The 212,929-nt window shown below is 39.8% G+C and carries 193 protein-coding genes, 1 tRNA gene and 14 pseudogenes; 87 read left to right on the forward strand and 121 right to left on the reverse strand.

Features of this window, described 5'->3' with window-relative positions:
* From AC0L6R_RS21005 to AC0L6R_RS21020, 4 genes and pseudogenes are all read left to right on the forward strand, one after another.
* A pseudogene (locus tag AC0L6R_RS21005) lies at positions 1-892 on the forward strand (M28 family peptidase); the annotation flags it as partial.
* 98 nt (positions 893-990) lie between these two features.
* Entirely contained in the window at positions 991-1,533 is a 543-nt protein-coding gene (locus tag AC0L6R_RS21010) for a ferritin (RefSeq protein WP_473273002.1), read from the forward strand.
* 200 nt (positions 1,534-1,733) lie between these two features.
* Positions 1,734-2,744, forward strand: coding sequence for a hypothetical protein (locus AC0L6R_RS21015; RefSeq protein ID WP_283411105.1), 1,011 nt, complete (start codon positions 1,734-1,736; stop codon positions 2,742-2,744).
* A 72-nt stretch (positions 2,745-2,816) separates the two neighbouring features.
* Complete coding sequence (locus AC0L6R_RS21020; RefSeq protein ID WP_473273003.1) at positions 2,817-3,914, forward strand: formylglycine-generating enzyme family protein; 1,098 nt, start codon at positions 2,817-2,819, stop codon at positions 3,912-3,914.
* 71 nt (positions 3,915-3,985) lie between these two features.
* Here the strand turns inward: AC0L6R_RS21020 and AC0L6R_RS21025 are convergent, their stop codons facing one another.
* Positions 3,986-4,576, reverse strand: coding sequence for a riboflavin synthase (locus AC0L6R_RS21025; RefSeq protein WP_473273004.1), 591 nt, complete (start codon positions 4,574-4,576; stop codon positions 3,986-3,988).
* 111 nt (positions 4,577-4,687) lie between these two features.
* On the opposite strand from AC0L6R_RS21025, the pseudogene AC0L6R_RS21030 reads away from it, so the two are divergent.
* From AC0L6R_RS21030 to AC0L6R_RS21050, 5 genes and pseudogenes are all read left to right on the forward strand, one after another.
* A pseudogene (locus AC0L6R_RS21030) lies at positions 4,688-5,351 on the forward strand (protein-L-isoaspartate(D-aspartate) O-methyltransferase).
* Positions 5,352-5,484: 133 nt separating this feature from the next.
* Positions 5,485-6,003 (forward strand): acyl-CoA thioesterase, encoded by a 519-nt coding sequence (locus AC0L6R_RS21035; protein WP_091696788.1) that lies wholly within the window; start codon positions 5,485-5,487, stop codon positions 6,001-6,003.
* A gap of 99 nt (positions 6,004-6,102) precedes the next feature.
* On the forward strand, positions 6,103-6,669 hold the full coding sequence (locus AC0L6R_RS21040; protein WP_283411109.1) for a hypothetical protein: 567 nt from the start codon (positions 6,103-6,105) through the stop codon (positions 6,667-6,669).
* Positions 6,669-6,986 (forward strand): DUF3817 domain-containing protein, encoded by a 318-nt coding sequence (locus AC0L6R_RS21045; protein ID WP_283411110.1) that lies wholly within the window; start codon positions 6,669-6,671, stop codon positions 6,984-6,986. Before AC0L6R_RS21040 ends, AC0L6R_RS21045 begins: the two co-directional genes overlap by 1 nt.
* A gap of 3 nt (positions 6,987-6,989) precedes the next feature.
* A pseudogene (locus tag AC0L6R_RS21050) lies at positions 6,990-8,013 on the forward strand (hypothetical protein).
* A gap of 6 nt (positions 8,014-8,019) precedes the next feature.
* On the opposite strand, the pseudogene rfbA reads toward AC0L6R_RS21050, so the two are convergent.
* A pseudogene (gene rfbA / locus AC0L6R_RS21055) lies at positions 8,020-8,882 on the reverse strand (glucose-1-phosphate thymidylyltransferase RfbA).
* 205 nt (positions 8,883-9,087) lie between these two features.
* Here rfbA and AC0L6R_RS21060 point away from each other — a divergent pair.
* The 9 genes from AC0L6R_RS21060 (at position 9,088) to AC0L6R_RS21100 (ending at position 16,599) form a co-directional block, all read left to right on the forward strand.
* Positions 9,088-10,368 (forward strand): glycosyltransferase, encoded by a 1,281-nt coding sequence (locus AC0L6R_RS21060; protein WP_473273005.1) that lies wholly within the window; start codon positions 9,088-9,090, stop codon positions 10,366-10,368.
* Positions 10,369-11,856 carry a glycoside hydrolase family 32 protein gene (locus AC0L6R_RS21065; protein WP_473273006.1) on the forward strand — a complete coding sequence of 496 codons (1,488 nt, stop codon included), beginning with the start codon at positions 10,369-10,371 and terminating at the stop codon, positions 11,854-11,856.
* A 214-nt stretch (positions 11,857-12,070) separates the two neighbouring features.
* Complete coding sequence (locus AC0L6R_RS21070) at positions 12,071-12,415, forward strand: hypothetical protein (RefSeq protein ID WP_473273007.1); 345 nt, start codon at positions 12,071-12,073, stop codon at positions 12,413-12,415.
* Positions 12,416-12,482: 67 nt separating this feature from the next.
* Positions 12,483-12,977 (forward strand): hypothetical protein, encoded by a 495-nt coding sequence (locus AC0L6R_RS21075; RefSeq protein ID WP_473273008.1) that lies wholly within the window; start codon positions 12,483-12,485, stop codon positions 12,975-12,977.
* 175 nt (positions 12,978-13,152) lie between these two features.
* Complete coding sequence (locus AC0L6R_RS21080) at positions 13,153-13,587, forward strand: (4Fe-4S)-binding protein (RefSeq protein ID WP_283411118.1); 435 nt, start codon at positions 13,153-13,155, stop codon at positions 13,585-13,587.
* Between the two features lie 11 nt (positions 13,588-13,598).
* Positions 13,599-13,964 carry an NAD(P)H-dependent oxidoreductase gene (locus AC0L6R_RS21085; RefSeq protein ID WP_473273009.1) on the forward strand — a complete coding sequence of 122 codons (366 nt, stop codon included), beginning with the start codon at positions 13,599-13,601 and terminating at the stop codon, positions 13,962-13,964.
* Positions 13,867-14,160 (forward strand): NAD(P)H-dependent oxidoreductase, encoded by a 294-nt coding sequence (locus AC0L6R_RS21090; protein WP_473273010.1) that lies wholly within the window; start codon positions 13,867-13,869, stop codon positions 14,158-14,160. Before AC0L6R_RS21085 ends, AC0L6R_RS21090 begins: the two co-directional genes overlap by 98 nt.
* An 11-nt stretch (positions 14,161-14,171) precedes the next feature.
* Positions 14,172-16,070, forward strand: coding sequence for a monovalent cation:proton antiporter-2 (CPA2) family protein (locus AC0L6R_RS21095; protein WP_473273011.1), 1,899 nt, complete (start codon positions 14,172-14,174; stop codon positions 16,068-16,070).
* A gap of 280 nt (positions 16,071-16,350) precedes the next feature.
* Positions 16,351-16,599, forward strand: coding sequence for an acyl carrier protein (locus AC0L6R_RS21100; protein WP_283411121.1), 249 nt, complete (start codon positions 16,351-16,353; stop codon positions 16,597-16,599).
* Positions 16,600-16,691: 92 nt separating this feature from the next.
* Here AC0L6R_RS21100 and AC0L6R_RS21105 read toward each other — a convergent pair whose 3' ends face one another.
* Positions 16,692-17,162 carry a hypothetical protein gene (locus tag AC0L6R_RS21105; protein WP_473273012.1) on the reverse strand — a complete coding sequence of 157 codons (471 nt, stop codon included), beginning with the start codon at positions 17,160-17,162 and terminating at the stop codon, positions 16,692-16,694.
* A gap of 176 nt (positions 17,163-17,338) precedes the next feature.
* Between AC0L6R_RS21105 and AC0L6R_RS21110 the strand changes: the two genes are divergently transcribed.
* Positions 17,339-17,554: a YwbE family protein gene (locus AC0L6R_RS21110; protein WP_283411123.1), complete on the forward strand. Its 216-nt coding sequence runs from the start codon at positions 17,339-17,341 to the stop codon at positions 17,552-17,554.
* On the opposite strand, the gene AC0L6R_RS21115 is transcribed toward AC0L6R_RS21110, so the two are convergent.
* The 8 genes from AC0L6R_RS21115 to AC0L6R_RS21150 all read right to left on the reverse strand — a co-directional run bounded on the left by AC0L6R_RS21115 (position 17,555) and on the right by AC0L6R_RS21150 (position 24,417).
* A complete protein-coding gene (locus AC0L6R_RS21115) occupies positions 17,555-18,046 on the reverse strand; it encodes a YehS family protein (protein ID WP_473273013.1) in 492 nt (163 codons plus the stop codon).
* A gap of 317 nt (positions 18,047-18,363) precedes the next feature.
* Positions 18,364-18,801: a VOC family protein gene (locus tag AC0L6R_RS21120; protein WP_283411125.1), complete on the reverse strand. Its 438-nt coding sequence runs from the start codon at positions 18,799-18,801 to the stop codon at positions 18,364-18,366.
* Positions 18,802-18,853: 52 nt separating this feature from the next.
* Positions 18,854-19,141, reverse strand: a complete 288-nt coding sequence (locus AC0L6R_RS21125; RefSeq protein WP_473273014.1) for a hypothetical protein — start codon at positions 19,139-19,141, stop codon at positions 18,854-18,856.
* A 62-nt stretch (positions 19,142-19,203) separates the two neighbouring features.
* A complete protein-coding gene (locus AC0L6R_RS21130; RefSeq protein WP_473273015.1) occupies positions 19,204-19,830 on the reverse strand; it encodes an MATE family efflux transporter in 627 nt (208 codons plus the stop codon).
* 11 nt (positions 19,831-19,841) lie between these two features.
* Positions 19,842-20,582, reverse strand: coding sequence for an MATE family efflux transporter (locus tag AC0L6R_RS21135; RefSeq protein ID WP_473273016.1), 741 nt, complete (start codon positions 20,580-20,582; stop codon positions 19,842-19,844).
* A gap of 334 nt (positions 20,583-20,916) precedes the next feature.
* Positions 20,917-21,597 (reverse strand): 6-phosphogluconolactonase, encoded by a 681-nt coding sequence (locus AC0L6R_RS21140; protein ID WP_473273017.1) that lies wholly within the window; start codon positions 21,595-21,597, stop codon positions 20,917-20,919.
* A 120-nt stretch (positions 21,598-21,717) separates the two neighbouring features.
* Positions 21,718-23,106, reverse strand: a complete 1,389-nt coding sequence (locus tag AC0L6R_RS21145; RefSeq protein WP_283411129.1) for an MATE family efflux transporter — start codon at positions 23,104-23,106, stop codon at positions 21,718-21,720.
* 351 nt (positions 23,107-23,457) lie between these two features.
* A complete protein-coding gene (locus AC0L6R_RS21150; RefSeq protein ID WP_473273018.1) occupies positions 23,458-24,417 on the reverse strand; it encodes a tryptophan 2,3-dioxygenase family protein in 960 nt (319 codons plus the stop codon).
* Between the two features lie 119 nt (positions 24,418-24,536).
* Between AC0L6R_RS21150 and AC0L6R_RS21155 the strand changes: the two are divergent.
* The 4 genes and pseudogenes from AC0L6R_RS21155 (at position 24,537) to AC0L6R_RS21170 (ending at position 28,041) form a co-directional block, all read left to right on the forward strand.
* Positions 24,537-25,741 (forward strand): annotated as a pseudogene (locus AC0L6R_RS21155) (acyl-CoA dehydrogenase family protein).
* A 587-nt stretch (positions 25,742-26,328) separates the two neighbouring features.
* Positions 26,329-27,369, forward strand: a complete 1,041-nt coding sequence (locus AC0L6R_RS21160; protein ID WP_473273019.1) for a serine hydrolase domain-containing protein — start codon at positions 26,329-26,331, stop codon at positions 27,367-27,369.
* 53 nt (positions 27,370-27,422) lie between these two features.
* A complete protein-coding gene (locus AC0L6R_RS21165) occupies positions 27,423-27,650 on the forward strand; it encodes a hypothetical protein (protein WP_473273020.1) in 228 nt (75 codons plus the stop codon).
* Positions 27,631-28,041: a putative toxin-antitoxin system toxin component, PIN family gene (locus tag AC0L6R_RS21170; protein WP_473273021.1), complete on the forward strand. Its 411-nt coding sequence runs from the start codon at positions 27,631-27,633 to the stop codon at positions 28,039-28,041. The genes AC0L6R_RS21165 and AC0L6R_RS21170 overlap by 20 nt, the downstream gene beginning before the upstream one ends.
* Before the next feature lie 69 nt (positions 28,042-28,110).
* Here AC0L6R_RS21170 and AC0L6R_RS21175 read toward each other — a convergent pair whose 3' ends face one another.
* Positions 28,111-32,040: a T9SS type A sorting domain-containing protein gene (locus AC0L6R_RS21175; protein WP_473273022.1), complete on the reverse strand. Its 3,930-nt coding sequence runs from the start codon at positions 32,038-32,040 to the stop codon at positions 28,111-28,113.
* Between the two features lie 121 nt (positions 32,041-32,161).
* Entirely contained in the window at positions 32,162-33,100 is a 939-nt protein-coding gene (locus AC0L6R_RS21180) for a DUF1573 domain-containing protein (RefSeq protein ID WP_473273158.1), read from the reverse strand.
* 228 nt (positions 33,101-33,328) lie between these two features.
* On the opposite strand from AC0L6R_RS21180, the gene trpS reads away from it, so the two are divergent.
* Positions 33,329-34,303 carry a tryptophan--tRNA ligase gene (gene trpS / locus AC0L6R_RS21185; RefSeq protein ID WP_473273023.1) on the forward strand — a complete coding sequence of 325 codons (975 nt, stop codon included), beginning with the start codon at positions 33,329-33,331 and terminating at the stop codon, positions 34,301-34,303.
* A 417-nt stretch (positions 34,304-34,720) separates the two neighbouring features.
* Here trpS and AC0L6R_RS21190 read toward each other — a convergent pair whose 3' ends face one another.
* From AC0L6R_RS21190 to AC0L6R_RS21210, 5 genes are all read right to left on the reverse strand, one after another.
* The gene (locus AC0L6R_RS21190; protein WP_473273024.1) at positions 34,721-35,152 is read right to left on the reverse strand and encodes a hypothetical protein; all 432 of its coding nucleotides are present in this window, start codon (positions 35,150-35,152) and stop codon (positions 34,721-34,723) included.
* Positions 35,153-35,283: 131 nt separating this feature from the next.
* Positions 35,284-35,463, reverse strand: coding sequence for a hypothetical protein (locus tag AC0L6R_RS21195; protein WP_473273025.1), 180 nt, complete (start codon positions 35,461-35,463; stop codon positions 35,284-35,286).
* 158 nt (positions 35,464-35,621) lie between these two features.
* Positions 35,622-36,875 carry a beta-ketoacyl-ACP synthase II gene (gene fabF / locus AC0L6R_RS21200; protein ID WP_473273026.1) on the reverse strand — a complete coding sequence of 418 codons (1,254 nt, stop codon included), beginning with the start codon at positions 36,873-36,875 and terminating at the stop codon, positions 35,622-35,624.
* 138 nt (positions 36,876-37,013) lie between these two features.
* On the reverse strand, positions 37,014-37,436 hold the full coding sequence (locus tag AC0L6R_RS21205) for a hypothetical protein (protein WP_283411140.1): 423 nt from the start codon (positions 37,434-37,436) through the stop codon (positions 37,014-37,016).
* A gap of 73 nt (positions 37,437-37,509) precedes the next feature.
* Positions 37,510-38,490 (reverse strand): zinc-dependent alcohol dehydrogenase family protein, encoded by a 981-nt coding sequence (locus tag AC0L6R_RS21210; protein ID WP_473273027.1) that lies wholly within the window; start codon positions 38,488-38,490, stop codon positions 37,510-37,512.
* 112 nt (positions 38,491-38,602) lie between these two features.
* Between AC0L6R_RS21210 and AC0L6R_RS21215 the strand changes: the two genes are divergently transcribed.
* The 4 genes from AC0L6R_RS21215 to AC0L6R_RS21230 all read left to right on the forward strand — a co-directional run bounded on the left by AC0L6R_RS21215 (position 38,603) and on the right by AC0L6R_RS21230 (position 42,723).
* The gene (locus AC0L6R_RS21215) at positions 38,603-39,370 is read left to right on the forward strand and encodes an SDR family NAD(P)-dependent oxidoreductase (protein WP_473273028.1); all 768 of its coding nucleotides are present in this window, start codon (positions 38,603-38,605) and stop codon (positions 39,368-39,370) included.
* 8 nt (positions 39,371-39,378) lie between these two features.
* Complete coding sequence (locus AC0L6R_RS21220) at positions 39,379-40,257, forward strand: 3-hydroxyacyl-CoA dehydrogenase (protein WP_473273029.1); 879 nt, start codon at positions 39,379-39,381, stop codon at positions 40,255-40,257.
* Between the two features lie 74 nt (positions 40,258-40,331).
* A complete protein-coding gene (locus tag AC0L6R_RS21225) occupies positions 40,332-41,741 on the forward strand; it encodes a 7TMR-DISM family protein (RefSeq protein ID WP_473273030.1) in 1,410 nt (469 codons plus the stop codon).
* Positions 41,716-42,723, forward strand: coding sequence for an ATP-binding protein (locus AC0L6R_RS21230; RefSeq protein ID WP_473273031.1), 1,008 nt, complete (start codon positions 41,716-41,718; stop codon positions 42,721-42,723). Before AC0L6R_RS21225 ends, AC0L6R_RS21230 begins: the two co-directional genes overlap by 26 nt.
* 43 nt (positions 42,724-42,766) lie before the next feature.
* Here AC0L6R_RS21230 and AC0L6R_RS21235 read toward each other — a convergent pair whose 3' ends face one another.
* From AC0L6R_RS21235 to AC0L6R_RS21250, 4 genes and pseudogenes are all read right to left on the reverse strand, one after another.
* On the reverse strand, positions 42,767-43,045 hold the full coding sequence (locus AC0L6R_RS21235) for a hypothetical protein (RefSeq protein WP_473273032.1): 279 nt from the start codon (positions 43,043-43,045) through the stop codon (positions 42,767-42,769).
* On the reverse strand, positions 43,045-43,890 hold the full coding sequence (locus AC0L6R_RS21240) for a carboxypeptidase-like regulatory domain-containing protein (RefSeq protein ID WP_473273033.1): 846 nt from the start codon (positions 43,888-43,890) through the stop codon (positions 43,045-43,047). The genes AC0L6R_RS21235 and AC0L6R_RS21240 overlap by 1 nt, the downstream gene beginning before the upstream one ends.
* A gap of 28 nt (positions 43,891-43,918) precedes the next feature.
* Positions 43,919-44,266, reverse strand: coding sequence for a topoisomerase C-terminal repeat-containing protein (locus AC0L6R_RS21245; protein WP_473273160.1), 348 nt, complete (start codon positions 44,264-44,266; stop codon positions 43,919-43,921).
* A gap of 10 nt (positions 44,267-44,276) precedes the next feature.
* Positions 44,277-46,247: pseudogene (locus AC0L6R_RS21250) on the reverse strand (type IA DNA topoisomerase).
* A 155-nt stretch (positions 46,248-46,402) separates the two neighbouring features.
* Between AC0L6R_RS21250 and AC0L6R_RS21255 the strand changes: the two are divergent.
* On the forward strand, positions 46,403-46,870 hold the full coding sequence (locus tag AC0L6R_RS21255; protein ID WP_473273034.1) for a SixA phosphatase family protein: 468 nt from the start codon (positions 46,403-46,405) through the stop codon (positions 46,868-46,870).
* 512 nt (positions 46,871-47,382) lie between these two features.
* On the opposite strand, the gene AC0L6R_RS21260 is transcribed toward AC0L6R_RS21255, so the two are convergent.
* Entirely contained in the window at positions 47,383-48,156 is a 774-nt protein-coding gene (locus AC0L6R_RS21260) for a 3-keto-disaccharide hydrolase (RefSeq protein ID WP_283411148.1), read from the reverse strand.
* Between the two features lie 206 nt (positions 48,157-48,362).
* On the opposite strand from AC0L6R_RS21260, the pseudogene ypfJ reads away from it, so the two are divergent.
* A pseudogene (gene ypfJ, locus AC0L6R_RS21265) lies at positions 48,363-49,264 on the forward strand (KPN_02809 family neutral zinc metallopeptidase).
* Positions 49,265-49,267: 3 nt separating this feature from the next.
* Here the strand turns inward: ypfJ and AC0L6R_RS21270 are convergent.
* Positions 49,268-50,635: an exonuclease domain-containing protein gene (locus tag AC0L6R_RS21270; protein ID WP_473273035.1), complete on the reverse strand. Its 1,368-nt coding sequence runs from the start codon at positions 50,633-50,635 to the stop codon at positions 49,268-49,270.
* A gap of 238 nt (positions 50,636-50,873) precedes the next feature.
* Between AC0L6R_RS21270 and AC0L6R_RS21275 the strand changes: the two genes are divergently transcribed.
* Both AC0L6R_RS21275 and AC0L6R_RS21280 read left to right on the forward strand, forming a co-directional pair.
* Positions 50,874-53,156 carry a TonB-dependent receptor gene (locus tag AC0L6R_RS21275; RefSeq protein WP_473273036.1) on the forward strand — a complete coding sequence of 761 codons (2,283 nt, stop codon included), beginning with the start codon at positions 50,874-50,876 and terminating at the stop codon, positions 53,154-53,156.
* Between the two features lie 11 nt (positions 53,157-53,167).
* Positions 53,168-53,767 carry a hypothetical protein gene (locus tag AC0L6R_RS21280; protein ID WP_473273037.1) on the forward strand — a complete coding sequence of 200 codons (600 nt, stop codon included), beginning with the start codon at positions 53,168-53,170 and terminating at the stop codon, positions 53,765-53,767.
* 71 nt (positions 53,768-53,838) lie between these two features.
* Here AC0L6R_RS21280 and AC0L6R_RS21285 read toward each other — a convergent pair whose 3' ends face one another.
* On the reverse strand, positions 53,839-54,351 hold the full coding sequence (locus tag AC0L6R_RS21285) for a hypothetical protein (protein ID WP_473273038.1): 513 nt from the start codon (positions 54,349-54,351) through the stop codon (positions 53,839-53,841).
* A 145-nt stretch (positions 54,352-54,496) separates the two neighbouring features.
* On the opposite strand from AC0L6R_RS21285, the gene AC0L6R_RS21290 reads away from it, so the two are divergent.
* Entirely contained in the window at positions 54,497-56,956 is a 2,460-nt protein-coding gene (locus AC0L6R_RS21290) for a ligase-associated DNA damage response DEXH box helicase (RefSeq protein ID WP_473273039.1), read from the forward strand.
* Here AC0L6R_RS21290 and AC0L6R_RS21295 read toward each other — a convergent pair.
* The 6 genes from AC0L6R_RS21295 to AC0L6R_RS21320 all read right to left on the reverse strand — a co-directional run bounded on the left by AC0L6R_RS21295 (position 56,953) and on the right by AC0L6R_RS21320 (position 62,009).
* Positions 56,953-58,401 carry a TrkH family potassium uptake protein gene (locus tag AC0L6R_RS21295; RefSeq protein ID WP_283411155.1) on the reverse strand — a complete coding sequence of 483 codons (1,449 nt, stop codon included), beginning with the start codon at positions 58,399-58,401 and terminating at the stop codon, positions 56,953-56,955. The two genes, AC0L6R_RS21290 and AC0L6R_RS21295, sit on opposite strands and share 4 nt — an antisense overlap.
* 3 nt (positions 58,402-58,404) lie before the next feature.
* A complete protein-coding gene (gene trkA / locus AC0L6R_RS21300) occupies positions 58,405-59,751 on the reverse strand; it encodes a Trk system potassium transporter TrkA (RefSeq protein ID WP_283411156.1) in 1,347 nt (448 codons plus the stop codon).
* Between the two features lie 164 nt (positions 59,752-59,915).
* Entirely contained in the window at positions 59,916-61,160 is a 1,245-nt protein-coding gene (locus tag AC0L6R_RS21305; protein ID WP_473273040.1) for a DNA recombination protein RmuC, read from the reverse strand.
* Positions 61,150-61,380, reverse strand: a complete 231-nt coding sequence (locus tag AC0L6R_RS21310; protein WP_473273041.1) for an alpha/beta fold hydrolase — start codon at positions 61,378-61,380, stop codon at positions 61,150-61,152. The genes AC0L6R_RS21305 and AC0L6R_RS21310 overlap by 11 nt, the downstream gene beginning before the upstream one ends.
* Before the next feature lie 10 nt (positions 61,381-61,390).
* The gene (locus tag AC0L6R_RS21315) at positions 61,391-61,636 is read right to left on the reverse strand and encodes a hypothetical protein (RefSeq protein ID WP_473273042.1); all 246 of its coding nucleotides are present in this window, start codon (positions 61,634-61,636) and stop codon (positions 61,391-61,393) included.
* Positions 61,617-62,009, reverse strand: coding sequence for an alpha/beta fold hydrolase (locus AC0L6R_RS21320; protein ID WP_473273043.1), 393 nt, complete (start codon positions 62,007-62,009; stop codon positions 61,617-61,619). Before AC0L6R_RS21320 ends, AC0L6R_RS21315 begins: the two co-directional genes overlap by 20 nt.
* A gap of 514 nt (positions 62,010-62,523) precedes the next feature.
* Here AC0L6R_RS21320 and AC0L6R_RS21325 point away from each other — a divergent pair.
* The 5 genes from AC0L6R_RS21325 (at position 62,524) to AC0L6R_RS21345 (ending at position 66,679) form a co-directional block, all read left to right on the forward strand.
* Positions 62,524-63,483, forward strand: a complete 960-nt coding sequence (locus tag AC0L6R_RS21325; RefSeq protein WP_473273044.1) for an NRAMP family divalent metal transporter — start codon at positions 62,524-62,526, stop codon at positions 63,481-63,483.
* Between the two features lie 247 nt (positions 63,484-63,730).
* Positions 63,731-64,015, forward strand: coding sequence for a hypothetical protein (locus AC0L6R_RS21330; protein WP_473273045.1), 285 nt, complete (start codon positions 63,731-63,733; stop codon positions 64,013-64,015).
* A gap of 35 nt (positions 64,016-64,050) precedes the next feature.
* On the forward strand, positions 64,051-65,772 hold the full coding sequence (locus AC0L6R_RS21335; RefSeq protein WP_473273046.1) for a phage tail family protein: 1,722 nt from the start codon (positions 64,051-64,053) through the stop codon (positions 65,770-65,772).
* Positions 65,773-65,780: 8 nt separating this feature from the next.
* Positions 65,781-66,269, forward strand: a complete 489-nt coding sequence (locus AC0L6R_RS21340) for a hypothetical protein (protein WP_473273047.1) — start codon at positions 65,781-65,783, stop codon at positions 66,267-66,269.
* The gene (locus AC0L6R_RS21345; protein WP_473273048.1) at positions 66,266-66,679 is read left to right on the forward strand and encodes a hypothetical protein; all 414 of its coding nucleotides are present in this window, start codon (positions 66,266-66,268) and stop codon (positions 66,677-66,679) included. The genes AC0L6R_RS21340 and AC0L6R_RS21345 overlap by 4 nt, the downstream gene beginning before the upstream one ends.
* A 17-nt stretch (positions 66,680-66,696) precedes the next feature.
* On the opposite strand, the gene AC0L6R_RS21350 is transcribed toward AC0L6R_RS21345, so the two are convergent.
* Entirely contained in the window at positions 66,697-67,236 is a 540-nt protein-coding gene (locus tag AC0L6R_RS21350) for a GNAT family N-acetyltransferase (protein ID WP_473273049.1), read from the reverse strand.
* Positions 67,236-68,360 carry a pyridoxal phosphate-dependent aminotransferase gene (locus AC0L6R_RS21355; RefSeq protein WP_473273050.1) on the reverse strand — a complete coding sequence of 375 codons (1,125 nt, stop codon included), beginning with the start codon at positions 68,358-68,360 and terminating at the stop codon, positions 67,236-67,238. The genes AC0L6R_RS21350 and AC0L6R_RS21355 overlap by 1 nt, the downstream gene beginning before the upstream one ends.
* Before the next feature lie 198 nt (positions 68,361-68,558).
* On the opposite strand from AC0L6R_RS21355, the gene AC0L6R_RS21360 reads away from it, so the two are divergent.
* A complete protein-coding gene (locus AC0L6R_RS21360; protein WP_283411164.1) occupies positions 68,559-69,350 on the forward strand; it encodes a hypothetical protein in 792 nt (263 codons plus the stop codon).
* A 110-nt stretch (positions 69,351-69,460) separates the two neighbouring features.
* Here the strand turns inward: AC0L6R_RS21360 and AC0L6R_RS21365 are convergent, their stop codons facing one another.
* The 17 genes and pseudogenes from AC0L6R_RS21365 to holA all read right to left on the reverse strand — a co-directional run bounded on the left by AC0L6R_RS21365 (position 69,461) and on the right by holA (position 86,806).
* Entirely contained in the window at positions 69,461-70,615 is a 1,155-nt protein-coding gene (locus AC0L6R_RS21365; protein ID WP_473273051.1) for an MFS transporter, read from the reverse strand.
* A gap of 26 nt (positions 70,616-70,641) precedes the next feature.
* Entirely contained in the window at positions 70,642-71,661 is a 1,020-nt protein-coding gene (gene mgrA, locus AC0L6R_RS21370; protein ID WP_473273052.1) for an L-glyceraldehyde 3-phosphate reductase, read from the reverse strand.
* Between the two features lie 22 nt (positions 71,662-71,683).
* On the reverse strand, positions 71,684-72,259 hold the full coding sequence (locus AC0L6R_RS21375; RefSeq protein WP_473273053.1) for a hypothetical protein: 576 nt from the start codon (positions 72,257-72,259) through the stop codon (positions 71,684-71,686).
* Positions 72,231-73,019 (reverse strand): hypothetical protein, encoded by a 789-nt coding sequence (locus AC0L6R_RS21380; protein ID WP_473273054.1) that lies wholly within the window; start codon positions 73,017-73,019, stop codon positions 72,231-72,233. The genes AC0L6R_RS21375 and AC0L6R_RS21380 overlap by 29 nt, the downstream gene beginning before the upstream one ends.
* Entirely contained in the window at positions 73,016-74,137 is a 1,122-nt protein-coding gene (locus AC0L6R_RS21385; protein WP_473273055.1) for a serine hydrolase domain-containing protein, read from the reverse strand. The genes AC0L6R_RS21380 and AC0L6R_RS21385 overlap by 4 nt, the downstream gene beginning before the upstream one ends.
* Before the next feature lie 85 nt (positions 74,138-74,222).
* On the reverse strand, positions 74,223-75,158 hold the full coding sequence (locus AC0L6R_RS21390; RefSeq protein ID WP_473273056.1) for a DUF5996 family protein: 936 nt from the start codon (positions 75,156-75,158) through the stop codon (positions 74,223-74,225).
* Between the two features lie 49 nt (positions 75,159-75,207).
* Positions 75,208-75,906, reverse strand: coding sequence for an SIR2 family NAD-dependent protein deacylase (locus AC0L6R_RS21395; protein ID WP_473273057.1), 699 nt, complete (start codon positions 75,904-75,906; stop codon positions 75,208-75,210).
* Between the two features lie 137 nt (positions 75,907-76,043).
* Entirely contained in the window at positions 76,044-76,703 is a 660-nt protein-coding gene (trmB, locus tag AC0L6R_RS21400) for a tRNA (guanosine(46)-N7)-methyltransferase TrmB (RefSeq protein ID WP_473273058.1), read from the reverse strand.
* Positions 76,704-77,999 carry a bifunctional folylpolyglutamate synthase/dihydrofolate synthase gene (locus AC0L6R_RS21405; RefSeq protein ID WP_473273059.1) on the reverse strand — a complete coding sequence of 432 codons (1,296 nt, stop codon included), beginning with the start codon at positions 77,997-77,999 and terminating at the stop codon, positions 76,704-76,706. It lies immediately after the preceding gene.
* Positions 78,000-78,048: 49 nt separating this feature from the next.
* A complete protein-coding gene (locus AC0L6R_RS21410; RefSeq protein WP_473273060.1) occupies positions 78,049-79,005 on the reverse strand; it encodes an energy transducer TonB in 957 nt (318 codons plus the stop codon).
* A gap of 4 nt (positions 79,006-79,009) precedes the next feature.
* Positions 79,010-79,400 (reverse strand): annotated as a pseudogene (locus tag AC0L6R_RS21415) (ExbD/TolR family protein).
* 5 nt (positions 79,401-79,405) lie between these two features.
* Positions 79,406-80,092, reverse strand: a complete 687-nt coding sequence (locus AC0L6R_RS21420; RefSeq protein WP_283411175.1) for a MotA/TolQ/ExbB proton channel family protein — start codon at positions 80,090-80,092, stop codon at positions 79,406-79,408.
* Between the two features lies 1 nt (position 80,093).
* Positions 80,094-80,609, reverse strand: a complete 516-nt coding sequence (locus tag AC0L6R_RS21425; RefSeq protein ID WP_473273061.1) for a hypothetical protein — start codon at positions 80,607-80,609, stop codon at positions 80,094-80,096.
* Positions 80,610-80,757: 148 nt separating this feature from the next.
* Positions 80,758-80,889: a hypothetical protein gene (locus tag AC0L6R_RS21430; RefSeq protein WP_473273062.1), complete on the reverse strand. Its 132-nt coding sequence runs from the start codon at positions 80,887-80,889 to the stop codon at positions 80,758-80,760.
* 69 nt (positions 80,890-80,958) lie between these two features.
* Entirely contained in the window at positions 80,959-82,677 is a 1,719-nt protein-coding gene (locus AC0L6R_RS21435; RefSeq protein WP_473273063.1) for a TonB-dependent receptor, read from the reverse strand.
* Positions 82,678-82,680: 3 nt separating this feature from the next.
* Positions 82,681-85,671 (reverse strand): tetratricopeptide repeat protein, encoded by a 2,991-nt coding sequence (locus AC0L6R_RS21440; protein WP_473273064.1) that lies wholly within the window; start codon positions 85,669-85,671, stop codon positions 82,681-82,683.
* A 106-nt stretch (positions 85,672-85,777) separates the two neighbouring features.
* The gene (gene holA / locus AC0L6R_RS21445) at positions 85,778-86,806 is read right to left on the reverse strand and encodes a DNA polymerase III subunit delta (RefSeq protein ID WP_283411179.1); all 1,029 of its coding nucleotides are present in this window, start codon (positions 86,804-86,806) and stop codon (positions 85,778-85,780) included.
* Positions 86,807-87,079: 273 nt separating this feature from the next.
* On the opposite strand from holA, the gene AC0L6R_RS21450 reads away from it, so the two are divergent.
* Positions 87,080-87,805: a tetratricopeptide repeat protein gene (locus AC0L6R_RS21450; protein ID WP_473273065.1), complete on the forward strand. Its 726-nt coding sequence runs from the start codon at positions 87,080-87,082 to the stop codon at positions 87,803-87,805.
* A 209-nt stretch (positions 87,806-88,014) separates the two neighbouring features.
* Here the strand turns inward: AC0L6R_RS21450 and AC0L6R_RS21455 are convergent, their stop codons facing one another.
* Positions 88,015-88,857 (reverse strand): universal stress protein, encoded by an 843-nt coding sequence (locus AC0L6R_RS21455; protein ID WP_473273066.1) that lies wholly within the window; start codon positions 88,855-88,857, stop codon positions 88,015-88,017.
* Positions 88,858-89,029: 172 nt separating this feature from the next.
* The gene (locus AC0L6R_RS21460; RefSeq protein ID WP_473273067.1) at positions 89,030-89,950 is read right to left on the reverse strand and encodes a 2-hydroxyacid dehydrogenase; all 921 of its coding nucleotides are present in this window, start codon (positions 89,948-89,950) and stop codon (positions 89,030-89,032) included.
* Positions 89,951-90,136: 186 nt separating this feature from the next.
* On the opposite strand from AC0L6R_RS21460, the gene AC0L6R_RS21465 reads away from it, so the two are divergent.
* Complete coding sequence (locus AC0L6R_RS21465; RefSeq protein WP_473273068.1) at positions 90,137-90,982, forward strand: DUF2911 domain-containing protein; 846 nt, start codon at positions 90,137-90,139, stop codon at positions 90,980-90,982.
* A 68-nt stretch (positions 90,983-91,050) separates the two neighbouring features.
* Here AC0L6R_RS21465 and AC0L6R_RS21470 read toward each other — a convergent pair.
* From AC0L6R_RS21470 to AC0L6R_RS21535, 14 genes and pseudogenes are all read right to left on the reverse strand, one after another.
* A pseudogene (locus tag AC0L6R_RS21470) lies at positions 91,051-92,773 on the reverse strand (sodium:solute symporter family protein).
* Positions 92,774-92,876: 103 nt separating this feature from the next.
* Positions 92,877-93,140, reverse strand: a complete 264-nt coding sequence (locus AC0L6R_RS21475) for a hypothetical protein (protein ID WP_473273069.1) — start codon at positions 93,138-93,140, stop codon at positions 92,877-92,879.
* Positions 93,127-94,980, reverse strand: coding sequence for a PIG-L deacetylase family protein (locus AC0L6R_RS21480; protein WP_473273070.1), 1,854 nt, complete (start codon positions 94,978-94,980; stop codon positions 93,127-93,129). Before AC0L6R_RS21480 ends, AC0L6R_RS21475 begins: the two co-directional genes overlap by 14 nt.
* The gene (locus AC0L6R_RS21485) at positions 94,949-95,335 is read right to left on the reverse strand and encodes a PIG-L family deacetylase (RefSeq protein WP_473273071.1); all 387 of its coding nucleotides are present in this window, start codon (positions 95,333-95,335) and stop codon (positions 94,949-94,951) included. Before AC0L6R_RS21485 ends, AC0L6R_RS21480 begins: the two co-directional genes overlap by 32 nt.
* An 82-nt stretch (positions 95,336-95,417) precedes the next feature.
* Positions 95,418-96,548 carry an acyloxyacyl hydrolase gene (locus AC0L6R_RS21490; RefSeq protein ID WP_473273072.1) on the reverse strand — a complete coding sequence of 377 codons (1,131 nt, stop codon included), beginning with the start codon at positions 96,546-96,548 and terminating at the stop codon, positions 95,418-95,420.
* A gap of 183 nt (positions 96,549-96,731) precedes the next feature.
* Positions 96,732-97,943 (reverse strand): tetratricopeptide repeat protein, encoded by a 1,212-nt coding sequence (locus tag AC0L6R_RS21495; protein WP_283411187.1) that lies wholly within the window; start codon positions 97,941-97,943, stop codon positions 96,732-96,734.
* A gap of 27 nt (positions 97,944-97,970) precedes the next feature.
* Positions 97,971-100,546, reverse strand: a pseudogene (gene gyrA, locus AC0L6R_RS21500) (DNA gyrase subunit A).
* A gap of 154 nt (positions 100,547-100,700) precedes the next feature.
* Positions 100,701-101,351, reverse strand: a complete 651-nt coding sequence (locus AC0L6R_RS21505) for a hypothetical protein (RefSeq protein ID WP_473273073.1) — start codon at positions 101,349-101,351, stop codon at positions 100,701-100,703.
* A gap of 40 nt (positions 101,352-101,391) precedes the next feature.
* Positions 101,392-101,664: a hypothetical protein gene (locus AC0L6R_RS21510; RefSeq protein WP_473273074.1), complete on the reverse strand. Its 273-nt coding sequence runs from the start codon at positions 101,662-101,664 to the stop codon at positions 101,392-101,394.
* Positions 101,665-101,758: 94 nt separating this feature from the next.
* The gene (locus tag AC0L6R_RS21515; RefSeq protein WP_473273075.1) at positions 101,759-101,920 is read right to left on the reverse strand and encodes a hypothetical protein; all 162 of its coding nucleotides are present in this window, start codon (positions 101,918-101,920) and stop codon (positions 101,759-101,761) included.
* Positions 101,913-102,269, reverse strand: a complete 357-nt coding sequence (locus AC0L6R_RS21520; RefSeq protein WP_473273076.1) for a hypothetical protein — start codon at positions 102,267-102,269, stop codon at positions 101,913-101,915. The genes AC0L6R_RS21515 and AC0L6R_RS21520 overlap by 8 nt, the downstream gene beginning before the upstream one ends.
* A 113-nt stretch (positions 102,270-102,382) precedes the next feature.
* Positions 102,383-103,042: a ribulose-phosphate 3-epimerase gene (gene rpe / locus AC0L6R_RS21525; RefSeq protein WP_473273077.1), complete on the reverse strand. Its 660-nt coding sequence runs from the start codon at positions 103,040-103,042 to the stop codon at positions 102,383-102,385.
* A gap of 54 nt (positions 103,043-103,096) precedes the next feature.
* Positions 103,097-104,761: a S8 family serine peptidase gene (locus tag AC0L6R_RS21530; RefSeq protein WP_473273078.1), complete on the reverse strand. Its 1,665-nt coding sequence runs from the start codon at positions 104,759-104,761 to the stop codon at positions 103,097-103,099.
* Positions 104,748-105,407, reverse strand: coding sequence for a hypothetical protein (locus tag AC0L6R_RS21535; protein ID WP_473273079.1), 660 nt, complete (start codon positions 105,405-105,407; stop codon positions 104,748-104,750). The genes AC0L6R_RS21530 and AC0L6R_RS21535 overlap by 14 nt, the downstream gene beginning before the upstream one ends.
* Before the next feature lie 128 nt (positions 105,408-105,535).
* Between AC0L6R_RS21535 and trpF the strand changes: the two genes are divergently transcribed.
* Entirely contained in the window at positions 105,536-106,156 is a 621-nt protein-coding gene (trpF, locus tag AC0L6R_RS21540; RefSeq protein ID WP_473273080.1) for a phosphoribosylanthranilate isomerase, read from the forward strand.
* Positions 106,157-106,227: 71 nt separating this feature from the next.
* Here trpF and AC0L6R_RS21545 read toward each other — a convergent pair whose 3' ends face one another.
* Genes AC0L6R_RS21545 through AC0L6R_RS21565 form a run of 5 tightly spaced genes read right to left on the reverse strand, consistent with a single transcriptional unit; the run spans position 106,228 to position 112,453 of the window.
* Positions 106,228-107,181 carry an aldo/keto reductase gene (locus tag AC0L6R_RS21545; RefSeq protein ID WP_473273081.1) on the reverse strand — a complete coding sequence of 318 codons (954 nt, stop codon included), beginning with the start codon at positions 107,179-107,181 and terminating at the stop codon, positions 106,228-106,230.
* A gap of 59 nt (positions 107,182-107,240) precedes the next feature.
* Positions 107,241-108,647 carry an NAD-dependent epimerase/dehydratase family protein gene (locus AC0L6R_RS21550; RefSeq protein WP_473273082.1) on the reverse strand — a complete coding sequence of 469 codons (1,407 nt, stop codon included), beginning with the start codon at positions 108,645-108,647 and terminating at the stop codon, positions 107,241-107,243.
* Between the two features lie 54 nt (positions 108,648-108,701).
* A complete protein-coding gene (locus AC0L6R_RS21555; protein ID WP_473273083.1) occupies positions 108,702-110,072 on the reverse strand; it encodes a putative oxidoreductase C-terminal domain-containing protein in 1,371 nt (456 codons plus the stop codon).
* 12 nt (positions 110,073-110,084) lie between these two features.
* Complete coding sequence (locus AC0L6R_RS21560) at positions 110,085-111,455, reverse strand: Gfo/Idh/MocA family protein (protein WP_473273084.1); 1,371 nt, start codon at positions 111,453-111,455, stop codon at positions 110,085-110,087.
* Positions 111,456-111,484: 29 nt separating this feature from the next.
* A complete protein-coding gene (locus tag AC0L6R_RS21565) occupies positions 111,485-112,453 on the reverse strand; it encodes a DUF6807 domain-containing protein (RefSeq protein WP_283411199.1) in 969 nt (322 codons plus the stop codon).
* A gap of 80 nt (positions 112,454-112,533) precedes the next feature.
* Here AC0L6R_RS21565 and AC0L6R_RS21570 point away from each other — a divergent pair, with 80 nt between their 5' ends.
* From AC0L6R_RS21570 to AC0L6R_RS21580, 3 genes are all read left to right on the forward strand, one after another.
* A complete protein-coding gene (locus AC0L6R_RS21570) occupies positions 112,534-113,460 on the forward strand; it encodes a ThuA domain-containing protein (RefSeq protein ID WP_473273085.1) in 927 nt (308 codons plus the stop codon).
* Positions 113,461-113,549: 89 nt separating this feature from the next.
* The gene (locus tag AC0L6R_RS21575; protein WP_473273086.1) at positions 113,550-114,737 is read left to right on the forward strand and encodes a retropepsin-like aspartic protease; all 1,188 of its coding nucleotides are present in this window, start codon (positions 113,550-113,552) and stop codon (positions 114,735-114,737) included.
* A gap of 68 nt (positions 114,738-114,805) precedes the next feature.
* Complete coding sequence (locus AC0L6R_RS21580; RefSeq protein ID WP_473273088.1) at positions 114,806-115,990, forward strand: retropepsin-like aspartic protease; 1,185 nt, start codon at positions 114,806-114,808, stop codon at positions 115,988-115,990.
* A 57-nt stretch (positions 115,991-116,047) separates the two neighbouring features.
* Here the strand turns inward: AC0L6R_RS21580 and AC0L6R_RS21585 are convergent, their stop codons facing one another.
* From AC0L6R_RS21585 to AC0L6R_RS21595, 3 genes are all read right to left on the reverse strand, one after another.
* Positions 116,048-116,389: a zinc ribbon domain-containing protein YjdM gene (locus tag AC0L6R_RS21585; protein WP_283411202.1), complete on the reverse strand. Its 342-nt coding sequence runs from the start codon at positions 116,387-116,389 to the stop codon at positions 116,048-116,050.
* A 91-nt stretch (positions 116,390-116,480) separates the two neighbouring features.
* Positions 116,481-116,678 carry a hypothetical protein gene (locus AC0L6R_RS21590; RefSeq protein ID WP_473273089.1) on the reverse strand — a complete coding sequence of 66 codons (198 nt, stop codon included), beginning with the start codon at positions 116,676-116,678 and terminating at the stop codon, positions 116,481-116,483.
* Positions 116,679-116,703: 25 nt separating this feature from the next.
* A complete protein-coding gene (locus tag AC0L6R_RS21595; protein ID WP_473273091.1) occupies positions 116,704-117,732 on the reverse strand; it encodes an NAD(P)/FAD-dependent oxidoreductase in 1,029 nt (342 codons plus the stop codon).
* A 535-nt stretch (positions 117,733-118,267) separates the two neighbouring features.
* Here AC0L6R_RS21595 and AC0L6R_RS21600 point away from each other — a divergent pair.
* From AC0L6R_RS21600 to AC0L6R_RS21610, 3 genes are all read left to right on the forward strand, one after another.
* Positions 118,268-118,498, forward strand: coding sequence for a ribose-5-phosphate isomerase A (locus AC0L6R_RS21600; RefSeq protein WP_473273161.1), 231 nt, complete (start codon positions 118,268-118,270; stop codon positions 118,496-118,498).
* Positions 118,499-118,615: 117 nt separating this feature from the next.
* Positions 118,616-119,437 carry a PAS domain S-box protein gene (locus tag AC0L6R_RS21605; protein ID WP_473273092.1) on the forward strand — a complete coding sequence of 274 codons (822 nt, stop codon included), beginning with the start codon at positions 118,616-118,618 and terminating at the stop codon, positions 119,435-119,437.
* Positions 119,438-119,534: 97 nt separating this feature from the next.
* Entirely contained in the window at positions 119,535-119,912 is a 378-nt protein-coding gene (locus tag AC0L6R_RS21610) for a hypothetical protein (protein ID WP_473273093.1), read from the forward strand.
* A 78-nt stretch (positions 119,913-119,990) separates the two neighbouring features.
* Here the strand turns inward: AC0L6R_RS21610 and arfB are convergent, their stop codons facing one another.
* Positions 119,991-120,422, reverse strand: a complete 432-nt coding sequence (arfB, locus tag AC0L6R_RS21615) for an alternative ribosome rescue aminoacyl-tRNA hydrolase ArfB (RefSeq protein WP_473273094.1) — start codon at positions 120,420-120,422, stop codon at positions 119,991-119,993.
* 144 nt (positions 120,423-120,566) lie between these two features.
* Between arfB and AC0L6R_RS21620 the strand changes: the two genes are divergently transcribed.
* A complete protein-coding gene (locus AC0L6R_RS21620; RefSeq protein ID WP_473273095.1) occupies positions 120,567-121,595 on the forward strand; it encodes a sugar phosphate isomerase/epimerase family protein in 1,029 nt (342 codons plus the stop codon).
* A 254-nt stretch (positions 121,596-121,849) separates the two neighbouring features.
* Positions 121,850-122,467, forward strand: a complete 618-nt coding sequence (locus tag AC0L6R_RS21625) for a 2OG-Fe(II) oxygenase (RefSeq protein ID WP_473273096.1) — start codon at positions 121,850-121,852, stop codon at positions 122,465-122,467.
* Positions 122,468-122,574: 107 nt separating this feature from the next.
* On the opposite strand, the gene AC0L6R_RS21630 is transcribed toward AC0L6R_RS21625, so the two are convergent.
* From AC0L6R_RS21630 to AC0L6R_RS21650, 5 genes are all read right to left on the reverse strand, one after another.
* On the reverse strand, positions 122,575-123,063 hold the full coding sequence (locus AC0L6R_RS21630; protein WP_283411209.1) for a Dps family protein: 489 nt from the start codon (positions 123,061-123,063) through the stop codon (positions 122,575-122,577).
* A gap of 381 nt (positions 123,064-123,444) precedes the next feature.
* Positions 123,445-124,797 (reverse strand): sigma-54-dependent transcriptional regulator, encoded by a 1,353-nt coding sequence (locus AC0L6R_RS21635; RefSeq protein ID WP_473273163.1) that lies wholly within the window; start codon positions 124,795-124,797, stop codon positions 123,445-123,447.
* Between the two features lie 67 nt (positions 124,798-124,864).
* Positions 124,865-125,239 (reverse strand): response regulator, encoded by a 375-nt coding sequence (locus AC0L6R_RS21640; protein WP_473273097.1) that lies wholly within the window; start codon positions 125,237-125,239, stop codon positions 124,865-124,867.
* Between the two features lie 132 nt (positions 125,240-125,371).
* Complete coding sequence (locus AC0L6R_RS21645; protein WP_283411212.1) at positions 125,372-125,614, reverse strand: hypothetical protein; 243 nt, start codon at positions 125,612-125,614, stop codon at positions 125,372-125,374.
* 180 nt (positions 125,615-125,794) lie between these two features.
* Positions 125,795-125,947, reverse strand: a complete 153-nt coding sequence (locus AC0L6R_RS21650) for a lmo0937 family membrane protein (protein WP_283411213.1) — start codon at positions 125,945-125,947, stop codon at positions 125,795-125,797.
* Positions 125,948-126,134: 187 nt separating this feature from the next.
* On the opposite strand from AC0L6R_RS21650, the gene AC0L6R_RS21655 reads away from it, so the two are divergent.
* The 10 genes and pseudogenes from AC0L6R_RS21655 (at position 126,135) to AC0L6R_RS21700 (ending at position 134,077) form a co-directional block, all read left to right on the forward strand.
* On the forward strand, positions 126,135-127,052 hold the full coding sequence (locus tag AC0L6R_RS21655) for a CHASE3 domain-containing protein (RefSeq protein ID WP_473273098.1): 918 nt from the start codon (positions 126,135-126,137) through the stop codon (positions 127,050-127,052).
* Positions 127,053-127,113: 61 nt separating this feature from the next.
* Positions 127,114-127,575 (forward strand): sensor histidine kinase, encoded by a 462-nt coding sequence (locus AC0L6R_RS21660; RefSeq protein ID WP_473273099.1) that lies wholly within the window; start codon positions 127,114-127,116, stop codon positions 127,573-127,575.
* A gap of 91 nt (positions 127,576-127,666) precedes the next feature.
* Complete coding sequence (locus tag AC0L6R_RS21665) at positions 127,667-128,110, forward strand: response regulator (protein ID WP_283411215.1); 444 nt, start codon at positions 127,667-127,669, stop codon at positions 128,108-128,110.
* 10 nt (positions 128,111-128,120) lie between these two features.
* A complete protein-coding gene (locus AC0L6R_RS21670) occupies positions 128,121-129,566 on the forward strand; it encodes a two-component system sensor histidine kinase NtrB (protein ID WP_473273100.1) in 1,446 nt (481 codons plus the stop codon).
* Positions 129,567-129,630: 64 nt separating this feature from the next.
* A complete protein-coding gene (locus AC0L6R_RS21675) occupies positions 129,631-130,140 on the forward strand; it encodes a YdeI/OmpD-associated family protein (RefSeq protein WP_473273101.1) in 510 nt (169 codons plus the stop codon).
* 62 nt (positions 130,141-130,202) lie between these two features.
* Positions 130,203-130,922 (forward strand): LamB/YcsF family protein, encoded by a 720-nt coding sequence (locus AC0L6R_RS21680; RefSeq protein WP_283411218.1) that lies wholly within the window; start codon positions 130,203-130,205, stop codon positions 130,920-130,922.
* Positions 130,919-131,236 carry a carboxyltransferase domain-containing protein gene (locus AC0L6R_RS21685; RefSeq protein ID WP_473273102.1) on the forward strand — a complete coding sequence of 106 codons (318 nt, stop codon included), beginning with the start codon at positions 130,919-130,921 and terminating at the stop codon, positions 131,234-131,236. Before AC0L6R_RS21680 ends, AC0L6R_RS21685 begins: the two co-directional genes overlap by 4 nt.
* The gene (locus tag AC0L6R_RS21690) at positions 131,224-131,616 is read left to right on the forward strand and encodes a 5-oxoprolinase subunit B family protein (protein ID WP_473273164.1); all 393 of its coding nucleotides are present in this window, start codon (positions 131,224-131,226) and stop codon (positions 131,614-131,616) included. Before AC0L6R_RS21685 ends, AC0L6R_RS21690 begins: the two co-directional genes overlap by 13 nt.
* Entirely contained in the window at positions 131,613-132,491 is an 879-nt protein-coding gene (locus AC0L6R_RS21695; RefSeq protein ID WP_473273103.1) for a 5-oxoprolinase subunit C family protein, read from the forward strand. The genes AC0L6R_RS21690 and AC0L6R_RS21695 overlap by 4 nt, the downstream gene beginning before the upstream one ends.
* Positions 132,492-132,564: 73 nt before the next feature.
* A pseudogene (locus tag AC0L6R_RS21700) lies at positions 132,565-134,077 on the forward strand (DUF4301 family protein).
* Positions 134,078-134,146: 69 nt separating this feature from the next.
* Here AC0L6R_RS21700 and AC0L6R_RS21705 read toward each other — a convergent pair.
* Positions 134,147-135,310: a THUMP domain-containing class I SAM-dependent RNA methyltransferase gene (locus tag AC0L6R_RS21705; RefSeq protein WP_473273104.1), complete on the reverse strand. Its 1,164-nt coding sequence runs from the start codon at positions 135,308-135,310 to the stop codon at positions 134,147-134,149.
* A gap of 344 nt (positions 135,311-135,654) precedes the next feature.
* Here AC0L6R_RS21705 and AC0L6R_RS21710 point away from each other — a divergent pair, with 344 nt between their 5' ends.
* The 10 genes and pseudogenes from AC0L6R_RS21710 to AC0L6R_RS21755 all read left to right on the forward strand — a co-directional run bounded on the left by AC0L6R_RS21710 (position 135,655) and on the right by AC0L6R_RS21755 (position 149,018).
* Entirely contained in the window at positions 135,655-137,037 is a 1,383-nt protein-coding gene (locus AC0L6R_RS21710) for a 3-keto-disaccharide hydrolase (RefSeq protein WP_473273105.1), read from the forward strand.
* Positions 137,038-137,051: 14 nt separating this feature from the next.
* Positions 137,052-138,399, forward strand: a pseudogene (locus tag AC0L6R_RS21715) (Gfo/Idh/MocA family protein).
* A gap of 486 nt (positions 138,400-138,885) precedes the next feature.
* The gene (locus AC0L6R_RS21720) at positions 138,886-141,642 is read left to right on the forward strand and encodes a SusC/RagA family TonB-linked outer membrane protein (RefSeq protein ID WP_473273106.1); all 2,757 of its coding nucleotides are present in this window, start codon (positions 138,886-138,888) and stop codon (positions 141,640-141,642) included.
* Positions 141,629-141,904 (forward strand): hypothetical protein, encoded by a 276-nt coding sequence (locus AC0L6R_RS21725; RefSeq protein ID WP_473273107.1) that lies wholly within the window; start codon positions 141,629-141,631, stop codon positions 141,902-141,904. Before AC0L6R_RS21720 ends, AC0L6R_RS21725 begins: the two co-directional genes overlap by 14 nt.
* Before the next feature lie 6 nt (positions 141,905-141,910).
* Positions 141,911-143,581, forward strand: a complete 1,671-nt coding sequence (locus AC0L6R_RS21730; RefSeq protein ID WP_283411226.1) for a RagB/SusD family nutrient uptake outer membrane protein — start codon at positions 141,911-141,913, stop codon at positions 143,579-143,581.
* 508 nt (positions 143,582-144,089) lie between these two features.
* On the forward strand, positions 144,090-145,628 hold the full coding sequence (locus AC0L6R_RS21735) for a SusC/RagA family TonB-linked outer membrane protein (protein ID WP_473273108.1): 1,539 nt from the start codon (positions 144,090-144,092) through the stop codon (positions 145,626-145,628).
* Complete coding sequence (locus AC0L6R_RS21740) at positions 145,561-146,649, forward strand: TonB-dependent receptor domain-containing protein (protein WP_473273110.1); 1,089 nt, start codon at positions 145,561-145,563, stop codon at positions 146,647-146,649. Before AC0L6R_RS21735 ends, AC0L6R_RS21740 begins: the two co-directional genes overlap by 68 nt.
* The gene (locus tag AC0L6R_RS21745) at positions 146,609-147,163 is read left to right on the forward strand and encodes a hypothetical protein (protein ID WP_473273111.1); all 555 of its coding nucleotides are present in this window, start codon (positions 146,609-146,611) and stop codon (positions 147,161-147,163) included. Before AC0L6R_RS21740 ends, AC0L6R_RS21745 begins: the two co-directional genes overlap by 41 nt.
* 18 nt (positions 147,164-147,181) lie before the next feature.
* Positions 147,182-148,726, forward strand: coding sequence for a RagB/SusD family nutrient uptake outer membrane protein (locus AC0L6R_RS21750; RefSeq protein WP_473273112.1), 1,545 nt, complete (start codon positions 147,182-147,184; stop codon positions 148,724-148,726).
* Positions 148,727-148,736: 10 nt separating this feature from the next.
* Positions 148,737-149,018 carry a RagB/SusD family nutrient uptake outer membrane protein gene (locus AC0L6R_RS21755; protein ID WP_473273113.1) on the forward strand — a complete coding sequence of 94 codons (282 nt, stop codon included), beginning with the start codon at positions 148,737-148,739 and terminating at the stop codon, positions 149,016-149,018.
* A 134-nt stretch (positions 149,019-149,152) separates the two neighbouring features.
* On the opposite strand, the gene AC0L6R_RS21760 is transcribed toward AC0L6R_RS21755, so the two are convergent.
* On the reverse strand, positions 149,153-150,175 hold the full coding sequence (locus AC0L6R_RS21760) for a LacI family DNA-binding transcriptional regulator (protein ID WP_473273114.1): 1,023 nt from the start codon (positions 150,173-150,175) through the stop codon (positions 149,153-149,155).
* Positions 150,176-150,351: 176 nt separating this feature from the next.
* On the opposite strand from AC0L6R_RS21760, the gene uxaC reads away from it, so the two are divergent.
* The 5 genes from uxaC (at position 150,352) to AC0L6R_RS21785 (ending at position 155,508) form a co-directional block, all read left to right on the forward strand.
* A complete protein-coding gene (uxaC, locus tag AC0L6R_RS21765; protein ID WP_473273115.1) occupies positions 150,352-151,794 on the forward strand; it encodes a glucuronate isomerase in 1,443 nt (480 codons plus the stop codon).
* Between the two features lie 2 nt (positions 151,795-151,796).
* Positions 151,797-152,615, forward strand: coding sequence for an SDR family oxidoreductase (locus AC0L6R_RS21770; RefSeq protein ID WP_283411231.1), 819 nt, complete (start codon positions 151,797-151,799; stop codon positions 152,613-152,615).
* 42 nt (positions 152,616-152,657) lie between these two features.
* The gene (gene uxuA, locus AC0L6R_RS21775) at positions 152,658-153,833 is read left to right on the forward strand and encodes a mannonate dehydratase (RefSeq protein WP_473273116.1); all 1,176 of its coding nucleotides are present in this window, start codon (positions 152,658-152,660) and stop codon (positions 153,831-153,833) included.
* Positions 153,830-154,384 carry a sugar O-acetyltransferase gene (locus AC0L6R_RS21780; RefSeq protein WP_473273117.1) on the forward strand — a complete coding sequence of 185 codons (555 nt, stop codon included), beginning with the start codon at positions 153,830-153,832 and terminating at the stop codon, positions 154,382-154,384. The genes uxuA and AC0L6R_RS21780 overlap by 4 nt, the downstream gene beginning before the upstream one ends.
* Before the next feature lie 191 nt (positions 154,385-154,575).
* The gene (locus tag AC0L6R_RS21785) at positions 154,576-155,508 is read left to right on the forward strand and encodes a UDP-glucuronic acid decarboxylase family protein (RefSeq protein ID WP_283411234.1); all 933 of its coding nucleotides are present in this window, start codon (positions 154,576-154,578) and stop codon (positions 155,506-155,508) included.
* A 47-nt stretch (positions 155,509-155,555) separates the two neighbouring features.
* Here AC0L6R_RS21785 and AC0L6R_RS21790 read toward each other — a convergent pair whose 3' ends face one another.
* From AC0L6R_RS21790 to AC0L6R_RS21810, 5 genes are all read right to left on the reverse strand, one after another.
* Positions 155,556-156,509 (reverse strand): sulfatase-like hydrolase/transferase, encoded by a 954-nt coding sequence (locus AC0L6R_RS21790; RefSeq protein WP_473273118.1) that lies wholly within the window; start codon positions 156,507-156,509, stop codon positions 155,556-155,558.
* Positions 156,466-156,981 (reverse strand): sulfatase-like hydrolase/transferase, encoded by a 516-nt coding sequence (locus tag AC0L6R_RS21795; protein ID WP_473273119.1) that lies wholly within the window; start codon positions 156,979-156,981, stop codon positions 156,466-156,468. The genes AC0L6R_RS21790 and AC0L6R_RS21795 overlap by 44 nt, the downstream gene beginning before the upstream one ends.
* Positions 156,982-157,091: 110 nt before the next feature.
* On the reverse strand, positions 157,092-158,660 hold the full coding sequence (locus tag AC0L6R_RS21800; RefSeq protein WP_473273120.1) for a sulfatase: 1,569 nt from the start codon (positions 158,658-158,660) through the stop codon (positions 157,092-157,094).
* A gap of 172 nt (positions 158,661-158,832) precedes the next feature.
* The gene (locus AC0L6R_RS21805) at positions 158,833-160,521 is read right to left on the reverse strand and encodes an AMP-binding protein (RefSeq protein WP_473273121.1); all 1,689 of its coding nucleotides are present in this window, start codon (positions 160,519-160,521) and stop codon (positions 158,833-158,835) included.
* A 73-nt stretch (positions 160,522-160,594) separates the two neighbouring features.
* A complete protein-coding gene (locus AC0L6R_RS21810; RefSeq protein WP_473273122.1) occupies positions 160,595-161,752 on the reverse strand; it encodes an acyl-CoA dehydrogenase family protein in 1,158 nt (385 codons plus the stop codon).
* Between the two features lie 172 nt (positions 161,753-161,924).
* Here AC0L6R_RS21810 and AC0L6R_RS21815 point away from each other — a divergent pair, with 172 nt between their 5' ends.
* On the forward strand, positions 161,925-162,893 hold the full coding sequence (locus AC0L6R_RS21815) for a phosphotransferase (protein ID WP_473273123.1): 969 nt from the start codon (positions 161,925-161,927) through the stop codon (positions 162,891-162,893).
* Positions 162,890-164,140 (forward strand): ADP-ribosylglycohydrolase family protein, encoded by a 1,251-nt coding sequence (locus AC0L6R_RS21820; RefSeq protein WP_473273124.1) that lies wholly within the window; start codon positions 162,890-162,892, stop codon positions 164,138-164,140. The genes AC0L6R_RS21815 and AC0L6R_RS21820 overlap by 4 nt, the downstream gene beginning before the upstream one ends.
* 416 nt (positions 164,141-164,556) lie before the next feature.
* Here the strand turns inward: AC0L6R_RS21820 and AC0L6R_RS21825 are convergent, their stop codons facing one another.
* The 5 genes from AC0L6R_RS21825 to AC0L6R_RS21845 form a co-directional block, all read right to left on the reverse strand.
* Positions 164,557-165,138: a hypothetical protein gene (locus AC0L6R_RS21825; RefSeq protein ID WP_283411241.1), complete on the reverse strand. Its 582-nt coding sequence runs from the start codon at positions 165,136-165,138 to the stop codon at positions 164,557-164,559.
* A 380-nt stretch (positions 165,139-165,518) separates the two neighbouring features.
* Positions 165,519-166,028 (reverse strand): acyl-CoA thioesterase, encoded by a 510-nt coding sequence (locus tag AC0L6R_RS21830; protein WP_283411242.1) that lies wholly within the window; start codon positions 166,026-166,028, stop codon positions 165,519-165,521.
* A 2-nt stretch (positions 166,029-166,030) separates the two neighbouring features.
* Positions 166,031-166,666 carry a bifunctional nicotinamidase/pyrazinamidase gene (gene pncA / locus AC0L6R_RS21835; RefSeq protein ID WP_283411243.1) on the reverse strand — a complete coding sequence of 212 codons (636 nt, stop codon included), beginning with the start codon at positions 166,664-166,666 and terminating at the stop codon, positions 166,031-166,033.
* Positions 166,667-166,722: 56 nt separating this feature from the next.
* A complete protein-coding gene (locus AC0L6R_RS21840; protein WP_283411244.1) occupies positions 166,723-168,219 on the reverse strand; it encodes a nicotinate phosphoribosyltransferase in 1,497 nt (498 codons plus the stop codon).
* Between the two features lie 56 nt (positions 168,220-168,275).
* A complete protein-coding gene (locus AC0L6R_RS21845; RefSeq protein ID WP_473273165.1) occupies positions 168,276-169,088 on the reverse strand; it encodes a DMT family transporter in 813 nt (270 codons plus the stop codon).
* A 244-nt stretch (positions 169,089-169,332) separates the two neighbouring features.
* Between AC0L6R_RS21845 and AC0L6R_RS21850 the strand changes: the two genes are divergently transcribed.
* On the forward strand, positions 169,333-169,683 hold the full coding sequence (locus AC0L6R_RS21850) for a peroxiredoxin (protein ID WP_473273125.1): 351 nt from the start codon (positions 169,333-169,335) through the stop codon (positions 169,681-169,683).
* A 177-nt stretch (positions 169,684-169,860) separates the two neighbouring features.
* Here the strand turns inward: AC0L6R_RS21850 and AC0L6R_RS21855 are convergent, their stop codons facing one another.
* A complete protein-coding gene (locus AC0L6R_RS21855; protein ID WP_473273126.1) occupies positions 169,861-170,511 on the reverse strand; it encodes an ABC transporter ATP-binding protein in 651 nt (216 codons plus the stop codon).
* Between the two features lie 247 nt (positions 170,512-170,758).
* Between AC0L6R_RS21855 and sucC the strand changes: the two genes are divergently transcribed.
* The 6 genes from sucC (at position 170,759) to AC0L6R_RS21885 (ending at position 178,670) form a co-directional block, all read left to right on the forward strand.
* Complete coding sequence (gene sucC / locus AC0L6R_RS21860; RefSeq protein ID WP_283411247.1) at positions 170,759-171,973, forward strand: ADP-forming succinate--CoA ligase subunit beta; 1,215 nt, start codon at positions 170,759-170,761, stop codon at positions 171,971-171,973.
* 41 nt (positions 171,974-172,014) lie between these two features.
* Positions 172,015-172,088 (forward strand) — tRNA-Arg (locus AC0L6R_RS21865).
* Between the two features lie 403 nt (positions 172,089-172,491).
* Positions 172,492-176,007, forward strand: a complete 3,516-nt coding sequence (locus AC0L6R_RS21870; RefSeq protein WP_473273127.1) for a PVC-type heme-binding CxxCH protein — start codon at positions 172,492-172,494, stop codon at positions 176,005-176,007.
* Between the two features lie 3 nt (positions 176,008-176,010).
* Entirely contained in the window at positions 176,011-176,985 is a 975-nt protein-coding gene (locus AC0L6R_RS21875) for a sugar phosphate isomerase/epimerase family protein (protein WP_473273128.1), read from the forward strand.
* Between the two features lie 43 nt (positions 176,986-177,028).
* Positions 177,029-178,147, forward strand: a complete 1,119-nt coding sequence (locus AC0L6R_RS21880) for a Gfo/Idh/MocA family protein (RefSeq protein ID WP_473273129.1) — start codon at positions 177,029-177,031, stop codon at positions 178,145-178,147.
* A gap of 58 nt (positions 178,148-178,205) precedes the next feature.
* A complete protein-coding gene (locus AC0L6R_RS21885) occupies positions 178,206-178,670 on the forward strand; it encodes a c-type cytochrome (protein WP_473273130.1) in 465 nt (154 codons plus the stop codon).
* Positions 178,671-178,839: 169 nt separating this feature from the next.
* Here AC0L6R_RS21885 and AC0L6R_RS21890 read toward each other — a convergent pair whose 3' ends face one another.
* The 21 genes and pseudogenes from AC0L6R_RS21890 to AC0L6R_RS21990 form a co-directional block, all read right to left on the reverse strand.
* Positions 178,840-179,952 (reverse strand): endo-1,4-beta-xylanase, encoded by a 1,113-nt coding sequence (locus tag AC0L6R_RS21890; protein WP_473273131.1) that lies wholly within the window; start codon positions 179,950-179,952, stop codon positions 178,840-178,842.
* Between the two features lie 79 nt (positions 179,953-180,031).
* The gene (locus tag AC0L6R_RS21895) at positions 180,032-181,117 is read right to left on the reverse strand and encodes an alpha/beta hydrolase-fold protein (protein WP_473273166.1); all 1,086 of its coding nucleotides are present in this window, start codon (positions 181,115-181,117) and stop codon (positions 180,032-180,034) included.
* Between the two features lie 301 nt (positions 181,118-181,418).
* Positions 181,419-183,071 (reverse strand): sulfatase-like hydrolase/transferase, encoded by a 1,653-nt coding sequence (locus tag AC0L6R_RS21900; protein WP_473273132.1) that lies wholly within the window; start codon positions 183,069-183,071, stop codon positions 181,419-181,421.
* Between the two features lie 271 nt (positions 183,072-183,342).
* Positions 183,343-185,478 (reverse strand): endo-1,4-beta-xylanase, encoded by a 2,136-nt coding sequence (locus AC0L6R_RS21905; RefSeq protein WP_473273133.1) that lies wholly within the window; start codon positions 185,476-185,478, stop codon positions 183,343-183,345.
* A gap of 16 nt (positions 185,479-185,494) precedes the next feature.
* The gene (locus AC0L6R_RS21910; RefSeq protein ID WP_473273134.1) at positions 185,495-186,532 is read right to left on the reverse strand and encodes a DUF5627 domain-containing protein; all 1,038 of its coding nucleotides are present in this window, start codon (positions 186,530-186,532) and stop codon (positions 185,495-185,497) included.
* A 55-nt stretch (positions 186,533-186,587) separates the two neighbouring features.
* Positions 186,588-187,562 carry a RagB/SusD family nutrient uptake outer membrane protein gene (locus AC0L6R_RS21915; protein ID WP_473273136.1) on the reverse strand — a complete coding sequence of 325 codons (975 nt, stop codon included), beginning with the start codon at positions 187,560-187,562 and terminating at the stop codon, positions 186,588-186,590.
* On the reverse strand, positions 187,456-188,160 hold the full coding sequence (locus AC0L6R_RS21920) for a RagB/SusD family nutrient uptake outer membrane protein (RefSeq protein ID WP_473273137.1): 705 nt from the start codon (positions 188,158-188,160) through the stop codon (positions 187,456-187,458). Before AC0L6R_RS21920 ends, AC0L6R_RS21915 begins: the two co-directional genes overlap by 107 nt.
* Complete coding sequence (locus tag AC0L6R_RS21925; protein WP_473273139.1) at positions 188,147-188,344, reverse strand: hypothetical protein; 198 nt, start codon at positions 188,342-188,344, stop codon at positions 188,147-188,149. The genes AC0L6R_RS21920 and AC0L6R_RS21925 overlap by 14 nt, the downstream gene beginning before the upstream one ends.
* Before the next feature lie 21 nt (positions 188,345-188,365).
* Positions 188,366-191,383 (reverse strand): SusC/RagA family TonB-linked outer membrane protein, encoded by a 3,018-nt coding sequence (locus AC0L6R_RS21930; RefSeq protein WP_473273140.1) that lies wholly within the window; start codon positions 191,381-191,383, stop codon positions 188,366-188,368.
* Positions 191,384-191,420: 37 nt separating this feature from the next.
* Positions 191,421-191,777 carry a RagB/SusD family nutrient uptake outer membrane protein gene (locus tag AC0L6R_RS21935; RefSeq protein ID WP_473273141.1) on the reverse strand — a complete coding sequence of 119 codons (357 nt, stop codon included), beginning with the start codon at positions 191,775-191,777 and terminating at the stop codon, positions 191,421-191,423.
* Complete coding sequence (locus tag AC0L6R_RS21940) at positions 191,770-193,317, reverse strand: RagB/SusD family nutrient uptake outer membrane protein (RefSeq protein WP_473273142.1); 1,548 nt, start codon at positions 193,315-193,317, stop codon at positions 191,770-191,772. The genes AC0L6R_RS21935 and AC0L6R_RS21940 overlap by 8 nt, the downstream gene beginning before the upstream one ends.
* 13 nt (positions 193,318-193,330) lie before the next feature.
* Positions 193,331-196,765, reverse strand: a complete 3,435-nt coding sequence (locus tag AC0L6R_RS21945; protein WP_473273143.1) for a SusC/RagA family TonB-linked outer membrane protein — start codon at positions 196,763-196,765, stop codon at positions 193,331-193,333.
* 155 nt (positions 196,766-196,920) lie between these two features.
* A complete protein-coding gene (locus tag AC0L6R_RS21950; RefSeq protein ID WP_473273144.1) occupies positions 196,921-197,775 on the reverse strand; it encodes a FecR family protein in 855 nt (284 codons plus the stop codon).
* Positions 197,776-197,973: 198 nt separating this feature from the next.
* Complete coding sequence (locus AC0L6R_RS21955) at positions 197,974-198,336, reverse strand: RNA polymerase sigma factor (protein WP_473273167.1); 363 nt, start codon at positions 198,334-198,336, stop codon at positions 197,974-197,976.
* Between the two features lie 10 nt (positions 198,337-198,346).
* Positions 198,347-198,628 carry an RNA polymerase sigma factor gene (locus AC0L6R_RS21960; RefSeq protein WP_473273145.1) on the reverse strand — a complete coding sequence of 94 codons (282 nt, stop codon included), beginning with the start codon at positions 198,626-198,628 and terminating at the stop codon, positions 198,347-198,349.
* A gap of 245 nt (positions 198,629-198,873) precedes the next feature.
* Complete coding sequence (locus tag AC0L6R_RS21965; protein ID WP_473273146.1) at positions 198,874-199,797, reverse strand: alpha/beta hydrolase; 924 nt, start codon at positions 199,795-199,797, stop codon at positions 198,874-198,876.
* 266 nt (positions 199,798-200,063) lie between these two features.
* Positions 200,064-200,946, reverse strand: a pseudogene (locus AC0L6R_RS21970) (alpha/beta hydrolase); the annotation flags it as partial.
* 55 nt (positions 200,947-201,001) lie between these two features.
* Positions 201,002-201,841: a sialate O-acetylesterase gene (locus AC0L6R_RS21975; RefSeq protein WP_473273147.1), complete on the reverse strand. Its 840-nt coding sequence runs from the start codon at positions 201,839-201,841 to the stop codon at positions 201,002-201,004.
* A 44-nt stretch (positions 201,842-201,885) separates the two neighbouring features.
* Entirely contained in the window at positions 201,886-204,375 is a 2,490-nt protein-coding gene (locus AC0L6R_RS21980; protein ID WP_473273168.1) for a glycoside hydrolase family 95 protein, read from the reverse strand.
* Between the two features lie 325 nt (positions 204,376-204,700).
* A complete protein-coding gene (locus tag AC0L6R_RS21985; RefSeq protein ID WP_473273148.1) occupies positions 204,701-205,711 on the reverse strand; it encodes a zinc-binding alcohol dehydrogenase family protein in 1,011 nt (336 codons plus the stop codon).
* Positions 205,708-206,802, reverse strand: a complete 1,095-nt coding sequence (locus tag AC0L6R_RS21990) for an aldo/keto reductase (protein ID WP_473273149.1) — start codon at positions 206,800-206,802, stop codon at positions 205,708-205,710. Before AC0L6R_RS21990 ends, AC0L6R_RS21985 begins: the two co-directional genes overlap by 4 nt.
* Before the next feature lie 150 nt (positions 206,803-206,952).
* On the opposite strand from AC0L6R_RS21990, the gene AC0L6R_RS21995 reads away from it, so the two are divergent.
* The gene (locus AC0L6R_RS21995) at positions 206,953-207,261 is read left to right on the forward strand and encodes a LacI family DNA-binding transcriptional regulator (protein ID WP_473273150.1); all 309 of its coding nucleotides are present in this window, start codon (positions 206,953-206,955) and stop codon (positions 207,259-207,261) included.
* A complete protein-coding gene (locus AC0L6R_RS22000; protein ID WP_473273151.1) occupies positions 207,194-207,967 on the forward strand; it encodes a substrate-binding domain-containing protein in 774 nt (257 codons plus the stop codon). Before AC0L6R_RS21995 ends, AC0L6R_RS22000 begins: the two co-directional genes overlap by 68 nt.
* A 46-nt stretch (positions 207,968-208,013) precedes the next feature.
* Here AC0L6R_RS22000 and AC0L6R_RS22005 read toward each other — a convergent pair whose 3' ends face one another.
* From AC0L6R_RS22005 to AC0L6R_RS22015, 3 genes are all read right to left on the reverse strand, one after another.
* On the reverse strand, positions 208,014-209,165 hold the full coding sequence (locus AC0L6R_RS22005; protein WP_473273152.1) for a DUF3800 domain-containing protein: 1,152 nt from the start codon (positions 209,163-209,165) through the stop codon (positions 208,014-208,016).
* Between the two features lie 204 nt (positions 209,166-209,369).
* Positions 209,370-210,107, reverse strand: coding sequence for a Cthe_2314 family HEPN domain-containing protein (locus AC0L6R_RS22010; RefSeq protein WP_473273153.1), 738 nt, complete (start codon positions 210,105-210,107; stop codon positions 209,370-209,372).
* 477 nt (positions 210,108-210,584) lie between these two features.
* Entirely contained in the window at positions 210,585-210,719 is a 135-nt protein-coding gene (locus tag AC0L6R_RS22015; protein WP_473273154.1) for a hypothetical protein, read from the reverse strand.
* Between the two features lie 71 nt (positions 210,720-210,790).
* Here AC0L6R_RS22015 and AC0L6R_RS22020 point away from each other — a divergent pair.
* A pseudogene (locus tag AC0L6R_RS22020) lies at positions 210,791-210,946 on the forward strand (IS200/IS605 family transposase); the annotation flags it as partial.
* A gap of 72 nt (positions 210,947-211,018) precedes the next feature.
* Here AC0L6R_RS22020 and AC0L6R_RS22025 read toward each other — a convergent pair.
* From AC0L6R_RS22025 to AC0L6R_RS22040, 4 genes are all read right to left on the reverse strand, one after another.
* Positions 211,019-211,447, reverse strand: coding sequence for a hypothetical protein (locus AC0L6R_RS22025; protein WP_283411275.1), 429 nt, complete (start codon positions 211,445-211,447; stop codon positions 211,019-211,021).
* Between the two features lie 117 nt (positions 211,448-211,564).
* Complete coding sequence (locus AC0L6R_RS22030) at positions 211,565-212,116, reverse strand: hypothetical protein (protein WP_473273155.1); 552 nt, start codon at positions 212,114-212,116, stop codon at positions 211,565-211,567.
* Between the two features lie 155 nt (positions 212,117-212,271).
* A complete protein-coding gene (locus AC0L6R_RS22035; RefSeq protein WP_473273156.1) occupies positions 212,272-212,505 on the reverse strand; it encodes a hypothetical protein in 234 nt (77 codons plus the stop codon).
* Positions 212,506-212,582: 77 nt separating this feature from the next.
* Positions 212,583-212,929, reverse strand: a 347-nt coding sequence (locus AC0L6R_RS22040) for a DUF4279 domain-containing protein (protein WP_473273157.1), incomplete at its 5' end; no start/stop codon positions are given.

A 212,929-nucleotide genomic window follows, 5' to 3' on the forward strand; every position in this document is an offset into this window, starting at 1 on the left:
GGAAGTGGAACTGCAGCGGTAATTGAATTAGCTAGAATTATGGCTTCTCACGAGTTTTCTGCAACTATCATATTTGTGGCTTTTACCGGTGAAGAACAAGGCTTGAAAGGTGCTACCTATTTGGCAGATAAAGCAAAGTCCGAAGAGTGGAATCTGGCGGCTGTGCTAAACAACGATATAGTAGGTAATAGCAGCTCATCTGAAACGCTTATCAAAGACAACCTAAAAATGAGAGTTTTTTCAGAAACTATTCCTGCCGTAGAAACAGAACAAGAAGGAAATATCCGTCGCTATACGAATGCCGATAACGATAGTAAATCCCGTCAGCTAGCTCGCTACATCAAGGAGCAAGGAGAACGCTACGTTGACCAATTCGAGGTAAAATTGATTTACCGTGCTGATAGAATTCTTACGTGGCGGAGACCAAACTCCTTTTGCAAGGAATGCTTTCACAGCCGTGCGAATGTCTGAAATGAATGAAAACTTTATCCATCAGCATGAAAATGTTCGAGTGGAAGATGGAATTCATTATGGCGATTTGCCTGAATACATGGATTTTGAATATCTAAGAAAAGTGTCCGCAGTTAACCTAGCCTCTTTGGCTTCCTTAAGCCAATTCTCCCTGGACCAACCCCAAGAAGTGAAAATAGATGTTCGTGGCCTAAGTAATAAATCCACATTACTGTGGGAAGCACCAGAAATAGGCAAAGCAAAAGGTTATTATGTGTTAATGAGAGAAACTTCATCTCCGATGTGGGAGCAAAAATTCTGGACTACAGATACTTCTTTGACCTTGCCATATTCCAAGGACAACTACTTCTTTGCTGTACAATCTGTCTCTGAATCAGGTGCTGAAAGCCTACCTGTCTTCCCTACTCCACTTTCCAGATAAGGTAAATTCTTAATTGAATTAATTCCAAATTCAGCTAAAAACGTAGCAATGGGAACCTCATTGGTTATATTTAGTTTACTATATGAAACACTATAACTATGAAAGCTAAAGAAATCGTAACGCTACAGCGTTCATTGCTTGTCGATACAGAGAAACTGCTCAACAAACAGGTAGAAATGGAAGGTACTTCCTCTGCCTACTACTTATCCATGGCATCTTGGTGTCATATGATGGGTTATGAAAATTCGGCGAAATACCTCTATACTCATGCAGACGAAGAGAGGATGCATATGATGAAGATATTTCAGTACATCAATGAAGCTGGTGGACACGCCATTCAGCCTGAGATTACAGGGATTAGGCATAATTTCAATTCATTAAGAGAAATGTTTGAATTGATCCTTGAGCATGAAATCAACGTGACCAGATCTATCAACAATATTGTGGATCATGCATTTTCTAAAAAGGATTTTGCAACGTTTAGCTTTATGCAATGGTATGTGACCGAGCAAAGAGAAGAAGAGACAATGTCAAGAAGAGCTCTAGAACTTTTCGATATAATTGGTGAAGAAGGAGTTGGATTGTGGACTATTGATCAAGAACTTGGTAAGCTGCATGCAGCAGCCCATCCTACAGCTTAAATTTTAAAGCGACTTTCGAGTCGCTTTTTTTTTGACTATATTCTCCCATATGTCCAATAAAACTCAATATATTCATATCATCCTCTGACTATCAGCAGGTTGCCCTTGCTACTTTTGTATAGGTAGATTTTTTCTTATTCTACTTTCCTATATCTTAATGAAGATTTAACATCTTCGATCCCTTAACACCCCTAGTTGCTATGAGTTTTAACAAGAGTCAAGCGGCATTTTTCCAAGCTATCAAGCTTTCTTTACCTAGTTACAATTCTCTGGTTGACGAGATAGCTGAGATTTTAGAGATCAGTATAGATAGTGCTTATAGAAGGATTCGAGGTGAGAAATTACTTGATTTTACCGAGCTGGAAACACTTTGTGGTAGATTCAATATCTCTCTTGATACCTTCTTTAACCTGCAATCCAATAGTATTCTATTTCAGGGTAATCAAAATGATTATCAAGAGAATAGCTTTATGAGATGGATGGAAGATGTTTATGCACAGTTGAATCTGGTCAATAGCTTTTCTAAAAAACACATCTATTGGCTGGTTAAAGACATGCCTCCTTTTCATCATTACTATCATAAGGAATTAGCTGCATTCAAATTCTTTTTCTGGAGAAAATCGATCTTGTTCAATGAGAGCCTGAAAGACACTAAGTTTTCTATTGACGACAATTCCTATGATCAGTTTGCAGAAATCACCCAGAAAATCCTTAAAGCGTATCATAAAATCCCTACAACTGAAATCTGGAATATAGAAGGAATAAATATTACCCTCCGCCAAATTGAATTATATCATGAAATGGGAATTATGACTTCTACGAAAGACACAATTTTTCTGTATAACTGCATGATGGAGGTGATTGACAACTTGGAGAAAATGGCAGAAAAGGGTAAAAAGATTATCCCAGCCCATCCTGAAATGGAAGGGGCAGATTACAATTTTTTTGTAAATGAATTTATTATTGGCGACAACACTTTTTTTGCAACGATGGACGAGCAAAAGGTCACCTATTTAAATCACAGTGTCATTTACTTCCATGGAACATCCGACCCTGCTTTTAATAATGCTATGTTCAAAAATCTGGATAATCTGATCAAAAAATCAACCCAGATCAGTGTTGTTTGTGAAAAAGAGAGGAAACAATTCTTTAATAAATTGCGAAAAAAAGTGATAGAACGTATCAACGCAGTACCTCTCGAAGAAGAGTAAATCCTATTACTCAGCCAAATCTTTCGAATAAAGGAAAGAAACCACTACTTTTAAAGCTGAAGTAAGCCAATTATGAACAATTCAATAAAATACAGTTTAGCCAGCCTTGTCTTGGTTAGCACTTCATTTTTCTCCTGTCAGGAAAAAACTTCTGAACAAGTCATAGATGAAAACAAGATGGTTATTGCAAGCAATCCTGAACCTACTAAAAAAATAGAAGGCATGGCTTGGATTCCGGGTGGTGAATTCGTCATGGGAACCAATGAAGTTGATGCCTATTCTGCTGAGAAACCTGCCGTAAACTTAAAGGTAAAAGGATTTTGGATGGACACGCATGAGGTCACCAATGCTGAATTCAAGGAATTCGTAGACGCAACGGGATATATAACCCTAGCTGAGAAAAAACCAGAATGGGAAGATCTCAAAAAGCAATTACCTCCAGGTACACCTAAACCTGACGATGCACTTTTGGTAGCTGGATCTATGGTTTTCAGCCCACCACCCTACGCTGTCCCTACTCAGGATATTTCCTTGTGGTGGGTGTGGGTTGAAGGTGCCAGCTGGAAAAACCCTGAAGGTCCTGAATCAACTTTGGAAGGACGAGAAAATCACCCTGTAGTCCATATTGCTTTTGAAGATGCTAAAGCTTATGCAGATTGGGTAGGCAAAAGACTTCCTACAGAAAATGAATGGGAATTTGCTGCACGTGGTGGAGCTGAAGGAAAACGCTTTGCTTGGGGAGATGAATTGACTCCAAACGGCCAATACCTAGCGAACACTTTTCAGGGTAATTTCCCAAATGACAACCAAAATCTAGACGGATTTGAGGGAACTTCTCCGGTTAAATCATTTGCACCAAACACATTTGGACTATACGATATGATTGGAAATGTTTGGGAATTGACCGATGATTGGTATGATGCATTGAAATACGCCAGACTTGCTGAACAAGCCCCTAAACTAGATGCCAACATGAATCCTTGCTACAACCCTGATAACCCTTATGCAATGGAGCGTGTAATTAAAGGAGGCTCATATTTGTGCGCTGATAACTATTGCGTGAACTATCGTCCTTCTGCCCGTCAAGGACAGGCTTTTGATAGCGGAACTTCCAATGTAGGATTTAGATTGGTAAAGGACGCAGACGAGAAAGCGCTAAGCATGAAGTAATATAAAATAGACATCAAAAAAGGAGGTTTCTGAATCAGAAACCTCCTTTTTTGATTTTATAGCGGGATAACTCAAAGATACCCTTTTGTAATTCTTTGAATGTACTTTCCTAAGATATCAAATTCCAGATTGACTAGATCACCAGGTTGTAACTGATGAAAATTGGTGTGGTCAAAAGTGTAAGGAATAATAGCTACAGAAAATCTACCAGGCCCCGAATTGAAGCAGGTCAAACTTGTACCATTGATTGTGATTGATCCTTTTTCCACAGTGACATTTCCCAGGCTATGGTCAAACTCCAGATCAAATACCCACGAGCCATTCTGATCAGTAATATTTTTAACAGTTCCCACTTGATCCACATGACCTTGCACAATATGTCCATCAAAACGACCATTTGCAGGCATGCACCGCTCCAAATTAACCTTCTTCCCTACTTTCCATTGCGATAGATTTGTCTTCTGAATTGTCTCATCGATCGCTGTTACGCGATAGGATTCCGGAGTAGTTTGCACTACAGTTAGGCAAACACCATCATGGGCCAATGACTGATCTATTTTCAATTCAGAGGCCAGAGAGGATTCCAAATCAAAGTGAACATTGGTGCCATCCTGAGTTATATTATGTATTGTGCCAAAAGCTTCAATAATTCCTGTAAACATAGCGGTAAATTTAACTTTCAAAGTTTCAATGACTAAGCAACAAATGCCCTATTCAAGTTCAAATTAAGCCAAATATTCTTTTATCTTCGACCGCAGAACCATAAAACAACCATGCCCCTACTCAAACTCGAAGACACGTATTTACATAAAGGAAAACGTAGAGCTCTAGTGACTTTGCTACGGGAAAAAGGAATCAAAAACGAGCGTGTCCTCCAGGCTATCAACACATTACCCAGACATTTTTTCTTTGATTCTGCGCTGATTTCACATGCTTACGAAGACAAAGCCTTTCCAATAGGAGAAGGACAAACTATTTCACAGCCCTATACTGTAGCCTTCCAGACCGAACTGTTGGAGATCAAAGAAGGAGACCGAATTTTAGAAATCGGAACCGGTTCTGGATACCAAGGAAGCATCTTACATTTACTTGGGGCAGAAGTATTTACGATAGAATACCAGAAGAAATTATTCGAAGGCACCAAGCGATTCCTCACTAGACATGGGAATAGAAATGCATCTATTCTATGGAGACGGAACGGGTGGTTTGCCTGCTTATGCACCTTATGATAAAATAATTGTAACCGCTGGTGCTCCTGTGGTCCCTGAAGCGTTGATTCAACAATTGAAAATTGGTGGAATCTTGGTCATCCCAGTTGGCGATAAGCGTAAGCAAGCAATGCTGAAAATTACCAAGAAGTCCAGTACCCAAGTTGAGCAAGAAGAATTCGAAGGTTTTGCTTTTGTGCCACTTTTGGGAAAAGACGGTTGGGGATGAGGAAATTTCAAATTTGAAATTTTCAATTTGAAATTTCCGGCACACAACACTTCCTCGAAATAATATTCCGATAAAATCAATTCAATGGTTTTTCAGCCAAATTTTATTTCTATTTTTGTTAAAATTTAGATTTATGAGCACAAAGAAATTTGCAAGAGAATCCGCAGTGATAATGACCGAAATGGTCCTTCCAAATGACACCAATACATTGAACAACCTCATGGGTGGTAAACTTATGCATTGGATGGATGTCGTAGCTGCCATTGCTGCTCAAAAACATTCGAATAGCATCGTAGTGACTGCCTCAGCAGATAATATTTCATTCCAGCAACCAATAGCTCTGGGTAATGTAGTGACGCTAAAAGCTCAGGTAACACGTGCCTTCAACTCTTCCATGGAAGTTTTCATAGAAGTGACCGCAGAAGATATTCCTGCCAATAAAAAGGTGATGACACACCGCGCATTTTTCACATTTGTCGCTGTAAATGAGAATAATAAGCCTTCAAGAATTCCTGAGTTAGTTCCAGAAACTCCTGAAGAAATCGAAAACTTTGAAGGTGCTTTGAGAAGAAGACAATTGAGACTAGTATTGGCAAAAAGAATGAAGCCAGAAGATGCCGTGGAATTGAAATCCATTTTCAATTTGGATTGATTAGAATTCAACGGGATAAAAATAACTAGGGGTGATAGAGATATTACCCCTCTTTTTTTGTGTTAAGGCGAATTTTGAGCAATTTCCGACATGGAAAATATGAGTATTCAGGAGCTCCAGCATATCATTACCGAAGATCTTTTTTTCTTCGAAAAAGATCCTAAAGCCGATTTAGCAAAACAGGATTCAATTCACTCTGCAGAAGTAGAAAAACCAAAGACTCTTCCGAAAACAGTACATCTACCGGGTGCAACACCACCCAAAGAAGAACTTAAACCTGAACCCTTGCTGGTTCGTGGCAAATTCGAAAAAGGTATTCTTGTCCTGCATGAAGAGGCGCGGTTAAAACCGGAAGTGATGGAAATGTTGGTAAACATGATCAACGCTGTGGGACATTCCATGAATGAAGTTGGGATGCTTTCTTCCGCAGAACTAGAAGGTAGAACCCTAGCTGAGCTTTATGACCTAAATGCACACATCGTTCTTAAGTTCGGGCGTTTAAAACACCCCATCAATGCCTTACCCGCTTCGGATTATCAAGTTCATACAGAAAAGGAAACGGAATACCTTTTCGCAGATGCGCTCACAACAATTTCCGAAGACAAAGCACTCAAAGGAAAGCTTTGGAACACTCTTAAAGTACTATTTAACATTTCTAAAAAATAATGAGCCTCACACCGCAACAACATACCTGGGCAAAGCGCTTTCGTTGGATTTCACTTATTGAAGGTACATCAACGCTAGTTTTATTTTTCATTGCTATGCCTCTCAAATACATGTGGGACTATCCGCTAGCTGTCACTTATGTAGGATCTATTCATGGAGCTCTTTTCATTATTTACATCTGCACGGTTTTTCCGACGGCTCATAAGTTAAAATGGAATTTCAGTAGAACATTCTTTGCTATTATCGCTTCAATTTTGCCATTTGGACCATTTATTTTTGATAGGAACCTAAAAAGCAGTCAACACGTGGAATTGTAAACAATGGCATTAATCAGCAAAAAGAAGCGCATATACCCTATCAGCCCTGGACTACGACGCTACCTGATTAAGTATTCCCGTGAAGTGGATATTCCAATCCACTATTATGAATTGCTACGTTATTCCAGTTCTATTGCACTTTACGATTCAAAGGAACAAGACACTCTTTGGGAAACGGTTTTCTACGATCAATCCGATCGTGAGGAAATTCACCTGAACGTCAAAAAGATCTATGCCCTCCTGAAAGCAGGTGGAGATATGTCTGTCATGGAGCATCTATATGTGGACAGAATTGATCTGTGTGTTTATGGGAATACCCAGCCTTTCCGTGTGAGAATTGTAAACAGAATCAACGATAACTTTGATTACTTCTATGTCAAAAATGCTGATGCGTCACGTGTGTATGGGCTGGAATTTGAGCATTTACTTTCACCAAATAGGATTTCTTACCTCGTTCATCAAAACACATTGATAGAGGAACATATCGCTGGAATTTCCTGGAGATAAGTTCATGCGTGCTCACATGACGGATCCGCATTTGAATCCCATTCGATTAGCCAAGGAATTTGTCAAATTCAACGAGCGTTGCTTCGTGAGATTACTTGGAGATATGCACTCCTCTAATTTTGTGATAGACGTTACTCCTGATTTCGAGGAGACGCATTATAGAATCCGGGCAATAGATTTTGATCAGCAATCGTATGAGGGGAAAAAGTCCATTTACCTGCCCCAATATTTTAAGGAAAACAATGTGCTGATTCAATTGGGGATGAAATACATCACTCCGGAATCCATGGTGCAATACCAGAAAGAAGAGCGAGCATTAATTGCTACTCGACTCAAATCTTCCCGGCAAGGCATCCTAGATATTTTGCGTTCTATGGAACATGATACGATTTCCTTACCGGAGAATATAGCATCCCTGAAAATCGATTTAGCCAAACATTATGGAAATGATAAGTTCCTGGAATGCAAGAACATGGGGCAAATCATGAAAACTAGTCTTGAGGAACTTATTAAGAAATAATTGTTCTTATTTTATCAATTTTCGTAAGTAACCTCCGTAGCCACTTTTCCCTAATTTATCTGCAGCTTGCAGTAGCTTTTCTTCCCCGATAAACCCAGCTCTATAGGCGATTTCTTCGATGCAGCCAATCTTCAATCCTTGTCGCTCTTCTATTACTTCTACGAATTGAGCTGCTTGCAAAAGTGACTGATGAGTTCCGGTATCTAGCCAAGCGGTTCCTCTATTTAGGATAGCAACTTGCAGCTCACCCATTTTCAAATACTCCGTATTGATATCCGTGATTTCGAGTTCACCACGGGGGCTTGGTTCGATTTTCTTGGCAATTTCCACCACTCTATTATCGTAAAAGTGGAAAGCCCAGGTACAGCGAAATTTGATTTTGGATTTTCTGGCTTCTCTTCGATAGAAATTGCTTTCTGATCATCATCAAATTCCACAACTCCGTATCGCTCAGGATCATTGACATGATAGGCAAATACTACTCCACCCTTTGGATTGGTGTGTTCCTTCAGCGTATTGTGAAGACCAGATCCGTAGAATATATTATCGCCCAATATCAAAGCAACATCATCGTCCCCAATAAACTTCTCTCCAATAATAAAAGCCTGAGCCAAGCCATCAGGGCTAGGCTGAACAGCATATTCAAACCTGCAACCAACTTGTGATCCATCACCTAATAATCGCTGAAATGCATCAGTATCTTCCGGTGTAGTAATGATTAGTACCTCAGTAATTCCTGCCATCATGAGCACCGAAAGCGGATAATAAATCATCGGCTTGTCATAGATTGGCATCAGCTGCTTACTTACCGATATGGTCAAAGGATAAAGACGAGTTCCAGACCCACCGGCCAAAATAATTCCCTTCATATAGTTAGTTGAATAAGTTTTGAGTTTCAATTCCCTTTTATTCCAAAAATGGATCCAAATCTATCCACTGCCAATGCGATAAATGAGGAATTTTAGAAATAGTCAAGACAATAATCAGAGATAAAAGACAGAAATTAACCTTAGATTAAGGCTTAAAGCTACTGAAAGCCCAATAATTAAAAAAATAAGATAACAAATCTAGAGAATGAAGGTACTTTTTGCGGCTTTGGGAACACGTGGAGATATCGAGCCATTTTTGGCTCAGGCTGAGATTTTTGCTGAGGCGGGTCAGGAAGTTACTTGCCTTTTCCCGGAGCAATTTAGAGAATCCGTGACCCAACTTGGGTATGATTTCATCGGCTTTGACAAAGGCTTTCTGGAATTGCTGGAATCCCAAAGCGGCAAAAATATTATGGGAGGCGGAGGAAATGCTTGGAAGCAGCTCAAAAACTATTTCAAACTAGCCAAAAACTCTCTCAGTTTACAACATCTACTGATAGCCCAGCAGCGTGATGCGCTCAACAATCTTAATCCCGATAGAATCGTGTTTCACGCCAAATGCCTGTATTATATTATAGCTGCTATGGCTAATCCGACTCGATTTACTTTTCTCACTCCCATTCCATGCCTCACGCACACCTCTTCAGAATATCCTCACATTGGTTTTGGAAAGTGGAAACCCTTTAGTAAAATCTGGAATTTAAAATCGTATAGCCTCGTAAATGCATCTAGAAGGCTGGCAATGAAGAAATTTATCGGTAGGTATTATTCAGATTTTCCTTCAATTGAAATCAGCAGCAATACCATTAAAGACTTTGAACTTACTCAACTACAAACCATCTATACTGTGTCTCCAGCACTTTTTCCGAGACCAGAGAATTGGCCAGAGACCGCAAAAATCGTAGGCTACTTTTTCAGAAACCAAGTCAAGGCATTTCAGCCAGCCCGAGAGCTGGAAGACTGGCTGCAGAAATATCCAAAAGCTATCTTGCTCACTTTTGGGTCAATGAGTAATACTAAGCCTAAAGAACACTCTAAAGCGATCATCAATCTTCTCCAAAAAAACAAAATCCCAACTATTGTAAATACATCTTGGGGTGGCCTGGAGCAAATCGAAAACAGTGAGGAATCCATTTTCTATGTCAATCAAATACCTTACGACTGGATACTTCCACAGCTTTATGGAATTATACATCATGGAGGCTCTGGCACTACGCACCAAGGAGCAGCACATGGCTGTGTGCAAATGATTGTTCCTCACATAATCGATCAATATTTTTGGAATAGAATTATAGAAAACCGTAGATTAGGACCACTAGGAATAAGTATTCATAACTTGGACATAAGGAAATTTGAGATAGCTTTGATTGACTTTTGGACAAATCCTGAATATGCGGCAAATGCAAAGAAGATCGCCGGAAGGATTAAACTTGAAACCAATAGGGATACCGTACTCAACTTTGTTTTGAATCCAACATCAAGCTAAATGAAAATCAAAACTATACTCTCTTTCTTCATCTCTACACTTCTATTCGGGGCTTGCCAATCAGATAATGAGATTATTTTTGAACCTCAGGTCACTGAAGCATACAGGCCAGTTTACCATTTCACACCGGAATCGGGCTGGATGAACGATCCCAATGGACTTGTGTATCTGGATGGGGAATACCACCTTTTTTACCAATATTATCCAGACAGCACAGTCTGGGGGCCTATGCATTGGGGACATGCTGTCTCTATAGATATGGTGGATTGGGAGCCACTTCCGATAGCGCTCTATCCGGATAGTCTAGGCTATATTTTCTCAGGAAGTGCGGTAGTCGATACCGAAAACAGTTCTGGGTTAGGGACAACGGACAATCCTCCCCTAGTAGCCATTTTCACCTATCATGATGCTGAACTAGCCAATACAGATTCCGAGACATTTCAGAGTCAGGCAATCGCCTTTTCGCTGGATAAGGGTAGGACTTGGGAGAAATATGCAGAAAACCCTGTATTAGCTAACCCTGGAATTCGTGATTTTCGCGATCCAAAAGTCTCTCAGCTCACCAATCCAAATGGTTCTAAATCATGGATAATGACTCTGGCAGTTCTCGATCATATTAATTTCTACAGCTCACCGGATTTAAAAAATTGGTCCTTATTAAGTGAATTTGGACAAACGATTGGTGCACATGGTGGAGTTTGGGAATGTCCGGATTTACTTCCTTTCAAAACACCATCAGGAGAGGAGAAATGGGTTTTGCTAGTTAGCATAAACCCAGGTGGCCCACAAAACGGCTCTGCAACTCAATACTTTATCGGGGATTTTGAAAATGGGCAGTTCATGCCAGATGACAATATGATCCGATGGATTGACTACGGCCCTGACAACTACGCTGGCGTCACTTGGAGTAACCTTCCTAATGAGCAAAACAGAACCCTCTTCATTGGATGGATGAGTAATTGGCTATATGCAAATGAAGTTCCTACGAAAGCTTGGAGATCTGCAATGACAGTTCCCAGAGAGTTGAGTTTATTTGATGTAGATGGGACTTTGCTATTGAAATCATCTCCTGCACAAGAGCTTGAACAATTACGATCTGCTGAGTTTGGGATCAACGGAGAGAGTTCTTCTCTACCATCTGAGGCAGTAGAAATCACTGCTGCTATAGAATCTGATACTTTCTTGATGACATTCTCAAATGAAAATGGTGAAAGTCTAATTATCTCAAAGGAGAATGGATTGGTAAGTATAGACCGTAGAGATGCAGGAAATAGTGATTTTAATAATGATTTTAGTGCAATGCACTCCGCTCCTATGAGCTGGGAAGCAAAAGACATTCGAATTTTTATGGATGCTTCATCAATTGAATTATTCGTAAATGATGGAGAGTTAGTAATGACTTCCATTTTATTTCCGTCTAGTCCTTGGAACAAGCTAGAGATTTCCGACAATCTCAATGCCTTAAAAATATACAACTTGAAAAAATAAGATAGTGGGCCTTTGCCTTCACGAAGTATTTTAATAGGTATATCCGCTTTTCTACCAGTAAGGTGGCAAAAGCAATGTAAGATCTGTTAAACTTAAGATTTGGGGCCACTTCGGTCATCGGTCTTCCAACCTGATAAGCAAAGAATCTAAGGTGACTGGCATCATTGCGGATAATCATAATTTTAATTTACCTTTATTCTTTATTTCAACACAAATGAAAAAACAGCTGTCATTCCTAGTAATTTCCCTGAGTTGGGTGATCTGGTTTATAGCTGTTTTCGCATTTCCTGTCTCAACTACCTCTACCCATACAGACTTCTCCCACGATTCTGTATCCAATCATATACAGCTTAGTGCTAATCCATTAAGCGCAGGTATTGACATACTTAAAATTCCCGAATTTAAAGTAGACTGGAGCTTAAACTACAAGTTAAATTCCGATTACCAATTTGAATTTATCAGTCCATACAAGGCTTATTTATCGCCTTCATTTTTCAAAAAGTCACTTCCACTTTTCGACGTTAAAGACACTTTTATACATTTTTTCTACACTTGGTAAAATAACATAGAATCCAGTTCAGCGATCCAAAATCGCATAAAATTCTATTCATTTTAACCAATTTCCTATGATCTCAATAGATCCAGTTACACTCGCTGTGACTTCATTTGCTATGGTGGCTACTGCTTCACCATTTGTATATTACAGTTATAAAATCAAAAAGTTAAACTCAGCTAATCTCGCCTCATTTGAGGAGTTTGCTAGCGCTAATAACTCCTTCCCTACACAGCATGAACGTTGGAGAAATCATTACCATCTCGGCTTAGATATTCAACATAAAAAGTTGATATATCACAGATTTGGAAGCTATCCTGAGCAAAGCATGGTGGACCTCAAAGAGGTAAACAAAGTAAGTATTCAAGAGAAAAGTCGCATGGTAAAGGTAGGTAAGGAGAAGCGTCATATTCTTGAATACCTTGCCTTGCAATTTCATTTTAAGGACTCAAGTCATTCTCCGAAAACAATAGAAATGTATGATGGAGAGCTATTTACTGATGTTGCTGGAGAACGTGGAATTGCCGAAAAATGGCAAAAAATACTTGAAAAACAGCTAAAGGATTAATCCTTTTAATCCTTAAAAAATGGTGTCAAATGACTCTAAAATATCATAAATGATTCGATTGATTATGCAAGACCCGGTTAGCTAACTGGGTCTTTTTTTATTAATCTGCTTTCCGTTTTATAACTCAAAAATCGATAATTTGTAAATCTTAAACATTCCAGTTTTTAATCCAATTATGTCAGATACCCCTATTCATAAAGAGTATTCCAACGGAGAAGTTACCATCACTTGGGAACCACATAAATGCATTCATTCCAAAAATTGTGTCAAAGGCCTCCCTTCTGTATTTGATTTTGAAAAAAGACCTTGGGTAAAAGCAGATGGAGCAAGTACGGAGGAAATTGTAAAGCAAATAGATAAATGCCCAAGTGGTGCACTTGGCTACTATTTCAAAGAAGAAAAAGAAACAAGCTCAGGAGATGTGATGTCTGAGCAATTGGTGGAAGTAATGCCTAACGGTCCTTTGATGGTCTATGGAAACCTGAAGGTTAAGCTCCCTAATGGTCATATCAAAAACCAAAGTAAGGTCTCAGCTTTTTGCAGATGTGGTTCCAGTCAAAACAAACCTTTCTGTGATGGCACACATAAGAAAATTAATTTCCAAGGATAAAGGCAGTATAGATGCGTAAAGTACTTGTTCTTTTTGCCCACCCTAAATTTGAGCATTCCGAGGTAAATCAAGCGTTAATTCAAGCTATTTCAGGAATTGAAAACATTGAAATTCGAGATTTATACGAACTATATCCTGATTTCAATATTTCCATTCAAGCTGAGCAAGAAGCACTTTTTGAGGCTGAGGTAGTCATTTGGCATCATCCTATTTATTGGTATTCCTGTCCTCCGCTCATGAAGCAGTGGATAGATCTGGTGTTGGAGTTTGGCTGGGCGTATGGGACCAGGAGGTATTTATCTCAAAGGAAAATACATCGCAAATGCCATCACTTCAGGTGGATCTCAGGAAGCGTATCAATACGATGGAAGAAATAAGTATAAAATTGAAGACTTTCTAAGGCCATTTGAGCAAACTGCAAGATTGTGTAACATGACTTATTTACCTCCTTTCCAAGTGGCTGGAACTCATAAAATCTCCGCCCTTGATCTCAAGGAAAAAGCAAATTCCTATCGGGAATTTCTCCTAGAACTTCGAGACGCAGCTGACCTCTCTTACCTTAAAAATCTCTAATATCTAAACTCATGAATGGATTTTTGGTAAATGCCATCCTATATATTATTGCTGCGATTATCTGTGTACCTGTTGCCAAAAAACTTGGAATGGGCTCGGTGCTTGGATATTTGATTGCAGGAATCCTGATCGGCCCCTACTTGCTTGGCTTTATTACCAATGAAGGCCAAGGCCAAGATATCATGCATGCCACAGAGTTTGGAGTGGTAATGATGCTATTTCTGATAGGTCTGGAATTAGAGCCCAAGAATCTTTGGAAAATGCGTCAGTTGATTCTAAAAGTCGGGTTGAGTCAAGTGCTGATTACCTCTGCTTTGGTATTTGGAATAGGAATTCTATTGCAAGTCCAATGGCAGATCTCCCTCGCGATTGGACTTTCAATGGCACTTTCATCCACCGCTATTGTGCTGCAATCTCTCAAAGAAAAAAATCAAATGAACGGTCCAATCGGGAAGCTTTCCTTTGGTGTGCTTTTGATGCAAGATATCGCTGTCATCCCAATTTTAGCAATCTTACCATTACTGATAGTCGGTGACCCTATTCCGGCATCCAATGCTTCAGAGATGCATGGATTGATAGATAGCTTACCCGGTTGGGCTCAAACTTTGTCTATTTTTGGTGCGATTGGAATAGTAGTTCTTCTTGGTCAATTCGGGTTTGGCCCATTGCTAAATTATGTTGCTAAAAGTAGACTCCGCGAATTATTCACAGCATCCGCCTTATTGATCGTAGTAGGAATTTCCTTTTTGATGGAGCTTGTGGGACTAAGCCCTGCCTTGGGAGCATTTTTGGCGGGAGTTATCCTAGCCAATTCGCCATACCGACACGCGCTAGAATCCGACTTAGAGCCGTTCAAAGGATTGCTTTTAGGGCTATTTTTTATGGCTGTTGGATCTACGATTAATTTCAGTTTGATATTCAATAATGCTTCCACCGTCATTTCTTTGACCTTAGGAATAATTGTTCTGAAAACAATCATCTTGCTAATCATAGGAAAGTCAAAAAAACTTAGACCAGCTGATAATCTGAGTTGTGCAATTGGCCTTTCGCAAGTCGGAGAATTCTCATTTGTGACATATGCTTTCGCACTTCAGTTGGGGATATTCGATCAGTCCATTTCCGATACACTGATGGCTGTCACCGCATTGAGCATGACTATCACTCCTATTCTGATGGTTATTCTCGACAAAGTCATCCTTCCTACTTTAAATAGAAAAGATCAAGTGATTGAAAAAGAAATGGATCGCATCGACGAGCACAACAAGGTGATACTAGTAGGATTTGGTCATTTCGGGTCCACTCTGGGAAGATTTCTAAGGGCGAATGGTGTGGAGGCAACCATTCTGGATGCAGACCCTGACCGCGTAGAGTACCTTCGCAAAATGGGGTTCAAAGTATATTTTGGCGATGGCACCCGTGCAGATCTTTTGCTTTCAGCAGGAGTCATGGATGCATCAATATTGATTTCAGCACTTGACAACACGGAATATAGCATCAAACTGGTAGAACTTTGCAAAGAGGAATTTCCACATTTGGAAGTTATGATCAGAGCAAAAAACCGATATGATGCTTTTGAACTCATGGAAATGGGGGTGAAAAATATCTACCGTGAACACTTAGATACTTCTATCAAAATGGGAGAAGACGTATTGAAAAAGCTCGGTTTCCGTGCTCATACAGTTCATCGTTTGGCAAAACAATTCCGGGATTACGATGAAGGTGCTTTGAAGGTATTGGTGAACTTCAAAGACAACAGGGATGAGTATATCACCAAAAGTAGACAGCAAATAGAAATGCAGGAAAGTCTATTAAATGGTGAATTGATGAGAAAATTCTCAGTGAATGACCATACTTGGGATAGTGACTCTATCAAGGAAGCAGTAAACTCAGACGTAAAAACTTCAGAGTAAGAAGATCTTGTAGAGCGTATCCCATTCATTTTTATCCATCAATCCAAAAAACATCTTGTATTCGTAGATGTTAAGAATAGAAATCATTTTCTAACCCGCCAACAGATTGAGTGTGAAAATTAACAAAGCTATAAATTGTTAAATCTATAGTTTGAAGTAGCAATATTCAGTTTATCACGTTATTTCAAATACTGGGAACTTAGATACACGATTTCTGTTTTAAGTGACAGTGATTAGAATTCCATATAGCTATTAACTTTTCACTTCTATACACATCACTATGAACCAACACTTTACACTACTAAAAAAAGCCATCGAAGTATTTCACTCCTATGGTATCACTTTGACAGGTCAGCAAAAAAATGCGGACTTTGTACAGCAATTGAACATGGATCAAGTCTTTATTAATGGTCTGATTTTCGAATTGGAATATCAGCTTCAGGTGATTTTTCAGGATGAAAAACTAGGTACTGTACATACGCCGAAGGATTTGATAGCGTTACTTGTAAACATCCCCCAAGACAATTGATGGGTGTTTTGAAAACTAAACCAACTTAAAAGGGCTGACTTCCATAGGAATCAGCCCTTTTTTTGTTCTGAGTAATGAAACTGTAAACAACCTTACTTCTCTACTCTAGTATAAATAATTCCTAAGGAGCTTGCATAAGGTGGCATAATGGTATGGAGCTCTTTATTCTTATTTCTGAGTTGAAATTCTCTGGATAGATTTCCTTGATCCTGCAAGCTGAGCCCTTCTTTGTCCGAAAACATCGTTCCACCCATGTTAATGTAATGTTCTGAAATAGAAACTGTTATTTTATTTTCAACAATTTGGTAGTTGCCATTATAATATTCCAGAAAGCCTAACACACTCCCAGTCTCCATATCCTTGGCAAAAACCTCAGCATACACCTCACCATCTAACTTGAATTCAATGGAATAAATAATATCGTAGGACTGATCATCAGTCTTGTATTCAATGACTTTTTGCCAATGACTCTGGGTCAATACCTCGGGATTGACATCATCATTATCCTTGCAACTGATGATAAACAAAACAATAGCGAGTAGAGGAAGCAGGTTTGTTTTCATATACAAAGGTCGGTTTATTTGAAAAGTCCACTGATTAAATAAAGAAAATCAGGATATACGGGATATAACTATTACGTGACCTAGCTGCATAGCGCTACAAAAAATCTACTCTCAAATTTATACTGGCATTCTAACTAAGCAGAGTAACTTGCACCTACAAACCCGACAAATTCAAAATGGAAAAGAAAACTCTGTCTGGAACCATCCGAAAAAACATTCAAATCGACAGCGAAGTCACCATTGTACAAAAACACCATCAAAGATCTGGTGAACTCACCGAAGGCTTCGTCAAGCGAATTTTAACCTCCTCTCCAACACATCACCATGGGATCAAAGTAATGCTGGATACCGGAGAAGTGGGAAGAGTAGTAGATGTCTTTGTCGAAGACTAACTAGACCGTTGGACGATGTTTCTTTTTCAACCCATTTAAGAAATTCCTGAGAATTTGGTCTTTACAAGGTCTGTATTGGGATTGGCTAGGCTTTCTAAAGAAGGCACTCAACTCGTGTGGACTGATATGCATACCTACGGAAGAGAGAATTTCAAGCACATCGTCTTCCTTCAAATTCAGGGCTATTCGAAGTTTCCTAAAAATGATATTGTTATTTAAGGACTTTTCAGGCTTTGGGTCTTCACCATCTTTTTTCCCTCTCTTGTCAATAATAAAACCGTTCAAAAAAGCCGCCAGGTCTTTATCGATAATAGCTTGGAAATACTCCTCGTCATCATTTTTCAAAAAATTTGCAACCTCTTCCCGCTTTAGATCCAATCCTCCGGCTTTAAAAATGGCTACCATTTCAGGGTCTTTGTAATTGAAAATATACCGAATGGTCCGTAAAATATCTGAATTTGTCATGAATGCTCTTTGCTGAGTGTAACTCAAAGGTAAGGATGAATTAGGAATTGCTGCCTGGAAATTAGCAATGAAATGTTATTCAAAAATTCAGTCAGATAAAATCTAGTATGACTTAAAAGCCACAAATTGGGATGTTTTCTGGTTCAAGTCTTCTGACCTGTCCGACGACAGGCGGGCTTGGACCCACAATAATGAAGTCTTCTGACTTCTATTTCAGTTTCATACAACAATCTGAAGACTGCATTAAAATAGGCACAAGTCTGAAGACTTGCGCCAATCAATCAATACAGGTTTGTAGGATTGTCATGTGCCAAGCTGGATTGAATTAGATATCGAACGCCTGATCAACTCTGAGGAGCAGCTTCAGCAAAAGAAATCATCCAATTAATTCCAAATCGATCAGTAAGCATCCCGAAATAATCTCCCCAGAAAGTACTTGCCATAGGCATTGTCACCTTTCCATCGGCGGAAAGCTTCGTAAAAAAGGCATCAGCTTTCTCCTTTGAATCAGTGTTAATAGAAATAGAGAAATTATTACCCACAGTTAAAGGACCACCATGCCCTCCTGTATCAGATCCCATCAAAATACATTCTTTGCTTATAGGCAAACTGATATGCATGATTTGGTTTCTAAACTCATCTCCAATAGGATAAGTGGGGTCAGCGGGCATGTCAGAAAATCTTCCCACATGGGCAAATTCTCCTCCGAAAACAGAGCGATAAAAATTGAAGGCATTCTCACAGTTTCCTTCGAAGGTCAGATAAGTGTTTAAAGTAGTCATAGTGTTTAGGGTTATAATGGATAAAATTTTAATGCTGTTTGGCTGAAGGTTATCAGCACTGTTTTTGAATTAATTCGTCAATGTAAATATCAATTTGGGAGAAGAAAGTAGTATCAGTTCGGTAATCTGCCTGCACTTCAGCAGCCGCGGAAAAACAAACAGGAGAAGTAAATTTGGCAAAGCTTATCTCGTTGTTTTTATTATCAACTTTAGGATTTTGTAAGCCCTTCATTCTAACCCTGATTCTTTCGATCAAATATTCATCAGTAGGAAGTGGACCAATACTAGCATTGCTAAGAGCAAGGACAAGTTTCTGTAGAATACGTCGTTCAAATTCCATAGCTGTAGATTTTGCTGTAGAGGCCATTTAATTTAACAAAATCACCTGACTTGACCCGGCTTTTAAACCTCCTTTAGCTTCCATTTGCCTTTTCTAAAGAAATAAAGAGAAACTACAGAATGGAAACTATGGCTAAATGCGATGGAAATGAAAATCCCCAAATGAGCCAATCCTAAAGGAAAAGCCAACACATAAGCTAGCGGAATTTCAATAAACCAAAGTACACCTATGTTGATCCAAGCAGGTGTTTTGGTATCTCCTGCCCCATTGAAAGCCTGTGTCAGCACCATACCAACAGCGAAGAAAACGTAACCAAGCGCGACCACCCAAAGTCCTTGAGCGGCTACTGACTGCACTTCGGGAATAGAGGTGAAGAATCCAGCCAATTGCTGATTAAAAAGCAGATAAATGCCTGTGACTGATGCCATGAAAATCACCGTGTATCTGGTGGTTAACCAAACAGCTTTCTCAGCACGATCTGGTTGCTTGGCACCCAAGTTCTGCCCCACCAAAGTAGATGCAGCTCCAGATAAACCCCAAGCAGGTAAAAGTGTAAAAATCAATATTCTAAATGCTATAGTAAATCCAGCTAAGGAGGCAGATCCAAACTCAGCGTTCATCCGAGTTAGCGCAATCCAAGACACGGAATCAATCAGAAATTGCCCCATTCCACCAATTGCTATTTCCATGATTCTCTTGATTATTTCCAGGAGATCACAATGTTTTCCTTCAGGATTTTCAGCTTGTGCTTTCCATTGAATAGATGAAACAACTGATAAACTACACCAACTCCTCTACCAAAAGTCGTCGCAATTGCTGCTCCTTCTAAGCCAAAACCTTCAATATTTCCAACTCCAAAAATCAGAATTGGATCCAAAATCATATTCAGGCCATTAGCAATCCAAAGTGATCGCATCGCATGATGTGCTTGGCCTGCCCCTCGAAATGCTCCATTCAGAAGAAATAAGAGCATAATGGCAGTATTTCCGGCAAAAATAATTCGGGTATAATTGACTCCGGTTTCTATCACTTTTGGCTCTGCTCCCATCAAACCCAGAATGTCTGGGGCAAAGATCCAACCTAGCACTCCAAGTACAATAGAAATAGCTCCACCAACAATTAGCAATTGAAAAGCTGCAGCTCCCGCCTCGAAGTATTCTTTTTCACCAAATCTTCTGGAAATTAAGGCAGTCGCTGCCATGCTTATACCAAATCCCATGGCATAAACCAACACCACAACGGACTCAGTCAATCCAACCGTAGCAATGGCATGCTCGCCAAGTTTGGCTACAAAAAAGATATCAACTACTGCAAAAGCTGACTCCATCATCATCTCGAGGATCATGGGAATAGCAAGTACAAAAATTGCCGTTTTAAGGGAAAGACTAGTGAAATCCTGCTCTTTTCCACGCAGGGCATCTTTTATTAATTGCCAGGTCATTTGAAAATTGGAAAAATAATGAGGGGCGAAATAAAAGGAAATTTCCGCTGATCGAAAAACTCTAAGAGTTATTAAAGAATTATCAAACGCATATCAGACAGTTTTTGTCGCTTTTAGCCATGGCTTCCCTTTTTACAATCAACTGCTCTATCCCATAATTTGAGTATCTGCTTTTCTGCAAGCAGAGAGACCAAGGCACTATAAGTATTGGTCAACACTATCGCTAAGGCCGCGTCAGTCTTTCCGCCAGTGCGGGAGTCACCCGTCTTCGGTCACCTAACAGAATGAGCAAAGGGATTTTGGCTGAAGCCATCTTTGAGGGTATCCAGATTTTTCAATGAACCGACTTCCTATCCACGATTACATGCGCATTTGGGTGAAGCCAGAGAACTGAAGCGGGCAGGTCTGTCCGGATTTTTCCTTCCATTAATAAATCCAAAGCCTGCTTTTTGCCCTTTCCAGTGATAAAGAGAATGACCATTTTCGAAGCCATAATATTTCCAATCCCCATAGTCATTCCCTGAGTTAAGGGAATTCCAACTTTCTCAATCATTCCACTTGCTAAAGTAACCGGATGCAAATTGGCTACATGGCATTCTGGTTGAAGATAATCTTCAGGCTCATTTAACGCGATGTGACCATTTATACCTATCCCCAGAATACAAATATCTATGCCAGTGAATTCAACAATTTTATCCTGAATCCTATCGCATTCTGACTCCGGGTCACCTGTTTCCACATCAAATGAGAAGTATCTATCATCCTTTATCCCCAATTTTTTGACCAACTTCTCCTGAATATCATATTCGGAAGTAAATGTGGAATCCTTGGGCAATCCCACCCACTCATCGAGTTTGATCACATTCATCCAATCGAAAAAGCCAGGTGAATCGAGTTGTTTTTCCACCATCAATTCATACAATCCAGCGGGGGAATTTCCACTTGCTGCGCAAAAAAGCAAATCAGGATTGATCTCAACCTCTGCATGAACGAGCTCAGCTCCTAGCTGAGACATTTCTTGGTAGTTTTTGCAATTATGTAGCTTCATGATCTAGCTTTAGTATGTGAAAATGAATGTAAGTGATGACTAAAATAAGTTGATTTTCAATTGAGGTTATCCTGATAGTTCAAAATTTCAACCTATTCCCGTTCCGAGCCAATCACCTCGATGTCTGATCGTCCGTATTTTCCAATGGCCGGTTTTGAAATAAATAAAGGCAACCAATGCTGCTATAAAATTGGAAATTGGGAAAGCCCACCAAATCCCCTCAAAAGCCAGCGTTGTTTTCTGAGAAAGCACAAATGCTGTAGGAAAGCGCACGATCCACAAACTAAAAATGGAAATCAATAAGGAAGCTTGGGTAAATCTTGCTCCGTTGAAGAGTCCATTCAGAACTTGGTTGACACCAAGCAAACCAAAGCTAGGTGCCATAATTCTTATAAAAGTTGCTCCGTCTCTGATCACTTCAGGATCATTGGGGACGAAGAATGCCGTTAGATTCTCCGCAAAAACAAATAATAAAAGGCCAATTCCAGTCAGGCCAAAGAAGGCGACTTTTACGCTTAGATTTCCAATACTTTCGGCTTTCTTAATTTTAGAAGCTCCAATATTCTGACCTACCATGGTCGTCGTCGCCATGGCTAATCCTTGCGCCGGAACAATTACCAAACTCAAAATCCTTGCTCCAATTCCATAAGCAGCAACTACCCCACTACCAAAACTCGTAACCAACATCACCAATACCGTCAAGACTGCGGAGCGAGAGGATTGCTCCAAACTGGCTGGAATCCCCAATTCAAACATACGCTTGATCCACTGGAAGTCTGGTTTCATGTCAGCAAGTCGGATTTTAATCCCTTTTTTACCACGAAACAGAATCACAATTCCTACGAGAGCAGATAAGCCCTGCGTGATAATACTCGCCACAGCTGCACCAGCTACTCCATAGCCCTCAATGGATCCAAACCCAAAAATGAAAAGTGGATCTAAAACCAGATTTAGCAGAACGGTACCCAAAACGATATACATCGGCATCAACACATTTCCAATGCCTCGCATCAGCGACTGGAAAGTGAAAAACATAAAGAGAAAGACGAACCCAAAGGATGAAACCTGGAAATACTTAACCGAATCATCCAGCGTTTCTGGCCCTGCACCAACCAAATTCATTAAGGGTGAAGCACCAACGTAGCCTAAAACTGCCAGCATGGCAGAGACAAAGAAGATCACTAAAACGGTTTGCGAAGCACTAAAATCTATCATCCGCTGATCATCGGCTCCTTTATATTGGGAAACGATAACTGTTCCCGCCAAGGTAAGTCCAGCGCCAAGAGATAGCACCAGAAATAATATCGGAAAACTAATACTCACTGCAGCTACAGCGTTTGCGCCTAATCTCCCCAGCCAAAAAGTATCAATTAGCTGATAGGCAGTCTGCAGAATATTTGCCATAATAATCGGCCAAGCCAAGGTAAAAAGGCTCCGTATTAAATTCCCTTGGGACAAATCTGACTTTTTACTCATGAATCCAAAATCTAGCTTTTCACTTGATATCCTAAGATGCTAGTAAAATTCTGGAATCAGAAATTTGAACCGTCAGAAGAATGTAAATCCTTATAAAACACCCAGCTTCATTAGACTTAAGGTCACGTAAAACTTAAACGCCTAGAAATCCATGAGGCTCTTCACAAATCTTATAGGACAACTCCCTCTTAAAAATTTCACACATACGAGGATTCCCAACAAAGCCAATACCTATGAAACTATATTCCTTTTATCCCTTCAGGCTTCGCTCATGTTAGAATTGACACCTTCTGCAAAGGTCTTGATTCTAGCGTCTTGCTTCTTGCTACTTATATCATGCTACTCTAAAACCTACTCTTCCCCAAAAATCTCCTTCACTACCCAACCTTTGCCCCAGTCTTCTCTTTCCTGCTCAGTCCAAAGTTCAGGGTAGAAAATTACCTTCTGGAAGCGCGGAGGAAGGTATTTCTGCCAGTTGGTGCCACCAGTAGCCGCAATATCCACGGGATCTCTCTGTAGAAATCTAACTGCAGACTTGTAATGCGCCAGTGGCCAAAAAACATTTGCCTTCAGATCAAACTGCTTCATCTCTTCCGTCAATTCAGCTGAAGGATCAGGAAGATCTATGTACTTCTGCCATAGATTTTTGCGTCTATAGGCATCGATGAGATCCATTAATTTCTTGCTATACTTCGCTTCAAAATTCTTTAGCGTCAGCGTTTTCTCGCCAGTCGCCAATTCAACCGCCCCCTGCTGCCAATACAGGTTTTCAAAAATCTCATCCGTCGGAGTATGGAAATCAGGATCAGTTCGCTTATCCAATGCAACGAGGTTAAATGCATCCGCAGCCATCAATTCTATCTCCCGATATTGTGCACTTTGGAACCCACTGGCAGGAAGCAGGGACATTCGGAATTTGAGAAATTGCTCCTGCTCCATCCCTTTCCACATCATAGCAAAAGAACCAATCAACTGATCAAAGTACATATTGATACGCTCCAGCCTTGCCTTAAAAAATTGCTCTGTAATCGGCTGTAAATCTGAAATTTGCTCCATTTCAGAAATAATCAACTTAAAATAAAGCTCCGTAATCTGATGATAAATAATGAAGATCTTTTCGTCTTTGAAAGAAGTCTTCGGCTGCTGTAGGGAAAGCAACACATCCAAATTGATATAGTCCCAGTAGGCCAAATAATCCGCATACTGCAAACCTTCCAAGTAAGAAAGCATATCCTGACCGGAAGCTTTAAATTTCTGCTGAAGCAGTTCAATTTTATCTAATATCTTGGGGTCAAATTGGGACTCTTCCATAAGTACTTTTAGGACAAAAAGGTAGTATTTTCGTGAGCGATCCGTTTAATTAGGATCAGCTCTGGATTTTTAAAATCCCGACAAAAGTCACAGATTCATTCTATAAAACCAAAAAAACCATGGAGTCAATTGAAATCCGAAAGTCATTAAAGCAAGATACCTTCGAGGGCGTTGATTTTTTAGACCTTGATGATTTGCTTACTGATGAGCATAAATTGATCAGATCTTCCATCCGGGATTTTGTCAAAAAAGAGATCTCTCCATACATAGAAGACTGGGCTCAAAAGGCTCACTTCCCTAGCGAAATCGTCAAGAAATTCGGCGATGTGGGAGCATTTGGACCGCAGATTCCTGAGCAATATGGAGGTGGTGGCTTGGATTATATTGCCTATGGCTTAATCATGCAGGAAATCGAACGGGGTGACTCAGGTATGCGCTCGACGGCCTCTGTGCAGGGTTCGTTGGTAATGTATCCTATTTATAAATTCGGTTCGGAAGAACAGCGAAACAAATACTTGCCAAAACTAGCTTCTGGTGAAATGCTGGGCTGCTTTGGACTTACTGAGCCAGATCACGGCTCCAACCCATCTGGCATGGTGACCAACTTCAAAGACATGGGTGATCATTACTTGCTGAATGGTGCCAAAATGTGGATTTCAAATTCTCCCGAAGCGGATATCGCAGTGGTCTGGGCAAAAAATGAAGAAGGCCGAATTCATGGTTTGATCGTGGAGCGGGGAATGGAAGGGTTCACCACGCCGGAAACTCACGGGAAGTGGTCTCTTCGCGCTTCCTGTACGGGAGAATTGGTTTTTGATAATGTGAAAGTGCCAAAGGAAAATCTTCTTCCTGGCAAATCAGGTTTGGGTGCTCCACTGATGTGCTTGGATTCTGCACGATTTGGAATCGCTTGGGGAGCGATCGGCGCTGCGATGGACTGTTATGAGTCTGCGAGAAAGTACGCCGCTGAGCGTATCCAATTCGGTAAACCCATCGCAGGTTTTCAACTTGTACAGAAGAAACTCTCTGAAATGCTTACCGAAATCACCAAAGCTCAGTTTTCGCCTGGAAAGTCGGCAAGATGATGAATGAGGGAAAAGCCAAAACTGTCCATATCTCCATGGCCAAGCGCAACAATGTGGAAATGGCGCTCAATATCGCCCGTGAGGCAAGACAAATCCATGGTGGAATGGGCATCACAGGAGAATATCCGATTATGCGTCATATGATGAACTTGGAATCCGTAATTACCTATGAAGGAACACATGATATTCACTTGTTGATTTTGGGTCAGGAGATTACGGGGATTCCTGCTTTTGTGTAGGTTTTTAACCGCGGAGGTCACGGAGGGAAACGCGGAGGGCGCGAAGAAGGGCTCTAAATTTTGACAAGTAAGATAAATTCGACTTTTCATACACTTTGTGGATCATTTAAAAACCTAAATTATCAAACTCATGAGATTAGGGTCACTATTTATAAGGTTGACTAACAATACTAAAAATGATTAAATACTTTAAACAGTTCAGGAATTTGTCTTTAGAGAAAAGAAGAATAGCAATAATATCTGGCTTAGTAATATTGTCATTTTTTTCACTCTTATTCGCTAATCAATTAGAACTAAAAAAGACTTTAGGCAATACTGTTTTTCAATTTATTGGTTCATGGTTGCTTTCTTTTGTATTCACCCAATTTTATAACAAATATTATAACTCAACTTCCTTTACTTGGTGGGTTAGGTTGTATTTGTTAATGATCATAGGAACAATATTTTGGGCATTACTATTAAAAATAGAAACAATTGGAATTTAAACATCCAATTTCTAAATAAACCATCTTCAATGACACCAATACTCAATAGTTTTCAGGACAATTCGAAAAACGATTCAGGTGAGTATTAACCCCTAAAACATCATGCCCTCCCCCAAAATCAAACAAATCTTCCGAATCCTATTTATTCTTGCAAGCATAGGTTCCCTGTATTTTGTTCCATGGCCTTTGGTGAAGGCTTGGATAGTACCTCTACCCGATTCAGTGCAGGAACAGTTAGAAGAAGGAGTTGATCAGGGGTTTGATGGGATGATTGTTTATGTGGATCAGGGTGGTAAGTCCCCAGAGTTTTATGCCGCTGGCTGGCATGATCGGGAAAAGAAAATACCTGCTTATCCTGAGGCACTATTTAAGATTGCCAGTATCACCAAGCTTTATGTTGCCGTTTCTGTTGCCAAACTGGTCAAAGATGGGCGTTTGTCTTTGGACAAAACTGTAGCTGAATACTTTCCGGAACTGGCAGGAAGGATAGAGAATTCGGATAGAATCACGCTGAGAATGATGGTGCAGCATAGATCTGGCATTCCAAACTTTGTAGATCATCCAGATTATTGGACTAATCCTCCCAAGAACAAAGAGGAGACTTTGGCTTATGGATTGGATTTACCCGCCGACTTTGAACCCGGTGAAAGCTATGGCTATTCCAATACAAACTACATGTTGATCTCTGATCTAATTGATAAAACCGTAGGCTATCCTCATCAGCAATTTATCCGGGAGGAGATATTGACTCCGCTTGGGCTCAAGAATACCTACACTTCACTTAATGAGGTGGATATGGATGAAGTAATGAGTGGGTATTATGTGGGAGTTGACCAAGACTTCAAGACGGAAGACACTGGCTTAATGCTCGCTACCGCGGAAGATGTGGGCATTTTCCTTCGGGCATTAAACGATGGCTCCGTTTTCAAAGAAGGCGAACAGGAGATCTATTCAGAGATTTATGTCTATGAACATACCGGTTTGCTTCCTGGATATCAGAGTATTGCAGAATACCACAAAGACATTGATACCGTCATTATCCAGTTTAACAATACCACCAACTTTGATGGCTATGACTGGAACTTGGCAGAAATAATCTATAACCGTGTTGTGAAAATAGTGAGGAAGGACAGAAAAGAATAGATTGTCAACCTGTAAGGAAAAAAAACGTAAATTAGAACTTAAACCTAAGTGTTATGAAATCTCTAAACCTCCTACTATCTGATTCTGAATTCGACCAATTAGGTCTTGATAAAAACACGTTGTCTTTTTCTGAACTTATCGAAATCGTCGGAAAAAAGATTACAAAGCAGACATTAGAAAAAAGCGTTCAGTTAGCTAACAAATATGGGCTTTCCAATATGACACTGGAGGAAATTGATGAAGAAATAAACGCTCACAGGAATGCAAAAAGTAATTCTTGATGCGAACGTAATCGTCTCTGCCTTAATCCAAAAAAATTACCCTTATTTAATTCTTGAGCATTGCATTGAAGGAAATGCTATAATTTGTCTATCAAGTCAAATACTTCAAGAATATACTGAAGTCCTTAGTCGTCCCAAATTCGCAAGATTTTATGATTTTAAAACAAACGCCGATTTTCTAATTGCAAGATTGAGCGAAATATCAGAAATCTCTGATCCAAACGACACATTGAAAATCATCAAGGATGAGCCTGACAACCGACTTTTAGAGTTGGCACAGATATCAAAAGCAGATTATTTGATAACAGGTAACACAAATGATTTTACAATGAAAAGCTTTAAAGACACTAGAATAGTTACGCCAAAAGAATACTGGGAAAATCATAAATAGGTTTTCAATCATGACGAAAAAAGCCTCACAAACTCATTTTGTGAGGCTTTTTAAATGGTATTTGTATTCCTACTGTTTAATCATCTTTCCTACAAACACTCCGCTATTCTGACTTTCTACCATGATCACATAAGTTCCTGCTGAAAGTCTAGGTATCGCTAGGGTGACAGATCTTGAACTCTGACGGATCAACTCCACACTGGAACTAACTTCCTTGCCGCTATTATCATAAATTCGCATAGAATTTTCGGCAAATTTCAAATCTCCCAAGGCTTGAATTTCAACTTGGGATGAAGCAGGATTAGGATAGATTTTCAATTCCTCAGACACTAGGATCCCTGGATTGAAAATGCCTGAAATAGTCATAATAACTGGCACAAGGCGAGTCGTACAGCCAGCCTCGTTGGTCAACTCCACGCTGAATTCTCCCATTTGATTTACAGTGAGTTTCTGCTTCGTTTCTCCCTCCAGTTTTTCTCCATTTCTAAACCACTGATAGGTAAAATTACCTTCTGGAGCTTTCAGAATATTTCCGTCCACTATGATCTCTCCACTTGGTTTAGCAGCTGATTCCACAACAAATTTCTCCGTTTCAACAAGGCAACCACCCGCAAGTCTAACAATCGCATGGTAACTTCCACCCTCTTCTATTTCAAGGGTTTTATTGGTAGCTCCAGTAATCTCTGTTCCGTTTCTTCTCCATCTTACCACCTCAAATTCGGCTTCTGAGGCCAATGTCAACATCTGATTGTCTCCAGCGCAAATAGCAGCAGGACCGCTAATTGAAACTGCTGCACTGGCGCTTTCTTTCACGATGAAATCTGCTGTTTCAACAAGACATCCACCTGCAGTTCTAACAATTGCCTGATAGGTTCCTGCACTTTCGATTTCCAATGTTTTCCCAGTAGCTCCAGCAATCTCAGTTCCATTTCTTCTCCACTTCACTACCTCAAAAGCAGCTTCTGACTTTAGAGTCAGGGTTTGTTTTGTGCCAACACAAATAGTTTCTGAACCTGTGATGGTCACTGGAGTTGAATTGGCTTCTTTTACAATGAAATTAGGAGTTTCAACTCGGCATCCACCTGCAGTTCTAACAATTGCCTGATACGTTCCTGCAGTTTCGATTTCCAAAGTTTTTCCTGTTGCTCCAGAAATTTCCGTTCCATTTCTTCTCCATTTCACCACCTCAAATGCAGCTTCTGACTTGAGCGTAAGCGTTTGCTTAGTACCAACACAAATAGACTCAGAACCTGTGATGGTCACTGGAGTGGAACTAGCTTCTTTTACAATGAAATTGGGAGTTTCAACTAAACATCCTCCACCATTCTTTACTATAGCCTGATAAGTTCCTGCAGTTTCGATTTCCAAAGTTTTTCCTATTGCTCCAGAAATTTCCGTTCCATTTCTTCGCCATTTCACCACCTCAAATGCGGCTTCTGACTTTAAGGTTAAAGTTTGCTTTGTTCCCCCGCAAATGGATTCTGAACCGGTAATAGTAACCGGAGTAGTATTAGCCGCTTTAACAATGAATTCATCCGTCTCAAAAAGACAAGCTCCTGCGTATCTGATAACAGCCTTGTAAGTTCCAGCTCCTTCTATCTCCAAGGTTTCTCCTGTAGCACCTGAAATTTCTGTTCCATTCTTTCTCCATCTTACCACTTCAAAGGGAGCTTCCGAATTCAAAGTCAGAGTTTGCTTTGTGCCACCACAAATGGATTCTGAACCTGTGATGGTTACTGGACTAGAAGTAAAACTCCTTACTAATACAGTGGCATTTTTTTCTGTGACGTTTCCAGAGAAATCGACAGCTCCTAGCTCAACCGTAAGCTCTTTTCCTACATCCTCACAGGTGACTTTGGTTTTGCTGATAGTCACCTCTTTTACAGCACAATTATCAGATATTGATTGAATAAAATCCTCTGGATTCAATTCGAGTTGACCAATTGTTAAATCAAGTTCAACTTCCAGATTGTTTGTTTGCACCACAGGCGCTGATTTATCCTGAACAACCACTTCAATTTTATCCTCCCACGTATTCCCCTTATCGTCCTTGATTATTACCGTTACTTCTTGAGCGCCTAGGTTTTCGCATGAAAAATCTGACTTACTCAGTGTTACGGTGTAAATCGAACTTATAGGCCAATTCGTAAAAACCTGCTCTGGTTTTAAGGTAGCCTTCCCTTCAGCGTTAAGCACCAGCTCTACCCTATCTTTTACAACAGGCTTAGCTTCAGTTTTCCTCAAAGGTATTTTCAGACTTACCTCGTCTTTATAAACCCGACGTTCTACCTTCTGCAGATTGTAGTTTTGATCTAATACTGGAAAAATATATACGGGTGTAAAATTGACTATAGCAAACTCCTGATCTCCCTCTACCTTTTTCTCCAAATTCACTTCTAAATGCCCATAGTGTTTCCCTCCATCAACTAAAACGGGATTAGCGCCCGAGGTATCCCACTGCTCCAAAGAACTCTGGTCTGCGGACCATTTTCGATAAGGATTGTAATCGAGCGTATTAAATGGATTACCCAACCAATCTCTCTTTTCCCCCCGAAGACCATCACCAGCTACGCCTACATCGTAATACATAATGCCTTTGCCATCATTATCTTCATCTACAAAGCTTCGTTCAAACAACTCATCATGTCCTGAAAAAACAGCAACTACACCATATTTTTCCAACATAGGATTCAAGATGCGCATCGGTGTTCCAACTTGGCCAATAGAAAGCTCATGATTCAACGGCACACCATGCTCGCCTGATGAAAAAGCAATGTGGTGATATTGTACAAAGATTAACTGACCATTTTCACTGGCATCTTTCAGATTTTCTTCCAGCCAAATATATTGGTCAGATCCTGGCCCAAAACTGCTCAGATCTTTTCCTCCTGCAGCATTGTATTGTGCCAGCGTATAGTTTTCCTGAGTATCAGTGCCAGGCTCAGTGTATTGTTTTCCCGTAAGCTTAGGCTGCCCGTCAAAATCTGCGGCAGTTTGATCAGGTGTACCGTTGCTGGAATCCAGAGTCAAAATAGTTACTGGCCCATAATCCACACGATAGTAGCTTTTTTTATGCTTTTGAAGCGGATCTTCAATTGGGGTTTCGAAATAGGTATGAAAACGGTTCCTGCCTACGACCGGAAGAAATTCACCCCTCTCATTGGTTCCGTACCCTCCGCTGATTGCTCCATAAGACTCCCAATTGCCAAGTGCAGGTATGATCGCATAGCTAGACAGGCCCTTCCCCATACTCCCTGCATTCTGTCTAAAAAATTCGTCCCAGCCAGGCTGATATCCAGCCCCTTGTACCAAATCACCCGGCATTAGGATAAAGTTCGGGTTTCGGGAATTTATGACTTTCAGGTTTTCATTATAGCCAACTTGCTCTGTCAACATGTAATTTGGAATCTCAATCCCTTGCTCAATGGTACTTCCAAACTTTTGCTTCCAAAGTTCTGGGACAGTAGTTATGGGTCGGAATAGTGGATTTCCTGGATACCAAGCTCTGTTGGTTACTCTTCCTCTGGGTTCAGTCTCAGAATCCGCCAATGCCATAAATCTAATTTTCTCCCAATTAGACTTGGAAGCTGGCATGGTAAAAGCACCGTCATAGGCTACTCCTCCTAAAGTAACCAAATAGTTTACCGCTGTACCTGCAGGTAGGTCTATTGGTATCCTGTAGCGAAAGACCTCGTCACTTTCTATCCAACTCCCCTGCTCCAAACCTGTAAGTACTTGACTTTTCTCCTGGGACGTATAGTAAATATTAGGGACAGGTTCGCCAGTGACTTCACCTTCATACAGAACGTTTCCTGAATCCCCAACAAGCTTAATAACACTGGAAGTCAATGAATTACCAAACCAAGTTAGCTGCATCTTTCCCTCTCCATAAACTTGCAAATAGGGGTAGATTCTATAAGGGTTTACTTCAGTGACTTTCAGAGACATAAAAGTCAAGCAAATCAACAATCCAAAACTAAATAGCAGATGCTTTTTCATGGTTAAACAATAAAAGTAAACTAAACAAAGCTAAACGATAATTGCTTGCAATACAGGAAGTAGCACAAAATATCGCTCAGTTTGATCTATTTAAAAGAATCTAACCGCCTGAAATGTAAGGCTATTCCACCCTGCTTTTTAATAGAAATAACTGAACAGGATTCAAGGGATCATTACTAAAGATGTAAATATTCCGCTGATCTATTCCTTGTCTTCCTTTTGGGTCAAAAGTCACCTTGAGATATATTGATTCTCCTGGATCCAGAGTAGTCTTCGGAATCTCAAGCTTCAGACAAGTACAATTGCCTTGAATCTTCTTTATTTCCAAAGGCTCTCTTCCCTTATTGGTCAATAGAACTTCCTTTTCCTGAATTGCAGAATTTTTAATTGTCTTCAAATCGATTTCCTTAGGATCAATTACCAGTTGAGGAACTTGCTTCAAATCATCCTTAGAAAAAGGGGCATAATATTCGAAAATATCCGCCAATACACTCAAAGCAATAAATCCGGTAGAATCCTGCCAAGTAAGTGAAACCTGATCTTCGAAATAGCCCAAATCATTTTTCATCGCTCCATTATAAGCCACCTGAAGTAACCCGCGATCATTCGGCATAATGGAGTCTGTAAGTTGCTTTACTTGTATATATTCAGGTCCGACATAGGTCAGACTATCCTTGTAGAATGGAGTCTTACCAAAATTAAAGACCTCCACTTGCTTCAGTTTTGGCACATTGGTAAAGACTTCACCGACATTGATTTTCTCCAATCGAAAGCCAAGATCCCCTTTTCTTGTCCTATATGTCCCCACAGGATCACTAGCTCTTGGGATCGCATTGCCCTCAATGTAAAGCGTATCCTGCACATCTTGAAGATTCCCTTTTACTACAATCATTCTAGAAAAAAATCCAGCGCCTGAGGAAGGATCAAAAGAAACCTTTAAAATCCCAGTTTCCCCTACGACCAGGGTATCTTTAGTGTATTCTACAGTGGTGCAACCACAATCAGTCACTACGGTCTCAATGTAAAAAAGAGAATCAGCTGGGTGTGGGTAAATTCGAATTCTGCGACCTGTGGCCCTTGCTCTTCCAAGATTGTACCCAAATCCACCTTATTGACAGCCCAGATCAATTTGGGAGTTATAGTTTCTTGAGCCTGTGTGAGTTGGGAGAAAAAACACAGAAATAAGAGGGTATAAAGGGACTTTTCTAATCTAATCATACCCGCAATTAACGCATAATTTCAAACGTATTCAGGACTGTTTTACTTAATTTGCAGCAAAATCAGACCAATGGCAAGAGTATTAACAGGCATTCAAAGCAGCGGAAGACCACACTTAGGAAATATCCTAGGCGCGATTGTCCCTGCAATTGAATTGATTAAACAGAACAAGGAGGAGTCGTACATATTTATTGCAGACTTGCATTCCCTTACCACTTCAAAGGATGGCGAGGTTCGCAAGCAAAACACGCTTGCAGTCGCTGCAGCTTGGCTTGCCTTCGGCTTGGATATAGAAAACACGACTTTTTATCGACAGTCTAGAAGACCTGAGGTAGCGGAACTGACTTGGTACCTGAACTGCTTCACTCCTTTCCCAATGCTTGCAAATGCGCATAGCTTCAAGGATAAGGCTGAGCGACTTTCTGATGTGAATGCGGGACTATTCACCTACCCGGTTTTGATGGCAGCTGATATTTTACTGTATTCAGCGGATTTGGTTCCAGTAGGAAAAGATCAGATGCAGCACCTGGAAATGACCCGGGATATTGCTTCTACGTTCAATAGAATCGTAGGCGAGGATATCCTGACAATTCCAGAAGCTAGAATCGACGAAGTGGTAAAAACCATTCCAGGCACAGACGGCCAGAAGATGAGTAAGTCCTACAATAACTTCATTGATATCTTCCTGCCGGAAAAAGCACTGAAGAAAAATGTAAACAGTATCGTGACCGACAGCAAAGAATTGGAAGAACCAAAAGATCCTGATACTGATAATGTCTTCAAACTTTATAGTTTGCTTGGTACAACTGAGCAAACCCAACAGATGCAAGCTAACTACGAAGGCGGAAACTATGGCTATGGCCATGCGAAAAAAGAATTATTGCAGCTAATCCTCGATAAATATAAAAAAGAACGGGAGCTTTTTGATTTCTATATGAATCATCCCGAAGAAATCGAAATAAGATTGGCAGCAGGGGAAGAAAAGGCCAAGGCCGTTGGCGCAGAATTGTTGGATAAAGTGAGAGTGAAGCTGGGGTTTAAGTAAGTTCTCCTTGCGACGCAATGTTTCAACACTTCCATAATGTCACCCTGAGCGAAGTCGAAGGGTCTCCTCCAAGGTTTGGTGTCTTATGTATGAAAATGGCTCCGTCAACATCTGACGAAGCCATTTTTATTTCTATTACTAATCGTGCCTTTGGCACTCTGTCTACCTCACCGATCATACTAACCCAGAATTTCATTCTGGGCATTTACAGGCCTTACCATTGGCAAGAGAATTAAAACATGCAACTTAACAGTTGTGCCAACGGCACGATCAGTCTGACACTCAATCATAAAAGACCCCTTAATCCTTTGCGGAGTTCTTCGCGTCCTTCGCGACTTGGCGGTAAAAAAAAACTTTTGTTGAGTTCGTCAAATTACTGTTTGCACTCTAGTTCAAAAAAACTCCACATTCAACCGCTTACTGATTATTTACAAAAAGATTTATCGAACAAGTAAATATACTAGCCACAATATTTAAAGGAATCAGAGTTTTACTTTTGTTGAATTTATAGATCAAAACAAAAACGGCTACGCATACTATCAAAGAGGAATTCAAAAGGATATATCTATACTCATGACCGAAAAGCAAGGCATTTTGTAGGGCGATTTGAATCGCAATTCCGAAGTAAATCAAGAAGTTCACTGCAGACGATTCAGGGTTGGCGAAAAATACAGAGAACGCTTTTATAGTAAAAAATAATGCAAATAAAGTAAGTCCAATGGCAATCGGCACTATAGATATCTTCCCTATAGTATATAAAAGCATTGCGATAAAACCAGCTGCGTAGTAGCCAATAGCTAATTGTTTAGGATAGGTGATTTCCATAAAAGGATACAGTAAAAAGTCCATTTCACACTACGCTAGGCTGGATAGTTTATGCCTCGAAAACCAAAAAACCTGACTCGTTTCTGAATTTCTGAAATAATATAGCCAACCTAAAACTAAAAAAGAAATTAGTACCTAAAAAAAACATAATCAGCTCACCCTATTCCTCCAATGGAATTACAGATAGTGCCTTTGGCAATCTGCCTACCCAGAATTTCATTCTGGCCATTTACAGGCCTTACCATTGGCAAGAGTAAAACCCAGCCGAAAAGCTGTGCCAAAGGCACAAATAGTAATAACCCTGAATCCAGCGAAGCGAAATTCAGGGTTAACAAGAAGTCTCAGGTAAATGAGAGTGCCAACGGCACGATCAGTCTGACACTCAATCATAAAAGACCCCTTAATCCTTTGCGGAGTTCTTCGCATCCTTCGCGACTTGGCGGTAAAAAAAAATAAACCTTTGGGGTCTTTAGGTTCCCAAAGGTTTGAAGTTCTAAACAAACTCCTTAAAGATCACCGAAGCATTATGTCCACCGAAGCCAAAGGTGTTACTCAAGGCAACAGACACTTTTTTCTTGATAGCAGCCTTGGTAACAATCTGAATTCCCTGAGGAATGGCAGGATCCAATGTTTCCGTATTGATCGTTGGAGGAACAACTCCCTCATTGATTGCTTTGACACAAAAGATCGCTTCTATAGCTCCGGCAGCTCCCAGCAAGTGACCTGTCATGGACTTAGTAGCAGAGATATGTAAGTTATCATACTTCCCATCAAGCAGGGCAGATATTGCTTTGATTTCGCTTAAATCTCCTGTAGGGGTAGAAGTCGCATGCGCGTTCAGGTAATCGACATCCTGCATGGTCAAGCCTGCCTCTTCCAAAGCAAATTTCATGCATTGCAGTGCGCCAGCTCCTTCGGGATGCGTGGCTGTTAAATGGTACGCATCAGCGGTCATTGCCGCTCCGACTACCTCTCCGTAGATTTTGGCTCCACGATTTTTAGCATGCTCATATTCTTCAAGAATCAAAGCTGCAGCTCCCTCTCCCATCACAAATCCATCTCTGTCCACATCAAAAGGTCTAGAAGCAGCGGAGGGATCATCGTTGCGTGTAGAAAGCGCTTTCAACGCATTAAAACCTCCCATTGAGGCTTCTGTGATTGGCGCATCTGACCCACCGGTAATCATCACTTTAGCTTTTCCCCATTTGATATAGTTGAAAGCATCCATGATCGCACTATTCGATGAAGCACAGGCTGTCACTGCAGTGTAATTGATTCCCATCAGGCCATACTTCATGGAGATCACTCCCGAAGCCATATTCACTAGGAATTTTGGATGGAAAAAAGGATTGAAACGAGGTGAGCGATCATTTGCTATAAACTCGTTCAGCTCCTTTTCAAGTGTGTTCATACCACCTTGGCTCGAACCCCAGATCACTCCTGCATCAAATGGGGAGTTCAATTTGGAAACATCCAATCCAGAATCTTCCATGGCCTCAGCGGCAACATATAAAGCGTATTGGGTAAAAAGATCAGACCGTTTAATGTCACTGCGATCAAGCCTGAGCATAGGATCAAAATCCTTTAATTCACTAGCAAATCTGGTTTTGAATTTCTCCGGATTAAAATAAGTGATTTGACCTGCCCCGCTTTTTCCTTCTGTGGCATTCTGCCAATTGGACTTTACATCGTTACCAAGAGCAGACAACGCTCCTAAACCTGTGATTACTACTCTCTTTGAATTCATCTTTTACTATATCTGAAAAAACTCCTTTATGAATGAAAAAACCCGGCTATTGACCAGGTTCTTTACTTTATTCCTATTTTTTATTTAGACTCGTGTTTCTAAAATCTAACATTTTGATACTTATGTATTGATACTAATCTATCTGCTTCTCCAAAGGTCCTTTAACTGTCTTCCATTAATCAGCATCACAAAGCGCGCTGGGTTTGGAATCAAAACGATTCGAACATCCTGCTTATCAAACTGCTCAGACTCAATCGGTACTCCCTGCTGACCTGAAACTTCATAGCTAATAATGCCATTTGCATCAGGAAGAAGCGGCTTGTAAACATTTGCTATGTAAGCTGTTGGCAAAAGAATATCTGTATCAGACTTCAGCTTATCCTGAATTTTCTCAATTTCAGTTTCAAGTCTGTCCTCATAGTTTTCGTTGAAATCATCTTCCAAGTCATGAAGCGCTTCTTCAAGATCGTCATAACTCTCATCGCTATAATCCATAGCGGCTAATTGATTTCTTTTTTCGACTATTTCGGTAAGCTCTTTATCCAGCGTATCCCAATTCATTCCGTTCTGTTTTTTTGATTTGAAGTGCAAAGATGGGAAATCCCTTTTTTTATGAAGAACTATTTCAAAGAAATTAACTTACCAAAAGGATTTTTCCATTTCTACCAGGCTTATTGTAAGCCTCAATAGCAGCCTTTACTTCTGTAAGAGGGAATGACGCTTCTACCTCAACTTTGGAATCTTCATCCATCAGAAAAGCCTGGGTTTCTTTATAAAGTTTAGCCCTATCTTCATTGCTGATTCTTTTCAAAATGCTACTCAACCAAAATCCTTCAATTGAAACTTCCTTGAAAATCATCAAGCCAGTGTTTAACGGCATTGGTTCACCACTTAATACACCGAATGAATACATCTTCCCAAATTGCTTTATACAAGTCAGGGCTTTGGCAGCTAATTCTCCCCCTACTGCATCAAATACCGCAGAAACACCTTGACCAGTAACCTCACTGATTACCTTTTTCAAATCTTCTTTCTCGGTGTTTACCACCAGATCTGCCCCAAGATCAGACAGATACTTTTTCTGCTCATCATGACGAACAGTACAAGCGACTTTGATTCCTTTACTTTTAGCGACTTGAATTGTGAACTTTCCAAATGCTGATGCTCCTGCTGTAAGTAGCAGCCATTCTCCTTCTTTCAATTCAGATTTATTCACCATCGCTACTGCAGTCACAGGGTTGACAAAGGCTTGACATGCTATTTCAAAAGACATTCCTTCAGGCATAGGAATCACCTGCGTGGCGGGCAGGGTAATATATTCTTTCCAAGTGCCGGTATTTGTACCTTGCGCAGTGAACATTACTCGGGTTCCAACAGGGAATTTTCCTTCCTCGTCAGATTTGCTAACAATTCCAGCTGCTTCAAAACCTGCACTACTAGGTAAATTAGGCTGAATTCCATATTTCCCCTGAATAAACATCAGATCCGAAGGGTTGATATTTCTTGCTTTTCCCTGGATCTGAACCTCATGTGGCTGTGGCTCAGGAGCAGGCGATTCTTTGACCTGTAAAACATCCTCAGGCATTCCTGTCTTTTCAAAAATCACTTCTATCATAGCTTCTTAAATTTCAAATTGGCTGTTTCTAGTAATTTAACTAAGAATATTATCCATTCGTTCAGGCATCCACTATATCTTTTCTATCTTGAAAGTAGATAAAAAGCTACGTATGGATCTTTCATCATTATTCTCACTTGACGGAAAAGTCGCTCTGATTACAGGAGCAAGTAAAGGAATTGGATTCGGTATTGCAGAGATATTTGCTGCGGCAGGCGCTAAAGTCGTCCTGTGTAGCAGAAAACAGGATGCTGTGGATCATATGGCAACCAAACTGCGAGCAAAAGGATATGAAGCTGTAGGCATAGCCTGTAACGTGGGAAATATGGATGAACTCCCAAACCTGGTGGGCAAAACCATAGAATCGTGCGGACAACTCGATATACTGGTCAATAACGCAGCAACAAGTCCCGTTTTCGGGCCAGTACATGAAACGAGCTCCACAGCTTTTGACAAAATTATGAATGTAAACCTGAAAGCTCCTTTTGAACTTTCAAAATTATGCTGGCCCTATTTGCGAGCTTCTTCAAATGCCTCAATAATCAATATCAGTTCTATAGGCGGTATTTCCCCTGAACATGGATTAGGTATATATAGTGTAAGTAAAGCTGCCTTGATTTCCATGACCAAGGTATTGGCCAAGGAATGGGGAGAAGCTAAAATTCGGGTAAATGTGATTTGCCCAGGTCTAATCGAAACTAAATTCTCAGAACCCCTTTGGTCCAATGAAAAAATCATGAAAATGGTCATGAATAAACTCGCCATCAAGCGCGTGGGTTCGGCCCAAGAAATTGGAGCTATGGCGCTATTTTTAGCTTCCCCCGCATCCGCTTATACTACGGGCTCTGTGTTCACAGCAGACGGAGGTTTCACTATTTAACTACAAGAATGAATATTTCAACTATCGGGATTATAGGCTCTGGCAACCTTGGCACCAGAATCGGATTGCAAGCCGCTTTGTCAGGTTACCACGTTCAGGTTTATGATATTCAAGAGATCAGTTTGAAAAAATCTTTGTCAACTATGAAAAAGCTGTTGGCAAAAATGACTAGAGAAGAGTTAATCAATGCACAAACGGGACAGAAAGCCTTTGAGAGGATATCGTTTACAAAAGACCTCAAAAAGGCGCTAACCAAAACTGATTTAATCAGTGAAAGTGTCACGGAAGATCTAACCATTAAAACTGAAGTGTGGAGAAAAATAGGTCGACTAGCTCCAGAGCACACCATTTTTACTACGAATACCTCCTATTTGCTTCCCTCGCAGTTTTCGGAAGTTTCAGGTAGACCTGAAAAATTCTGCGCTTTTCATTTTCACGATGTCTTCCATTCGAGAGTAGTTGACATCATGCCGCATCAAGGAACTTCATTAGAAGTTGTTAACCTATTGGAAGATATAGGTCGCAAACTCAATCAAATCCCAATTCTTGTAAAAAAAGAACATTCAGGCTATATCTTCAATACTTTGCTTATAGCTTGGATCGATGCTGCTGGTAGATTGCTAACAGGAGAAATCGCTGAGATGGAAGCTATTGACAAATCCTGGATGATTAATTTCAATATGCCCGCCGGGCCATTTGGGATTTTGGATAATGTGGGCTTAGATACAGCTTGGCACATTACCAGTTCACGGAGAAATCCCTCCTCTCGTGCATTTGCTGCACTATTGAAAACCTATTTAGATCAAGGGAACTTGGGAACCAAATCTGGAGAAGGTTTTTATAAATACCCAAACCCAAGCTATAAGCATCAGGATTTTTTAAAATAAATTAAACAATTTTGCTCCAAATTAGATCTAGCTTAACAAGCTGCTCGTAATTCCAATTTCACCTAATCACCCCGATGAAGTCCCTTTATTTTAATCTTGCCTTTGGCTTGCTTTTTCTGCTTGCCAAAAATGGCTATGCTCAGCTTACCAGTGGTAAAGAATCAGAATTTCCAATTTCAATTCATAACCAAGCTGAATTTGCGCAGGTTGATTCTGGGCACTATGATTTGGCAGAATTTTTAGCGATTGAGGATTCATTGGATTTCCAATTTTTAAAATATCCGATAACGGACCTAGGATTTACTGACGGTACCTATTGGGTGCGATTTTCTTTAGAAAATACACTAGACGAACCTCTGACATATTCCCTGGAAACAGCAAGACCAATCACCGATTTAGTACACTTATATCAATTGACTAATGGAACTGTAGTCTCAGATCAGTTGAGTGGAGATCTAGTAAAGTTCGAGAATAGACCATTCCAGCATAGAAAGCTAATTTTCCCGATCACAATTGCTCCAAATTCTACTTCGAGATTTTACATCAAATACCAAAGTGACGGAGAAGTGATTTCTGTTCCTTTGCTGTTAAACAATACTTCATCCCTAGTAAACTCCTCTTTCTTTACCCAACTGATTTTCGGTTTTTTCTATGGGATTCTATTTATAGCGAGTGTGATGTACCTATTCTTTTATTTTGGAATGAAGGAGTCAAGCTTTCTATTCTATGTAGCTTATGTAGTATCTATAGCTTTACTTCATTTAAATCTTGATGGGTACTTTTTCCAATATATCACACTAGAACCGGGTTGGTTTGCCAATCGCTCCCTATTAATCTTCGCAACGCTTAGTTCATTGGCCTTATGTGGCTACAGTTATGTTTATATTGAGATAGAAAGGCTTTCTACCTTTATAAGGCGATCCTACCATTTCCTACTATTCGCCCACCTGATTCTTTTCTTGGCAGTATTAGTTTACTCAGCAGGCCAGGCCAGTTACTATCCTGCGGTAAATATCCTTGGAGTATTGACTTTAGCCTTGATTATCACCACTATTTTCAATTGCTACCTACTCAAACTTTCCATTGATTTTTTTTTCACCGTCGGTATAGCTTGTTTGACATTTGGCTTTGTCATTTTCATATTGAATAATTTCTCAGTAATTCCAAATTCATTTTTCACTGCAAATGCTTCCAAAATAGGAACTGGGGCTGAAATTATCTTTCTATCTCTTTCCATGGCCAATAAAATCCGCTTGCTCAAAACTGAAAAGGAAGAAATGCAGGAACTTGCCTTGATCCGGTCTGAGGAGTCTAATGAAATGAAGTCATACTTCTTATCTAATATGAGTCACGAACTCAGAACTCCATTGAATGCGATTTTAGGTCTTTCTAAGTCTATTATTAGTAATACCGAGGACCCTACAATTAAAAACAACCTAAGTCATTCAATATTCATCCATGTCTTTGCTAGGGTCAATCAATGATATTTTGGACTATTCTAAAATAGAAAAAGGAGAACTGAAACTTGCCCATGTGGATTTTGACCTTCAAAGAATCATACAGGAATTAAAGGTGGTGACCAATCAAAAATCCCGCGAAAAAGGCCTGAAATTCATTTATGAGGAAAGTAATTCAATCAATGATAAACTGATAGGTGATCCCATTCGCTTGAAGCAGATCATTTCAAATGTCCTTGACAACGCCACCAAATTCACTCATAATGGCGAAGTCAAAATGAAGGTGAATACGGAAGAAAGCCAGCAAAACAGAATTACACTTTTATTGGAAATTGAAGATTCTGGTGTTGGGATTGCCCCTGAAAAACTCGATCGAATTTTTGAGTCCTTTAATCAGGAGCAGATAAATGATAAGCGGAAATATGGGGGTTTTGGTATTGGGCTCTGTATTGTCAAGGCATTGGTAGAACTTCATCAAGGCACTATAAAAGTAAACAGTGTGAAGAATAAAGGTACACAAGTGATTATCAAGATCGAACTTGAAAAATCTACCTCAGTGGCTACAAACCAAGAATTGTTGACTCCAGCACAATCTGAAAAGCTTATGTCTGGTAAGCATTTTCTGGTAGTCGAAGACAACAGGGTCAATCAGCTGGTGATCAAATCTATACTGATAAAATGGAAGGATGTGAGCTTTGACTTCGCAAACAATGGTTTAGAGGCATTACAGGCTATGAAATCTAAAGCGTATGATGTGATTCTGATGGACTTGCAAATGCCGGAGATGGATGGATACGAAGCGACAGAGCAGATTCGATCCGGGAATTCGGGATTGAATTCAACTAGCATTCCAATTATTGCAGTCACTGCAGATACAACTGAAAAAACTAAAGCCCGGGTTTTCGCCATTGGCATGGATGATTACATAACCAAACCAATTGACCAGGAATTACTCTATTCTAGTGTGGAAAAAGCGCTTTATCTGGAAAAAATAACGCTCGATATTTAGTCGCAAATCAGTGAGAGTGAATTAGCATAAAATCACCTAACCCTTATTTATTGCTAGGCTTTGGACTATAATCCATTGGCAGCAAATCACCCACTCTTTCCCAGGCAATGTATCCTTCGACCAAAATTCCAAAAGGATCAGCATAGCTCCCATTTGCATATATTTCTAGGTCTTCCATTTCGAGATGAATAGTAGAAACCTGATTTCCCAACTTTTCAGTACTCGCCCGACCTTTAAATTCAATGCTTTCTAACTCCTCAGTATACGTGACATGTACGTAGTCACTGAAACTAAGCAGGACCTTTCCCTCCGAATTATTCACTATAAGTTCCCCTGCGGATATGGGGTTAGAGTCCAATTGATTGACAAACTTGCCCGGATTGGATGGATCAGGAATTCGATAAAGTTTTCTAAGTATAAATCCCTGGTCTCCGTGTTTCCTTCATAAATAGACCTAATTAGATGTTGTAAACTTCCTCGGTAGGCTTTTTCACGTTCTTTTTCGACTTTTCTCTGCTTAGCTCGAGATAAAGTAGAGTCGGGAATAAAGAGAGGGTACCCAGCGTAGAACACATATCCATCGTTCCTTTCAAACCTAAACTCTTCTAGTAAATAGTCTAGTCTGTAGCCAAGATTTGGATTGTCAATTTTCAGAATGTCTGTTGCACTTACCTTGAGCATACCAGCTTCACTTTGATCGTCCAATCTCAATACAGTGTCATTTAGAAATTTACAGGAATTGCCATTTTCTGAAGTACCAAGAAAATATGCTTTGAAATTCTCCAGGTTCCTATACCATGCTGGATCACGATTAACCTTCACCTCTACCAGGTCCAACTCCTCCTCACTTGGACTGAGTAAAAATCTGTATCCCTGAGGCTTTAAATCATCTGTTGACAAGCTGAATATCAAACTATTATACCCTAACATACGAATAATCACTTCATAGTTTCCTTCGGGAATAGAAAGATAGAATTTCCCATTGCCATCGGCAGACACACCAAAAGTTGTATTCGTTATAAAAACGGTGGCATAAGGAACTACTTCACCTGTCTCATAGTCAGCAACTGTACCCTGAAAGACTTGCTGCGCAAAAGCGATATTGCCACACAAAAACAAAAACAAGCCTAAAACAATCTTAAATAGAATTGAAATAGGCTTGCTCATATAGTCTCAATCAGGAATTGATGTCTCTTTACTTTTTCTTAGCGAATCGACCTCCCTTTTTCTTAGGTTCCGGCTGATTTTCAATGATATGGATGGTCTCTTCGTAAGTCAACGTTTCAGCTTCCTTATCCTTAGGGATTTTGTAATTGTTCTTACCCATTTTGATGTAAGGCCCCCATCTTCCGTTCAGTACCTGGATCTCTGGATTCTCGTCAAATGATTTAATATGCTTTTTAGCATCTGCCTCTCGCTTATCTTTGATCAGTTGAATGCCTTCTTCCTCTGTAATGCTCAGCGGATCCATTTCTTTTGGAAGGGAAACAAAATTGCCATCATGACGCACATATGGTCCAAATCTACCAATAGCAGCCACCATCTTTTTATCCTCAAACATTCCGATGTCTCGAGGTAACTTGAACAATTCCAATGCATCTTCCATCGTAATATTTTCGATGAATTGCCCCTTTTTCAAGCTTGCGAACTGCTTTTCCTCATCTTCAGAATCTCCAATCTGAACCAATGGTCCGAATTTCCCCAGTCTCGCAATCATAGGCTTGCCACTTACCGGATGGTTTCCAAGTTCACGACTAGTATTGAGATCTTGCCTAGCTATTTGCTCGGTGTCTTCTACGTTCTTGTGGAAATTTCCATAGAAAGAATCTAGCATATCCTGCCATACTTGACCTCCAGCAGCGATATCATCAAACTCCTTCTCTACCCTAGCAGTAAAACTAAAGTCAATCACATTCGGGAAATGCTCTACGAGAAAGTCATTAACCACCATTGCAATATTCGTTGGGAAAAGCTTCTGTTTCTCTGCGCCCGTATTTTCGGTTTTGGTTGCTTCTTTGAACTCCCCTTTGGCGATGATCATTTCTACATAATCTCTAGGTGTTCCATCTCTGGATTCCTTTATGACATATTCGCGACGTTGAATCGTAGAAATAGTAGGAGCATAGGTAGATGGTCTGCCGATTCCTAATTCTTCCAGCTTCTTCACCAAAGATGCCTCCGTATACCTTGGAGAAGCTCTAGAGAAGGTTTCACGACCTTTCATTTCTTGCAAGGCCAAGCTTTGACCTACAGTCAAAGGAGGCAATAATGCCTTACCTGCATTGGTTTCTTCCTCTTCCGGCTCATCATCGGTATCTTCCAGATAAACTTTCAAGAAACCATCAAATTTGATAATCTCACCAGTCGCCACCAGATTTTGAGGTTGATTCGAGATATCGACTGTAATAATTGTCTTCTCCAATTCTGCATCAGCCATCTGTGAAGCTATTGCACGCTTCCAAATCAGCTCATAGAGCCGCTGTTCGTTACGTTCTCCCGATACATGGGCATTTCCAAAGTCGGTAGGTCGGATGGCTTCGTGAGCCTCCTGAGCACCTTCAGACTTGGTGGTAAACTTTCTTGATTTATGATATTTATCACCGTATGAATCTTGAATGGCGTTTTTGGCAGAAGCCATTGCATCATCTGATAGATTCACACTATCTGTTCTCATATAGGTAATTTTACCCGCTTCATACAATTTCTGCGCTACAGACATGGTTTGAGCCACAGAGAAGTAAAGTTTTCTACTCGCTTCCTGCTGCAGTGTAGAGGTGGTAAATGGTGCGGCTGGAGATTTCTTTCCTGGTTTTTTCTCCAGGTTTGGCTACTGAGAAATCAGCGGCTAAACACTTCTTTAAAAACTCCTCAGCTTCAGCTTTAGTATCAAATTTCTTAGGTAATTCAGCTTGGAAAGTTTTTCCTTCTACCTCGAAAATTGCAGTTACTCTAAAACTTGATTTAGCCTTGTGCTGCTCAATTTCTCTTTCCCTATCTACAATCAATCGGACAGCGACAGACTGAACTCTACCAGCAGATAATCCAGTTTTAATTTTTTTCCAAAGAATGGGAGAAAGCTCAAAACCTACCAAACGATCCAAAATACGTCTAGCTTGCTGGGCATTTACCAAGTCTATGTCTATTCCACGTGGATTTTCAATTGCTTTGGTAATTGCATTTTTGGTGATTTCTCTAAAGACGATTCGTTTAGTAGTTTCATCCTTCAGCTTCAGCACTTCCTTCAAGTGCCAAGATATTGCCTCTCCTTCACGGTCATCATCACTCGCTAGGAATACTGTCTCAGCATCCTTCACCAAGGCTTTTAGGTTTTTGATTACGTCCTTTTTATCAGCAGTAACTTCATAGGTAGGACTAAATCTATTTTTAATATCGATTGCTTTATCGCCTTTCGGCAGATCCCGCACGTGACCGTAGCTGGATGCTACCTTATAGTCTTTGCCCAAGTAACCTTCGATGGTTTTGGCTTTAGCAGGTGACTCGACGATAACAAGGTTTTTTGACATAGAAAAGCAGTTTTTCTGGGATTTCAGGCCCGATTAGAAAAGCTAAAAATAGATGGCATTGTTGTCTCGTCCAAATATTTAAAATTCGACAGAACCATTTTGGAGGGATTTTTGAACGATTAATTGAACAGTTCATAGGTCATAAACCACTTATCATGAAGCGATTATTTTTACTTAGACACGGGGAAGCAGGTTTTTCTGATGGTTCTGATTTTCAAAGACATCTTACTACAAAAGGTAAAGAAAATCTGATCAGAATGGGAGAAAGACTCAATCCAACGCTTAAAACGATTGATTTGATGTACTGTTCTGAAGCTGTACGCACTCGCGAAACAGCTGAAATAATGGAAAAGTACCTGGCTATCCGGGAGTCAGTTTTCCTTAAAGACATTTACCATGGAGACTTAAGAAATATAATTGCAATCCTTGAAAAAACTTCGAATATCGTAGAAACTTGTTTGCTTGTCGGTCACAATCCAACCATTAGTCTGCTTTTATCTCACGTATCCAATGAAAATTACTTAGGATTACAACCCGGAATGTTGGCTATAATAGACTTAGAAATTTCAGATTGGGATATGATCGGGTTTGGTACGGGTGTCTTAAAAGAAATAATTCAATAAAAAGAAAGTATTTAATTTCCGAGCAGATCAAATTTAAACCACTTATTTACTTTTACTCATTTTTTACCACCTATTTATCAAATATTACACCCTTATCTATCTATATTTACTAAATAATTTAGATAAATGCCTGTATTTGATGGCAGCTATTTATAAATTTCAATTCTTTGAGATTATCCTAACAGTGCCTGGCTAAAAATAAGTCTGCCCCATAAACAACCCAAAATATTCTTACGAATCCTCTGCCTAGGAACCACAATTTGATTTAAGATCAATTGGCTAAAACTTGAGTACCCTTTATAAGAATATACATACCCAAATTTCGATTACCTGATGAAAGTTCTGGTATAAAATCCAGCCATATTAATCACCCAGTATCTTTCTTGCTGTTATTTCAAATGATGCTTTAGATCAACAAACGCTCTTCTGATATCAAAATAACACAAGCCAATTTAAATGCAAAAAGCCCTGAATTTAACTTTTCAGGGCTTTTTGCATGTGGAATATTGAAATCAGAAATCAGTGGACTTACCGTCTAAATCAAGCTTTTTGATCCAAACATTTCTGTAAAACACATCGTGTCCTTCAGCTTGAAGCTTTAAGCCTCCAGGTGTATCAGTAATCCCTTTCCCACCGTCATTTCCCCCATCAAGCCCTGAATTGGGACCACCCCAAACTTGCTGTATTTCTTTGTCTTCGTGGATTTTCACACCATTTAAGTAGACTGTCGCACGGGGCTTCGCTACTAGTTTCCCATTTTCAAATCGTGCCGCTTTAAATTCAATATCATATGCATTCCACTTGCCTATGCCATAATACTCCTCAGAAGTAGGAATGTGCTCGTTTATCAGGGCGCCCATTCCATGGTCACCATAATCCCCATCTAGAATCTGAACCTCATACCTATTCTGCAAATATACTCCGCTATTTCCACCTTCATTCTTAATGAAAAACTCCACGTGTGCACGAAAATCCTTGAATTTGTCCTTTGTCACTATATCTGCGGCGCCATACAATCCCCCAGCTGCTGCCGGATCATTACTACTAATTGCTTTTCCACCATCAATAGGATCAGCTACCTCAGGCCATTTAATAGGTTTTTCAGCCATAAATCTAGGTCCCTCCCAATACTCCCAATTTTTTTCAAGAGATTTTTTGGAGCCGTCGAGATATAATTTGGCACCTTTCTCAGGCTTCACCCCTACCCCCGTTTGGGCAGATGCAATGGTTGCCGATCCGAATAAGGCTAGAGCGATGGAAAGCCCTTTGAAAAATTTGTAATTCATATGTTTTGAGATTTGAATGTATTTTTTTTGGGAAAATAATAACTAGACCATGTCCAATTGTTCAATTTGGTTAATTTTAACCAAAATCAAGCTTTTTAATACATGAAATCGCAGCTGCATTAGGCAGGAGTGTTTCAAGTTCGCTACCCATTAGGAATGCCTGTTTGATCTAGATGATTGACTTTAAACTATTTAATTATAAACCTATGAAATGGGAAGGAAGAAGACGAAGTTCAAATGTAGAAGATAGACGAGGTCAGCGAGTTGGAGGTTCTGGTGGTGGTGGATTTAATCCTATGCTAATTGGCCCCCTTCTTAAAATACTTTTCTCCAAAACTGGGCTGATAATCGTTGGTGTGATAATCGCTATTTCTGTCCTGACAGGAACCAATCCCCTAACTTTCCTCGGCAATTTCATGGGAGGCGGTCAACAAGGCTTCACTACTGAAACAAATTATACTCCTTCTGCAGAGGAAGACCGTTTGGCTGCTTTCAGCGAAACCATACTGGCTGACACAGAAAGATGTGTGGAATAAGGTCTTGGATAATTATAGAGAACCCACCTTGGTTCTATTCAGTGGACAGGTTTCTTCCGCGTGTGGAATGGCTTCAAGTGCAACAGGTCCCTTCTACTGTCACTGGGGATGAAAAACTTTACATAGACCTAAGCTTTTTCAAAGAAATGGAGATGAAATTAAATGCTCCTGGAGACTTTGCTCAGGCTTATGTCATAGCCCACGAAGTAGGACATCATATACAGAAAATCTCCGGTATCACCGCAGAAATGGACAAACTACGAGGTCAAGTGAGCGAAAAAGAATACAACCAATTTTCAGTGAGATTAGAGCTTCAGGCTGATTTCCTAGCAGGAGTTTGGGCTAATCACAGTCAGAAGTCTATCGGATGGATGGAAAAAGGTGATTTAGCTGAAGCTCTAAATGCGGCGAATGCCATCGGAGATGATCGACTTCAAAAGCAAGCAACCGGAAGGGTCACACCCGACTCATTTACACATGGCACCTCAGCTCAGCGAATGAAATGGTTTAAAAAAGGATTTGAAACTGGAGATATCAATCAGGGGGACACCTTTAACACAAATGACTTATAGCCCTCATGGGTTGATTTCCAACACCTGGATCTGCTCCGGATCGATCTGATGTATATACTGACGCAAGATATAATAGGTCTCTGGAACTTGTGTCACCAAATCCAATTGAGAAGGGATGTCATCAGTAAGTTCGTCGTTTTCTAGATAGGCAAATCGGCTTAGCATTCCACTTTCAAACATACAATAGGCAGTTTCACTGGGGTTTCGCCCTTCCAGTTTGATCAGAATTTCCTTTTGGCCATCCTTGATCTTTTCCATAAACTCTGACACGCGTGTATTATAATCCTCCGGTTTCTCTGTAAAATCGCAAGCGCCCTCACATCTCAAAAGGTCTTCCGGTTCACAATTCACTTTTCTCAAGCCACAAAGTTTTGGACAAAGACCATAGGTTTCAATTCCAGTTTTGAGAAAGGTATTCGCCTCTTCCATAGAAAAAAAGGACTCAACCGGTTTGAAAAATTTGGTGATTTTCGCAACCTGAAATCTTCCATATCCAGAATTATCTTCGTAATGAAACAACCCAAACAATCGCTTTGGAAGCTTCGACGCATAATTATATTTAGGCCATAAGCGCTTAATTTCCAACGTCTCAAACAAAAGCGCCATTAGTTCACTTCCAGTTAATTCCCATTTTAAATCAAAGACTTCATTCTTTAATTTCTGTTTTAGACTAGGTAGTAATTGACCGGAGAAGTGGTTTTTAAACCTTTCCCTAATATTAATCGCCTTACCTACATAGATCGTTTTTCCATGCTCATCTTGCATATAATAAACACCACATGCGGTAGGTATTTCTTTGAATTTGGAGTGAGGAAAGTTGGGCGGTAAAAAAGCTTCTCCTGTGTTTTTCTTCAGGGATTGATTGATGATTTGGTAATCAGATTTGATCATTCTATCAAACAAAATCGCCGTTGCCTTAGCATCTCCCATTGCCCGGTGCCTAGCCTCAATCTCGATTTTCTGACTTTCGCACAGCCTCCCTAAGCTATAAGATTTCATACCCGGATATACTTTTCGGCTGAGACGAACAGTACAGAGTTTGGGAGTTTTAAGCTCCTTCCCTACTTTCAAAAATGCCTCACGAAGAAATCCATAGTCAAAACTGACATTGTGTGCTACAAATACCCTGTCGTGAAGTAATTCCCACAATTCAGCATGGATAGCTTCAAAAGTAGGCTGGTGTCTAACCATAAAATTATCTATTCCTGTCAGCCCAGTAATGTAGGTGGGAATGGCCTGCTCAGGATTTAAAAGTGTCTGATACTCCCTGATAATCGATTCCCCATCGTGAATCAATACAGCTATTTCAGTTATCCCACCATTCTTTGGCGCACCGCCGGTGGTTTCAATATCTACTATGGCGAATTCCATTGGCTAAAAGTAAGGATAAGAATTTTCAGATTAGAAAAGTTGTCAGAGAATGACAAAGAACCAATACCAGTTCAAGGTTTGGGATCATTCATCTATAACTCCAATCACATCTCAAAGTATCGGTTCCTCTCATTTTTTTTACCATTTATCCTATAAATGCAACTTTGTTTCATTTGTGCTAGTTTATAATATTATCGCCGACTATTTTTGCATCGTGAATTTGAAAACAGGAATACTAGTGTCAGTAATTTTACTCCTTGGCCATACCCTCTATGGGCAGGATTGTAAATTATCCATAAGAGGTAAAATCATTCATTTGGAAAACAATGAGCCAATTGAAGCAGCCTACATATGGGTTGCTGAAGCTGAAGAAGGAGCTGTAAGTGACCAGAATGGAAATTTTACCATAAAGAATCTATGTAGTGGGTCCTACATACTTACCATTCAATACCTCGGACATAAAACGATTACGGATACTTTTAATCTGGAAACCAATACATACAGTAAGACCTACAGAATGGAGGAGGAATCTTTAGGCCTTCAGAGTGTAGAAGTCCACGGGCACCGAGACGCAGTGCAAACTACTACAGCTGTTTCAGCGCTTTATGGAGAAAATCTGCTCGAATCAAGAGGAGAAAATTTAGGAGAAAGTCTAAAAAGGATCTCCGGAGTATCTACTTTTTCTACAGGGAATAGTATAGCTAAGCCCGTGATCCATGGTATGCACAGTAATCGAATCATGATCATGAATAATGGGATTCGATTGGAAGGACAACAGTGGGGAGCAGAACATGCTCCGGAAATCGACCCTTTTCTAGCGGATGAAATCACTGTAGTAAAAGGTGCCGAGACAGTAAGATACGGCCCAGAGGCAATGGGAGGAGTTATTCTTGTAAACCCCGCACCACTACCCACTACTAAGTTTAGCAAAACTAGTCTCAACCTTATCGGTGCCTCAAACGGAGGAATGGGTAATCTTAATCTTGTTCATGTGGGAGGGTTAGAAAAAGTAAAAGGCTTAGGTTACCGAATACAAGGCTCCGCTAAAAGGTCAGGCAATATAAAATCACCAGGATATTTTCAGGACAACACAGGTTTAAGTGAACTGAATTTAAGCAGTTCCCTAGGGTATAGTAGCTCAAAACTTGGCGTAGAAGCTTATTACAGCTTATTCCATTCTGAATTGGGAATCTTGAATGATTCACATACTGGGAATCTTTCTGATTTAGAAAACATCATTGAAAATGGTCGTCCCTTTTCGGATGGAGAATTCACCTATGAAATACTCAACCCGAAACAACGTGTAACACATCATTTGGCAAAGCTAAAGTCCCATTATCATATTTCTGAAAGCTGGAAAATAAATTTCCAATACGGGTTTCAGCTAAATCATCGACAGGAATTTGACAAACGTAGAGGAGATCTGAATGAAAAAGCAAGTTTGGATTTAGAGCTTTTTACCAATACGCTAGACCTATACGTAAATCACACGCATAAGAATGAATTAAGTGGCACTTGGGGCGTAAACCTCATACAACAGGCAAACAGTAATGTTCCGGGAACAGGTGTGACTCCATTGATCCCCAATTACGATATGATCAATGTAGGAATGTATGCCATGGAGAAATATTCCAAAGGCCCCTTGGAAGTGGAAGCTGGCATACGCTATGACTTTAGAAATGTAAACACTGCCAGATACATTGATAATGAATTAAGAACAGCGGATTTGGATTATCAAAACTTTTCGGCATTCCTAGGTGGCCTTTACCATATCAGCCCAGATCTGACTTTCAATTCCAATTTTGGCTCAGCCTGGAGACCTCCTAATGTCAATGAACTTTTCTCTGAAGGTCTTCATCATGGTGCTGCAGCGGTGGAAATTGGAGATCCAAATTTAGAATCTGAGAAATCACTTAAATGGATCAATGAACTTCAATACGATGGAAATAAAACCCATTTGGAATTCACAGCATACCTGAATCCTATTCAAGATTACATTTACCTGAATCCAACAGGTGAAACCTATGTGAGTTTGAGAGGGACATTCAATGTCTATGAGTACTTGCAAGCAAATGCACTTTTCTATGGTTTTGATTTTGCCGGAAGCTATGAATTCACGGACAAGTTTAGTGGATATGTAAAAGGTTCAATAGTGCAGGCGAAGAATACAGGAGACGACAGCTACTTCCCTTTTATTCCATCTAATAGAATGGATTGGGGCGTCTCATACAGCTTCGCAAAGGATTCTGATCCCAAAACGAATAAAATCACTTTAAGTAATGTTTTGGTCGCAAAGCAAAACAGAGAGCCGGAGTTAGACATTGCTGCCGCTCCCCCAGCTTATGCTTTATTCAACCTAGCTTACACCAAGCAAATAAACATCGGTGAAAACAAGATGAATCTTGGTCTTCAGGTACAGAATGTATTCAACACCGAGTATAAAGATTATATGAACCGCTTTCGATACTTCACCTATGATATGGGAAGAAATGTCTTATTAAAAATCAATTACGAATTCTAACCAATTATTTTATGAACACAAAAAACAAACTGTACCTCCTTGCACTAGCATTTGTTGCATTTTCGATTTCGAGCTGCGAAAGTGAAGATCCAGTTCCAGAAAATGACGGAGAGGTGATTACGGACGTAACATTGATGTTTCAAGAAATCGACGATACGGGAGCTGCAGTGGGCTCTCCTTTTGAATTCACAGCATCTGACTCAGAAGGAATTGAAGTGGGTGGAGCGCCTACGGTGGAAACTGTAATGTTATCAAAAGGTAAAACCTACCAAATGTCGATCGAAGTATATAACTCAATCGAAAATGAAGACATCACTGAAGAGATCCAAGAAGAAGGCGATGAGCATCAATTCTATTTCTTGGGTTCTGCTTTTATTAGCTCTCCATTCCTATCCTATATTTATGATGATGAAGGAAGTGAATTGATCGGATTGAAAGGTATCGTGTCCGTGCAACAAAGCCCGGGTTTCAGCACAGCTGAAATGCGAGTAATACTGCGTCATGATTTGGACAAAAACTATCCAGGAGCTGACAATCCAAATTTCACGGATTATGCCCAAGCAGGTGGTGAGTCTGATTTGGATATCACTTTTCCTGTAGTAGTAGAATAATTTTTACTACCCTATCAAACACAAAAAGCAGCTCGAAAGCTGCTTTTTGTGTTTAAACTTAATTCAGAAGGTTAAAATTCAGGTGAGCAAATGGTCATTGACTCCGCATCAAAACTACTCGCTTCATCTACATTTGACCCTACATTTCCAGCTACTAAAATCACTTTATAATCAGGACCTTCACTTGCCAAATGCACCTTCACATGTCCATCGAAAGTCTTCATATCCTCGAAACTTAGCTTAGTACCATCCATCAACGCACCAAGTACTGTTTTACTTTCTAAGTCAGCACCATTAACCGGAGTAAGCATAAGAGCCATCGGCGCTTCAGGGTCAGTATAATTCCCATAATGTAAATGAGCTGGAAAATTGGTGGAAGTAGAACTCCTTTCTCCCACTAACTGAATAGTAGCCTCCAAATTGCCATCTATCATTTCCCGAACAGAAAACGTCCCACTGTAGTCAAACTCACTGGCTTTAAACAATTGAAAATCCAATTTTTGCCCTGTATATATATCTTGATCACTTTCAGTACAAGATCCAAAAGCAATCAAAACCAGAAGTACTACAATTACATTTCTCATAGTTCAATTTTTCTAAACTCAACGCAAACAGATTTACAACTGTTCGGTTATTTCTAAAATTATCAATTCATTTGGTATTCTTCCCGATTATTTTAAAATCGGATAGCTCATTAAACTTACCTAATTCTCTTTATAAATTTCACTAATGAAAGAAACGCGTCTGGCAGTTGGTTTAGATTATTTCCAAAAAAAAGGTTGGACGCTTTTTCCATTCCAAATGCAAACTTGGAATGACTACCTCGATGGGAAATCCGGGCTTCTAAATGCACCAACAGGCTCAGGAAAAACCTTTGCGTTGTGGTTTCCCGTCATTTTAGAATACATACATAACAATCCCGATTCCTGGCAAAAACCAAGGAAAAATGGAATTCAACTGATTTGGGTAACTCCCCTCCGAGCCTTGGCACAGGATATCCAAAAAGCTATGCAGGACGTCTGCGAAACTATTGGCTTACCTTGGCAAGTCGTAGTAAGAAATGGGGATACAGATGCTAAAACACGCGCTGCGATCAAGCGAAGACCGCCTGAGTGTTTAATAACCACGCCTGAGACTTTGCATGTGCTCATTTCCCAGAAAGATCATGCAGATTTATTTCAAAATGTACAGGCTGTAGTTGTAGACGAATGGCATGAACTGGTAGGAAATAAGCGAGGAGTACAAGTCCAACTTGCACTGGAATATATACAATCTATTTGTCCAGGCACCTTTCGAAGATGGGCAGTATCAGCAACCATCGGGAATTTGGAAGCTGCAGCAAAAACTCTTTTGGGAGAAAATCTACCATTACATATTGTAAAGGCAGCTATAAAGAAACAGATAATTCTAAATACGGTGATTCCCGAGGAGGTAGAGAAATACCCTTGGCATGGTCATCTAGGAATTAGAATGCTAGACCAAGTTATTCCGATTATTGAAGCGGGAAAAACAGTTTTACTTTTCACTAACACCCGATCTCAAACAGAAATTTGGTATCAGAAATTACTTGAAGCAAGGCCAGATTGGGCTGGGTGGATTGCAATGCATCATGGTTCGCTTGACATGTCTGTCCGAGGTTGGGTGGAAAATGCCTTGCACGAAGGGACATTGAAACTCGTAGTTTGCACTTCTAGTTTGGACTTAGGAGTGGATTTCAGGCCTGTAAATCGTGTCATCCAAGTAGGTAGTCCAAAAGGAGTTTCCCGATTTATGCAGCGAGCCGGGCGGGCATCCCACCAACCAGGATTGCCATCTGAGATATTTTTTGTGCCTACCAATTCCTTGGAACTAATCGAAGCTGCTGCATTGAGAGATGCCATTGAGAAGGAAGAATTAGAGTCACAATTCCCTCCTATCTTAGCCTACGATGTCCTGATTCAGTTTTTAGTAACCTTAGCTGTCGGCGATGGATTTGATGAAAAATCAATTTATGAAGTGGTTAAAAAATGCCATTCCTATAAGGAATTATCTTTCGCAGAGATGTCTTGGATCATGGATTTCATCACCAAGGGGGGAGCTTCTTTGGGGAGTTACGATGACTTTTTGAAAGTGATTCAAACAGAAGAGGGTCTCTACAAAGTGACCAATAAGAAAATAGCTATGAAGCACAGATTGTCAATGGGGACAATTGTATCTGAGGCTATGATAAAGGTGAAATTCAAAAATGGTGCTTATCTCGGGACGGTGGAAGAATCATTCATTTCCAAAATGAAAATTGGTGACCGCTTTTTCTTTACTGGACGAAGTCTCGAATTACTTAAAGTTTATGGATTGACAGCCACAGTAAAGGTTTCGGAAAAAAAGGCCACCAATGTGGTGAGTTGGATGGGAGCACGAATGTCACTTTCTTCTAAACTGGCAGATAAAATCAGGGAAATCTTTGAACTCTACAATCAGGGAGTATATATCTCGGAAGAAATAATCCAAGCCAAACCGATTTTAGACCTACAAAACAAACTCTCCATCGTGCCTGATCGAGATACATTTTTGATAGAATCACACCAAACTAACCAAGGATTCCACATCTTCTTTTATCCCTTTGAAGGCAGAGCAATACATGAGTTGATGAGCGCCTTAATAGCTTACAGAATAAGCGTCAGCTATCCGGTGACTTTCAGTATGGCGATGAATGATTATGGGTTTGAGTTACTTTGCGACAGCTATGTGAATATCGAAGAAATACTGGAGGAAGATCTTTTTTCACTTAAAAATCTTCGGGAAGATATACTCCGCTGCGTCAACGAGACGGAAATGACTAAAAGAAAATTTAGAGAAATCGCCAGCATTGCCGGGTTGGTTTTCCAAGGATATCCAGGAAAACCTACTTCATTCAAACACATTCAAGCTAATTCCAGCTTGCTTTTTCAGGTTTTTGAACAATATGATCCTGAGAATTTATTGCTAAAACAAGCGCATGGCGAGGCAATAGATCAACAGATGGAAGAAGATAAAATGATTCATGCCTTGCAGAAAATCAATCAGCAGCAATTAGTAGTGAGGCACCCAGTTCAATTCACTCCATTTTCCTTCCCTATCATGGTTGATCGACTGAGCAGGACCTCCATCAGCTCAGAATCAATTGAAGACCGGATAGCGAAAATCCAGGCGCAGTTTCAGGTGACTGATTAATTAGCTCTCCAGAAGAAAGGAGTGAATAAAATCAAGAGCGTAAATAACTCCAACCGACCAAGAAGCATGATTACAGACAAAAATATTTTAGCCGAAGGAGAGAAAAACGCGAAGTTATCTACTGGTCCCACTTTGCCTATTCCCGGGCCGACATTTGCGAGTGATGTAGCAACAGAGCCTAATGAAGTAGCCAAATCATAACCCATCAGAGAAAGAACCAAAGCCCCCAACACAAAAGTGAGCAGGTAGATCAACAAGAAATTCATGATGTGAGTGATGATTCTCCCAGTCACTCGATCTCCATTGATCATCAAAGGAACAATCGCTCTTGGGTGTACCAAGCGCTTAAATTCAAGCCATGAATTCTTAATGAAAGTCAGATGCCTTACAAACTTGATCCCACCTGCTGTAGAACCTGCACATCCTCCCAGAAACAACAGCATAAAGCAGATAAAAGTAACTCCTTGACTGTACTGGGTGTAATCATCAGTCACAAATCCAGTGGTGGTTACAATCGAAACCACCTGAAATAAGGACTTACGAAAGGCTAATTCATGACTTACACCACCATTGGCAAAAATCGGGTAATACAGGATAATTGAGATCGCCAAGAGTGCAAATCCATAGGTTTTAAACTCATCACTTTTAAAAACCCGTTTGAATTTTCCCATCAGCCCAAAATAGATCACTGTAAAGTTGGTCCCTGCCAAAAACATGAAAAAGATAGCGACGTATTGGATAAAAGCGGAATCGTAATAAGCCATACTAGCATTTTTGGTGGAGAATCCACCGGTTGCCAGTGTGGTAAGTGCGTGATTGATTGCATCGAAAAAGGTCATACCTCCTGCCCAATAAAGCAAAGTAGCCATCACCGTAAGTCCAACATAGACGTACCATAACCGCTTTGCTGTTTCAGAAATTCGTGGGTGAACTTTATCAGAAGTTGGACCAGGAGATTCAGCTACAAAAAGCTCAATCCCTCCTATTCCCAATAGCGGAAAAATAGCAACAGTCAGTACAATGATTCCTAATCCTCCTATCCATTGCGTCATGCTTCTCCAAAAAAGCAAGCCCTTGGGCATTGCTTCAATATCAGTTAAAATGGAGGCCCCAGTGGTCGTAAGACCTGACATAGTCTCGAAAAGCGCATCTGAAAACCCGTTGATCTCGTGACTGAGCACGTAGGGAAGCATTCCAAACCCCGCCATAAACACCCAGCTTAAAGCAACAATCAAGTATCCTTCTCTCTTTCGAATATTTTGATCCTGCTTGGAAAATGAGAAAAACAGTGTGGCTCCAATAATCATAGTAATGACCGCGGAACTCAAAATAGGCCAAGGATCCTCTTCAAAGTGAATAGAAAAGATAATACCAGGAAGCATCAAAATGGATATTAGCACCAAGAGTGCTCCCATGATCTTTCCTATTTCTTTAAAATGGATCATTCCTTAATGAAAAAGTTTTTCTAGCGCATTCTTAGCTTCAGGTAAAGCCAATACAATTGCTTTATCATTCAAATCCAATTGAAAGTCCCCATCCGGAATAAAGACTTCTTCTCCCCGGATTACACCAGCTACAATTGCCGAATCGGGGAAGTGTAACTCTCTTAGTGGATTTTTTATTAATCGGTTATTTTTACAAACGGAGTATTGGATAAACTCTGCATCAACTCCATAAATCCCTGAAACAGCCTCAACAGTGCCTTTTTTCAAAAATCTTGATATCTCATTCGCAGCAACCAGTTTCTTATTAATCAGTGAATCTACACCAATACTATGCGAAATATGAATATACTCTCGGGTATCTACGTGGGCGATAGTCTTGTAAACACCGTGATTTTTGGCAGTCAAACTCGCAATAATATTCGTCTCTGAAGATTCGGTCAATGCAAGGAAAGCATCCATCTGCTCTAATCCCTCTTCAATTAGTAATTCTACATTTTTATAATCTCCATTGATTACCAGAGAGTTCCTTAGATTCTCAGCAAGCCATTTACAACGTTCTTTATCTTTATTGATAAGCGTAACGCGGAAATGATCTTCCAGTCTCAAGGCTGTAGTCAAAGCCATATCATCTCCACCGATAATCATCACATTCTTGATGGTATGCTTTTCCTGACCAAGAACCTCCATAATAGTCTGTGTATTCTTTTTCGTCGAAATAAAGAATACGTGGTCATTATTTCTGATTATCGTACTGCCACGAGGTATGATAGTTTTCTGATCTCTCAGAACTGCGATGATTCGGATGTCTTCAAAAATCGGATTGGATTTGGTATCCATGATCCGCTGGTTGACCAAAGGATTACTTTGATCTAGCGTAATTCCTACAATATTGAGCTTTCCACCTTCGAAATCGAAAACTTCCGTAAAGCTGGAATTCTCGATCATATTGAAGATATGCTTGCTACAAAGCATGGTAGGCGAGATCAGATTGTCAATGCCTAAATTTTTAAAATAGGCTAAATTATCAGACTCCATATAGGAGTGATTTCTCACTCTAGCCATCACGCGTTTTGCACCAAGCTGCTTTGCAAGGACAGCAGTTACGATATTCGTTTTCTCAGAAGTGGTCACAGCCAAAACCATACTGGCTCTGTTCACATTGGCACGTTTGAGAATTTCAAATGAGGTAGCATCGCCTTGAACTGTCAATACGTCAAGTTTGGAAGACACATAATCCAGAACTTCTCTGTCTGTATCGATCAGCGTAATGTCCTTATTATCAAAACTTAATTGCTCAGCGAGGTGGTAACCCATATCTCCAGCACCGGCAATCACTATATTCATCCCCATAGAGGTAATTCAGGTGATTTTTGAATTGGCAAAAATAATAGCTTTCTAAATGGTAATCAGTTATTAAGCAATTTCTTTTCGGTCTTGTAGGTCAAAGTAACAAACCTAAAATCTAAAAACTCAGTATTTAGCCAGTTTTTTCAAGCCTCAATTATACTAAAACTTCAGTCCTCAAGTAGTTTATTACTTTCCGCTTCTGGCAATTCCTGAATGTCCTTTAACTTTCGCTGAATCACTCTTGTTCTAGCACCTACTAGTTTGTCCAACTCAGAGTTTGCCTCAGAGAGCTTTTTTTGAGTCTTTTCAATCAGCTCACCAAATTTGCCAAACTCAGTTTTAATCGCTCCCAAAACCTGCCAAACCTCAGAACTTCTCTTTTGAATTGCCAAAGTCCTAAACCCCATCTGAAGACTATTCAAGATGGCTGAAAGTGTAGTCGGGCCGGTCACAAGTACTTTGTAATCTTGTTGGATCTGCTGAGTGAGTCCTGGTTCACGTAGGATTTCTGCGTAGAGACTTTCTACTGGGAGAAACAGGATTGCAAAATCAGTAGTGTAAGGTGGATGAATATATTTATTCTGAATATCGAGTGCTGCTTTTTTCACTGCTTTGAAAAGCTCATTTCGGTTCAATTCGATCTCAGGCTTTGAAGCAAGTTCATAAGCATCTACTAGCCTCAAATAGGATTCCTGAGGGAATTTAGAATCAATCGGCAATAATACCGGATCATTTTCACCTGGCATTTTCACAGCAAATTCCACTCGCTCCCGATTCCCTTTTCCTACCTCGGCATTCAATACATACTGCTCCGCAGAAAGCAAATTCTCCAAAATCGCTTGCAATTGATATTCACCTAAGACTCCCCTGCTTTTCACATTGGTCAAAACACGCTTCAAATCACCGACCCCAGAAGCAAGGCTCTGCATTTCGCCTAGCCCTTTTTGCACAGCCTGAAGTTGGTTGCTGACCATTTCAAAGGATTGCCCAAGGCGTGTTTCCAGCGTCTTCTGGAGCTTTTCATCCACAGTTTCCCGGATCTTCTCCAACCTCAACTCTGTGGTTTTCATCAAGTCTTCCTGACGCCTATTCAATTCGGAAAACTTCTCCCGCTGCAGTGTATTGAATTCCTGGACATTTTGACGAAAAACCTCACCAAATGATTTCAAAGCCTCATTTTGATCTTTGGAATTTGCCCGAATACTGTTAAAAACCAACTGAAATTGATTTGTCAGATTCTCACTAGCTTCACGTCTGGATTGAGCCAAGGCCACTTCCAGCTCTCTACTCATTCTAGCAAGTTCTGATTGCAAAAAAGATTTTTCCTGCTCATTATTCTTTCTCAGAAAAAACAGAAGCATAAAAATCACTTGAAGAATGATTACTAGAATAATCAAATACTCAATCGGCATAAGTCATCAGTTTGGGTTCCTGAAAGTAGTCCTTTCGTACCTCCACCCCTAAAAATGAGAGATATTTAGCGACAGATTCCGTCGGTATTTCTTCCATAGGCACATGCCCGGCATTATCAAAAACAACTAATTTGGACCCGGAAATAGTTTTCTCTAAAGTATATCCCTGAGCGACAGGAATCCATGAATCTTCATTTCCCCACATGATCATAGTAGGCATATCTATACGATCAAAGTCTATTCGTGATTCCCCGGGGCGATCCTAGTCTATCCAAAGTTGCCCTCCTATTCCCTTCTCGTAGCATCAATTCATAATATCGGGTAATTGCCTCATCGGTGACCTTCTTTGGATCAGCATAAACCTGTTTCATATTCATTCCAAAAAGAAACTTCGGTGTGCATTTCAAAAGTATGGATGATAGAATTGGGTTCTTTGCCAGTTTAAAAATCCAAGGATCACTTTTCTTTTGACTCATTCAAAGCTAAATCCACATTAGTTGAGGAAGGAGCGCCTGATGCATCAATTAGGTTTAATGAGAGAATTTTATCCGGCCTAGTGGAAGCTACTTGCATAGCTACAGCTCCACCCATCGAATTACCCGCCAAATGAAATTTATCTAGATTCAGCTTTTCGGATAATTCTAAAACTAAAAGAGAGTAATCAGTCAAACTATACCGCTTCAACTCATCGGGACCTGTAAGTCCATAGCCTGGGAAATCTATTGAGATTGTCAGAAAATAAGGACTTAGCTCCTGCTGCCAAGCATCCCAAGTATGAAGGGAAGAAAAACTTCCGTGAAGAAGAATTATAGGATCACCTTCTCCCATAATCCGCACATGGACATTCATTCCATCTATTGAAATAAAATGAGATTGTGGGGTTGAGTATTCTGCTCGATCTCCTCTGCCGGAATATCATTTCTAAAAAGTAAAAGCAAAAAGAATACAAACGATAAAACAATAACCGTCAATACTTTCAAAATTCGTTTGATCCAAACCATAAATTCGGCTTTTTTGAGTTTGTTTTAAATCCCCTGAGTTTTCAAAAAGTACAAAAACTATCCTATACTCTGGCCTAGCCATTAAAGATAAACATTGAGTATTAAATCATTCTTCAAAAATCTAGGGCCCGGTCCCATTATCGCCGCAGCTTTCATTGGTCCGGGAACGGTTACCGTGTGTACGCTAGCTGGTGTGAATTTTGGTTTTGCCTTGCTTTGGGCTTTGGGTTTATCAATAATCTCAACCGTCATTTGACAGGAAATTTCGGGTAGACTTGGACTAGTTACCGGTCAGGATCTTAGCCAATTGATCCGTAACAGGCGGAAAACCTCTTTTTAGAATTTTCTCTTCCATCCTCGTATTGACTGCAATCGGTCTGGGAAATGCCGCTTATGAATCGGGAAATATATCTGGAACAAACTTAGGCCTGCAGGTTTTCTGGGACGCACCGGTTCTAAATTTTTCAAGTTTTGAAGTGCAAACCGGGAATCTCATTTTAGGTCTTGTAGCATTCATAGTATTATGGCTAGGAAGTTATAAAGCGCTGGAGCGAGTCTTGGTAGGATTAGTAATATTCATGTCCGTCGCTTTTTCCGTTACGGCCATACTCACAAATCCCGATTGGTCAGCTGTTTTTGCAGGATTTATCCCAAACTGGAATGATGAAAGTCTTCCCACGCTGGTTGCTTTGATCGGGACAACTGTTGTTCCCTACAACCTTTTTCTTTATGCCAGTTTAGCTAAAAACCGCTGGTCAGGATCTAATGACATTTCTTGGATGCGAAGAGATATTGCTATCTCTATTGTATTGGGCGGACTTGTTTCCATGGCTATTCTAATGGTAGGAGCTGCGAATTCAAGCAGCGAAATATCCAGCGCAATTGATGTTTCCAAAGGTCTGGAAGGGGTCTTCGGTAGCTTTGCAAAGTATCTTATGGGCTTTGGATTGATGGCAGCAGGATTGACTTCCAGCATCACTGCTCCACTAGCGGCGGGATTGGTGATATGCGGGATAATGGGCTGGAGTCAGGAAATCCGTTCAAGCTCTATGCGAGCTTCTATGGGAATAATAGTCGGATTGGGCTTACTATTTGCCTCTTTAGGAATCAAACCTGTGCAATTAATCACACTTGCTCAATTGGCAAATGGAGTTCTTCTTCCTCTCATCAGTGGATGGATTATTTGGATTGCTTCGCAAAAAGAAATTCTTGGCAACTTCCGAAATAAACCTGGGCACACCATCCTAGCGGGTTTAATTTGGTTGATCACCTTGGCGCTTGGATTAAAAAGTATCCTGGCGGTTTTGGGGGTTAGTCTTTAGATACACTCCTTCAACTTTTTCATTGCAATTCCTTATATACCTCTCATTTTATTTTCCGCATTTTCCAACCAATTAGTCGTCAACACTATCCCAGTTTTAATACTAGGTGCATTTTCTGCCAATTTTTAATTTGGAAATGGCTCAAATCAATAATATCACTGGTTCTATTATTTCCATAGAAAATCTGAATACCCCAACTTCGGGATATTATTTAACATCAATTTTTATATTCTAAACTTTTATCAAAATGGGAAATCTTAATGATACTCAATTACAAAAATTACAGGCAAGTAGAAGCCTAAAAGCAAAGTTCCAGACTATGCAAGTCATGCATGTCGATAGAAAAAACCTCGCACAAGTCTTGAAAGGTAGTGAGGGAAAAAGTAGTACAGATCTAGACCTAACCTCCAAAGCCATTCTGCTAAGAAGTCAGCAGGGTGATTTTGAAGAGGCTTTTGAATTGGCATCATGGTCATCAAAAGCAAAACCAGAGTCCAGAAAAGTGGTAGTGAAGAGTTTTTCTAAAAAATAAACAAGCACCACTTCTCAGTTCATCAGATAGCTCGTTTGAAAAGATCCGAAGCTGGAGATATGATGAAGGATTACTTCGGAGAAGGTGGGGACATCAAAGATGTAGCAGAATGGATGAGTGCTGCAGGCAAAATCCTGAAAACTGGAGTTGTACCGGACGAAACAGATGGACTTTGGGGCTGGATCAAGGACACAGCTAGTAATGTAGTAGATGCGGTAGTGGGAGCAATAAATACTGTAGCAGATGCAATTGCTGCAGCTGGCAGAAATCTGGCAGATGCAGTCGCCAAAGTGGTCAATTGGACACAAGCAAAAATAGATGACTTTGTAGAGGCGGTACTAGCTGCAGGAAAATCTATTTCACAGTTATTATCCGAAGCGGTGAAAAAGGGAATTTCAGCGGTGAAAAAATTTGTACAGGCAATTTTAGAAGCTGGTAAAAAGGCCTTGGACATTATTAACTGGGCAATCAATCAAGCAACAAGTATTTTGAAAGAGGTTCTTAAAAAGCTAGAAGAACTTCTTGGCTCATTCACTTCACTCCTGATTGAAATTGCAAAAATGGCGGCATCTAGCCTAAACGCAATTGTACGAGCGCTAGTTAGTGCTGGAAAAAGAGTCATAGACTTCATTTCAAGATTAAATCGATTTGCTCTTGATTTCGGTAAAAGATTGGTTCAGGAGCTGAAAAGAGTTGGGAAAACGGTTCGGGAAATAATGCAGGCAGTGATCAATCAAACGCGGTTAATCGCTAGAGTAGTCATAGAGGCACTGAAAGATTTGGGTACTACAGTGTTCAGTATGCTAAAAGAAGTGATTACTCGTACTGCTCAGCAATTGTCAGTAATTATTGGAGCAATGAAAGATTTAGCTATTTCTCTAAGCTCAATAATCAATGACATTGCAAGATTTGTGGCAGCAGAGGCAAGAAAACTCATGCAAGCATTACGAATCATTTGGACTAGAATGAAGGAAATTCTTGAAGTCATTGCCCAAAAATCAGTATCTGTTATTCGCACGCTGATTACAGCGATTGTTGGCACAGTAAATCATTGGCGAGAAGTGTTTAAGGAAATTATCACCAATGTAAGAGATGCTTTTAGAGAAGGGTTAATCAAAGGCTTAATCGAAATTGGTAAATCTGCCGTGACCTTGATGATCGAAGCAACAAAACTAGGAGCAAGTATTGCTGCAGTTACTTTTGCTATTTTGATGGATATATTTGGATCACACCGGGGCCTCAATGCAAGTGAAAGAGCTGAGGCTGAAAAAGTTTTTGGGGTTTCAATTGACTTAGATCGCGTGAAATTAACCGACGCTAGCCTTGCTGCTGATTTGATCATGTGGATGAATAAAAACCGCCCATTCACCACGATGTATGTAATCAACCATAAGTCAGGTGCTACTTTATCAATGGCAACCCTAATTCATGAACTTACTCACGTATGGCAGGCAGTTACTTCGGGTGGCGTTTATATGATTGAAGCCTTGCATTCTCAGTTCTTTGGAAAAGCGTACAACCTCTCAGAAGATGACCTGAAAAAGGCTAATGGTAAGCTGCTGAACTTAGAAAGAGAGCAACAGGCAGTTTTGGTCGAGGAATTCTGGAAAGCAGAATTTGACGGGCAAAGGACCAAAATTCCAGTTGACCTTCTTCGTCCTTATGCTAAGCAAGTCCACAAATCACGATTTGTAATCAACCGATTTGCTTTAAAGGATTTGCAACTTAGCAGCAACCTTGTTTTCATAAATAAATAATTTTTTAAGTGAATAAAGCGATTGTAATACCAGAATCATGGTCTTTACCAGCTGGATTTTTAGTAGCGAGGTTGAATAAATTTCAACCTCGCTTTTTCACCATTTCCATTCCTGATGTTCTTTACTTAGACTCTGAGACATTTTTAAATCGGCTATATGCGGCAGTAGACCAGCATGCCGCACATTCAACATTAGTAGTGTTGCCACATTCCTGGGCTGAGGTTAATAAAATACAAGATTGGCCACCTATACTATGTAATGAGAAATTTCGTCCTGTGGTAAATTCAATCTTTTTCGCAGATGAATGGAAGGAATTAGAGGATACATTATTGGACTTTCTCTGTTATAAAACTGAGGCGTCTCCTAAAACACATTTGACTTGTCAATACCAACAGCCCTATACTAATATGCTGAACCTTTGGTCAGAAGCGGGAGCGGAAGTTTCCACCCAGGCGATTTTTACAAATCCGAGATATTATCTGCAATCTCCACTATGACTGGTAATTGGGTTTATTGGGGCCATGGAGAGGCAAATCTACTAAGAGGTTATGGCCATTTGGGGAAAGAAGAGTTGCTCGCTCATATTCCGAAAAAACCACTTAATGCGACACTTTGGTTTACCTGTTCTACACTAGATTATTATGGTAGTGAGAATATCGCTCTAAGTTGGTACCGCAGTGGAGCCACTAAATGTCTTTTAGCAAGTCCTAATAAAATAAATACAGAAGCGAACCAGATCCTATCAGCAGCATGGCTAGCAGCTTCCAAAGATCCACCGATCGCTAGTATTGCTGGTATAGTTTTAAAACTCATAAAAGAGGAATCAAGAGAAATAACTGATGTAATCAGGAATTACTATCTTCTAGGCAATCCTTGGGTACTTGCAGGCATAGGAAATCAGAAATAACCAGGCTTTGAGTTTGATTATCGATTCCATTCACTATCCAGCACACTGTAATAAATAGTATCTCTACGTCGTCCGTGGGTGAGTAAAGTATGGCTTCTCAGCACTCCCTCCTCTACCGCTCCAAATTTCAGCAACGCTTTGCGGGCAGGCATGTTGAGCACATCAGTTTTGATTTCAACACGCTTAAGTTTTAGAGTTTCAAAGCAATATTCCAACATCGGAAGTTTCATCGCTTGATTGATACCAGTACCATGGAAATCTCTACCTAGCCAAGTCCAACCAATTTCTATCCTTTGGTCTCTTTCAGAAAAATTCCCAAAAGCGGTGCTTCCCACAGCTTGGTTGAGTTGCTTATCCCAAACCAAAAATTGCAGGCGACTTCCTGCTAAAGCAGGCTTCGCCCATTCTTCGAACTCCTCAGGAATGCTAAGGTCATATGTGAAATAAGTCCAAAGACTTGGATCATTTGCCAAAGGCATCAAAACAGGAAAATCCTGCCTATTCATAGGTCTGAGCAGGATTTTATCATTTTCCAAAACTAAATTCTGATTGAGCATTAGCCTAAAACTTCTGTGATTGCTTGATTATAAAGTTTGACCTCTTCGATGGTACCAGTAGAAACTCTACACCAGTCATTTAATGGTTCGAAAGGTCTACCGATGATAAAGCCTCTGTCATACATCGTTTTATTCAATTCTTTGATATCTCTACCTGAATGGAAAAAGATGAAATTGGTATGGGAATCTAAATAGGGAAGATTCAATTCATCTAAAGTTTGGGTAAGCAGAGCTTTTGCTTCATTGGCTTTTTGGATAGAGAATTGGTAAAAATCCTTATCGAGGAGCGCTGCCTTACTCGCCTCAATTGCCATAATATTTGTATTGGCAACCACACGGTCAGAAAGCAATTTGGCCAACTCAGGTTTTGCAATCAAATAACCCATTCTTATTCCCGCTAAACCGTAGACTTTTGAAAAAGTACGGGAAACAACTATATCATACCCCTGCTTTACCAACTCAACCATTGAAGGGTAATTCGGTTCTGAAATGTAATCGTAATATGCTTCATCAGAGAAGACCACGGCTTGTTTACTGACAGTCTTACAAAAATCAACCACCTGATCTGCAGGAAGCAATTTACCAGTTGGGTTATTAGGATTACAGAGAAAAACCATCTTGGTTTTATAGGAAACGCGCTTTTCTATTTCATCTAAATCAAAGTCTAAATCCTTATTCAATGGCACCCAATTGATATCTGTACCCCAAAGCTCAGCATAACTCATCATTGATAAAAAAGTAGGTGAACATGAAATAATTTCTCCGCCACCCCCGAAAGTAATCCCGGCAATTTTCAATCCCTCAGTAGAACCTGCTACTAACACAATGTGGTCTTCAGGAACCCCTTCTTTTTCGGATATCATTTTGACTAAGTCAGCATTGAATCCCCATGGATATCGGCATCCATTATCAAACCCTTTCGTCATTGCATTTCGCATAGATTCAGAAGGCCCATATGGGTTCTCATTAGAACCTAGGCGTACGATTGAATCAATTGGTCTAGGATTATATTTTCTGATTTCCTCTGCAGAAAGAGAACCAAATAGTCCAGTCGATCCTAATGCAGCTAAGCCACTACCAAAAGAGGCTTTTTTTATCCATGATCTTCTTGATATTCCTGACACGATTTCACCATTTAATTGTTAAAATAATAATGTATTACCACACGTATTAAAATATTTTCATCATTAAAGTATTTTTATTAATAATAGCATATTTGGTAAAAATAGACTCACATAAAATTATCTATTATTATTTGTTTGTGGCTCAAAATATTTATTTAAATTATACAAAAGCAAAATTAACCCTAAACCCAAATATTCATGAAAAAGCTATTACTTTTCTTCGTCTGTGGGATGCTTTGGGTAAGTAGTCTCAAGGCTCAACAAACACAATATATGGTATTCGAATTTGTCAAGGTGGAAAACGATCAACTCTTTGACTATATCGAATTTAAAGATTTAATGGAAAAAGTTTATCGCCAGGCTCTTAGCGACAAAAGGATAAAAGGCTGGGACTTCTGGTCTTTGCAATCCGGTGGAGATCACTCAGATTTCCAATACATTATGGTCACCTATTACGATGATCCTGTGAAAATGATGAATGGACTAGATGAACATTCTATGATGGAATATACCAGAATAGCTTATCCACATTTAAGTAGTATTCAAGTAAGTAATTTGTTTCAGGAATCTCTCAGCATGCGTGATATGCCAATGAGGCTCTACATGAGAGAAATAGCAAAGACAAACGATAATTTCCAGATGAAACCCGGCGTCTTAGCCTCTTTTGATTTGATGAAAGCAAAGGAAGGTAACTTCGAGACGTATGAGGTAGCAGAATCAGAGATTTTCAAGCCTATACATCAGAAATTTGTAGAGCAGGGTTTAATGGGGCATTGGAGTTTACTCAGGACCGCACTCCCGCTAGGGTCAGAAGCTAAATCAACTCACTTGACAATGAATGTATACAAAGATTATATGCAGTTTTTTAATGCTCAATCCTATGAGGATATGACTCAAACAGAAGAGCAAAGAATAGCTGTAAATGAAGGGTTAAATTCTAGAGATCAGAAGTGGGTTTATCTAGCAACATTAGAAAACGTAGTTCGATAGTCCGGTTGTAACTTACGTCTGGAGGCTTTGAAAAAAGCCTCCTTTTTTATTGCTAAAAAACAACGTTGTATGTAAACAGCAGATCCTAATATCATAACATATACACTATTTTATTCAATTCCCTTTTGACTAGCATAAAACCTAAAGAGCAAAAGACCCGAAACAGGACCTATAACTAGCAGTGCAAGCGCCACATCAATTCTTAACGAATTTAGGAGGTATTCAGCTAATTGAATGCTAATAACCGAGAGTGCAAAACCCAATGAGTTGACAAGGGTAAGTGCTGTACCTCTATATTCTGCTGGTACGCTTTGAGCTACTAAGGTCGAAAACTGTGGTGAATCAGCTGTGATGAATATACCCCAAATTAAAAGCAAAGCTATCCAAATCCAGCTTGGTAATCCAGCGGCAAAAAGCACCAAAATGCAGCATACTCCAGATCCAACTAGTGCTAGTTGAGCTACCCTTGAACTTCCGATTCGATTTGAAACCATACCTCCAAGCGCACAAGAAAATGCACCTGCTGCTATTACAAAAAAGGAGAGCAAACTGTCATTTGCTTGCATTGTGTCATTTCCCCTAAAAAAACCAATCAGTACAGGCACAAATGCCCAGAAAGTATAGAGCTCCCACATATGGCCAAAATACCCAGAAGCTGCACTTTTTAATGCTTTGATTTTAGAAAGCTTTGGTAAAATCCGAATATCAAATTGAGGATTAATTTTATGAAAAGGACCTTCAGGAACAAAAAATCCAACTATTCCGCCGCCCAACAATGCTAGCACGGAGGTAAATAAAAGTACATGTTGCCAAGAAAAATTCAAGTCTAGACCTTTCAACAGATGAGGAAATGCAGTTCCCAAAACCAGAGCTCCCACCAGAAAACCTAGGGCTGCCCCCAACCCTTTTTGAAAGTAATCTGCAGCGATTTTCATTCCTACAGGGTAAATCCCTGCAAGGAAAAAACCAACCATAAAGCGACAAATAAGCACAACCGTCAGTTGCATTGGCAGAACCACAATCAATAAATTAAAGCTGGCTGCCAGCACGGAGCTTACTAGAAACACCCTACTTGGAGAAAAGCGATCTGGAATAGAAAAAACTGCAAATAGTAAAGTACCCAAGATAAATCCCAGCTGTACCACAGAAGTGATGGTTGCTAAAATTTCAGGTATTCCAAGGATAAGGCTGATTTCAGGCGCAACAGCATTTCCTGCAAACCAAAGCGAAGTGCCTAGAAATTGAGCAAAAACGATCAATATCAAAGCACTTCGAGATGTTAACCGGGACTTCAAGCTCCTAAGATTCCACGGATAGAAGTCACTTCTTCTGGACTGAAAGAAGAATTCTTAACCGCTGAGACATTATCATCTAATTGCTCAGGCTTAGATACCCCAACCAAAACAGAGGTGATTCTCTGATCTTTGAGTAACCATGCAATAGCCATTTGAGCCAGCGTTTGTCCCCTATTAATCGCAATATCATTCAGTTTAGAAATCATGGAGATTTTCTCCTCAGAAATCTGCGCTGCTTTTAAATATCTACCATCTTTAGCAGCACGGGAATCCTCAGGGATACCTTTGAGGTATTTATCCGTAAGAAGCCCTTGCTCTAGAGGTGAGAATGCAATACTTCCTACTCCTTTTTCACCCAGAACATCCATCAACCCATTTTCAACCCAGCGATCAATCATAGAATACCTTGGCTGATGAATTAAAAGTGGAGTTCCAAGTCTTTCCAAAATCTCATAAGCTCTTGCTGTTTCTTCTGCAGAATATTGAGAAATACCTACATAAAGCGCCTTTCCTTGTCTTACCAAAAGGTCAAGTGCGCCCATGGTTTCTTCAAGTGGCGTATCTGGATCCGGTCTATGGTGGTAGAAAATATCTACATAGTCCAACCCCATACGCCTCAAGCTTTGATCACAGCTGGCCACCAAATATTTTTTAGAGCCAAAGTTACCATAGGGACCTGGCCACATATCCCAGCCAGCTTTTGATGATATTACCAATTCATCTCTTAAGGATGAAAAGTCTTTTTTCATGATTCTACCGAAATTTTCCTCAGCAGATCCAAATGGAGGCCCATAATTATTAGCCAAATCAAAGTGACAAATTCCAAGATTAAATGCTCTTCGAAGAATGGAACGACCAAGTGTAAAGTCTGCATTATGCCCGAAATTATGCCACAGGCCTAGGCTGATTTCCGGTAATAATAAGCCACTATTTCCGCATCTACGATATTTCATCTGATGATAACGGTCGGCTGCAGGTTGGTAAGGTAAAAGCGGGGAATGATCGTTTATATCCATTATTCCTGGTTTTATTGTTTGATTAAGCAAACCAAAATAGAGCGATAAAAACTGAAATCAAACCTAACGCCATAAGAAGTAGCCAACTTTTCCATAAGTAGCTGATCCAGCTATTGTATTTAATTCCTGCCGCAGCTACCACAGCCATCATACCTCCATTTGTAGGCGCAATTAGATCCATCACTCCAGCCGGATACTGATACGTCAGAACAGCTATTTGCCGGGAAACGCCCAACAAATCCATGAGTGGTACCGCAAGAGGTGTAGTCAAAACGGCCTGTCCGGAGGTACTAGGAACAGGTAGATGTATGAGTGCTTGGCTCAGATACAAGCCCAACGCTGCAATTTGTGTTGGCATGGATTCCAGTGGTTGAAACATACCTTGAATAATAGGGTCAATGATCGAAGTATTTTGCAAAATCAAATAAACACTTCGCGCTAAACCTACAATCACTCCTGCAAAAATCATTTCACCGAACCCTGCTGTGTATGCTCTGGCGGTACCGTTGATTCCCATTTTGCCAATAAGACCACAACTTATCCCAACTATAAAAAACAAAGCACTCATTTCATTCGTAACCCCAATCTTTGTAGACAATCCCCCAAGCCATAACTACTACACCTCCAAAAGCTAAAAAGAGAATCATTGAATGCTGCAAAGATATTTTTGCAGGCTTTAACTTAATAGCCTCTTCGGAGGGAGTTTTGAGTTTGCCATACTTGATGTGATAACCACACCAAATCAAAATTGCTAAAATGAGAAAAACCATTCGATAGGCAAATCCCTCATTGAAATCGAGTTCAGCTATCGTTTGGGACAGTAAGGACCCAAAAGGATTGACTGGAGAAAAACTGGCTCCTACTAGCGCAGAACCAAGTGCTATGGCCACAATCGCCCTCACATCATAATTGATTTTCTTAGCGAGAAGAATTAAAATTGGAGCTAAAGCAATGAGTTCCTCCTGCATCGCAATTGTTGCTCCGCAAAAGGCAAAAATTAACCCAATTATATACAGTAACAAATACTGCCTATTCCTGAATTGATAAATCAGCGCAGTAATTCCCTCCTGAAGCGCCCCTGTCTTTTCTATCACATAAAAAGCGCCTCCAATAAGCAAGATCAAGACTACAACATCTGCACCAAGGATGATTCCTTCTGGTATCGAAAGTGCGATATCGTAAATACTCGCATTTCGATCTTCAATACTATGAAAACTACCGGGTACAATTATTTCTCTTCCTGACTCCAGATCTAAAACCCGTTCGTAGCTTCCTGATTGAATAAAGTAGCTTGATAATGCTGCTAGAATAATAAAACCTAGGAGAATGATGATGGGGTGTGGAAAAGATAGTTTCATGGAGAAAGGTATGAGATGACTTGATTCGCGATTTCAATTCTGAAATCAGATTTATCACGGGAGTTTGCAAATAAAAAAATGGCCGTTTTTGTTTCTTTAGAATAAAACAAAAGACTGGAATAACCCGCTTGGCCCCCAAAATGTCCTATCCATTCACTTCCATTGATTTGCGTTTTCTGAAAACCCAAGGGTACGTCGTCGTCTTCAATTATAAGCCAGTCAAGAGCTTTTTGATAGGCACCATTTTCACCCCTAAGTAGTTGAACCATTGCCATACTCATATCCTTGGTTGTAGTGACCAAACCTGAGGATGGTGAAGGAAGTACGGGGAAGCTAATCCTTTTTGGCTCAATTCTTTTCCAGATGAAGGTCTTCTGATAACCAGTTAGACCTTTCTCTTTCATTGGCCATTCACTCACAAATTCAGAGTTTGTCATCCCGGAAGGCTCAAACACATGAGATTTCACAAATGAATCCAAATCAGTAGCATCATTAGCTGTGAGCAAAAAACCTAATAAGTCGTAATTAGAATCTGCATAATTATAGTTGCTAGAATCAGAATGATAGGTCGCCAGATTCGAGATAAATTCTACCCCCCACTCATTTAAATTTTGGGATTTTGAAAAAGAAAGAATTTTCTCAGAAAAGGTTTTATCTCGGATACCAGACTGATGAGATAAAAGATGATCTATTCGAATACTGCCGAGAGGTGAGAAATTTAGACTTGGCCCTAATTCTATAGCATATAAAGAATCAGAAGGCCGGATTCCTCTATCCTTAAATGAACTCGCGACGCTTAAGGCAATAAAGATTTTAGATATGGAAGCAACTAAAACCCTACTGTCCACAGTAAGGGAATCCTTTGTTTCCAGATTTTCAAAACCGAAAGCATTCAAGTAAATAACCTTGCCATCTTTGACTATTGCGCCAGATATACTAGGCAGCAAATAGGTCAACATCGCTGACTTTAAAATCGAATCTACTCCATCTTGGACGGTATTTACCTGCGTATTTGATATTACTCGGACTTTAGGGAAGCTATGCCACCATTCCCAAGCAATAAATAGAGCAGCCCAGAAAACCAAAACAGATAATAAAACTTTGATTTTCTTGGTCATAGTAAAAAGAACTTTTGATCGATAAAGATTTGTAATCTTTAATTTTCCATGGTTTCAACCAAACCATGGAAAACCGGCTTTGCCTTCACTTCTTTCCCATATGCGAGAAATCACAATCAAGATCTTCACGGTTCCAATTCCCACATTTAGCCGCAGCTTCGTAAGTACTCTGCAGAAATTCAAGAAGCATCTTAGTCGGGTCTGCAGACTTCTGCACATCTTCGTAGGTCAGCATAAACTCACCCATGTCGTTGTTCCAATACGCTTTCTCTGGAGATATTTTAGCATCCTTGAAGTCATCATAATTTGGATAACTGTAGGCGTAGAAAACCGGAGTTTTGAAGGCTTCGCTACCAGGCCAAAACCCAACGCTAAACACTTCATGTGAATACGCTTCCTGCATGACGGAAGCAGGAATATTTGGAACCTGACCTTTAAATTCCGGTCCTTTATTTCCAGAAAAACGTGTATAGGCTAAATCAAAAGATCCCCAGAAGAAATGAATAGGGCTATTTTTTCCTGTGAATTTCGTTCTAAAAAAGCCAAAAACGTTTTGAATATGTACCAACACTTTCCAAAGACTTTGGGCTGTATTTGCTTGGTACATGATTCTTTTCTTGTTTTTGGGAAATGGAATTGGATCCGGAATTTCATTGGGACTTTCATGTATTTTTACATCAATCCCCAAAAACTTCAATTTTTCCATCAGCTGCTCATAAAAACTTGCAACAGTCTGTCCTCCAAGCGCAAAGCGATCACGGGTACCATTACTGGTTTTCAACCTCAACTCATGATGAATGAAATCAAACTTAATCTCAAACACCCCACCCTCATAAGGAATATTCCCCGTTGTCAATCCCTGAGCATCAACATATAAAGAAACATGCCAGGAATGATTTTGCCAGGGAGATTTTTTCAGTCTAACCTTACCTACTATCTGCGTCCATTGATGCAACAGGTAAATGGTATCTTTATTTTCTTCAAATTGAAATACTGGCCAAGAATTCTTTTTAGGTGCCATAGGTAAAAGTTTATTCTTCAATTTATAGGTTTTCCTTCCTGAACAAAAATTAAATTTCAGACTTTAGCATATTTTCAAGGGTAATTATGCCGGAAGTCGCATTTTCCAAGATATAAACAACTTTTTTATCCAGGCGAACCCCCGGATTAGTGGTGTCGATCAAAAACACCTTGCTGTGTGAAGGAACAAAATCAACCAGTCCTGCAGCTGGATAGACTTGTAGTGAAGTTCCTATCACCACGAAAATATCTGCACTGGAAGCAATTCTCTTCGCCTCCTCCATCAAAGGTACTTGCTCCCCAAACCAAACTATAAATGGCCTCAATTGACTTCCACGCTCGCATTTATCCCCTTCTTTGATCTCCCAGTGATCCAAGTCATAAACCAATGTTGGATCCACAGTACTCTGAGCTTTCTTCAACTCCCCATGAAGATGAACAACCTTTGTGGATCCAGCGCGCTCATGCAGGTCATCCACATTCTGAGTGATGATCGATACATCATACTCCTGTTCTAATTTTGCTAGGGTGAAATGAGCTAGGTTCGGTTCACATTCCAAAAGCTGTTTTCTGCGTTGGTTGTAAAAATCTTGTACAAGCATGCGATTTCTTCTCCACCCCTCAGGTGAAGCCACCTCCATCACGTCATGACCCTCCCAAAGTCCACCAGAATCCCGAAAAGTCTTGATGCCACTCTCTGCAGAAATCCCTGCACCACTTAGAACTACCAAATGCTTCTTTTTGCTCATGAGTTATTGTGAAAAATTGAAACATTAGACGGATAACGCTCATCTCTTCATACAGATCAACGCTGTAAAAGGTAGCTGATTATCCCTTTTTTAATCCAAGAAATTTGCCTGCGCAAGTCTGAGAAAATTATTCAATCTCAAATAAACCTACACTTTAGATATTTGATTTTTTCTCCTTTGTCAGAAAACATTTTTTCGTAGCGGGTCTGAATTCCAAAGTGATCGTCCTTCCACTCTGATTGATAGAAATCATGCGTAAAACCAATAACCTCTATATCTTCTCTGGACTGGAATAGCTCCAATGAGTAATTAAATAGATCCGTATTGTCAGTTTTGAAGTGCAAAAAGCCATCCTTCTTTAACATAGGCTTATACATATCCAAAAAACGCGGAGATGTCAATCTACGCTTTTCATCCCCATCCCGAGGAAATGGATCTGGGAAAGTAATCCAAAGCTCAGAAATCTCATCTGCAGCGAAGTACTTTTCGAGAAGTTCAATCTGGGTTCTTAGAAATGCCACATTGTGAATCCCCTCTTTAGTAGCTGTCGAACTGCCCTTCCAGATTCTACTTCCTTTGATATCTACACCAATAAAATTTTGATTAGGGAAATTACGGGCCAATCCCACGGTAAACTCACCCCTACCACAGGCAAGTTCAACTACAATAGGATTCGGATTTTGAAACTGTACTTCATTCCAGTTTCCTTTGATCGTTTCAAAAATTGGCTTACCAGCCTGGATTACATTTGGGTTCTCCTCGTTTTCTTGGAAGCGAACCAGTTTTTTTCTACTCATCTAAAGCTCTTCGATTTCTGCAACCACAAAAGTACTCCCTCCTACAAAAATCAAGTCATCTTCCGCTGCATTTTTTCTCGCAAATGCTAAAGCTTCATTTATATCAGGAATAGTTTCACCTGTCAAGCCCAAAGGAGCTGCCATTTCAGCTAATTGATAGGCAGGTAACGCTCTTGGGAGTTTAGCTTCGCAAAAGACATAGTTTGCCGATTTTGGAAGCATGGATAACACTTTGGATATATCTTTATCCTGAACCATCCCAATGACAAACCATAACTGTTCAAAAGTGTAAGTTTCTAATTGGGAAAGAATTTCTCGAAATCCTGCTTCATTGTGTCCAGTATCACAAATCACTGTTGGATTGAAGGACAACGTCTGCCATCTGCCCTTCAAGCCAGTTAATTGTGTGACATTTTTCAAGCCTTCCAAAACTGCCTCAATTGGCAAATTCCAGCCCATTTGCCTCATTTGAGCTACGGATTCAAGAATTCCCGGCAGATTGTACTTCTGATAATTCCCATTAAGCCCAAAAAACAGATCAATCGTTTCTTCTCCCAGTGCCGTGGTCTGTGTCTTCACAGACCACTTTAATTCCTCTGATTGATTGAATGATTGGATGCTGAAAATCGCCTTGCCGTCTTCTTCCGACTCTTTACTAGCTTTCCAATTTTGATCCGCAAAAGTGATGGGTGCATTCATCGTCTTGGCTTTTTCCAAGAAAACAGCTTTCGTTTCTTCATGGGTTTCGCTGATCACCACAGGAACGTCCTTCTTAATAATTCCAGCTTTCTCTCCTGCAATCAAAGGCAAGGTATCTCCGAGGAACTGCACATGATCATAACCTATATTGGTGATCAAAGAAAGTTCTGGAGTGATAATATTCGTACTATCGAAATTCCCGCCCATACCGACCTCTATGATTGCAATATCTACTTCCTGCTCTGCAAAATGCCAGAATGCCATTCCAACTGTCATTTCGAAAAAGCTTGGTTTGAGTTCATCTAGAAAGCTCTTGTTTTCTTCCACAAACCGAACAACTAGCTCAGGGCTTATTTCCTGTCCATTAATTCTGATTCGCTCAGTGAAAGATTTGAGATGGGGTGAAGTATAAAGTCCGGTTTTATAACCAGCGCTTTGAAAAATTGCTGCTAAACTATGGGAGGAACTTCCTTTCCCATTTGTACCTGCTACGTGAATTGATTTGAATTTCTTTTCGGGATTTCCTAGGTGATCACAAAGTGCAATTGTACTCCTTAGATCCTTTCTGAAAGCAGATGCTCCCACTCTCTGAAACATAGGAAGGGAGTTAAACAAGTAATCCAGCGTCTACCTGGTAATTCATTGCTTAATCAACCTTAATAACAAACGTGATTTTCCCAGTGGAGAACTCAGCTGCAGCTCCACCTTGTTTTTTGAAAGAGATCTGGTTGACTACCTGACGGTAATAAGCAAGTACATCATTGGAAACATTGTATTCCAAGGGAACTGCCTGCACTACTCTACCCAAATCGTCAATGGTAATTTTAAAAACAATTCTACCATTTCGTGTAGATACTCTATCATTAATATTAGGTCGCTGTGCGAAATCCCATCCTGCAAGATCTAAGCTGTAACCATCACCAGAGTTAGCTCCTTTTCCAGACCCAACACCCATGATTGCTCTTCCGTCAACAGTTCCTTTCGGATCCCCCTCATCACCTTTTTCCTTAGATGTTCCTTGAGCTCCACCAGAAGCTGGAGTAGTTCCTTTACCTGAAGTCCCACCTGCACCAAAGATTGCTCTTTGATCGATTTTTGGTTTTTCAGGAGCTTTTTGCACAGTTTCTTTTTCTTCAGCTTTTGCTGGAGTTTCCACCGGTTTAGCCACTTCTTTCTTAACTGGCTCAGGTTTTTTAGTTTGTTCTGTAGCTTTCTCCTCTCCTCTGATCGGAGAAGGCTTCGTAGTGACAGCCTTATTCACAGAAGGTTTTGGCTGAGCTGTAGGCTTAGCCGTTTCAGTTTTTGGACTTGGGGGAGGTGTAGCTGGTTGAGTTACCACTTCAGCGACTTGGCCTGAAGCAGCATCTTCTACTACTGGTGTTGGAGTTTCAGATGGTGGTGCAGGACTATTTCTTTCACCTGAACCGGTCGGTGTAAATCCTAGGTTCAATTCCAAACCAAAAGTTGGCAAGGGTGGAACGGGCTGCTTCCAGACCACAATAAAATAGAGCGCAATCAAAAGCAACACGTTGAAGATAATAGTGATTATCCACGATTTCTTTTTGCTTTCACTCTCTATTTTATCTGCATTCCAGTATTCCATTGCTTTAGAATGGTTTTGTTGCTATTGAAACATTTGCTTCTAATCCTGCCTGCAATTCCTCCGATCTCCACAAGGTACTCAACTGGTACATCTTTGTCTATGTGCAACACGACCTGACCTTTCTTATCCTTAAGTAAAGAAGTCAATTCTCCCTTAATTTGTTCCCTCGGTACGATTCGATCGTTAACTGAATATTTAAGATCCTTAGTAACTGTAACGGTAACTTCCTGCATTACGATGTCTGAAGTCTCGCTAGAAGGCAAATTGACAGGTAAGCCAGAAGGCGTGATGAAGGAGGATGTAAGCATAAAGAAGATCAACAACAGGAAAATAATGTCTGTCATTGATGACATGCTAAATGCTGGATCTACTTTATTTTTAGCTTGAAGTCCCATAGTAATTAGTCTTGAAGCAAATCAATAAATTCTATTGAAGAATATTCCATGTTATGGACAAGCTTCGACACTTTCGATACTAGAAAATTATAACCTAAGTAAGCAACAATACCTACCACCAAACCTGCAGCAGTAGTGATCATAGCTTCATAGATACCTTCGGAAAGAAGCTTAGGAGAAACCATTCCTTCTTCCTGTGCTATCGCTATAAATGCTTGAATCATACCAGCAACCGTCCCTAAAAATCCAATCATAGGAGCTGCACCTGATACAGTGGCTAAGAGATTCAAATTTTTCTCCAATTTATAAATCTCGATTTTACCAACATTTTCAATAGCTACTTCGATATTTTTCAATGGAGAACCAATTCTCTCCACTCCTTTTGCTATCATATTTGCTACCGGAGTATGTTCACCAGCACAAAGAATTTTGGCTTTTTCAGTTTGGCCACTTTGCACGAGCACTCGCACCTGATCCATCAAATGAGTAGACGTTTTGGATGCTTTATTGAGGGTGATTAATCGCTCGACAAAAATGAAAATCGCAAGAATGAACAATAAGTAAAGCGGAACCATCATGTAACCGCCTTTGATTAAAAGGTCAAGAAGTCCTATATCAGTATTGGTGGCACCCATCGCCAGGCTATCTGCTGCAGAAAGTGTATCTGTAGAGAGCGTTTGAAGTAGAATCATATTAATATTTCAAAATCCATAAATCCTCTGTGTACTGATCTTTAACTCGAGCTAACTCCTCATTAATGGCTGTCCAGCCTCTTGAAGTTCCTATAGCCAAACGATAGTTTGTGACATCTTGGTATGGCGTAATCAGATAAACTGTCTCTGCTCTGCTCTTATATTTCTCTGCTTCTTCCAAAGCTAAAGCCTCATTTGGGAGGCTTCCTACGATAATATAGAATTGAGGTCGATCAGCTTTTTCTTCAACTCGAACCAAAGTTCCTGATACCTCTGACGCAATAGTTGTACCAGTTTGGACTGATTCTGCGACAGTCGAAACAGAAGTTATAGAATCTGAAATAGTTTGTTGATTATCAATTATTTGTAATTCCTCAGTTGGGGTAGAATTGATGGCAACTTCATCTTTTTCTTCCCCTGCAGCAGCTTCCCTTGATTGAGCCACTACCTCTTTAGATTCTGAAACTGGCATTACAGATTTATTCATTTGCCAGATAATAACTACAACTACTGCCAAAGCTAAAAGAGCTGCGATCCAAACCCAGGAATTATTGGATTTCTTTTGCTCTACTTTTTGTGCTTTTTGCTCAGGTTTAGAGACTTTTTCTGCTTCGACAAAAGAAGGTTTTACAGATTGTATTGTTCTCTTTTTAACTTCACTTACATCAACTGGAGCTATAACTTCTTCCTCTTTTCTTAGCTGCCTCAGTTTGAGTCAAAGGCACAACTTCTACATAAGGAAGCCCATAGTCTTTTGGATCTGTCCAATGCTTATTACCTGTAGTTTTATCAGTCATCTCTATCGGGGAATGTTACGAAACTAAACGAAATGAGCCTAAACCCCAACCCAAAGCCTTAAACAAATCTTAGAATTTAAAAGAAGCTCCACCAATAAACTGAATTCCTCTTGTAGGATAGTTTAACCACCGCATATTTTTACCATTAAGTAGGTTGTTGCCTTCGGCAAAAATTGAAATTCTATCAGTAATTCCGTAATCTGCTTTTAGTTGCAGATCAGCGATGGTCTTCAATTTCACTACTTCGAAAGGTCCACTTTCTCCAAAAATATCACTCATATCATGACCACGAGCTTTGATCCCGCCCATTAAATTCAAATTCGCCTGAACTATTAACCGCTGAATCGGAGTGAATTGATTATTGACTCTTAATTCCCAAACAGGTCTACTCCAAGCTTCAGCCTGTGTACTTAAATCGTATTGATAGAGATCCAATCTACTATTCAGAGAATACATGTCTGAGAATTTATAACCCAATTCTGCATTGATATTGAAAACTGTAGTCTTGTCATCATACACCAGACTGAACCTTGCTGAATCAGTTGTCACAAGGTTGTTAGTATAGTTATTCACAAAGAAGTGCATCTGATTGTAACGACTCATATTGATCGCGCCACGATAGCTAAATGCTCCGCCAAACTGACCTTCTATTCCTCCTTCTACCTTGTAATTCTGGATGGTATTAAGCAATTGATCACTTGGTCCCAAATAAGGGTTTTCACTTACAAAACTGTAGTAAGTATTTCTCTGAACATCTCCGGAGAATTCCGCAAAAAAGCCAAATTCCTCAGCAAACTGGTAATTCGCTTTCAATATAGGAAACACATGAAAATCACTTGATTTATCTTCCAAAGAATCATTTTCTGAAACTAGATTCAATCCTGCTGTAAAGTTAAATGCTTCGTATTTATAGGAAATGGTAGGTCGAACAGCAAAATAGGTTCTTTTCAAAGAATAGTTTACATCTTCAGGACTCGTAGAAAAATAGGATAATCCCACTTTCCCTGCCCAATCTTCTGTAGGTCTAAAGGTCAAACTTCCCTCTGCACCAAACTGGTTTTCCTTCACCATATAGCTATCAGTAAAGTTTCTAAAACTCAATTGGGCTTCATATGAAATCGGGCCAACTTTTTCTAATTCCCTGATACCTGCTTTCGCTTCAACTGCATGCAGGACATTTCCATCAAAGCCTTTAAATTGCCCAGTCTCATCCGTCAAATAATTTGGGTCTAATCCATAAAATTGATAGCTATCCTGATTCCAGCTCAGCCCTCCAAAAACCTCAAAAAGATCGGTGAAATAGCTACCATCAAAACCCAAATTGGTATGTGCCTCTTTAGACTCCTCAGCCAAAACCGGCCCTTTCCCAAAACTCTGGTGGTTGAGCTGTAATGAATAATTGAAGTCAGTAATGTCAGTTCCCATATACCTTGCCTCCAAAAGTGGAGAAGCAAAATTACCATACCCGGCTTTAATGTATCCTTGATACAAGTCCAGTCTCTCTGGCGTATACACTTTTTGTGAAGGTTCGGCCTTCAATTCCAAAGGTTTCAGATTTAAAGGGTAGCTGGTCACCAAATAATTATACTCGCTTAAACCTGTTGGCTTAGGCAAGACTGGAAGCTTTTCATACATCCTAGGCTGCACTGGCACTGTGAGTACACGGTCTTTTCTGATCACAAATTCCTGGTCAGTTACAGCTCCACGTTGCTGTGTTTGAGCCATAGCCCATCCGGATGTCAAACCGATAATCCCTGTCAAAAGGATAGTTTTCGCTAACTTTTTCATGGTTTACTTAAGAGTTTGAAGTTTGGATTGAGCCATTTCTTTAATTTCTGCATTGGTAGAATTCTCTACGATTGATTCCAGAGTTGCTTTCGCTTGGAACTCCTCCCCACTTTTCACATAGTTATCTGCCAAGAGTAGGAAGATCCTCCCATACCAGTAATCGTAATTGACAAATGGGCCAGACTGATCAAATATCAACTCATTCGACTGCGTTATTTCACCTTTTTCCTGTGAAGCTAATGCCAGCAAATAAAGCCCTTCAGCACCTTGCTCGGTTTTATAATCAGCTACCAAAGCAGTCAGCGTTAACTCAGCTTGAGGTTTCTGATTCAATGCATTCTGAGATTTCGCTTTGATCAGCAATGCCTTAGGTGAAGATTCTGGAATCACTCCATCTAAAGTCGCCAATCGCTCAGCTTGTGTGATTGCCTGTTGATATTTTCTAGTTTCAAAATTCGCAATCATCAAACCTTGAACCGCTTCTGCTTCTTCTGGTTTGCTGCGGGCATTCTGAACTGAAGTTTCGAGGTAAGGAATCGCTTGCGCAAAGTTTCCTCTTTCCAATTCTATCACACCTATCTTTTGCATAGCTCGAAGTCTCTGTGGCGAAGCTGGCTCATTTTCCAAGGTTTTAAATTGAGCAAGAGCCTTCTCTGTATCTCCTACTTGCATATAACTATCTCCTAAGAAATAAAGTGCATCTGCACGCTGAGCTGACTGCGGATAGCTTTTCAGGTAATTTTCAAATCCTCGAATAGCCTGAGAATAGTTTTTATCGAAATAAGTACCTTTCGCAGCTTCGAACTCTAATGACTGAACACTTCCATTACTTGGATTTGCACCTTTATACTTTGTCAAATAATCTGAAAATTCACCAGATCTACCTTGAAGTGCTAAGGTTTCCTGAAGGCCTTTTAAAGCAGTTTCTGCATTTTCTGAATTTGGATGGTTATTCAGGATCGTACTGTAATCCTTAATCGTCTGATCGTAATTCTGAAGCGAGAAATTTGCTACAGCTCTGCCTTCCAAAGCAAAAGGGACAAATGGACTATTCGGCTTGGAACTTAATAAATCAGAGAATGACACAGAAGCAGCTTGGTAGCTCGTCTCTTCCATGTAAATCTGCCCTCTCTGGAATAATGCATCTTCGTAATAAAGACTATTTGGATAGCGAGAAATCAAGACATCCAATTGTCCTAACGCTTCCTGATTTCTGGATTGGAAATTCTGAACAACTGCCAATCTGTAATAAGCATAATCCACACCTGAATTCCCCTCATTAATGGCCCGTTGGAAAGTAGAGGCGGCTTCACCAAACCTCTTCTGTACGTAATAGCAATCCCCCAATCTCAAAAGTGCATCATCGTATTGCTGTTTATTAGCAATGATCTGTCTGTTCTCTGTAAATCTCCTGAATTGATCTTCCGCCTTTGAATATTGCTGGGTGTTGAAATAAGCGTAACCAAGTCCATAATAGGTTTTAGCGACAGTGCCATTATTTCCAGAAGGACGATTGCTAAGCACCTGCTCGTAGGACTTGATAGCCTGCGGTAAATTATCAGCTGCAGAACTGATTTCCCCTTTCCAGAAGTAAGAGTCCAACACTAGGTTTTTATCAACTGGAAACTTCAATGACTTATCTAAATATGCCAACGCTGGGTTCCATTTCTGATCACGGTAGTAAACCATTGCCTGATAAAAAGCCACTTTCTGATAAGCCTCCTGTATTCTTGGAGACTTATTGGTAATTCTGTCCATCTGATCAATGGCACGTAAATAATCGTTAGTATTTACAAGTGCTTCAGATAGTAAATTCTCTGCTTCTGCTCTGTATTTTCCCGAAGGGTAATTGTCTACATATTCATCTAATGCTGTAATTGCATCCTGGAAACTTCCTTTCTGCAAGTTCACTTTAGCATAGTTAAAAATTGACTCTTCTTTGATAGTAGAATTAAAATCAGACTTCGCAGCTGACTGAAAACTAGTAGAGGCAAATTGATAATTCTCCAACTTTAAATAGGAATGGGCCAAGTAATAACTTGATGCTTGGCCAATCTCATCTGTAGAAGACGCGGACACTTTCAGATAATCCGTCGCACGTTGATAGTTTTTGATTTCAAACTGCGAAATTCCAGCTTTATAAATTTCATTTCTTCCTAGTTCCTCGCTAGGACGAGAATTAATGAAAGCGTCATAGTTTTCGGCAGCCTTTGGGAAATTTTTCTTTGCATAATACGCTTCAGCAAGATATAAATAGATCAAATCCTTTTTCTCCAAATTCTGACCATTCGTCAACTTAGGCTCTGCATAACTGATCAACTGATCATAGCTGCCTTGCTTATAATACAGTGCTGCCAGTAGATAGGGAACCTTATTGGCGTAATATGGGGACTGTGAAGCTGTTTGAAGGTCAGCAATTGCTTTTCCAGTATTCCCATTTTCCATTGCGATAAAACCACTGTAATAGTAGGAGTCAAAACTCGCCTGTTGATTTAATGCTTTTCCTTTATCAAAATATGGAGCAGCTTCTGCGTATTGATTCAACTGAAAATGAGAATATCCCTGCTTAAATAGTACTTCCGCTTGTTGCTCCAATGGTAACTTTTCTACATCAACCAGTTTGTAGCTATCGATAGCCTCCGCGAAATTCCTTTTAAAGAAAAAATGATCTCCCAAATATAATCCCGCAGTAGTCACCGAGGGGTCGTTTCCGTGATCGTAAATGTAGCTTTTCATTAAACCAGGACCGTCAGGACTTTCTATTTGAAGTGCCGACATGGCTCGATTTAGTTCTGCAGCTTTTGCTTGCCCAGAGTTTACTGGTTTTTCAAGCAGTCTGGTATTATCATAAATACTTGCAGAAAAAAGCTGCTTATCAAAAAGGGCTAGATTGTGATCTAGCTTCTGCTGAGGACTGGTCTGATAGAGGCTAGACTGGGAATACGCCTCCATACTAAGTCCAAGGCTCGCAAGGAGCACAAGGTGATATTTCATCTGTTTGTATTTTATTTAGTAGAGCCAGACGAAATCTCGAAAAGTGAAAATCATGTCATTCCGTGACATCCACGAGATACTCGATTTCATAGTGTGGCTTAGATAATCAATGCAAAATCTTGTAAACAAGCTCGCGGAGGTTTTCGGCTTCGCTCATACTTCCGGAGTCAACTCCTTTAAAACGAAGATCAGCCTCTTTGATGTATGCGAACACATCAATTACCTTGCCCAAATTGTAGTTTCTGGACGCTACTAAATATTCTTTAACCACAAATGGAGGAAGCCCTAAAAGGCTGGCTAATTGCTGTTCGCCCGCTCCATTTCTCTTGGCTTGGTGAATCAAAGCAATTCTGGTGAAGTAGTTAAACAACAGTGAAAACATAGGAATCACTGGATTTGCTTTAGGGTTTTGGATGAAGTAGTGTATGATTTTATTTGCTTTCACCACATCTTTAAACCCAATTGCATTTAAAAATTCAAAGTTATTGTAGTCTTTATTTATACCGATATACTTGGAAATGTGCTCGTTAGTGATTTTTGTGGGTTCGCGAAAATTAATCAGCATCTTCCCTATTTCATTGGAAAGCACTTCCAGGTTATTCCCAATAGAATCAGATAAAAGTTGTGCTGAACGTTTATCTATTGAGTGTTCAGTCTCTTTGATATAGCCTTCAATCCAATCAGTCAATTTATAATCTTTGACCTTTTCTGACCGCACATATACCGCTTTCTTATCAAGTTCTTTGTATAAGGCAGATCTGCCATCCAACTTTTTATACTTGTGAGCAAATACCAGAATCGTACTTGGTAGTGGATTTTGTACGTAGCTAATCAGCAGTTTTTGTGATTCCTCTTTGGTCAGGTCTGACAAGCTTTGAGCCTCCTTGATAATCACGACTTGCCGATCAGCCATCATCGGGAATTTCCGCGCATTATTGAGGATCAAACCCACATTTGAATCTTTTCCGTAGAGCACCACTTGATTAAAACCACGCTCATGCTCAGCAATTGCATTCTTTTCAATGTAGTCGGTAATCTGATCAATAAAGAACGGTTCCTCACCATCCAAAAAGTAAATTGGAGCAAACTTTTTCGCTTTCAGTTCTTTAAGTACAGCTTGTGGTTGTTGGGGCATAAATCAGAAGTAATCTCAAGCCTTAAAGATAACAGGCCTATCCATTTGCGTGCAAAAACCTAAGAAAGATTCTTTGGTAAACTATTCAGGCGTTAACTTTGTATTTAAAGGTGTAGATAGTTGGAAAGTGGAAAGGGTGGAAGTTTGAAAGGTGTTAAAGTTTTAAGTTATAAAATATAAGGGAAAATTGATTGATCGTAAGAAGTTTGATCATTAATAACAATTTGCACCCTCTGCGAAACCTCCGCGCAATCTGCAGTTAAATAAGAAATCATGAGCTTCGAAAAAGGAATAGAATTATATAAATCAGGGAAGTTTGAGGAAGCATTGTCCATTTTCAATGGATTGGTCAAGGAAACGCCTAATCATCCACAGCTTCATTTGAACAGAGGAAGAATCCTCTCCCGAATGGGAAAAATTGAAGAAGCCTTGGTTGAATTTGATTTGATAACATCATTGGAGCCTTACAACACCGATTTCATCTCAGATAGGGCCGTAGTTTTGCATTTACTTAAACGAAATAAAGAAGCACTATCCGAACTTGACAGGGCTGCTAATCTTGATCCTAAAAATCCCTATCGATACAGTAGTCGTGCCTATTTAAAAGACAGAATCGGCGATTTGGAAGGAGCAATAGCAGATTATGAAAAAGCTATAGAACTAGATCCTGAAGATGCTGTTTCTCACAACAACAAAGGATTGGTAGAAGAGAAATTGGGATATCAAGCCAAGTCAAAGAAAAGCTTTGAAAAAGCCGATGATCTGATTGGCTACAAACCAACCGGAACTTCTATTCCAAATGCTAATCCGTCTAAAGAAAGCTCCGAACTTCCAAAAATAGGTTCTAAAACGAATGAAGAGCCGTTAGCACCAGCTCAAAAAAAGGAAATGACTTTTAACCATTTCTTGAACACCTTAGGTTCTGTTTTCAATAACGCACACACACGAAAAGAATTCGGCAACTATTTGAAAGGATTCTTCAGTGGCAAGAAAGGTTAACTGACTAATAGGTATATCCGCTATTGTCCCAGTATGGAGTCAAAATCAACAATGGATATGTTAAACTTAAGAATTGAGGCTGCTTCAGCCTGTCCCGCCAGTGCGGGAGTCATCGACCTTCCTCCTAGATAGGCAAAGAATCCAAGGTGATTGGCATCTTTGCAGATAATCATAATGACTAACTCGCGAAATGTACCTAATTGGAAAGCCTAAGCAGACTTTATCACCCAAAGTGGCTTATTGATAAAATAGGCCATTTTTTTTGAAAGACTTTTTGAAAAAATCTGATCGAAAAATGACTTCTTTTCACTCAAAGTCACCAGCATGTCACCTTTAGCAGTTTGCAGGTAATTTTCCAATCCCAAGGCAATATCATCGCGGAAGGATTTTAAGACAAAATTGACTTTATCGTATTTAATGAATGGCTCAATCTCTTCCACCATTGTCTCGTGCAGTGACTTATCCAATGCTTTATGCGTACCGCTGACATGGACTATATCTATCTCAGAATCAAAAAACCGTGCAAATTCAACAACCTTTTGAATTGCAATTTTATCCTCTTCTAGGTAATCACTAGCATAGACAAGTTTTCTGGGCGCTTTGAAAAACACCTTCCTAGGGACCACTAGTATATCCCATTGTGACTGCTCCACTATCCTACTTGCTCGAGAACCTATAATATTTTCTCTAAAATCATTAACACCTTCCGTGCCTACCAAAATTAAGCTCGTATTAATTTCTGTAGCATAATTGAGGGTTTCCTTGACGATGTTGCCTTCCCTCACGACAGAAGTACAGCTACGCAACCCCTTGTTTATTCCTTCCTTATTAACTGCTTTTTGCAAATTCTGAAGTTTTTCTAAAACAAAATCCATCTGATGTTTCCCATCAGTATCTGACGGTGACAGTTTTTGATAATCCTCCCGATTGAGCACATGAAATAGAATCAGATCCGCCTTGTACTTTTCTCCCAATCTCGTTGCATATTCGATAGCATTCAAAGAGCATTCTGAAAAATCTGTAGGGCACAATATCTTAAAAGTCTGATCCATTTTATTTGTTTTTTTACTCTCTGAATAATTAATATGTATATCCGCTTTTCTACCAGTAGGATGCTAAATGCAAAGTATGATATGTTAAACTTAGAATTGAGGCCAGTTCGGTCTTCAAGTCTGATAAGCAATGAATCTAGATTACTGGCATCCTTGCGGATAATCCTAGTAATTAATAACCTCGAGTGCGATCAACGACATTAATCAATTCCTTGTTTTCACGGATTCTCTTTATGTTTTCTATCACTTGCGGTGCTGCTGCCTGTGGGTTAGTTACACTAGCAATGTGCGGAGTCATTGTTATTTTCCAGTTTTCCCAAAACGGATGATTCTCAGGCAATGGCTCTTCTCGATACACATCAAGCATAGCTCCTGAAAGCTGGCCATTTTCCAAGGCTTTTGTCAAATCTTCTTCAACCAAGTGTCTTCCTCTTGCCACATTTATGAGGTAGGTATTGGGATTGCATTTTTCAAAAAGCTCAGCATTGAGAATATTCTCCGTATCCGGCGTCAATGGAAGAAGGCAGACTAACACATTAACTTCTTTTAAAAACTCATCTAACTGGTCTTTGGTATAATATGGATATTCGAAATCAGTTTTTTCGGAAAAACCAAAACCAGCTACTGGAAAGCCCATAATACTTAACTTATCCATTACATCCTTACCTAAAGCCCCAACCCCCATAACGCCTATAGACACATCCAATTCTGGAGTACTCATATCCCAGACTTTTCGTGTTTGGTTCATCTGGTAGCGAGAAATCTGCCTGTGGTAATTCAAAACAGCCATCACCACGTAATTAGTCATTGAAAAGGTAAGTTTATCATCAACAATTCTCACAATTGGTATATCCTTTGGAATCGATTTATCGCGCAAAATATGATCCACGCCCGCTCCCATGGAGCTGATCAGTTTTAAATTTGGAAAGTCAGAAAGAATTCCTTCAGGATGTTGCCAAAGAAAGACAAATTCGACTTTTTCAGGATTGGTAATTTCTGGGTAGACTTCAATGGAAAGTTCAGAATCGAGCTTATTGAATTGCTCAATCCAAACATCCGGATTCTTACCGGGACAAATAATAGCTAAACTCATACTGTTCTATACGAAGGAAATTGATTGTGGATGGAAAACTGGGGAAAAGGTTCAATTTTGGTAAAAAAAACGAAGTATGCACTCTGTTTTATCTCTATAAAAACTTTCAAATTGCATCTCAATTCAAAACATACTTTCAAATTTTACGCTTAAGTATGTCTAAACCAAATTATAACTTCAATTTCAATGAAACAAAAAACCGTTCTAACAATAGCCTTTTTACTTTGTTGCGCTGTTTCTTTTGCGCAGCAAATCCAAATGCCACAGGCATCTCCATCGGCTAAAATTGCCCAAAAAGTCGGCTTGACGGATGTGACTGTGGACTACAGCAGACCTAGTACCAAAGGCCGCAAAATATTTGGAGAGCTTGTTCCCTACGGACAAATTTGGAGAACTGGGGCGAATGGCGCCACGGTTCTATCCTTTTCTACGGATGTAATCATCGACGGTACCACCATTCCTTCTGGTCAATATGCGCTTTATGCTATTCCAGGCAAATCTGAGTGGACGATGATTCTCTCAAAAAACATCAAACTGTGGGGAGCAATAGGTTACGAGCAAAATGATGACCTTATCAGATTCAAAGCTAAACCCGAAAAACTTAGCAAGAAGGCGGAAACCTTTGAGATCAGCTTTGCAAATATGACAGATACAGGGGCTGATCTTTCATTGAAATGGGAAAATACAAGAGTTGATTTCAGAATAGAAACAGAAGTCGATCCCCTAGTGATGGCGCAAATCCAAGAATATGTGATTGATGGTGATACTTCAGACCCCAGCTTATTGTATTCTGCAGCCAGTTATTATTATACAAACGGCAAGGACATCAATCTAGCTTACAATTGGATAAATGAGTCTGTAGAAGCCGATCCGAAATACTGGACCATGCATCTGAAGGCAAAGATAGAAGCAGCTTTGGGTAAAAAAACAGAAGCTGTAGAAACTGCGACGGAAGCTATTGACTTGGCTGAGGAAGCCGGAAATCCAGACTATGTAGGATTGAATGAACGATTGATTAAATCATTGAAGTAGTTGATCATCAGATATTCAATGTCAGATACTTAACTTAGAAAAGCCTCCAGATCGGAGGCTTTTGCTAATTATGATTGACTCGTGCTTTTGGAAGGAATGATCATCTGAAGTAGTGCTGCAAAAATCATCACTGAAAGACATCCGATAGGATTATACCAAAGGAAACCAATATCCCAAAGGTTGTTGTCCATTACATCTCCATTGTTGAAATGCACAAATAAAACCAGTCCCTGGGAAAGTAATGCCGCAATAAATACTGCCTGCCCTTTCACCCACTTCATAAAGAAAGCCACTAAGAAAATCCCAAGAATGGTACCATAGAAAAGTGAACCAAGTAGGTTGACTGCCTGAATTAAGTTCTCAAACAAAGATGCATAGGTAGCGAAGAGTATTGCTCCGACCCCCCAAAAAGCGGTAAAAAGCTTGGATGACATTAGGTAGTGCTTGTCAGATGCTTCTTTTTTAATCGAACGCTTATATAAATCTATAGTAGTTGTGGACCCTAATGCATTTAACTCGGAAGCTGTTGATGACATCGCAGCTGAGAAAATTACTGCGAAAAGCAACCCGATGATACCATTTGGGAGATTATCCATCACAAAACGCATAAATACATAATCGGTATCCCTAGTCTCAGCCACAGGATCATTGGTTACAATCAGTTCTTTCACCACTTCGCGAATACTTTCCTGCTCAGACTTCAAAACTGAGATTTCCTCGCGAATTTCTGTTTCCCTCCCTTCATCACCTTGCTCTATCGCATCCAGCATTTCCAAGTAGGAAGATTTACTGAGCTCAAACTTCTCCGCATATTCTGCTTCCAAACCTTCAAATTCGCTAGCATATTCACTTTCTCGCAGCTTATCCGTCTGCACTTTGTTAAAAACTACCGGAGGTAAAAAGAACTGGTAAAACACAAATACCATCACTCCAATAAAAAGAATGATGAATTGCATAGGGATCTTCAAAAAGCCATTCATTATTAGTCCCATTCGACTTTGAGAAAGTGTCTGGCCTGAAAGGTAGCGCTGTACCTGACTTTGATCTGTGCCGAAATAAGATAGGAATAGAAAGACAGCTGCAGTCATACCTGACCAGACATTGTATCGATCTGAGATATCAAACTCAAAGTTGATCATGTTCAGTTTATCCATCTTCCCTGCCACATGCATAGCTTCTTGAAATGAAATTGGCACCATTTGGATAACTATTATCCCAGCCAAGATCATCCCACCCATCATTACAGCCATTTGTTGCTTTTGAGTAATAGAAACGGCCTCAGTACCACCAGAGACTGTGTAAAGAATAACTACCGAGCCAATCAAAACGTTGGTAAATGTCAAATTCCAACCTAGCAAAGTGGACAATATAATTGCGGGGGCATAAATGGTAATACCTGCTGCTAAACCTCGCTGCAGAATAAACAATAGTGCTGCAAGGGTTCGGGTTTTTAGGTCAAATCTATTTTCTAGAAACTCGTATGCTGTATAAACTTTCAGTTTGTAATAAATCGGAATAAAGACAACCGAAATAATGATCATTGCTAACGGCAACCCAAAGTAAAACTGAATAAATCGCATTCCGTCTTCATAAGCTTGTCTCAGGAGTGCTCAAAAAGGTAATGGCAGAAGCCTGAGTAGCCATTATAGACAATCCAATCGACCACCAATTCATGGAGTTTTTACCTCTTAGGTAAGAATCCAGGCTCTTTGGACCATAAGTTTTATAAACTCCATAAGTCGCTATAAGCGCCAGCGTCCCAAAAAGTACAACCCAATCTAAAGTGCTCATGCGTAGGTGACTTTAAGCCAATTAAATAACAGCATCAACAAAAAAAGGCAAGCCATTAATCCTGCATATAGGTACTTCCAACGTATCTGTTTTTCCTCCAAAACTATTGCTCGATCAAGTTTATAAATAATTTAATAGCACCTGGGACTCCTGCAGGCAACTCTCTGAAGAAAGAAATTCCGGTATAAATGTATATCCCATCTCCATATTTCGCATAGATCAGCGAGCCCTTCAACGGATCTTCTCCTGGATCTTGGAATGACAGTGGGGTAGAATATTCAGGAGCAATATTCGCTTCAAAGTACAATCCTCTTTCCTGAATCCAATCGTCAAAATCAGCAACTGTGATTTTGTTAGGACCAACCAAAATCGGATGATCCCAGATCCGCTTCGAATGGGGAATTCTCTACTGTCACCCGATCTCTGCTGATTGAAAAAGGATAAGGGCCGAGATTCTCAATAAGAAGGGGTCTACTCACATTGTATTGCACGACCACAGTCCCTCCATTGTTCACATAGGCCATTAGGTTTGCCTGATTGGCCGCTAGTTCGGCATTGGTATTGTATGCCCTGATACCGACCACAACGCTTTTATATTGTGATAGGTTAGCTAGAGAATAGTCATTGATTTCCGTCACCTGGTAGCCTAAAGAAGAAAGAACCGCAGGAACATCATCTCCGGCCCCCATAATGTATCCGATTTTTGCGCCAGAAATTTTCCAGTCTTCCTGTATCAAATTCATTGAAGCAGAAGAGAAATAGGTCAAATTAGGAATATGCTTATAGGAAATCCGGTGGGTTACCTGGTCAAAAGTGCCCCCTTCAGCAGTTTCGTATTGAGCTACAACTTCTCTCTTTTCATTTTTATCCAATTTGAAAGAGACTTGGAAAAGCTTTTTCTTTTGACTTAACTTCTCCTCTACTCCTACTATTTCGAATTCATAATTCTGCAGGTTTTTAAATGTGAGATTTCCCTCTTTCATTTCTCCATTGAAATTGACCGTCACTGTTACAAGAGGATTAAGGTCTGAGATAAGAAATACATTTTGATCGGACACCTCCAGGTCAATCTCCGGAACTATTGTAAAAGGTTGTTTTACTTCACCATCAACCTGATCATTGTATTTGTATTCCAAAGGAATCGCCGTTTTGAATTCCTGTCCCTCGATTTTGAAAGTTAAGTCACCTCCTACCTTCATATCATTGAAGGGCTTTCCGATCATCTGTTGATCTTTCACATCATAGATTGCATCTACTACTGGGTTCACCAACCAATAAGGCTGTGAAAGCGGTGTGTTTTCTGGTATTTCAAACTCAATTGGAATTTGGAGAGTTTCGTTATTCAACGTAGGCCTTTTATCGTCAGAATAGTAAGTACTTAATAACTGTAAAGAAATATCATTTATCAGGACTGAAGAAGGATTGTTGAAAACCAGACTAGCTTTGATCGCTTCACCAGCATATCCGAGCTCTTGATTTGTTACTAATTCCATTTTTAACCCCAATATTTCAAAAATCAGCTGATCCAGTTTCTCAGCTTTCTCTAGAAGCCAAGGTGTTTTGGAACCTAGCGCCAATAGTTTAGCCCGAACGTCTAACAGAGAATTCAAGTTTGAAACTGGCGCGATGAAATTGAAATCATCAATTACTCTTTGGATCAAAGATTCGATATTTTTTCCACCTTCTACTTCCTCCCATCGATTTGGAATCCCTTCAAAAGCAGAAGTTTTAAAGGATTCTCCTTTAATAAACTGGAGATTATCTTCTGCCGCTCCTATTCTAGCCGTGGCACCAAAGCCTTGTGATTTATGCATGGTGCGACTATCGGCAGCAATTTGACTGTATGTTTTTCCCAGCAGGCTATTGTAATCCCCCACCTGAAAAACTGCATACTTTTCTTTTGGATTGGCTTCAAACTCTCCTCCAAAATTATATGAATTCCAAAATATCCTCCTAGGCTGCCAGGTCTCCACGAACTTCAATTGCTCTGAAAACGCAGTAGGATCCGCAGCCAAATCAAATGCTTCTTCAGCCAAAATAGCCGAAGTGGTGTGATGACCATGATTCCCTCCAGGAATTGTATTGAATCTAGTGATGATAATATCTGGCCTGAAACTTCTTACTACCCAAACCACATCGGACAACACCTTCTGTTTATCCCAATTTTGAAGAGTCTCATCTGGGTTTTTTGAATACCCAAAATCCATTTGCCCTGGTAAAAAACTGCCTTCCCCCATCGGTCTCTCTGGCACGGAGCAATTCTTGTGTTCTGATTTGCCCGAGTTCAATTCCCAGTTCTTTCCCAAGCAAATTCTGCCCTCCATCTCCACGTGTCAAACTTAAGTATGCAACTTCCACATGCTCGCCATTCCGAAGGGTAGATATCAATTGGGTATTTTCATCATCCGGATGTGCCGCTACATACAATACCCTTTTGGTTTCTTTGAGCTGAAGCAGCTGATGATAAATTTCTGATGAAGGAACTGATTGAGAAATACAGATCAAACTGTTTAGCAACAAGGAAATAAATGCTAAACTACTGAACACTACTGGCTTGGTCATAAAAGGGCATTCTTTATCCCTACAAGCTAGAATAAGCCTGATGGAAATAAAAATATTTTTTGATTAAAGGAAAAAGAAGTGCTTAAGGGATGATTATCTTCCTCACTTTTTCAGGAATTGTGTAGCCAAAAGTAAATTCAAAAAAATCTGCCTTTGCTTTATGAGCCTTAATTTGTACCCCTGCAAATAGATTGTGATTCATTCTATAGCGCACACCTATTCTCTCATAGAAATTAGCTGTTTCTTCATTCAAATCAGCCTTACTCAGGTACACTCCAAAGGCAATAGGCATATATAGTTTCTCTGTCAATTTCCATTCCCAAGAGCCAACAACTGCAAAGGAGTTGACCTCTGAAAAAGTAATGCTTTCTCCAGGATATCGAACATTTGCGCCTCCACCATAAAACCAATCTAAACCTAAACCCATCCGGTATTTATATGAAAGTTCCCAAAGGTAATTCACTCCTAATCCTCCTCTGAAATAAGCTCGCTCTCCAATAGCATAGCTTTTCAAACCGGTATAAGCTGCAATATTCCAGAAAAACCTTTTTTCTAAAGGAGGAAATTCGGGTTTAGGACCAGGGTGAAATTCTTCTTTATCCAGAGGAACTCTAATTCCTACTGAAATAGGAATAAAATTGATTCCAGAATTAGGCTTTTTAATAGATCCATTTGAATAATGCTTGGCACCTATTGAAGTAAAAACATCAAATCTATTAAAAATCTGGTAAGAAGCTTTAAATCCGAAATGAATGTGAACATTTACCGCAGATCCTACGAATCCGTTTATGGGATTAGTTTCTGCATCATAAGGATTCATTTTGAAACCTAAACCAATTTGCGTGAAATAGCTAAAATTCAGTTTTCTATCAAAATTGAGCTTACCGAATGGAACCTCCCCAAAAGCATAAACGCCCATTGGCCTTCCTATTTCAGGGTAATAATTAATGGCAGATGTGAAACCTACTCCATAGCTAGGAAATCGGTTGATGTAATTGTAGTGATTATTTTCGCTGCTTCTCCATCCAAAACGTACATCAAAACCTTTGTAATCAATCCTATCTATTAATTCATTAGCCCAATCTTTATTGTTGCCGATGATAGGCCCTTGATCATAAGAAAATTCGATAACCTTTTTGGATTGACCATTTGTTTGAAAACTAAATAACCCAAAAAATAAACAAGCCAATATTTGTACTCCTTGCAATCGCATAGATACTTTAAATTTTCAGAGGGCAAAGATATAGATAATGCAAAAAACTCGGCTATCTATTTTGAATCTAGGTTCCGACAGTAAATCACCGAACAATTCTAGCAGCTATGGCCCCCATGACTAAAACAAAAAAAGCCTCTGAATAGTGATTCAGAGGCTTCAATTCAAGTATTAAGACAAGAATTACATGTTATCCTGCCAATTCGGACCTTTCAATTCGATCAACATTTTATTATATTTTTCCATTTCAGCTTCATTCTTCAATCGAAGGTTAACTTGATAAAGAATGGCCATGATATCAGTATTATCAGGTCTAATTTCTAGCGCTTTTTCAAAATATGGAATTGATTCTGCGTAGTAACCATTAGATTCTTTATTCATAGACTCCGATCTAGCTTCCCACTCTTCGTCTGAAAGAGCTCCTAATTCTACAACGATTTCTCTAGATTTTTCTAGTAAAAGAGCACCTGCATAATAGTTTCCATCATAGAATTCAGGATCTGCAACTACTGACTTTTTGTAATCCTCAAGAGCACCATCCATATCGCCAGCTTGTTCCTTCAAGTATCCTGATCTCAAAAGAATACCTGCGTTATTTGGGTCATTTTTCAATGCGTCTTGAATGGAAGCCATTGCTTCGTCCATTTTATTCAATTGAAGTAGCAATTGGATCTCGTACTCAGCCAGGATTTTATCTTCAGGATAATCCTCTTTAGCAGCCATTATCAAATCATAAGCAGCCTCCGGATTTTTATCTTCACCTGTTAGAATTTGAACCATTAAATAATAAACAGTCAGCTTATTATATTCTTCTACATCTAGCAAATATTCAAAATGCTTCTTTGCTTCCTCATATTTACCGAGTTCATTAGCAATAAAACCAGCGTTATAATGAATAGTAGTATCCGAAAGATCTACTTCACCTGCTAGGTCAAAGAACTCATAAGCCATCTCCTCATCACCATCGTTATATCTCTCTAATGCCTTGTCAAAAGCAATGTTTTTGAGCGTATAGATAGAATATGGTCTTAGGTTGTCTGGAACACCTGGCATATCATCTGCATAAACTTCTTCGCCTACACCATTTTCTTTGTCACTTCCTGCCATTTCAAATGCTTTGAAATAAGTTGACAAAGCAGTATGTCCAGTTTCTACAGTAGAAGCAGTATTACTGGAATCAGAACCAAACATTTTGGTTTCAATCTGTGCCTTTAAAAGGTAAGTCGCAGGATCGCCTCCCGTTTCTGGATCAGAGCTTGCAGCTTCTATGTCGGTCATTGCAGCAGCGAGATCTCCGGATTTAAAGTTCTTCTCTGCAGAACGAACGACTTTTTTTTGTCCAAAAGCCAGGGTCGTTGCACCGATCAAGGCCATTGATAGAATTAGCTTCTTCATTTTAGCGTATTTTTCTTGTTTGGTTGGTTATTCGTTTATTTCATTTGATTCATCGGAAGAGTTTTCAGAATCATCAGCTTTAGGCTCTTCACTAGTGGTATCAGCGTTCTCGTCTGTTACTTCTAATGTGTCTTCTAAAACTTCTACATCCTCTTCTTTTGATATTTTTTCAATAGAAGAAATTTCGTCATTCTCCCCTATTTTAATCAATCGAACTCCTTGAGTAGCTCTTCCCATAACGCGAAGACCATCGACAGAAATTCTGATTGTGATCCCAGACTTATTGATAATCATCAAATCATCTGTTTCTACTACTTCTTTGATTGCAACTAGTGCTCCGGTTTTCTCGGTTACATTCATTGCCTTCACTCCTTTGCCTCCACGATTGGTGATTCTATATTCGTCTAGACTGGAGCGTTTTCCGTATCCCTTTTCAGACACTACGAGCAGGGTGGCATTTTCTTCAGATGCACATACCATGCCAATCACATAGTCATTATCATCATTTAACCTGATCGCTCTAACACCAGTAGCTGTTCGACCCATTGGCCTTACTGCTTCTTCGTTGAAGTGAATAGCTCTTCCAGATTTTGCTGCAATCACGATATGCTGGCTGCCATTGGTCATTTCTACATTTACCAATTGGTCATCCTCACGAATATTTAAAGCAATTATACCGTTTGTTCTAGGTCGACTGTATTGCTCCAAGGTAGTCTTCTTAATTACTCCTTGCTTAGTGACCATAACTAAGAAGTGATTGTTTAAGTAATCCTGATCATTCAAATCCGCCACCTGAATAATGGAACGAATCTTATCATCTTGCTCAATGCTGATCAGGTTCTGAATTGGTCTTCCTTTGGAAGTTTTAGATCCTTCAGGGATAGCATAGGTTTTCAACCAGAATAATTTTCCTTTGTCGGTAAAGATCAACAAGTAATTATGCGTGGATGCTGTAAATAAGTATTCTGTAAAATCATCCTGTTTGGTACTTACACCACGTGATCCTACTCCTCCCCGTCCTTGAGTTCTGTATTCTGTAAGCGCAGTACGCTTCACATATCCTTCATGAGACACCGTGATAATCACTTCCTCATTTGGAATCATATCTTCATAACTGAAATCTTCAGCATTATGCTCGATTTCAGTTCTTCTATCATCAGCATAGCGGGTTTTCATTTCTGAAAGCTCTTCTTTGATGATTTCCATTCTCTTGTCTTCATTCGCAAGAATTTCTTTGAGTTCCTCGATCAATGCCATGATCTCGTTGTACTCATTGATGATCTTCTCACGCTCCACATTCCAGTCAATCGCTGCAATCTCATATCGAGAATAGCTCTTGCCTGAATCTCACTCAACTCGAATCTTTCGATCAAGCCATTTCTTGCTGTCTCAGGATCGGCAGAATTTCGAATCAAAGCAATCACCTCATCCAAGTGATCTAACGCGATCAAATATCCCTGAAGAATATGAGCTCTTTTCTCAGCTTCTCTAAGTTCATACTCTGTTCTACGAATCACTACCTCATGTCGGTGATTGACATAATGTACGATCATATCTTTCAGATTCAGTGTATGCGGCCTACCTTTTACCAAGGCAACATTATTCACTGAGAATGAAGTCTGTAGCTGTGTATGCTTGTATAAATTATTAAGAACAACACTGGAAATAGCATCACGCTTTAATTCGTAAACAATGCGCATTCCAGAGCGATCTGACTCGTCACGAATGGCAGATATTCCATCGATTTTCTTTTCATTGATGAGCGCAGCAGTTTTTTCTACCATGCTTGCCTTATTCACCATGTATGGAATTTCGGTGATGATAATCATCTCCTTATTTCCGCCATCTTTGACTTCCACATTCGCCTTACCACGCATCACCACTCTCCCTCTACCGGTCTCGAATGCAGCTTTTACTCCATTGTAACCATATATAATACCACCAGTAGGGAAATCAGGAGCAATGATATGCTCCATCAACTCAGATATAGTGATATCATTATTGTCAATGTATGCTACAATGCCGTCAATTACTTCACCTAGGTTGTGAGGGGCCATGTTCGTAGCCATACCTACTGCAATACCGGAAGCTCCATTCAATAAAAGTGCTGGAACTTTTGCAGGCAAAACAATTGGCTCCTTGAGGGAGTCATCAAAGTTGAATTGAAAATCTACTGTCTCTTTATTGATATCCACCAAAAGCTCCTCAGCTATACGCTTAAGTCTGGCCTCGGTATAACGCATAGCCGCAGGATTATCTCCATCCACTGAGCCAAAGTTACCTTGACCATCCACCATTGGATACCTCAGAGACCAAGGCTGGGCCATACGAACCATCGTTTCGTACACGGCTGAATCACCATGAGGGTGATACTTACCAAGCACCTCACCGACTATTCTGGCAGACTTCTTATAAGGTTTGTTATGTAATACTCCCAGTTCCTGCATTCCAAAAAGGATTCTGCGGTGTACTGGTTTTAGTCCATCTCGGACATCTGGAAGCGCTCTTGAAACAATAACCGACATCGAATAATCGATGTAGGCACCACGCATTTCCTCTTCAATGTTAATGGGTATGATGTTCTCGTTTTCTCCTTGAGCCATATAATGCTATTCACGGGGTCGATTAAGCCTGCAAGATAGTAAAAACCTGCTCTATTTGAAAAGAGATTATAAAGTACAAAGACGATAATCAAGACTTTAATACCACTGTCCTACTTTCCTGTCTTGAAAATTAAAAATACCACTTCCTCTGTACTCAATTCCGTTGTGCATATGCTTCATCACAACGCCACAGCCTGCAATTTTGCATCGTTTTGTTCCTGTGAAAACGAACAGCAAGTCCTAATTGCATTGCATAAACCTTTTGATCAAGGTCTTGGAATTCGGAAAAATCAGATGCTGCATAAGTGAACTTGCGGAAATCAGCTCCTCCTTTTACAAATAATTTAGTATACTCGGAGAAGTCCCGTTCTATCCTGAGACCTAATCCATAATAATTTTTATCTGAAACGGCTAACCGAGGAACATATGGACCAGCGCTACCAACTAGTGCCGGATCATATGCCTTCTTAAGATCCAGCTTGCCGAATTCCGCTTCAAAAATAAACCTCCAAGAATAATTCTGTCTAGCTCTCTGTCTAAGTTCTGACTGCATGTAAAGATTGGATGAAGAATAATTTCTATATCTCCAATTCAAAAATGCACGTCTTCTATTTGCATCATATAGGACCAACCCTACAGTTCCGTATAATTTATTGACTTGGTAGGTAGCTCCTTCGAAGTCAAACTGATAGTCTCCACCTTGCATGGGAGCTAGATTTCCCCAGTCCTGACCAAAGCCACCGCCAATTGTTAAAAGATTGAAAAGGTTAATTCTTAACCCGCCATTCCAATTTGGAAAACCCAATCTCCGCCTTTCATTTCTAGAGGGTTTTCTTCAGAAATAGCTAAAGGATCTCCATCGAAATTCTGAAAGCGGAAAATGGGTAAAGATTAGTATTGGCTGAATAAAAATTTGTTCCAAATTGCTGATAAGCACCACCTCCTGATAGCTCTACGCTGAACGCTTCCAGCACATTCCTAGTCACATTCCCTAACCCAGACTCACTTTTAGGATTTTTGGCTTTTTGAGAAATTCCAAAAATATCTTCTTCCTGTGCTAAAACAGTAGTGAGAATAAAACATAGAAATAAGGTGATAGGAAGCTGTCTGTAATTCATAATAATCTAAACGAAGGCTCGGGACTCTTGGTGTGAAATTAAAAAAAAATGCCTCCCAATCAGGAGGCATTTTCATATTAACTTAAATAATTTCTTATTTTCCGTCAGTTGGTTCTTCAGTATCTTCTTTCTCAGCTTCTTGCTTTGCCTTCATTTCGGCAATCATAGTATCAAGTTTCTCCTGAACAGCAGGATCTTCTTTGGTTGCGGCTAATACTTTATTGTAAGTACCAGCTCCCAAAATCTCCTCATCCATTATCAGCCCAGTTTTGTATTCTTTCAAAACTCCCTGCAGCGATCCTTGAAATTTCTTTTACTTCTTCGAAAGCAGCTTTTTCTTCATCTGTGACATTTGCTTCCGTCATTTTAGCTTCGTCACCCCAAGCAGCTTTGATTTCATTATATCTTGCTCCACCTTGAAAAATCTCATTTTCCAAGATCATGGCTTTTAATTCTTCAGTTTTTGAATTTACATAATTGTCAAATGTTACCTCTACATTTGCATATTTAGCCAAGTCTTCATCTGTGACTTTCTCCTCATCTTGTGCGTAAGCAGCAAGCCCTAGGAACGCGAATAACGCTCCGAAAAGCAATACTTTTTTCATAAACATTGTGATTTTAATTTCCTTATAATGTCTAATAAAACTCTCAAAAGCGAAAAATTCAAGAATTTCGAGGCCTTTTTAAGATATTTTATGATAAATGGCTTTTCACAAAGTCAAACCAGCTCAATGCTCTTTAGTTGATGGATTGTCAGAACAGGATCAGGAGAGTTGAAAACAAAACTTCCGGCAACTAAAATATCAGCACCTGCCGCTAATAACTTTGGAGCGTTATTCAGATTAACCCCTCCGTCAATTTCTATCTTAGTATTAGCTCCCTTAGCCAAAATTAAATCCTTCAAACGTGCCACCTTAGAATAAGTATTTTCTATAAACTTCTGACCTCCAAACCCTGGATTTACTGACATCACAATGACTTGGTCAATATCCTGGATCACATCAGATAAAAGTTCTACTGGCGTATGAGGATTGATGGCAACACCAGCTTTCGCTCCAAGACTGTGGATCGCCTGCAAAGTTCTATGCAAATGTATGCAGGCTTCATAATGAACAGAAATCACCTCTGCTCCAGCTTTCCTGAAGTCTTCTAAATAATTATCCGGATTTTCAATCATCAAATGCACATCCAAAGGTTTTTTTGCATGACGTTGAATCGCTTCGGTCACAGGAATTCCAAAAGAAATATTGGGTACAAATACACCATCCATTATATCCACATGGATATAATCCGCAGCCGATGAATTCAACATTTCTACTTCTCGTTGGAGATTTGCAAAATCAGCAGCTAGTATAGATGGGGCAATTAAAGAGGCCATGAATTATATGTTGAAGATGTGAAAAAACGAATTTACAACTCAAGCCACAATTTCCTATTGTCTGAGCAATTTGCTTTGCTTGATAAATGCGCCGTCCTGCATTTGAATTACATAGAACCCTGGTTTTACCCCTTGCAGTAGAATTCTAAATGGCTCTTTAGCAGAGGATCTATTCAAGGTCTCATTTTCCAAAGCTCTACCGTTAAGATCTATGAGGGTAAATTCAGCACTAAGGCTGCTTCCAAAGTAAATGTTTAATTGATCTCCAAGTACCGGGTTGGGAAAAACATTCCACACCATTACTTCTTCATTTTCTTCAACGCCAAGGATTTCTCCGTAGTAAGCTCTATAGAAATTAGGAATGCCGTAGCCTAATAAATTATCCGGTTCATCAGCTTGAGTACCGCTATTCAAAAGTGCTTCAATTAACTGATCCTTTGTCCATTCAGGTTTGGCTTCCCAAAGACCCGCAGCCAACGCTGCAATCTGAGGAGCTGAGAAGGAAGTTCCGTTGGAATAAGCTTGGTTACCATTTGAGCGAATTAAAGAGGCTCCCTGTCCTAAAGCTGCAAGGTCAGGTTTTATTCTTCCATCTCCTGTTGGTCCACGGGAACTGCTGCTAGCAATATCCAACTCATTATCTACAGATCCTATCGCTAGAATTCCTTTAGCATCGGAAGGAGACGATAATGTGGATACCCCGGGACCATAGTTCCCAGCGCTATTTACCACCAGTATCCCTTTACTTGCAGCTATACTTGCCCCTCGTGCTATAATAGTCGTCTCTCCATCCAAGTCTTCTAGCGTATAGTTCATGTCAGGATCATCAAAATCATAATAGCCCACCGAGCTACTGATGATATCCGTCCCTAAACTATCTGCGAACTCAGCTGCCCTCACCCAGTTGTATTCTTCCACCCAAAATTCCGTGACAACTTCCTCTGTCATAGCAAGGATGTAATCAGCGTCCGGAGCTCCAGCAACCATTTTTCCAGGTTCATTAGAAGCTATCAGTGAAAGCACATTTGTGCCATGCTGATTATCCGAATAAACATTATCATTCCACGGCCTCACAAAATCCATAGTAGAGATGATTTGCCCATTTGTTTGTAGATGTGCCAAAGGACTGGCAGTTTGAGCTCCAGGGAATCCTGCATCAAAAACAGCTATGGTAACTCCTTTGCCCGTGAAACCTTCTTCATGCATCAAATCAATTCCTATCAGAGAATTCTGAAAATCATAGGTTTCTTCATTTGCGGCTAATATTCGGGCATTTTCAGCATCTGGAGGACAATATCTATTACTGACTGAAGCAAAAATTCTTTTTCCAACCCGTGCATTTGGACTTGGGATAAATCCCCTGCCTACCAGCTCGACTTTTTCAACAAACGGCAAAGCTTCTATTTCCTTAACATTAGTAGCATCTGTCACCAATAAAGTAGCATTAAACCACTTGCTAGAATACAGGATGTAATTAGACTTCTCGTAAACTGCTTCTACATACTTCTGCGCAACAGGAAGATCCAAACTATCCGGTGCAACGCCTTCTTTACTTCTTCGATCCAGCGCTTTTTGAGAAAGGAATTCACTTGGTTTATCCAGTGAAAGAGTTTGTTGAGGCTTATATTTATAGAAAACAGCATAACGATCCTGGGCAGCCAAACTGCCAGAAAAAGTCATTCCTAAGAGGACAAAAGCTAAAAATTTAATCCTTCCCATAATCGGTCAATTTCATTTGCACCTTAAATCCTGAATCAATCAGCATATCTCCCAAACAATCATTTCTTGAACAGTAGGTTAACACCTCGTCGTACTTTTCCACCAAGCCTATACCTAAGTCGTAAACTTCAAATCGAATATCTCTGTAAGTAACTTGATCGTCACTATCTTCTTGATTGACCCGGATAGAATTGCCCGAATTAATTAACTCGAAATCATCCGCTAATTCATCTCTATAGACATTCCCATTCCAAACAATACCGTCTTTGGGAGGAAAAACTAAGGTAACCAAGGGCTGATTTTCAATCGTACGTACCAAAGCAAGGTCTCGTTGGGTGAGGGTATATTCCAACACCTGAATCCAAGTGGTCTCATCCGTAGATTTGCTACGGTTTACGATAAAAACTTGCTCCCCTTCTGCATTTATATAAAAGCTTCGAATACGATCCTTATAGAAAAATAATTCCTGCTCCGAATCATTTTCACCAAAATAGATGGTTTGATCTACTTCATAAACCCAAAACAATCCAACTTCCAGCGGTTGAAAGTCATAGCCCAATTCCACTTGTGAATCCTCGATTTCTCGATCACAAGACGTAAAAAGCGTAAACATTAATAATAAAATAAGCGGTAGCTTTCTTTCCATATTTATTATTCAATGACTAAAAATACAAGTATTTTCCTAAAGATAGACTAAGCAGATTACAGACAGTTTCGAAATACTTTTTTCAAGCCAATCATCCTGTTTAAATTAGCAACTTTAAAATTTAAATCATGGCTTTAAGCACTTTTGTAAAAATAAGCGGCATCACCAATCTTTCAGATGCCAGGTATTGTTCGGGAATGTATGTGGATTTGTTAGGCTTTTCTTTAGAACAAGAATCTGAAAAATTCATCAATCCCACGCAGTATAACGAAATCACAGGATGGGTTTCTGGACTTGAGTTTGTCGGAGAATTTCAAAGCTACGAGTCAGACAAAGTCCTACACACTTTAGAAAATTACCCTACAATAAAGTGGGTTGAGCATGACAGGATTGATCCACTAGTAGATTTGGAAGGCAAGGGATTTGGCTTGATTTATAAAATGGATTTAGAAGATGTTCGACACATTGAATTGGAAGTTGCTGAAAAATTAAATGCTTCAGGAATCATTTTTCATGTCACCTCCATCCACGAGGAGCTTACTGATGAGGATAAAAAAGCGATAAAAATATTAAGTGAAAATTGCAGAGTTATTTTAGGAGTAGGGATTACTTCAGAAAACGTCCTAAACCTTATTACTGAACTTGGGATTTATGGAATAACGCTAGCAGGCGGAAAAGAAATCAAACCAGGTCTAAAAGACTTCGATGAACTTGCAGATATACTTGAAACATTGGAAGAGGATGAATAAAAAAATCATTTTCACAAAAAAGGCTATTGGAACTTATCCAATAGCCTTTTTTGTGTCAAATCCTGGATGCTTTAAGGTTGATCAAATAAATCGGATGATTCATAAGGGCTGTTATCACCTGTGAAAAATGAACCATCAATAAATCGGTGACTAATTCCGATATCTCTTAATTCCATCAAATCGTGGTCGTCCAAATTAATTTTAGCAGCTGCCAAATTCCCTTTGATTCTATCCTTATTCACGGATTTGGGAATTACTGCAATATCTCTAGCGATAGACCAGGCAATTAGAACTTGTCCAGCGCCTACTTTATGTTTATCCGCAATCTCCTTTACTACGGGATCAATCAATAGTTTCGGATCTTTTTCATGTTTTTCTGCCCTTGAATCCGGAGAACCAAGTGGAGAATATGCAGTCATTAAAATTCCATGCTCTATGCAATACTCAACCAAGCCATCCTGCGGAAGATAGGGCTGCATCTCTACTTGGTTCATTTCAGGTAATTGGCCACCGAGTTGCACCAATTCATCCAGCTTTTTTTGATTGAAATTAGAGACTCCTATGTGTTTGGCATATCCCATTTCCTTCACCTCTTGCATAGCTACCCAAGTTTCAGCTATGGAAACCTCATCGTAGGTATAAAAGTCTTCTCTATCTTTTGGAAAACCCACGCCAGCTTTAAAAGCAATAGGCCAGTGTATCAGATATAAGTCTACATAATCCAATTTCAAATCTGAAAGTGTCTTTTGCAAAGCAGGCAAAACTTGCTCTTTTTTATGTGAATTATTCCAAAGCTTTGATGTTACAAATAATTCTTCTCTCGTAACCAATCCTTCAGAAATTGCCTTTGCAATACCTTCCCCTACTTCGTTTTCATTCTGATATACAGCTGCACAATCTATGTGTCGATAGCCAGCTTCTATTGCCCAGTAAACAGCCTGACTAACTTCTCCTGGTTTACTTTTCCATGTTCCTAACCCGATAATTGGGAGTTTATCTCCGTTTTTAAAGCTTAAGTTTTTCATATGATTATAAAAATTTAGATTATGATATGAGTGAATTCTTAACAGAATAAACCCTGCATTTAATTCACTCGATTCTTTAAATATTTCTTAAATCTATTCATTACCCAAAGATGAATTTTAGCCTGAGTATTCACATAGATCAGCCATGGCAATCTTGGCACAAATTCATGAATAGCTGAGATAATGTATTTATTATCTAAAACCCCACGAAACTCCAACCATCCGTGATCAAATCGCTTCACTAGCCAGCCACCGGAAATGTAAAAGAGCTGCCTACTTTCTTCACTTCTATCTGGAATCATGGTCAGTTGTAACATTGGTTTTTTAGTCCACAATAGATAAAACACAATTTCTCCACTTTCGAGCATTTCTCCATTGATCCAAAACTTAAAGAATGTGGGTAGCCAAATATTATAACGCTGAGCCACCCAAGTTGCTGAGTGTCCATGGGTGTTTGACATTCGCTGTATGCTTCTTACAGTATTCTTTACTTTATCTAACGGGTAAAAGCTTGGAGTTTTAAGTTCTACAGTAGAATCCAGCGCAGCTCTGACCGATTCTTCGTATGTCAGGTAATCAATATGCTTCTCTTTGAACTTCAATTCCTCGGACACCGTCAACGTATGCTTCAAACTTTCCACTAAGGGTGAAACCAATTGAGGAGGAGATTCGCCAAAAAAGCCAACCCAAAGCTTAGAAAGCCCCAAAGAGAAAACGGGAACTGAGAAAACCAACCTCTTCTTCCCTAGCTGAACGGCTGTCAACTCCAGCATTTTTCGATAAGAAATCACTTCAGGATTCCCAATTTCTATTGCTTTACCAAATACATTCTCATTTCCTACACAGGTATCAATAATATCTAAGGTGTCGCGCAAAGAAATAGGTTGGGTCAAAGACTCCGTCCACTGTGGACACATGAGGACAGGCAAGTTAGTCACTAGATTCTTAATCATATCAAACGATGATCCTCCGGGCCCTACTATTATCGAAGCCCGAATAGCGGTAAGTTTAGCAGACCTAGAACCCAGGGTTTGTTCTACTTCAAGACGACTTCTGAGATGTCTAGACAGACTTTCTCCCGTCTCTTTTGGCAGCAATCCTCCTAAGTAAATGATCTGCTTTACTTTGTTTAAATGAGCCGCTCGGCTAAAATTATCAGCAAGTAGTAAATCGGTATCTTCAAAACTACCTTGATTTAGACGTGTGGAAGCATTCATAGAATGTACCAAGTAGATCGCGACATCTACCCCCTTAAGCACTTCAACTGTACTTGAAATTGAATACAATTCCACCTGCTTCCAAGTCACTTCAGGGTATGGATTATCCTTTACCTTTCTTCTACTAAGAGCAATAATATTGTATTTGTGGCGGAAGTGGTGAATAAACCAGCGACCCACATATCCACCTGCACCGGCAAGTGCGACAGTTGGCTTAGAAACAGATATAGGTTGATTAGTTAATTTCATAATAAAGAGCTTAACTAACCAACCTATTATTTGGTGGTCCTGTTCAGTATAAATTTATTTTTCTTCGGCTTTTTCTAAAGCTTCAATCGTAGTGAAGTATTTCACAATCATATTTGGCACTTCCCAATCCGGCATATTTTTATTGGCAAAATATTCCAAATACTTTTCAGTTACCTGAGCAAAATGGGCCTCATGTCCATTATGATACTTCTCTGGGATGATTACTTTGTACTTATTGTCCGTGATTTTTTCCAGATCTAACCCCGGAAAACGACCTTGCAACTTCTCTTTTACCAAGCTTGCTAAAGAATCATCTTGTCCATCCAATAATTCCACATACAAGGTGGCAACATAATTCTCATCTGCACCTTGCTGTATAATTAGATTGGCTTTGGTTCCACGCATCATGCTGTAATGAGTATCTGCAGCTCCTTCGGGCGCTTGAAAATTCCAGATCACACTTACTTTAGAATGCACACCCTTCAGCGTGTAATTCATCTCTCCATTACTATTCACGCTCAGCTTACCGTCAGATACGTTTTTCTGAAGAAAATCAGGAAACTCAGCTTTACCTGTAACCAACTTGAACTGCTCTAAATCCAAATCTGTGGACCAAAGTTTAGCTGATTGCATCTCAACATCTGTAGTATCTAAAGTAACTCCTGGAAAAGCTTCCCATTGGATCAAATCCACTAGATGAGTCGTTACATCAACGATACCAGTTCCTTCAATATCTGTATCAAAAAACCAGTCCGGACGAACAAGAGGATTTCCTGATACATATTTGAAGAAATGATGTACAGATTCCTTTGTAATGGCTGGATTCTCAGGTGTGCCTTTTTCCAGTTCCCCAAAAACCGCTGCATCCATACTCAGTTCTTTTTGCAAAATCGTGCTGATCTCAAAACGCTCAGTCATGATATCATAAAGCAACAAATCCTTTTGTGATGCCTCATCAAAAGCATGGAGCAGCTTTTTAAATCCATCCTTATTAATCACCAGAGGCTTATCAGCATAGACGTTGATTCCATTGGAAATTGCAGCGGAGATGTAATCAATCTTACGATCGTTTTTTCCTGCTACCATCATCACATTGCCAGGCTTAGTCGAGATCATTTGATCTAAATAATCCTCACCAGTACTTACCTGCAAACTCCAGGAAGTCGGATCCTCTTCACGGTTATTGTACCCAGAAAGTCTATTCATGTAGTCTTTCAGTTCAGGTCCTTCTGGAGCAAAAACATAGACTGTAGAGTCCACTTGAGGATACATGGATTTGTGAATTAATCCGGCATGAAAATGTCCCGGGTCAAGGGACATAATCGTAATCTCAGCCTTAGTTTCAGAAGCCTCAGTCACAGTTTCTTTATTTTCGCAGGAAAACAAAATTCCTGCAGCCAAAGCTACTAGAGCAGTATTTTTCAAAATATTCAATAATTAAATTTTCACATAATTAGTACCATAAGGTGCTCTTTGTGGTCTTTCCAACATTGAGTTTGCCTCTGGATCATTTATAAATTTTTCTGCTGCAGTATCCCATTCCAGCTTCCTTCCAAGTTTCATGGAAATGTGCGTGACAAGGCATACTGAACAAGAACGATGACCGATTTCAACCGGAGAAAGTAATTCGTTATTACCCTGAATCGCTCCCAGCCAGTTGCCATGGTGTTCATCACTTCTGATCAACTGTATTTCGTCAGGTCCAATTACTGATTTCAGAATCTTAGGATCTGAAGCATCCAAGGCTTTGGCACTATTCCCCTGCGCTACAGGATCTGAAGTGGAAGCCACATAATTACCTCTTGAAACCCAGATCCATCCTTCCGTACCTTCGTAACGAATTCCATTTGGGTAGCCACCACTTGTGTACATAGTGATACCATTATCATACTCAGCTTTTGCCATAAAGTCTCCATGCACATTCCATAATCCTGAATGAGGGAACTCAGCTACAGCTTGAATGTATCGTGGACCAGTAAGCTCAGTATCCATTCCCCAAGCGGCAGAATCATAGTGATGCTGTCCCCAGCCTGTGATCATACCTGCTCCAAACTGCTCCAATCTCAACCATCCCGGACGGTCGTATCCTTTCTGTGGATGTACGCCTATTTCTGTATAAGGGACCTCAGGGGTAGAACCCAACCACATATCATAATTCAAGTTGGCAGGAACAGGCATAGGTGCGGCCTCAGGTCCTGAGGGATCTCCTGGGAGACCGATCTTCACAGTGTGAAGCTTACCGATTCTTCCATTTCTTACCAATTCTGCTGCAATTCTAAACTGCTCACTTGAACGTTGCTGGGTACCAAGCTGAAGGACAGTTCCTGACTTTTTCACAGCATCAACCAGCTGTCGCCCTTCACGGATAGTCAGGGAAGTTGGTTTTTGTACATAGACGTGCTTACCAGCCAATGAAGCTTCCATAGCTGGCTGAGAATGCCAGTGATCTGGAGTACTGATTACTATGGCATCAATATCCTTATTCTGAAGCATGTCCTTATAGTCTCCATATTGTTTTACGTCGAGATATGCTTTTCCCATTTTCTTGGTGTAGTAATCTTCTACACGCTTTTTGCCATCCGCCATGCGGTTGCTATCCAAATCTGAAACTGCAACGATACGAGCTATATCATGCTGCCATACACCTGGCATATCATGATCGCGCGCGATTCTACCACAACCAATTTGACCTATATTGATTTTATTACTAGGGGCATTTTTTCCAAAAACTGAAGCAGGTACAATAGTAGGAAATCCTATTGCTGCACTTGCTAAGGTGGTGTTTTTAATAAATTCTCTTCTTTTCATTTCACTTTAGGGTTAATTATCACTTGAATTTATTTCACGAAAGCTCTCCAGTAAGCATCTGCTTCAGCTGCAGTCATCTTACCGTCAAAGACAATCATTCTGTATTTTAATGTATATCGTTTGTTGGGTAAAAGCTCCCAAGACTCATGTCTAATCGGAGTAAATTCTATAAAGACATTACCTATTCCATTGTAATTATCTTCTGGCCATACGCGCAAAGGTTCTGGGTGAGATTTATTCGTGTTGTGACTTAAGAACAGGATCCCACTCTCTCCCGATGTAGCATCAGTTTCTCCCTGTACGATGATCCATTTTGCATTTGTTCCATCCGCGGTTTTTCTGGTATCACCTTCGGATGTTAAAACAGAACTGTTATCCGTTCCCCATTGCTCTGTAGCACGGAAACCAATGCCTCCGCCATATCGGTAATCATCAAGTAAGATTCCCCCAGGTATTTTAGTCTCAATTGTACTTGTGTAATCGACCATATATCGACCTTTGTCCGCAGGTTTTACCTTGATGCGAAGATCCTCTGCTATAGCTATCCGTTCAGATTCGGGAGCTTTCAAATCAAGGTGATTTTGACGAACATTGAGTTCGGCTGCACCACCCGCTACCTTTTTAGATAGCACATGAGAAAAGTCTACTCGGCCTTTTTGGTCTCCCAAATTCCAAAAGTCTACTTCTCTACCACTGATGGTGGCACGTGTCCAAGGTCCCCAGATTCCATAGTGATGATAATGATCTTTTGGTTGAATTCTAGTAAGAACTTGTCCCGACGGGGATTTTAGCGGGTGAATAAACCCAGATTTTGCAAAATCTTTTTTTATGCCTTCAGGCACGTCTGCTACAGCCGTTTGATAGCTTAGAACAGCCTGATTACCAATCACGAAATCAATTCCGCTAGATGTCTCTTTTAACTCCACTTTTTGCGCAAACACTGATACCATTAAACATAGGTAAATCACTGGTACGCAGAAAATTCTTTTGAATATCATATAAATTTCAGGTTATTGGGATCGAATTTTAAAGATATAGAATTCTAAATTATCGACTAACCCGTTCATCTAATTACCCCATGAAGAAAATTATTATCTACGGAATCGTTTTCCTAGCATCCCTTAATTTCACTCTCGCACAGAACCCAACAGAGATCCCTTTGGATCAAGCTTGGAAAGATAAAATCACAGATTTAGCACCTGAAAAAGCCAATTTCCCTTTCAAAAAGAAAAAGAAAATCTTGGTGTTTTCGCTTCATACAGGCTTTTGGCACTGGGTAAACCCACATACTGCTGCAATGATTGAAATCCTCGGTGACAAAAGTGGCGCCTTTGATGTGACTACAAGTACTGACATCGCTATGATGGAAAAAGACAATTTGAAAGAATTTGATGCTGTCGTATTTGATAACACTAACTCTAAGCCTCAGTACAGAAATCTATTTGTAGATGTATTCAGCGAAGATGCTTCTATGGATAGCGTAGCCGTATGGAAAAAAGCAAACGAGCTGGAGAATAACATCATCCAATACGTGAAAAAAGGAGGCGGAATTCTCGTGGTACATGGAGGAAATACCATGCTAAACAACTCCATGGAGTTTTCAAAACTAACCGGAGGTAGCTTCGATTACCATACAAAGCAGCAGGCATTCCAGGTAAGAATTGAAGATCCTTCTCACCCATTGACTAAGTCCCTTCCAGCTGAAGGATATAACCATGTGGATGAGCCATACTTCTACAAAGGTGCTTATGATGACTTGGATTTCCATCCGCTGACCTATTTCAACAACGCTGAAATCGAAGGTCAAAGAAAAGGTCAGGAGAAAACTTCCGGTAAAACTTATGTTTCTTGGATCAGAAAAGACGGTAAAGGTAGAGCAATGTATATCTCAACTTCTCACAATGCGCAAAGCTTTGAAAATTCTGCTATTCTTGCCTATTTCCTAGACGCACTTCAGTATGTAGCTGGAGATGTGAAAGTAGATGAAACGCCGATTGGTAAGTGAAAAATTTGAAGTTTGAAATTTAAAATTTGAAAGTCCAGTAGTTGAACTGAGTGTTAGCTCAATTACTGGACTTTAATTATTTCAACACAATGATAAAAAGACTTTTTGGAGCTATTATTCTAATGGCGATTGGTGCATTTTTTTATAGCAAATATGTAAGGAATGTCCCCATAGTAATCCCTTTTGAAGTAATCAGAAATTCTATCCTTTTCAAAGTTGAAATTGAAGGAGAAACATACACTTTCTTGTTTGATACTGGAGCTAATACATCCATCTCTCCTGAGATTAGACAAAAACTTAACATTAAGACGATTGGCAAAAATATATCATCTGATTTTTATGACAATATATCCACAATTGAAGAGGTAATATTACCAGAACTAAAACTTGGCCCCCTAGTTTCGCCGCAAATGACAGTAGATGTGGTAAAACCAATTCAGAGTTTTGAAATATGTGATGTGCAAATAGATGGGTATCTAGGCTTAGAATTCTTTGATAAAAAAGTGGTCCATATTGACATTGTCAATAAAAAGTTGACAATTGCCAACTCCCCTCATTTTATTTCTAATATTTCAACCGTGCCTGTTAAGATGTCGTATCATGGAAATCAAAAGACTCCTTTTCTTTCATTAGCAATTGGCAATGATTCAATTAAAGAGCCAATTTTATTTGATACTGGATCAGATAAGGATCTAATAAACTTCAGACTTACAACATTTCACAAACTATTGATCGACAACACATTAACTCCAAAAAACATAATAGACACATTAAATAAAAATTCGGATTTTGGGATGTTTGGTCCCCAAAGAGATACTATAAATTATTTATTCAATATCCCTAAGCTTGAAATAGCAGGAGTAACCTTAGAAAACACAACTTTAAAAACATTTGGCAAAAAAAACTATTCTATTTTAGGCTCTGCACTTCTAAACCAAGGAACTATAACTCTAGATTTAATAAGCGACAAATTCTATTTTAGCCCGTACCCTTTACTTTCTCTAAACAAGGAACGTGTGGAAGGATTTAAGCTTGAAAATTTAACTGTATCGTCAGTTCAAGAAGAATCTGATGCTTTTAATAAGGGAGTTCGTGTTGGACAAAAATTAATAGCTATCAACAGAGTCTTTTTTGATTCACTGTCTAAGTGTGATCTATATTACCTTGATTTGGAGCATCACTTCTACAGGGACACAATTCAATTTATTTTCACAACAGATAAAGTAGAACTTGTCTATGATTACTATAAAACTGAGAAGTTATCCGAATCTGATTAGCAATCGATAATGATTAATTTGTAATGTCAGAAAACCACATCTATACTTTCAACTAATTTTTCTATCCAGTGAACAAAAAACTTTTTCTTGCTATAATATTAATGGCAGTTGGCGCTTTTTTCTATAGTAAATATGTAAGGAATGTAACCGAGGTAATTCCGTTCGAAGTTGTAAGAAATGCTATATTCATCTCGGTAGAAATAAAAGGCGAAGACTTTATTTTTCAATTTGATACTGGAGCTCCTACTACAATCTCCCCAATCGCAGCAAAAAGACTTGGCTTAGATTCTATTGGCTGGCATCATGGTATGGACTATTATGGAAATACTGATTTTGTAACACACACCATTATTCCGGAAATAAATGTTGGTAACATTAAAGTTAAGAACCTTAAAACATCTATAATACCTCCTGGTAATATGTATGAGATCTGTAATGTTCATTTAGATGGATATTTGGGCCTAGAATTTTTTGATAAAAAAGTTATTGAAATCGATCTTAAAAATAAACGCTTAACGATTGCTAAATCATTGAATTCTTTAGACAATGAGTATTCCGATTTTGTCGAAATAAAATACCCCGATCAACAAAAAACTCCTTTGATTCCTTTATATCACGTCGGAACCAACGCAGCTGAATTGGTACAGTTTGACACAGGATCAGGAAATAGATTTTTCAATATGAGTAACAAGACATTTGAAAAAATGATTAATGACAATATGTTTTCACCGGATGTCATCACTGACACAATCCACTCTTTCACAGCTCGAGGATTGTTTGGTTCACAGCAGGACATATTAAACTATTCATTTGAAAATGAAGGATTACGTTTAGGTAAAACTGTATTTTCAAATGTGCCAATTAACACTTTTGAAACTGATTGGGTCTCAAATTTAGGTGCTGGTCTTCTAGAAAAAGCTGTTGTGGTGATCGACTTAATCAAAGACAGGTTTTACGTTCAGCCTTATGAAGATGCAAATCTTGATTTCAAAAGAAAATTGGATTTTCAAATGATAGATAAGCAAGTTTCAGTCATTGAGCCAAAATCTGATGCGTACCTAGCAGGAGTGCGAAAAGGCCAAATTTTACGCTCAGTAAATGATTTACACCTAGATTCTATACCATTTTGTGATCAGCTAAATATGGATTGGTCAAAAATCTATGGTCAAAAAAAAATCCAATTCACCTTTGAATCAGAATCTGGAGAAGTAATCTATAATTACGAAGCGCAAGAACCTACTTCAGATTTGTAACTAATCACCTTCCCTAATCCACGAAATCTGAAGTCAACTATCCGAAATCGTAAATCTCTAGGCTTTTTTCACAAACTCACTTTTCAGTGCCATAGAGCCAAATCCATCAATCTTACAGTCAATATTGTGATCACCCTCTACTAACCGAATACTCTTTACTTTTGTACCTGCTTTTATTGGTTTGGGAGCCCCTTTTACTGGAAGGTCTTTTATTATCGTCACAGAATCTCCGTCTGCTAAAATAGCTCCATTCGAATCTTTGACTACTAATCCTTCCTCAACTTCTTCTTCAACTTCACCGTGAGTCCATTCAAAACTGCACTCTGGGCAGATCAACTTTTCATCCAATTCATAGCCATACGGCGAATTGCAGGCTGGGCAAGGAGGTATATTTTCCATGGCACGAAGATAAAACAAATTTCCAACAGGGGATATACGTCCTCAAACCTGGTTCCCGCCACCTAATAATCAAAATAATTCTGCAGCGACTTCAATAAACTGGAGTAAAGCTATGTACGACCGCCTCCGCTGCAATTCGCCCAGAAGCCATGGCTGCATTGATTGAGCCATTCAATAGGTAATCTCCAGCTAAAAATACGTGATCTGAAATCTTAGCTTCGGTAAATGGAATAGTGCCTTTCATATCTTCTACTGTAGGAATTGCATAATCGATATAATATGCCTTCACAAACTTGAAATATTCCGCATTAATTCTAGAAATAGACTCCAACTCTGCCTGAACTGCTTTGAATCAACTCCTTCTCTTTCAGGTCAGAGTCCAAAATTGAAACAGACAGCAAAGCTCTACCATTAGTAGAATAAGCTGATGAAACATCACTCATGAACACCATATTATTAATCAGGTGATTTTCCCCAGGAATCAAGCCCAACATAGCTCTATTCATAAATGATTTATGAAGTGAAAAATACAAGGTAATCACCGACCTTGAAGGAGCAAATTGTCCTTTCAATTGCTTCATAAATTTATCTGGCTGGGTAGCCACAATAATTCGATCGGCTTCTATCGTTTCGCCATTTTCTAATTGGATATTTTGCCCAAGGACGTCCGTTACTTTGGTATTAAACCTGAATATTGTCTTAGTCAATTGATTTTTGAGCATATTAGGAACCTCAATCATACCTTTTTCCGGTATCCCACCTAGTCCTTGAGAAAACATTTTAAAGACAAACTCAAACATTCTGGAGGAGGTTTCTAGGTCCTTTTCCAAAAATATCCCTCTAAAAAAAGGCTTGAAAAAGTTAGAAATTATTTGGTCCGTAAACCCATAGTCAATCAAGTATTCATGGGTAGTGATAGAGGGTTCATTAAAAATATCTTCAATCGACTTATTTTTAAGCATTTGAGTAAGATTAAACATCTTAACCTTATCCAAAAAGCTACCAACGTGAGAAAAAGCCATACTAACCACCTTGAGTGGATTACGTAAAGGGTCGGAAATTATAAACGTCTCATTTTCTCCAAATACAACCGCTCCTGGTTCAAAATATTTCAAATTCAATTTTGACAGATCAAGGTACCTTTTCACTTCAGGATAAGCCGTAAGCAGCACCTGAAAACCGTGATCTAAAAGAAAACCGTCAACTAAATCTGTTTTCACCCTACCTCCTACGCTATCACTTCCTTCCAATATAATTGGTGAAAATCCAGCTTTTTCGAGTTCAATTGCAGCGACTAAACCTGCAACACCTGCACCAATTATGTATATATTTTGATCTTTCATCTATGGGATTTCTTTGTAAAAACTTACACAAACAGCTTTTGGTAAGGATATAAATTTTAACCAGTTCAAGTGGGCATTGTTTGGAAACAGCAGTAATTAACTTACATCTTGTCATCTCCAAAATAAAGCTAATCTAAAATTCAACATTTATTTTGCCGACTTTTTGAACCTGCAAATTGAACTAAATCCCACCAATAGAAAGCTTCTTTCGTTCAAAAACTCTCTTTTGACCAACTCAAATGTAATATCCACCACGCAGGACTGGTTTTTAGCTAAACAGAGCATGCTTTCATCAACTAGATAAATTATGAATCCGTAGCACTATCAATTAGCACTTTCTCATACAACTTCTCTAAATAGCTAAGCTTTTACCTTTAGCTATTAAAAAAATCTACCGCTTATAAAGCAGACTCACGCTACGATTAAAAAGCAGACAATCTTATCAGCATACAGCGAATAAGTATCGCAGTGAGTAATAACATTTCACTTTCCACCGGAAATAATTTCCTTTGCATCCTAATCAGTATAAAATCAGATTGAGAAATTAGGAACTGCTTATACTATTCGGCAAATGAAAGGGGAATTTTTATTAGCCGATCAAGGTAACTGGACGCTTGATGTTGACTTTGAGCACATTGAGCAACCTCTTCAACATTCTAACTCACTGGACAAAATCACTGGTGTCATTTCCCATGAATTATTCATCCGCTTCACAGCTATTATTATCATCGGAAAAAATAATAGTACTCAAACTATTATTTTTTGAAAAATGGTAATTCTGAATACTTTAAATCAATTTTGATCCCAAAATAAAAATTAACTTCATTATTTAGAGCGGTAAAATATCAAGCCACCGAAGATTTATGGCCTTTGATTAAGTATCATGAAAAAAGTGAATAAATTCTCCATTAATCAGCCTTGGGCCATCACGATCATTTACATGATAGTTGGGGTCAATTGGATATTTTTTAGTGATATTCTGATAAACAGCATTTTTAGTGACGACATTCAGGAAATGTCAAGATTCCAGATGATAAAAGGGGTTCTTTATGTTTTGCTTACTGGGTTACTTCTTTACTATTTAATCAAAAGACTATACGATCAAATCAGTGCCGGGAAACGGGAATTAGAGTTACTTTTCACCAACCCAAATCTGGGAATTTTTAAAGTAGATGAAATGGGTAAATTCACCTATATCAGCCCAAATATTTTGCAGATTATTGGTTATTCAGATCAGGAGGTCATAGGAAAAAGTGTAATTGATTTTACTCCCGAAGAACACCTGGATCAAGACCTCGAAAAGATGCTAGAAATCAAAGAAAACAATCCTGATCGCGGGTTTATAATTAATAAGTACCTCAAAGACAAAAAAGGAAATACTGCAATAATTAAGGTCTATGGAATTGTACTGAAAGACAAAAAAAGTAACAAAACTAGTTACTTGGCAGCCTTTCAAAATATCACAGAGCAGGAGAGATTTTTACGATCACTTGAATCCAAAAACAAAAAGCTCCAGGAATTAGCCTCTGATCAATCGCATTTAGTTAGGGCCCCATTAGCCAGGATCCTTGGAATTATTGAATTAACCCAAGAAGTGAACCTTAATCCTGCTGAGAAGAACGAGTTGATAAGGCATCTCAAGTCGTCCGGAGAAGAGTTAGACAAAGCATTAAAAGATATTTCTCGCAAAATGATTTCGAATTAGCAAAGTACTCAGTATCAAAAAGATTGAAACCTAAATATATTGTTCATCGTAGATTTGAAGCAAACATCGACAAATATTTTTATTGAATTCAAAAACTATGAAAAATCTATTTTTATACATTTTACTCAGTGTAGCTTCTATCATCCCAGCACTTTCTCAGGTTACAAATCCAAAGAAATACGATTTCAAATTGACGCTACCATCTTATGATAACCTTCAAAGATTGGAAGTTTTGAAAGACACGGTGTTTTTTGAAGGATCTACACAAAATAAAAAATTCGAAAGTTTTGAGGGGTTTCCAGGCTACATAGATAAAAACAACAAGCTTCTTTATAGCCAAGATGAAAATATATTAGTCATAAATCCTGATCCTTTTTATTCTTTGCGAATAATAACGCCTAGTGGCAATTACCCTATTCAGATCTATAAACCTGATTCTACGAAGAATTATACGCTCCTAATAAAAGATTTCTAAAACTTACTAGTTAAATCGAGACTGATCACATTAGGTAGCCTCACTGAGACTGCATACTGCGACTGAAAACTTCCTTATTTATTCTTTCCAGCTTCTATTAGCCTTTTTTTCAGCCTGATTTTTTTTGGCTTTAAGTCGCTTTTCTATTGCTCCTTTTTTAGGCTTAGTTGCCTTTCTTACTCGTTTCTTGAAAAATGCTTTTCGCAATAAATCTTCAAACTTTCTAATTACTAGCTCTTTGTTTTGAATCTGTGACCGCTTTTCCTGAGACTGTAGTTGCAAGACACCTTCCTGATCAGTTTTGGTTCGCAATTTCTCTAATAACATTGCTTTTTCTTCGACACTTAACTGGCTGGAATTAGGGATATCAAATTTCAATTGAACTTTGGTTTCGACTTTATTCACATTTTGCCCTCCAGCACCACCGCTTCTCGAGGTAATAAATTGAAGTTCATTCAGGAAATCTCCCCCTTTTATTCTAACCTCTATATTTTTCTCACCGTGTTCCATTACTTCCCATTTAATCAGCGGGTATATTTAAATTAGTATTTGACCAATCAGCCCGAAAATAAAATTAGGTGTAAACTTTTAAGCAGAAAAGAGAAAGTAAATACTAATTTGAAGTCCAACATGACACTGAAACCCAAAAATTACATGAAAAATAGAAGAGAATTTCTAATAAAATCTGCTCTAGGAGTTGGTGGGCTTGCTTTAGCTCCATCTTGGCTACAAGGTGCTCCAGCTATAATTAAGTCATTTAACAAGCCTAACTCTTTGATCAATGGTGTTCAAGTGGGTTGCATCACTTACTCATTCCGATCCATGCCTGATCAAAGTGCGGAAGCTACCCTAAAATATGTGGTGGATTCAGGTCTTTCTGCAATAGAACTCATGGGAGACCCTGCTGAGTCCTTTGCCGGGAAACCAGTAAATAATGTGAATATGCGGGATTTGAATCCACTTAGAAACAAGCAAAGGAAGGGTGAAGAACTCACAGCAGAGGAGAAAGCAAAACTTGCTGATTTGAATGCACAAATAGAATCCTATTCGAAAGAAGTAGCAGAATGGAGAAGCAAAGTTGGCACAGCGCCGTTTGAGAAAATACGAAAAATGTACAAGGATGCTGGGGTCAGTATCTATGCCTTTAAGCCAAATGCCTTCGGAAGAAATGCTTCTGATGAAGAAATCGCATATGGGATGACAGCTGCAAAAGCTCTCGGCGCAACCCATGTCACCTTAGAGCACCCATCTAATGACGAACATACGCTTCGCTTAGGGAAATTAGGTGATAAATATAACATGTCCGTAGGCTACCATGGACATGAGCAGGAGACCTTTACTTTTTGGGATACAGCGTTAGCGCAAAGTAAAAGTAACGGTCTCAACCTAGATGCTGGGCATTACATCGCTGCAGGAAATACAGATCTCATCCCTCTAATCGAAAAGCAGCATAACCGCATCCTAAGCATGCACACAAAAGACAGAACAACCCCCGCAAATGGTAAAGGAAATTTACCTTGGGGTACTGGCGACACACCTATTCCGGAGCTCTTGAAACTCATAGCAAAAAATAAATATAAGTTCCCGGCTACCATTGAGTTAGAATATAAAATCCCTGAAGGATCTGACGCTGTAAAAGAAGTTCAGAGATGTGTAGAATTTTGTGAAAAAGCATTAACTTAACCTAGCGAATATATTTTCCATACTCGGTTTTTAAACTACTTTTTAAAGCGGCGGTAATAATAACCGCCGCTTTTTGTATGCCTAAGGTAGTCTAAGTAAGAAGGTATTTAATCCCACTTGAATACACAGACATCTTACACCAAATAGTCCTGATAATTTATCCTAAATAAGATTGAATTGGGTTTATTATAGCGTACTTACCAAAAGCTCATTTTGATACTCAACGTGCTTGGCTAAAATTAAAATAGTGCATCATGGAAGAGGAAGAAATTCTAGAGCAAAATCAATTCGAAGAGTTGATTCAAGGGCTTATAGACCATAAATATGGCTGTAGTGATGAATTCATATCCCCTAATACTGTCAAAGGACTTAGAAAGGAAATCCAACGCTTATCCGAATCAGGAAAATTAAAGCTTGCCGGAGTTGGCAATGCATTCGATATTAAGCAAAGCAAGGAAATAAGAGGTGATAAAATTAACTGGATTCAAGAAAACAGCACTAATCCATTTGAGGTCATTTACTTAAAGAAAGTGGGCAAATTCATCGAGCACTTAAATAAGACCTGCTTTACTTCCATCAAAAGCTTTGAAAGTCACTATTCAAATTATGAAAAAAGGAGTTTCTACACACGTCATTTGGACCAGTTCAAAAGTGAGAAGGGTAGAAAATTTTCAATCATCGTTTACTTAAATAAGGAATGGTATGAGGATGATGGTGGAATGCTTTCCCTGTATCCTGATAAAGGAGTGCCACAAAATATTTCCCCCATTGGAGGTAGGATCGTCTTTTTCCGCAGCGATGAAATGGAGCATGAAGTGCATCCTTCCTTTACTAAAGAAAGAAAAAGTATAGCCGCGTGGTTTAAGAATTGAACCAAAAAAACCAGACTAACACTAGTCTTCCCAAAAATCTAAAGGCCTAAAAAAACCGCAACTCTTGCTGCGGTTTTTTTACTATTTAGGTTTATTATTCTTATGTCCTATTTAGAGAACATGGTAAACATCCACATTCTCTTTTCAATATCACCTACAAATCTGGTCAGCAAATCTGCGGAAGCAATATCATCTGCCTCTTCAGCTGCTTTAGCAGCTTTTCTATGGGATTGTGCAAGACTTCCAAGGCCGTCAATTACATGCTTTACACATTGGTCACCATCAGATACATCGGTGATCTCCTTATGAATAGTATTTTTTAAATAATCAGAATAAGCATGCAATGGTTTAAACCCAATAGTCACGATTCTTTCTGCCAATTCATCTATGTTCTCATAAAGTTGGGTGTAGAGTTCTTCAAATTTCACATGTAGGTCGAAGAAGTTTTCACCTTTGACATTCCAATGAAACCCTCTTACATTTTGATAGAAAATATGGTAATCAGAAAGCAAGTCATTCATTTTATCTGAAACGTTTTTCATTGCTTTATTATCCAGTTTCAGGTGATTTGCAAGTGTTGCTTTAGAAGTATTCATATGTAGTCTGTTTTTAGATTTAAATTATACTCATAATCATCCAAGAGGCATGCCATCATCCTGGCTTCCAAATGATCATATGTATTTTGACCATTGACAGCACTAGTGTTTGGATATTCGCTTCATAAAACAAATTTTTGTGATAAGGGCACTCGTGTAATCTCATAAGCACAAAATTTATCTTGAAAAAAATTCCCCATTCCGTTGAAAAATTGGCTCATTAGCTAAGCTTTCGAACACTAGACAATTCCTTGCAGTAGTTGAATAGGAAGCCAGCCTTCAGTTTGAGGCTAGTGAAAAATCAGGTATCATCAGTTGGATGGCATTGGAAATAGCAAAAAAAAGCCCGGAACTAGGTCCGGGCCGCAAGGAGTGATTTGCTTATAAATCGTATTGCTTCATTTTATTAAAGAGGGTTTTTCGATCTATTCCCAATTGCTTAGCAGCCTGAGTCCTGTTGTACTTCACTTCTTCTAGTACTTTCTTAAGGACTTCAGCTTCAGCTTCAGCTGCAGCATCCTTCAAATTTAAAGGCATTTTGTTCGGCTTTGAATCTGAACTTTCTGAATCTGAATCTACGAAATTAAACTTCTGAGAATAGACTATTTCCGGAGGTAGTGCCGAAACAGACATTTTACCGCCATCTGTCAATAAAGTTGCTCGTCGGATTACGTTGAGCATTTCGCGCAAGTTTCCAGGCCAAGGATATTCTTTCAATACATCCATCACTTGTTCTTCAAAACCAAATACTTTTTTATTCAATTCAGCATTTGACAACTCTAGAAAGTGATAAGCAAATGCTTCAATATCTGCCGTTCTATGTCTTAATGGAGGCACAGTAATACTGAACTCATTGAATCTAAAGTATAGATCTTCTCTAAATTTTCCTTCTGAAACTGCCTTGCGAAGGTCTTCATTGGAGGCAACCAATATTCTTACATCAATTGATTTGTCTTTAGTCCCCCCTATCCTTCTTAATTTTCTCTCCTGAACCAACCTGAGCAAACCAACTTGAGTTTCATAGGACAAATTAGCGATCTCATCTAGAAAAATCGTCCCACCATCAGCCAATTCAAATTGCCCAGGTTTGTCTGATAATGCGCCAGTAAAAGCTCCTTTTTCATGACCCCAAAGCTCACTACCTGCAAGCTCTTTGGTCAATGCTCCACAGTCTACCGCAATGAATGGTTTACCTGCACGCTCACTTTGATCGTGAATAGTACGCGCTATATTTTCCTTACCTGCTCCGCTTTCGCCATAAATGACAACACTGAGACTTGTAGGAGCTACTAAGGCTACTTCTTTGTATAATTTCTTTGACTCAGCCCCCGTTCCTTTGAGAAATTTAGAATCAGAATTTTGAGATTTGGAATTTGAATCCTTCTTAAGGTTGTTCGCTTTTGAGAAGGTTTGTGTATTTGACTTACTTGCTTTCGACGCAGCTAAGGCGCGCTCTATGAGATTGATGATTTCATCAGGAATCAATGGCTTAGTTACGTAGTCAAATGCACCATTTTTAATGACTTCAACGGCAATTTTTACATCGGCATAGCCTGTAATAATTGCTACTTGAGTACCTGGAGATATCTCTCTTACTTTCATTAGCACATCTCTTCCCTCCATATCTCTGAGCTTGAAATCACAAAAAATAAGGTCGAAAAATGATTTCTTGACCAAATCGAGTCCATTTTTACCGGAAATCGTAGTTTCTACTTCATATCCCTTTTTAGTCAGAAAATCTTTCTAAAAGCTGACAAATATCTATGTTATCGTCTATTACGAGTATTTTAGCCATGATTTGTTAGATGTTGGAGGTGTTTGTTAACTGGGTCTGGACCACCTGATCCAATCGAGCAATATTAAAAGGTTTACTAAGGAAGTCCGATGCTCCGTATTGAATGGCTTCCATTTTCACTTCGTTGTGATCGAAGGCACTCATCATTATTATTTTCGAGTGAAATTTACTTGAGTTAATATTCTTCAATTCGTTCAATCCATTCCCGTCAGGGAGATTGACATCCAAGAATACTAATTCAGGTTTAGAATCATTATATAATTTTCTACCCTCTTTGAGTGTACCTGCTACAAGAACAGAAAAACCTTTTCTGCCCAAAAATCTGGATAAAAGAGACCTGATTTCTGCCTCATCATCTATAACTAATATCAATTTATTCATCATCACATAGTCTTCTTAGCCCCTCTATCCTAGGTACATTCATTTAAACTGTCAGGTAATAATTATTCAAATGGAAAGATGTAAGAAAAGGTGCAACAACACGCCGCACCTTTTCTAATTCTAAACCTATTTTCACTTCACTTTATCTTTTGCTGACTGAATTGCGGATTTGGTTGCATCCACACCTTCAGATTTTACTTCCAAAAACTTAGTCTTCATATCTCCGAGAAGTGACTGAAAGTCACCCAGAAGGCTATTTAACTTCTTTTTTTGTGGGCCAAAATCGTCCTTATTTTTATATAGGTAGGCTCCTACCAATGCTCCTGTAAGAAGTCCGCTTAGCCAAAGTGTTTTATTTACTGATGATTTAGTCATTGTGTTTTTAAATTTAGAGGTTAAATATTTTCTTTCTTTTCGAAGTTTTAATTTTCAAAGATTTGCTTTCCTTGCAATCGGATTAAAACTTCTACCCTTTGCTTATATATAACTGTCAAATCTTAAATGAGTTTTCATTTGACCTTTATAATAATTGATGTCTTCGTTTCGTCTTCTACTCTAAACTGATCTACCTGAAATCAATCTGAAGATTACCGCAATAACTGCTATCACTAGTAATACGTGAATTAATCCGCCTGCACTGTAAGCGAAGACTCCGACTAGCCAGCCAATAACTAGAATGACTGCGATGAAATACAATAAAGAACTCATAGTTTTGTTGTTTAGGTTGGTTAAATAGTTTAGATCATTTAACTCAAGTGGTATGCCTTTTTAAATTAAAAATTTAAAATCGTCTCCAAATGCGCTAATTAGCCTTATTATCACAGTCTAATAATAAATTAAGAATAATCGCCCGGGGTTTTTGAGTAATAAATTCCCCAATTCAAGGAAAATCTAAATGGCAAAGAAAGAAAAACCATCTATCCGTCAGGTAAAAATATATTCTATCGTTACTCTTATTCTAATTGTAGTCGGCAGTGCTATTTCCTATTGGACAGCTGGAAGAATAGAGTTCTACACCAATGCCGTAATGCACACTTCGGAGGTACTTCAAAGAACAAATGAACTGTATTCAAGTATTCTAGAGCGAGAAACTAACATCAGAGGGTATGTCATCACCGGGAATGAACAGTTTCTAACGAATTATAGGCAATCCAAAATTAATGCAGACGTTCTGTTAACCCAATTGCAGAATTTGACATTAGATAATGGTGTACAACAGAATAATATTGAAGAACTAAGAGGTTTAATAAATGCCAGAGTAAGGACTTTTGAGGCTACCATTGCCTATTTCAAAGAACATGGGAACTTGGATGGGTTTTTAGATCCTAGCAAAGCCAGTAATGCACTGAATGGCTATTCAATGATCAAAAATGTAGTATTGCGCATTAATGACGTTGAAAACAATCTTTTTCAGGAAAGAAACCAAAACTTAATCAATAATATCAACGCCTTACCGTTTATTGTAGGTCTTATTTCACTTTTCTCCATTACGATAGGATTAGTCACTTTTTTTTCAATCTACCAATACAATAAAGCCCAAATAGTTGCTGATAATGATAGAATAATATTTCAGGAAAAACTCAAAGATCAGATAAACCTCTTGGATGAATCTAACAAGGAACTAGAACAGTTTGCTTATATAGCCTCACACGATTTACAGGAACCTTTGCGTAAAATCACTTCGTTTTCTGATCTCTTGAAAGAACAATATGCAGATAAACTGGAAGGAGATGGAGAACTATTACCTAAACCGCATCACTGCAGCTTCTATTCGGATGAGACGGTTGATTACCGATCTTTTAGAATACAGTAGAGCTGGCAAAATAGAGAATGAGCAGATCAAAGAAGTAAAACTTTCAAAAATCATCTCAGAGATGTTGGAAGACGTAGAAGTAGCCATTCAAGATAAATCTGCAAAAATAACCCTAGGCAATTTACCTAAAGTATACGGGGCTGAGACAGAGTACCGGCAAGTATTTCAAAATCTTATTTCAAACTCTATTAAATTCTCTAAACCTGACACAGATCCTGAAATATCAATTACCGCTGAAGAGGCTGGTCTTGATCTTGTAAAAAAATTCCCAACCCTAACCAGAGAAAAGAAATATCATTTGATTAAAGTAAGTGATAATGGAATTGGTTTTAACAAAGAGTATGCAGATCGAATTTTTTCTATCTTCCAACGGTTACATGGGAAGAAAGATTATGAAGGGACTGGAATCGGACTCTCCATTACTCGCAAAATCATCGAAAAAAATGGTGGAGTAATTTTTGCAGAGAGTAATCCTTCAGAGGGTGCCACATTTAATATACTACTGCCTTTTATCACTACTTAATATCGAAATAGTTAGTACAATGCTTATTTCAAAAAATCATACTTATCTTTTCATCAGAATCTAACCCTTGTTCATTCAAGACTTTATGCTCATGTCCTTCGAGAAACCTATCCAAATCTTAGTCGCAGAAGATGATGAAGATGATAAATTATTAATCCTTAAAGCCTTTGAGAGGACTTTACCAAAGGAAAAAGTCACTTGTGTGGAGGATGGTGAGGCTCTCTTGAAATATTTAAAGCGCGTCGCGCCATACAATGATCTGCTGAAGTACCCTCGACCAGATATTATTCTCCTAGATCTTAATATGCCAAGAGTTGGTGGTAAAGAAGCTCTTGCAGAGATCAAAAGATGTGAGGATCTGAAGTCGATTCCTGTCATAATTTTCACTACGTCCAGTAACCTTGATGATATTCAGATCACCTATAAAATGGGATCAAGTAGCTTCATCACCAAACCAGGATCATTTGAAGAATTAGTAAGAGTCACTGAAGAAATTGAAAATTATTGGTCGAAAACTGTTTTGTTACCAGACTAATCATAAAAACATGTTTACCGGAAAGAATATAAAAATACTTTACGTGGATGATGATCCAGATGATATTTTGCTGGCATCTACTCTCCTAAAGAGAATTACTGACACAGCCTATGAATTAGAAGGAGCTACCAGTCTTGAGGAGGCCAGTTTAAAACTCAATCAAAATTTCGACCTATACTTAGTTGACTACAGATTAGGAAAGGACACTGGGTTAGAGCTTATCCGCGAAATACATTCAATAAGAAAACATGCTCCAGTAATCATGCTTACGGGTATGAGTACTGGTAATATCGACAAAGAAGCACTTAATCTAGGTGTGTCAGATTACCTAGTGAAAGGTGAATTTGATGCGCAGACGCTAGACAGAACGCTGAAGTATGCTATTCGAGATTCTCATTTGATGGAGTCTTTATCAAGCGCGGCTGTCAAGTTTAGGTCAATATTTGAGCTCGCTACCGATCCATTTCTATTAATGGATTATGAAGGTGAAATATTAGAAGTTAATCCTGCATTTCAGAAAAAATTTGGATTTAAAGTAGATACCCAAAACTCGGGTGAAACTTATTACTTCAAAGATTTATTACCTGAAGAATCTTCTCGCCAAGAGTTAGAGCAGTTATTTTTAAATGGTGAGGAGCTATACGATATGGAAGCTTTGCTGACCATTGAGCATGGCCATTCGATCAATAGCTTGATCAGTATAGTAAAGCAAGATGTAAATATATACCAAGTACTTATTAAAGACTTAAGTGCAATCAAAGCGAAAGAGGAAGAGGAACTAAACCTTAAGAAATTCTCCTCTACCGGTAGAATTGCAAGGTTACTAGCCCATGAGGTGAAAAATCCTTTGACCACCATTCTCCTTTCTGCTGATCAGCTACATATGGAACTCCCTGAGTCCGTTTTGTTAGAAAGTGGAGATTTGATAGACGTTATACGCAGGAATTGCGACAGAATAAATCACCTGGTAACTCAATTGTTGGACAGCACAAGATTCACAGAACTGGACGCCAAAAACCATTCAATAAACACACTGTTAGATGAAGCGCTGGAGCATGTGAACGACCGGATTGATTTTAAAGGAATTACCATCCAAAAACTATATCAAACGGATATCTGCGACATTAGTGTAGATGGCGATAAAATTAAAATTGCATTAATTAACCTTATTGTAAATGCCATAGAAGCCATTCCGGAAAAAGGAGGAAAGCTTATATTAAAAACTTCAATTAAAGAAAATCAATGCCGAATCGAGATCAAGGATAATGGTGAAGGTATTCCGAAAGAAAACCTAGAACGACTTTTCGAACCCTTCTTTACCAGCAAAGCTACTGGTTCGGGCCTTGGACTAACTAATACCCAAAACATCATTTTAAGTCACGGTGGATCCATTCGTGTCAAAAGTGAAGTTGGAAAAGGCACTTCTTTCTTAATCACTTTCAACCTTCCTAGTTAATTTTTCATAGCATCATCGATTTAAAACAACTCGCCTTTAAAACCTGCAAAACGAATGACTTTTAATGAGAGAATTCCAAGGGAAATTAGCAGCTTTTGAGTTTAATCATTGGCAATACCACGTGCCTATTCCTAGTGAATTCTCAAGTCAACTAATGGAAGCACATAATCGCCGTGTTTTGGTATGGATTAAAAGTGAAGGGCCATTTCATATGGCGTTGATGAAAGCTAAGGACTATTGGTATGTGTTGGTTAATCAAGATTTGCGTAAGCGTTTCAATCTAAATGAAAATTCAACTTTTCAGCTAAAAATAGATAGCGATACCAGCGAATACGGTCATGAAATGCCAGAGGAACTTCAAGTCCTCATGGATCAGGATGAAGAAGGTGCTTCGTTTTTCAAAAGTCTGACTCCAGGCAAGCAACGAATGATGGTGTATACGGTGACTAAGGTAAAAAGTCCCGAAAGTCGAATGAGGAAAGCACTTGCAATTATCCATCATCTCAAACTTGTCCAAGGTAAGCTAGACTACAAACAACTGAATGAGATGATAAAGTATTACAATAAGTTGTAATAATACGCGCTGCCTTTGCTTACTTTTTGTATTTTGAATTTCACTCAATTTTTACCCCAATAATGAAGAAACTGCCAGAAATAAATTGTGATTTAGGAGAAGGCATACCAAACGAAGAACAGATCTTTCAATACATAGATACAGCCAGCATCGCTTGTGGGGGGCACTTTGGGGATGAAAACTCGATCAATGAAAGCTTGGAATTAGCTTTGAGATTCAAGAAGAAAGTAGGTGCTCATCCCTCCTATCCGGATCAAAAGAATTTTGGGAGAAAAACTATGAAGCTTCCCGATAAAGATCTTAAAAAGTCAATATTGGTTCAAATACTGAAATTTGAGCAATTGGCTGAGAAATCTGGAATTGCTATGGATCACATCAAATTTCATGGTGCGCTATACAATGAAGCTGCAGCAAACGCCGAAATGGCGGATAGCCTCACTGACTTTATCGCGACTCATTTCCACAATACACCCATATTTGCTCCTCCATATTCTGAATTGGAAAAGTTTATACAGCAAAAAAAATTGCATCAACGAGTAGAGGTTTTTGGGGACAGAAGGTACTTGGACAATTACCAATTGGTTCCAAGGTCTGTATTTGGATCTCATTTGATTTCAGAAAGTGAGATCTCCCCGCCACTAAAATCGTTATTTGAAAACGGCTATCTACTATCTGATTCCGGTAAAAAACTTCCCTTCCATCCAGATACAATTTGCTTCCATGGAGATAATCCAGGTATTCAGGACTTTTTGCCAAGAATCCGAAAAAAATTCTGGAAATGAATCCAAAGCTCAAACAAATCTCTCCTTTGTTGTTTGAATTTGAATGGGAATCCAATGTGTCCGACCTATTACTCCAACAGCAACTAAGCTTCAAATCGGCGTTCGAAAAAGAATTTAGCGCTAACCTATGTGAGCTACGAATGGGATTCAAAACCTTATCAGCTCTATTTTCAATACCGCTTGTATATATTGAAATCAAAAATTGGCTTAACTCTTTTTCAATAGAAGAATCAACTATCCCCCTTCCACAGAAGATTTGGCAAATTCCTGTTTGCTATGCTGACCAAACTGGTCGAAGGACCTGGAAGCTTTAGCAAAGGCAAAACAGGTAACAGAAGCAGAATTAATAGCTCTTCATTCGAAACCACTTTATCGGCTTCATTTCTATGGGTTTTTACCCGGGTTCATGTACTTAAACGGACTTCCAAAAATCCTTCATACAGCAAGAAAAGTGGTCCCTGACAGAGAAGTACCTGTAGGTTCTATAGCAATCGGTGGAGCGCAAACAGGAATCTACCCGTCGTCCAGTCCCGGTGGATGGCATTTGATCGGGCAAACTCCAATAACTATGTTTGATGCAGATCAAGCGAGGCCAGTTTTCGCTTCTGTAGGAGAAAGAATTGAATTCACACCCATTACAATCCTGGAATTCGATCGGTTAAAAAGACATCCAATGAAACCGAAATTCAGATGAAACCGGAAAGGGATATCGGCTATATGAAAATTTTAAAAACTGCCCCGGGAACCTCAGTTCAGGATTTAGGTAGAGTGGGATTTTCTCAATTTGGTATTCCCAATTCAGGGGCACTGGATTTACGTTCATTTGTTTGGGTTAATCATCTTCTTCAAAATAAAGATTCTGATGCGGCACTTGAAATCTGTCAGCCAGGTTTAAAGGTGCAATTTGATTCGCCTACTATGATTTATCTTGCTGGTGCCAGAGCATCTGCAAAGCTAAATGGAAAAGTTCTTTCTAATCCTGGCTTACTGCCAATTCAAGCAAATGATCTATTGGAAATAGGCGCTATGGAAATTGGAGCTGTGCTCTATTTAGGAATAAAATATGGCTTTCAAACCGAGAAAGTAATGCAATCCAGAAGTTTCTATTGTGGAATAACCCAGTCTGATTTCGCAAAGAAAGAGCTGAGAATTCCATACTTCACCTATAAAGAGGTGCCGGCCTCTACTTCTTCCAAAGTCAAATGGAATACAAATTGGATACAGGAAAAAATCATAGATGCTTATCCAGGCCCAGAATGGGAATTATTAAGTAAACAGTCAAAGGAAATACTAGATTCCTATGAATTCACAGTCTCAGATTTAAAAAACAGAATGGCAATTCAATTGAATGAATTGCTTCCAAATTCCCTTCCCGAAATGGCTACCGCACCGGTTTTTCCAGGAACAGTTCAGCTTACCTCGGGAGGCAAATTACTGGTGTTAATGAAAGACGCTCAAGTCACCGGTGGTTATCCTAGAATTTTACAGCTCGAAGAACAGGCTATTTCGATTCTCGCTCAAAAAAAACCAAAGGAAAAAATAAAGTTTTCCCTAAAAACATTCTCCTAAAAAAAACGGCTTTCCCTCTTGAGGAAAGTCATTTTCCCTACTATCTTACACTTTTACATTGACAATAGACCAGATGGATAATAGCTTAAAAGAACAAATTATTGGACAGGGAATGAACCCTGATACTGTAGCACAACAAATTCAACATTTCGAAAACGGCTTTCCCTTTTTAAAAATCACCGCCCCTGCCACGCCAGGAGACGGCATCAAGGTATTGACTGATAAAGAGTTGAGCCATCATCTTGCGACTTATCCTGAGAAGGCTGCTCAGATAGAGGTATTGAAATTTGTACCTGCGAGTGGAGCTGCCTCACGGATGTTCAAGGATCTTTTCGCTTTTCTGGAAGGAGATGGAGATATCAGCAAATCTGCGTTTGTACAGAAATTCATGAATAACATAGAGAAGTTCGCCTTCTACGAGGATCTGGATGAAGTCTTGGAAAGTCAGGGAAGTAGCATATATCATGCGCTAGACACCAAAGATTATAAAAGCATTTTGGCAGCGCTACTTTTGGATGAAGGCTTAGGCTATGGAAACTTGCCGAAAGGCTTATTGAAATTCCATCGTTATAAAGATGGACGAAGAACTCCTGCTTATGAGCATCTGATCGAAGGAGTTCAATATGCAATTGGAAAAGGATCGATAGTAAAAATACATTTCACAGTTTCTCCGGAGCATGCTCCAAAATTCAAAGCTGAAATAGAGAAAATTCTACCTGGAATTGAGAAAGAATTCGGAGTAAATTTCGAAATCAGCTACTCTCAGCAGAAGAAATCGACTGATACCATTGCCGTAAATACGGATAACAGTCCATTTACTGAAGAAGATGGCAGTATACTTTTCAGACCCGCTGGTCATGGAGCTTTACTGGAAAACCTAAATGAGGTTTCTGCAGATCTCATCTTTATCAAAAACGTGGATAATGTAGTTCCTGATCGCTTAAAAGACGAAACTAAAACCTACAAAATGGCAATAGGTGGAATGCTGCTGGAAGCTCAGGAAAAAGTCTTTGAGGCCCTACATGCGCTGGATAAGGAAGAAAATGAGGAATCAGTGTCAAAAGCAGAAGACGTATTGACACAAGCTTTGGGAGTGAAAGTACCAGAAGATTTTTCACACCTCTCCATTGAAGCAAAAGTAGCCTTTCTAAAAGTCAAACTCAACCGTCCAATTCGTATATGTGGAATGGTGAAAAATACTGGAGAGCCTGGCGGAGGTCCTTTTTGGGTCAGAAGAAGAAGATGGGTTCCAATCACTTCAAATCTTAGAAACTGCCCAGATCGACCTGAATGATCCAGCTTCAAAAGAACATTTCAACTCCGCTACCCACTTCAACCCAGTTGATTTGGTATGCGCTACCAGAAATTACAAAGGTGAGTCTTTTGACTTGCTACAATACAGAGATATGATGACTGGATTTATCACGGAGAAATCCAAAAGTGGCAAAGATCTTAAAGCGCTGGAACTACCTGGACTTTGGAATGGTGCAATGTCAGGCTGGAATACCATCTTCGTGGAAGTTCCGCTGATTACTTTCAATCCTGTGAAGACAGTGAATGATCTTCTAAGAGACGAACATCAATAAAAGTTAAAAAGCTGAAGTCTAAAATCTGAAATTTTCAGATTTTAGACTTCAGCTTTCAGCTTTCTGAATTTACTCTTCTTTTTTCCCTTCGTACAAATCGTATTTTAGCAAGCGGCAGTCAATAGTGCCATTCCAAAACTCAATTCTACGACTTGCTTTCAACCCTATTTTTTTGGCTAATTCAAGATTCCCCGTAAAAATATAGCCTCTGTATCCTGCACATTTCTGCTTGAGGAAATCCCCCATTCTTTTGTAAGTCAGTTGCAGCTCATCGTTCTCCCCTAGCCTTTCGCCATATTCTGGGTTGAACATGATCACTCCACGTGGACGTTCAGGTATTTCGGTTTCTGCAAAATCACAAACCTGAAATTCTATCATGTGATCCACTCCTGCTGTGATCGCATTTTCCTGGGCAAAAGAAATCGCTTGAAGAGAAATATCAGAGGCAATGATCTTGAGATCAGGAAGCTCCATGATTTTACTTTCGAGCTTCTTTTTCTTTGCTAAAAAAGCCTGTTCATCATATCCCAAAATATGCTGGAAAGAATAATGGTCTCTGTAAAGCCCTGGATAGCGTTTAGTCGCCATCAGCGCCGCTTCGATTGCCAAAGTCCCAGAACCACACATAGGATTGATAAAAGGAACTCGGGTATTCCACTCAGTAGCGTATATCGTCGCTGCCGCCAAAGCCTCCATCATCGGTGCTTTTCCAGGAATTTTGCGATAGCCATGCTTGGCTAAAGTATCTCCAGAAGTATTGATGTAAACCGAACACTGGGTTTCCTTCCAGTAAACCTGAAAAACCAAGCCATTAAAATCTGAACCAGAATCTGGTCTACGTCCCTTTATTTCACGGAAGCGATCAACAATAGCATCTTTCGCTTTTACATTTACGATCAGTGGAGTCGTGATGCTTTCATTTTCTGCAACAGAATTTACTGAAAAGTATCCATCTACATCCAGGTAGTCTTCCCAAGGAATCGCTTTGAATCTACGGTAGATATCATCCGCATTTCTCAGGTAAAAAGATTTGATTTCATATAGCACCTGGGAGGCAGTTCTTAGGTACAGATTGAGATCCATGCATTCTTCCATGGTCGCCTTTAGTTCTATGCCTGTCCTAGTGACAGCTTCAGGCACGAATCCTAATTCACGAACTTCCTTTTCCAAATAAGAAACTGAGCGATCCTTACAGGTGACAAAAACTTTTCCTTTGAGATTAAAATCAAGCATGCGCAAAAGTAACAAATCGAGCACAACTAAAAGTGATGCGAAGTAATGATTATTCTATGTGAGATTCCATCAGACCTAGTAAAATCAAATAATATCCTGATGAAATGCCTATGAGAAGGCTTCATAAACCTCAGGATGATTGCTTAAGGCATTCCATCTGACCATTATTATTCAAAAAATAAGCAGATAAAAGACCAACAAATTCATTCCATAATACTTTCAGCATTGATAGTCAATGATTTTGGAAGGCATACTCGCAAACGATTGCGTAACTTAACAAGATTGCGTTTGCTGCAATCGCACTAAATCTTGAATTTTATATTGAACAATAATATCACAACATTATGAAATATACCCGAAATCTATTCGCGGTTTTACTTACCTCAATCACTCTGGCTAGCTGTGCTAGCGAACAAAAAGTGGACGATGGTTGGACTGAATTATTTAATGGTAAAGACCTAAGCGGTTGGAAAACAGTTGCGGGTACTGCCACATTTGAAGTAGTAGATGGAACTATAGTAGGCTCTGCGGTTGCCGATTCTCCTAACACATTTCTGATTACTGAGGAGACTTACGGAGATTATATTCTGGAACTTGATCTCAAAATCGAGCACCTTTCCAGCAATTCCGGGGTGATGACTCGTGGCCAATTTGACCCAGCGGCGAGAGATGGAAAAGGCCTAGTTTATGGCTACCAAATCGAAGCTGATCCTTCGGAAAGAGCATGGTCAGGTGGATTATATGACGAAGCGAGAAGAGGATGGCTTTACCCTCTTGATCTGAATCCTGAAGCAAAAACTGCTTTTAAAATGGGTGAATTCAACCATTATAGAATCGAAGCTATAGGTGATGAAATCAAAACCTGGGTGAATGGTCAACCAGTGGCTTACGTAGTAGATGATATGGACAAAACCGGCTTTATAGGTTTGCAAGTGCATAGTATTCGTAATCCAGAAGATGCTGGTAGAAAAACCACATTTAAAAATGTAAAAATTCAAACAGAAAACCTTGAGTCAAAAGCTTTTGACAAGGATATTTTCGTAGTGAACAATAGCCTGAATTCTCTAACTGAATACGAAAAAAACAATGGATGGAAGCTGCTTTTCAACGGTCAAAATTCTGATGGCTGGAGAGGTGCATATAAAGAAACTTTTCCTGAGCATGGCTGGTCTGTAAATGATGGCATCTTGTCAATCGCTGCATCAGATGGAGGAGAATCTACCAATGCCGGTGATATTGTAACTACAGAAAAATTTTCAGCTTTTGATTTAGCCTTTGAATTTAGACTAACCGAAGGAGCTAATTCTGGTGTGAAATATTTCGTAACCCTTTCCGAGGGAAATAAAGGCTCTGCCATAGGACTTGAATACCAGGTTTTGGATGATGAAAAGCACCCAGATGCAAAAATGGGTAGAGATGGCAATCGTACTTTAGCTTCCCTTTATGACTTAATCAAAGCGGATAAACAACCACGATTTGTTAAGCCAATCGGAGAATGGAATAAAGGCCGGGTGGTTGTGACTCCAGACAATAAGGTGGCTCATTACTTAAATGGTGTGAAAGTAGTAGAGTATGTAAGAGGATCGCAAGAATACCGAGACTTAGTGGCAATCAGTAAATATGCGAAGTGGGAAAACTTTGGCGAAGCAACAGAAGGACATATTCTTCTTCAAGATCATGGAAATGACGTAAGCTTCAAAAACATTAAAATCAAGAGCTTGAAATAAACCCAAAATCAATTATGAAGAACAACAGAAGAGACTTTATCAAAAAATCTGCTGCTGCCACTGTGGGATTCTCTGCCTTGGGTACAGCCGCTTTTTCCGCTAAGTCATACGCAAATATCATAGGAGCAAATGATCGTTTAAATGTTGCCATTGCTGGTTTAGGAAGACGCCTTGGAGCTTATTATGAACCTATTGGTTTGAAATCCAGCAATGTAAATCTGATGTATCTCTGTGATGCCAATGGAATCGCAGATGCCAAAGGCTGCAAAGAATTTCTCGAAGCATATAGATTACGCTCCTAAACTCGAACAAAATGTCATGAAAGTAATGGATGACAAGGAGGTGGACTGTATGATCATCGCGACACCCGATCACTGGCATGCACCAGGGACATGGCTTGCTTTGGAGCGTGGCAAAAATGTTTATGTGGAAAAACCGTGTTCTCATAATCCACACGAAGGTGAATTGCTGATAGCTCTGCAGAAGAAGTATAACAAAGTAGTGCAAATGGGAAATCAGCAGCGCTCTGCTCCTGAAAGCCGGGAAATCATTAAAGCCATTCATGACGGAGCGATAGGCAAAGCATTCATGGCAAAAGCTTTTTATAGCAACAATAGAGGAGCCGTCCCAAATCCTGTCGCAGCGCCTGCACCAGCAGGTTTAGACTGGGAAATGTTCCAAGGTCCAGCACCAAGAAGAGCCTATACGCATGACACATGGGACTACAATTGGCACTGGTATGGCTGGGAATATGGAACGGCTGAAACAGGAAATAATGCAACTCACGAACTTGATGTAGCGCGCTGGGCGCTTCAGGTAGATTATCCAAGTGAAGTTTTGGTTACAGCTGACAAGCGTCACTTTGCTGAAGATGGCTGGGTGATGTATGATACGATGGACGCTACGTTTAAATTCGGAGATGGATCGGTAATCCAATGGGATGGTAAAAGCAGAAATAGCTATAAAACCTACGGATCAGACAGAGGAACAATCATTTACGGCACTGAAGGTTCAGTTTATGTTGACCGAGGAGGCTACAAGCAATTCGACAGATCAGGGAAAGAAGTGAAAAGAAATCTATCTGGAGGCAATGAAGCTGGTACGGCACTTGGAGGCGGTGGAGACATGAGTACGATTCACATTGTGAATTTCTTCAATGCGGTTCGTGGATTAGAAAAGCAAAACTCCAACATTGAAGAAGGAGCAGTCAGTACCCTTCTTTGCCATTTGGCCAATATTAGCTATAGAACTGGAGAGAATCTCATTTGTGACCCAAGCAATGGGCATATCAAAAACTCGAAGAAAGCATCAGCGCTTTGGACTAGATCGTATGAAAAAGGTTGGGAACCCCCGAAGGTTTGATATGTTTGTTAAATTATTTATATAAGTTTATTATTATTAATAAATAATTTTTCAAATGACACTATATAGGTATGAAAGAAGGTCATCTTAGCTGGCCTTTTTTTAATTAATATCAGATAAAAATCTGCATAGTGATTTATTAGGATTTCTAGGTTAACAACTTGGTATTGATTTTAGACCGAAAAGTTAATTTTCATAAGGTAATGCGCTTTGAAACCTGAATTAAAAAGTTAGATATAGGCAATCATTGCGCATCTAAAAAGGGTTATTTTACCCGATTAACGTAGATATAGACCAATCAAAGAAACATTAAACCATTAACATAGCGCAATCGATTGCGTAAAATAAAGCCGGGGTTTATTAAAAGAAATTATCTTTAAAATCATACCTTAACTACAGATTGTATATTCTGAGTCTCAACCAAATAGGTTGTATTCTTAAGTATAGAATCAGAAACCTAATTTTCTTTTAACAAAACCTAAAATTATGAAGCCAAAAATTTACACTTATTTAAGTGTACTACTTTTTGTGCTGCTATCCATAACACATGGATATGCGCAAAACGCACAAGTTAGTGGTACAGTTTACGATGAAACAGGTCAGCCCCTACCGGGTGCTACCATCCTTGTAAAAGGTACAACCACCGGAACCACATCAGACTTAGATGGAAAGTATTCCATCTCAGCTCCATCAAATGGCACTCTTATTATCTCTTTTATTGGTTACAACCCTACAGAAATAGTAATAGGCAACCAGTCTGTAATTGATGTGAATCTGACTCCTGACCTATCAGATCTGGAGGAAGTGGTGGTTGTTGGTTACGGAACGGCTAAAAAGAGTCAGTTAACTGGAGCTATCTCCTCAGTGGGCTCAAAAGAAATAGGTGAACTTCCTATTACTGATGCTAGACAAGCACTACAAGGACGTGCAGCAGGTGTCGATGTGACACAGCCAGGATCCAAGCCAGGATCAGCTCCTCAAGTTAGAATTAGAGGTAGAAGATCATTCAACGCTTCGAATGAGCCACTTTATGTAGTAGATGGAATTCCGCTTGCCGGAGGAATTGACGACATCAACCCTCAGGATATTACTTCGATGGAAGTCTTGAAGGATGCCTCTGCTACTGCTATCTATGGATCTAGAGGATCAAACGGTGTAGTGTTGATTACTACAAAGAGAGGTTCTGTAGGTAAAACCGTAGTATCCTTAGATGCTTACTATGGAATTAACAAGGAGCTAGGAAGAATTGATGTATTCAACGGTCCTGAATTTGCTGAATACAAAAGAGAATCTCGTAGAGCGGGTGAAGGCTACCCTGAAGGTCCTGCTACTCCTGAAGCAGATGCTTCAATATTTGAGCCAGTAGAACTTGATGGCATTGCTCAAGGAAGAACTACAGATTACCCTGCTGGGTTATTAAGAAACGGTTCTATTCAAAGCTACCAATTAGGAATTAGTGGTGGTAGTGATAAAACCACTTTCTTCGTTTCAGGTAACTACTTCAAAGATGAAGGTGTAATCATCAATCAAGATTATACCCGCTATACCTTTAGAGCAAATATTGATCACAAGATCACGAAAAACATCAAATTCGGAACTTCTACACTTGTCACTTATAGTGAGCGAAATGGAGAAAACTTCAATCCTTTGGGAGGTGCTCTTGCAGAGAATCCTCTTGGGAAACCTTATGATGATGAAGGAAACTTAATTTTCCTTCCTACTCAAGATGGATTAAGAACAAACCCATTTGCAGAAATTGTACCAGGTGCACAGTCGGATTTGACTAAAAATTATAGAATCTTCAACAGTATTTTTGCTCAGTATGACATCCTTCCTGGCCTTAGCTATAGAATGGTATTTGGCCCAGACATTACGATAAGCAGAAATGGCCGATTCACAGGTTCACAGACTAATTCTAGACGTGGTGGAGCTGCTACAGGTAGCGTAGATGATAGATTTACTTTCAATTATACATTTGAAAATATCTTGACCTACACTAAAACCTTCAATGATGTTCACAACTTAAACATCACAGGTCTACAATCAATTCAGCGAGATAAATTTGAACAAAGCACTATCTCCGTTTTAGGTATACCAGCAGAGTCTCAGCTATACCATAGATTGGGGGATGCATCACAAATTACCGGTGCTAATACAAACCTTGTAGAATGGTCTCTTATGTCGTTCATGGGTAGAGTCAACTATGACTTCAAAAACAAATACCTAGTAACCGCAACATTGAGAGCTGATGGTAGCTCTAGATTTGGAGCAAATAATAGATTTGCTTACTTCCCTTCAGTTGCCCTTGGTTGGAATATTCATTCTGAATCATTCATGCAAAACTCTAGCACTATAGATCAATTGAAGCTTAGAGCTTCCTATGGTTCTATCGGTAACCAAGCGATTAACCCATACCAAACGCAAGCCTTGCTTGGCAGAACGAGCTATGCTTATGACAACACTGCTGCCTTTGGTTATAGACCAAATACGATTGGTAACCCTGATTTGAGATGGGAGACTTCTACTACTCTCAACTTAGGATTGGATTTTGCACTTTGGAAAAGTAGAGTATTTGGATCCATAGAATATTACGTTACGAATACCAGTGATCTACTAGCACCACAGCCACTTCCTAATTCTATCGGATTCGGTGGTTTCACAACCAACATTGGTGAAACTCAAAACCGTGGTGTTGAATTGACTATTTCTACTCTAAATGTAGAAAAAGGAGACTTTACCTGGTCTTCTGACATCATTTTCACCAAAAACACGGAAGAAATTATTTCCTTACCAAATGGTGATGACATCTCGGCAGGTAGATTTATTGGTCAGCCATTGACGATATTCTATGACTTGAAAAAGATAGGCATCTGGCAAACCTCCGAAATCGATGAGGCTAAGTCATACGGAAGTGTTCCAGGTGAAATCAAAATTGAAGACTTCAACAATGACGGAGTAATCAATTCACTTGATAGACAATTCTTAGGTTCTGCAGTAGCCGATTTTGCAATGGGTTTCACAAACAGATTTAGCTTTAAAGGATTTGATTTGTCATTCTTCCTTTATGGAAGATTCGGCTCTATGCTTAGATCTCAATTCCATACTCAAAACAATTCACTTGCTGGTAGATATAACAATTTGGATGTTGATTACTGGACTCCTAACAATCCAACCAATGCCTATCCAAGACCAAATGTGAACCAGGAAAAGCGCGAAATATGCAAGTTCAATGGAATATTTTGACGGTACATTCATCAAAGTAAGAAACATCAACTTCGGTTATAATTTCTCACCAGAAGCCGCTAAGAAGATCGGGATGACAAGCTTGAGAATTTATACAAGTATTCAGCAGCCATTTATATTTGCTAACTACCGCTCTGAGCACAAAGGAATCGATCCAGAAGTATTTATCGATGGCGAGCAAGGTGTAGGTGGAGGTATTGTTAATTCTAACGTATCCCCAGCGGTCACTTCTTATACATTTGGTATCAATGCTAAATTCTAATCAATCATGAAAAAACTAGCAAAAAATATAAAATACTGGGCAAAATCCTCAGCCCTTATCGTTGGACTTTCATTCGCAGCATCCTGCGATGGGTTTCTAGAAGAAGATGTTGTTTCTCCTATTGGTAACGATTATTTGAACACCCCAAAAGGGATGAATGATGGCATCAACGCTGCCTATAGTACTGTAAGAGCATGGTATGGTACCGAAAGAGGTAATAACTTTACAATATTTGGCACGGATATCTTTACAAATGGTGCGGATGGGTCATGGAAATTCATGAATACATACACGAATCAATTTGACTCACAGAATGGTCATGCTCGTGAATTGTGGGATGAATTCTATAGAGGCATAAATACCTGTAATGCAGTAATAGATCGATCTGCCAACCTTACTGGTATCTCTCAAGCTCTTATTGACCAACGAGTTGCTGAAGCCAAATTTATTAGAGCCCATCATTACTTTATTTTGGTTCAGCTTTTCGGAGCATTGGATTTACAACTTGAAGAGACAGCAGTTCCTACAAAAGTAGTCACAAGAGCACCTGTGTCGGCAGTCTATGCAGCTATAATTAAAGATCTGGAAGAAGCGATTCCTAATCTAGAAGCTAAAGAAAGATCTTCAGATTATGGCAGAGCTACTCGTCCTGCTGCAGAACATCTGTTGGGTAGAGTTTATCTTACCAAAGCAACATCTGAAGCTGGAGAATCTTCTGATTATTCTAAAGCAGAGACCAACTTACAGAACGTGATCAGTAATTATGGATTTGAATTACTTCCGAATTTTGGAGACGTTCATGCTTTTGGAAACGAAATCAACAATGAAGTAATCTGGTCTACTCAATATACTAGAGATCCTTTGACTAATGGCGGAGGAAATAACTCACATGTATTCTTCTTGATGGAATACGACGTGCAGCCAGGTATGATAAGAGATATAGAAAATGGACGACCATTCAAACGTTATAAGTCTACTGATTATACGTTAAACACCATCTTTGCGGACCGTGTAAATGATTCTAGATATAAAAACACTTACCAGGATGTCTTCCTATCAAACAACCCTGGTACGTTCAATACTACATTCGACAAATCCAAAGCATCCGTTACATTTGCCCAAGGAGATACCGCTATCTGGTTACCTGGTTACAATATGTCGGAAGCTGAGCGTGCAAAGTATTCATACCAAGTCCTAACACCAGAGTTTTACACAGAGAGATTGTTCCCTGCTATGAAGAAGCAAAAAGATCCGGGACGCGTTGATCGTACTCAATTTGAAGGAGGACGAGATTACATTGCCATGCGTCTTGCTGATACTTACCTACTTCTTGCAGAAGCGCAATTCAGACAAGGAAAACTTGGCTTGGCTACTGAAAACATTAATGTAGTAAGAAGAAGAGCAGCATTTCCTGGTAAAGAAGCTGAAATGGAAATTTCCCAATCTGAATTGACGTTTGAATTCATTACTGAAGAGCGTGCAAGAGAGCTAATCGGTGAGCAGACTAGATGGTTGGATCTGAAAAGATGGGGAATATTAGTAGAGCGAGTAAAGATGTATAATCCGCAGGGAGCTCCAAATATTCAAGCATTTCATACCTTGAGACCTATTCCTCAAAATCAAATTGACCGGGCTGAAGGTACCTCCACTGCATTCCCTCAAAACCCAGGTTATTAAGTAATTTCTAAATAAACAGAATATAATATGTAAAGAGCTACCATGGAATCCATGGTAGCTCTTTTTTATTTTGTCATAAATAACTTAATTTAAATCAATAGAATAAATACACCTTCTAATATTTAGCAATTAAACATAGTTTAACTAAGCTTATTATAACTTTATTTTCAATTTATAAATCAGTAGGTTCTACATATTATTTTTTTTGGAATATATTCTTCAATACGGGGGCTTGAACTGATGAATCTCATCAAGAAAAAGACAGTAAATTCAAACATTTGAATCTACAGGATGCTATTACTAATAGTTTAAATAACATCTATAACTAATACAATTCATATTACAAGTCTCCAAAACGCTGCCAAATCCACCGAAATCGATTGCGCTAAATTTCTTGCAGAGTAGTAGGGCTTTTGCTCCATATTATTATACTTTAGAAAGTTAATGTTTCTTAAATGTAATATTAACACTTTAGTCAAATTATATTATAACAATTAACCCACTACTTATGCGGTACAAAATTTACAAAAGCCTCTGGTTGATTGTATTTTCTCTGTGTATTAGCGTCACCATGGCGCATGCTCAGGAGGTACAAATCACTGGAACTGTTTTAGACGAAACAGACATGCCTTTACCTGGCGTAACAGTCTTACTTAAAGGAACTACAACTGGCACCACTACAGATCTAGATGGAAAATATTCCATAAGCGCTACCCGAGATGGTGTGTTGGTTTTCTCTTTTATAGGATATGATCCTATCGAAAGAGAGATCGGAAATCAGTCAGTCATTGACTTGATCATGAACCCAAACACTTCTGATCTTGAAGAAGTAGTAGTGATCGGATATGGTACAGCAAAAAAGCGGGATGTCACCGGCGCTGTATCCTCTGTGAACCCTAATAAATTAGAAAATGAAAACCCGAATTCGGTCCAGGATATCCTAAGAGGTAATGCCGCTGGATTGAATGTAGGAATTAGTACTTCAGCAAAAGGAGGCGGATCACTTCAAGTGAGAGGTCAAACTTCCCTAAATGCTGGAAACTCTCCTCTACTAGTTTTGGATGGAGCTATCTATTATGGGGAGCTTGCCGATATTAACCCTAATGATATCGACAACCTTGAAGTACTTAAAGATGCCAGTGCCGCAGCCGTTTTCGGTGCTAAAGCTGCCAATGGTGTAATACTTATTACAACTAAAAAAGGAACCATTGGAAAACCAACTATCAAGTTCAATGCGAATTCTGGCCTTGCAACTATGGCTACTTTCCCTGATGTGTATGGCCCTGATGAATTTATTAGCTGGAGAGAAGACGTATTCAAAAGTATTAATGCTGGTGGCTATGATCCATACGAATTCTCTGATCCTAGAACCTTACCTAGTGACATTTCACTAGAGCAATGGATGGCCTATGACGGATCCTCAGGAGACCCAGTGACTGTTTGGCTACAAAGACTTAACATGCAGCCAGTTGAAATAGAGAATTACAAGAATGGTAATTCTGTAGATTGGAGAGATAAGATATTCCAGACCGGATTCAGACAAGATTATACTGTAAGTCTATCCGGCAGAAATGAGAATTTCAACTATTATTGGTCAGTCGGTTATCTTAATAATGAAGGCATCATCATTGGTGATCAATATGAAACCATCCGTACTAGAATCAATCTGGAAGGCAAAGTAAACAAATGGCTTTCTGTCGGAATGAATGTGCAGTTTGCAACCCAGGATGAAAGTAACGTACCAGTGAGCTGGGGGCTTTACAGGACTCTATCTCCATGGGCATCGGAATTTAACGAAGACGGAACATATAGATGGAGACCAAATGACGAGCAAAGTGGTGGAACACACCCTTTCTATGACAGAACCTATATTGATAGAACCGATAGAGATGTAAACATCAACTCAACTGTATTTGCAGCCATCAAGTTGCCATTCGGTTTCAATTTCAGAACTAACTTTACTCCTAGATTCGAGTATTATGAATACTTCAATCACCAATCTGCTGACCATGAAGTTTGGGGTGCAGTCAGGAGGAATTGCCTCTAGAAGACAACGAAAAGAATACTACTGGCAAATTGACAATATCTTGACTTGGCAGAAAACTTTTGCTGAGAAGCATGATTTCAATGGTACTTTCCTGATCAATGCTGAGAAATTCCAGTCTTGGGATAACACCATGACAAACAACGGATTTGAGCCTCACGATAGACTTGGATATCATAATATTGGTGGTGGTATTAACCCAATTATCTCTAGTAATGACGAATATAGTACAGGTGATGCCCTTATGGGTCGTTTGATTTATTCTTACGATGGCAAATATACTACTACGCTATCTGTTAGAAGAGATGGTTATTCAGCATTTGGACAGAGTAACCCAAGAGCTCTTTTCTATTCTGCAGCTTTAGGATGGGTTTTCTCTGATGAGAACTTCATCAATATAGATTGGTTGGATTTCGGAAAAATGCGTTTTTCTTGGGGTAGCAATGGTAATAGAGATATCGGTAGATATGTGGCCCTTTCTGATTTGAATACTGGTAAGTACTTCTATCAAAGACCAAGTGGAGAGCTATACTTAGTAAACCAGCTATACGTGAATAGAATGCAAAACAGCAACCTACAGTGGGAAAGAACTGAATCTTTCAACTTAGGTATTGATTTTTCTGTACTCAAAACTAGGCTTACCGGTACCTTGGAGATGTACAAAATGTCTACTCGAGATTTGCTAGTAGAAAGAAGTTTGCCTGATTTCCTTGGATTCAACTTTGTTTGGGATAACCTAGGTCAAGTTGATAACCAAGGTTTCGAGCTCACTTTGAATTCTACCAATTATGAGAGAAACAACTTTAGCTGGAGAACTACTGCTAATTTTCAGTTAAACAGAAATGAGATTGTAAGTCTATATGGTGATTTGGATGAAAATGGAAAAGAATTGGATGATCCAAGTAACGGGTGGTTCATAGGTCATGCAATTGATCAGATTTGGAATTACAAGACTGACGGTATTTGGCAATCAAATGAAGCAGATGCTGCTGACAGACTACGGGGTAAAGCCAGGCGACTATAAAGTGGTAGATGTAGATGGTGATGGTAAATTCACCAATGCAGACAGACAATTCCAGGGATATACTGAGCCACGTTTCCGTTGGAGCTTAAGAAATGAGTTTAATCTGTTCAAAAACCTTGACATCTCTTTTATGATGTATTCCTATTGGGGTCATGAAGGTTCTTTCAACCAAATGAAAAATAGAGATGGTTTCTTAGATAGAACAAGTTCTTATGTGACCCCTTATTGGACTGAAGAGAATCCAAATAACGAATGGGCTAGACTAAACTCCAGTGAAGGTAGTGCTGGTGGATATAGTATCTATCGCAAGAAATCATTTATCCGTCTGGAAAACATCTCCATGGGATACAACTTCCCTAAGCATTTGACTGAGAAGGCAAAAATGACTAACGTACGTGTTTACGGAAACATAAGAAATGTAGGTTTCTTTGCTCCTGAGTGGGATTTCTGGGATCCGGAGAATTCTGGACCAATCCCAAGATATTTCACACTTGGAATTGACGTCACATTGTAAGCCTAAAATAACATTGAAATGAATATTAGAAGTAAAACAAACTCGATAAAAATCCTTTTGACAGGATTGATAATTGCAGTCACTTCTGGATGTAATGAAGATTGGCTAGAGCCTCAACCTCTGTCTTTCTACTCACCAGAAAACACCTATAATGAAGCTAGTGGTTTATGGGCTGCCTTAGTTGCCTGTGAAAGAAACATGCGACATGAATACACTGGAGATGGCTCTCCTATCCTAACAGAACACATATTCTCTGAAGTAGCTGTAGAAGGTACAACAGATAAATCTGGGCCAGCTCAGGATATGAATCTACTGATTACACCTGATGCCAACCTAAACTCAGTTAACACAAACAGAATAGGATGGTACTGGTACGAAGGCTACAAAGGTGTAAAGTATGCAAATACGGTGGTATCTAGAATCGATGAGCCTCAGGATTACGAGAACGAAGCAGAAAGAAACCATCTTCTTGCTACCGCTTATTTCCATAGATCGCTACGATACTATAGGCTAACTCAGCAATTCGGTGATATCCCATTAATTCTTGATGAAATCACGGCACCTAAGCTTGATTTTTACTCAACTGATCGTAAAGTGATTTTGAGAAAAATGAAGGAAGATTTAGAATGGGGAGAAGAATGGATCCCAGAGGTAATGGATCGTGGTAGAGTACCGAAAGGAGCTCTTCAACATTTGTTAATCAAAGTCAATCTAGCTCTTGGTGAATTTCAGGATGCTTTAAATGTTGCTAACAGATTGATTGATAATGGCCCCTACAAACTAATGACTGAAAGATTTGGTGTAGATGCGAATGACCCGACTAAAAATGTCGTGTGGGATCTTCATAGACCTGAAAACAAATCTCCAGTTTCAAACACAGAATCAATTCTACTGGTAATGGATAGAATAGATACTGACGGTAGCTCAGGAGGTATTATTACTATGAGAAATGCGGTTCCTTTCTGGGGATCAAACATTAATACTCCAGCAGGTAACAAAGGAACTTCAGATGTAGCAAATCGGCCTATTCCTCAAGTAGAGCAAATCGGTAGAGGTATCGGAAGATTGAGAGGAACTTGGTATCACCAAAGTATGATTTGGGATGATGAAAATGATCTAAGACATGCTCCAGGTAACTGGATGAATATGACAGATCTAGTATACAACAATCCCGGAATTGAAGGTTCCGACCCTTACTATGGTGAAAATCTTGAATTTAGAAATGAAGATGGAGTAGTACTGGTTGTGGATACGATCAGAAGCTGGTTCTCTTGGCCACATTATAAATTGTTTGTTCCAGATCCAAAAAGAACCCAGCCTCAAGGTGGGGAAACCGATTGGTATATATTCCGACTTGCTGAATCTTATCTACTTAGAGCTGAAGCAAAGTATTGGTTGGGTGATCTAGACGGTGCTGCTGCAGATATTAATAAGGTGAGAGAAAGAGCTGGTGCTGCTCCTTACACTGGAGCGGATATTACTATCGGTACTATTTTGGACGAAAGAGCAAGAGAACTTTATTATGAGGAGCCTAGAAAAACTGAATTAACTGAGAATTGCTAGAATTTTTGCAATGACAGGTAAGACTGCATACAATGGCAAGACTTATAGTGAGACGAACTTCTCTCAGGATAATTTCTACTATGACAGAATAATGGAGGTTACTGACTACTACAATAAAGGTGTTTTCACAAGACATGGCGATACGTATACCTTGAGCCCATATCATGTATTATGGCCAATTCCTCAAAATGCCATTAATTCAAATACCAAAGGTCACCTAAATCAAAATGAAGGTTACTATGGTTCTGAAAACAACATTCCTCCACTCACTACTATAGAGACGGAAGAGTAATAATTCTTCAAATCATAAACCAACGGAGACCAGATTCAACATCTGGTCTCCGTTTTACTTTTACTACTGCCCTTTTTAAAAAAAATGCTACTCCAAAGTTGGAGTAGCACCTGAGATTAGTAATCAGGGTTTACCTAATCCTGACAGGTTGATTCCCTAATCGTTATTTTTGAAGGAATTGTGATTACTTGATCTAATAAATCATAGTGATTTGGCTTAGTCAATTTCTTTATAAGCAACTTTGCACATTCACTACCCATTAAGGAAGCAGGCTGGGTAATAGTAGTCAATGCTGGATTCATTAATCCAGCGATAGAAGAATTTGAAAAACTGATCAATTTTAAATCAGAAGGCATTTTCAAATTAGTACGTTTTACGGCATGATAGGTAGCAAAAGCTAATTTTTCCACTGAAGTAATTATTCCATCAGGTCTATCCGGAGAGTTTAGTAAATTCTGAATTTTTTCTACGTTACTCTCTTCATCATGCCCACAATAAAGGGTCATTGAAGAATCCAATGCGATACCCGCTTTATTGATAGCATCGTTGAATCCACGCTGCCTTTCCTTGCTAATAGATAAATCTACACACAGAGTGAAAAAAGCAATCTTTTTGCAGTTCTGATTGATTAAATGCTGAGTAGCTTCAAAAGCACTTTCATAATCATTGGTAATAAACTTAGTTGTAGGAATTTCAGAACTTATCCGATCAAAAAATATGATTGGTAGTCCTCTATCGTGTAGTTTCTTTAAATGGGAATTGTCGCTGGTCTGACTAGTCACTGACATAGCAATGGCATCTGCCCTGCCATTTAGAAGCAAATTCACAATCTTCCGCTCTCGCTCCATATCTTCATGCGTATTATAAACTAACAGATGATAGCCATGTTCCTGGGCTATTTCTTCTATTCCATCCATTACTTGAGCAAAGAAGCTATTGATTCGCTCTGGGATAATAACTGCGATAGTTTTGCTTTTATTTTCGCGTAAACTACGTGCAAAAGGATTCGCATGGTAATTTAGCTTCTCAGCCATATTTAGAACTTTCTTCTTAGTAGCCTCTGATATTTCATAACTATTATTTAATGCACGTGAGACAGTCGAAGGGGCAAGCTTAAGTTCCGCAGCTAATTCTTTTAAACTAATTCCTGAAGCCATGGTATTAAAGGTAAATTGGGTCAATAATTGGTCACAAATTACAAATGATTGCGCGTATTAGGCCTATACCGCATACATAATTTCGAAATCGTTTCCGCATTTTATTCCCTAAATACAGCTGATTCGAGGTATTTTTATGTTCATAATAAGTTGTAGAAATTTAGCCAAAATAACCGATGCCCTATTCAACAACGAAATCTTCATTCCTAAATGAAGATTTTCTATTGCATAGCGAATATGCAAAAATCCTTTACCATCAGTATGCCAAGGATTTACCCATAATAGATTATCATAATCACCTTCCGCCAGCTGAAATAAATGCTAATAAAAAATTTGAAAACATCTCAAAGATCTGGCTAGCCGGTGACCATTACAAATGGCGGGCGATGAGGACTTTTGGCATTAATGAGAGATTTATTACTGGAGATGCTTCAGATGAAGAGAAATTTAAAAGCTGGTCCAAAACATTACCTTATACACTTAGAAACCCTCTTTACCATTGGTCGCATCTAGAATTAAAGCGATATTTTGGTTTTGATGATCTGCTTTCAGAAGCAAATGCCTCGGAAGTCTATAAGCATTGCAACACAGTTTTGGAAGGAGACTCCTACTCTACTCAGGGGCTATTGGCTCAGATGAAAGTAGAAGTAGTATGCTCTACAGATGATCCTATAGATTCTCTTGACCAACATGTTTCTTTTCATAAGAAGGGGAAAGATCTTGGCATGTATCCTGCTTTCAGGCCAGATAAAGCATATTCTATTGAAAACCCAACATCATATAAAACATATATTTCCAGCTTAGGCGAAAGCGTAGGATTCGAAATCCATACGTACGATAAATTGCTCGAAGCATTGAGCATCAGGATAGACTATTTCCACGAGCGCGGTTGTAGACTATCAGACCACGGACTCGAGCAATTATATTTCTTTAAAGAGAGCTCCCTCTCAGTAGATTCCATATTCTCTCAGGTTCTTTCTGGTGACAATCTTTCCAGCGAAAAAGTAAACTTCTTCAAATACACCACGCTTCTGGCATTGTGCAAAATATGCACCCATGCCAAGGGATGGGTACAACAATTCCATCTTGGCGCTCTGAGAAATACAAACGAGCGTTCACTTAGGATCTTAGGTCCAGACACAGGCTTTGACTCCATTGGAGATTTTGACCAAGCAAAAGCCATGTCAGGATTTTTCAATGCATTAACTTCTGAAGATCAGCTTACCAAAACAGTGATTTACAACCTTAATCCACGTGATAATGAGGTTTTTGCTACCATGATCGGAAATTACAATGACGGATCTGTGCGCGGTAAAATTCAATTTGGATCAGGCTGGTGGTACCTCGATCAAAAGGATGGTATGGAGAAGCAAATCAACACACTTTCAAACATGGGCTTAATCAGCTGTTTTATAGGTATGCTTACAGACTCCCGCAGCTTCCTTTCCTTTCCACGTCATGAATATTTCCGCAGAATTCTATGCAACCTATTTGGACAAGATGTAGCGAATGGCGAGCTTCCTTGGGATGAGAAATGGCTTGGGGAAATCATCTCAGGTATTTGCTACCACAATGCGAAACAGTATTTTGACTTTAGCCCAAAAAACATTCACGTTTAAATATGAGCAGTTCACTATTCTCTCTTAAGGGAAAAAAAATAGCCTTCTCCGGTGCGACTGGAGTCTTAGGCAAATCAATGAGTTTATATCTTGCCAATGAAGGCGCAGAAGTCCTGATTTTAGGTCGTACGCCCGCCAAGGTGGAAGATTTAGTTCAAGAAATTAAAGCCATAGGAGGAAAAGCATTTGGCTATATCTGCGATGTCACTGATGAAAAAAGCATTCAGGAAGTCTATGCGGAAATAGAAAAAGACCATGGTTACCTTGATATTTTGATCAATGCCGCTGGCGGAAATATGCCAGGTGCAGTGATCACTCCTGACAAAACCTTAAAAGATTTGGAACTCGATGGGTTAAGAAAGGTGATGGATCTTAATTACCTAGGTACTGCTATTCCTTCTAAAATTCTTTTCCCACTCATGTTGAAAAACGGAAAAGGAAACATCATCAATATCAGTTCCATGGCCGCTTCCAGACCCATGACCCGGGTGATGGGCTACGCTTCTGCCAAAGCTGCTATTGACAACCTAACCAAGTTCCTTTCAGTTGAGCTTTGCTCTAAACATGGAGCTGGATTTAGGGTTAATGCCATTGCTCCAGGTTTTTTCCTGACAGAGCAGAACAGAGCATTACTTACTGAGTCTGATGGAAGCCTTACAGGAAGAGGAAATCAAATCATCAGCCATACGCCTATGAATAGATTTGGCAAACCTGAAGATTTAAATGGCGCCTTACACTGGCTTTGTGCTGATGCATCCGAATTTGTAACAGGAACTATCGTCGCGGTAGATGGCGGTTTTGGAGCCTATTCAGGAGTCTAACAATTTGAAATCTCAAATTTAAAATCTCAAATTATATAAAATATGACCTATAAAATGGAGCAAACCATGCGCTGGTATGGCCCAAACGACCCTGTAAGTCTTAGAGATATTCTTCAGGCTGGGGCGACCGGAATAGTTACAGCTCTCCACCATATTCCAAATGGAGAAACCTGGTCTAGAGAAGAAATCAAAAAACGCAAAAACACCATTGAAGCTGCAGGACTGACTTGGTCAGTTGTAGAATCTGTGCCAGTACATGAAGTTATAAAAACACGATCTGGGAATTACCTGCAGGTAATCGAAAATTACAAGGAAACACTTCGTAACCTGGCAGCAGAAGGCATTTATACAGTTTGTTACAATTTCATGCCTATTCTGGATTGGACTAGAACTGATCTGGAATTTGAACTTCCCAATGGCGTAAAAGCCTTGCTTTATGAGAAAAAGGCTGTTCAGGCATTTGATCTCTTCATACTGGAAAGACCAGAGGCAAAAGCTGAATATTCTGAAGAAGAATATGCTGAGGTGAAAGCTTATTATGATGCGTTAACTCCTGAAAAGCATCAAATGATCTTCGATAATATCCTTAAGGGCCTACCTGGGTCTGAGATTGGCTATACATTGGAAGAATTCAAAACTATGCTAGCAACATACGATGGAATTGATGCAGCCAAACTAGCAGATCATTTAAGGTTGTTTTTAGATGAAATCGTACCTGTGGCTGAAGAGAATGGAATGTGCGTAGCAATCCATCCAGATGATCCTCCTTTCCCACTATTTGGTCTTCCGCGCATTATGAGTACAGCAGACGATGCAAGAAGAATACTTAAAGATCAGCCGAGTCCTGCCAATGGCCTGACTTTTTGCACTGGTTCATTTGGAGTAAGAGCGGACAACGATCTTCCGGCTATGGTTAAGGAATTTGGTGACCACATCCACTTCATCCATTTGCGCAGCACCAAAAGAGATGAACATGGTAATTTCTTTGAAGACAATCATTTGGAAGGAAACGTGCCAATGGTAGCAGTCATTGATGCAGTGATTCAGGTTCAGCAGAAGCGCGGAAAAAGCCTACCAATGCGCCCAGATCATGGACATTTGATGCTGGATGATTTGAACAAAAAAACCAACCCAGGGTATTCTGCAATTGGAAGATTAAAAGGTCTTGCTGAAATACGTGGTGTGGAAGCAGGCTTGCTTTATAGCCAGGAAAAATGACAGAAAAAGAGAAAATGCTGGCAGGCGAACTCTACCAAGCTGGAGATCCGGAATTGGTAGCAGAACGCTTGAAAGTAAGAAAATTGGTAAAAAGCTTTAATGACTCAAATCCTGAGGATATCGATTTTCGCGTTTCTCTTATTCGTAAAATCCTTGGAAAAACCGGAAAGAACTTCTGGGTAGAACCACCTTTCTTTTGCGATTATGGCTATAATATTGAAGTTGGAGATGATGTCTTCTTCAACTTCAATTGCGTAGTTCTTGATGTGGTCAAAGTCACACTTGGTGACCGAGTACTTGTCGCACCAAATGTCCAGTTTTACCCCGCCACTCATCCAATTGATGCAAGATCAAGAGGGGAAATGTGGGAATATGGCAAGTCAATCACTATTGGAAATGACGTTTGGATAGGTGGGACAGCCGTGATTTGTCCCGGAGTTACCATTGGTGACCGATCGGTAATAGCAGCAGGAGCCGTAGTTACCAAAAGCTTTCCTGCCGATGTGGTCATTGGCGGTAATCCTGCCAAAGTCATCAGGTATCTAGTCTAACATACCATTTTATTCCTATCCCAGATCACCTTTCCTTTATATTGCTAAACATTTGCTTATTTTTGGGCACAATTGTTTTTAACCCTTTTGTTTTAATTGAATGAAATCGAGCATAACGAAAACAGCAAACGCACAAAAAAATATAATGCAAGCGAGATTCCATATGGCCTTAAAAAATCAATCATAATCATATGAAACGAGTATTAGTTAGTGGTGGTGGAGGATTTCTTGGCAGCCATCTTTGTGATAGACTTCTGAAAGAAGGAAATGAGGTTCTTTGTGTAGATAATTTTTTTACTGGCAATAGAAGAAACATTCATCATCTACTTGATAACAAGAATTTTGAATTGCTCCGCCATGACGTTACGCATCCACTTTATGTAGAAGTAGATGAGATTTATAATTTAGCTTGTCCTGCCTCCCCTGTTCATTATCAGTTTGACCCGGTTCAGACCACCAAAACATCTGTGATTGGAGCTATGAATATGCTGGGCTTAGCAAAGCGATTGAAAATCAAAATCCTTCAGGCGAGTACTTCTGAGATTTATGGTGATCCTGAAGTTCATCCCCAGCCAGAATCTTATAAGGGAAGTGTAAATACACTTGGCCCAAGAGCTTGCTATGACGAAGGAAAGAGATGTGCTGAAACGCTCTTTTTCGATTATCACCGCCAGCATAAGGTTGCAATCAAAGTCATGCGTATTTTCAATACTTATGGTCCAAGAATGCATCCAAATGACGGACGTGTTGTAAGTAACTTTATCGTGCAAGCCCTACAGGGAAAGGACATCACCATGTATGGAGATGGTATGCAAACCCGCTCTTTTTGTTATGTGGACGATAATATCGAGGGAATGTACCGTTTGATGAATAGCCGTGATGGATTTACCGGACCAGTGAACATCGGTAACCCTGGTGAATTCACCATGCTGGAACTAGCTCAGCAAATTATAGATCTGACAAACAGTAAAAGTAAGATGATCTTCCTTCCACTTCCTCAAGATGATCCTATGCAGAGAAGACCGGTTATTGATCTGGCTAAAAAAGAACTGGATTGGGAACCTACTGTTAACCTAAGAGAAGGATTGACCAAAACGATCGAATACTTTGAATCAGTAATCTGATAAAGCCATCTATCAAACTAGAAAAAGCCACCAAATGGTGGCTTTTTCTAGTTCACCGCTTTTTCAACCGCTGATTTCTCGAAGGCCGGATCGTAGTCAGGATTCTTTGTTGTGGGAATAGGAGCACCATTCTCCGATCTCCACTTTTCCAATTTCTTTAAAAGATCCTTTGTCTTTTCAGGATTTGAAGATGCTAAGTTATTCGCTTCGGAAGGATCGTCCTTAAGATTATAAAGTTCTAATCCACCATCTTCAAAATACTGATGCAACTTCCAATCTCCTGAGCGAATGACTGAGCCAGGTCGAGTACGGAAAAGTGGATCTCTAGAACCATCCTCCTTCGGATCGTAGGCCTCCAGGTATATTGGGAAATGCCAGAACAGATCCCTTTCATCCAATTCCTGATCAAAAAGCAGAGGCAAAATACTTTGCCCATCCAGCTCCAGTCCAGCATTTGGGGCAATCAATGCTTGGAGGGTAGGATAAAAATCCATTTGTGTCACTGGAGTATTTTCTATTCCAGCTTTAATTTGATTTTGCCACTTGACGAGCATAGGCACTCTGATTCCACCTTCGTAGTAACTCCCCTTTCCAGCTCTCAACGGATCTTGATAACTGGTAGCGCGAATGCCTCCGTTATCTGAGGTGAAAATAACAAGCGTATTATCCGTCAGATTCAAGCCATCTAATACACTTAACAATTTTCCTACATTTTCATCCATGCTCTGGATCATAGCCGCATAAACCGGATTATTCTGGCCTTTGCTACTCTTTTTGTTTTGATATTTTTCTACCAAATCCGGTTTACCCTGCAAAGGAGAATGAACTGTATAAAAAGGCAGGTAAAGGAAAAATGGCCTTTCTTGGTTATTCTTTACAAAAGTGATCGCTTCATTCGTCAGTCGATCAGTCAGATATTCCCCTTCTACCACAGGCTCCAATTTGATATTATATGGGCTAAAATACCCGTCCTTTTCCAGGATGGCCTCTATGGCTTCCACCGATATTCACATCGAATCCATGGATAGCCGGATCATCCGAAATATGCCACTTCCCAAACGTACCAGTTGTATAACCTTGATCCTTGAAGAACTTGCCCAAGGTGTAAAGACTATCTTGGATAACTTTTGAATTTGGTGAGGCAAACAGCTTCCGAGTTCTCTTATCACCACGATCTGCTGGGTCTACCGTGTAAACCCCATGAGTCATAGGATAGCGACCCGTAATCATACTAGCCCTACTAGGAGCACAATTAGAAGCTCCTGCATAGGCATTCATGAAGACCCTGCTCTCCCTACTGAGTTTATCAAGGTTAGGTGTCTCGTAATAATCCGAACCCATAAATCCCAAATCAGCCCAGCCCAAATCATCCACATTGATCAGCACAACATTTGGCTTCGTGGATTTAAGCTGCGCAAAAGAATCTTTAACCCCACCGACCAGCAAAAGAAATAGAACTATATACTTTTTCACATATTGAAATTTAAACAACACTGAATATTAATCCCCACACTTCCAACTTTACCACATTACAACTTTACCACCTTCCAAACTGCCAACTGAAAACTGCCAACCGCCTCCCCTCAATCCTTTGTCACCTTAGACCCCCACCAATCTGCATTAGGAGTATATCCTGGGCTAAGCATATTCACTCGCTCTGCTTCCAAATTTGGCATTCTTACATTTTTGTTTCTATCCAAAACTTCCTGATGCAAGGCTGCATTATATTCAGGATCATCCAATGGCTGATTTGCAAATTTACCAGTCAAATAAAATAGCAAGTCACCAGCAAGTTTAGTAGTTACTTTTCGATTTTGCTTTGCTACATCATTTCCCTCCCTTGGGTCTTTGCTTAGATCATAAAGCTCCACACTTTTATCCTCCCAATAGTAAATCAATTTCCAATTTCCCTCACGCACAATAGAACTTGGATCTCCACCTTGATTTCCGTAGTGCGGGTAGTGCCAATAAAGCTGACGAGAAGCAATTTTTTTTCCTTGCATCGCCGGAGCCAAACTTACCCCCTCCATATACACTCCTTCGGGCATCTTCACATTTGCAAGTTCCAAAAGAGTAGGGTAAAAATCTATCCCGCTGGCAGGAACATCTAACGTGATCAATTCCTTCTGTCCTGGGACTTTGATGAAATACGGCACGCGTAGGCCACCTTCCCACTGATATCCTTTGCCGCCTCTTAGCGGAAAATTTGAAGTGGAAAAGGCATCTCCAGACGCTACTCCGCCGTGATCTGAGGTAAATACGATAATGGTATTTTCATCCAAACCTGCTTTCGCCAAAGCTGCAGTCACGACTCCCACTGCATCATCCATGGCCTCCACTAGTCCTGCATAGACTGGATTATCCTGATACTTCCGGATCGGAAGTCTCCTTTCCATTTCAAATCCATGATCAGCTATCCCTAAAGCCTCAGCCTTTGCTCTATACTTTGCCCATTTTTCTTCAGTAGTCTGAATAGGTCCGTGAACTGCATAAAAAGACAACATGGCAAAAAACGGTTTCTCATGCGCTTGCTCAATAAACTTAGCAGTTTCTGTTGCAAGACGCATACTTAGATTTTCACCATTAGGTCCTTGCTCCAATTTGGGGTTTTCGTAGGGAGCAAAATATCCACCTTTTGGGCTCCCGGCTTCAAAACCTCCAATATTGGTTTGGAAACCATGATCTTCAGGATAAGAACCTTCGCCTCCCAAATGCCACTTGCCCGCAAAAAATGTCTCATAACCCGAATCTCTCAATGCCTCAGGGAGCGTCACATACAATGCCGGCAAATCATGTGAATAAGTAGGTGGCAAAAGCTTGGTATGCCTACCGTAATCTCTCCAAGCCTCCCCTTCCGGTGCCCCTATCCAATCTGTAATCTTGTGAACCGCAGGAGTTACACCAGTCATAATACTGGCTCTAGCTGGACTGCAAACAGGCGAAGCGGTATATCCTTGAACAAATTGATAGGAATGGGAAGCTAGCTCGTCAATATTCGGAGTTTCATAGTATTTGCTTCCTGTCACACTGAGGTCATGATACCCTAAATCGTCCACTAGGATAAATACAATATTGGGCTTGTCAGCAGATTGGGCAAAAGCCTGATAAAATCCGAGCAAAAGCCCAGCCACAGGTAGTAATTTCTTCAGCATTGGAAGGTATTGTTATTTGAAGAAACTAAGATGGTCAAGAAGATTTAAAATCAAAAAAGTAATGTGATGGTTGGAAGGGTAAAGTGTGGTTAGTTGGCAGTCACAGTCGCAGTCGCAGTGTATCAGATTATTGATGAACTGATCACTGCGACTGCCTTCTGAAAACTGACTATTACTTGCTAGCTCCTATTTTCTCCAAATGTGCTTCTTTAATCTTTCTTCTCAGGATCTTGCCCACATTGGACTTTGGTAGTTCGTCTGTGAAATGAACCTCCTTAGGGCATTTGTAATTAGTGAGGTATTCATGACAATGTGAAATGATTTGTTCTTTAGTGATTGACTTGTCTTTGGCCACCACGTATGCTACTACTCGCTCAGTGGACTTTTCATCAGGAATCCCGATCACCCCGACTTCCAATACACCCGGAAAAGATGCAATGGCATCTTCTACTTCATTTGGATAAACATTGAATCCAGAAACAAGAATCATCTCTTTCTTTCTATCAACTATCTTGGTGAAGCCGTCCTTGTCCATCACTCCTATATCTCCAGTTTTGAACCATTCGCCCAACATTACTTCAGCTGTTTCTTTTGGCTTATGCCAATAGCCTTTCATAACCTGGGGACCTTTGATGCATATTTCTCCACGCTCGCCTACTGGAAGTGTATTTCCTTCATCGTCTATGACCATCATATCTGTATTCGGAAGTGGAATCCCTATGGTACCATTTCTCTCAGTACCATCGATAGGATTGCAGGAGGCTACAGGGGAGGTTTCTGTAAGACCATAGCCTTCTGCCAAAGGTGTTCCTGTCACCGAAAGCCACTTTTCAGCAGTTGCTTTTTGCACCGCCATTCCACCGCCCACAGATATTTTCAAACTACTAAAATCCAATGCTCTGAATGATTCTTGGTTCAATAGTCCATTAAAAAGCGTATTCACACCAGTAAAGACTGTAAACTTCTTTTTGGATAAGTCCTTACAAAAAGCTGGCATATCCCGAGGATTGGTAATCAGAAGATTATGTGCTCCGATCTTAAGCATCGCAAGACAATTCACCGTCAATGCAAAAATATGATACAGTGGTAATGCTGTAATGACCACTTCCTCGCTCTCTTTCAGCTTCGGCTTCATCCATGCAGAGATCTGTTGCATATTTGCCACAATATTTCCATGTGTTAACTCAGCACCTTTGGAGACACCGGTAGTTCCGCCTGTATATTGGAGAAAAGCGGTGTCTTCTAAACTAAGTTCTACTGGTTTAAATTTATGATTGGCTCCTTGAGCCAAGGCTGATTTAAAGGAAACGGCCTTTGGAATAGAAAATGGCGGCACCAGTTTTTTAATGTATTTTACTACTAGGTTGACGATGGTTCCCTTAAGCCCTCCAAGTAGATCCCCGAGTTCTGTTACGATGACATGTTTTGCAGGAATATCATCTAAAATTTTCTCTAGGTTGTCAGCAAAATTTGCTACGATAATAATTAATTCAGCTCCGGAATCTTTGAATTGATGCTTCATTTCCGAAGAAGTGTACAAAGGATTGGTATTCACCACAATCATCCCTGCACGAATTGCCCCAAACATTGCGACTGGATACTGCAGGGTATTCGGCATCTGAATAGCCACTCGAGTCCCTTTTTTGAGCCGTAGCACCTGTGTTAAATAGCAGGCAAAATCCTCACTAAGTTTATTTAACTTATTGAACGACATCGTTTTCCCCATGCATTCGTAAGCAACTGCATCACCGTATTTTTTTACACTTTCCTCAAAAAGCTCTGCCACACTTGAATAAGCTTCGCAATCAACTTCAGTTGGAACAGATTCTGGGTAATGCTTCAACCAGGGAAAATCCTTCATAATTTCAGTTATTGTTGGGTGTATCTTTTCTTGAATTAATTAAAATCTTGGGATAGGTCAAAAGAATTCTATTCTATTTCAGAATTTTTCTTGCGATCAACTCTTTCATTATCTCGTTGGTTCCTGCATAAATTCGCTGAACTCGAGCATCTGCATAAGCTCTGGCGACCCCATAATCCCACATATACCCATATCCTCCATGAAGCTGCACACATTCATCAGCAACTTTACATTGCAGCTCTGTCATATTGTATTTAGCTGCTGAAGCCATCGCCGAATCCAATTGGCCATCATTGTGAAGCTGAACCAAATAGTCGCAGTAAATTCTCCCTTGCTCGAGTGCCGCACACATTTCCGCCAGTTTGAAGCGGGTGTTTTGAAAATCTGAAATGGACTGATTGAACGCTTTTCGTTGCTTTACATAAGTAACAGTCTCTTGAAGCATGTATTCTCCTAAAGCAATCGCCGCCAAAGCCACCACAAGGCGCTCCTGTGCGAGCTCAGTCATCAAGTATTTAAATCCTTCTCCTTCTTGACCTAGCAAGTTCTCTTTTGGCACAATTACGTCTTCAAAAAACAACTCACAGGTATCCTGAGCATGCAGTCCAACCTTTTCAAAAGGAAGTCCTTTCGTATAGCCCTTCATAGAATTATCCATAAGCAGCAAGCTAATTCCTTTTGCACCTTTCTTAGGATCAGTCTTTACAGCAACTACCACCACATCAGATAAATAGCCGTTGGTGATAAAGGTTTTGCTTCCATTGACTAAGTAAAAATCCCCCTGATCTATTGCGCTGGTACTGATGCCCTGCAGATCACTTCCCGCTCCAGGTTCGGTCATTGCTACTGCACCTATGTACTCACCGGCCACCATTTTAGGGATGTATTTTTCCTTGGCTTTTTCTGTTCCAAAATGCAGAATGTAGGGCATCACTATATCATTATGAAGTGGATATCCTATGGCTGGGGCAGAGCAACCACTTAGCCCAAGTTCCTCAATAAAGATCGCGTTGTATCTAAAATCAAGGATATTCATTCCTCCCAAGTGCTCAGGAGCTTGTATGCCGAGAAACCCACTTTCTCCGAGTTTGCGCCAACTTTCCCTTGAAACCATTTTTTTCTTCTCCCATTCGGCATTGAAAGGGGTAATTTCTTTGGCAATAAAATCTCTTACACTGGCTCTGAATAGGTCATGCTCTTCAGTAAAAAGTGTTCGGGGTAATCCAAACATGGTATTTATATTTTAGGTTTTTACTCAAATCAAAATTAAGGATTTTTAGCCCTCGCATTTCTTTTTGTATTCAAAAAGACCTTTTGCTTTTCATTTTAGAACTTTTGCTAAACGGTGCCCAAGTGTTTAAACTTATTTATAGTTTCGATATTTGATATCTAAACGAATAGAAATGACCGATCTAAGTGAGCTTTCCAGTCTTGAAACACTTCAATCGCTCCCACTATGGCTGGAAAATGAAAAGCTGGTGTCAACTGAGCCCGCCGGAGCAAGCAACATGAATTTGGTTTTACGAGTGAAAACCAATTTAAGATCTGTCATCCTCAAGCAATCCAAACCTTACGTTAGAAAATTCCCCCAAATCCTCGCTCCAATTGAGCGAATCGAAATTGAACTACTGTTCTACTACCAACTCATAGAAGATGATGAGATTTTAGCAGATTACAGCCCAAAAGTACTCCAATACAATCCTGATAACCATATTCTTATGATTGAGGACCTTGGTAATGGAAAGGATTTCAGTGATATCTATGAGCTCGGCTACCACTGGAAACCCAATGATTTACGCTCAATCAGCAATTATCTGAACGCTTTGCACAACCTTGAAGTAAGTAATTTCCCAGCCAATCTGGAAATGAAAAAACTAAACCATGAGCATCTTTTTCACTTCCCTTTTATGGAGGAAAATGGATTTGATTTGGATACTATCCAGCCTGGATTGCAGGAAATTAGTATGAAGTATAAAACTGACGAGGAATTGAAAAGTGCTTTGGAACTTCTGGGAAAACGCTATTTATCCCATGGAATCACTTTGCTTCATGGCGACTTTTATCCAGCTTCATGGCTAAAAACCGACAACGGAATCAAGTTCATTGATACTGAATTCGCTTATATGGGAGATTGCGAATTTGACTTGGGAGTCCTATTTGCGCATTTTGATCTTTCGAAAATGGATCAAAGACATCAGGAAGAGTTTCTGAAAAATTACAAGCATAGCTATGTCGAGGACTTAGTCAATAGGTATCGCGGTATGGAAATCATGCGCCGGTTGATCGGAATTGCACAATTACCCTTATCACTTTCATTAGACGAAAAGGAATCACTTTTAGAGAAGGCAAAAACCTATATTTTGTCTTTATGAAAACCCTCTACCTCCTAGTTGTACTCACGCTTCTATTTTCTTCTTGCGGAGATAGAAAATCCTCTACTCCTGTACAGTTCACCGATCAAAAGGTGCCTGAATTAGGGATGAGCGAAAAGCAATTGCATGACAAAATACTTGGTATGCTGGTCGGATCAGCTATTGGGGATGCAATGGGAGCTCCAACAGAAATGTGGGCCAGAGAGGAAATCAAACTTCAATATGGTTTTGTAGAGGGTTTGGATTCTATGGTTAGGGAGGTTTCTCCTGAAGGAATTTGGATTGCTAATTTACCTTCAGGTGGGACTACTGACGATACACGATGGAAAGTTTTGACTTCACAGTATTTGTTAACTCAGAATACCAAAGAGCTAGATGCGAAGGACTTTGCAAAGGAAATTTTATCCACTTATGAATTCTATACTAAGGAATATAAAGAAATAGAAAGTACTGATCCAGAACCATTTGAATCAGTTTCCCTAAAGTTAGGATGGCTTCAAGAATGGGCTAAAGTGAGTCAGCCATTTATCAATGAAAACTTAGTAGCCTATGCTGATTCTTTAGGGAAATTCTACGGAGGTGAGATGGTTTGTGCGGGCTTACTGTATGCGCCATCTTTAGGTGCATTTTTTCCTGGAAATCCTGAAAAGGCATATAAGGAAGCCTATAATCTTTCATTCTATGATTTGGGCTACGCCAAAGATATTTCTGCTCAGGCAGCTGCTATGACCGCTGCTGGAATGAGCCCTGATGCTACCAAAGATGATTTGGTAGCATCCTTGCGATTGGATCCAGCGCACTACTTCGAAAGCCGTCTAGTAGGTAGAACAGCCTATACCATCCTAAAAAACGCACGGTGGATCTCTGCTGAATCGGCTAAACAAGATAGTCTAGGAAATCAGGTAATTGAGGAGAGTAAAGCATTAGAATATGCATATTCCCAACTTGATCAGAGGCTACAAGATATGCCTTTTCATGCTGGAGAAATTTGGTTGCAAACACTGACAGCAATGATCTATGCAGACTTTGATTTCATGGGTACACTTATCTTTCTGGTCAATTATGGTAGAGATAACGATACCACAGCTGCACTAGCTGGGGGTATTTTGGGAGCTCACTATGGTTTTGAAAAATTACCTAAACTGGAACGGGAAAAAGTCCTCAGCGTGAATAAAAACCTTCTTGGTATTGATTTAATGCAAATCTCAAATGAGCTGACAGCGCATATGCTGGAGAGGTTTGAATGATCAATTTTCAATGTTCAAACGCAATGATCAAAAGTTTCTAGGGCCTTTGTTGGCTTTGATTCTTTTGCATTACAAGCATATTTACCGCAAAGTATCAAAGAAATCAAAATCTTAAATTCAGAATAGATTTGATGAAGCAGCTTTACATTTATGTTTTTCTATGATTCAATATGGTGTAAAGAAACTCGCATTAATCTGGCATTCACCTAGGAAGATGAAAGTGGTCAATCGCGCTTACATTCGGCACTTAGGACTGCAATGCCGTAATTCCAAGCCGGTAGACCTGAAGATTCGAACCAAATAAGTAGTATGCTCCCGCGCAATTCTCGGTGACCACTGTGGTTAGACAGGACTTTCACAAAAAAGCCCCGAATCAACGATTCAGGGCCTGTGCACAAAGGAAGTTGGTTTAGAATTCAAAAGTAAATTTGACGAGTTCTTCCTGTTGCGTCTGTCACTTCGAAATAAACATCCTCTGGATCAAGACCGTTTAATTTGTAATTTTTTTTGAATCCTTCAGTTTGATTTACTATTTCTTCGTGAACAATTCTATCGTTAGTCACTCTTTTGATTTTGACTTCGGTTCCTGCTTGATCTAATCCAATTACAAGCAGATTGATTGTGTTTTCATCTACTTTCTTCCCGTAAGCCATTAAAGGTAATGCTTCAACAGGCTTTTCTTTCTCGACTGTTTCGACTGTATAGGTCACTTCTTCCTCGTCAGTTGTTATCATTACCTTATACTCCGCGCAAGGAAGACTGTTCATGTCATAAGGAACCAATAAGTCTTCATTAGCTTTAACTTTACGAGAATGCAGTTTCTTACCATTCATATCATAAATGGCGATTTTTGCTTTACCCACGCCTTCATTAAGGAGTACAGAGATTTTCTTGTAGTTCGTATGAACTGATGAATTTGCTTTTAAATCTTCAGCGTCATTAGCAAAAGTACTGGTAGCTAAAAGTCCGGCTAGTGCGAAAGTGAATAGAGTTTTCATAATAATGTTGGTTTAGAGTTATGCTTCTGCTAGTTGCGAACGGCATACCAACTGTGCCATAAGGGCCTTTTCTACCCTACTTGAGGCACATTCTTATTTACAAAAATTAACATTTACACAAAATTAAATTTGGCACACTATCGATTTCCAGCAGTATAACTGTATGAAAAGCGATCGATTTGGAATCAATATGTATTGCATCCGAACATATTAGTCCAGATTTGAAATAAATCCAGGTTACACTTTATTACATCTGTTAGTAAAATTAATTTTTCGAAAAATTGTAAGTGTCTGAAATCAACAATTTTAAAAAACAAAAACCTGTACGCAGGTGTACAGGTCTTGTTCGCTGAGATACATTATTTTGATCTATATCAAATTTATTTCAATTCTTGAATAAGGGTTTTCACCCGATCCTTGATCTGAATTCCAGATATATCTTCATTTAAGGAAGTTGCTAAGAGAAATTCGTTGACTGCTCCTGTATGATCCGTGGATTTACCTTCAGCGAGCGTGACATACCTCATCGTAGTCCAAAGCAAGGTCTTCAATTGCTTCTCACTATCATCTGTCATGTAATACTCCAAAATTACCGTATTGTGATTATGCCAGATGATTCGGCTTTTAATCCGAACCCACTCGCCCACCATTGCTGGCTTCACGTAAGAAATATTATGGTTATAGATTACCCAAGCAGCTTGATACTTTTTGATGAAGTCCATCATTTCCACGCCGTATAGTTTCGGGACCTGATCTTCTCGGGCATTGAAAAAGTAATCGAAATACTTCGCATTGTTCAGATGGCGAAGTGGGTCGCAATCCTGAAAGCGAATCAAGACTCTACTTTCAGTTTCGGTTGGGTAATTTTTCTCTGAGTTATATTCAAACATAATTAATCTAGTATTGCTGAGCTTTCAATTAGTATGACTCCTGCTTTTTTCAATTCGTCCAAAGCCTTCTCTCCATCTTCTGCAGATAGGTTGACTGCCCGGGTTGCATCCGTGATGAGGTAGGTCTTAAAACCCAAACTTACAGCATCCAGCGCGGTAAATTTTACACAATAATCCTGAGCCAGGCCCGTGAGGAATACGTTCATAATCCCTTCATTTTGCAGGAAATCACCTAAGCCTGTATCTCCTCTTCTTGCATTGTCAAAAAAACCTGAATACGAATCCACTTCTGGATTTGTTCCTTTTTGGAAAATAGCTTGCCATCTTATTGGATTCAATTCGGCATGAAACTCTGCCCCTTCAGATCCCTGAACGCAGTGAACTGGCCATAGAATTTGCTGTAATCCTGCTAATTCTATGAATTCACCTGGCTTTTTCCCTTTGTGATTTGCCGCAAAACTTCCATGGTCTTCAGGATGAAAGTCCTGAGTTGCAACTATAAATGTAAAATGCTCCTGAAGTGAATTGATGACAGGAATAACGGCATCGCCCTCACTCACAGCTAACGCCCCACCAGGTAAAAAGTCATTTTGCACATCTATAATAAGTAATGCACTGTTTTTAAGATTCATTGCCATTATCTGTTTGTTTAGATCCGCCCAAGAGAGTGTCCTCACTTCCGGCTTATCGCTAATTAATTTTCAGCTTCATTGCCAGTATCTACTTGTTTTGCTTTCAAAACCAACTCCATTCGCAGTTGGTGAAGATTTTCTTCCAATCCGATTGGATACAGATGTGGATTTACCAATCGCTTATGTGTCTTATCCAAAGAATCCAACTGACTTTGCACTCTTTCTCTGATCTTGACAATTGTAGGGAGTTCATACACTAGTTTCCCTTTTTCGAAAATCGGCTTGAGTAATAGTTCTTCCTGATAAAAAGCAGGCATCATCCGCTTTCTCCTGGTTGGATCATTAGGATCGATGATTAAAGCAGCTTGAGGATTGAGTTCTTGATCTTCCAAGTAAATCATATCAGCCACAGCTTTCCCTTTGGAAAAAAATCGCTTTATCGTATGAAATCCAGGAATATTGATTTTCAGCGACTGCTGCGAAAGTTTGATTTTAGGAATCCATTCACCCTTCTCATCTTTAATAGCCGATAATTTATACACACCACCAAGAGCAGGCTGATCAAATGCCGTCACAAGCTTTGTCCCAACTCCCCAAACATTAATAGATGACTCCTGTCCCTTCAGCGAAGTAATAATATGCTCATCAAGATCATTTGATGCGACAATTTTCGCTTCAGAAAATCCAGCTTCGTCTAGCATCTCTCGTGCGATATTACTGAAATACGCCAAATCACCAGAATCTATTCGAATACCGACCATCTCTTTTCCATTTCTTCTCAAGGCATTCCCAACTTTGATCGCATTTTTGATTCCATTGATGGTATCATAGGTATCTACTAGAAAAATAGATTGATCTGGAAATGCATCGGCATAGGCTTCAAATGCTTCTATTTCAGTTTCAAAGGACATGATCCAGCTATGCGCATGAGTACCAGAAACAGGAATTCCGAATAATTTCCCTGCCATCACATTACTCGTAGAGGTGCATCCACCTATGTAGGCCGCTCTGGAAGCTGCTAGTCCTCCGTCTATGCCTTGAGCACGACGCAAGCCGAATTCCAAGACCGGATCACCTTTCGCCGCCAAGTTGATCCGGGCAGACTTAGTAGCAATCAGACTTTGGAAATTGATAATATTCAGCAGAGGAGTTTCCAGCAGTTGGCATTGAATCAACGGGCCTTTCACGCGAACCAGAGGAGTATTTGGAAAAACTACCGTTCCTTCTTCAACTGCTGCGATATCACAGGTAAATTTCATTTCCCTGAGGTAATCCAAAAAACCCGACTCGAACAAAAGCTGCCCGTCTTTGCCTTTCATGGTCGCCAGGTAACTCAAGTCTTCTTCTGAAAACTTGAAGTTTTTACAGTAATCAACTATATAATCCAACCCAGCGGCGATTGTAAATCCGCCTTGAAAAGGATGCTTTCGAAAGAATAAATTAAAAACCGCTTCCTGCTCAGCTTTACCAGATTTCCAATAAGCATAAGCCATGGTCAATTGATAAAAATCTGTCAGTAGCGCCAGTGAGCCTTGATAGAGGTCTTTCGTTATTTTCATTGTTTGTTTTTAGCTTAATTCAAAAATAACCTTCAATTGATTCCTGTCCAATTGATTTAAGAAACTTGCTTCACTCGCATATTCAAAAGAATCCCGATTAAAACTAACCCCATCCCAATATATACGAGGGCGCCAAATGTTTCATCAAAGAAGAAGAACCCAAATATCAATGCATAAACGATTCCTATATAAGTAAGGCTGGCTACTTTGGACACATTGGCATTTTGGTAGGCAATAGTCAGGAAATACTGAGCAGTCTGCGTACAAACCCCGATGAACAGTAAAATCGCCCAATCCCACCCAACTGGATTCACCCAGCCAAAAGCTGAGACTATCAATGCAAAAGGCAAAGTCACCAAAGGAAAATAGAAAATAATTACCAGCGGATGCTCCGTGTTTTTCAATTTCCTGATAACATTGTAAGCAAGGCCTGAGAAAATGGCTGAGATAATTCCTATTGTCGCCCAAAACATATCTACCCGGGCATCAACTCCCTGAATCACCAGAACTCCGCCAAAAGAAATGGCGAAAAATAAGAATTGAATGGGCTTTACTTTCTCCTTGAGCAGGAAAACTCCAAAGAGGGTTGTGAAAATTGGAGACAAATATTGAATAGTTACCGCGCTGGCCAATGGGATATTTTGCAAGGTATAGAAGAAGGAAATCAATCCGATAGAGCCAACAACACCGCGAATTATTAACCACTTTTTATTATTCCCAAAAACATTTACTTTTTGCTTTTTCAACACCAAATAACTGAAAATCAATGAGAAAATAGATCTAAAAACAATAATTTCTATGGCAGGAATGTGAGGAATGTACTTTACTGAGACATTCATCAGAGCGAAAAATACTCCAGCCAAAAGCATGGCTTGGACACTGTTAATCTTCAAAATAATAGCTTTTCAGAGTGATCTTTTTCTAAGGAATTTGTCTGGACAATAGTTCAAAAAATAGTTACAAAAACGAATCAAACTAGCGAACCATTCTACTCAATTTGGGTTTTATTCTCTATGGCATTAAAAACAGGAAGCACTGCTCCGGAATTCACCTTAGCGTGTACAGGTATAAATATTCTGAATACATCAAAAGACTTGAAAGGGAAAGCTTTTGGTGCTTTACATTTATCCAAAGGATTTCACGAAAGTATGTACCGCGGAGGCCTGCGAATTCAGAGATCAATTTGAAGCGTTTAGAAATCTGGATATACCGGTCTTTGGACTGAGTAGAGACGATATCGAAACGCATAATAAATTCAAGAAAGAGCACAGATTGCCTTTTGAACTCCTTTCTGATCCAACAGGAAAGGTATGTAAATCCTATGATGCCCTAGTTCCTTTGATTAAAATGCCTAAGCGTATCACTTATTTGATAGATAAAGATCATAAGATTGCTGCAGCGTTTTCAGATATGTTTGAGTCCAAAGGACATATCGAAGCCATGCTAAAGAGTCTGGAAAAGTAAGGATTTCTCGCGGCGGCGCAACGTCTTTAAATCTCCCCTAAAGGTGCCAAGGCGCAAAATTGATATGCTATGAGGAGTCATTTCGATGGAGGAACTTTCAATCCAGCTTTTTCGGGAAATGAGAAATCTCTTTTGTCTTTTTCTCGAATCTCCCTTGCTAATCTAATGTCTTAAATCTTATAAAATAAGCCCATCCTTCATCACCACTTTTCTATCAGCCATGGCAGCTAACTCTTCATTATGCGTTACGATCACGAAAGCTTGCCCCAGTTCTTTGCGAAGCGTGAAAAACAATTCATGAAGTCCTCTGGCATTTTGCGTATCCAGGTTTCCACTCGGCTCATCTGCAAAGACTACCGCCGGGCTATTTATTAAAGCTCGAGCCACTGCCACACGTTGCTGCTCTCCACCTGAAAGAGTTGAAGGCTTATGATCCAATCGATGAGAGATTCCTAGTAATTCAGCGAGTTCCCCTGATTTTTTGGTTAATTGCTCAGGAGATACATTTCCGATCAAGCCGGGTATCATAATATTTTCCTGAGCCGTGAATTCTGGCAAAAGATTATGAAATTGAAAGATAAAGCCAATTCGCTCGTTTCGGAATTTGGCCAAGTCATCTCCTTTTAGATTTAGGAGCTTTTTTCCATCCATCTCCAAGGAACCTTGGTCAGGCTGATCTAATGTCCCAAGAATATGAAGTAATGTACTTTTTCCTGCTCCCGATGAACCGACTATGGAAACAATTTCAGAAGTTAAAATTTCTAGATCTACACCTTTTAATACTTGAAGGCTTCCATAGGATTTATGGATTCCATTGGCTTTCAGCATGCTAACATTTTTTATCACTTCAAAAATAGAACAAATGCCTATCTCCGTGAGGAATTAACGTCTTTTTTTACTGAAAAAGGAAAATGTCAGGTTTGATTTATCGAGTCTAAGAGCTTAACTTCGGGCAAAAATTTCCAGAGGATGAAATCGAGCATGGCTGAAAAGTCAAAGGGGGTAATATCCCCTACCTTGCGAGATTCCTCCCGATAGCTATCGGGATGACATTTGAGAAAAAAATCATACATATATGAATATTCACGAATATCAGGCTAAAGAAGTATTAAAAGGTTACGGAGTTCGTATTCAGGAAGGTATAGTCGCCGACACACCTGAAGCAGCTCATGAAGCAGCCGTTAAGTTGAACGAGCAAACCGGTACTAGCTGGTATGTGATCAAAGCTCAGATTCACGCAGGTGGACGAGGAAAAGGTAAAGTCAACGAGACTGGTTCCAATGGAGTTGTACTAGCCAAGAAATTGGAAGACGTAGCCGAAAAAGCTAAAAACATCCTAGGTGGTACCTTGGTAACACACCAAACTGGCCCGGAAGGAAAAGTTGTAAACAAGGTTTTGATCGCTGAGGATGTATATTATCCAGGTGCATCTGAGCCAAAGGAATATTACCTATCTATCTTGTTGGATAGAGCTACTGGTAGCAATGTAATCATGGCCTCTACCGAAGGTGGAATGGACATCGAGGAAGTTGCTGAGCACACTCCTGAGAAAATCATGAAAGAGTGGATCGATCCTAAGGTTGGTCTTCAGCCATTCCAAGCTAGAAAAGTAGCTTTTGGATTAGGTCTTTCTGGTAATGCTTTCAAAGAAATGGTGAAATTCATCACTGCTCTTTACAATGCATATGAAGGAACTGACTCATCTCAGTTTGAAATCAACCCAGTATTGAAAACGTCTGACGATAAAATCTTGGCAGTAGATGCTAAAGTGAATATCGATGACAACGCGCTTTACAGACAAAAAGGATTGGCGGCATTGAGAGATGTAGCTGAAGAAGATCCTTTGGAAGTAGAAGCTGGCGAATCAGGTTTGAACTATGTGAAACTTGACGGAAACGTAGGTTGCATGGTAAACGGAGCTGGTCTTGCGATGGCTACTATGGATATGATCAAATTGGTAGGTGGTGAACCTGCAAACTTCCTAGATGTAGGAGGAGGGGCAAATGCTACTACTGTTGAAGCTGGTTTCAGAATCATCCTTCAGGATCCAAATGTAAAAGCAATCTTGATCAACGTATTCGGTGGTATCGTAAGATGCGACAGAATTGCTAGCGGTGTGGTAGAGGCTTACAAATCTATCGGAGACATCAGAGTTCCTATTATCGTTAGACTTCAAGGAACAAATGCTGCTGAAGGAGCTAAAATCATTGACGATTCCGGATTGAAAGTATTCTCTGCAATCACTTTGAAAGAAGCTGCTGACAAAGTACAGTCTGTACTCGAAGCATAATATATATTAAGTGTACTGAGGAGCAATCTTCAGTACATCATGCACTCGTAGTTCAACTGGATAGAATATCAGATTTCGGCTCTGAGGGTTGAGGGTTCGAATCCTTCCGAGTGCACATTACAAAGGCTTAGACACACGTCTAGGCCTTTTATTTTTAATAGAAAACCCTCCTTTTGTAGTTTATTTTTTGTTGCCTAAGTGACGGATTGAAGCCAATCCTATGTGCCAAATCAATTCACCACGGCAAAATACGTAGGACATGTTTGGATAGGATAGGTGAAATTTTTACTTAACTGATTGATTGAAATCACCTTATATATTTTAGGATTAATCGCCCAGCAGTTCTGATCAGCTTCGAATTTGATCTTTTTTTTATTAGTAATATCTGGTTTACTATACTATTTCAAAGTAAATCTGTCATGATTGATCATAATTCAGTCATATTTTAATCTAAAACAGGGAGAAATGACGGGAATAATACTGGAAATTAGTTCACTAAAACCTGTTCAATTACTGATATGAATTTTAAAATCCCAAAATTACCAAAGTCACCTATTTACGGAATGGTGATTCTAATTATTGCCATACTCGCAGGATGCGGAGGTAAAGGCAATCAAAACTTTCTTTCATCTTCTGAACCTAGGCGCATAGAGATCCTTGTTCTTGGTCATGAAAGTGAGCATCACAATTCAGAGAAATTGATGATGTATTTACAGACACCATTATTTCAAAAAGGAATCAACCTCACTTACACCACTGATGTAGCTGACTTAAATTCTACCAAGCTAAACAATTATGATGGTTTGATGATCTATGCCAATCATGATGAGATTACCACAGAGCAAGAATCTGCGCTAAAATCATACATAGAAAGTGGTAAAGCATTAATTCCGATCCACAGTGCTTCGTTTTGCTTCCGCAATTCGGACTGGTTTGTAGAGGCAGTCGGCGGGCAGTTTAGCACACATGGCACAGGAGATTTTACAGCTACTATTGTCAATGCTGATCATCCAGTAATGCAAGGCATTTCTGAGTTTGAGACTTGGGATGAGACGTATGTACACAGTCAAGTAAACCCAGATATGACCGTCCTAATGGAGCGGGTAGATGATAAAGGCAAAGAGCCTTATACTTGGGTTCGTGAGCAGGGAAAAGGTAGAGTATTCTATACTGCCTATGGTCACAACGAAAAGACTTGGGAGAAAAAAGAATTTCAGGAATTAGTAGCAAACGGTATCCTATGGGCAGTAGGTGATGATGTAAACGAACTTTTGGCAGAATACAACATTCCACAACCTCAATTTGAAGATGCTGATATTCCGAATTACGAAAGAAAAGACCCAGCACCACGATATCAGTTACCACTTTCTGCAGAGGAATCAATGAAACTAGTTCAGGTGCCAGTAGGATTTGAATTAGAGCTATTTGCATCGGAGCCAATGATCATCAATCCTATCGCTTTTGCATGGGATGAAAGAGGTAGATTATTTGTAATTGAAACAACTGATTACCCTAATGAGATTCGTAAAGAAGGCGGTGATGACAAAATCAAAATTTTGGAAGACACCAACGGAGATGGCAAAGCAGACAAGGTGACTGTATTCGCAGAGGGATTAAATATTCCAACTTCAATCATGGCTGTAAATGGCGGGATGTTGATTTCCATGGCTCCTGATTTTGTATTCCTGAAAGATACTGATGGCGATGATGTAGCAGATGTCAAAGAAGTGGTAATGACAGGTTGGGGCAAATTTGATACCCACGCTGGACCATCTAACTTAAAATATGGCTTTGACAATAAAGTATGGGGAGTATTGGGCTATTCAGGTTTCAATGGCGAAGTAAGCGGTAAGAAATTTAATTTCAGCCAAGGCGTATATAGATTTACGCCAACTTGGGAAAACATGGAATTCCTTGGCCGTACAAGCAATAATACTTGGGGATTAGGTTTCTCTGAAGACTTCGAAACCTTCATTTCTACCGCTAATGGACAGCACTCTGTCTACTTGGCAATGGAAACTAAGTACGCCAAAAGGACTGTCTATAGAGGAACACCAAATACTGCAATCGGTATAGATACGCATTACGACATGCCTCATATCACGCCATTCCTGAGACAAGTGGATTGGCACGGAAGTTACACTGCTGCTGCAGGTCACAATTTATATACTGCCAGAAATTTTCCTAAAGAGTACTGGAATCAAATGGCATTTGTAGCTGAACCTACGGGTCGTGTGCTTCATAATTCGCAAATAATCCAAGAAGGTTCTGGATTCAGAGAGAAGAATGCATTCAACATTCTAGCAAGTTCTGACGAATGGTTTAGCCCAGTGCATGCAGAAGTGGGTCCTGATGGGTCACTTTGGGTAGCAGACTGGTATAACTTTATTATTCAGCACAATCCGACTCCAAGAGGATTTGAAAATGGAGAGGGTAATGCATATATCAACCCTTTAAGAGATAGACAACACGGTAGAATCTATCGCCTAACCTATAAAGGAAATGATTCCTCCGAAACCTTTGACTTGAAAGATGCTGACGGGGATGAGCTTTTAGCAGCTCTTCAAAGTGACAATATGTTCTGGAGATTGACTGCTCAGCGATTGATCGTAGAAACCAAAAACATGGACGTTTTGGAAGGCCTATACGAGATCATCAATGATCAAACTGTAGATGAAGTTGGGTTAAATGCACCGGCAATCAATGCGCTTTGGACACTTCACGGACTAGGTGCACTAGACGGAAGCAATGTAAATGCACAGCAAGTGGTAGAAAAAGCATTGACTCATCCTTCTGCAGCAGTAAGAAAGAATGCAGTGAGAGTAATTCCTAAAAACAAAGCTGCATTGGAAGCAATCCTCGCAGCCAATTTAATGGAAGATGATAATCTGCAGACTAGAAAAAATGTGATTGTGGCAGTTTCTGAAATGCCAACTTCAGCAGATGTTTCTAAAAAGCTATTAGCTATAGCTGAAAATAAAGATAATGCTAATGACGAGTTTTTGCCACAAGCAATTTTTGCTGCTGCATTGACTCACCCATCAGCATTTGAAGGCAGAGAAGTGGCTCCGAAATCTGAAGCTGATTCTTTGATGGGTGTGGCTGACAGGATTGCTAAAAGCTTAGTATCTGAGTCATATACCTTGAGTCAAAGAAATGCACTTCTTTTCCCACCTGATCCTACCGGGAAAGAAATGACAATAGAAATGGAAGTTTCTCCGGGCAGAGATGCTCTAGACGGTGTGATGGTAGCTCAAGGAAATGGTACTAATGGCTATAGCCTTTATGTTTACAAAGACGCCTTGCACTTTGCAATAGCTCAAGATGGTGATGTGAAAATCATCAGTTCACGTAAAAACCTACCTTCAGAGCGATTCCAAGTTAAAGCAACACTTATGGAAGATGGTAGCATGGCCTTAATGATTGATGGAAAAGAAGTTGCAAAGGGCAAAACCAAAGGATTATTTACCGGGCCATTATCTCCAGAAAGTGTTCGCGTTGGTCAGTTTGATTCCAACAACAAAGTTGGTGACTACGAAGGCAATTGGAGATTCTCCGGTAGAATTGGCAATGATTCAAGTTTGGATCTAAAAAAAGCATCTGCACCGCAGGAAGGCAAGGCGGTATCCTCCATAGAGGAATCAATTGAAGTGGTGAAAAATGGTTTAGTTACCTTAACCACCATCCCTCATGAGATGTCCTTTGACAAATCCTCATTCATTGTAACTGCAGGAAGTAAGCTAGTCGTGGATTTTAACAACCCTGACTTCGTTCAGCACAACCTGGTCATTGGAGCTATAGGTTCACTAGAAAAAATCGGTCAGGCAGCAGACAAAATGGCTCAAGACCTTACAGGAATGGATAAAAGCTTTATCCCTGAGACTACTGACGTATTGGCTTCAACCAGCTTAGTTTTCCCAAATTCCTCAGATTCAATAATCATGACAGTACCTTCTCAAAAAGGTGATTATCCATTCGTTTGTACACTTCCGAATCACTGGAAAAAAATGAACGGTATAATGAAAGTAATATAAGAGATGCCAATTAATGTAAAATTCGGTGTAAGCACCTGGCTTTGGACCTCTCCATTCAGTTCTGAAACACTCAGTTTATTACCAAAAATTAAAAACTTTGGATATGATGTAGTGGAGATACCTGTAGAAGATCCAGCGCTAATTAATATACCAGAGGTAAAAAAAGCACTTAGCGATAACGGTCTTGAGGCCGTTATCTGCGGAGCTTTCGGGACAAGCCGAGATTTCACCAATGAAGATCCATCATTTCATAAAACCAGCTTTGACTACTTGGACCAGTGCTTTGAAATAGCTGCTGGATTAGATGCCAAGTTTGTAGCTGGACCTATGTATTCTGCAGTGGGAAAAGCTAGATTGGTATCTCCAGAACAAAAGAAGATAGAATGGGATCGAGCGGTGACTAATCTCCGTAAAGTATGCCACACAGCAAGAAAATTCGGTTTGGACATCGCTTTAGAGACATTGAATCGTTTTGAGACAGATCTTATTAATACCTGCGAGGAACTCATGCAGTTAATCAAAGATATTAATGAACCAGAAGCCAAAGTGATTTTGGATGGTTTTCACATGAGTATAGAAGAACCAAACCCTGAAGCCGCCATCAAACTGGCCGGAGATAAATTGATCCACTTCCAGGTATCTGAAAACTATCGTGGAACTCCTGGCAGTGGAACTACGCCTTGGGATGCGTATAAGCGTGGTCTTGAAGCAATCAACTACCAAGGTGTCATCTCAATTGAAAGCTTCACCCCAGACGTAAAAGAACTAGCTGGTGCAGTATGCATCTGGAAGCCTTTAGTACCATCACAGGATGGCTTTGCCAAAGAGGGCTTGGAATTTCTTAAAAACTGGGGCTGCTGGTTAAATAACGGTTCAATATCGATTTTAATAATCTTAAATAATTTCGAAAGAGTCAATAACCCAAGGAGAGTAGATAAGCATAGCTTCCCTCCTCTTCTACCTAACCTGAAATTTTAAACCTATTTCACCTAATTAATTATAACAACATACATACACTAAAATGAGTAATAGACCCTTTAATATCGCCATCGTTGGACTAGGTTTTGGAGCAGAATTCATTCCGATCTACCAAAAACATAAGCTTTCAAACATGTATGCCATCTGTCAACGAAATAAAGAAAAAGCTGAAGAGATCGGCAAAGCCTTTGGCATAGATAAAGTTTACACTGATTACGATGAATTGCTAAAAGACCCAGAAGTAGATGCTGTTCATATCAACACACCAATTCAAAATCATGCTGAGCAATCACTGAAAGCTTTAAGAGCTGGAAAGCATGTAGCTTGCACAGTCCCAATGGCAACCTCTGTGGAAGATTGTAAAAAAATCGTGGAGGAAGTTCAGAGAACTGGCTTAACCTATATGATGATGGAGACCGTGATTTATAGTCGGGAATTCCTCTTCGTAAAAGAAATGTATGAAAAAGGAGAGCTTGGTAAAATTCAGTTTTTAAGAGCCTCACATCAGCAAGAAATGGCAGGCTGGCCTGGCTATTGGGAAGGACTACCTCCTATGCATTATGCGACGCATTGCGTGGGACCTGTTTTGGCTTTGCCAAAGGCTCAAGCTGAGTATGTTTCCTGCCTAGGTTCAGGTAGAATTGACGAGAACTTAATACCAAAGTACGGTTCTCCATTTGCCATAGAAACCTGCCATATCAAATTCAAAGACTCTGATTTAGCTGCTGAGGTGACTAGATCACTTTTCAATACAGCTAGACAGTACAGAGAAAGTTTTGATGTATATGGCTCTAAAAAATCCTTTGAATGGACGTTAATTGAGCATGAAGACTCTGTGATTCATACAGGTGAAAGTCCAGAAAGAGTTAAGATTCCTGATTACGGACATTTACTCCCAGATGAAATTGCTTCATTCACCACAGCGGGAGTTTATGATGGTGATGACAACCAGCATTTATCGTTTATTCAAGGATCAGGTCACGGTGGTTCCCACCCGCACTTAGTCAATGAGTTTTTGAATGCATTAGCAGAAGAAAGAGCTCCGTATCCAAATGCAAAGGAATCAGCAAACATAACCTGTGTTGGAATTTTAGCTCACGAATCCGCTATGGATGGCGGAACAATCAAACATCTGCCTGAGTTTACACTAAACAGTCATTAATCGTCCTATAGAAAAAATTATTTGACGTAGGCCACTGCCTATAAATTAGATTAAAAGAATGAAAACTAAAACCATAACAAAAACTGCTATCCTGGTGCTGGCAGTTATGTCATTTGCCTGCGGAGGTGGTGAATCCACTGCAGACAAAGTTGCAACAGACAAAACGCCTGTTGAAGTAGAAGCGGCTAAACCTACCCCAGCTGTAATTGATGAGCCCATCGTAGAGGAAGAGCAGGTGGAAGAAGTTATAGAGGAGGCCGGTGTAGCACTTTCAGGAGAAGCAAAGATTGGTAACTCTGATTGCCTATCATGTCATTTAGTGGAAAGAAAAGTAATAGGACCTTCATTTAAGGAAATAGCAGCTGAGTATAAGCCCACAGACGAGAATATCACCAAACTTGCTAATAAAGTAATAAAGGGAGGTACCGGCGTTTGGGGAGAGACTGTTATGCCTCCGCATCCTACTTTGAATGAAGAAGATGCAAAAGATATGGTAAAGTATATTTTGAGCCTATACGAATAAACATGTTCGTTTGATCAGGTTCATTAATGCAAATGAGAAAGGAGTTATTTAAAAAAGGTGTCAGAACACTCTGACACCTTTTTATTTATCTAGCGCCTCTTATGATTACCATTTATTAGCATTTATAATCATCATTTTTACAAGCTGCTGCTACGCATTTAGCGACATGCTACTTCACCACACTGGCGATTTTCTCAATCACCTCAATTTTTGGTTCCAGATTTCTGTCGAAAAGCAATGGATAGTTGGTTCTTCCTCTTACTGGAAAATTATTCAACCAACTATTCCCATCACCTAAACCCCAAAATGTGACGCGGGTAATTTTGTCCTTATGCTTTTCATATATCTTAAAAATATCAGCATAGCGCTGAGCTAACTTGGCCTCGGCCTCCGGAGTGATTCCATCCTTATATGGATTATATTCCTCTGAATTGGCAAAGTTCATGTTCAAGTCGGCGCCCACAGCACTACGCGGCCTAGGCAACACATCTACATCCAGCTCAGTCACCATCACTTTGAATCCAGCTTCATGAATGTCGATTATGCCTTGCTCGATCTGCTCCAGCGTAGGGGTTTCAAGCTGGTAATGCCCTTGCATGCCTATTGCATCCACTTTGATTCCTTCAGACACCATTTCCTTTGCAAAATCAAGAATACCTTTACGCTTAGCTGCATTCCAGACATTATAGTCGTTGTAATACAATTCTGCCTCAGGATCTACTTCATGAGCTTTTCGAAAAGCCGCTTTCATAAACTCAGTTCCGGTAACTTTATACCAAGTGGATTCTCGAAACGACCCATCTTCATTGAATGCTTCATTGACCACATCCCATCCATGGATTTTACCTTTGTACCGTCCAGCTACCGCCTCAATGTGGTCCTCCATTCTTGATATCAAGGCATCTTTACCAAGAGGCTCCTTGTTTTCATCCTGAAAGACCCAACGTGGTACTTGCTGGTGCCAAACTAGGCAGTGGCCAATCGTAAAGGCTCCGATTTTTTCTCCCAAAGCGACATACTCGTCTCCGAATTTGAAATCATAACGATCAAGTTCAGGGTGGACACGCTCCCATTTAAGGCCATTTTCTGGGCTTAGGCTGTTAAACTGGTTTGCTATAAGAGCGCTTACTTTCTCATCAGAGCTGTTCACCTGCCATGCATTGACGGCAACTCCAATGTGATAACTATCTGCAAAAATATCTTCGAGACGCTCACTTTCAGGGCTTTGCACTGAAAAAAGCAAGGTGAGTGATGCAAAGGTTAAGACTTTTTTGAATATCATAGGTATAAATATTAATAGGTTAATTCTGATAGAAAAAGGAGTGCCTTTTCCAGAAAAGAGAGTATGTACACTCGGTAGTTTATTTACTGGAAAACAAAATCGGAGCAAGTTCGTGTAAGCTCCTTCTCCAAGTCTGGAATTCGTGAGCTGTACCTTCGGATACGTAAGAAACTGCATTGTAGCCAGCATCTTTTAGTACATTCACAGCATTAGTCACCCGGTCTGGATTCTCCTTGCTTCCCGCACTGATGAAAATAAGATCGGGCTTGATGGAATCCTTCAACTCCTCAGGAGTATAGATTCCTCCACTTAGGAGTGCATAGCGAGAAAACACCTCTGGTTTATTGAGCGTAATGGAATGTGTTTCCATTCCCCCCATGGAAAGTCCGCCCATTGCCCGGTGTTCTTGGTCTGCAACAGTTCTAAAGTTTGCATCTACATATGGGATCAATTCATCTACTAAAACAGTTTGAAATGCATCAACCTTAAAGTCTCTCAATCCACCGAACTTGACTTCATTGGTCATTCCGTATGTCATTACAATAATGAAAGGATCGACTTTACCCTCAGCTATGAGGTTATCCATGATCAAATTTGCATGTCCCTGATTGCTCCAAGCTGTCTCATCTTCACCCCAGCCATGTTGCAGATAAAGTACTGGATAGCGTTTGGAAGACTCTTTATTATATCCAGGAGGAGTATAAACAAAAGCTCTTCTGGATGTGCTGGTGCTAGGCGAAGGAAATAATATTTGCTGCACAATGCCATGAGGCACATTCTTCAGCGCATAAAAATCCTCGTCATGTGCTGGGATTTCTATTCCACTTTCCCAACGGGTAGAACCATAATAATTCTTTGCTCCGGGATCATTGAACACACCTCCATCTATAGTCAAATGGTAGTAATGAAACCCTTCATCCATCGGACCTGCAGTTGTCCCTGTCCACACTCCATCAATATCTTTGGTAAGATTTGTCCCCCCTTTGCCTCCGAGACCCAAACTTACATTGACACTTTGAGCCGCCGGGGCTTCTACTTTAAATCTGGCATATCCCTGTGAGTTTACCTGGGGATATTCTTTACCTGGCTGGTTCTTGGAAGAAGGTTTAAAGTCTTCTTTGATTGTGTTGTCCATCTGGGCATAGCAGACTGAGCTACTGAACATCCAGAAAAAAACTAGAGTTAAGTTGTACTTTTTCATGGTTCTATAGGTTTGGGATTATTGACAAGTTAAATCTTGAGGTATTGCAGAATTGTATGGTCTGTTTTAAGAATTAATACAGAATTTATTGAAGTAAGATAAATCCGTTGACAAAGGATATCTCCAGCTTCTTTAGTGCTCACTTCCAGAGAATGCGGGATTATTCCCCATTATCAAAGGCTGAGAATCAAAATACCCCCATGAATAGGGACAGGACACACTTGGTCTTGTGGCTCACCCTCATCCACAGGATCGCCCTATGTACTTAGGATTCCATATTCACAAACTCGGTAGTATTGGATGTTTTATAACCAATACGTTTAGCACGAGTAACTATTTTTTGTCCTTTACTTAGCTTAATAGGCTCGTGATATATTTGCCAGGTTTCACTGCCTATTTTATCATCAATTTGGTAACCAATTGATGCTCCTTTTGTATCACAACTTAATACTAATCCCTTTTCAGTTGGTTTTACTACAACATCCTTTGTTGAAGGCTGAACCAAGCCTGGCCAAAACATTTGTACTAAGTTATATTCATCGATTAATCCTTTGTCTCCAATATCCAACTGCCAAGCAGATAACTGTGCTCTCATTTTAATCAACTGTGGGTAGTATTTTGGATCATTTGCAAGGTTGTGTATTTCATCAGGATCATTTTCAAGATCATATAGCTCATCTGCATCTCTATAATCACGAAAAATATAGGCAGCACCGCCTGTTAGCTCGCCTTGCCTATCCATTTCAATTAGCTTTCGCGTCATTTCTATTTGTTCGCGGTATTGAATGCGATAAATCAGAGGCGTGGAAGGATCAAAATTTTTAATGTAGCTGAATTGGCCGTCAATTACAGAACGGGAAAAATCGTATGTTTCATCAAATCTATCTGCTGATCCAAATATTACCTCTCTAGGAGCTTCCTCATATGTACCCATGAAAGCCTTTCCTTGCATATACTCCGGTGGCTTGATGCCCAATAAAGACATCATTGTAGGGCCTAGGTCCATTAATGACACTAACCTATCAGATCGTGTACCAGCCATACGCTTATCAGGAAAGCGAATTATCAAAGGAACATGCAATCCCGTATTTCCTACGGCTCTTTTTTGCCTTAACATCGGGCCGCCGTGGTCACTCCAAAAAACAATTATGGTTTTATCCAATAACCCTTCTTTCTCAAGTTTATCTAATTTTTCTCCTATTTGAGCGTCCAATTCCTCAATGTTAGAATATTTCCGGCCTACATCCTTTCTAACCACAGGTAAGTCAGGAAAGTACTCAGGGAGCTTAATATTGTTGATATCTACCAGCATAGGATCCTTTTCCTTCATCCAAATTTGTGATTCATGGGTTACTTCATGATTGTAAACCGAAAAGAAAGGCATACCCTCAGGTCTGTTCATGTATTCAGCATTAAAACCGTTCTCGTCCCATGCGGTAAACGGTGGATAAAACTGATAGTCATTTTTCCAGTTGTTGGTGCAATAGTATCCTGCTACTCGTAAATATTCGGTAAAGCATTTCACTTCAGGTGGTAAGACAGCAGAATAGGCAGGGATATTTTGTCCGCTTTTCCCAGTCACCGCCTGAAAGGACGGGTATGTTTCACCATTTATTCCCTTATAGGGCACAAAGTTCGCTGTACGCATATTATGTGTCCCAATGCTCACCGGATACATTCCTGTGATGATGGAAGAACGGCTGGGAGCGCAGACGCCTACTGTTGAATAAGCATTTTCGAATAAAATACCTTCTCGTGCCAAACGGTCGATATTTGGTGTTTCAACTTCTTCAGCCCCATAGGCACCTAGCGTAGGGTCTATATCTTCACAACTCAGCCATAAGATGTTGTACTTCTCTTGCGCTTGGACAAGCTGACTAAACGTCACTAGTAAAAGCAGCAAGAATAGTTTATGCATTGTTTTCATGGAGTTCTGTTAAATGATGAAACGGTTAGTGCTAAAAATCACTGCTAACCTGATAGTCAAGTTTGAGCAAAGCATCGTAAACTTCTTAAGGACAGCGACATATTAAATTTAGTGTATTCTGTTCCATCTATAGCATTAAATAGAAATGAATCAATGAAGGAAAAAAGATACCCTCACAAGGTGTGATTACTAATTCATAGCCAGAAAACAACCTATGCAATCAAATCCAAATCAGGTCTGATTGCATAGGTGCTAAATAAAATTACATTCCTTCTAAACCTTCAGCGAACCCAGCATAAGCAGGTTTACGGTTTAGATTAAGATCCCAAAGCCCTTGTTTTTCGCCTGAAAGCCAATTTGAATTCTCAGCACTATCTGTCACACCCCAAATAGTGATACCGTATCGTTGTGGAGCAGGGACATGTTGCAGGTACATTTCCGCTACGAACTTGTACATCTCCCGCTGCTGCATCATTTCTGGAGTGGGATTGGTAGAATTCATTCGTACATCAAGCTCTGAGACCTTGACAAGTTTGCCAGTTGCAGCTAGCATCTTAAACATCGATACAATTTTATCCTTATCAGAATCTATTGCAATGTGCATCTGTGTGCCAATTCCATCTACAGTTACTCCTTTGCTTTCTAAATATGCTACATAATCAATCAGTCCCTGAGTTTTCGCCAGGCGATATTCCAGATTATAGTCATTGATGAAAAGTATGTCATCAGGATTACCATATTTCTCGGCCAATTCAAAAGCTTTTACAGCGTAGTCTTTTCCGAGGTAATCTTGCCAGAAGAATTCGTCAGCGGCGATACTTGGTCGACCAACTCCTGTTTTTAATTCTGAAGGATTTGCATCATCCATGGGCTCATTCACTACGTCCCAAGCTTTGATGTGCTCTTTCGAATTCGTAACCATTCCTGCAATCCATCTTTCAAACTCACCGGAAATTATAGACAACTTCTCTTCATCGGTCTTATTCACCAGCGTAGTGCTGCCACCAGAAAGAGAAGAGCTGCTCAAAACTACATTGTCCAAATAGACTGTTCCAGCAAATTCACCATAACTAATTACAAACCGAATCCGGTCATCAGCGGTGGCAACTGTTGTCAGTGAAACTTGCTTCCACTCTTTAGTCACACCTACTTGACCAAACCCGTTAGATGAGTAATTCGGACTTTGGAGTTCGGGTCTTATGACTCCTTCAGCATCTCCTTTCACCCAAAAAGTCAATTTATACTCCTCCCCATTTTTTAGAGGTTCAGACAATCCATAAGATGTCTGAACTTCCCAAAAACCACCTGTTTTGGATGGATTGGTGACGTAAAAACCTTTACCAGAACCTCCGAAGCCCATTCCATCAGCAGTCACACCACGAGAAGAGCCATTTCCCCAGCCTCCCCAGCCAGTTCCATTTTCGAAATCACCGTCTGCAATCAGGTTATTAATTGCAGGCTCACCATCCGGATCATACACATATAAATTGCTGATGTCAATAGAATACGAGACACCTGGCTTATATCCCATGTTAAAATTTATTTTGAAGGAATCTCCTTCAAAATCACTGACTTGAAATCGGATTTCTTGCCAGGAAATACTGGTTCCAAAAGCTGTACTATCTTTACCAGTACCCATCCAATCGAGTGCTGGCATGTTATCAGAAAGACCATCAAAGGTTATCCCTCCCTGACCCGGTTGGTCGGATTTGATATAGACTACTACTTCATATTCTTTCCCCTGAAGCACTGGAATAGCTGGGGTTGTGAGCTGTACACTTTCAGGATCAGTTCCTGAACCAGCGGTCAAAGCAAAGGCAGAAGTGCCCTCACCCATTCCTTTTCCTTCTGCGATCATTACTTCTCCACTTTTTGACCAGCCATCCATAGATCCTTGCATCGGTGAGGAAAGGTCTAATTCATTGGCAAATGCAGGTGAATTTACTACTAGAGGTTCAAGCAGTCTATTCAGGTAAGTGGCGTTTTGATTTGCATGCCAGACCAGCGTATGACCAAAAACAGATGTCCCAGCAGCTGAGGCAGCTTCCAAAGTTGCATTTACCCCATCAAAATTAAAATTTCCATTTGCTTGAACGATAGCACCGTGCTTCATGCCATAGCCAGCTGTGATTTCATCAAAATTGCTATTGATAAGACGGTACATTACTCCTCTGTCGTCGTATTGGGACATTGTCACTGCTCCACCCAACTTAAAATTAGGGTAGGCAACGGTGTCTATGTAACTCCTAAGTACCCCGTAGCCATTGAGTACCTCTTGTTCGGCAATGTTCATCGGCTTTTCTACCTTAAACTCATCATTTGCGATATAGTCAGCACATGAGGAAGTTCCGATAGCAACAGCCAGAATACCAAAACACTTAATATATAATTGCTTCATGTTTTCTTGGGTCTAGTTAATTGTTGTTTTTCACTACAGGAGAAAAAATCTCCATGCCAACCGCTCTGTCGCGTATCACAAGCGTATCCGTAGCTGAAATTGTCATTTCGGGAAGATTGATTTCATACTGTAGGTAAATCACATCTCTGTCTTTATCACCCCAGCTTTTCACCTCTCCTTTAGAGACAAATTTCCCAGCTCCACTAGCCGTATATCCGTCTCCCAATGCTGAAACTGTACAGTTTCCACTTTCGTCAAAAGTCAACACAATATCTGCTGGGATATTAGTTCCATCCTCTCCAGGGTAAGACAAGGGAAACTCTACTTGATTCAATGACCTCGTTTTCAAAAAGTTCACCTCATCTTTCACCACAAATTCCGCATGCCTGATCACAGTCTCATCCAGCCCGGTATTTCCGTTGTTTCCTTTGATCACATCCTGCCCTCTTCTTAAGTAATTGCCATGCCAAGGATTTACATATTTCAATGCATACAAGACGAAATCTTTTGGTACCACAGACCAATCCGCAGGGTTATTTCTCTTAGGATTTGCCACCAAGCCCACACCGGATAGGACTGAGTCAGCATTAGCTATTTCAGTGATTCTCAAGGGCAAAACATAGGTGTTTTTAATAGCTTGGGGATCATTAAAGAATCCGCTATTCAGCTGGATCTCAACACCACCAGTCACTTCACCTTTTGGGATCATAATAGATTGTGCTGAGAGCTGATAGTATTCCGAAGGAAGTACCATTACTTCATCTCCATCGGCTTCAAATAGAAGATCCTCCGCCAGTGAATTATCAACTTCCACATTTACCAACACATCCTGAGGAGAAGAATAGACGCCACCAGTGGTTGCGATGATTTTAAATTTACCTTCATTATCCATAGAAGTATCGAAGATATCATCTCCCAAGACGATCGTTCTCACAGGATATTGGTAGGCAAAATAAACCGTTTGGTAATCAAAGTCCGGAAACTCCCAATCTTCATTCTTGCATGAAGTGAGGACCAGAGAAAGTGCAACTAGTATATAAACTGTATTTTTCATTTTTCAGTAAGTTTATGGTCTATTGGATTCACGATAGGTTGTGTACTTGTGAATATTACCATCCTGTGTTTTGCTTTAGCTCTGTAAACTTCAGCGTTTCACTATATGGCACTGGACCATAAATCATGTAATCACTGAATACCCTGTTTTCTACATTCATGACCTCATAGCTGTCACCCTCTATTGTCATTCCCTGAGCAGTTTCATTAAGATTGACATTCCATCTGCGCAAATCCCAAAATCTGAAGCCTTCAAAACTTAGCTCCAATCTTCGCTCATTACGGATTAATTGACGCATTGCAGCTTGATCACCCTTGATAGACTCCAGGTATTCATCGCCGTTTTCAGTGCCAATACCTGCTCTCTGCCGGATTGCCTTTATTACATCATAAGCTGAATAACTCGCATCACCCATCCCGGTAGGACCATATGCCTCATTTGCAGCTTCAGCGTAGATTAAGAATATCTCTGTGTACCGGATGCGAGGCTTCATATGAACCTGCTGATTAGTCGAATTAGGATTTAGATTTACATCCTGGCGCAACAATTTTCTTAGGTAATAGCCAGTCCGTGTAGAAGTTTCTACCCGGTTTAGCGCATCATTTGTTGTTCCATCTGCTGCAGTAATAATAATTGTATTACTTGGCCCTGAAGTACTCCCATTCAATACCACAGATTGATTTAATCTAGGGTCACGGGCAGAATAAGGACTTTGAGCATCATATCCACTATTTGCTGCACTGATAGGATAACCATTTGCCATAGGAAAGGCATCCACGAAGTTTTGTGTAGGGTTGATCAGTCCTCTTCCGTATAGGGTTGGCGGGTAATTATCCGCTTCTAAATTATTGCTCGGACCGATGGATGTTCTCCATAAAATCTCAGCAGGGTTCATGCCTCCACCGATAGCGTTAAGCTCTGCGTTATTGGAAAACCAAGTTCCACCTGTGGGAGACAATCCGCTGACACCTCCGATTGTATTGAGAATTTCTGCTGCATTTGACGCTCGCAGTTTTCCACTTCTCCACATCGCCTTCTGGATTAAAAGCAGGGCTAGCAGCGAGCAATGCAGCCTGAGCCATCACCGCGCGAACTATTCTACCCGATACTAATTGTATGGCATCATCCCCAAAAACCCTGTTGTATTGTCCTGTCTCAGCTCCTTCATATTTACTAGGAATTAAGAAGGGGTCAGTAATATTACCTAAGTCCATAGGAAGTAAAGCCAAAGCTCTATCTGCATCTGCGTACAGCTGAGTCATACATTCTTCAAATGTATTTCTCGGAATATTAAATTCTGATTCTACATTCTGAGAAGCTGTAAGAATAGGTACTCCAAGTAATTGCCCTTCAGCCACCCCGCCATGAGCTTGCAGTAAGTAATACATAAACAATGCACGCAAACCATATGACTCTCCTTTGAGTCGATCTACAAACATCTGATTTACAATAGGGTCTACCGCAAAATCTACACTGTCAACATCCTCCAGCATCACGTTCAGATACTGAATCGCAGACTGCGCACTAGACCATTGGTTGACTGGATTATTATTTGATGCCCATTGACCTGTGGCTATGTTTAGAAATCCATTAGTAGGATTACTACTCACGGCATCATCTGTGGCCATTTCGCTGAATGTCCAACCGTTTGTAGGTATTCTTAAATAAGCATTGATCAATAAACCTTGCGCTAATCTCGGTCTCTAGCACGTCTTCCCGTCCTTGGATATTCTCAATGGCCGGGTCGATCAAATCCTGACAGCTGGAAAGGAATAAGAGGACACCAAAGAAATATAATATTTTAGTATTCATGTTTTTCAATTTTGGGTCTAGTTAAAACTTAGCTCGGATACCGAAGTTGTAGAAACGCGTCTGTGGAGTGCTTCCGATATTCAGTTCCAGAATATCGCTATTCGGACCTACTGTCAGAAGATTTGCTCCACTCACATACGTTCCAAGCTCTTTGATAAAACCATTTCCTAAGATGGACTTTGGAAAGGAGTAGGAAACCTGCACTTTGGCAAGATCAAACCTGTTTGTGCTATACAACCAGAAATCTGAGTTTCTGAAGTTATTAGCCCCATTAAGCGTGGTTAATCGAGGGAAAGTCGCTGTATTTTGCGTCTCTTCTGTCCATCGGTCTCTTACCACTGCAGAATATTTATCGTCCGCATTCACCCAGAAGTAATTGTTATTCTTCATGGCATACGCACCACTTCTCATCGTTCCCAAAGCGAAGAATGTGAAGTTTCTGTACTTAGCAGAAAGGTTGAAGCCCATAGTCAATGGTGCTCCTGACCATCCTCCCCTGCCCAAATAGACTTCATCCTGAGCATTTATGATTCCATCGTTATTCTGGTCTTTGTATTTGATATCGCCTGGCTTGACTTCACCAAAAGCCTGACTAGGAGAGTTTTCTATATCATCCATCCCGCTGAAGAAGCCCATACTTTCCAGTCCCCAGATTGCATCTAGCGGCATCCCTTGTCTATTTTGGTAGCTATCTTCATAATTCTCAGATCTCTTGGAAGCCTTGGTATCATAGTAAAGACCAGATACACCCAGAGTCCAGACAGTCTCCCCGATTTTCTTATTCAGGTTAAGCTGAAAATCAACGCCATTTCTAGTATCTCCATTATAGTTTACAAATGGAATCCAAGATGACTGAGGCCATCCTGTCACGAAATAACTCGGATATAGAATACTGTTCTGAACAAAAAGACCAGTCATTTTACTAGTAAAAACAGACCCGTTGAATGTCAGTAGCTGATCAAATAGAGATGCATCCAATTCCACACTTATCTCTTCTCTTTTAGGGAAGGTGAGGTTCATGTTTTCACCACGTCTTACATCAGTACCTGTGTTATTAAGTCCATCTTTCCACTCATACCAAGAGCCTTCATCTGTATAGATAGCTTCATATAAGTAGAAGTTTTCTATGTCTAGGTCTGTATTTAAAATACCTGCCGAAACTGACAGTCTCAAATCATCAACAACCGATGAGGAGGACATAAATCCTTCTTCACTCATTCTCCATCCCAAAGACATAGTAGGCGAAAATGCATTTCGTCCATTCTCCGGAAGTTTTGCTGAATGAACCATCGCCCCACTGAATTCAGCGTAATACTTTTGCTTGAAATTGTATGCTAAATACAAGCCTAAATTTGCGTTGCTTACTTTGTGATAAATCTCTGATTCAGCTATCTGGAACCCATTCCCAATAAGCATTGCAGAGAAATTGTGTTTCTCCTTAAATGTTCTCTTGTAGTTCAATTGAGCTGAAAAAGATACCGTCTGACGGAACCAGTTGTCGTTTATGTTTTGAGTTCTCGAACTGGCATCTTGACCGTACTTTGTCAAGCTCAGAATTTGATCAATACCGTTGTAGTTAGTCCATTTAGGCTCATAAACCGCATATTCGTTATTGAATGACAGGGTATAAGAAGTATTATAATTCAAACCAAACAGCGAACTAAAGGATAAGCCTTCGATTACATTTCTAAGATCTGCATCCACACCTGCATTAAATTGAAACTGCCGACTGGTGAATTTATTCGATCCACCTGCGTAAATCCCTGCAATGGGGTTAGTCTGATCTAGTTGACTACCACCGAGCAGGTATTTCCCGTCTATCACGTGATCACTTGTTTCTACCAATTCCGCTGAAGCTTCATCACCTGCCTCAATATATTCTATAGGAATAAGTGGAGAAAAGCGATTAGGTCTCAAAGTGGTTGAGCCACCCCAGTAGTCTGTATTTACACCATTACTATTATAAAATATAGCTGAAGCATCTACTTTGGCAGATATGTAGTCATTCAGGTTTAGATCAATATTACCTCGTACATTGAATCTTTCATTTGCATTCTCAGCCGCCTGACCAAAGTCCATTACTGTTCCTTCAGTCATGAAACCTACATTGGTGTAATACCTTGCCGTTTCATTACCGCCGGAAATCTCTAGATTTCCATCGTATTTGGCGTAAGCCTTCTGAAGATATTCAGGAGAGTAATAGTCCACATTTGGGTATCGGTAGATATTATCACCAGAGGAATAATTGTAAATGTCATTTTCGGAATAAAGCGGGGAAAGTCCATCATTGGTTCTTGCCTCATTATACAATGACATGTATTCGCCTGACCCCAAATATTCAGGATAACTTTTTGGAGTATTTACCCCGGCATTTGTCCGGAAGGTGATATTTTGATCATTAGCCACACCTCTTTTAGTGGTGATCATGATAACGCCTTTGGCCGCTCTACTTCCGTATAGCGCTACTGCTGTGACTCCTTTCAGAAAACTAATCTGTGCTATCTCAGTAGGATGTACACTGTCTACCTCACGCGGAACCCCATCCACCAATACTAATGAACTTGAGTTTCCCCACATGTTACCATTGAAACCGCCTACATATGCTTCCATCCGATCCAGTGGATAAGTGATGTAGTTATCCTTTAGAATTTCAGGCATATTGACATAAGAAATTCCACCCATAAGGTCTCTTTTGTCCTTAGTCTGGAAAGCTACTTTTACATCTTGTCCTTCTAGGTTTTCAAACAACATGATTTTTTCCAAGTCTATGGAAGCCACAATTAACTTGGTCTCATATCCTGGCGCTTCTACCGCCAGGTATGCGTTGGAAGAAACCACCAGTTTCACTACTCCCAAACTATCTGAGACAGCAGAGTAGTCATCATCTTCACTGGTAATTATAGCGCCTTGTATGGGGTTACCAGCACTGGTAGTTACCACAGGGTTAATTGTTATTTTTAAGGTACTCTGTGCCAGAAGCTGATACGGAAACATAACCGCAGCGACACACCATACCATCATTATTTTTAATAGTTTCATTTTGAGTCATTTAGATGATAAAAAGTAATCGCTTGCATTACCAGCCAGGATTTTGAGTCATTTCCGGATACAAAGACACATCAGACACTTTTAGCGGAAGCCAATAGTGCTTTTCTGTAAATGGTCGCTCCAAAATCACTACTTCCCGGATGTTTGCCACGCGGTTTTCAGTAGGATCATCAGTATTGAAATCACCCACTCTGTCCATTTCCACGGAAGTTTTCACCGTATATGGATCTTCGATCAGCAACATCCATCTTCTAAGATCAGTAAAGCGGTGTCTTTCAAATGCCAGCTCAACTGCACGCTCTCTTCGCAATTCTGGCAAAAGTGCATCTACAGAACCCACAAACTTGGAATGGATAGGAGCCATACCAGCACGGTCTCTAAGCACATTTAATGCATCTCACAGCAGACTTAACAAAAGTAGCACTAGGCGTACTAGGTGAATTGTACCCCATCAAAGTAGCCTCAGCGTACATCAGATAAATGTCCGCCACTCTCATGTAAGGCACATTGATGTGGAGTGAAGTACCCCAATCGTATGCGTTATCATATTTATTAGCCTTGAGCGGCACAAATTTTCTACTCATGTAGCCGGTTCGGCTTCCGTTGCTCAAGTTTCTATAGCTTCCTCCACTGAATAGGTTTGCATATCGATTTACCTCCTGACTTTGATCAGGAATGGATCCCTGGATCACCTTGACACCATCATAAGTGATGTCACTGTAAAATCTTGGGTCACGGTTTTTCCATGGATAATTAGGATCGTAGCCTGATTCCGGATCCGCCTTTGTGATATCGTCGGGAAGCGGTAAACCATTAGCCATACCATAATTTTGATGAACATAATTAGCAGTGGGCATAAACATCGTCGCATCTCCCTGACTGATCAGCAAAGGCATGAATTGCTTTGAAATCTGATAGTTACTACCATTGGCACCTGTAGTTGGAGCTCTGAACATTGCCTCAGATCCTCCAGGCATAGCCCAGTTTTGACCCGTGGTATAGAAGAGATTGGACTTCTGCGCAAAAGGTATCAAGGAATACAAGGTCTCGCCTGCTTCTATCAGCGTCAGAAGCTCTCCGAATACATCCGCAGCCTTTTTGCTGTAGGCAGCATCGTAGGATTTACTTCCGTTGTCTGTGTAGTTCATCAATGGACTAGCTGCCCAAAGCAAATTCTTACCCAGATACCCTAAAGCCATCGCCTTGTTTATCCGCATGGTGTTTTTTCCCAGCGTTCTTTTCCCTGCAGTGGTATTATCCCAATTTAATGGAAGCAAGTCAGCAGCTCTACGAAGATCCTCAGCGACTCTATCCGCACTTTGACGATATGTCAATCTTGGAAGTCTAAGCTTTTCATCACTTGGTAATACGGTATCTATGTACGGCATTCCACCGAAATACTGAATCAACTGAAAGTGAAACCAGCCTCTGAAAAACAAAAGCTGACCTTCAATCAATCTTCTTTCTTCGTCTGTCGCATCTGTAAGTCTATCTAGGTTTTCAAGTCCTAAATTTGCTTTACGGATTCCTTGCCAAGCTAAAGGCCAAAGGGCTTTTTGATGATGACCACCAGTAGTGGATGCGTTTCCTTTGTCAAACCACCCTACACCGCCACCTAGTTCAGCTTGCCAGGCCCAGAAATTCCCTCTATCGAAATTATAGGACACGGTGAAAGTGCCTGCAGTGGATTCTATCTCATCTTCTCCGAAGTTCCATGCACTCACCCAATAAGCAAGTGTGAAATTTGGTACCGAGTGGTAAAGCTCTTCAGTGAATCCCTGAAAATTGGTGAAATTCTGGAAAGCAGTTTCTTCCGAAATGATTGAATCCGGAGAGCGCTCTAAGTAATCTTCACAGGAGCTAACAGATAGCAAAATAGCCATCATAAAACCTCCTTTTATAAAATTCTTTATATAGTTGTTCATTTGAATGACTGATTTAGAATGAAACATTTACACCCAAATTGATTCTTCTTACCGTCGGGTAAGCTCCAGCATAGCCTGCAGAGGAGAAGTTAGATTCCCGATCATCTGGCATGTCCGTCCAAAGCAGCAGGTTGTTTCCATTCAGATATATCCTAAATGTCTCAACACCTAAATTTCTCACCCAATTGGAATTGAAGAGGTAGGCGATTTCTGCATTTTTCAGACGTAAATAGGAGCCATCGTAGAGGTAGCGCTCACCATTGCTATAGCCTGGCATCAATGCGCCCCATCGTGGCATTGGAGAATCCGGATCCATATTATCTTCAGACCAATAGCTCCCTTCCTCATATACTCTGTTCAGTCGGTTGTTCAAACTGCTCAATGGAACATCTCTTGTGACGTTGTTTACACCGTAGAACTGAACGTAGAGACTGAGCCCCTTCCATTCCACTCCTATGTTTGTGCTGTAAGTATTTTCAGGTACGCTGGCAAATCCATAAGGAGCAGCATCGAAGGAATCAATTATACCGTCACCGTTGAAATCAAGGATTTGCATTCCACCAGGAAGTTTGAATTGATCATTGGAGTTGTTCTGCGTGCTGCCATAGACTTCATCCCATGAACTGTAGTAGCCATTGCTAATGTGGGTACGGTATTGTCCGAGCTGATATCCTTGATCCTTCTGATAAGCTACTTGCAATTCCGGATCATCTCTTTCCTTGACCACATTTTCGGCATGAGTCATGGTAAAGTCAGCCCATACTCGGATTTGATTTTCGAAGGTGTGATTTAAACCCAGCGTAAATTCAAACCCATTTGTGATCACTCGACCCAGGTTTGCAGCAGGGGCTGTAGTACCAAAATAACTAGGAATAGAACGGTCTCCTGACATCAGGATATCCTTACGATCATCTTTGAAATATTCAAAATTACCGTTGATCATTCCGTTGAGAATATCGAATTCAAGACCAATGTTGGTTTTGTAAACAGTTTCCCAATGCACCTCAGGGTTACCCACGGAAGATTGGCGGTACCACGTATAAGGGCTATACTCTCCTCCTTCACCCACTATGCCCAACTGAGAGCTGTTGCCATAGCTCCACTGATCCATGAAAAGGAATCGTCCACCGATGTTATCATCCCCCACTTCTCCGTAGCTGGCTCGTATTTTTAGGAAGTCGATAATGGAGATGGATTTCATAAAACTCTCTTCCGAGATTACCCATCCGATTCCTCCGGAGGAGAAAAATGCATAGCGGTATTCTGGAGCAAATTTCTCTGAGCCATTATAAGCTCCACTATAATCCAGTAGATACTTGTTCTTGTAGTCGTAGTTTGCACGGAAAACCCAATCTTCACGATAGGAAGGAATCATACTACCTGTCGCATCCTGCTGACGGCTCATCAAGCCCATCAGAGTCAAATTATGATTTGTGCCTATTTTGGTTGAATAATTCAACTGACCTTGATAGTATAGTCTGCGTTGAGCACCATTCACAGTGCCGCTAGCAGTTCCCCAAGTCACCGCTTCTCTAAAGTCAAATCTACTGTTGGCGTCTACTACATCATCGTAAAGATGTAAGCCTGTAGCAGGATCAATCCATTTTTGAAACGGGGTATTGTAAAGGTCATTTACCCCTCTGTTTATTTCAGTGAAAGAATTATCAATAGCAAGAGTACCACGGAAATTCAATCCCTTGATGATCATTCCCAGATCTTGGTTCAATACAAAATTGGTAGAAAGCTGCGTGGTAGTTAAGTATTGAAGTCCACTTACTGCCAGGATTCGCACTGAGTTTTCTGCCGCCACGTCATCAGGCGTATAGACTCCCCAAGCTCCATCTGAATAGACTGGCAAGAAAGCATCAGGCGGATTGCCATATGCTGCACTCCAAAAACTGCTTGAGTTTCCACCACCCCAAGGCGTTTTTCTTGTACCATATGACCCTCCTAAGTTTACCTGAAGTTTGGTGCTTGAAGTCAACTGAAAATCAAGATTACTACGAAAGTTTAATCGGTTGTAATTGTATCCTGGATCGTATCCGCGATTGTTGTCAAAATCCCTAAAAAGATCACCTTCATTCTGAAAATCTATACTTGCAAAATACTGGGTAAACTTCGTACCGCCTCTAATTCCCACATTGGCATTGTAAGCCATTGCATAGTCTTTGAAAAGCGTTTCCTGCCAGTCAATATTCGGGTAGCGTTCTGACTCTTCCAGATTGGCAGGATTTCTATATTTATCTCGAATCGAATACGGAATGTAATCTGCCCAGCCTGCACCATTCGCAGAAAGTTCGTTTTCTATAGCACTGTTCCTAACTCCTATTGCATCGTAAGCATCGTATTTCCCAGGCAGCTTAGATACTACCTTCATGGTAGAGCTGAAGTTGGCTGTGATCTGCGCTTTTCCTTCTCTACCTCTTTTGGTGGTCACGATGATTACGCCATTTGCACCTCTGGATCCGAAAACGGCGGTAGCAGATGCATCTTTCAATACTGAGATGGTTTCTACAGAAGCGATATCCATCGTATTGAAAAACTCGGGACGCTCCACTCCATCTACAAGAATGAGCGGAGAATTGCCATTCCAGCTATTCTGGCCTCGAATGACGATCTGAGGACTTTCCCCACCCGGCACGCCTGTACTTGCCGAGGTGATTACCCCAGGCAAATTACCGGTTAATGCTGATCCCACGTTCGAAACACCACCTGTTCTCTTTAGAACTTCACCATTCGTTTGAGCTACTGCTCCTACAATGGTTTCTTTCTTTTGCTCTGCGTAGCCTACCACGATCACTTCTTCCAGTGACTGTAGATTCTCTTCGAGAATTATATTAACCACCGCTTGATTTGCTATGGTAACTTCTTTTTCATTGAATCCCATAAAGGAAAAGACCAACGTCTCTCCCTCATTCACGGTAATGGAATAATTACCGTCCAGATCTGTGGTGGTACCTTTGGTGGTGTTTTTAATACGGACGGTAACACCTGGGAGTGCCAAGCCAGAAGGATCAAGAACTTGGCCTGTGATCTCTACTACTGCAGAGATTACCTCCTTAGTCTGAGACACTTCTTTTTTCGGTCCTCTTGTGATATGAATATTATCATCCAGCTGTACAAATTTTAGATTTGTCTGGCTGGAAATCTCGTAAAGCACCTCAGATAGCGGCACCTTGTTCATTGCCAGATTTACGGTTAATTCATCTACTGGAACCTTCACTTTATTATAAGTGAACATAAATCCGCTCTGTTTCTCTAGCTCGGGGATAACTTTGTTTAGTGTACTTTCATTGAAATTGACCGTGACGGTAATATCATCAAGCCCTTTTAATTGAGCATGTCCATTATTTGCCATAAGGACTGCCGTGAAAAACAGCTGAAAGATGAAAGCACACACAAAATATTTGGAAAGCATAATGATTTTCCTAAGTATTGATTTTTCCATACTTTTGATATGATTTTAAGTGTGTATTACTTGAAATTTTAGCCTTTGATTAATTTGACGATTGAGGCAAAGGCTATGGGCAGGAAAGCTTCGGCTTTCCTGCTTTTTTCATTTTCAGCTGGTGTTTGTGTAGGGGTTTTTCATAGGTTAGTAGGTTATGGGTTTGAAATTGTTACTGTTTTTCCTTTGATTTTATAGTCAAATTCGGAGGAGATACTTATGCCGTCCAAGACTTGATTCAATGGTTTGTTATGATAGCTTCCAGAGTACGACCATCCTTTATCTACCTTTAAGGTGCTGTTGATTGTGACGCCAAACCACACTTCCATTTTTCGGATAACTTCAGGGTAGCTGTCGTCTTTAAAAATCAGGTATTGGTCTTTCCAGCCAAATATTTCTAGGGGATCAAAATCTGTTTTAGTCACTTCACCATTCTTCCGTTTGATTAGCATTTCATGGGGAAGGAGAGTGATTACTCCCCCAGTGGAATCAGCCACTTCTACCTTGCCTTCTACCAGCGCCAGTTCAAAGTCTTCTCCGTTTTTTAGGTTAAATGAAGTGCCTAAAACGGTCACCTGATTGTTGTCTATTTGGATTACAAAAGGACGATTAGGATCCTTCGTCACATCAAAAAATGCTTCTCCCTGCATCCGGACGGTTCTTTTTTCCCCATCGAAATTCTGCGGATACGCTATGCTACTAGCTGCATTGAGGTGAACACGTGTTCCATCCGGCAATTGAAATTTATATTTCTGACCTGCAGGATTGTCCACAGTCAACCAAGTAGTTACTTGCTGATTTTCAGACTCTACCTTATTCCTTTTGTTGAGAATATCGATTCCGTAAACTGTAGAAAAAACCAAGAACAAGATGGCTGCAGTTTTATGCCAGCCACTCCAATGGAAATGACTGCCATCTGCCCTTTTCTGATGACTCTTTTCCACGATGTCCTCATACAAATCCATATAGGCCTGATCAGAAAGCACATACCGGTCTTTGTAATCGATCATTGCGATTATCTCTTTAGCCTTTTGGAGAACTGGTCTTCTTTCGGGATTATTTTCAATCCATTTAAGCCAAAAGTGATTAGTTTCTTCTCTCAGGATTTTTCACCCACTGAATAAAAAATTCATCGTTCAAAAAGTCCTCGATCTCAAAATCTATGTATTTATATTTTTCGTCCATGGTAGTGGCAGGAAGCGCGCTGGTTAGGCTTTCTTAACTTCAAATATTTCTTTAAGCTTCTCCATGGCTCTATAAACCAAGGTTCTCGCTGTTTTAACTTCACTGAAATTCATCACTTCAGCTATTTCTTTATAGGATAGCTCTTCTTGATAGAGCATGATAATCGCTTGTCTTTGTCTGGTAGGCAGTTTGTTCAGCGCATTGGCGATTTCCAACTTCTGCTCCAAGGCAAATTCTTCATCTATCAATTTGGTCTCATGAGAGGTCTCGATGTGAAACATATTTTCCTCATTTTCAAGAGATGTCAAATCGGCATTTAGCTTTCTCTCTTTCTTGAGAAACTTGAAAAGTTCTCTGTGAAAAACGGTGAACAGATAACCTTTAATTCGCTGTACATCACCTAACTTGGCTTGGTTCTTTCGTAGATCTTACAAACATTTTCTGAAGACAATCCCTGATTAATTCTTCTTGCTTGCAGATTTGCATGCCATAATTAAATAAGTCAGCTACATATTTTCGGTAGATGTAGTTAAAGGCGGCTTCATCTCCACTTTTGAAAGATGTCCAGACCTCACGGTCTGATTTTTCAGTGTATACCACCATCACTTGACTATGCTGCATATATAGCATAGCTGAGGTATCGGAAGTTTCAATAGGTTTATTCTGGGTTTTTTTCATTTGAACAGGAAGGTATCTCCACTCTTCACTTATAAAGAGTGTTTTTAGAGGTCAAACAACCTCAAAATTTTATTTTATTTTTTTCTGTATATGAAAAAATCTACCATACACAGTTTTATCTCCTGATAATTAAATAATACACTCCTATCGCAGAATATAATTCTGCGATAGGAGAATACCATTCTATCGTCTAATCAAGAATTCTTACAAGCAGTAAAAAAGGGAAATAATGGCGTCTAGAGACTTCAGTCTGCTTTCAGGAATTCGTTGACATCCAACCAATGTATAAAAGCATCAAACCAACGATTACTGGTTCTACCAGGATTACCAAGACCGAAGCCATGCCCGCCATTTTGATATAAGTGAAACTCAACAGGAATACCTGCTTTGTCCCAGGAATCAATCACACCAAATTGGCCTCTAAAAAGAAAATCATCTGTGGCAATTACATTGAACATAGGAGGTGCATCTTCAGGAACTTCAACTGGTCCCATGCCACCATAGATTGGGCCGATGAAGGCCAATTTCATTGTCTTGGAATTCAACGTGCTGTGCATGGTCAATCCTGCACCGGCAGAAAAGCCGATCATTCCTAACCTATCCATATCAACACCCCACTCTTCTGCTCTATCCTTAATCATCGCATAGGCTGCCTCGGCATCTTCCAACTGATCCGAAAGATCAAAGGATGCAGGAGCTGGACGTGCGGGAGCTGAGGATTCCGACGGGGCAGGTGGTGGTGATAAAGTCTGGTTCATAGACTCTTTGAAGCCATCTAAAGACTCAGGGGTTGGACGAAGCCTGTATTTCAGGACGAACGCTGCTATTCCCTGCTTTGCAAGGGCTTCTGCCACTTCCCATCCTTCATTTTTCAAAGAAAGCCATCTGAAACCACCGCCCGGCGCAACAAGCACCGCTGCTCCAGTCGCCGTACCTGGCTCTGGTAAAAAAGGAGTCAAGGTGGCAACAGTAATATTTCGCGCCATTGGGTCTCCCCATTGCTTAAACCAAGTTTCGGAAGCAGGTTGGTTTTCAACTCCACCTGTTCCCAGCAAAATTGCATTAGGTTCAGCTGGTGTTTCCAGTGGATAAATGGTACCGTCCTGTGCCATAGCGGAGGAGGCAATTAAGAGGCATGACGCCAGAATTGAGGTTTTTAATAGGTTCATGGTATTATGGGTTTTGTTAATTGCAATTAGGTGGAGAAAAGGAATTTATATGGCCATCCTTAATCTTGCCAGTAATAGTAATTTCTTTGCTCATCAGGTCAGAAGACAGGAGACGAGAGACGGGAGTGGCCTAAATACTAGTATTAACCAAATCCTAGGATTCTTTAATCTCTTTACAAGTTGAAAAGCGGATTTAGTTTTAAATCAATTTCTCCAATGATTAGTCTTCCTTATAAACTGGTTTAAAATGAGTTAATTTATTTAACCGCTGTGATATCCAGGGGACTATATTGATCGAATTTAGATTCATCGACAGGTTTAAACAGCAACTGGGAAAACATGTACAGGCCATTTTTCCAAACTTTGAAATCGTGCCCGCCAGTCTCCAAATAATAGATATGTGGCACCTCATTTTCTGCTAAATACTCATGGGTACGGGAAGAGAATCTGAGCAATCCATCTTCATCTCCACAGGATATCCAAAGCACTTTTAGAAGTTCTTTTGCCTTTTCAGGATCTGGAACAAGAAGTTCCGGAGCTTTGGTGTTTGGAGCTGAAGAAAAACCTCCCACCCAGGCAAACTTATCCAAATTACCCAAGCCAAAATTCAGCGATTGTCCTCCACCCATGGATAAACCTGCTATCGCACGATTTTCTCTATCAGTGAGAACAGGGTAGTTATTTTCAACATAAGGAATCAGATCGTTCAGCAAATCTTGCTCAAACGTGGCAAAGGCTTGTACTTTATCAGGAGCCATAACATTTCCACTTGCGCTATCATCCTTCATCGCTCTGCCATTTGGCATGATGACAATCATAGGGGCTAGCTTTCCATCAGCATAGAGATTATCCAAGATGATCTCAGGATGCCCCTCCCTTCAGCCATTCCTTTTCATCACCACCAATTCCGTGAAGTAGGTAGAGGACTGGGTATTTTTCATTTTTGGAAAAGCCCGGAGGAGTATAAACTAGGGCTTTTCGGTCATTGCCAACAGTTTTTGAAGCATAGGTGATGGTGTCAATTTTCCCGTGGGAAATCCCATCTCTAGCCTGATCAAATCCTGATGGTGCTTCTTTTTCTATCTGCTGGGCGTGAAGTTGCCCTAAAAAAAAGAACAATAGGAATAATAGGTTTTTTGAGCTGTTCATATAGGTTTATTAGGTTATTTACTGGGTAATAATTATTGGGTAGAAAACTTCAGGTTCATTCTTCCTGTAAGAGCTCAGTCATTTTTTTCCCATATCTGGTTCCTAACAAGCGATAACCTGCTGCCGAAAAATGAAGCCCATCCGGGATAGCCTCACAATCAGCTGAGGAAATAACATAAGAATTTGGGATAACTGTTGGTAGCGTGGCAATGATTGGGTTCATACTTGCGCACTTGCCTCCCTGCTCAGCGCTTACTAATTCGCCAGCTAAAAAGGGTACAGAATCGGGAGCTAATCCTAAATCACTTAGCAAATTGTCATAGACTCCTTCCACTTTCTTTGGCCAAGATTGGTCACCTGTATTGGACTCGCCCTGATGCAGCAATATTCCTTTGATCACCCCGTCCTTTTGGGCGATCTTTGCCAGGTCAAGCAATCTTCCATAAGGATTACCATCGTATTGGGCAATTATTCCCTTCATCCATCCCGGAGCTGTTTCTACATAGGTCTCATAGGAATCTTTCTCGAAAAGCTCAATTTTACAGCCTCCCACAGATACATTGATGATCCCGATTTTGATGCTATCGGGAAGACTTGCCGCTAATGTCCTTCCGAAATAATCGCCGGGAGTAATACCGGTATCGCATCTACTTAGCGGTGGAACTGCTGTGTACCAATTGCCCATTTCTCTGTTCAAATCTGGGCAATCCACCGCTTGTAATACCTTAAATCTGTCAATGGGCACGGTATCCTGAGGTTCAAACTGTGTATGGCCCTGCATGTTGGACTGGCCAAAACTGAGGAAAATGTAAAAATTAGGGTCTTGTGAAAACCCCTTCTGGGAGCTCAGAAAGAGTAAAAAAAGAAGAAAAAAGAAGGTGCTAGGATTTTTCATTTTAGGTTTGGGTTAGGTTTGAGAGCTTATTAGGTATTCAGGTTTTATAGGTATTTAGATTTCAATATATAAGAATTTCCAGGTTCTGTTTTTAAGTCATAAACACTGGTTTCCCCAAGATCAGGTAAGTGGATTTGAGCGGCTGGCGAGATGATTGGATCGGCAGTGACTGGTACTTGATAGAAAGGATTCGGGTTTTCACCACGCGCTTTCATAAGACCCTTACCCTTTTCTAGAACCAATGGGTTTGGAACTCGTAAGCGCAGGTTTCCTCCGATTGTCGATTTAATTACTGCTTTTTCGATCTTCCCATCTTTCCAATTCAGCTCCACAACTTCAAATCCACCTTTGGCACGAATTCCGGTAATGCTTCCCTCCTGCCAAATGTCTGGTAAAGCTGGCAATAGATGAATTTCCCCATTTGCACTTTGAATTAACATCTCGGTAATGCCTGAAGTACAACCAAAGTTTCCATCAATCTGGAAAGGTGGGTGCGCATCAAAAAGGTTGTTGTAAGATCCGCCACCTTCGCCAACCTTAGCACCTACCGGGGACAGCTGATTTTGGATCAGTTTGTAAGCATGATTGCCGTCCAGCATTCTTGCCCACCAGTTGACTTTCCAACCCATACTCCAACCCGTAGAAACATCTCCACGCTGGATTAAGGTGTTTTTGGAAGCAGAATACAACTCTGGAGTACGAAGCGGAGAAATTTGATTTGACGGGAATAGTCCATACAAATGGGAAATATGACGGTGATGATCATTAGGATCGTCAATATCATCCAGCCATTCCTGCAATTGACCGTGCTTTCCAATGTGCATAGGAGGTAATCGATCTCTCATGGCTTTCAGTGAATCTGCAAAAGATTGATCTTTACCAAGCATCTCCGAAGCTTGAATCACTGCGCTGAAGGCATCAAAAACCAATTGGTTGTCCATGGTCGTACCAGCATCTAAGGAGGAACCATCGTGTGCAGCAGGTGCATTTTCTGGAGAAGTACCAGGATTTACTACAAGCCAAGGTTTGTCTGGATGCTCCACCAAGAAATCAACATAAAACATCGCCGCACCTTTTAAAATAGGATAGATAGATTTCAGATAATCCATGTCTCCATTGTATTGAAAGTGATCCCAAAGATGCTGGCTGGTCCATGCTCCACCACCAGACCAAATTCCCCAGAAAACTGCATCGACCGGGCCGGTAATTCTCCAGATGTCCGTATTATGATGTGCCATCCAACCTCGCGCGCCGTACATCACTTTTGCCGTTTCCTCACCAGCTTCAGCCATCTCGAAAACCATTGTCAGGAAAGGCTCATGAAGCTCAGCCAAGTTGGTTTTCTCAGCCGGCCAATAGTTCATCTGCGCATTGATATTGATGGTGTATTTACTGTCCCATGGCGGTGACATTTCTTTGTTCCAAATCCCCTGCAGGTTTGCCGGCTGTCCTCCTGGCTGGGAAGAAGAAATCAACAAATACCTCCCATACTGATAATACAGCGTAACCAAAGACGGGTCATCTCCCTCTCTAAAGCTTTTTAATCGCTCATCCGTTGGGAGTTTGGAGGCTTCAGTTTTTCCTAAATTCAGACTCACCCGGTCGAAATATTTTTGATAATCCACCAAGTTTGTCTTCAATAAGTCACCAAAGGTTTTGGATGATCCTTTTGCCATAAAAGCTTGAGCTCTTGCACTTTCATCTCCTGCGAGATCCTTGTAATTGTTGAAATTGGTAGCGATGGCTATATAGATGGTGGCTGCGTCGGCATTATTTACCGTGATAGAAGAATCGGAAGAAGTAAGTGTCCCTCCCTGATTTTTGACTTTGGTAATGCTTTTAAATTTCACCTTGCCTTCCACTCCCTCATGATCTGTTGTAGTGCCAGAAATAGTTAATTGCTTTTCTGAATTGAGAGCAATCGTAGCATTTGGCTGAGGAGTAGCCATAGATGCAGTGAAAGAAATCATCCCAGGCTTGCTGGCAGTCAAATGAACAGCTATTACATTATCAGCGAAGGAAGCGATGGCTTCACGGGTATAGGTCACACCATCAACTTTATAGCTGACTTTGGAAATCGCCTCTGCTATATCCAATTCCCTACGATAATCTGTAAAAGCAGCATGTCCTTCAAAAGCAATATTCAGGTCTCCCACAGGCTGAAACTTTTGCCCATGTGACTTCTTACTTTGAATGGTTTTAGCGGCCAGTTCCTCCGCTTCTTTTTGCTTTCCTTCGAATATCAATCTTCTGACTTCCGGCAAAGATGCCAAAGCATCCGGATTATCATTTCTATTTGGTCCACCGGACCATACAGTATGCTCGTTAAGCTGAATCAGCTCATTTTCTACATTACCATAGATCATTGCTCCCAACCTGCCATTTCCTATTGGCAAGGCATCCGTCCATACATCAGCAGCTGGTTGCTTGTACCAAAGCGTGAGGTCAGAGCTTTCCTGAGCTTTTAGCTGTAGGGAAAAAGCCAGAAAAAGCACTGCAAAAAAAGTTCTTAAACAATATTTACTCGTATGCATTTTGGGTTTGTTGTTACTATTCATATAATTTTCCGCAATCTTTCCAGATACTAAAATTTCATTTCTCTCCACCTTCTTCGGTCTCAAATCTCCCGTCTTCCGTCTCCTGTCTCCCATCTTCTGTCTTCCGTCTCCCGTCTCCCACCTTCCGTCTTCCGTCTCCCGTCTCCCGTCTTCCATCTCCCGTCTTCTGTCTTCCGTCTTCCGTCTCCCGTCTTCTGTCTCCCGTCTTCCGTCTCCCGTCTTCTGTCTTCCATCTTCCTTCTTCTGTCTCCCGTCTCCCGTCTTCTGTCTTCCGTCTCCCGTCTCCCGTCTTCCGTCTTCCCTACATTTCCACCACCGCTTTGATCACTCCCGTTTCTGGATTCAACCAAGACTGAAAATCATTCTTCACCTGATCAAATTTCACTTTATGCGTAATGTACTTTTCAACTGACAATTTTCCAGATGCCATCGCTTCCAAGACCTGATCGAAGTCTTCCCTGGTGGCATTTCTGCTACTCATCAGCGTCGCTTCCCGCTTATGAAACTCAGGATGGGAAATAGCAATTTCACCTTTTTGTAATCCAACTAAGACATAGGATCCGCCATGGGCGATATATTGAAAACCTGAGTTGATCGCAGCCAAACTCCCAGTAGCATCAATCACCACATCGCAGAAATCCCCATCGGTGATTTCCTGAATCACTTCATAAGCAGATGCGCCAGCTTTCACTAGATGTGGTATATTCCATTCGCTCTTACAAAACTCCAGTCGCTTCTCGTTGATATCCATCGCGATCACAGTAGCTCCAGCAATCCTAGCGAATTCCATCACTCCCAATCCAATGGGACCAGCTCCGATCACTAAGACAAATTGCCCGGGCTTCACTCCTGCCCTTCGTACGCCATGAGCGCCGATGGCAAAAGGTTCGGCCAATGCAAGTTGCTCCAAGCTCAGCCCTCCTTTTTTCACCAAAGAAGAAATCGGCAAGGAGACATATTCCTGCATTCCGCCATCCTCATGAACCCCAAATACGCTGATTTTCTGACAGCAATTGGGTTTACCATTTCTGCAGGCTACACAAGTCCCGCAATTGAAATAGGGAATCACCGTGACTAGATCACCTTTCGTGATTTCCTCATTAGCTCCAATTTCCACCACTTCTCCCGCCAACTCATGCCCCAAAATTCTTGGGTAAGAGAAATAAGGCTGAGTGCCTTCAAATGCGTGAAGATCAGTTCCGCAAATGCCAATTCTCTTGATTTTGACAATGGCCTTTCCTTCATAAAGTACCGGCATTACCCCTTCTCTATATTCAAATTCTCCAGGTGTATTGCAAGAAAGTATTTTCATAGTTCTTGATTTAAATGAAATTCTGATAAATAGTCAGCAATCAGACCATTTTCCTTCATAATATCCCAAAATGAACCTGGGATTTTCGTGGAACAATAAGCAGCATTTGCATGAATTCTAGCCGGAGAAGTAGAGTTGAGTGCTATGGAATTCACTCCCGGCAGCTGAAGCCCAAATTGTATGCATGCATGGGATGGATCAATTTCCTGAGCTTTGCAAAGCTGGAAAAACTGATCTCTCCAAGTATGCCTTGGCAGATAGTTTGGATCGGATTTCTCCATTATTTTGTAATCATAATGATCGCCTCCTACCAGAAACCCAGACTGGAAAACTGCCGAATTAATGATACCTACCCCTTCTTTTTCCAGTTGCCTCATAAAGTGAAAAAGGGCCTCTGGATGATTATATATTGTCATGCTATTGGCAATCATCACCCAATCGAGTTTAACCTCAGCGTAAATCTTTTGGATTACTTTCCAGTTTTTAGACCCCACGCCTATTGCTTTAACTCTTCCGGCTTGTTTTAACTCTTCCAAAGCTGCATAGCCTTCTAGTATGTGGTCAAATCGCTGTTTATAATCTTCTGGCGAAAATGCCATATCCAAATATTCATCGGGATCGTGGATAGAAACCAGGAGACTATCATATCCCTTGAGCAAGGAATTGCCCTCATCAAAACAATTGATGACTCCTTCATAACTGATGTTCTGAATAGCATCATGACTAAGATTCTTCCAGACATCTTTCTCGAAAGTAGGCTCTCCTTGCAAATGCGTGCGCTGCCATCCCAGCTTATTACTGATCAAAACTTTGTCTTTTGGCACTTGCAGGTCATTCAGGGCATGTCCCAAAGTTTCCAATGCCAACCCTGCTCCATATTTCCCTGCCGAATCGAACACTATTCCATCTGGAAAACGCTCCAAGGCTGCAGCTATCAATTCCAGTTTTTGTTCGTAGGAATAAGCTTCATAGAGATTGCCTAGAGAACTCGTCCCGAAGATCATTGAAGGTACTTGTATGCCTGTTTTTCCTAATTCCATTCTATTTAGTAATGATTCTGCCAGTAAACGATTCAAACTTTTGTTCGGCATAAATCAAGTTTATCAAAACAATAAACCAATATGATAAAAATGACTAATAGTATATTGGTCAAACGTTTGACCTAATATCCTGAAGCTCCAACTAATACCCATTCAGCTTTCGAGCTTTTGTTCTAAATTAGGTTTGCCAAGTAGCCCAAAATGAAAAAGAAAAGAATCAGCATCACCGATATAGCAAATGCACTCCATGTAACCCCGTCCACGGTTTCCCGAGCGCTGAATGGAGGGGGAAAAGTTTCTGAGAAAAAAAGAAATGAGATTTTGGCCTTGGCAAAGAAGCTTGGCTATAGACCCAATCCTATTGCTAAAAGTCTTCTCGAAAACAAGACAAATACCATTGGGCTGATTATCGCCGGAATTCACGCATCATTTTTACAGCCGCATGCTTGCCGGCATAGAGAGCGTCACCTCAGAGGCAGGTTACCAACTGCTGATTTGTACCTCCAATGAAAACCAGACCGAGGAAATAAAATCCACACAAACACTTTTGGATGCCCGTGTAGATGGGATTCTAGCCACGATCTCCAAAATGAATGACAAGTTTGAGCATATACAGGAGGTAATGGACAGCGGGACACCACTGGTGCTGGTGGATCGTTTTTCTGAGGAAATTGAAACTCCCTACGTGATCTCAGATGATTTCAAGGGCGCCTTTTCTGCGGTGGATTACTTATGCCAAATCGGATGCAGAAACATCCTTCATATCAAGGGTCCAGATAACCTCTCAACTACATTCAACCGCTTTATGGGTTACAAAGAAGCGCTTCGAAAGCATGAAATCGAATTGAAAGAAGAACTTCTGCTGGAAAGTTCTGATACAAATCTGCTGGAAAAAATCAGGTTTTGCCTGACAAATCACCAAGTGGATGGTGCATTCACTTACAGTGATTACCTGGCATTTGAAATCTATAAAGTTGCAAGCGAACTTAATATCCCGATTCCTGAGCAATTGTCAGTCATTGGCTATGCCGATGAACCTATCTCCACCTACATCAACCCTACCCTAAGTACCGTAAATCAGCAGCCATTTGAAATGGGTGCATTTGGAGCCAATTACCTATTGAATAAAATCAATAATCCTGAAATCGCTTTGGAGATCAAAAATCTGGAGACTAGGTTAGTTATTAGGGGGTCTTGTAAGGGGCTGGAGGGGTGAGAGTGTTCATTAGGATTAAAAAATGATAAGGGAAAATTCTTGATTTTTATTTTTTAATGTTTTGAATCATTTTTTCAAGATTTAAAAATTCAGGATATTCAAAAATATTGATTTTATTATCTGTCGCAATTTTTATCATGTCATTTGCTTTTTCAAGTCTTAAAAGCATTGGATTAATAATGTTATTGTAACGGTTGAAAAAAAGTATTAAGTCCGATTTTGAACAAGGTATTTTATAACCAGATTGTCCGCTGACAATCAAAATATTCTCGTCCCTTAAACCTGCAATTATTTTATTTCTAAACACTTGTACATTTGAAACGTATTTTCCTCTTTGCTTAATTTTAGATATTATTTCATCAGTATAAACATATTCAAATGGATTGTTTTTAAAGCGAAAAGTAAGATAGTTTAAGGTGATAATCTGTTGTACAGTCACTTCATCATTGGTTTGTTCGTTTTCAGCAATATAATTGTTGATCATTTGCATTGCGAATTCACTTATCTGATGGTCATACCTTTCATCTTCATCAGTTATTTTTTTGAAAAGCTTTAAAGGTAATTCAGGCCAAATTCTTAATTGGAGAATTTTAGGCTTAAGAAGATCAAATAGCAGGTCTGAGTTTTCTGTTTTTTTTCCAGGATCGAAAACTCGAGCAAGAGTGCCAGAAATTATGTCTGCAACTTGGATTAGAGGTTCTTCGTGACTTTTTCCAAAACGGAATTCAGGCTTTTGGAATAAATCAGTCTGTACATGGTTTGATCTTACATAATTTATAAAACCAGCCATGAATTTCTCGTCACCATGCTCATCTGAAACTAGTTCTAAGTTTGGGTAGTACTTATAGAGCTCACTGTCCAGAAGTTTATTTATATATTTGAAAAATGAATTCCTGAATTTTAAGCCACTTTCTTCCCAGATTTTCCTTTTATCTACTATAACACTATAAATATGAAAGTCAAGAGATAATAAGTCATTTAATAAACTTATTCGTTTTGTGTCATCCTTAAAATTTTGGGATTTCAGTTCAGGAGCTTGGGTATGTTTCTTCCTAATTCTTTCTATTTCAGAACTAAAAACCGCAGAATCACTACTATCAACTACGACTGCAGAAACGATAAAAAATGTTGAAACACCCTGTTTCTCATATTTAATACTTTTGTCACCGTATTCATCTATATAGCCGACCTTACTCATATGACATACCTTTTACTAAAGTAATTATTTCCCAATCAACTTTTCCCATATCTTTATCCTCGACTCTATAAAAATAATATCAGTAATTTTCTTCTGCGCATTTTTACTAAGCCACTAGATTCCAGTTCCCAAAATGACTTAAGTATTCATTCTCCAACAAACAATGGAAAAAGTTTTCCTGATGCTAAGGCGGTCACAAGAAATTTATTTTCCACCATTTATATATTCTTCTAATTTTAAAGAAGCCTCATCCATAAAGGCTTCAATTAAATGAATTATTACAATTGTGAAATCTTTGAGCTCTTCCAATTGATTCTTAATCTCTTCACTAGTATGGTCACTAAGTATCAAATCTACATCACTTTGAATCATTTTCATTAAATCTTCCCAAATGACAATTTTTTTAAATATCTTAAATTCAGATTCTCCTGTATGAAGTTTAGAGTGCCTTGCTTTTCTATATTCATCTACTTTCTGAATTAAATCTGTTGTTATTTCAGAGATTTTATGATAGCCTTCACTCTTGGCTTTATCTTTAAATACATGAGCAGAAACTTTTTCATTATTAATTCCTAATTCGTATACTTCATTCCCAAGTTTTCCTATAACATCTAATAAAGTTGAAAGTCTGATATAATAATTCTCAAGGTGGTATTCGTAATAGTCTTCTTGAGTTTCAAGGTCAGGGTAATGTTCAGTAATCAATTTTCTGTCCTTAGCTAGAAATACAAAAGTTTTATCCAAATCCTTTAAAACTGTACTAATACGACCAGACAATTGAACAATCAATTTCAATTTGATTTGTTTGGGACTGCCATATGTTTCATAGTCAATTTCCTTACTTTTCAGGGCTGCGTCAATATGATTTTTTAGGAATTCTCTCACAGCATTTATTAGCAAAATGTGAAATTTTCTACTTTGATATTTCTCGGATATTTTCATTTGGTTTTAATCTATGTTTTGTGACACTTGTATATACTTTACCCCTTCCCCTATAACCTCTAGCTCACCATTCTCAACAGGTCTCCGGGGTTCTGCTGTGTCCAAATTAAGGATTTCGTCGACCGGATTAGTGCCGGAGGGAATATTTATTTTTATATCCGTAATACATTTAAGTGGTTTGGAAGAGAATTCATGATCGTATCATGTCCTTTCAGCTTACTATCCTGAAGCTTCAACCTCTGAGAATAAACCTTCAACTTATTATCCTCAATGTTCAGGTTCTGAGTGTAAAATTTCAACCTATTATCCTGAAATTTTAAGCTATTATCCTGAATGTTCAGCTCTTTTATTCTGAACCTTCAGACTTTTTACCTGAAGCTTGAGGAATAACTCCTCAAACAAAAAAGCCGGATCCTCTCGAATCCGGCCTGGAGAAGTGATTAGCAACTTCTCAGCCTTAAGTTTTAATCAGGCACTTTACTCTTTTGGTGGAGATTTTTTTGGTTTACGCTCCCAGCGCACCATCAAATCTGCTACCACAGGCTTGGCACTTGGTACTCCAAGCTTGACCGCCATCTGCGCCGACTTATAATAGGCAGTTGATGGTATCATGACTTCCGAGCCTGCTTCCATCAGTGTATCATCTAGATTACTACACAGCTGGGACAGGACATTAAAAAACAGACAAATTTGCTTGGCAAACTGGTTATGCGGCTTATGCTGTATCCGAATCCATCGTGGAAAAAGTTTTTCAGTACATCCAAAATCAAAAGAAACATCACCAGAAATTATCTTTTCAAGAGGAGTACGAAGAATTTTTGAAAATCAATGGCCTATAAAACGCATGAATGTAAGGCTATGAATATCACATTAACTTTACTGAAGTTTAAGTTTTGTTGGGCGTTCGTGCTTTATTTTATTTTTTTAAATTCTTTTCTCATTTTGTTGTCGGTAATTCTCATTGCAATCACTCCTGTAAATGGTTTACACCAAATAAATTCTTCGGTCTGTTGTTCTAAAATCACAATGTACGTATTCTCAAAAGTCAACTTATTTATTAAGAAATTCTGAGTTTTTAGATTAACTGTATCTGTAATTAGAATTCCGTCAACTATAAAAATCGGAGAATCTAAATTTTGGTCAATCGTTGTTGCTTTTCGGTTAATTAAAAGTCGTTGTCTTATGGATTCAAATTGAGATTTATTGTCTAATGCGTTTACTTTTTTCAGCCAATCAAAATTGTCCTGCCTTGTCATTTTATATGTTTGGTCAGTCGGAACTTGGCCGAACGAAAAAATGGAAATGGTCAAAAACCCTAATATGGTTAAGAATTTTTTCATTTCGTTTTTTTTCAGCATGACGCCCAACGGTCTTGCAGTAGGCGAGGTGGCGCTTTTTCTCGAGTGTGTATGTGGGCCATTTTGCTTACTGCGTTTTATAGGTGTTTTTTTTTATTTTCATAGTGGTCCAATGGAAAACGAAATTTCTATCACATAATTATTGTTTTCATTTTTTTCAATACTGTGCAAAGTGATAAAGCTCCTTATATCATCACCTCCAAAATCAATTTCTTCTTCCAATTTCAAGTCATACACATTCTTTGATACATAAAGATTTAATGCTTCGAGCCCATCATTTATTTTTATTGGTGCGTCAAGTTCGGGTTCAATTTCTTTCATCAATTCATAAGTCTTAACATACCAATATTTCAATGATTCTGTGTCAGCTTTGCACTTCTTAGTTTCAATTTTGAATGTTAAGGTATGATATTCACATCCCCAATTTTTAATTTGAATCAAATCACCTGAGCTTGAAGAAAATGTTTCAATTGAAGTTAAACTGTCGGCTTGTAATTGAAAATTGGCCTTGTTGTTTTTGTTGGGAATTACTATTGGTTCCGCTTGACCTCTAATACACTCTTCTCTAAGATCTTGAATGGTGTTATTATCTTGGGAGAAACTAAATCTCCCTACAGCCAATCCAATAATTATTAATAAGAGAGTTTTCATTTTATTCTTAATTACCTGAAACGTTTTACAATATGGCTAGTATGGGATTGCGGGCTAGGTTCCTGTTCACCGAAACCCAAGCTGGCTACGAAGCGAAAACCTTGCTGATAGCCATTCACCTGCCATAAGCCAAACGCTGTATTGTGTGCAGTTTTTTATTTTAATTCCTTATACATCGGCCCATCTTTCCTGACTTTTTCTATTGCTTCCGTCCAATATTCCCAAAATGCGGAATCTGCTGGCTCATCTGTTCCTTTCCAATATTCACCACCGCTTAATACATCAGTTAAATCATTCGAACCACTATTTTCCCAATATGCTTTCAAGCAGTAAAGCATTGCTTCGAAACCTTCTTTTCTTGATATTAAATCGTCTTTTTCGTTACTCATATTAATTTTATAAAAGTCCGAAGGTGCCCGACTTGTAAAGGTCGAAGTCAACTTCTGTCTCGGTTTTACTTAAAAAGTCAATTGTCCTTTTCGTTTAGTACAAAAAATGGTGTCGAAGCTTCTGGGTTAATGTCGATGTCAATTACAAATTGAAGTCGAGTCTCTAAATTCAAATCCCTTTTCAGACGGTTAATTACTTCAATCTTGGGTTCAAAAATGTTAATCAGTTTTACAAGAGGAGTTTCTAAGTCGATTTCGTTTCCTACTTCAATTTTGTACTTCCACGCAGTTGACTTTGGAACAGGGTCTTTTTTCTTCATTAAAGAGGTCGGCCAAACCCCTAATTCTTTAGTCAATATTTCTGTATCGAACATTTCGGATTCGAATGAGAAGTATAGATAATTATTGCAGTCTGTAGCGCTAT

This window comes from Algoriphagus sp. 10J20-15 (assembly GCF_055809615.1).

Excerpts from the sequence above, each read along its gene's own strand:
- AC0L6R_RS21255 (WP_473273034.1), top strand. The coding sequence starts at position 46,403 with ATGAAGCGATTATTTTTACTTAGACACGGGGAAGCAGGTTTTTCTGAT.
- AC0L6R_RS22030 (WP_473273155.1), bottom strand. The coding sequence starts at position 212,116 with ATGAAAACTCTCTTATTAATAATTATTGGATTGGCTGTAGGGAGATTT.
- AC0L6R_RS21280 (WP_473273037.1), top strand. The coding sequence starts at position 53,168 with ATGAACACAAAAAACAAACTGTACCTCCTTGCACTAGCATTTGTTGCA.
- AC0L6R_RS21225 (WP_473273030.1), top strand. The coding sequence starts at position 40,332 with ATGAAGTCCCTTTATTTTAATCTTGCCTTTGGCTTGCTTTTTCTGCTT.
- AC0L6R_RS21630 (WP_283411209.1), bottom strand. The coding sequence starts at position 123,063 with ATGAATACTTCTAAAGCAACACTTGCAAATCACCTGAAACTGGATAAT.
- AC0L6R_RS21560 (WP_473273084.1), bottom strand. The coding sequence starts at position 111,455 with ATGAAAAGAAGAGAATTTATTAAAAACACCACCTTAGCAAGTGCAGCA.
- AC0L6R_RS21620 (WP_473273095.1), top strand. The coding sequence starts at position 120,567 with ATGAAAAATAGAAGAGAATTTCTAATAAAATCTGCTCTAGGAGTTGGT.
- AC0L6R_RS21670 (WP_473273100.1), top strand. The coding sequence starts at position 128,121 with ATGTTTACCGGAAAGAATATAAAAATACTTTACGTGGATGATGATCCA.
- AC0L6R_RS21270 (WP_473273035.1), bottom strand. The coding sequence starts at position 50,635 with ATGGAATTCGCCATAGTAGATATTGAAACCACCGGCGGTGCGCCAAAG.
- AC0L6R_RS21330 (WP_473273045.1), top strand. The coding sequence starts at position 63,731 with ATGGGAAATCTTAATGATACTCAATTACAAAAATTACAGGCAAGTAGA.
- AC0L6R_RS21160 (WP_473273019.1), top strand. The coding sequence starts at position 26,329 with ATGCCCTCCCCCAAAATCAAACAAATCTTCCGAATCCTATTTATTCTT.
- AC0L6R_RS21315 (WP_473273042.1), bottom strand. The coding sequence starts at position 61,636 with ATGAGTCAAAAGAAAAGTGATCCTTGGATTTTTAAACTGGCAAAGAAC.
- AC0L6R_RS21570 (WP_473273085.1), top strand. The coding sequence starts at position 112,534 with ATGAAGAAAATTATTATCTACGGAATCGTTTTCCTAGCATCCCTTAAT.
- AC0L6R_RS21105 (WP_473273012.1), bottom strand. The coding sequence starts at position 17,162 with ATGAAAACAAACCTGCTTCCTCTACTCGCTATTGTTTTGTTTATCATC.
- AC0L6R_RS21595 (WP_473273091.1), bottom strand. The coding sequence starts at position 117,732 with ATGAAAGATCAAAATATATACATAATTGGTGCAGGTGTTGCAGGTTTA.
- trkA (WP_283411156.1), bottom strand. The coding sequence starts at position 59,751 with ATGGGGATGAATATAGTGATTGCCGGTGCTGGAGATATGGGTTACCAC.
- AC0L6R_RS21720 (WP_473273106.1), top strand. The coding sequence starts at position 138,886 with ATGAAGCCAAAAATTTACACTTATTTAAGTGTACTACTTTTTGTGCTG.
- AC0L6R_RS21585 (WP_283411202.1), bottom strand. The coding sequence starts at position 116,389 with ATGGAAAATATACCTCCTTGCCCAGCCTGCAATTCGCCGTATGGCTAT.
- AC0L6R_RS21805 (WP_473273121.1), bottom strand. The coding sequence starts at position 160,521 with ATGAAGGATTTTCCCTGGTTGAAGCATTACCCAGAATCTGTTCCAACT.
- AC0L6R_RS21190 (WP_473273024.1), bottom strand. The coding sequence starts at position 35,152 with ATGGACTTTTTACTGTATCCTTTTATGGAAATCACCTATCCTAAACAA.
- AC0L6R_RS21890 (WP_473273131.1), bottom strand. The coding sequence starts at position 179,952 with ATGATATTCAAAAAAGTCTTAACCTTTGCATCACTCACCTTGCTTTTT.
- AC0L6R_RS21800 (WP_473273120.1), bottom strand. The coding sequence starts at position 158,660 with ATGCTGAAGAAATTACTACCTGTGGCTGGGCTTTTGCTCGGATTTTAT.
- AC0L6R_RS21740 (WP_473273110.1), top strand. The coding sequence starts at position 145,561 with ATGAATACTTCAATCACCAATCTGCTGACCATGAAGTTTGGGGTGCAG.
- AC0L6R_RS21920 (WP_473273137.1), bottom strand. The coding sequence starts at position 188,160 with ATGGCCACAGATGATGCCGTGAGTAGTAATCCTACTAATGGATTTCTA.
- AC0L6R_RS21435 (WP_473273063.1), bottom strand. The coding sequence starts at position 82,677 with ATGAAAAAGTTAGCGAAAACTATCCTTTTGACAGGGATTATCGGTTTG.
- AC0L6R_RS21640 (WP_473273097.1), bottom strand. The coding sequence starts at position 125,239 with ATGAATAAATTGATATTAGTTATAGATGATGAGGCAGAAATCAGGTCT.
- AC0L6R_RS21675 (WP_473273101.1), top strand. The coding sequence starts at position 129,631 with ATGAGAGAATTCCAAGGGAAATTAGCAGCTTTTGAGTTTAATCATTGG.
- AC0L6R_RS21515 (WP_473273075.1), bottom strand. The coding sequence starts at position 101,920 with ATGGATGAGGAGATTTTGGGAGCTGGTACTTACAATAAAGTATTAGCC.
- AC0L6R_RS21145 (WP_283411129.1), bottom strand. The coding sequence starts at position 23,106 with ATGAGTAAAAAGTCAGATTTGTCCCAAGGGAATTTAATACGGAGCCTT.
- AC0L6R_RS21900 (WP_473273132.1), bottom strand. The coding sequence starts at position 183,071 with ATGCATAAACTATTCTTGCTGCTTTTACTAGTGACGTTTAGTCAGCTT.
- AC0L6R_RS21945 (WP_473273143.1), bottom strand. The coding sequence starts at position 196,765 with ATGGAAAAATCAATACTTAGGAAAATCATTATGCTTTCCAAATATTTT.
- AC0L6R_RS21405 (WP_473273059.1), bottom strand. The coding sequence starts at position 77,999 with ATGTTTCAGAGAGTGGGAGCATCTGCTTTCAGAAAGGATCTAAGGAGT.
- sucC (WP_283411247.1), top strand. The coding sequence starts at position 170,759 with ATGAATATTCACGAATATCAGGCTAAAGAAGTATTAAAAGGTTACGGA.
- AC0L6R_RS21785 (WP_283411234.1), top strand. The coding sequence starts at position 154,576 with ATGAAACGAGTATTAGTTAGTGGTGGTGGAGGATTTCTTGGCAGCCAT.
- AC0L6R_RS21880 (WP_473273129.1), top strand. The coding sequence starts at position 177,029 with ATGAGTAATAGACCCTTTAATATCGCCATCGTTGGACTAGGTTTTGGA.
- AC0L6R_RS21390 (WP_473273056.1), bottom strand. The coding sequence starts at position 75,158 with ATGGCACCTAAAAAGAATTCTTGGCCAGTATTTCAATTTGAAGAAAAT.
- AC0L6R_RS21665 (WP_283411215.1), top strand. The coding sequence starts at position 127,667 with ATGTCCTTCGAGAAACCTATCCAAATCTTAGTCGCAGAAGATGATGAA.
- AC0L6R_RS21045 (WP_283411110.1), top strand. The coding sequence starts at position 6,669 with ATGAGCCTCACACCGCAACAACATACCTGGGCAAAGCGCTTTCGTTGG.
- trpF (WP_473273080.1), top strand. The coding sequence starts at position 105,536 with ATGGCTTTAAGCACTTTTGTAAAAATAAGCGGCATCACCAATCTTTCA.
- AC0L6R_RS21455 (WP_473273066.1), bottom strand. The coding sequence starts at position 88,857 with ATGGATCAGACTTTTAAGATATTGTGCCCTACAGATTTTTCAGAATGC.
- AC0L6R_RS21120 (WP_283411125.1), bottom strand. The coding sequence starts at position 18,801 with ATGACTACTTTAAACACTTATCTGACCTTCGAAGGAAACTGTGAGAAT.
- AC0L6R_RS21625 (WP_473273096.1), top strand. The coding sequence starts at position 121,850 with ATGGAAGAGGAAGAAATTCTAGAGCAAAATCAATTCGAAGAGTTGATT.
- AC0L6R_RS21220 (WP_473273029.1), top strand. The coding sequence starts at position 39,379 with ATGAATATTTCAACTATCGGGATTATAGGCTCTGGCAACCTTGGCACC.
- AC0L6R_RS21655 (WP_473273098.1), top strand. The coding sequence starts at position 126,135 with ATGGCAAAGAAAGAAAAACCATCTATCCGTCAGGTAAAAATATATTCT.
- AC0L6R_RS21980 (WP_473273168.1), bottom strand. The coding sequence starts at position 204,375 with ATGCATACGAGTAAATATTGTTTAAGAACTTTTTTTGCAGTGCTTTTT.
- AC0L6R_RS21985 (WP_473273148.1), bottom strand. The coding sequence starts at position 205,711 with ATGAAAATACTTTCTTGCAATACACCTGGAGAATTTGAATATAGAGAA.
- AC0L6R_RS21535 (WP_473273079.1), bottom strand. The coding sequence starts at position 105,407 with ATGGAAAGAAAGCTACCGCTTATTTTATTATTAATGTTTACGCTTTTT.
- AC0L6R_RS22025 (WP_283411275.1), bottom strand. The coding sequence starts at position 211,447 with ATGAAAAAATTCTTAACCATATTAGGGTTTTTGACCATTTCCATTTTT.
- AC0L6R_RS21965 (WP_473273146.1), bottom strand. The coding sequence starts at position 199,797 with ATGAACCTATTAAAAACCTCAATTCTGGCGTCATGCCTCTTAATTGCC.
- AC0L6R_RS21910 (WP_473273134.1), bottom strand. The coding sequence starts at position 186,532 with ATGAAAAATACAGTTTATATACTAGTTGCACTTTCTCTGGTCCTCACT.
- trmB (WP_473273058.1), bottom strand. The coding sequence starts at position 76,703 with ATGAGTAGAAAAAAACTGGTTCGCTTCCAAGAAAACGAGGAGAACCCA.
- AC0L6R_RS21530 (WP_473273078.1), bottom strand. The coding sequence starts at position 104,761 with ATGGGAAGGATTAAATTTTTAGCTTTTGTCCTCTTAGGAATGACTTTT.
- AC0L6R_RS21360 (WP_283411164.1), top strand. The coding sequence starts at position 68,559 with ATGAAAAAGCTATTACTTTTCTTCGTCTGTGGGATGCTTTGGGTAAGT.
- rpe (WP_473273077.1), bottom strand. The coding sequence starts at position 103,042 with ATGGCCTCTTTAATTGCCCCATCTATACTAGCTGCTGATTTTGCAAAT.
- arfB (WP_473273094.1), bottom strand. The coding sequence starts at position 120,422 with ATGGAACACGGTGAGAAAAATATAGAGGTTAGAATAAAAGGGGGAGAT.
- AC0L6R_RS21060 (WP_473273005.1), top strand. The coding sequence starts at position 9,088 with ATGAAGGTACTTTTTGCGGCTTTGGGAACACGTGGAGATATCGAGCCA.
- AC0L6R_RS21290 (WP_473273039.1), top strand. The coding sequence starts at position 54,497 with ATGAAAGAAACGCGTCTGGCAGTTGGTTTAGATTATTTCCAAAAAAAA.
- AC0L6R_RS21085 (WP_473273009.1), top strand. The coding sequence starts at position 13,599 with ATGCGTAAAGTACTTGTTCTTTTTGCCCACCCTAAATTTGAGCATTCC.
- AC0L6R_RS21350 (WP_473273049.1), bottom strand. The coding sequence starts at position 67,236 with ATGCTCAATCAGAATTTAGTTTTGGAAAATGATAAAATCCTGCTCAGA.
- AC0L6R_RS21075 (WP_473273008.1), top strand. The coding sequence starts at position 12,483 with ATGATCTCAATAGATCCAGTTACACTCGCTGTGACTTCATTTGCTATG.
- AC0L6R_RS21035 (WP_091696788.1), top strand. The coding sequence starts at position 5,485 with ATGAGCACAAAGAAATTTGCAAGAGAATCCGCAGTGATAATGACCGAA.
- AC0L6R_RS21815 (WP_473273123.1), top strand. The coding sequence starts at position 161,925 with ATGACCGATCTAAGTGAGCTTTCCAGTCTTGAAACACTTCAATCGCTC.
- AC0L6R_RS21490 (WP_473273072.1), bottom strand. The coding sequence starts at position 96,548 with ATGCGATTGCAAGGAGTACAAATATTGGCTTGTTTATTTTTTGGGTTA.
- AC0L6R_RS21685 (WP_473273102.1), top strand. The coding sequence starts at position 130,919 with ATGAATCCAAAGCTCAAACAAATCTCTCCTTTGTTGTTTGAATTTGAA.
- fabF (WP_473273026.1), bottom strand. The coding sequence starts at position 36,875 with ATGAATTCAAAGAGAGTAGTAATCACAGGTTTAGGAGCGTTGTCTGCT.
- AC0L6R_RS21125 (WP_473273014.1), bottom strand. The coding sequence starts at position 19,141 with ATGGAATTTGAACGACGTATTCTACAGAAACTTGTCCTTGCTCTTAGC.
- AC0L6R_RS21810 (WP_473273122.1), bottom strand. The coding sequence starts at position 161,752 with ATGTTTGGATTACCCCGAACACTTTTTACTGAAGAGCATGACCTATTC.
- AC0L6R_RS21545 (WP_473273081.1), bottom strand. The coding sequence starts at position 107,181 with ATGAAAAACTTAAGCTTTAAAAACGGAGATAAACTCCCAATTATCGGG.
- AC0L6R_RS21480 (WP_473273070.1), bottom strand. The coding sequence starts at position 94,980 with ATGGATTTTGGGTATTCAAAAAACCCAGATGAGACTCTTCAAAATTGG.
- AC0L6R_RS21150 (WP_473273018.1), bottom strand. The coding sequence starts at position 24,417 with ATGGAAGAGTCCCAATTTGACCCCAAGATATTAGATAAAATTGAACTG.
- AC0L6R_RS21245 (WP_473273160.1), bottom strand. The coding sequence starts at position 44,266 with ATGGTGGCTGCTATTGGTAGATTTGGACCATATGTGCGTCATGATGGC.
- AC0L6R_RS21510 (WP_473273074.1), bottom strand. The coding sequence starts at position 101,664 with ATGAATTACAGACAGCTTCCTATCACCTTATTTCTATGTTTTATTCTC.
- AC0L6R_RS21090 (WP_473273010.1), top strand. The coding sequence starts at position 13,867 with ATGGGACCAGGAGGTATTTATCTCAAAGGAAAATACATCGCAAATGCC.
- AC0L6R_RS21915 (WP_473273136.1), bottom strand. The coding sequence starts at position 187,562 with ATGTGGAGAAGTGGAAAACTGCGAGCGTCAAATGCAGCAGAAATTCTC.
- AC0L6R_RS21345 (WP_473273048.1), top strand. The coding sequence starts at position 66,266 with ATGACTGGTAATTGGGTTTATTGGGGCCATGGAGAGGCAAATCTACTA.
- AC0L6R_RS21230 (WP_473273031.1), top strand. The coding sequence starts at position 41,716 with ATGTCTTTGCTAGGGTCAATCAATGATATTTTGGACTATTCTAAAATA.
- AC0L6R_RS21520 (WP_473273076.1), bottom strand. The coding sequence starts at position 102,269 with ATGAAAAAAGTATTGCTTTTCGGAGCGTTATTCGCGTTCCTAGGGCTT.
- AC0L6R_RS21575 (WP_473273086.1), top strand. The coding sequence starts at position 113,550 with ATGATAAAAAGACTTTTTGGAGCTATTATTCTAATGGCGATTGGTGCA.
- AC0L6R_RS21885 (WP_473273130.1), top strand. The coding sequence starts at position 178,206 with ATGAAAACTAAAACCATAACAAAAACTGCTATCCTGGTGCTGGCAGTT.
- AC0L6R_RS21210 (WP_473273027.1), bottom strand. The coding sequence starts at position 38,490 with ATGATAGAAGTGATTTTTGAAAAGACAGGAATGCCTGAGGATGTTTTA.
- AC0L6R_RS21040 (WP_283411109.1), top strand. The coding sequence starts at position 6,103 with ATGAGTATTCAGGAGCTCCAGCATATCATTACCGAAGATCTTTTTTTC.
- AC0L6R_RS21710 (WP_473273105.1), top strand. The coding sequence starts at position 135,655 with ATGAAATATACCCGAAATCTATTCGCGGTTTTACTTACCTCAATCACT.
- AC0L6R_RS21925 (WP_473273139.1), bottom strand. The coding sequence starts at position 188,344 with ATGAATACTAAAATATTATATTTCTTTGGTGTCCTCTTATTCCTTTCC.
- AC0L6R_RS21990 (WP_473273149.1), bottom strand. The coding sequence starts at position 206,802 with ATGCCGAACAAAAGTTTGAATCGTTTACTGGCAGAATCATTACTAAAT.
- AC0L6R_RS21950 (WP_473273144.1), bottom strand. The coding sequence starts at position 197,775 with ATGATCGATTACAAAGACCGGTATGTGCTTTCTGATCAGGCCTATATG.
- AC0L6R_RS21820 (WP_473273124.1), top strand. The coding sequence starts at position 162,890 with ATGAAAACCCTCTACCTCCTAGTTGTACTCACGCTTCTATTTTCTTCT.
- AC0L6R_RS21725 (WP_473273107.1), top strand. The coding sequence starts at position 141,629 with ATGGAATATTTTGACGGTACATTCATCAAAGTAAGAAACATCAACTTC.
- AC0L6R_RS21215 (WP_473273028.1), top strand. The coding sequence starts at position 38,603 with ATGGATCTTTCATCATTATTCTCACTTGACGGAAAAGTCGCTCTGATT.
- AC0L6R_RS21410 (WP_473273060.1), bottom strand. The coding sequence starts at position 79,005 with ATGGAATACTGGAATGCAGATAAAATAGAGAGTGAAAGCAAAAAGAAA.
- AC0L6R_RS21385 (WP_473273055.1), bottom strand. The coding sequence starts at position 74,137 with ATGACCAAGAAAATCAAAGTTTTATTATCTGTTTTGGTTTTCTGGGCT.
- AC0L6R_RS21320 (WP_473273043.1), bottom strand. The coding sequence starts at position 62,009 with ATGAATGTCCATGTGCGGATTATGGGAGAAGGTGATCCTATAATTCTT.
- AC0L6R_RS21565 (WP_283411199.1), bottom strand. The coding sequence starts at position 112,453 with ATGATATTCAAAAGAATTTTCTGCGTACCAGTGATTTACCTATGTTTA.
- AC0L6R_RS22035 (WP_473273156.1), bottom strand. The coding sequence starts at position 212,505 with ATGAGTAACGAAAAAGACGATTTAATATCAAGAAAAGAAGGTTTCGAA.
- AC0L6R_RS21770 (WP_283411231.1), top strand. The coding sequence starts at position 151,797 with ATGAGCAGTTCACTATTCTCTCTTAAGGGAAAAAAAATAGCCTTCTCC.
- AC0L6R_RS21285 (WP_473273038.1), bottom strand. The coding sequence starts at position 54,351 with ATGAGAAATGTAATTGTAGTACTTCTGGTTTTGATTGCTTTTGGATCT.
- AC0L6R_RS21420 (WP_283411175.1), bottom strand. The coding sequence starts at position 80,092 with ATGATTCTACTTCAAACGCTCTCTACAGATACACTTTCTGCAGCAGAT.
- AC0L6R_RS21465 (WP_473273068.1), top strand. The coding sequence starts at position 90,137 with ATGAAACAAAAAACCGTTCTAACAATAGCCTTTTTACTTTGTTGCGCT.
- AC0L6R_RS21995 (WP_473273150.1), top strand. The coding sequence starts at position 206,953 with ATGAAAAAGAAAAGAATCAGCATCACCGATATAGCAAATGCACTCCAT.
- AC0L6R_RS21080 (WP_283411118.1), top strand. The coding sequence starts at position 13,153 with ATGTCAGATACCCCTATTCATAAAGAGTATTCCAACGGAGAAGTTACC.
- AC0L6R_RS21905 (WP_473273133.1), bottom strand. The coding sequence starts at position 185,478 with ATGAAGCAATTATATATTAAGTGTTTTGGTATTCTGGCTGTTGCTATC.
- AC0L6R_RS21755 (WP_473273113.1), top strand. The coding sequence starts at position 148,737 with ATGACAGGTAAGACTGCATACAATGGCAAGACTTATAGTGAGACGAAC.
- AC0L6R_RS21110 (WP_283411123.1), top strand. The coding sequence starts at position 17,339 with ATGGAAAAGAAAACTCTGTCTGGAACCATCCGAAAAAACATTCAAATC.
- uxuA (WP_473273116.1), top strand. The coding sequence starts at position 152,658 with ATGACCTATAAAATGGAGCAAACCATGCGCTGGTATGGCCCAAACGAC.
- AC0L6R_RS21430 (WP_473273062.1), bottom strand. The coding sequence starts at position 80,889 with ATGACTGATAAAACTACAGGTAATAAGCATTGGACAGATCCAAAAGAC.
- mgrA (WP_473273052.1), bottom strand. The coding sequence starts at position 71,661 with ATGGATATAAACGATCATTCCCCGCTTTTACCTTACCAACCTGCAGCC.
- AC0L6R_RS22000 (WP_473273151.1), top strand. The coding sequence starts at position 207,194 with ATGCTTGCCGGCATAGAGAGCGTCACCTCAGAGGCAGGTTACCAACTG.
- AC0L6R_RS21240 (WP_473273033.1), bottom strand. The coding sequence starts at position 43,890 with ATGAGCAAGCCTATTTCAATTCTATTTAAGATTGTTTTAGGCTTGTTT.
- AC0L6R_RS21975 (WP_473273147.1), bottom strand. The coding sequence starts at position 201,841 with ATGAAAAATCCTAGCACCTTCTTTTTTCTTCTTTTTTTACTCTTTCTG.
- AC0L6R_RS21305 (WP_473273040.1), bottom strand. The coding sequence starts at position 61,160 with ATGCCGATTGAGTATTTGATTATTCTAGTAATCATTCTTCAAGTGATT.
- AC0L6R_RS21485 (WP_473273071.1), bottom strand. The coding sequence starts at position 95,335 with ATGACCAAGCCAGTAGTGTTCAGTAGTTTAGCATTTATTTCCTTGTTG.
- AC0L6R_RS21705 (WP_473273104.1), bottom strand. The coding sequence starts at position 135,310 with ATGCTTGATTTTAATCTCAAAGGAAAAGTTTTTGTCACCTGTAAGGAT.
- AC0L6R_RS21495 (WP_283411187.1), bottom strand. The coding sequence starts at position 97,943 with ATGAAGAAGCTAATTCTATCAATGGCCTTGATCGGTGCAACGACCCTG.
- AC0L6R_RS21175 (WP_473273022.1), bottom strand. The coding sequence starts at position 32,040 with ATGAAAAAGCATCTGCTATTTAGTTTTGGATTGTTGATTTGCTTGACT.
- AC0L6R_RS21825 (WP_283411241.1), bottom strand. The coding sequence starts at position 165,138 with ATGAAAACTCTATTCACTTTCGCACTAGCCGGACTTTTAGCTACCAGT.
- AC0L6R_RS21840 (WP_283411244.1), bottom strand. The coding sequence starts at position 168,219 with ATGAAAATAACGAAAGACCTCTATCAAGGCTCACTGGCGCTACTGACA.
- AC0L6R_RS21750 (WP_473273112.1), top strand. The coding sequence starts at position 147,182 with ATGAATATTAGAAGTAAAACAAACTCGATAAAAATCCTTTTGACAGGA.
- AC0L6R_RS21395 (WP_473273057.1), bottom strand. The coding sequence starts at position 75,906 with ATGAGCAAAAAGAAGCATTTGGTAGTTCTAAGTGGTGCAGGGATTTCT.
- uxaC (WP_473273115.1), top strand. The coding sequence starts at position 150,352 with ATGCCCTATTCAACAACGAAATCTTCATTCCTAAATGAAGATTTTCTA.
- AC0L6R_RS21550 (WP_473273082.1), bottom strand. The coding sequence starts at position 108,647 with ATGAAATTAACTAATCAACCTATATCTGTTTCTAAGCCAACTGTCGCA.
- AC0L6R_RS21095 (WP_473273011.1), top strand. The coding sequence starts at position 14,172 with ATGAATGGATTTTTGGTAAATGCCATCCTATATATTATTGCTGCGATT.
- AC0L6R_RS21930 (WP_473273140.1), bottom strand. The coding sequence starts at position 191,383 with ATGAAACTATTAAAAATAATGATGGTATGGTGTGTCGCTGCGGTTATG.
- AC0L6R_RS21695 (WP_473273103.1), top strand. The coding sequence starts at position 131,613 with ATGAAACCGGAAAGGGATATCGGCTATATGAAAATTTTAAAAACTGCC.
- AC0L6R_RS21460 (WP_473273067.1), bottom strand. The coding sequence starts at position 89,950 with ATGAGTTTAGCTATTATTTGTCCCGGTAAGAATCCGGATGTTTGGATT.
- AC0L6R_RS22010 (WP_473273153.1), bottom strand. The coding sequence starts at position 210,107 with ATGAAAATATCCGAGAAATATCAAAGTAGAAAATTTCACATTTTGCTA.
- AC0L6R_RS21010 (WP_473273002.1), top strand. The coding sequence starts at position 991 with ATGAAAGCTAAAGAAATCGTAACGCTACAGCGTTCATTGCTTGTCGAT.
- AC0L6R_RS22005 (WP_473273152.1), bottom strand. The coding sequence starts at position 209,165 with ATGAGTAAGGTCGGCTATATAGATGAATACGGTGACAAAAGTATTAAA.
- AC0L6R_RS21440 (WP_473273064.1), bottom strand. The coding sequence starts at position 85,671 with ATGAAATATCACCTTGTGCTCCTTGCGAGCCTTGGACTTAGTATGGAG.
- AC0L6R_RS21605 (WP_473273092.1), top strand. The coding sequence starts at position 118,616 with ATGAAAAAAGTGAATAAATTCTCCATTAATCAGCCTTGGGCCATCACG.
- AC0L6R_RS21745 (WP_473273111.1), top strand. The coding sequence starts at position 146,609 with ATGCTGCTGACAGACTACGGGGTAAAGCCAGGCGACTATAAAGTGGTA.
- AC0L6R_RS21650 (WP_283411213.1), bottom strand. The coding sequence starts at position 125,947 with ATGAGTTCTTTATTGTATTTCATCGCAGTCATTCTAGTTATTGGCTGG.
- AC0L6R_RS21870 (WP_473273127.1), top strand. The coding sequence starts at position 172,492 with ATGAATTTTAAAATCCCAAAATTACCAAAGTCACCTATTTACGGAATG.
- AC0L6R_RS21895 (WP_473273166.1), bottom strand. The coding sequence starts at position 181,117 with ATGTTCAGTAGCTCAGTCTGCTATGCCCAGATGGACAACACAATCAAA.
- AC0L6R_RS21310 (WP_473273041.1), bottom strand. The coding sequence starts at position 61,380 with ATGCCTACTATGATCATGTGGGGAAATGAAGATTCATGGATTCCTGTC.
- AC0L6R_RS21780 (WP_473273117.1), top strand. The coding sequence starts at position 153,830 with ATGACAGAAAAAGAGAAAATGCTGGCAGGCGAACTCTACCAAGCTGGA.
- trpS (WP_473273023.1), top strand. The coding sequence starts at position 33,329 with ATGGCAAGAGTATTAACAGGCATTCAAAGCAGCGGAAGACCACACTTA.
- AC0L6R_RS21830 (WP_283411242.1), bottom strand. The coding sequence starts at position 166,028 with ATGTTTGAATATAACTCAGAGAAAAATTACCCAACCGAAACTGAAAGT.
- AC0L6R_RS21260 (WP_283411148.1), bottom strand. The coding sequence starts at position 48,156 with ATGAATTACAAATTTTTCAAAGGGCTTTCCATCGCTCTAGCCTTATTC.
- AC0L6R_RS21380 (WP_473273054.1), bottom strand. The coding sequence starts at position 73,019 with ATGAAACTATCTTTTCCACACCCCATCATCATTCTCCTAGGTTTTATT.
- AC0L6R_RS21730 (WP_283411226.1), top strand. The coding sequence starts at position 141,911 with ATGAAAAAACTAGCAAAAAATATAAAATACTGGGCAAAATCCTCAGCC.
- AC0L6R_RS21940 (WP_473273142.1), bottom strand. The coding sequence starts at position 193,317 with ATGAACAACTATATAAAGAATTTTATAAAAGGAGGTTTTATGATGGCT.
- AC0L6R_RS21020 (WP_473273003.1), top strand. The coding sequence starts at position 2,817 with ATGAACAATTCAATAAAATACAGTTTAGCCAGCCTTGTCTTGGTTAGC.
- pncA (WP_283411243.1), bottom strand. The coding sequence starts at position 166,666 with ATGGCAATGAATCTTAAAAACAGTGCATTACTTATTATAGATGTGCAA.
- AC0L6R_RS21610 (WP_473273093.1), top strand. The coding sequence starts at position 119,535 with ATGAAAAATCTATTTTTATACATTTTACTCAGTGTAGCTTCTATCATC.
- AC0L6R_RS21170 (WP_473273021.1), top strand. The coding sequence starts at position 27,631 with ATGCAAAAAGTAATTCTTGATGCGAACGTAATCGTCTCTGCCTTAATC.
- AC0L6R_RS21875 (WP_473273128.1), top strand. The coding sequence starts at position 176,011 with ATGCCAATTAATGTAAAATTCGGTGTAAGCACCTGGCTTTGGACCTCT.
- AC0L6R_RS21140 (WP_473273017.1), bottom strand. The coding sequence starts at position 21,597 with ATGTCTCAGCTAGGAGCTGAGCTCGTTCATGCAGAGGTTGAGATCAAT.
- AC0L6R_RS21165 (WP_473273020.1), top strand. The coding sequence starts at position 27,423 with ATGAAATCTCTAAACCTCCTACTATCTGATTCTGAATTCGACCAATTA.
- AC0L6R_RS21735 (WP_473273108.1), top strand. The coding sequence starts at position 144,090 with ATGCGGTACAAAATTTACAAAAGCCTCTGGTTGATTGTATTTTCTCTG.
- AC0L6R_RS21645 (WP_283411212.1), bottom strand. The coding sequence starts at position 125,614 with ATGACTAAATCATCAGTAAATAAAACACTTTGGCTAAGCGGACTTCTT.
- AC0L6R_RS21845 (WP_473273165.1), bottom strand. The coding sequence starts at position 169,088 with ATGCTTTTGGCTGGAGTATTTTTCGCTCTGATGAATGTCTCAGTAAAG.
- AC0L6R_RS21065 (WP_473273006.1), top strand. The coding sequence starts at position 10,369 with ATGAAAATCAAAACTATACTCTCTTTCTTCATCTCTACACTTCTATTC.
- AC0L6R_RS21100 (WP_283411121.1), top strand. The coding sequence starts at position 16,351 with ATGAACCAACACTTTACACTACTAAAAAAAGCCATCGAAGTATTTCAC.
- AC0L6R_RS21680 (WP_283411218.1), top strand. The coding sequence starts at position 130,203 with ATGAAGAAACTGCCAGAAATAAATTGTGATTTAGGAGAAGGCATACCA.
- holA (WP_283411179.1), bottom strand. The coding sequence starts at position 86,806 with ATGCCCCAACAACCACAAGCTGTACTTAAAGAACTGAAAGCGAAAAAG.
- AC0L6R_RS21070 (WP_473273007.1), top strand. The coding sequence starts at position 12,071 with ATGAAAAAACAGCTGTCATTCCTAGTAATTTCCCTGAGTTGGGTGATC.
- AC0L6R_RS21760 (WP_473273114.1), bottom strand. The coding sequence starts at position 150,175 with ATGGCTTCAGGAATTAGTTTAAAAGAATTAGCTGCGGAACTTAAGCTT.
- AC0L6R_RS21135 (WP_473273016.1), bottom strand. The coding sequence starts at position 20,582 with ATGACCTGGCAATTAATAAAAGATGCCCTGCGTGGAAAAGAGCAGGAT.
- AC0L6R_RS21015 (WP_283411105.1), top strand. The coding sequence starts at position 1,734 with ATGAGTTTTAACAAGAGTCAAGCGGCATTTTTCCAAGCTATCAAGCTT.
- AC0L6R_RS21130 (WP_473273015.1), bottom strand. The coding sequence starts at position 19,830 with ATGGAAATAGCAATTGGTGGAATGGGGCAATTTCTGATTGATTCCGTG.
- AC0L6R_RS22015 (WP_473273154.1), bottom strand. The coding sequence starts at position 210,719 with ATGATACCATCAACTGCCTATTATAAGTCGGCGCAGATGGCGGTCAAG.
- AC0L6R_RS21295 (WP_283411155.1), bottom strand. The coding sequence starts at position 58,401 with ATGATCCATTTTAAAGAAATAGGAAAGATCATGGGAGCACTCTTGGTG.
- AC0L6R_RS21025 (WP_473273004.1), bottom strand. The coding sequence starts at position 4,576 with ATGTTTACAGGAATTATTGAAGCTTTTGGCACAATACATAATATAACT.
- AC0L6R_RS21855 (WP_473273126.1), bottom strand. The coding sequence starts at position 170,511 with ATGCTGAAAGCCAATGGAATCCATAAATCCTATGGAAGCCTTCAAGTA.
- AC0L6R_RS21205 (WP_283411140.1), bottom strand. The coding sequence starts at position 37,436 with ATGAATTGGGATACGCTGGATAAAGAGCTTACCGAAATAGTCGAAAAA.
- AC0L6R_RS21960 (WP_473273145.1), bottom strand. The coding sequence starts at position 198,628 with ATGAAAAAAACCCAGAATAAACCTATTGAAACTTCCGATACCTCAGCT.
- AC0L6R_RS21450 (WP_473273065.1), top strand. The coding sequence starts at position 87,080 with ATGAGCTTCGAAAAAGGAATAGAATTATATAAATCAGGGAAGTTTGAG.
- AC0L6R_RS21660 (WP_473273099.1), top strand. The coding sequence starts at position 127,114 with ATGTTGGAAGACGTAGAAGTAGCCATTCAAGATAAATCTGCAAAAATA.